General features: G+C 60.2%; 207 protein-coding genes, 1 tRNA gene, 1 other RNA gene and 1 pseudogene (2 of these 210 only partly in view). 132 read left to right on the forward strand and 78 right to left on the reverse strand.

Features of this window, described 5'->3' with window-relative positions:
- Positions 1-27: the beginning of an XRE family transcriptional regulator gene (locus AC3WJW_RS11435; RefSeq protein WP_493726060.1), read on the reverse strand. Its footprint begins 687 nt before the window's first position; only the first 27 of its 714 coding nucleotides appear in the window; its start codon is at positions 25-27; its stop codon lies beyond the left edge, outside the window.
- Between the two features lie 106 nt (positions 28-133).
- Between AC3WJW_RS11435 and AC3WJW_RS11440 the strand changes: the two genes are divergently transcribed.
- The 34 genes from AC3WJW_RS11440 (at position 134) to AC3WJW_RS11605 (ending at position 28110) form a co-directional block, all read left to right on the forward strand.
- Entirely contained in the window at positions 134-373 is a 240-nt protein-coding gene (locus AC3WJW_RS11440; protein ID WP_493726061.1) for a transcriptional regulator, read from the forward strand.
- A gap of 627 nt (positions 374-1000) precedes the next feature.
- Positions 1001-1702 carry a helix-turn-helix domain-containing protein gene (locus AC3WJW_RS11445; protein ID WP_493726062.1) on the forward strand — a complete coding sequence of 234 codons (702 nt, stop codon included), beginning with the start codon at positions 1001-1003 and terminating at the stop codon, positions 1700-1702.
- A complete protein-coding gene (dnaB, locus tag AC3WJW_RS11450) occupies positions 1695-3074 on the forward strand; it encodes a replicative DNA helicase (RefSeq protein ID WP_493726063.1) in 1380 nt (459 codons plus the stop codon). Before AC3WJW_RS11445 ends, dnaB begins: the two co-directional genes overlap by 8 nt.
- On the forward strand, positions 3074-3283 hold the full coding sequence (locus tag AC3WJW_RS11455; protein WP_493726064.1) for a hypothetical protein: 210 nt from the start codon (positions 3074-3076) through the stop codon (positions 3281-3283). The genes dnaB and AC3WJW_RS11455 overlap by 1 nt, the downstream gene beginning before the upstream one ends.
- A complete protein-coding gene (locus AC3WJW_RS11460; RefSeq protein ID WP_493726065.1) occupies positions 3280-4575 on the forward strand; it encodes a tyrosine-type recombinase/integrase in 1296 nt (431 codons plus the stop codon). The genes AC3WJW_RS11455 and AC3WJW_RS11460 overlap by 4 nt, the downstream gene beginning before the upstream one ends.
- Positions 4576-4580: 5 nt before the next feature.
- A complete protein-coding gene (locus AC3WJW_RS11465) occupies positions 4581-4907 on the forward strand; it encodes a hypothetical protein (protein WP_493726066.1) in 327 nt (108 codons plus the stop codon).
- A 9-nt stretch (positions 4908-4916) separates the two neighbouring features.
- The gene (locus AC3WJW_RS11470; RefSeq protein ID WP_493726067.1) at positions 4917-5480 is read left to right on the forward strand and encodes a hypothetical protein; all 564 of its coding nucleotides are present in this window, start codon (positions 4917-4919) and stop codon (positions 5478-5480) included.
- Between the two features lie 153 nt (positions 5481-5633).
- Positions 5634-6020: a hypothetical protein gene (locus AC3WJW_RS11475; RefSeq protein ID WP_493726068.1), complete on the forward strand. Its 387-nt coding sequence runs from the start codon at positions 5634-5636 to the stop codon at positions 6018-6020.
- 36 nt (positions 6021-6056) lie between these two features.
- A complete protein-coding gene (locus AC3WJW_RS11480; protein ID WP_493726069.1) occupies positions 6057-6383 on the forward strand; it encodes a phage holin, lambda family in 327 nt (108 codons plus the stop codon).
- A complete protein-coding gene (locus tag AC3WJW_RS11485; protein WP_493726070.1) occupies positions 6383-6700 on the forward strand; it encodes an HNH endonuclease in 318 nt (105 codons plus the stop codon). Before AC3WJW_RS11480 ends, AC3WJW_RS11485 begins: the two co-directional genes overlap by 1 nt.
- Positions 6701-6838: 138 nt before the next feature.
- Entirely contained in the window at positions 6839-7297 is a 459-nt protein-coding gene (locus AC3WJW_RS11490; protein ID WP_493726071.1) for a phage terminase small subunit P27 family, read from the forward strand.
- Entirely contained in the window at positions 7251-9047 is a 1797-nt protein-coding gene (locus AC3WJW_RS11495; RefSeq protein ID WP_493726072.1) for a terminase large subunit, read from the forward strand. The genes AC3WJW_RS11490 and AC3WJW_RS11495 overlap by 47 nt, the downstream gene beginning before the upstream one ends.
- On the forward strand, positions 9044-9235 hold the full coding sequence (locus tag AC3WJW_RS11500) for a hypothetical protein (RefSeq protein WP_493726073.1): 192 nt from the start codon (positions 9044-9046) through the stop codon (positions 9233-9235). The genes AC3WJW_RS11495 and AC3WJW_RS11500 overlap by 4 nt, the downstream gene beginning before the upstream one ends.
- Positions 9235-10446, forward strand: coding sequence for a phage portal protein (locus AC3WJW_RS11505; protein ID WP_493726074.1), 1212 nt, complete (start codon positions 9235-9237; stop codon positions 10444-10446). Before AC3WJW_RS11500 ends, AC3WJW_RS11505 begins: the two co-directional genes overlap by 1 nt.
- Positions 10424-11077, forward strand: a complete 654-nt coding sequence (locus AC3WJW_RS11510; protein ID WP_493726075.1) for an HK97 family phage prohead protease — start codon at positions 10424-10426, stop codon at positions 11075-11077. Before AC3WJW_RS11505 ends, AC3WJW_RS11510 begins: the two co-directional genes overlap by 23 nt.
- Positions 11078-11087: 10 nt before the next feature.
- The gene (locus tag AC3WJW_RS11515; protein WP_493726076.1) at positions 11088-12290 is read left to right on the forward strand and encodes a phage major capsid protein; all 1203 of its coding nucleotides are present in this window, start codon (positions 11088-11090) and stop codon (positions 12288-12290) included.
- A 43-nt stretch (positions 12291-12333) separates the two neighbouring features.
- Positions 12334-12615, forward strand: coding sequence for a HeH/LEM domain-containing protein (locus AC3WJW_RS11520; RefSeq protein WP_493726077.1), 282 nt, complete (start codon positions 12334-12336; stop codon positions 12613-12615).
- A complete protein-coding gene (locus AC3WJW_RS11525; protein ID WP_493726078.1) occupies positions 12608-12925 on the forward strand; it encodes a head-tail connector protein in 318 nt (105 codons plus the stop codon). The genes AC3WJW_RS11520 and AC3WJW_RS11525 overlap by 8 nt, the downstream gene beginning before the upstream one ends.
- Positions 12926-12936: 11 nt before the next feature.
- Positions 12937-13254 carry a head-tail adaptor protein gene (locus tag AC3WJW_RS11530; protein ID WP_493726079.1) on the forward strand — a complete coding sequence of 106 codons (318 nt, stop codon included), beginning with the start codon at positions 12937-12939 and terminating at the stop codon, positions 13252-13254.
- A 9-nt stretch (positions 13255-13263) separates the two neighbouring features.
- Positions 13264-13434 carry a hypothetical protein gene (locus AC3WJW_RS11535; protein ID WP_493726080.1) on the forward strand — a complete coding sequence of 57 codons (171 nt, stop codon included), beginning with the start codon at positions 13264-13266 and terminating at the stop codon, positions 13432-13434.
- Positions 13435-13458: 24 nt separating this feature from the next.
- Complete coding sequence (locus AC3WJW_RS11540) at positions 13459-14013, forward strand: HK97-gp10 family putative phage morphogenesis protein (protein WP_493726263.1); 555 nt, start codon at positions 13459-13461, stop codon at positions 14011-14013.
- Positions 14006-14392, forward strand: coding sequence for a DUF3168 domain-containing protein (locus AC3WJW_RS11545; protein WP_493726081.1), 387 nt, complete (start codon positions 14006-14008; stop codon positions 14390-14392). The genes AC3WJW_RS11540 and AC3WJW_RS11545 overlap by 8 nt, the downstream gene beginning before the upstream one ends.
- A 55-nt stretch (positions 14393-14447) precedes the next feature.
- Positions 14448-14945 (forward strand): hypothetical protein, encoded by a 498-nt coding sequence (locus AC3WJW_RS11550; RefSeq protein WP_347911380.1) that lies wholly within the window; start codon positions 14448-14450, stop codon positions 14943-14945.
- A gap of 39 nt (positions 14946-14984) precedes the next feature.
- Positions 14985-15314: a hypothetical protein gene (locus tag AC3WJW_RS11555; RefSeq protein ID WP_493726082.1), complete on the forward strand. Its 330-nt coding sequence runs from the start codon at positions 14985-14987 to the stop codon at positions 15312-15314.
- A gap of 290 nt (positions 15315-15604) precedes the next feature.
- Positions 15605-15862 carry a hypothetical protein gene (locus AC3WJW_RS11560; protein WP_493726083.1) on the forward strand — a complete coding sequence of 86 codons (258 nt, stop codon included), beginning with the start codon at positions 15605-15607 and terminating at the stop codon, positions 15860-15862.
- Between the two features lie 61 nt (positions 15863-15923).
- Positions 15924-19319 (forward strand): tape measure protein, encoded by a 3396-nt coding sequence (locus AC3WJW_RS11565; RefSeq protein ID WP_493726084.1) that lies wholly within the window; start codon positions 15924-15926, stop codon positions 19317-19319.
- Entirely contained in the window at positions 19319-19663 is a 345-nt protein-coding gene (locus tag AC3WJW_RS11570; protein ID WP_493726085.1) for a phage tail protein, read from the forward strand. The genes AC3WJW_RS11565 and AC3WJW_RS11570 overlap by 1 nt, the downstream gene beginning before the upstream one ends.
- A 54-nt stretch (positions 19664-19717) precedes the next feature.
- A complete protein-coding gene (locus AC3WJW_RS11575; protein WP_493726086.1) occupies positions 19718-20419 on the forward strand; it encodes a phage minor tail protein L in 702 nt (233 codons plus the stop codon).
- A 3-nt stretch (positions 20420-20422) separates the two neighbouring features.
- Positions 20423-21205: a C40 family peptidase gene (locus tag AC3WJW_RS11580; RefSeq protein WP_493726087.1), complete on the forward strand. Its 783-nt coding sequence runs from the start codon at positions 20423-20425 to the stop codon at positions 21203-21205.
- On the forward strand, positions 21202-21786 hold the full coding sequence (locus AC3WJW_RS11585) for a tail assembly protein (RefSeq protein WP_493726088.1): 585 nt from the start codon (positions 21202-21204) through the stop codon (positions 21784-21786). Before AC3WJW_RS11580 ends, AC3WJW_RS11585 begins: the two co-directional genes overlap by 4 nt.
- A gap of 39 nt (positions 21787-21825) precedes the next feature.
- Positions 21826-25824: a TipJ family phage tail tip protein gene (locus AC3WJW_RS11590; protein WP_493726089.1), complete on the forward strand. Its 3999-nt coding sequence runs from the start codon at positions 21826-21828 to the stop codon at positions 25822-25824.
- A 301-nt stretch (positions 25825-26125) separates the two neighbouring features.
- A complete protein-coding gene (locus AC3WJW_RS11595; RefSeq protein WP_493726090.1) occupies positions 26126-27019 on the forward strand; it encodes a hypothetical protein in 894 nt (297 codons plus the stop codon).
- A 9-nt stretch (positions 27020-27028) separates the two neighbouring features.
- Positions 27029-27748 carry a hypothetical protein gene (locus AC3WJW_RS11600; RefSeq protein ID WP_493726091.1) on the forward strand — a complete coding sequence of 240 codons (720 nt, stop codon included), beginning with the start codon at positions 27029-27031 and terminating at the stop codon, positions 27746-27748.
- A gap of 2 nt (positions 27749-27750) precedes the next feature.
- Entirely contained in the window at positions 27751-28110 is a 360-nt protein-coding gene (locus AC3WJW_RS11605) for a phage tail protein (RefSeq protein ID WP_493726092.1), read from the forward strand.
- Positions 28111-28440: 330 nt separating this feature from the next.
- Here AC3WJW_RS11605 and AC3WJW_RS11610 read toward each other — a convergent pair whose 3' ends face one another.
- A complete protein-coding gene (locus AC3WJW_RS11610) occupies positions 28441-29058 on the reverse strand; it encodes a hypothetical protein (RefSeq protein WP_493726093.1) in 618 nt (205 codons plus the stop codon).
- Between the two features lie 116 nt (positions 29059-29174).
- Here AC3WJW_RS11610 and AC3WJW_RS11615 point away from each other — a divergent pair, with 116 nt between their 5' ends.
- On the forward strand, positions 29175-29600 hold the full coding sequence (locus tag AC3WJW_RS11615) for a cell wall hydrolase (protein WP_493726094.1): 426 nt from the start codon (positions 29175-29177) through the stop codon (positions 29598-29600).
- Positions 29597-30109, forward strand: a complete 513-nt coding sequence (locus tag AC3WJW_RS11620) for a lysis system spanin subunit (protein WP_493726095.1) — start codon at positions 29597-29599, stop codon at positions 30107-30109. The genes AC3WJW_RS11615 and AC3WJW_RS11620 overlap by 4 nt, the downstream gene beginning before the upstream one ends.
- Here AC3WJW_RS11620 and AC3WJW_RS11625 read toward each other — a convergent pair.
- From AC3WJW_RS11625 to AC3WJW_RS11640, 4 genes are all read right to left on the reverse strand, one after another.
- A complete protein-coding gene (locus AC3WJW_RS11625; protein WP_493726096.1) occupies positions 30085-30474 on the reverse strand; it encodes a hypothetical protein in 390 nt (129 codons plus the stop codon). The two genes, AC3WJW_RS11620 and AC3WJW_RS11625, sit on opposite strands and share 25 nt — an antisense overlap.
- Positions 30475-30822: 348 nt before the next feature.
- Entirely contained in the window at positions 30823-31380 is a 558-nt protein-coding gene (locus tag AC3WJW_RS11630; RefSeq protein ID WP_493726097.1) for a Smr/MutS family protein, read from the reverse strand.
- Positions 31381-31458: 78 nt separating this feature from the next.
- A complete protein-coding gene (locus tag AC3WJW_RS11635; RefSeq protein ID WP_007974911.1) occupies positions 31459-31779 on the reverse strand; it encodes a hypothetical protein in 321 nt (106 codons plus the stop codon).
- Positions 31780-31910: 131 nt separating this feature from the next.
- Positions 31911-32501 (reverse strand): cysteine hydrolase family protein, encoded by a 591-nt coding sequence (locus AC3WJW_RS11640; protein WP_102700131.1) that lies wholly within the window; start codon positions 32499-32501, stop codon positions 31911-31913.
- Positions 32502-32740: 239 nt separating this feature from the next.
- Between AC3WJW_RS11640 and prmB the strand changes: the two genes are divergently transcribed.
- Positions 32741-33649, forward strand: a complete 909-nt coding sequence (gene prmB / locus AC3WJW_RS11645) for a 50S ribosomal protein L3 N(5)-glutamine methyltransferase (protein WP_493726098.1) — start codon at positions 32741-32743, stop codon at positions 33647-33649.
- A gap of 83 nt (positions 33650-33732) precedes the next feature.
- Here prmB and AC3WJW_RS11650 read toward each other — a convergent pair whose 3' ends face one another.
- Together AC3WJW_RS11650 and AC3WJW_RS11655 are read right to left on the reverse strand one after the other, a co-directional pair.
- Positions 33733-34524: a hypothetical protein gene (locus AC3WJW_RS11650; protein WP_493726099.1), complete on the reverse strand. Its 792-nt coding sequence runs from the start codon at positions 34522-34524 to the stop codon at positions 33733-33735.
- A 99-nt stretch (positions 34525-34623) separates the two neighbouring features.
- On the reverse strand, positions 34624-35622 hold the full coding sequence (locus AC3WJW_RS11655; protein WP_218481529.1) for an alpha/beta hydrolase: 999 nt from the start codon (positions 35620-35622) through the stop codon (positions 34624-34626).
- A gap of 83 nt (positions 35623-35705) precedes the next feature.
- Here AC3WJW_RS11655 and aroC point away from each other — a divergent pair, with 83 nt between their 5' ends.
- The 5 genes from aroC to mtnC are packed head-to-tail and all read left to right on the forward strand — an operon-like array spanning position 35706 to position 39855.
- Positions 35706-36797, forward strand: coding sequence for a chorismate synthase (aroC, locus tag AC3WJW_RS11660; protein ID WP_493726100.1), 1092 nt, complete (start codon positions 35706-35708; stop codon positions 36795-36797).
- Between the two features lie 29 nt (positions 36798-36826).
- The gene (locus AC3WJW_RS11665) at positions 36827-37978 is read left to right on the forward strand and encodes an MFS transporter (RefSeq protein WP_493726101.1); all 1152 of its coding nucleotides are present in this window, start codon (positions 36827-36829) and stop codon (positions 37976-37978) included.
- Positions 37975-38601, forward strand: a complete 627-nt coding sequence (locus AC3WJW_RS11670) for a methylthioribulose 1-phosphate dehydratase (protein ID WP_095964025.1) — start codon at positions 37975-37977, stop codon at positions 38599-38601. The genes AC3WJW_RS11665 and AC3WJW_RS11670 overlap by 4 nt, the downstream gene beginning before the upstream one ends.
- Before the next feature lie 20 nt (positions 38602-38621).
- Positions 38622-39167 carry a 1,2-dihydroxy-3-keto-5-methylthiopentene dioxygenase gene (locus tag AC3WJW_RS11675; RefSeq protein ID WP_104449805.1) on the forward strand — a complete coding sequence of 182 codons (546 nt, stop codon included), beginning with the start codon at positions 38622-38624 and terminating at the stop codon, positions 39165-39167.
- A 4-nt stretch (positions 39168-39171) separates the two neighbouring features.
- Complete coding sequence (gene mtnC, locus AC3WJW_RS11680) at positions 39172-39855, forward strand: acireductone synthase (RefSeq protein WP_493726102.1); 684 nt, start codon at positions 39172-39174, stop codon at positions 39853-39855.
- A 109-nt stretch (positions 39856-39964) separates the two neighbouring features.
- Here the strand turns inward: mtnC and AC3WJW_RS11685 are convergent, their stop codons facing one another.
- Positions 39965-40243 carry a DUF3509 domain-containing protein gene (locus AC3WJW_RS11685; RefSeq protein WP_493726264.1) on the reverse strand — a complete coding sequence of 93 codons (279 nt, stop codon included), beginning with the start codon at positions 40241-40243 and terminating at the stop codon, positions 39965-39967.
- 359 nt (positions 40244-40602) lie between these two features.
- Here AC3WJW_RS11685 and AC3WJW_RS11690 point away from each other — a divergent pair, with 359 nt between their 5' ends.
- The 10 genes from AC3WJW_RS11690 (at position 40603) to AC3WJW_RS11735 (ending at position 49694) form a co-directional block, all read left to right on the forward strand.
- Entirely contained in the window at positions 40603-42441 is a 1839-nt protein-coding gene (locus AC3WJW_RS11690; protein WP_493726103.1) for a long-chain-acyl-CoA synthetase, read from the forward strand.
- Between the two features lie 97 nt (positions 42442-42538).
- On the forward strand, positions 42539-43057 hold the full coding sequence (locus AC3WJW_RS11695; protein ID WP_493726104.1) for an ankyrin repeat domain-containing protein: 519 nt from the start codon (positions 42539-42541) through the stop codon (positions 43055-43057).
- 152 nt (positions 43058-43209) lie between these two features.
- Positions 43210-43740: a hypothetical protein gene (locus AC3WJW_RS11700; protein WP_493726105.1), complete on the forward strand. Its 531-nt coding sequence runs from the start codon at positions 43210-43212 to the stop codon at positions 43738-43740.
- 83 nt (positions 43741-43823) lie between these two features.
- Positions 43824-44015, forward strand: a complete 192-nt coding sequence (locus AC3WJW_RS11705) for a PLD nuclease N-terminal domain-containing protein (RefSeq protein WP_102702379.1) — start codon at positions 43824-43826, stop codon at positions 44013-44015.
- A gap of 253 nt (positions 44016-44268) precedes the next feature.
- Positions 44269-45144, forward strand: coding sequence for a polyamine aminopropyltransferase (gene speE / locus AC3WJW_RS11710; RefSeq protein WP_429392690.1), 876 nt, complete (start codon positions 44269-44271; stop codon positions 45142-45144).
- A gap of 178 nt (positions 45145-45322) precedes the next feature.
- Positions 45323-45556 carry a hypothetical protein gene (locus tag AC3WJW_RS11715; RefSeq protein WP_493726106.1) on the forward strand — a complete coding sequence of 78 codons (234 nt, stop codon included), beginning with the start codon at positions 45323-45325 and terminating at the stop codon, positions 45554-45556.
- A gap of 210 nt (positions 45557-45766) precedes the next feature.
- Positions 45767-46111, forward strand: coding sequence for a ribonuclease E inhibitor RraB (locus tag AC3WJW_RS11720; protein ID WP_007971898.1), 345 nt, complete (start codon positions 45767-45769; stop codon positions 46109-46111).
- A 404-nt stretch (positions 46112-46515) separates the two neighbouring features.
- A complete protein-coding gene (locus tag AC3WJW_RS11725; RefSeq protein WP_007971899.1) occupies positions 46516-47925 on the forward strand; it encodes a circularly permuted type 2 ATP-grasp protein in 1410 nt (469 codons plus the stop codon).
- 12 nt (positions 47926-47937) lie between these two features.
- On the forward strand, positions 47938-48888 hold the full coding sequence (locus AC3WJW_RS11730) for an alpha-E domain-containing protein (protein WP_493726107.1): 951 nt from the start codon (positions 47938-47940) through the stop codon (positions 48886-48888).
- On the forward strand, positions 48885-49694 hold the full coding sequence (locus AC3WJW_RS11735; protein WP_102702381.1) for a transglutaminase family protein: 810 nt from the start codon (positions 48885-48887) through the stop codon (positions 49692-49694). Before AC3WJW_RS11730 ends, AC3WJW_RS11735 begins: the two co-directional genes overlap by 4 nt.
- Before the next feature lie 123 nt (positions 49695-49817).
- Here AC3WJW_RS11735 and AC3WJW_RS11740 read toward each other — a convergent pair.
- Positions 49818-50640 (reverse strand): annotated as a pseudogene (locus AC3WJW_RS11740) (c-type cytochrome).
- A 603-nt stretch (positions 50641-51243) separates the two neighbouring features.
- Between AC3WJW_RS11740 and AC3WJW_RS11745 the strand changes: the two are divergent.
- The 3 genes from AC3WJW_RS11745 to AC3WJW_RS11755 all read left to right on the forward strand — a co-directional run bounded on the left by AC3WJW_RS11745 (position 51244) and on the right by AC3WJW_RS11755 (position 55442).
- Positions 51244-52449, forward strand: coding sequence for an acetyl-CoA C-acetyltransferase (locus AC3WJW_RS11745; protein WP_102673289.1), 1206 nt, complete (start codon positions 51244-51246; stop codon positions 52447-52449).
- A gap of 24 nt (positions 52450-52473) precedes the next feature.
- The gene (locus tag AC3WJW_RS11750) at positions 52474-54618 is read left to right on the forward strand and encodes a 3-hydroxyacyl-CoA dehydrogenase NAD-binding domain-containing protein (protein WP_493726108.1); all 2145 of its coding nucleotides are present in this window, start codon (positions 52474-52476) and stop codon (positions 54616-54618) included.
- A 95-nt stretch (positions 54619-54713) separates the two neighbouring features.
- The gene (locus tag AC3WJW_RS11755) at positions 54714-55442 is read left to right on the forward strand and encodes an amidotransferase (protein ID WP_493726109.1); all 729 of its coding nucleotides are present in this window, start codon (positions 54714-54716) and stop codon (positions 55440-55442) included.
- A 150-nt stretch (positions 55443-55592) separates the two neighbouring features.
- On the opposite strand, the gene AC3WJW_RS11760 is transcribed toward AC3WJW_RS11755, so the two are convergent.
- The 3 genes from AC3WJW_RS11760 to AC3WJW_RS11770 form a co-directional block, all read right to left on the reverse strand.
- Positions 55593-56564, reverse strand: a complete 972-nt coding sequence (locus AC3WJW_RS11760; protein WP_493726110.1) for a magnesium and cobalt transport protein CorA — start codon at positions 56562-56564, stop codon at positions 55593-55595.
- Positions 56565-56727: 163 nt separating this feature from the next.
- Complete coding sequence (locus tag AC3WJW_RS11765; protein ID WP_104449791.1) at positions 56728-57450, reverse strand: lysophospholipid acyltransferase family protein; 723 nt, start codon at positions 57448-57450, stop codon at positions 56728-56730.
- A gap of 213 nt (positions 57451-57663) precedes the next feature.
- Positions 57664-58353, reverse strand: a complete 690-nt coding sequence (locus tag AC3WJW_RS11770) for a crotonase/enoyl-CoA hydratase family protein (RefSeq protein WP_102702387.1) — start codon at positions 58351-58353, stop codon at positions 57664-57666.
- Between the two features lie 308 nt (positions 58354-58661).
- Here AC3WJW_RS11770 and AC3WJW_RS11775 point away from each other — a divergent pair.
- The 3 genes from AC3WJW_RS11775 to AC3WJW_RS11785 all read left to right on the forward strand — a co-directional run bounded on the left by AC3WJW_RS11775 (position 58662) and on the right by AC3WJW_RS11785 (position 59571).
- Positions 58662-58751: transfer RNA gene (locus AC3WJW_RS11775), tRNA-Ser, on the forward strand.
- Positions 58752-59020: 269 nt separating this feature from the next.
- Entirely contained in the window at positions 59021-59242 is a 222-nt protein-coding gene (locus AC3WJW_RS11780) for a type II toxin-antitoxin system HicA family toxin (protein WP_493726111.1), read from the forward strand.
- Complete coding sequence (locus tag AC3WJW_RS11785; protein ID WP_008017639.1) at positions 59239-59571, forward strand: type II toxin-antitoxin system HicB family antitoxin; 333 nt, start codon at positions 59239-59241, stop codon at positions 59569-59571. The genes AC3WJW_RS11780 and AC3WJW_RS11785 overlap by 4 nt, the downstream gene beginning before the upstream one ends.
- A 155-nt stretch (positions 59572-59726) precedes the next feature.
- Here the strand turns inward: AC3WJW_RS11785 and AC3WJW_RS11790 are convergent, their stop codons facing one another.
- Positions 59727-60311: a hypothetical protein gene (locus AC3WJW_RS11790; protein ID WP_493726112.1), complete on the reverse strand. Its 585-nt coding sequence runs from the start codon at positions 60309-60311 to the stop codon at positions 59727-59729.
- 188 nt (positions 60312-60499) lie between these two features.
- Between AC3WJW_RS11790 and AC3WJW_RS11795 the strand changes: the two genes are divergently transcribed.
- The 7 genes from AC3WJW_RS11795 (at position 60500) to AC3WJW_RS11825 (ending at position 64223) form a co-directional block, all read left to right on the forward strand.
- Entirely contained in the window at positions 60500-61786 is a 1287-nt protein-coding gene (locus AC3WJW_RS11795) for a serine hydrolase domain-containing protein (protein ID WP_493726113.1), read from the forward strand.
- On the forward strand, positions 61783-62103 hold the full coding sequence (locus tag AC3WJW_RS11800) for a YbjQ family protein (RefSeq protein WP_493726114.1): 321 nt from the start codon (positions 61783-61785) through the stop codon (positions 62101-62103). Before AC3WJW_RS11795 ends, AC3WJW_RS11800 begins: the two co-directional genes overlap by 4 nt.
- 144 nt (positions 62104-62247) lie before the next feature.
- On the forward strand, positions 62248-62436 hold the full coding sequence (locus AC3WJW_RS11805) for a hypothetical protein (protein ID WP_033047548.1): 189 nt from the start codon (positions 62248-62250) through the stop codon (positions 62434-62436).
- Between the two features lie 311 nt (positions 62437-62747).
- Positions 62748-63116, forward strand: a complete 369-nt coding sequence (locus AC3WJW_RS11810) for a hypothetical protein (RefSeq protein WP_015096085.1) — start codon at positions 62748-62750, stop codon at positions 63114-63116.
- A gap of 112 nt (positions 63117-63228) precedes the next feature.
- Entirely contained in the window at positions 63229-63696 is a 468-nt protein-coding gene (locus AC3WJW_RS11815; RefSeq protein WP_493726115.1) for a glycine zipper domain-containing protein, read from the forward strand.
- Positions 63697-63712: 16 nt separating this feature from the next.
- The gene (locus AC3WJW_RS11820; RefSeq protein ID WP_015096083.1) at positions 63713-63895 is read left to right on the forward strand and encodes a hypothetical protein; all 183 of its coding nucleotides are present in this window, start codon (positions 63713-63715) and stop codon (positions 63893-63895) included.
- A 103-nt stretch (positions 63896-63998) separates the two neighbouring features.
- Positions 63999-64223: a hypothetical protein gene (locus AC3WJW_RS11825; protein WP_493726116.1), complete on the forward strand. Its 225-nt coding sequence runs from the start codon at positions 63999-64001 to the stop codon at positions 64221-64223.
- On the opposite strand, the gene AC3WJW_RS11830 is transcribed toward AC3WJW_RS11825, so the two are convergent.
- Positions 64204-67413 carry an RHS repeat-associated core domain-containing protein gene (locus AC3WJW_RS11830; protein WP_493726117.1) on the reverse strand — a complete coding sequence of 1070 codons (3210 nt, stop codon included), beginning with the start codon at positions 67411-67413 and terminating at the stop codon, positions 64204-64206. The two genes, AC3WJW_RS11825 and AC3WJW_RS11830, sit on opposite strands and share 20 nt — an antisense overlap.
- Positions 67414-67660: 247 nt before the next feature.
- Here AC3WJW_RS11830 and AC3WJW_RS11835 point away from each other — a divergent pair, with 247 nt between their 5' ends.
- Positions 67661-68356 carry an HAD-IA family hydrolase gene (locus AC3WJW_RS11835; protein ID WP_493726118.1) on the forward strand — a complete coding sequence of 232 codons (696 nt, stop codon included), beginning with the start codon at positions 67661-67663 and terminating at the stop codon, positions 68354-68356.
- Positions 68357-68497: 141 nt separating this feature from the next.
- On the opposite strand, the gene AC3WJW_RS11840 is transcribed toward AC3WJW_RS11835, so the two are convergent.
- Positions 68498-69244 (reverse strand): 3-oxoacyl-ACP reductase family protein, encoded by a 747-nt coding sequence (locus tag AC3WJW_RS11840; protein ID WP_493726119.1) that lies wholly within the window; start codon positions 69242-69244, stop codon positions 68498-68500.
- Between the two features lie 124 nt (positions 69245-69368).
- On the opposite strand from AC3WJW_RS11840, the gene AC3WJW_RS11845 reads away from it, so the two are divergent.
- Complete coding sequence (locus AC3WJW_RS11845) at positions 69369-70292, forward strand: LysR family transcriptional regulator (protein WP_493726120.1); 924 nt, start codon at positions 69369-69371, stop codon at positions 70290-70292.
- Between the two features lie 97 nt (positions 70293-70389).
- Here AC3WJW_RS11845 and AC3WJW_RS11850 read toward each other — a convergent pair whose 3' ends face one another.
- The 3 genes from AC3WJW_RS11850 to AC3WJW_RS11860 all read right to left on the reverse strand — a co-directional run bounded on the left by AC3WJW_RS11850 (position 70390) and on the right by AC3WJW_RS11860 (position 74023).
- A complete protein-coding gene (locus tag AC3WJW_RS11850; protein ID WP_007988885.1) occupies positions 70390-71118 on the reverse strand; it encodes an aspartate/glutamate racemase family protein in 729 nt (242 codons plus the stop codon).
- 56 nt (positions 71119-71174) lie between these two features.
- On the reverse strand, positions 71175-72716 hold the full coding sequence (locus AC3WJW_RS11855) for an NCS1 family nucleobase:cation symporter-1 (protein WP_493726121.1): 1542 nt from the start codon (positions 72714-72716) through the stop codon (positions 71175-71177).
- Positions 72717-73282: 566 nt separating this feature from the next.
- Positions 73283-74023, reverse strand: coding sequence for a phosphoadenylyl-sulfate reductase (locus tag AC3WJW_RS11860; protein ID WP_007971943.1), 741 nt, complete (start codon positions 74021-74023; stop codon positions 73283-73285).
- Positions 74024-74196: 173 nt separating this feature from the next.
- Here AC3WJW_RS11860 and thrH point away from each other — a divergent pair, with 173 nt between their 5' ends.
- The gene (gene thrH / locus AC3WJW_RS11865; protein WP_493726122.1) at positions 74197-74814 is read left to right on the forward strand and encodes a bifunctional phosphoserine phosphatase/homoserine phosphotransferase ThrH; all 618 of its coding nucleotides are present in this window, start codon (positions 74197-74199) and stop codon (positions 74812-74814) included.
- Positions 74815-74904: 90 nt separating this feature from the next.
- On the opposite strand, the gene pabB is transcribed toward thrH, so the two are convergent.
- From pabB to rloA, 4 genes are all read right to left on the reverse strand, one after another.
- Complete coding sequence (gene pabB, locus AC3WJW_RS11870) at positions 74905-76248, reverse strand: aminodeoxychorismate synthase component I (protein ID WP_493726123.1); 1344 nt, start codon at positions 76246-76248, stop codon at positions 74905-74907.
- 190 nt (positions 76249-76438) lie between these two features.
- Positions 76439-77425: an alpha-L-glutamate ligase-like protein gene (locus AC3WJW_RS11875; RefSeq protein WP_493726124.1), complete on the reverse strand. Its 987-nt coding sequence runs from the start codon at positions 77423-77425 to the stop codon at positions 76439-76441.
- Positions 77425-78960: an osmotic stress tolerance membrane protein RloB gene (gene rloB / locus AC3WJW_RS11880; RefSeq protein ID WP_104449774.1), complete on the reverse strand. Its 1536-nt coding sequence runs from the start codon at positions 78958-78960 to the stop codon at positions 77425-77427. Before rloB ends, AC3WJW_RS11875 begins: the two co-directional genes overlap by 1 nt.
- Before the next feature lie 5 nt (positions 78961-78965).
- Positions 78966-79502, reverse strand: coding sequence for a retropepsin-like aspartic peptidase RloA (gene rloA / locus AC3WJW_RS11885; protein ID WP_085716837.1), 537 nt, complete (start codon positions 79500-79502; stop codon positions 78966-78968).
- Positions 79503-79798: 296 nt separating this feature from the next.
- On the opposite strand from rloA, the gene AC3WJW_RS11890 reads away from it, so the two are divergent.
- The 5 genes from AC3WJW_RS11890 to prpF all read left to right on the forward strand — a co-directional run bounded on the left by AC3WJW_RS11890 (position 79799) and on the right by prpF (position 86742).
- Positions 79799-80518: a GntR family transcriptional regulator gene (locus tag AC3WJW_RS11890; RefSeq protein WP_007971537.1), complete on the forward strand. Its 720-nt coding sequence runs from the start codon at positions 79799-79801 to the stop codon at positions 80516-80518.
- Positions 80515-81405, forward strand: coding sequence for a methylisocitrate lyase (gene prpB, locus AC3WJW_RS11895; protein ID WP_007971535.1), 891 nt, complete (start codon positions 80515-80517; stop codon positions 81403-81405). The genes AC3WJW_RS11890 and prpB overlap by 4 nt, the downstream gene beginning before the upstream one ends.
- A gap of 163 nt (positions 81406-81568) precedes the next feature.
- Complete coding sequence (prpC, locus tag AC3WJW_RS11900) at positions 81569-82696, forward strand: bifunctional 2-methylcitrate synthase/citrate synthase (RefSeq protein ID WP_493726125.1); 1128 nt, start codon at positions 81569-81571, stop codon at positions 82694-82696.
- 194 nt (positions 82697-82890) lie between these two features.
- On the forward strand, positions 82891-85485 hold the full coding sequence (acnD, locus tag AC3WJW_RS11905) for a Fe/S-dependent 2-methylisocitrate dehydratase AcnD (RefSeq protein WP_493726126.1): 2595 nt from the start codon (positions 82891-82893) through the stop codon (positions 85483-85485).
- A 66-nt stretch (positions 85486-85551) separates the two neighbouring features.
- Positions 85552-86742 (forward strand): 2-methylaconitate cis-trans isomerase PrpF, encoded by a 1191-nt coding sequence (prpF, locus tag AC3WJW_RS11910; protein ID WP_116582874.1) that lies wholly within the window; start codon positions 85552-85554, stop codon positions 86740-86742.
- 211 nt (positions 86743-86953) lie between these two features.
- On the opposite strand, the gene ppsR is transcribed toward prpF, so the two are convergent.
- Positions 86954-87772, reverse strand: a complete 819-nt coding sequence (gene ppsR, locus AC3WJW_RS11915; RefSeq protein WP_007971527.1) for a posphoenolpyruvate synthetase regulatory kinase/phosphorylase PpsR — start codon at positions 87770-87772, stop codon at positions 86954-86956.
- A 174-nt stretch (positions 87773-87946) separates the two neighbouring features.
- On the opposite strand from ppsR, the gene ppsA reads away from it, so the two are divergent.
- From ppsA to AC3WJW_RS11955, 8 genes are all read left to right on the forward strand, one after another.
- Positions 87947-90322 (forward strand): phosphoenolpyruvate synthase, encoded by a 2376-nt coding sequence (gene ppsA / locus AC3WJW_RS11920; protein ID WP_493726127.1) that lies wholly within the window; start codon positions 87947-87949, stop codon positions 90320-90322.
- 313 nt (positions 90323-90635) lie between these two features.
- Positions 90636-91625, forward strand: a complete 990-nt coding sequence (locus AC3WJW_RS11925; RefSeq protein ID WP_493726128.1) for an alpha/beta fold hydrolase — start codon at positions 90636-90638, stop codon at positions 91623-91625.
- A gap of 140 nt (positions 91626-91765) precedes the next feature.
- Positions 91766-92254, forward strand: a complete 489-nt coding sequence (rraA, locus tag AC3WJW_RS11930; RefSeq protein WP_173900792.1) for a ribonuclease E activity regulator RraA — start codon at positions 91766-91768, stop codon at positions 92252-92254.
- Positions 92255-92281: 27 nt separating this feature from the next.
- Positions 92282-93277: a zinc transporter ZntB gene (locus AC3WJW_RS11935; protein WP_493726129.1), complete on the forward strand. Its 996-nt coding sequence runs from the start codon at positions 92282-92284 to the stop codon at positions 93275-93277.
- A gap of 62 nt (positions 93278-93339) precedes the next feature.
- Complete coding sequence (locus AC3WJW_RS11940; protein ID WP_007971509.1) at positions 93340-93588, forward strand: hypothetical protein; 249 nt, start codon at positions 93340-93342, stop codon at positions 93586-93588.
- Positions 93589-93590: 2 nt separating this feature from the next.
- Positions 93591-94415 carry a mechanosensitive ion channel family protein gene (locus AC3WJW_RS11945; protein ID WP_007916401.1) on the forward strand — a complete coding sequence of 275 codons (825 nt, stop codon included), beginning with the start codon at positions 93591-93593 and terminating at the stop codon, positions 94413-94415.
- A gap of 90 nt (positions 94416-94505) precedes the next feature.
- On the forward strand, positions 94506-95096 hold the full coding sequence (gene sigX, locus AC3WJW_RS11950; RefSeq protein ID WP_075949123.1) for an RNA polymerase sigma factor SigX: 591 nt from the start codon (positions 94506-94508) through the stop codon (positions 95094-95096).
- 107 nt (positions 95097-95203) lie between these two features.
- On the forward strand, positions 95204-96250 hold the full coding sequence (locus AC3WJW_RS11955) for an OmpA family protein (RefSeq protein ID WP_493726130.1): 1047 nt from the start codon (positions 95204-95206) through the stop codon (positions 96248-96250).
- A gap of 114 nt (positions 96251-96364) precedes the next feature.
- On the opposite strand, the gene cobA is transcribed toward AC3WJW_RS11955, so the two are convergent.
- From cobA to AC3WJW_RS11995, 8 genes are all read right to left on the reverse strand, one after another.
- On the reverse strand, positions 96365-97132 hold the full coding sequence (gene cobA / locus AC3WJW_RS11960; protein ID WP_493726131.1) for a uroporphyrinogen-III C-methyltransferase: 768 nt from the start codon (positions 97130-97132) through the stop codon (positions 96365-96367).
- Between the two features lie 10 nt (positions 97133-97142).
- On the reverse strand, positions 97143-99860 hold the full coding sequence (locus AC3WJW_RS11965) for a nitrate reductase (protein ID WP_493726132.1): 2718 nt from the start codon (positions 99858-99860) through the stop codon (positions 97143-97145).
- On the reverse strand, positions 99860-100177 hold the full coding sequence (nirD, locus tag AC3WJW_RS11970; RefSeq protein ID WP_102698809.1) for a nitrite reductase small subunit NirD: 318 nt from the start codon (positions 100175-100177) through the stop codon (positions 99860-99862). Before nirD ends, AC3WJW_RS11965 begins: the two co-directional genes overlap by 1 nt.
- Entirely contained in the window at positions 100174-102627 is a 2454-nt protein-coding gene (gene nirB / locus AC3WJW_RS11975; RefSeq protein ID WP_493726133.1) for a nitrite reductase large subunit NirB, read from the reverse strand. Before nirB ends, nirD begins: the two co-directional genes overlap by 4 nt.
- 290 nt (positions 102628-102917) lie before the next feature.
- On the reverse strand, positions 102918-104585 hold the full coding sequence (locus tag AC3WJW_RS11980) for a bifunctional protein-serine/threonine kinase/phosphatase (protein WP_493726134.1): 1668 nt from the start codon (positions 104583-104585) through the stop codon (positions 102918-102920).
- Between the two features lie 7 nt (positions 104586-104592).
- Positions 104593-105804 (reverse strand): nitrate/nitrite transporter, encoded by a 1212-nt coding sequence (locus tag AC3WJW_RS11985; protein WP_007971497.1) that lies wholly within the window; start codon positions 105802-105804, stop codon positions 104593-104595.
- A gap of 317 nt (positions 105805-106121) precedes the next feature.
- Positions 106122-106697 carry an ANTAR domain-containing response regulator gene (locus AC3WJW_RS11990; protein ID WP_015096057.1) on the reverse strand — a complete coding sequence of 192 codons (576 nt, stop codon included), beginning with the start codon at positions 106695-106697 and terminating at the stop codon, positions 106122-106124.
- Positions 106698-106712: 15 nt separating this feature from the next.
- A complete protein-coding gene (locus AC3WJW_RS11995; protein ID WP_493726135.1) occupies positions 106713-107924 on the reverse strand; it encodes a CmpA/NrtA family ABC transporter substrate-binding protein in 1212 nt (403 codons plus the stop codon).
- A 228-nt stretch (positions 107925-108152) separates the two neighbouring features.
- Here AC3WJW_RS11995 and AC3WJW_RS12000 point away from each other — a divergent pair, with 228 nt between their 5' ends.
- On the forward strand, positions 108153-109172 hold the full coding sequence (locus AC3WJW_RS12000) for a quinone-dependent dihydroorotate dehydrogenase (protein ID WP_007971491.1): 1020 nt from the start codon (positions 108153-108155) through the stop codon (positions 109170-109172).
- 209 nt (positions 109173-109381) lie between these two features.
- Here the strand turns inward: AC3WJW_RS12000 and rmf are convergent, their stop codons facing one another.
- Positions 109382-109597: a ribosome modulation factor gene (rmf, locus tag AC3WJW_RS12005; RefSeq protein ID WP_003223300.1), complete on the reverse strand. Its 216-nt coding sequence runs from the start codon at positions 109595-109597 to the stop codon at positions 109382-109384.
- Positions 109598-110127: 530 nt separating this feature from the next.
- On the opposite strand from rmf, the gene rlmKL reads away from it, so the two are divergent.
- Positions 110128-112398, forward strand: coding sequence for a bifunctional 23S rRNA (guanine(2069)-N(7))-methyltransferase RlmK/23S rRNA (guanine(2445)-N(2))-methyltransferase RlmL (gene rlmKL / locus AC3WJW_RS12010; RefSeq protein ID WP_217837653.1), 2271 nt, complete (start codon positions 110128-110130; stop codon positions 112396-112398).
- 192 nt (positions 112399-112590) lie between these two features.
- Positions 112591-114990: a sensor domain-containing diguanylate cyclase gene (locus tag AC3WJW_RS12015; RefSeq protein WP_493726136.1), complete on the forward strand. Its 2400-nt coding sequence runs from the start codon at positions 112591-112593 to the stop codon at positions 114988-114990.
- Positions 114991-115127: 137 nt separating this feature from the next.
- Here AC3WJW_RS12015 and dacB read toward each other — a convergent pair whose 3' ends face one another.
- Positions 115128-116588, reverse strand: coding sequence for a D-alanyl-D-alanine carboxypeptidase/D-alanyl-D-alanine endopeptidase (gene dacB, locus AC3WJW_RS12020; protein ID WP_493726137.1), 1461 nt, complete (start codon positions 116586-116588; stop codon positions 115128-115130).
- A 234-nt stretch (positions 116589-116822) separates the two neighbouring features.
- On the opposite strand from dacB, the gene AC3WJW_RS12025 reads away from it, so the two are divergent.
- Entirely contained in the window at positions 116823-117167 is a 345-nt protein-coding gene (locus AC3WJW_RS12025) for a YggL family protein (protein WP_007971486.1), read from the forward strand.
- A 113-nt stretch (positions 117168-117280) separates the two neighbouring features.
- Here the strand turns inward: AC3WJW_RS12025 and AC3WJW_RS12030 are convergent, their stop codons facing one another.
- Positions 117281-118495 carry a benzoate/H(+) symporter BenE family transporter gene (locus tag AC3WJW_RS12030; protein ID WP_493726138.1) on the reverse strand — a complete coding sequence of 405 codons (1215 nt, stop codon included), beginning with the start codon at positions 118493-118495 and terminating at the stop codon, positions 117281-117283.
- 357 nt (positions 118496-118852) lie between these two features.
- Between AC3WJW_RS12030 and AC3WJW_RS12035 the strand changes: the two genes are divergently transcribed.
- A complete protein-coding gene (locus AC3WJW_RS12035; RefSeq protein ID WP_007971481.1) occupies positions 118853-119617 on the forward strand; it encodes a GntR family transcriptional regulator in 765 nt (254 codons plus the stop codon).
- A gap of 179 nt (positions 119618-119796) precedes the next feature.
- On the opposite strand, the gene guaD is transcribed toward AC3WJW_RS12035, so the two are convergent.
- The 4 genes from guaD to xdhA all read right to left on the reverse strand — a co-directional run bounded on the left by guaD (position 119797) and on the right by xdhA (position 125949).
- On the reverse strand, positions 119797-121101 hold the full coding sequence (gene guaD / locus AC3WJW_RS12040; RefSeq protein WP_493726139.1) for a guanine deaminase: 1305 nt from the start codon (positions 121099-121101) through the stop codon (positions 119797-119799).
- Positions 121102-121108: 7 nt separating this feature from the next.
- The gene (gene xdhC / locus AC3WJW_RS12045) at positions 121109-121966 is read right to left on the reverse strand and encodes a xanthine dehydrogenase accessory protein XdhC (protein ID WP_493726140.1); all 858 of its coding nucleotides are present in this window, start codon (positions 121964-121966) and stop codon (positions 121109-121111) included.
- Positions 121967-122102: 136 nt separating this feature from the next.
- Positions 122103-124502, reverse strand: a complete 2400-nt coding sequence (gene xdhB / locus AC3WJW_RS12050) for a xanthine dehydrogenase molybdopterin binding subunit (protein WP_493726141.1) — start codon at positions 124500-124502, stop codon at positions 122103-122105.
- Positions 124495-125949 carry a xanthine dehydrogenase small subunit gene (gene xdhA / locus AC3WJW_RS12055; RefSeq protein ID WP_116582859.1) on the reverse strand — a complete coding sequence of 485 codons (1455 nt, stop codon included), beginning with the start codon at positions 125947-125949 and terminating at the stop codon, positions 124495-124497. Before xdhA ends, xdhB begins: the two co-directional genes overlap by 8 nt.
- 267 nt (positions 125950-126216) lie before the next feature.
- Between xdhA and AC3WJW_RS12060 the strand changes: the two genes are divergently transcribed.
- The 6 genes from AC3WJW_RS12060 (at position 126217) to ffs (ending at position 135503) form a co-directional block, all read left to right on the forward strand.
- Positions 126217-126876: a GntR family transcriptional regulator gene (locus AC3WJW_RS12060; RefSeq protein ID WP_015096020.1), complete on the forward strand. Its 660-nt coding sequence runs from the start codon at positions 126217-126219 to the stop codon at positions 126874-126876.
- Between the two features lie 2 nt (positions 126877-126878).
- Positions 126879-130367, forward strand: a complete 3489-nt coding sequence (gene smc / locus AC3WJW_RS12065; RefSeq protein WP_493726142.1) for a chromosome segregation protein SMC — start codon at positions 126879-126881, stop codon at positions 130365-130367.
- Between the two features lie 270 nt (positions 130368-130637).
- On the forward strand, positions 130638-131492 hold the full coding sequence (gene zipA / locus AC3WJW_RS12070) for a cell division protein ZipA (RefSeq protein WP_102673249.1): 855 nt from the start codon (positions 130638-130640) through the stop codon (positions 131490-131492).
- Positions 131493-131621: 129 nt separating this feature from the next.
- Positions 131622-133979 carry an NAD-dependent DNA ligase LigA gene (gene ligA / locus AC3WJW_RS12075; RefSeq protein WP_493726143.1) on the forward strand — a complete coding sequence of 786 codons (2358 nt, stop codon included), beginning with the start codon at positions 131622-131624 and terminating at the stop codon, positions 133977-133979.
- A 149-nt stretch (positions 133980-134128) separates the two neighbouring features.
- Positions 134129-135295, forward strand: a complete 1167-nt coding sequence (locus AC3WJW_RS12080; protein WP_493726144.1) for a zinc-binding metallopeptidase family protein — start codon at positions 134129-134131, stop codon at positions 135293-135295.
- A gap of 111 nt (positions 135296-135406) precedes the next feature.
- Positions 135407-135503: signal recognition particle sRNA small type (gene ffs / locus AC3WJW_RS12085), an RNA gene on the forward strand.
- Positions 135504-135563: 60 nt separating this feature from the next.
- Here the strand turns inward: ffs and AC3WJW_RS12090 are convergent.
- Positions 135564-136361, reverse strand: coding sequence for a substrate-binding periplasmic protein (locus tag AC3WJW_RS12090; protein ID WP_493726145.1), 798 nt, complete (start codon positions 136359-136361; stop codon positions 135564-135566).
- Positions 136362-136484: 123 nt separating this feature from the next.
- Here AC3WJW_RS12090 and dnaX point away from each other — a divergent pair, with 123 nt between their 5' ends.
- The 5 genes from dnaX (at position 136485) to AC3WJW_RS12115 (ending at position 142294) form a co-directional block, all read left to right on the forward strand.
- Entirely contained in the window at positions 136485-138566 is a 2082-nt protein-coding gene (gene dnaX, locus AC3WJW_RS12095) for a DNA polymerase III subunit gamma/tau (RefSeq protein WP_493726146.1), read from the forward strand.
- A gap of 68 nt (positions 138567-138634) precedes the next feature.
- Positions 138635-138973, forward strand: a complete 339-nt coding sequence (locus tag AC3WJW_RS12100; protein ID WP_007971455.1) for a YbaB/EbfC family nucleoid-associated protein — start codon at positions 138635-138637, stop codon at positions 138971-138973.
- 262 nt (positions 138974-139235) lie between these two features.
- On the forward strand, positions 139236-140270 hold the full coding sequence (curA, locus tag AC3WJW_RS12105) for an NADPH-dependent curcumin/dihydrocurcumin reductase (protein ID WP_493726147.1): 1035 nt from the start codon (positions 139236-139238) through the stop codon (positions 140268-140270).
- A gap of 79 nt (positions 140271-140349) precedes the next feature.
- The gene (gene recR / locus AC3WJW_RS12110) at positions 140350-140952 is read left to right on the forward strand and encodes a recombination mediator RecR (RefSeq protein WP_008050204.1); all 603 of its coding nucleotides are present in this window, start codon (positions 140350-140352) and stop codon (positions 140950-140952) included.
- Positions 140953-141145: 193 nt separating this feature from the next.
- Positions 141146-142294, forward strand: a complete 1149-nt coding sequence (locus AC3WJW_RS12115; RefSeq protein WP_493726148.1) for an acyl-CoA dehydrogenase family protein — start codon at positions 141146-141148, stop codon at positions 142292-142294.
- 129 nt (positions 142295-142423) lie between these two features.
- Here AC3WJW_RS12115 and AC3WJW_RS12120 read toward each other — a convergent pair whose 3' ends face one another.
- The 16 genes from AC3WJW_RS12120 to ccoN (AC3WJW_RS12195) form a co-directional block, all read right to left on the reverse strand.
- Positions 142424-142972, reverse strand: a complete 549-nt coding sequence (locus AC3WJW_RS12120) for an adenine phosphoribosyltransferase (protein WP_007971449.1) — start codon at positions 142970-142972, stop codon at positions 142424-142426.
- A gap of 80 nt (positions 142973-143052) precedes the next feature.
- Positions 143053-143784, reverse strand: coding sequence for a fumarate/nitrate reduction transcriptional regulator Fnr (gene fnr / locus AC3WJW_RS12125; RefSeq protein ID WP_102698762.1), 732 nt, complete (start codon positions 143782-143784; stop codon positions 143053-143055).
- Positions 143785-143874: 90 nt separating this feature from the next.
- Entirely contained in the window at positions 143875-145257 is a 1383-nt protein-coding gene (gene hemN / locus AC3WJW_RS12130) for an oxygen-independent coproporphyrinogen III oxidase (protein ID WP_493726265.1), read from the reverse strand.
- A gap of 200 nt (positions 145258-145457) precedes the next feature.
- Complete coding sequence (locus AC3WJW_RS12135; protein ID WP_493726149.1) at positions 145458-146141, reverse strand: sulfite exporter TauE/SafE family protein; 684 nt, start codon at positions 146139-146141, stop codon at positions 145458-145460.
- Positions 146134-146352 (reverse strand): cbb3-type cytochrome oxidase assembly protein CcoS, encoded by a 219-nt coding sequence (gene ccoS, locus AC3WJW_RS12140; protein WP_007971444.1) that lies wholly within the window; start codon positions 146350-146352, stop codon positions 146134-146136. Before ccoS ends, AC3WJW_RS12135 begins: the two co-directional genes overlap by 8 nt.
- Before the next feature lie 22 nt (positions 146353-146374).
- Complete coding sequence (locus AC3WJW_RS12145) at positions 146375-148825, reverse strand: heavy metal translocating P-type ATPase (protein ID WP_493726150.1); 2451 nt, start codon at positions 148823-148825, stop codon at positions 146375-146377.
- Positions 148826-148946: 121 nt separating this feature from the next.
- Positions 148947-149480 carry a FixH family protein gene (locus tag AC3WJW_RS12150; protein WP_493726151.1) on the reverse strand — a complete coding sequence of 178 codons (534 nt, stop codon included), beginning with the start codon at positions 149478-149480 and terminating at the stop codon, positions 148947-148949.
- An 11-nt stretch (positions 149481-149491) separates the two neighbouring features.
- Positions 149492-150907, reverse strand: a complete 1416-nt coding sequence (ccoG, locus tag AC3WJW_RS12155) for a cytochrome c oxidase accessory protein CcoG (RefSeq protein WP_493726152.1) — start codon at positions 150905-150907, stop codon at positions 149492-149494.
- Between the two features lie 980 nt (positions 150908-151887).
- Positions 151888-152865 carry a cytochrome-c oxidase, cbb3-type subunit III gene (gene ccoP, locus AC3WJW_RS12160; protein WP_493726153.1) on the reverse strand — a complete coding sequence of 326 codons (978 nt, stop codon included), beginning with the start codon at positions 152863-152865 and terminating at the stop codon, positions 151888-151890.
- The gene (locus AC3WJW_RS12165) at positions 152862-153047 is read right to left on the reverse strand and encodes a CcoQ/FixQ family Cbb3-type cytochrome c oxidase assembly chaperone (RefSeq protein WP_003175465.1); all 186 of its coding nucleotides are present in this window, start codon (positions 153045-153047) and stop codon (positions 152862-152864) included. The genes ccoP (AC3WJW_RS12160) and AC3WJW_RS12165 overlap by 4 nt, the downstream gene beginning before the upstream one ends.
- Positions 153048-153052: 5 nt before the next feature.
- Entirely contained in the window at positions 153053-153661 is a 609-nt protein-coding gene (gene ccoO / locus AC3WJW_RS12170; RefSeq protein ID WP_011333287.1) for a cytochrome-c oxidase, cbb3-type subunit II, read from the reverse strand.
- Positions 153661-155103, reverse strand: a complete 1443-nt coding sequence (gene ccoN / locus AC3WJW_RS12175) for a cytochrome-c oxidase, cbb3-type subunit I (RefSeq protein ID WP_102698755.1) — start codon at positions 155101-155103, stop codon at positions 153661-153663. Before ccoN (AC3WJW_RS12175) ends, ccoO (AC3WJW_RS12170) begins: the two co-directional genes overlap by 1 nt.
- Positions 155104-155585: 482 nt before the next feature.
- A complete protein-coding gene (gene ccoP, locus AC3WJW_RS12180) occupies positions 155586-156539 on the reverse strand; it encodes a cytochrome-c oxidase, cbb3-type subunit III (protein WP_493726154.1) in 954 nt (317 codons plus the stop codon).
- Positions 156536-156733, reverse strand: a complete 198-nt coding sequence (locus AC3WJW_RS12185) for a cbb3-type cytochrome oxidase subunit 3 (protein WP_007999407.1) — start codon at positions 156731-156733, stop codon at positions 156536-156538. Before AC3WJW_RS12185 ends, ccoP (AC3WJW_RS12180) begins: the two co-directional genes overlap by 4 nt.
- 3 nt (positions 156734-156736) lie before the next feature.
- On the reverse strand, positions 156737-157345 hold the full coding sequence (ccoO, locus tag AC3WJW_RS12190) for a cytochrome-c oxidase, cbb3-type subunit II (RefSeq protein ID WP_008020035.1): 609 nt from the start codon (positions 157343-157345) through the stop codon (positions 156737-156739).
- A 10-nt stretch (positions 157346-157355) separates the two neighbouring features.
- Positions 157356-158780 (reverse strand): cytochrome-c oxidase, cbb3-type subunit I, encoded by a 1425-nt coding sequence (gene ccoN / locus AC3WJW_RS12195; RefSeq protein WP_104449736.1) that lies wholly within the window; start codon positions 158778-158780, stop codon positions 157356-157358.
- Between the two features lie 95 nt (positions 158781-158875).
- Between ccoN (AC3WJW_RS12195) and AC3WJW_RS12200 the strand changes: the two genes are divergently transcribed.
- Positions 158876-159550, forward strand: a complete 675-nt coding sequence (locus AC3WJW_RS12200) for an alpha/beta family hydrolase (protein WP_493726155.1) — start codon at positions 158876-158878, stop codon at positions 159548-159550.
- 142 nt (positions 159551-159692) lie between these two features.
- Here the strand turns inward: AC3WJW_RS12200 and AC3WJW_RS12205 are convergent, their stop codons facing one another.
- The 3 genes from AC3WJW_RS12205 to acnA all read right to left on the reverse strand — a co-directional run bounded on the left by AC3WJW_RS12205 (position 159693) and on the right by acnA (position 165119).
- On the reverse strand, positions 159693-161258 hold the full coding sequence (locus tag AC3WJW_RS12205) for a methyl-accepting chemotaxis protein (protein ID WP_493726156.1): 1566 nt from the start codon (positions 161256-161258) through the stop codon (positions 159693-159695).
- A 105-nt stretch (positions 161259-161363) separates the two neighbouring features.
- Positions 161364-162155 (reverse strand): CPBP family intramembrane glutamic endopeptidase, encoded by a 792-nt coding sequence (locus tag AC3WJW_RS12210; RefSeq protein WP_493726157.1) that lies wholly within the window; start codon positions 162153-162155, stop codon positions 161364-161366.
- A gap of 222 nt (positions 162156-162377) precedes the next feature.
- Positions 162378-165119 carry an aconitate hydratase AcnA gene (acnA, locus tag AC3WJW_RS12215; RefSeq protein WP_493726158.1) on the reverse strand — a complete coding sequence of 914 codons (2742 nt, stop codon included), beginning with the start codon at positions 165117-165119 and terminating at the stop codon, positions 162378-162380.
- Between the two features lie 298 nt (positions 165120-165417).
- On the opposite strand from acnA, the gene rlmM reads away from it, so the two are divergent.
- Positions 165418-166491 (forward strand): 23S rRNA (cytidine(2498)-2'-O)-methyltransferase RlmM, encoded by a 1074-nt coding sequence (rlmM, locus tag AC3WJW_RS12220; RefSeq protein WP_493726159.1) that lies wholly within the window; start codon positions 165418-165420, stop codon positions 166489-166491.
- Between the two features lie 171 nt (positions 166492-166662).
- Positions 166663-166914, forward strand: a complete 252-nt coding sequence (tusA, locus tag AC3WJW_RS12225) for a sulfurtransferase TusA (RefSeq protein ID WP_493726160.1) — start codon at positions 166663-166665, stop codon at positions 166912-166914.
- A 142-nt stretch (positions 166915-167056) separates the two neighbouring features.
- Here tusA and AC3WJW_RS12230 read toward each other — a convergent pair whose 3' ends face one another.
- Complete coding sequence (locus AC3WJW_RS12230) at positions 167057-168466, reverse strand: MATE family efflux transporter (protein WP_493726161.1); 1410 nt, start codon at positions 168464-168466, stop codon at positions 167057-167059.
- Positions 168467-168712: 246 nt separating this feature from the next.
- Here AC3WJW_RS12230 and pdxB point away from each other — a divergent pair, with 246 nt between their 5' ends.
- Complete coding sequence (gene pdxB / locus AC3WJW_RS12235; protein WP_493726162.1) at positions 168713-169855, forward strand: 4-phosphoerythronate dehydrogenase PdxB; 1143 nt, start codon at positions 168713-168715, stop codon at positions 169853-169855.
- 175 nt (positions 169856-170030) lie between these two features.
- On the opposite strand, the gene AC3WJW_RS12240 is transcribed toward pdxB, so the two are convergent.
- The gene (locus AC3WJW_RS12240; protein ID WP_007974065.1) at positions 170031-170210 is read right to left on the reverse strand and encodes a PA1571 family protein; all 180 of its coding nucleotides are present in this window, start codon (positions 170208-170210) and stop codon (positions 170031-170033) included.
- A 251-nt stretch (positions 170211-170461) separates the two neighbouring features.
- Here AC3WJW_RS12240 and AC3WJW_RS12245 point away from each other — a divergent pair, with 251 nt between their 5' ends.
- Positions 170462-172243, forward strand: a complete 1782-nt coding sequence (locus tag AC3WJW_RS12245; protein WP_493726266.1) for an ABC transporter transmembrane domain-containing protein — start codon at positions 170462-170464, stop codon at positions 172241-172243.
- A 138-nt stretch (positions 172244-172381) separates the two neighbouring features.
- Here AC3WJW_RS12245 and AC3WJW_RS12250 read toward each other — a convergent pair whose 3' ends face one another.
- Positions 172382-174310, reverse strand: coding sequence for a transglycosylase SLT domain-containing protein (locus tag AC3WJW_RS12250; protein WP_493726163.1), 1929 nt, complete (start codon positions 174308-174310; stop codon positions 172382-172384).
- A 213-nt stretch (positions 174311-174523) separates the two neighbouring features.
- Here AC3WJW_RS12250 and AC3WJW_RS12255 point away from each other — a divergent pair, with 213 nt between their 5' ends.
- Positions 174524-176443, forward strand: coding sequence for an ATP-binding cassette domain-containing protein (locus AC3WJW_RS12255; protein ID WP_493726164.1), 1920 nt, complete (start codon positions 174524-174526; stop codon positions 176441-176443).
- 183 nt (positions 176444-176626) lie between these two features.
- Here AC3WJW_RS12255 and AC3WJW_RS12260 read toward each other — a convergent pair whose 3' ends face one another.
- The gene (locus tag AC3WJW_RS12260) at positions 176627-177067 is read right to left on the reverse strand and encodes a universal stress protein (protein WP_007974054.1); all 441 of its coding nucleotides are present in this window, start codon (positions 177065-177067) and stop codon (positions 176627-176629) included.
- A 104-nt stretch (positions 177068-177171) separates the two neighbouring features.
- On the opposite strand from AC3WJW_RS12260, the gene AC3WJW_RS12265 reads away from it, so the two are divergent.
- The 7 genes from AC3WJW_RS12265 (at position 177172) to AC3WJW_RS12295 (ending at position 185817) form a co-directional block, all read left to right on the forward strand.
- Complete coding sequence (locus tag AC3WJW_RS12265) at positions 177172-177609, forward strand: hypothetical protein (RefSeq protein ID WP_104449726.1); 438 nt, start codon at positions 177172-177174, stop codon at positions 177607-177609.
- A gap of 610 nt (positions 177610-178219) precedes the next feature.
- On the forward strand, positions 178220-180367 hold the full coding sequence (gene fadB / locus AC3WJW_RS12270; protein ID WP_493726165.1) for a fatty acid oxidation complex subunit alpha FadB: 2148 nt from the start codon (positions 178220-178222) through the stop codon (positions 180365-180367).
- Between the two features lie 29 nt (positions 180368-180396).
- Positions 180397-181572 carry an acetyl-CoA C-acyltransferase FadA gene (gene fadA / locus AC3WJW_RS12275; RefSeq protein WP_008023006.1) on the forward strand — a complete coding sequence of 392 codons (1176 nt, stop codon included), beginning with the start codon at positions 180397-180399 and terminating at the stop codon, positions 181570-181572.
- A 98-nt stretch (positions 181573-181670) separates the two neighbouring features.
- Positions 181671-181907 carry a DUF1653 domain-containing protein gene (locus AC3WJW_RS12280; RefSeq protein WP_007986363.1) on the forward strand — a complete coding sequence of 79 codons (237 nt, stop codon included), beginning with the start codon at positions 181671-181673 and terminating at the stop codon, positions 181905-181907.
- Positions 181908-182021: 114 nt separating this feature from the next.
- Positions 182022-184649: a type I DNA topoisomerase gene (gene topA, locus AC3WJW_RS12285; RefSeq protein WP_015095955.1), complete on the forward strand. Its 2628-nt coding sequence runs from the start codon at positions 182022-182024 to the stop codon at positions 184647-184649.
- A gap of 315 nt (positions 184650-184964) precedes the next feature.
- Entirely contained in the window at positions 184965-185489 is a 525-nt protein-coding gene (locus AC3WJW_RS12290; protein ID WP_015095954.1) for a DUF6586 family protein, read from the forward strand.
- A gap of 94 nt (positions 185490-185583) precedes the next feature.
- Positions 185584-185817, forward strand: a complete 234-nt coding sequence (locus AC3WJW_RS12295) for a hypothetical protein (RefSeq protein ID WP_007991404.1) — start codon at positions 185584-185586, stop codon at positions 185815-185817.
- A gap of 93 nt (positions 185818-185910) precedes the next feature.
- Here the strand turns inward: AC3WJW_RS12295 and sulA are convergent, their stop codons facing one another.
- Together sulA and lexA are read right to left on the reverse strand one after the other, a co-directional pair.
- Positions 185911-186387, reverse strand: a complete 477-nt coding sequence (gene sulA / locus AC3WJW_RS12300) for an SOS-induced cell division inhibitor SulA (RefSeq protein WP_095965240.1) — start codon at positions 186385-186387, stop codon at positions 185911-185913.
- 10 nt (positions 186388-186397) lie between these two features.
- Entirely contained in the window at positions 186398-187006 is a 609-nt protein-coding gene (lexA, locus tag AC3WJW_RS12305) for a transcriptional repressor LexA (protein ID WP_007974043.1), read from the reverse strand.
- 229 nt (positions 187007-187235) lie between these two features.
- Here lexA and AC3WJW_RS12310 point away from each other — a divergent pair, with 229 nt between their 5' ends.
- The 3 genes from AC3WJW_RS12310 to AC3WJW_RS12320 all read left to right on the forward strand — a co-directional run bounded on the left by AC3WJW_RS12310 (position 187236) and on the right by AC3WJW_RS12320 (position 189862).
- Positions 187236-187943, forward strand: a complete 708-nt coding sequence (locus AC3WJW_RS12310) for a TetR/AcrR family transcriptional regulator (RefSeq protein ID WP_493726166.1) — start codon at positions 187236-187238, stop codon at positions 187941-187943.
- Positions 187944-188101: 158 nt separating this feature from the next.
- Positions 188102-189112, forward strand: a complete 1011-nt coding sequence (gene nagZ / locus AC3WJW_RS12315; protein ID WP_056722002.1) for a beta-N-acetylhexosaminidase — start codon at positions 188102-188104, stop codon at positions 189110-189112.
- 12 nt (positions 189113-189124) lie between these two features.
- Positions 189125-189862: an S-methyl-5'-thioinosine phosphorylase gene (locus AC3WJW_RS12320; RefSeq protein WP_007974037.1), complete on the forward strand. Its 738-nt coding sequence runs from the start codon at positions 189125-189127 to the stop codon at positions 189860-189862.
- A gap of 140 nt (positions 189863-190002) precedes the next feature.
- On the opposite strand, the gene AC3WJW_RS12325 is transcribed toward AC3WJW_RS12320, so the two are convergent.
- The 3 genes from AC3WJW_RS12325 to mfd are packed head-to-tail and all read right to left on the reverse strand — an operon-like array spanning position 190003 to position 196741.
- On the reverse strand, positions 190003-192696 hold the full coding sequence (locus tag AC3WJW_RS12325) for an SNF2-related protein (protein ID WP_493726167.1): 2694 nt from the start codon (positions 192694-192696) through the stop codon (positions 190003-190005).
- Positions 192697-192702: 6 nt separating this feature from the next.
- On the reverse strand, positions 192703-193281 hold the full coding sequence (locus AC3WJW_RS12330; RefSeq protein WP_218503628.1) for a CsiV family protein: 579 nt from the start codon (positions 193279-193281) through the stop codon (positions 192703-192705).
- A 10-nt stretch (positions 193282-193291) separates the two neighbouring features.
- On the reverse strand, positions 193292-196741 hold the full coding sequence (mfd, locus tag AC3WJW_RS12335) for a transcription-repair coupling factor (RefSeq protein WP_102698735.1): 3450 nt from the start codon (positions 196739-196741) through the stop codon (positions 193292-193294).
- Between the two features lie 363 nt (positions 196742-197104).
- On the opposite strand from mfd, the gene AC3WJW_RS12340 reads away from it, so the two are divergent.
- The 3 genes from AC3WJW_RS12340 to sthA all read left to right on the forward strand — a co-directional run bounded on the left by AC3WJW_RS12340 (position 197105) and on the right by sthA (position 201362).
- Positions 197105-198568, forward strand: coding sequence for a glyceraldehyde-3-phosphate dehydrogenase (locus AC3WJW_RS12340; protein ID WP_015095946.1), 1464 nt, complete (start codon positions 197105-197107; stop codon positions 198566-198568).
- Between the two features lie 211 nt (positions 198569-198779).
- Positions 198780-199760, forward strand: a complete 981-nt coding sequence (locus AC3WJW_RS12345; protein WP_493726267.1) for an FAD:protein FMN transferase — start codon at positions 198780-198782, stop codon at positions 199758-199760.
- A gap of 207 nt (positions 199761-199967) precedes the next feature.
- Entirely contained in the window at positions 199968-201362 is a 1395-nt protein-coding gene (gene sthA / locus AC3WJW_RS12350; RefSeq protein ID WP_007972111.1) for a Si-specific NAD(P)(+) transhydrogenase, read from the forward strand.
- 42 nt (positions 201363-201404) lie between these two features.
- Here sthA and AC3WJW_RS12355 read toward each other — a convergent pair whose 3' ends face one another.
- Together AC3WJW_RS12355 and AC3WJW_RS12360 are read right to left on the reverse strand one after the other, a co-directional pair.
- Positions 201405-202127: a glycerophosphodiester phosphodiesterase gene (locus AC3WJW_RS12355; protein WP_015095944.1), complete on the reverse strand. Its 723-nt coding sequence runs from the start codon at positions 202125-202127 to the stop codon at positions 201405-201407.
- 14 nt (positions 202128-202141) lie between these two features.
- Positions 202142-202723 carry a PilZ domain-containing protein gene (locus AC3WJW_RS12360; RefSeq protein ID WP_095965249.1) on the reverse strand — a complete coding sequence of 194 codons (582 nt, stop codon included), beginning with the start codon at positions 202721-202723 and terminating at the stop codon, positions 202142-202144.
- Between the two features lie 94 nt (positions 202724-202817).
- Here AC3WJW_RS12360 and AC3WJW_RS12365 point away from each other — a divergent pair, with 94 nt between their 5' ends.
- The 3 genes from AC3WJW_RS12365 (at position 202818) to AC3WJW_RS12375 (ending at position 206067) form a co-directional block, all read left to right on the forward strand.
- Positions 202818-204068, forward strand: a complete 1251-nt coding sequence (locus tag AC3WJW_RS12365; protein WP_104449716.1) for a lipoprotein-releasing ABC transporter permease subunit — start codon at positions 202818-202820, stop codon at positions 204066-204068.
- A gap of 7 nt (positions 204069-204075) precedes the next feature.
- Positions 204076-204759, forward strand: a complete 684-nt coding sequence (lolD, locus tag AC3WJW_RS12370; protein WP_493726168.1) for a lipoprotein-releasing ABC transporter ATP-binding protein LolD — start codon at positions 204076-204078, stop codon at positions 204757-204759.
- A gap of 63 nt (positions 204760-204822) precedes the next feature.
- On the forward strand, positions 204823-206067 hold the full coding sequence (locus AC3WJW_RS12375; protein ID WP_493726169.1) for a lipoprotein-releasing ABC transporter permease subunit: 1245 nt from the start codon (positions 204823-204825) through the stop codon (positions 206065-206067).
- Positions 206068-206350: 283 nt separating this feature from the next.
- On the opposite strand, the gene AC3WJW_RS12380 is transcribed toward AC3WJW_RS12375, so the two are convergent.
- Positions 206351-207706, reverse strand: coding sequence for a heavy metal sensor histidine kinase (locus tag AC3WJW_RS12380; RefSeq protein ID WP_493726170.1), 1356 nt, complete (start codon positions 207704-207706; stop codon positions 206351-206353).
- Positions 207706-208386, reverse strand: a complete 681-nt coding sequence (locus AC3WJW_RS12385; protein ID WP_493726171.1) for a heavy metal response regulator transcription factor — start codon at positions 208384-208386, stop codon at positions 207706-207708. Before AC3WJW_RS12385 ends, AC3WJW_RS12380 begins: the two co-directional genes overlap by 1 nt.
- Positions 208387-208541: 155 nt before the next feature.
- Here AC3WJW_RS12385 and copI point away from each other — a divergent pair, with 155 nt between their 5' ends.
- Together copI and queF are read left to right on the forward strand one after the other, a co-directional pair.
- On the forward strand, positions 208542-209078 hold the full coding sequence (copI, locus tag AC3WJW_RS12390; RefSeq protein WP_493726172.1) for a copper-resistant cuproprotein CopI: 537 nt from the start codon (positions 208542-208544) through the stop codon (positions 209076-209078).
- Positions 209079-209139: 61 nt separating this feature from the next.
- Positions 209140-209970: an NADPH-dependent 7-cyano-7-deazaguanine reductase QueF gene (queF, locus tag AC3WJW_RS12395; RefSeq protein ID WP_102698726.1), complete on the forward strand. Its 831-nt coding sequence runs from the start codon at positions 209140-209142 to the stop codon at positions 209968-209970.
- Between the two features lie 171 nt (positions 209971-210141).
- On the opposite strand, the gene AC3WJW_RS12400 is transcribed toward queF, so the two are convergent.
- Positions 210142-210405, reverse strand: coding sequence for a DUF4404 family protein (locus AC3WJW_RS12400; protein WP_218503624.1), 264 nt, complete (start codon positions 210403-210405; stop codon positions 210142-210144).
- Between the two features lie 108 nt (positions 210406-210513).
- Positions 210514-211134 carry an HAD superfamily inactivated hydrolase PcrP gene (gene pcrP, locus AC3WJW_RS12405; RefSeq protein ID WP_493726173.1) on the reverse strand — a complete coding sequence of 207 codons (621 nt, stop codon included), beginning with the start codon at positions 211132-211134 and terminating at the stop codon, positions 210514-210516.
- A 202-nt stretch (positions 211135-211336) separates the two neighbouring features.
- Between pcrP and AC3WJW_RS12410 the strand changes: the two genes are divergently transcribed.
- The 3 genes from AC3WJW_RS12410 (at position 211337) to rssC (ending at position 214081) form a co-directional block, all read left to right on the forward strand.
- Entirely contained in the window at positions 211337-212026 is a 690-nt protein-coding gene (locus tag AC3WJW_RS12410; RefSeq protein WP_104449709.1) for an MlaA family lipoprotein, read from the forward strand.
- Positions 212027-212417: 391 nt separating this feature from the next.
- On the forward strand, positions 212418-213599 hold the full coding sequence (rssB, locus tag AC3WJW_RS12415) for a two-component system response regulator RssB (protein WP_032829882.1): 1182 nt from the start codon (positions 212418-212420) through the stop codon (positions 213597-213599).
- Positions 213599-214081 (forward strand): anti-sigma factor antagonist RssC, encoded by a 483-nt coding sequence (rssC, locus tag AC3WJW_RS12420; protein ID WP_007978612.1) that lies wholly within the window; start codon positions 213599-213601, stop codon positions 214079-214081. Before rssB ends, rssC begins: the two co-directional genes overlap by 1 nt.
- 248 nt (positions 214082-214329) lie before the next feature.
- Here the strand turns inward: rssC and tal are convergent, their stop codons facing one another.
- Together tal and AC3WJW_RS12430 are read right to left on the reverse strand one after the other, a co-directional pair.
- Positions 214330-215256: a transaldolase gene (gene tal, locus AC3WJW_RS12425; RefSeq protein ID WP_102698722.1), complete on the reverse strand. Its 927-nt coding sequence runs from the start codon at positions 215254-215256 to the stop codon at positions 214330-214332.
- A 201-nt stretch (positions 215257-215457) separates the two neighbouring features.
- Positions 215458-216423 (reverse strand): glycosyl hydrolase family 5, encoded by a 966-nt coding sequence (locus AC3WJW_RS12430; RefSeq protein ID WP_493726174.1) that lies wholly within the window; start codon positions 216421-216423, stop codon positions 215458-215460.
- 290 nt (positions 216424-216713) lie between these two features.
- Between AC3WJW_RS12430 and AC3WJW_RS12435 the strand changes: the two genes are divergently transcribed.
- The 8 genes from AC3WJW_RS12435 to AC3WJW_RS12470 are packed head-to-tail and all read left to right on the forward strand — an operon-like array spanning position 216714 to position 226201.
- On the forward strand, positions 216714-217154 hold the full coding sequence (locus AC3WJW_RS12435; protein ID WP_102698720.1) for a low molecular weight protein-tyrosine-phosphatase: 441 nt from the start codon (positions 216714-216716) through the stop codon (positions 217152-217154).
- A 39-nt stretch (positions 217155-217193) separates the two neighbouring features.
- Positions 217194-219422 carry a polysaccharide biosynthesis tyrosine autokinase gene (locus AC3WJW_RS12440; protein ID WP_493726175.1) on the forward strand — a complete coding sequence of 743 codons (2229 nt, stop codon included), beginning with the start codon at positions 217194-217196 and terminating at the stop codon, positions 219420-219422.
- A gap of 40 nt (positions 219423-219462) precedes the next feature.
- Positions 219463-220545 (forward strand): glycosyltransferase, encoded by a 1083-nt coding sequence (locus tag AC3WJW_RS12445; RefSeq protein ID WP_493726176.1) that lies wholly within the window; start codon positions 219463-219465, stop codon positions 220543-220545.
- Between the two features lie 15 nt (positions 220546-220560).
- The gene (locus AC3WJW_RS12450) at positions 220561-221673 is read left to right on the forward strand and encodes a polysaccharide pyruvyl transferase family protein (protein WP_493726177.1); all 1113 of its coding nucleotides are present in this window, start codon (positions 220561-220563) and stop codon (positions 221671-221673) included.
- Complete coding sequence (locus tag AC3WJW_RS12455) at positions 221670-222899, forward strand: MATE family efflux transporter (protein WP_493726178.1); 1230 nt, start codon at positions 221670-221672, stop codon at positions 222897-222899. The genes AC3WJW_RS12450 and AC3WJW_RS12455 overlap by 4 nt, the downstream gene beginning before the upstream one ends.
- On the forward strand, positions 222890-223993 hold the full coding sequence (locus AC3WJW_RS12460) for a hypothetical protein (RefSeq protein ID WP_394597460.1): 1104 nt from the start codon (positions 222890-222892) through the stop codon (positions 223991-223993). Before AC3WJW_RS12455 ends, AC3WJW_RS12460 begins: the two co-directional genes overlap by 10 nt.
- A 12-nt stretch (positions 223994-224005) precedes the next feature.
- Positions 224006-225043: an acyltransferase family protein gene (locus tag AC3WJW_RS12465; protein ID WP_493726179.1), complete on the forward strand. Its 1038-nt coding sequence runs from the start codon at positions 224006-224008 to the stop codon at positions 225041-225043.
- 27 nt (positions 225044-225070) lie between these two features.
- A complete protein-coding gene (locus tag AC3WJW_RS12470; protein WP_493726180.1) occupies positions 225071-226201 on the forward strand; it encodes an SGNH/GDSL hydrolase family protein in 1131 nt (376 codons plus the stop codon).
- 247 nt (positions 226202-226448) lie between these two features.
- Here AC3WJW_RS12470 and AC3WJW_RS12475 read toward each other — a convergent pair whose 3' ends face one another.
- Both AC3WJW_RS12475 and galU read right to left on the reverse strand, forming a co-directional pair.
- Positions 226449-226871, reverse strand: a complete 423-nt coding sequence (locus AC3WJW_RS12475; RefSeq protein ID WP_493726181.1) for a mannose-1-phosphate guanylyltransferase — start codon at positions 226869-226871, stop codon at positions 226449-226451.
- 47 nt (positions 226872-226918) lie between these two features.
- Positions 226919-226967 carry the 3' portion of a UTP--glucose-1-phosphate uridylyltransferase GalU gene (gene galU / locus AC3WJW_RS12480; RefSeq protein ID WP_102698711.1) on the reverse strand. 785 nt of this gene lie beyond the right edge of the window, so the window shows 49 of its 834 coding nt (coding positions 786-834); its start codon lies beyond the right edge, outside the window; the stop codon is at positions 226919-226921.

Raw genomic sequence — 226967 nt, forward strand, 5'->3', positions numbered from 1 at the left:
CGCTATGCGCTCACCAATAGTCTTCATATGTCAATCATACAAACAATGGTTGTAGGTGTAATTACGAATATTGGTTGTAATTTCCGTGTCCAATCGGTTAGCCTTTGGTTGTAGTTGTAACTTTGAGGTGTGTATGAAACAGACTGCAATTCAGAAGGCTGCTGCCGCTGCTGGTGGCCAGTCCGCTCTTGCTAGGTCTCTCAAGGTCACGCCTCAGGCGGTGCAGAAAATGTGCGCTACCGGTCGCGTACCCGCTGAAAGAGTTCTGGATATCGAGCGGTTGACCGGCGTGCCTCGAAATGAGCTTCGCCCCGATCTTTATCCGCAGCGTGAAACAGGTTCTGACACCCCTACAAAAAAGGCGGCGGCATAGCGGGGGCTGTGCCAGCAACCGAAATCCCACTGGAGCGACTGGAAGACATGCAATGCCACCTCGATTTGCTCAAGGAGGATCTTGAGCGGTTGCGGAAAGACCTTCAGGACATCGAGAAGTAGCGAGAAGGTCGAGTGGCACCAGTATCGGGTTTAGCTGCGAGTCGAGGTAGCGCGCAGAGTTAGCTGTTGATTCATCCAGTAGAACGGATCCACCAGGAAGACCATTAGGGGAAGGGAAATGGACGGCAACACAACAGGACGCATGGGGACATTGAACGCTGAGGGCAGTAGCTCAGTCGGCGGGATCGGTCGCGTCTGCGGGAAAGCTATCGCCTGAATTTCAGGCACAAAAAAGCCGGGTCGCACCCCGGCTTCTTCAACAACTTGTAAAACAATGCGGGGCCATTATGAGCATGAACACTGTTCCAGGCAACACCGGTCGTGCTCCGACACGATCTGCGAACTCTCCAAGAGTGTCGCAACACCTCATAGCCCACCAATCTGCCGCGATGCACGCCGCTCTGATGGTGCGTAGCCAATACTCGCGCGCGTTCAAATCTCACTTCAGCCGAGAATGCCTTGAACACCTCAAGGCATCGCTGATTCCTGTCCAGGATGTTTCCGCATGAGCACCGTCATCATGAGCGCGTGCTGGCCTCTGCACGGCATGAGCCCAGCTCAGAAGGCTGTCCTAATTTCCTTGGCCGATAACGCCAATGACGAAGGTGTTTGCTGGCCTTCCGTTGCCACTATTGGCGTGCGCACCTGTCTGTCTGAACGCGCTGTCCGCAATGCACTGCGTTGGCTTGAAGAGGCCGGCATATTGTCGAGCAACCAGCGCTTCGGCCGTTCGACTTGGTACTCAATCACCCCGGCACGATATGCCCCCGGCAGTAAATGCCCCCCGGCACCAGATGCCCCATCACCCCGGCAGGATATGCCGGTCACCCCGGCACCAGATGCCCCCAGAACCGTAAAGGAACCGTCAATTGAACCGTCACCTGATGGGAATCGCGGTCCGCGCTCCCCGTCTTGCCCGGTTCAGGACATCGTCGATTTGTTCAACCGGCTGCTCACACCAACGCTACCGACGGTCGTTCTCGTATCCGAAGCCCGCAAGAAGCAACTCCGTTCTCGCTGGAACCAAAGCGATGTTCACCAGAGCCTCGATTTCTGGACTGAGTACTTCGCCACTGTTGCCCAATCCGATTTCCTGATGGGTCGCGCTTCGGGTAAAAACGGCGGCGCACCTTTCCGGGCCAGCTTCGACTGGCTGATCGCCCCGAGCAACTTCGTCAAGGTTGTGGAGGGCAATTACAATGCGTGACCCCTATAGCATCGAGGCCGAGCACGGCCTGCTGGGCGCGATGATGCAGCGCCCTGAACTGATCGACTCCCTGAGCGACGACCTGTCCGCCGAATCGTTTTACTTCCCGGCCAACGCCGAGGTGTACCGGGGGATCATGGCGGTCCGCTCAGCCGGAAAGTCCGTCGACTTCCTCACGGTGGGTGACCACGTCGGCGACTTGCCGGATGGCAGTCCTGCTTTTGCCTACTGCGCCGAAATCGTCAACGGCACGCCCAGCGTTGCCAGCGCCAAGACCTACGCGGGAATCGTGCGAGAGCGGGCCATCGAGCGGTCCCTGTTTGACCTTGGCAGCCAGGCCATGGACATCGCGCACAGCGATCAGGATGTACAGGCGAAAATCGCCGCCGTCCAGGCTGCGGCTATGGCGATTGACTGCGGATCGGGTGATGACGACATCGTCAAAGTCGGTGATGTGCTGGTCGATCAGATCGAAGTTTGGCAGGACCGTCATGATCGTCATGCCCGCGGTGAAACGCTGATCGGGCTGTCGACTGGCCTGAAAGACCTGGACGAGAAATTGGGTGGTCTGCAACCCGATCACCTGTACATCGTTGCTGGGCGTCCCGCGATGGGCAAGACCACGCTGGCGATGGGGTTTGTAGTCGAGGCGGCAGTGCGCCAGAGCAAGTCGGCGCTCGTCGTCAGCCTTGAGATGAACAAGGGGCAACTGCTCGACCGGGCTGTGGCTTCCGAGGGGCGTATCCCGCTCACGCTGGTGAAGAACGGAACGGCGTGCCAAAGCCACGGCGCGGAACTCTCTGCTGCGGCTGGTCGGCTTCGTCGCGCGCCGCTGTACATCGCCGACCGCGCCGGCTCGTCGATTGGTCGCATCCGCTCGCTGGCCCGTCGCCACAAGATGCGCTACGGCCTGGACCTGCTGATGATCGACTACCTGCAGTTACTGGAAGGCGAGGGCGGCAACCGGACCGAAGAGGTCAGCAGTATCAGTCGCGGCTGCAAGCTGCTCGCCAAGGAACTGGGCATCCCTGTTGTGCTGCTGAGTCAGCTCTCCCGCAAGTGCGAAGAGCGGCCGAACAAACGACCAATCCCCTCAGATCTGAGGGAATCCGGCGCCATCGAGCAGGATGCCGACGTGATCCTGTTCGTGTACCGCGACGAGGTCTATCACGAAAACACCGATGCCAAAGGCATTGCCGAAATCATCATCGGCAAAGGGCGCGACATCGAGATGGGCACTGTCCGAACGGCCTTCCTTGGCCAGTACAACCGTTTTGAAAACCTTGCTGCCGGGTGGAAGCCAGAGCCTGTCGAGCAGCCGGAAAAAGTCACCAGCCTGGCCAGCCGTTACCGCCAAAAGGAAAAGTTCTGATGAGCACCAAGCGACTTGCTGTTCCCGATCCGTCCAATTACCGCTTCGCGGTGTTCTGCTGCTCTTACAAAATGGAGTTGAGCTTTACGCCAGACCACGCCTTGGCGCTGTTCGCCGATGAGGCCATGGCCAAGCGGTATGGCGCGTGGATGTGGCCTTCGACGTTCGAGGTGGTGGACCGTCTCGCCAAACCGGAGGCGAGCGATTGAGCACCCTGATCAAGACCCTGACTGTGAAGCTGTCAGACGCCGAAATTCAGCGCAACGCCAAGCTCGAGCATGTGCGCGATCTGCGTGATGCCAGTCACCCGGCGTTGCACTTCCGATATGCGAAGAATCGCGCACGCGGGTCTTGGTACCTGCTGAATAAACGCCAGTGGCACCGCATCGGCGGTTTCCCCGACCTTTCCACCAAGCAGGTCGTTTCGGCGTTACCGGCCGTGCGCCTACGCGTGGCGGCCGACGGTGCTGCCAGCGTTTCGGGTTGGGTCACTGTCGGTGAACTGCTCGACTGGTTTGGCGATCGCATGGCCCGCTCCCGTGCGCTGTCGGCCAAGCGTCGTTCAGCCGGCAAGTCGGCCATCAGTTGCCAGCTCAAGCCGCGCCTGGGCGACTTGCTGATTCGGGACGTCAATGCCCAGACCTTGGACAAGCTATTGATGTGGCCGGCTCAGGAAGAGTTGTCGCTGTCGTATGTCCAGCAGCTGTACCGCCTGCTCGCCGTGGCCTTTCGTCAGGCCCGAAAGTTGGACCTGATCCCAGTTAACCCGATGGCCGAGCTCAAGTTCATCCACTTCACGACGGCCCGCATCCTGCCCAAGCCAGCCCGCCTGCGCGATGTCCAGTTGCCCGAGCTGGTGGAGCAACTGACCGAGCGTTTCGAGAGTGCGCCGGCTGACGCCATGCTGGCCTTGATGATGCTCTGCCACGGTACCCGCATCGGCGAAACCCGCCAGTCTCGCTGGGCCGACATTGCGCTGGCGGAGCGTGAGTGGTTCCTGCCGGCCGAACACACGAAGAGCAAGGCCGAGCTTCGGGTGCCACTGACCGACCAGGTGTGCGCACTGCTGCGCCGTTACCGTGACCGGCAGACCGCCCAAGGGTACGAGGGGCCATTCCTGTTCCCGTCTCGCCGGGGCAAGCCGCTGAGCGATAACCAGGCCAGTGCCGTGTTCACCCGGTTGGGGCGGGGCGCCTGGACCAGTCACGACCTGCGCAAGGTGGCGCGTACGGCCTGGACTGACCTCGGCGTCGACGGCCACATCGGCGAGATGCTGTTGAACCACTCCCTCGGCAAGATCGCTTCGACCTACATCAACACCCAGGCCAAAGCGCAGCGTCGGCTGGCGCTGGTGAAGTGGCACAACTGGTTAGATGAACGCGGCTTCAAGGCGATTCATCAGCAGACAGGCGTTAGATATGAAGATTCGCAAAACATCGTAGACGCCTTGAATGGCGCGGGCTGCGAGTCGTTTCCGCAATTTGTTAAGGGCGAGGTTTAAAAACGATGAGAAAGAGCCATGGCCCCGCCTTCCGCAAGGAACTGATCGCGCTCGCGGTATGCCCGTCCTGCAAGGGGAAGGCGGTCATCACGGGGTTGTTTCATCATCTCGACTGCCTGGATTGCAACGCTTCAGGTTGGGTCCGTGAGGACAACGGACAGGCGCTCGAACTGCAGGACCTGGTCACTCAGTTGAGCTTCAACCTGAGCCGTGCCTATGACCAGATCGGCAGTCGCTGCAACTGCAAGCCAGTCGAGCCAAAAGGGCTCATGGCCTATTACAGCCAGAACAACCGCCGCGGTGCCGGCGGATCGAACTTCACCGGGGATTGAGGGAACGCCATGGGCATCTATAAAGACGTGATGAGTACGCTGGTCCGGGTACTGGCTGCCGACAACATCGACAACAGCACAAAGCAGTCATGGCAAAAGCTGATCGATGCCGATCTGCGCCAGGGCGGTACCGGCAGTTCACTGTCAGTGCGCGACAAGTTCGACTATGACTGCTGCCTCTACGCGTTACTGCACCGCCAGCTTGAGCCGGCTCAGTGGGACGTGCTGGTCGCCAAGTACTCGACACACAAGGCCAACAAGGTTGCCGCCATAGGCCGCCTGGTGGCCCGTATGGTTTCTCCAGCGCCGCAACTATTCATCTATAAGGCGCTCACTGCGTGGGCCATTCCCAAGCTGAAGGGTGTTCAGACCGGTAAGCGCTCCACTGACATGATCGTGCTGCCGGCTGAGTTCTACGACATGAACACCTGGGACACGGAAGGCAAACCCGAGTCGACCCGCCGGCGTTGGAAGACTGGCATCGCCAAGCGCCTTGAGTCGTTGGAAGAGGCCGCAGTCATCCATGCGACTGAGATATTCGACCGGGAAGAAATCTTCATCGACGCTGCTTGACGTAGTGGCGGAATGATCGTAATTTAGGCCCATCATGTCGATCTTGCGCGTTATGAGAGACGACACTTAAAGCCCAGCCACTTGCTGGGCTTTTTACTTTCTATTCCAAGGCCTCGCCATCGTGCGGGGCTTTTTCGTTTCTGGAGAACGGCGATGCAGAGTCATGACTTCGTTGAGGGTGTGTCCGGCTGGAGGATGACTAAGGGCAAGCTCGAGCTGTACGGCGGCCAGTCCCCGGTAATCTTGGGTAAGTTGGATGAGCCGGCGCCGAAGCCAGTCGAGGTGCAGCCTAAGCCCTTCATCGTGGTCGATGGCGTGCTCTACATCAGCGAAGCCGAAGTTGAGCGCGGAACCATCACCAATGCTCGAGTGGGTGCTGACTGGTCCGTCAAGATGGGATTGCTCAAGGGCCGGTATGTAGCGACCGGTATCGGCATCGAGTCGCAGCTATTCAAAGAACCGACCGAGATCGCTGATCAGGTGCGCGATGTCATCCGCGCCGAACTCCAGGCTGGCGGCTTGCTTCACCGCGGACGCTGATCCATTCCTTCACTCCCTATCCGGGAGGATATCGAGATGAACATGCCCGACAAACCAGACACTTGGCTGCTCGTTCTCGCATGGCTGACCCAGCACGCTCCAACGATCTACGCCGGAGGTCTTTCGTTCGTGGTCGGTGCGCTGCGGATCATCTACGGTGGTGGCACTCGGCGTCAGGCGCTGCTCGAAGCATCGCTCTGCACGTTGATCACCATTGGCCTGATCCCGTTGCTGGAGTACTTCGGTCTGCCTCAGAACTTCGCCACAGCCGCGGGTGTGTTTATTGGCTTCCTTGGCGTGAAGAAGATCGCGGACCTGGCTGACCGGTTTGCTGACTTCAAGCTGCCTCGGCGTGCTGACTGATGGCAAACAGTTCGCCCTGGCATCACCTTTATAAGACAAAGGAATGGTACCGGTTACGGTGGAAGCAGCTTCAGGATGAGCCGCTGTGCCGTCGCTGTGCGTCGCAAGGCCGAACAGTTGCCGCCGGCGTTGCTGACCACATTAAGCCCCATCGCGGCGACGTGACACTCTTCTTCGATGCGACCAACTTGCAGAGTCTCTGCAAGCTCTGCCACGACAGCGCCAAGCAGCGTGAGGAGAAATCCGGCGTGGTGGTCGGCTGCGACGTCAACGGGCTGCCAATTGATCCGAATCACCACTGGAACCGACGGAAATGAGAATTCATCCATCGATTTCGCCTCGATTCGGTGTGGCACGCCACAGCCCCTAGGGGGAGGGTCAAAAGTTCGGGAATCCACCACATAGGACCGCCCTCGACCCTCTTTACGCAAAAAACCAGAATTGGAGACTTTTTTTTGAAGGGTAGAACCCCGGTCCCCTCGACCCAAAAAAAGGTCACCGGCACCTCGCGCCCGGCCAGGGAAAACAAGCGCGAACCGCAGCTGCCAGTTGCGTCTTACCAAGCGCCGCCTTCGAGCATGACAACGGAAGGCAAGGCAGTTTGGAAAGTCTTCTGCCCGCTCGCCGCGTCGATGGGCGTGCTCACTGAAGCCGACCTTCAAACCCTCGAACGCCTGTGCGAAGTCGCCGCTGAAGTTCGTCGCCTCACCAAAGTGATTTCAGAAGAGGGCCATACCTATTCGACCGACGCCGGGCTGATCAAAGCGCATCCGGCTGTGGCGATGGCGGCTGACGCCGACCGCCGGCTGCTCTCTTACCTTACCCATTTCGGCATGACACCCGCCGCCCGATCCAAGGTCCAGGCCATTGGCGAACCTCCAAGCAAAGACCCGGAAGACGAGTTCTTCAATTGAGGTCAAGAAGGTTTCCTATGCGGTCGACCCAGTAACGGCCTGGGCTCAAGAAGTTTACTCCGGCAAAGTTTTGGCCGGTCCCGATATTCGAAACGCTTGCGGTCGCCATCTTCGTGATCTTGAAGACGGCCCGAAGCGCGGTCTGACTTGGGATCTGGAAAAGGCCAACCGCGCGATCCGTTACTTCAAGACGGTACTCAAGCTCAACGGCGGCGAGCATGAAGGGTTGCCCTTCGTTCTGCTGCCTTGGCAGGCCTTCATCGTTGGATCGATCTTTGGCTGGATGGCACCGGATGGCTTCCGCCGGTTCCGGACCGTGTATATCGAGTCGGGGAAAGGGTCAGGGAAGTCGCCGCTGGCGGCTGGTATCGGCCTGTACTGTATGACCTCGGACAACGAGCCGCGCGCTGAAGTCTATGCCGCTGCGACGAAGCGCGATCAGGCAATGATCCTATTCCGTGACGCGGTCGCAATGGTTGATCAGTCGCCTGCCCTGAAGAAGAAGATCAAGAAGTCCGGGCGTGATGAAAAGGTTTGGAACCTGGCCTATCTGGCCACCGGTTCGTTTTTCCGTCCGATCAGCTCCGACGATGGGCAGTCTGGCCCACGGCCGCACTGCGCGCTGATCGACGAAGTCCACGAACACAAGAACAACAAAACCGTCGAGTTCATGCGGGCGGGCACCAAGGGGCGACGCCAGGCCCTGATCTTGATGATCACCAACAGCGGACACGACCGAAACTCGGTTTGCTACAGCTACCACCAGCTCGGCGTGAACGTCTGCGAGGCCGGTGCCAAAGGCGTGACCAAGCGGCACCGCCACTTCAACGATGGTTTCTTTTCGTTCATCTGCTCCCTGGATAAAGGGGATGACCCGTTCAAGGATGAGAAGTGCTGGGGCAAAGCGAATCCATCGCTGGGACACACTTTCCAGCCGAAGTATCTGCGCGAGCAGGTCACCGATGCGAAGGGCATGCCGGCCAAGGCGAGTACTGTCCGGCGCCTGAATTTCTGCCAGTGGGTGGACGCGGCAAACCCTTGGGTCGATATCGACGTCTGGCTGTCGTGCTGCGCGAAGTTCGATCCCGAAAAACTGGCCGGTCAGGTCTGCTATGGAGGCCTCGACCTTTCAGGTAAGCGCGACCTCACAGCGCTAAACCTGTACTTCCCAGAGCAAGGTAAGTCTATCGCTGAGTTCTGGACGCCCAAGGACACGCTGCTTGATCGCGCCGCGATTGACGGCGTGCCGTATGACATCTGGCTTGAGGATGGACACATTCATGCGCCGCCCGGGAAGGCGATCAACTATGCCTTCGTCGCCAAGCGTCTGGGAGAGCTTGCAGCGAAGTACGAGATAAAGGCGCTGGCCTTTGACCCGTACCACATGACCTATCTCGAGGTGGAGCTCGAGGCCCAGGGTATTGAGTTGAACCTGGTGCCGCATGGCCAGGGCTTCCGACCGGCGCGCGAGTCGAATCTATGGATGACTCACTCCATTGACCTGGTGGAGGACTTGATCTTAACCGGCCAGATTCAGGTGCTGGCAAACCCATGCCTTACCTGGAACGTCGCGTCTGCGGTGATGGAGGCCGACGCCCAAGAAAACAGGATCTTTTCTAAGCGCAAAAAGACCGGCCGCATTGACGGGGCTGTCGCCATGGCCATGGCCGTGGGTGCAGCTAACGCCACAGAGAAAACGGCGGAGAGCCTTTCTGATCACATCTCTAAACACGGAATTCGAACCCTATGACCGATGAAACCAAGCCGCCGAAACTCGAGGCGCTGAAAGAGGCTTTGCCCGATCTCGTCGGTGTGCTTGGGCTGGCCTTGCTGACGCGAGGGCTCTGGGCTTGGATGGGGGAGCCATTGGCATTGAGCGTCTGTGGATCGTTGCTGATTGCCCTGTCCGTTGTCTCGATAGTGCGAGGTGGTCGCTGATGCTCCGTGCACTCTTAGGAAGAAAGTCGGGCGTTCAGGTCATCGATACGCCAGAGAAACTTGCTCAGGCGCTGGGTGCTGGGTATGAAACTAATGCCGGTCAGCGCGTGACCACCACCAGCGCCATGCAGCAATTGGTTGTCTTCAACTGTGTGCGGGTGCTGGCCGAATCAATGGGGATGCTTCCCTGCCGGCTATTGAAGCAGACAGGCAGGGTTCGATTGCCTGCTACGGCTCACCGGCTTTATCCGCTGATTACCATGGCCCCAAACAGCTACATGACGGCCCAAGAGTTCTGGGAAATGCTGGTCGCGTGCCTGTGTCTGCGTGGCAACTTCTACGCTTACAAGGTGATGGCGCTGGGAAACGTGGTCGAACTTCTTCCACTCAGCCCGGACATCGTCACGCCAAAACTCAAGGATGACTGGTCCGTTGAGTACAAGGTCAATTTCAAATCCGGCGAGAAAACGCTGACACAAGATGAGATCTGGCATGTCCGGCTGTTCACCCTGGACGGGCTCAACGGGTTGAATCCGATTGCTTATGCCCGTCAGGCGCTTGGCCTGGGCCAGGCGATGGATGCACATGCCGCGAAGCTATTTACCAACGGCGCCGTAACCAGCGGTGTTCTGCGTACCGAGCAGGCGCTTACCGACGAAGCATTCGGTCGGCTTAAGACGGAGTTCCAAGGCGAACACATGGGGGTGGCCAACGCCTATAAACCCATGATTCTGGAGATGGGACTCGACTGGAAGCCCATCAGCCTCAACGCCCAAGACACTCAGTTCATCGAATCGAAAAAGCTCACCGAGGCGCAGCTCTGCGGTTTGTTCCGTGTGCCGCCGCACCTGGTGGCCAGCATGGAAAAGATGACGCTCAACAACATCGAGCACATGGGCATGAGCTTCGTGAACTACTCGCTGGTTCCGATCATGACCCGCATTGAGCACCGCATTCAGGTCGGCCTGCTCAGCGAGAAAGACCGCCTGACCCACTACGCCAAATTCAACGCCGGCGCTTTGATGCGTGGCGATCTGAAAGGTCGGTATGAGTCTTATGGCAAGGGCATTCAGTGGGGAATCTTGAGCCCCAACGACTGCCGCGAACTTGAAGACGAGAACCCCCGTGACGGTGGCGACATCTACCTCACCCCTATGAACATGACCACCAACCCAGAGGCTGCCGGCGATGCAGACAAAACAGCGTCTTGACCTGCCGCTGACCATTAAATCGGTCAGTGACAGCGGCGAGTTCGAAGGCTATGGCTCCGTGTTCGGTGTCGAAGACAGCTACGGCGACGTGGTCATCCGCGGGGCATTTGCAGCCAGCCTGGCTAAATGGAAAGAGAAAGGTCGTCTGCCGGCGATGTTGTGGCAACACAACATGAGCGAGCCGATCGGTATCTACACCGAGATGCGCGAGGACGACGTCGGTTTGTACGTCAAAGGCCAGTTGCTGGTCGATGCCGATCCGCTCGCCAAGCGTGCCCACGGACACATGAAGGCCGGCAGCCTGACTGGTATGTCCATCGGCTACATGCTCGACGATTACGAATACGACAAGGAAAAGGGCATCTGGCTGCTGAAGGCCATCGACCTGTGGGAAGTCTCCCTGGTCACCTTCCCGGCCAACGATGAAGCCCGGATCACTGACGTGAAATCTCTGCTGGCCCGTGGCGAAACACCGCCGCCCAGCAAAGTGGAGCGAGCCCTTCGAGAGGTCGGGTTTTCTGGCTCCCAAGCCAAGGCCTTTATGGCCAAAGGCTACGGCGCAGTTTCACCGCGAGAGGCGGGTGCCGACGAAGCACTGCAATCCCTTAAGTCACTTTTGAATCGAATGTAAGGAGCCTCTCATGGCTGTTGAAAAGAAAGATATTGAAGATGTTGCCGAAGCCCTGGGCGCCAAGTTTGACGAGTTCAAGAAGTCGAACGATAAGCGTATCGACGGCCTGGAAGCCGAAAAAGGCAAGCTGTCCGGCCAGGTCGACACGCTCAACGAAAAACTTAGCGAGCTGGACGAACTGAAAAGCAACCTGGAGAAAGAGCTGCTGGCACTGAAGCGTCCGGACGGTACCGGTACCAAGGAAGCCAGCGAGCACAAGACCGCATTCATGCAGTTTGTGCGCAAGGGCATCGATGCGGGACTGGGCGATCTGCAAGCCAAGGCGCTGCAAATCGGTACTGAGGCCGATGGCGGCTACGCGGTACCGGAAGAGCTGGACCGCAGCATCATCGACCTGCTGAAGGACACTTCGCCGATGCGCCAGGTGTGCAACCAAATCACCGTCGGCTCCCAGGACTATAAGCGTCTGGTGAGTCTTGGTGGCGCAGGTTCTGGCTGGGTTGGCGAGACTGCTGCTCGCCCGCCGACCGGAACCCCGACTCTCGGTCAGATCTCGGCATTCATGGGGGAGATCTACTGCAACCCGCAGGCAACCCAGACCAGCCTGGACGATATGTTCTTCGATGCCGAGGGCTGGCTGAACACCGAAGCGGCGCGCGAGTTCACGGAGAAAGAGGGCAGCGCATTCACTTCCGGCGACGGTGTTAATAAGCCGAAAGGCTTCCTGGCCTACCCGATGCTGACCACTGCCGACGATGTTCGCGCATTCGGTACGCTGCAGAAGATCATCAGCGGCACTGCCGCCGGCTTCAATGGCGACAAACTGATCGATCTGATTCATGCATTGAAGGCGGGTTACCGTGCAAACGGCACCTTCATGATGGGCAACCTGACCGTGGCCTACACCCGCAAGCTGAAAGACAGCGAGGGTAACTACTTGTGGCGTCCAGGTCTGGAGGCTGGCGTTCCATCGACTCTGCTGGGCTATGGCATCACCGAGAACGAGGACATGCCGGATGTTGCGGCCGACGCTAATGCGATCGCCTTCGGTGATTTCAAACGGGCCTACACCATCGTGGACCGTATCGGTACCCGCGTGCTGCGCGACCCCTACACCAACAAGCCATACGTTGGCTTCTACACCACCAAGCGCGTCGGCGGCATGCTGGTCGACTCCCAGGCCGTGAAGGTTCTGACCCTCAGCGCTGCGTAATCGTGGCGGGCGTCTTCGGGCGCCCGGCCCGCAGGAGAGCAACATGCCAACAATCATTGTGACCAAGCCGTTCCCCTTTGCGGTAGACGGAAACGAAGTGATTCAAATCGAAGTCGGCGAGCAGGAGGTTTCTGATCGCTGCGCGCTGGTCGCCGTTGAGCACCTGGGATACGCCACCTTGCTCGATGACGAAGGCGGTACCGAAACTGATCCGCTCAAAATGACGGTGCCCAAGCTGAAGGAATGGCTTGCCGCCAAGGGTATCGACTTCGACGCCGGTGCCAATAAGGCAACTCTCCAGGCATTGGTACCTACCGGTGCTTGATCTGCCCATCGTCAAGGCTCACTTACGGGTCGACCATGACGATGAAGATGCGTTGATTGAGGGCTACACGGAGGCAGCCTTCAGCGCATTCGAGACCTGGACCAATCGCACGCTGATCGACCCGGGCGAAGCTTTGCCAGATCCAGTCGGCAACGCGCTGTTGATGACTAAAGCGATCAAGCAGGGGGCACTGTTGCTGATCGGTCACTGGTACAACAGTCGTGAAACTGTGGTGATCGGGACCATCACCTCGGAGTTGCCAATGGCAACCAATGCGCTCTGGAAACCTCATCGCTGGGTGAATGTATGAGAGCAGGCCCGATGAGTCACCGGTGCACACTGCTGAAGCCGGTTCGAGTCAAAAACCGAACCGGCGGTTTCGACGTGACTTGGTCGGAAATCGGCAAGCTTTGGGCGGAGATCACTTTGCCGACGGGCCGAATCGCACCTGTGGCAGAGCAGCTTACTGCTGTCGTAAGTGCTGAGATCCGAGTCCGACCTCGGCGGGATGTGGTAGCGGGCTGCCGCCTTGTGGAGATAGTCGGCGGCATCACCACCACTTACCTGATCGAAGCTCCATTGCTCGATAACGACCGAACAATGCTTCGGCTTCTGTGTTCAAACGTACCCAATCCATAGAGGTGAATCATGAAAGTCATTGCCTTGGGCGTCCTGTCCGGCGCCACTGGTGACCGGGAGAAGGGTGAAGAATTCACGGTAGACGTGAAGCTCGGCGCTGACCTGGTCCAGCGTGGCTTGGTGGAACCTGTCGCTGAGGTTGCACCAGCTTCCGACAAGCCTGCCAAGGTCAAGGAGTAACCCGTGGCCGCCCGTCGCTCGCGCATGTCTGGTGACTTCAAGTTGCGTCGGACCCTACGCAACATCCACGCAACGATGGATAACGAGCTTGTTCCAGCAATGCAGGAGTCGGCGGATCAGATCCTTGCAACCATGCGGCAACTGGTGCCGCGGGACACGGGGGCTGCCGCTTCCGCGCTGAAGGCGTTCGTGTCGAAAAGCGGCTTGGATGCGCAGATCGGCATTCGGGGCAAAAAGGACATGCGGCGTTTTTTCTATCTGCGGTTCCTCGAGTACGGCACCAAAGGCTACAGCGGCACGCTGTATCACCGGGCTGACGCAGATGCTGTGTCCGGACAACACACCACCAACCGTGACCGATCCAAGCTCAAGGGTAAAGATCGGCTCGGGCGGCGAGACACCAAGAACAAAAGCGACGGCACCACCTTTTTCGGCAAGTACCCGGATATCCCAGCGCGTCCGGCCCATCCCTGGTTGCGGCCGGCGATGGATGTAAACCGGGAGTTTGTCCTGGCCAACATCCGGGCGGCTGTTGCCAGGACATTAAGCAAAGCCAGTAAGGGGGCCGCTGATGGCTGATCCATCTGTTGCATTGCAGGAGGCGCTGTTCGCGCGGCTGGAGGCCGAGGTCTCGTGCCCGGTCTACGACGGTGCGCCAATGGATTCGCCCATGCCGTATGTCTCGTTTGATCGGGAGATATCCAACAACATCTCGCCCATCGCGGGGAGAAAGCGGCAGCAGCGCCTGATCTACCTATCGGTGTGGTCTGACGCTCACGGCCAAGTCGAGGTGAAGCGGATCCTCGGCGAAGTTGTCGCGGCTCTAGACGAGCGCCGGTTGCCGCTGACGATTGGGCGTGCCGTATCCGTCCGAGTTGAACAGGCCGACGCCCAGCGTGACGCTGACGGCGTCACGTACCAGGGATCGATCACGGTCCGCGTTATTACCACCCACTGAACCCAACCCCTGGCCGCCGAGCGGCTTTATCCAATGTGCCTTTGGAGGAACCCCCATGGCCGAAGACAACCTCAATACAGCCGCCGGCTGCCGAATTTCCATCGGTAGCAAGAACGGCGCCGACACCGAAGCGCTCTACAAGGCAGACACCTACGTCGAAATTGGCGAGGTCGAAGACCTTGGCGAGTTTGGCGACACCTTCAGTTCCGTGACCTTCACCTCGCTGCGTGATGGCCGAGTGCGCAAGTACAAGGGCACTGCCGATGCTGGCGACCTGACCCTGGCCGTCGGCCTCGACAACGGCGACCTGGGCCAAGCCAAACTGAAAGTCGCTCACAAGGACCGCAGCAAGGGCGACTACAACATCAAGATCACCCTGAACGACGGTGATCCTGATGCCACCCCGGCACTGTTGCCGACCACGTTCTACCTGCGCGGCAAGGTGATGAACAACACCGTCGCCGCCGGCGCCGCTGACAACGTGGTTCGTCGTAACGTCACGATCGGCATCAACTCCGACATCCTGGAGATCCTCCCGGCTGCCGCCGCCTAACCTGCGGGGCTTCGGCCCCGACTTACAAGGAATCGTCACATGAGCAAGACCCTGCTCGGTACCGTCGACATTACACTCGATGGTGAGACTTACACCCTCAAGCCTACCCTCGGCGCAGTGCGGGCGATTGAAGCCCACTTTGGTGGTTTGCGTGGTGCATCTCAGGCAATCAACGCCCTGAGCGTTGATGGTTGCGCTGTGATTATCGCCAGCGGTGCAGGCCTGGCCGGGAAAGCCTCCGAGGCAATCCCTGAGCAGGTTTGGCAGGAAGGCGTTCTGGAAGTGTCCGTTAAGCTCAATGCGTACCTGGTGGCGCTTTACAATCCCAAGGGCACTGACGCGGGAAAGCAGCAGCCGGCGAAGGCGTAAGTGCTGTCGAAGACGGCAGTTACGTTGACCGGCTTTACGCGGTGGCCACCGGGTGGCTCGGTTGGGCGCCTGAGGTGGCTTGGAGTACTCCACTCCCCGAATTGTTTCTGGCAGTGGATGCCCGGGTTGAATGGGCGCAGATGACCAATCCATTTGGTGGCAAACCAGCTGGGCAGAAGGAAAAGCCGAAACCTTCCACTGTCGCCGCCAAATTGCGTCAGGCTTTGACGGGCCGGCAAGAAAAGTAAGCTTTTGATATTCTGCGACAGTGCTGAATGGAGGCAGAGTTGATGCAAGTCTTAATTTTTCTGGCCCTGGTGGTGATCATCGTGCTCTTGGCACCATGGTTGTTGGGAGTATTTGCTGCAATTTTTGCAGTCTTGGGAGTGATTGTAATCCCGATTGCAATCTGCTTTGCCGTGGCTCTTGCCGTCGGAGTTTGGTGGTTAAATTATCAAGGCGATTTTGATCGGCAACAGAGACGGCTTGAAAAGCGGATAAAGAAAATCACCGATGATGCCAATAGGGCAAACGCAAAAAAGGATTAGTTTCTCAATCAAGATTCACTGAAACCCGCTTTGGCGGGTTTTTTGTTGCCCGGAGAAATGCATGGCAGATACAGACGTTCAGGGAATGCTGGTTCGCATCGAGGCGACCACCGCACAGCTGCGGCAGGAAATGGCACGCGCGGACTCCAGTGTCGCCCAGGCGTCTGGCAAGATCGATAAGAGTCTGGGGCGTGTTGATGAGGCTTTTGATCGTGCCGGCGAGAGTGCTCAAAGCGCCGCTGGGCTGATCAAGAGCGCTCTTGCTGCGGCCATTGGTACCGCGTCTATTAGTAAGATCATCGAGACGGCAGACTCCTACGGTCAAATGTCCGACCGAATCGGCATGGCCACCAGCAGCGTGGGCGAATATGACCAGGTGCAGCAGCGTCTGCTGGAAACTGCGAAGCGCACCTATCGCCCATTGAGTGAGGCGCAAGAGCTTTACATCCGGACCGCTGACAGCTTGAAGTCGATGGGCTACAACACCGACCAAGCACTGGATGTAATGGACAGTTTCGGCTTCCTGCTGGTGACCAACTCGGCTTCGGCCGATAAGGCCAGTGCCGCCATCGACGCCTATTCCAAAGCGCTGCAAACCGGGAAGGTCGAAGCTGATGGCTGGCAGTCGATTCTCGCGGCCATGCCGACCGTAGTCGATACCATTGCCAAATCAACTGGTAGGACAGCTGAAGAGATTCGTAGCCTTGGAGCCCAAGGCAAGCTTAGCCTGGACGTCCTGACTGAGGGCCTGCAAAAGTCAGCTGAGGCGAATGGAGTCTTGGCGGATAGCATGAGTGTGGCGGTACGCGATGCAGTGCAGAACCTCTCCAACGCGTTCACCGTGTACATCGGACAGCTGAACGAGGCAGTCGATTTCACTGGAGCGCTTGGAAGCAGCATTTCCGTTGTGGGCGACAATTTCTCAACTCTGGCCGATATCGCAATTTTCGCCGCCATCACCGCACTGACAAGGTACGGTGTGACATCGGCAAACTCTGCCGCTGTTGCAGCCTATTCAGCCTACAAAGACGTTGCGGCGCGTAAAGCTCAGGCAGTTTCTGTTCTTCTTGCAGCTCAGGCGGAACAGCAAAAAGCGCAAACAACGGTGTTCCTCGCTCAGAAAGAAGCGATCGCTGCACGCGGTACCGCCGTTCAAACGCAAATGTCTCTCCAGTTAGCGGAAGCCCGAATGGTGGAAGCTGGGGCGACCAGCGCTGTTTCGGCCGCCCAAGCAGGCCTGAGTCGCGTCAGCGGTGGGTTGGTTGGTCTTCTTGGTGGTCCGGTCGGTGTTGCCGCTCTCGCTATCGGCGCCGCTACCGCATTCATCACCCTGCGCGACAATACCAGTGTTCTGGAAAAGAAGCTTGGCGACCTTGGCGATCCAATCGACAAGTTGGTTGAGCGATTCAATAAGCTCAACCGAGCTACTCAGTCGGTCACGCTTCGTGAACTCAAAGCTTCGATTGAGGACGCGGAAAGTGAGCTTTCCACAGCCGCGGGCTCCATAGCGTTTGAATTTCAGAGCAGTCTTACAAACGCTGGCCTGGCTGGTGCATCAGGCTTCATGGGTGGTGTCGCTCCACTGCCGGCTGAGTTCCAGTCGGCGATGGACATTATCAAGAAGGCGTCGTCGGATCAGTCGGCCGGGATGGTTGTTGACTGGAAGGCTGTGGCCGACCAGGTTCGAGAAGTTCCTGGTGTCACCGCCGAAATGGCCAACGCTCTTGAAAAGAGTGGCGGGGCGGCCGCGGAGAAAGCTGAGGTTGTCGGGCGGCTCAAAACTGCGGTGGCTGAGCTCACTGGTGAGACAGATGCGAATACTCGCGCTGAACGTGAAAACGCAGCAGCTCGGGCCGGCGCTGCCGGGGTAGGTCAGAAGTACCTAGAGCAGTTACAGAAGCAATTGGGCGCTGCTCAGGACAAGACGGCTCTCGAGGCAGCAAACAGGTTTATTTCTGAAAATACGCTGCTTACCGAAGACATGATTGTCGCCATCCGTTCGGCGGCAGCCGCCAAGGATGCACAGAAGGCCGCTGATGATGCCGCCGCCAAGGCGTCAAAAAAGAATGCCAGCGAATCAGAGTCGGCTGCCAAGCAGCAACTGAAAGCTTTCGAGTCGACCGAGGAGAGTTACAGACGCCAGATCGATCTGATCAACACCAGCGGCGACAAGCAAAAAGACGCCACTGAGGTAATGAAGCTTTCCTTCGAGCTGCAGGAAGGAAAACTCGGGACGCTGAACGAAGCGCAGAAGAAAAAGCTCATAGGCATGGCCGCCGAGCTGGACGCACTGAACAAAATCAAAAAGGCCAATGAAGATGACCTGAAGCTGACGGCCTTCAAAAATGCCCAGGCCACAGGGACGCAAACTACCAAAGATGGCTTCGACCAGGAGCTGGCCGGCATCGGCATGGGCGACAAAGCCCGTGACCGTATGCGTGCAGACCTGGCCCTTCGGCAGAAGTACGCGGCAGACCTGGCCAGCCTAAACGAGCAGCGAAATACCGATCAGATCACGCCGGAGCTCTACGCCAGTGAGACCACGGTACTCAAGGAGGCACTGGCTGAACGTCTCATCGCTCAAGAGATGTTTTACCAGCAGGTCGACGAGTACCAATCGAACTGGATGAACGGGGTCAACGAAGCATGGGCCAACTACGCCGATGCCGCTCGGGACTATTCGCAGATCGCCGCCGACTTCACGTCGGGTGCACTGGATACTGCAACGGGCGACTTGGGCACGTTCTTCTCGGACGTGGCCAGCGGTGCGGAAGAAGCAGACGATGCCCTGGGCGACATGGTCGGCAACTTTGCCAAGTCGATGTTGAAGGCGTTGGGCGACATGGCCGCGCAATGGCTGATTTATCAGGGCGTACAGATGCTGGTTGGTAAGTCCACCCAGGCAACTGCGGCGGGGACGCTCGGCGCCAATGCGGCGGCGATGTCTTTGCAGGCCGGACTGAACGCCTATGCCTCCACCGCAGCGATTCCAATCATTGGCCCGGCGGCCGCGCCTGCTGCAATGGCCACGGCGTTGAGCGTCACGGGTCCACTCGCCTCGGCGGTTGGCATGACGGCCATGTCTGGTGTTGGCTTTATGGAGGGTGGCTACACCGGTAATGGGCGACGTGACGAAGTTGCCGGTCCGGTCCACCGTGGCGAGTACGTGTTCAACTCGGAGGCTACGGCGCGGATTGGCGTTGGAACCCTGGAGGCAATGGCCAACGGCAAGGCGGCGATGATCAGGCCGTCTGGCAGCACCGGTGGGGATTCTTCCTCCAACGGGCAGGCCCCCATCATCTTCAACGCTCCGGTGACCGTGCAGGCACAGCCAGGCATGAGCGAGCAACAAGCGCAAATGCAGGGCGAATCAATCAGTGCCGGCCTTGAGTCGCGGTTCGGTCAGTTTCTCGATCGGGAGATGCGTCAAGGTGGAAGACTCTGGAGGCGTAACTGATGGCCGAAGTATTCATTTACGACGTTCAGCTTGGGGCTGATGGGGATGTCTCACAGTCGACTTGGGAAAACGATTTCGGCGATGGTTACACCCAGGCCGGCGGCATTGGCATCAACACCAAGCGCCAGGTCTGGAACCTCACGCACACCGGCGCATTGGAGGAGGGTGATGAGTTGCCGCTGGTGCAGGCGTTCATTGATCGTCACGAGGGTTACAAGTCATTCCTCTGGACACCACCGGGTGGCGTGCAAGGCCGGTACCGCTGTAACGGGTACAAGTCGCGTCCACAAGGCGGCACGGTCTATACGCTGACCTTTGTCTTCAAGCAGGTCTACACCCCCTGATCCACCATTCAATCGAGCCCCGCCAAGTGCGGGGTTCTCTATTTCTGGAGGCTCATGAATTACAGCACTGACATACAGAAGCTCGAGCCGGGCAACCAGATTCGGCTGTTCGAGCTCGATGCCACTCGCCTGGGGGCAAACCTCTGGCGCTTTCATGGACACGCCCAGGAGGGCGACATCATCTGGCAAGGGCAGGTTTATTCGCCGCTCCAAATCACGGCCAAAGGTTTCGATATTCGCGGGGATGGCCGACCGGCATCGCCGACGTTGCAGGTCGCCAACGAGTTGGGTGGCGTTCCCGGCGCTATCACCGCGCTGTGTTTGCAGTTCCGTGATTTGGCCGGCGCCAAGGTGCGGGTCATCGAAACGTTTCGGCACTTTCTGGACGCGGCGAACTTCCCCGAGGGAAATCCTACCGCCAGTGATCAGAGCAAGATCAACCTCTGGTACATCGAGCAGAAGACCGAAGAAAGTCGCGCCTCGGTGGTGTTTTCGCTGTCGAGCCCCACAGACATGGAGGGCCAGCAGCTGCCTTCGCAACAGATCACCAAGCTCTGCCGGTGGGCTTGTCGCGGCGGGTATCGGGGAGAGGCCTGCGCGTACACCGGCACCGCCATGTTCGACAAAAAGAATCAGCCCACCGACAACCCTGCGCTCGATCGCTGCGGCGGCTGGTGGAGCAGCTGCAAGCTGCGCGGCAACACTCGCCGGTTCGGTGGGTCAATGGGCGCGAGCCTGATCGCAAGCTCGAGGTAATCCATGCGTATCAACAAACAATTGCAGGACGCGATTCGTGCCCACGCGGCTCAGGCCTATCCGGCTGAAGCCTGCGGTCTGCTGATTAACACCGCCAATGGCCGTGAATATGTGCCGTGTGCCAACTTGGCGAAAACTGACCGGGAAAACTTCCAGATTTGCGAGCGGGACCAGGCAGCTGCCGAGGATCGCGGCGACGTGCTGGCGATCATTCACAGCCACCCGGACAAGGCCCCGACACCAAGCATGGCCGACCGGGTCAGTTGCGAGCTGCATGAGTTGCCGTGGGGCATTGTCGGGTGGCCGGGTGGCGAGTTTGAATGGTTCAAGCCATCGGGGTTCCAGGCGCCGCTACTGGGCCGGGACTTCTCCCATGGTCTTCTAGATTGCTGGGCCGCTTGCCGGGATTGGTATGCCCGGGAAGCCGGGCTTCAGTTACCGAACTTTGAGCGACAGGACCTGTGGTGGGAGGACGAGTCAGGGCCGAGCCTGTACGAAGACAACTTCAAAGCCACCGGTTTCTATCAGGTGGAAACGGCGCGGCGCGGCGACATGCTGGTGCTGCAGATCCCGACCCCGGGCAGAAACTGCTTTCACCCCAACCATGCGGCGATCTACTTGGGCGATGAGCCTGCTTTGGTCAGTGAGCCCGCGGCCACCCTGGGCGGCGCTGGCCCATTCATTTACCACCACATGCCCGGGCGTCTCGCCAGTCGTGAAGTCTACGGCTGGTCGCAGGCCAACCGGGTGAAGTTGATTCTTCGGCACAAGGACTACCGACCATGAAGCGCACCATAAAACTGGGTGGTGTGCTGGGGAAGCGCTTCGGTCGCCAGTATGTGCTGGATATCCACGGCGTGCGCGATGCGATGAGCGCGCTGTGCAACCTGAAGCCAGGCTTCGAGCAGTTTCTGCGCCAAGCGGAGGAGCGCGGCCTTGTCTTCGCTGTGTTCGTCGATGATCGAAACATCGCCGAAGCGGAGCTCGATCTGAAGGATGCCGGAGGCGGCGATATCCGCATCATGCCGATCATTCAGGGCAGCAAACAGGCGGGCATGTTTCAAACCCTGCTCGGTGTGGCACTGATCGTGGGGGGAATGTTCACCGGTGGCACGAGCTCAATGCTGGGCACTGCCTTGCTCGCCGGTGGTGCCGCTATGGGGCTGGGTGGCGTAGTGCAAATGCTGTCGCCCACCACGAAGTCCAACACCAGTGAGAAGAACGAAGACGGCAACAACCCCAGCTACGGCTTCGGCGGAGCAGTCACGACCATTGCCCAGGGCAACCCGTACCCGCTGCTTTATGGCGAACGGGAGATCGGCGGGGCGATTGAGTCCGGCGGAATCTACACGCAAGACAACATATAACCACCCGCTCCGGCGGGTTTTTGCATTCTGGAGAGGCGAATGAGCGCAGCAAAGAAGGCGCCGCGAACTGCACCGAGAAAACGCCGCGCCGTCGCCGGCAGCAAGGGCGGACAGGCCAAGCAGAAGCAGCCGAGCATTGCATCCAACAGTGTTCCGTCTATTGCAACGGCCCGCATTGTTTACCTCTGGAGCTGGGGGCCGATCGTTGGCCTGGTGAATGGTCTTCGTTCGCTCAAGCTCGACGGTACTCCGGTGCAGGCTGAGGACGGAACGCTCAACTTCCCTGGCGTGAAATGGCAGTTCCGTTCCGGAGAGCTGAACCAGTCGCGCCTCGAAGGGATATCGGAAGCGAGCAATGAAATCTCCGTGAATCAGGAGTTGGTCAGCACCACGCCGTGGCTGCACACCATCAACAATTCCCTGATCGATGCCGTTCGCATTCGCTTCGCGTGGCCACAACTGCAAAGCCAGGATGCCAGCGGCAACATCAATGGTGTCCGGATCGAATACTCCGTTGAGATATCGACCGACGCCGGACCGTACGTGCAAGTCCTCAGTTCTTTCGTCGACCGCAAGAACGTCACGAAGTACGAGCGCTCTCATCGGGTCGAACTCCCCGCCGGCAGTCGCTGGACAATCCGAGTTCGGCGCCTGACGCCCGAGGCGAACAGCTCGCTGATTCAAGACGGGATGCTGGTTGAGGCCATCGCCGAGGTGGTCGACAGTGATCAGGAGTACCCACTGACCGCTGTAGGCTGCCTTGAGTACGACGCCCAGCAGTTCGGCGGTGACATCGCCAAGGTCGCGGCACTGATGCGCGGGCGCATCGTGCGGGTGCCCGCCAACTATGACGCCGCGACCAGGACTTACCGCACCAGTGGCGCTGGTACAAGCGGAGGCGTTTGGGACGGAACCTTTCAGGAGGCCTACACCAACAACCCGGCCTGGGTGTTTTACGACCTGGTGTTGCATCCGTACTACGGTCTTGGCGAACGCATCGACGCGACCATGATTGATCGGTGGTCGCTATACCGCATCGGGCAGTATTGCGACCAAATGGTACCGGACGGCAAGGGCGGGCAAGAGCCACGATTCACCTGCAACCTGTACTTTCAGAAACAAGCCGAGGCCTACGCGGTATTGCAGGATTTGGCCTCGATTTTCCACGGCATGGCCTACTGGGATGGCAGCCAGATTGTCGTCAACGCCGATATGCCGGGCGATCCGGTCTACACCTACAGCCCGTCGCAGATCCTCAACAACGGTGAGATCAAGTACGAGGGCACCCGGGCGCGCGACCGACACACCCTGGCGATGGTCGCTTGGGATAATCCGGATCAAGGTTTCGAGACTGACAAGGAGCCAGTCTTTGATGACGACGCCATGGGCGAACTGGGCATGGTGCGCGAGCTCGCGGTCGACGCCATTGGCTGTACGTCGCTGGGCCAAGGACAGCGAGCCGGCCAATGGGCGCTGTTGACCGAGCAGTTGCAAACACGGGGCGCCACCATGCGTGTGGGGCTTGATGGACAAATCCCCAAGCCCGGCCAAGTGATTGCCATCGCCGACCCGGCGCTGGCTGGGCGTGCGAATGGCGGGCGTATTTCGGCAGTTGCCGGCCGAGTCATAACCCTGGATCGCGATACTCCAGTGCCAGCCGGTGCGAGGCTCTTCGTCAACTTGCCCAGCGGCAAGTCAGAAGCCCGCGTGGTGAAGTCGGCAGTCGGTCGGGCGCTGACCGTTATGGCGGATTACAGCGAAGTACCACAGGCTGAATGTGGGTGGGCGATCGATTACGACGACCTGAAGCTGATGCAGTTCTACGTCCGCAACGTGACGCGTCCGGAGTGGCATCAGTTTCAGTTCGAAATGATTCAACATGAGCCGAGCAAGTTCGACGCGATCGATTTCGGCGCGGTCGTTGATACGCGGCCAATTACGGGCATCCCGGTCGGAACGCAGGCCGCACCGGCTCGCGTGCTGCTCAGCCAGCATGTCGTCGTCGAGCAGGGTATTGCCGTCACGAACATGACCATTGCTTGGGATTCTGCGCCAGGTGCTGTCGCGTATGACGTCGAATGGCGCTGGGGTGCCCGAGAGTGGGTCAAGGTTCCTCGCACCGGTGAATTGGCGGTGGATGTGCGAGGCATTTACTCCGGCCAGTATCTGGCCCGGGTTCGTGCAGTCAGTGCGTTGAATGTGTCTTCTATTCCGACCAACTCGGTACTCACCGACCTGATGGGGAAAACCGGGTTGCCACCGGCGGTGTCGTTCCTGACGGCCACCTCGCTGCTGTTTGGTATCGGCCTGAAGTGGGGGTTCCCCGCTGGCGCCGAGGACACCCAGCACACGGAGATCTGGTACGGGCCGGCCAACAACCTGGAAGTTGCAACCAAGCTGGCCGATCTCGCTTACCCGCAAAGCGACTACGCCATGCAAAGTCTGCTGGCTGGCGCGACCTTCTTCTTCTGGGCGCGCCTGGTCGACCGGACCGGCAACATCGGCCCGTTCTATCCCGTGGTAAACGGCGTGATGGGGCAGGCCAGCTCCGATGCTGCGCCCGTCCTGGACGTACTGGTCGGCAAACTCACCGAGACGGAGCTTGGTGAGCATCTGTTGGGCCGCATCGAATTGATCGATGGCACTGGCCCGGGCTCCGTGAATGAGCGCCTGGATCAGGCCAAGGAAGAGCTGACCGCATTGATTGATCAGGTCACCGACGCCTTGGCGTATGACCCGAGCAAAACCTACGTCGCCGGTGAGATCGTCCGGCAGGGCCAGCATCTGTACCAAGCCATCAGCGCGGTACCGGTGGATGCCGCGCCACCGAATGTCACCTACTGGACGGATGTCGGAACCCTGCTGCAGTCCGCCAATGCACTGGCGGAACAGGTCGCCTTCAACAGCACCAAGATCACCGAGGTGGACGGCAAGGTCACGGCTTCGGCGGCGGCCTTACAGTCGCTGCGTGCGGCGTACCGCGTTGACGACGGCTCGGCATCGTTGGCTGGTGTCCTCAATGACTGGGGAAGCGCCGCATCATTTGCGCAACAGGTGAAGGTTCAGGCAGCTGACAACTTGGCGCAGGTCGAACGCACCACCGCACTTGATGCGGCAGTGAGCGAGAACAGGGCGGGGATTCGGTCGCTGGAAACCGTGGTCGTGACGGACAAGTTTGCCACTTCCGCGCGCCTTGATCAGCTCACTAGTGGCGTAGCCGGCAACACGGCGGCGCTCGGCGTCGAGTCTGAAACGCGGGCGGCGGCCGACGCGGCGCAAACCCAGCGTATCGATACCAACGAAGCCAAGGTCGAGCAGAACACCGCCAAAATCCAAGAGGTGCAGACGTCGCAAGTCAACACCGACGAGGCGCTGGCTGGAGTGAAAAACACCGTTCAGGCGGTGTACGGCATGGGCCGGGACGACACAGCCAACGGTGATTTGGCGGGGGTGATTCAGGCGTGCCAGAGCACCGCGCTCTTCGCGCAGAAAACCCGCGCCTTGGCGTCGGCGGATCTGGCCCAAGTCGAACGTTCGGAGCAACTGCAGGCTTCGATCAGTGGCAATACCGCTGCCGTGCAAACCGTATCGCAGGCGCAGGCAGCACTTGACGGGAAGCTGTCGACGATCTGGTCGGTGAAGATGGAAACCACCGCCGGCGGACAGAAGTACGCCGCTTCCTTCGGGCTCGGTTTGCAGGTCGATCCCTCTGGCGTGTCATCGCAGTTTGTGGTCAGGGCAGACACTTTCATGCTGCTGAACCTGGCGAACGGAACCCCCGTTTCACCATTCGCGGTGTCGGGTGGGCAGACGTTTATTCGTGATGCGTTCATTCAGGACGGCAGCATTACGAACGCCAAGATCGGCGAGTACATCGCCTCAACAAATTATGTGTTTGGAGTGTCGGGTTGGGCCATCAACAAGAATGGCGGGTTTGAAATGAATGGGGCCAACGGTAGTGGAAGGATGCAACTTACCAGTACGTCCTTGAAGTTCTATCACGCCAATGGGGTATTGGGCATCGACTTGAGCTTATAACTATGACAGGGATCACACTCAAAAACGCGGCCAATCAAGTATTGGTTGATATGACCATGTTTATTAGCCAAACACAGGGCTCAGTCGATACGGGGGCTGCGGGTGGAAGTGTTGCCATTCCAGCTCCTCCGACTGGTAAAACACAGTATTTCGTTGTTGTGCCACTCGTTAACATGGGGACCACTGGTAAGTTACCGGGGGTCACCCTTTCTAGTGGCATCCTGTCGTGGGCGTACCTATACCCGACAAACGGGTGGGGGTTCTTCTCTGCTAACGCACGAATCTACTATGGGTATTATTGATGCCGCAGTTAGTCGTTAAGAAGGCAGACGGTAGCCTGCTTTTTGATACCAACAACATCACGTATGGACTGGTTAAAAGCGGATACATTACGTATCAACAGGCCTGGACCCGCCGCCTTTTAAAATCGGCACAACTAGATCCATCAGACGGGGCCAACTGGACGGCATCAACCGTTCAGTCCTCGTTGAATTTTGCGGATGGCTTGTGGGGGTTTACTGTAACCAACGCAAAATCCCCAATCGTATTTATCACGGGTTCAGGTACTCTAAACGGCTCATCTGTATCCGGTGGTTCGATTACATACTTTTACTCAAATGCAAGTGCGAGTACAAAGTTCTACTGTTTCGATTTGATGTCTGACAACGTTGCCGGTGGGCCTTACCTGAAGACGTATAATTCATCGGGCGTGCTCACATTCAACTCTCTACAACCACCGTTGAATGTCGCTGGATCATACCAAGCGCCTGCTCCGGGTAGTTTAGACAATAACGGTAGGTACACCACATGTTACGCAGGTGGTGCAAATAGAGTTCGACAAGCTCAGGATACTAGTACTGGTATCTACAAAGTTGGTCAAGTTGACTCGTATATTGATATCCCTCTCGCGGCCGGAGTTGAATACGCCGTCTACTTACCGTGGTCACGCGGGGGTGGGGTTGGTGATTTCCTATCAGGCGGCACTTCTTTTTTCAAGGTTTACAGCGTCTTGGAAGGTGCTTACGGCAGGCTAGGTGGAATCTCTTTCATGATGGGAGCTTCTGCCGCAACCACCGAGTCAACACCAAACAACTTTGGGTGGAGCCTACCGGTATCTTTTTTCAACATCGCAACAGACCGCTATCCGGTAGCGCTTTACATCACCACCGCCAACCTCCCATTCCCCTTCGGATAAGGAACAACTATGCCCTGGTACAGAACAGGATCAGTGACTGTTACAAATGGATCAACGGCCGTTACCGGCATTGGCACGGATTTCGCCGCCAATGCCAGGGTGGGGGATGCCTTCATCGGCCCCAATGGCGCGCTGCATGAAGTGACCAACATCGCCAGCGCAACGGTGTTGGCGATTTATCCGCCTTATGCGGGCGTCACGGCAGGTGGTGCCGGCTATACGGTGGCCCCGATTCAAGGCTACGTGAAACAACTCGCCGATCAGGCGCAGGCCATTCTGCAGCAATGGGGTACGACGCTCGCAGGGCTCGGCTCGGTTTCGACCGAGAACATCGTGCCGGTGGCCAAGGGCGGGACTGGCGGGACGACACAAGCGACGGCGCGTAACGGCCTGGGGCTGGGCAGTGCTTCTACGCTCGTCGCAGGATCTGCTACCGGAAACGTGATGCTTGTCGATGATTTGAAGTCCCCGAATGCGAGCACCATTAACGTGTATGGGAATTCTTTCAAAACGTGGTCGGCCTCGACGACTGGAGCGCCTGAGGCTTCCACCCAAGGCACCATGATCAATGCGGGCTATGACAGCCCTTCATACGGATCGCAGATCCTTATGTCTTTTTCTGGGCGGATGTATTTCCGATCTGGAACGTACTCGACCGCTTTAATGCGCGAGGTTTACCACACTGGCAACACCACCCGTGCCGCTGACGGCACCCTGAAGGCGATTTGACCATGGCAAGAGCAGCAATCAATGTCCTCGGCGCTACGGGCGCGACCTACGACTTCGTAACCAATGGGGCAGGTCTCGTTACGTCGTCGCGCGAATCTGTTGGCGTGTACCGCATTACCGGATGCCTGGGTATGGTTCCATTCCCGCCGCTAGACGATGGATGGGGTTACACGATCAACCAGGTGGACGGCCGTGCCGATGTGGAAACGGACTTCGCTGACGGCGTGCTGACGGTGACGGTCACGAAGGATGGTCAACCGTATGACCTGAAGCACATGATCACCTTGCACATCCTGGTGCCGGAAGCGCCGGCTATGGAAACGCCGCCTCCGACACCGGAGGAAGTGGTCACTGACGCCTGATCATGACTTGCACATCGATGACCGCCCTTGAGCGGTGTTTTTTGCCTGAAGAAAAGTGATGCCGATCACCCAGCAGCAGCTGCTTCCAATTCCATCGAACTACAGCCCCGTGTAAGCATTTCCCGGTGACCTGGTAAACGTTCCTGATGGACCGGTAATTTTCCCTCCGCCGCTGCCCGATGAACTGACCGCTGTTGTCCCCGAGGTGCTGGCATGAATATCGACTGGTCCCAACTGATCACCAAGGCCATGAAGGCCGCCCTCGCACAGGCCGCCCAACTGGCCGAAGCCAAGGCAGAACTCTCCAGTAGAAACCTGAAAGCAGTGAAATTAAGTTCCTGTACTTATCACGGGTATATTTTCTTTCATTTGGTCCGGCATTGCTGAATACATTTCCGGGAACATAAAAATCGTACAGCTAATAAAGTTTCCACCCTTAAAATCGCAATTGTCGAAAACAGTCACATTTATTACCTTTGCATTTTTGCTAAGTAGGACTATTTGTCCGCCTTTAAGATTTACGTCCTTTAAATAGCAGCCATGCAAAAAAATATTGCCAGTTCCTATGATGTTGCAATCTGTAAAGCGCTTGTTCTTGTGAGGTATATAAAATGGACTAAAAAAATCTACGGTACTTATGGATTTTTTGTTGAATTCATTCTCCAGTGGGTTGGCGTTTGCGCTTTCCGTAATAGATCTGGCGTGAGAGAGGATTAGTCTTTTTTTTGCAAGCGATAGAAACATGGAATACGCGAAAAGGCTTAGGAAGGCGCCTAAAAAAAATAATGCGGAATAGATAATCGGTCCGCTCTCGTTCAGCCACGGAGTAAGTTTGGCTAAGCCTACTTGAATGGATCCGCCAAAGAAAAAAATAGCAATAGGGATTAACTTGCCAGCGAGCCATTCCAAAGACCGTGCGTATCCTACTGCTTTGGTGAACCTATCCATAATTAGTGCTTCCTGTAATGAATGCCTGAGTTTAGGTAAGACTCTTTGAATACCAGCAATATAGCCATAACTACATCCCGCCAGCGAGCGGGATTTTTTTTGCCTGGAGAAAAGTGATGACCGTATCCGAGAGAGACCGCGACATCCTCGCCCGCACATTGTGGGGCGAGGCCCGTGGCGAATCCCTGGCCGGCCGGATCGCCGTGGCCTGGACCATCCGCAACCGCGTGAACGACGGCAAGGACAAGTCGTGGTGGGGGGAGGGCTATGCCGGCGTGTGCCAGAAGCCCTACCAGTTCAGTTGCTGGAACAAGAGCGACCCGAACTTTGCCTATCTGAGCGGCGCCAAGCAGATTCCGTTCCGTGAGCTCGCACAGGTGCGGATTGCCGCTGACCAGGTGATCGATGGAAAGGTTCCGGATCCTACCGGCGGTGCCACCCATTACTACGCGATCGCCATGAAGACGCCTCCGTCCTGGTCGGAGAAGGCAAAGCAGACCCTCAAGCTGGGCGGGCACGTCTTCTTCAAGGATGTGCCATGAACCAGTCCTCGCTGAAGCTGGCGCTGGCTGGCGTGTTGTTACTGGTGCTGGCCGCAGTGGGCGGCACCTGGAGGATTCAGGACTGGCGCTACGGCAAGCAACTGGCCGAGCAGGCCGGGCTGCATCAGGACGACCTCGCCGCTATCAGCAGCGCGGCCGCTACCCAGATTCGCGCCGATCAGGACAAGCGCCTGGCGCTCGAGCAGCGACTGTCGGTCAGCGACCAAACACATCATGAGGCTTTGACCAATGCACAAAAAGACCAGGCTCGCTTGCGCGATCGCCTTGCCACTTCTGATCTGCGGCTGTCAGTCCTCCTCGATGCGAGTTCAGCCGGTGGCTGCTCAGTGTCTGCGGCCTCCGGCGCCGGCGGCGTGGTTCATGGAGGAACGCGCGCCCGACTTGACCCAGCGCATGCTCAACGAATTGTCGCCATCACCGACGCTGGCGACCAAGGACTGATCGCATTGGCCGCGTGCCAAGCCTACGTGCGGGAAGTATCTCGCTGATGAGGGAAGGCGCTGTCGAACGGTTTCTCACCGGAGAGTATGCGGATTTTGGTCGTCAGCTCGGCGATATGCTTGTCCTTGGCCATCAACGCCCAGTTGCTCTGGGTTTCGGTGTCTGTCGCCCGCCTGTTGGCATTTGCCGCTTCGGCCTTGGCATCGGCCAATAGAGAGCGAAGCCTATCGCGCTCACCTGCCGCTTCGGCGTGCATCTCGACCAGCTTGAAGATGTTCTGCCGGGCCTGACGTAGCTGCAGGGTCAGTTCCTCGACTTCGTTCTCGACCATCCGGAGCTGATGCCGGCAGGTTTCGAGCGGCGTCGGGCAGCCCAGCCAGTCGCTGGTGTCTTCGATTTCGTAGTGGTCCACAGTCAGGCCTTATTGATACTGTTTTTATATACAGTAATCGAGGCGTGCAGATTGGGCGAGAGTGGGATGACGAGTTGCATTTTTTTGGGATGACGAACGGTCGGCAGGACGCCGAAGGAGGGAGTGAAGCTTGTACCACTTTTTGTACCACTGACCGTGTAATCAGGGGTAAAACCGGGTACTGCTGAGTAAGCAAGTGCCCGATTTCATTGACTATTGTTACTTTGCCTTACCCCTTTAAAATCGCCGTGTAATTCTGTTCCAGGGACATGAAACTACCTGTGGGATTTTACGCAAAGGGCAAGGGTACGGTGACGGACACGACGCTGCAAGCGTGGCGCATCAGCTTTACTCGTCGCGACCTTCCATCATGGTGCGTTTGAGCATCACATAGACCGCCCCGGCACCGCCGTGTTTCGCCTGGCAAGAGGTAAAGCCGAGCACTTGCGGATGCTGGCGCAGCCAAGTGTTGACGTGGCTTTTGATCATCGGCCGCTTGCCGTCCAGGCGTACTGCCTTGCCATGGGTGACGCGCACGCAGCGGATTTCGAATCTGGTTGCTTCGGCGAGGAACGCCCAGAGGGTTTCCCGGGCTTTTTCCACGCTCATGCCGTGCAGGTCGAGGCTGCCTTCGAACGGAATCTGACCGATCTTGAGCTTGCGCATCTGGCTTTCCTGCACGCCGTCACGCGCCCACATCAGCTCGTCTTCAGGGCCGACGTCGATGACGAATTGATCGGACAGACCGTCAACGGTGGTGGAATCGGTGCGCACGGTGGCCGCTTGACGCAGTTTGGCAATCTGCGCGCAGTCAGCCTTGGGTTTGCCGGTTTCGGCGCGATCGTGCTTGATCGGCTTGACGCCTTGGATCGCGCTTTTGAACAGGGAAAAATCGTCGTCTTGCATGTCAGCCTCCGCGAAGGGCGGCCAGTTTACCCAACTCGAAGCGAATCGGGCGCGACAAAAACGCGCGCGGCGCTTGGCTCAGTCGTGTTTTTTCATCAGGTGCGGGGACATGGCCAGTTCCCGCGACTGCCGCGAGCGACGGCGGCAACGGCGCCACAGCCAGACACCGAGGTACAGCACGAACAGGCCGATGGCCAGGATCACGGCAGCACCGGTGCGGCTGGTGTTCAACTCACCCAGGGCGGGTGCGTGGCCGAGCAGGCCGGCGGCACCGGCCATGGCGAGCAACACGCCGCACATCGCCAGCAATGCCGCGAACGTCGCGCCGATTCGAAAACGCCAGTTGCGTTGGCCTTTGGGCCGCAAGCGGCGAGCGTCAAAACCATCGGATAACTTCATTCCGACCTTCCTCAATGGGTATCGGCCCTTCGACCGGGAGTTGACCGGGATGTTCCTGAGGCTAAGACAATTACGGCAAATGAGAGGTTTTTGCGGATGAGCGGCGTTCCAGGCCGCTCAATGAGCGTCGATCAGATCAGTTCACAGGTCAGCGCGAGGGTGGCGAAGTTGTCGCCCATGATCGCCATTTCGGTCTGATGAACGTGCATGGCGCTCAGGACACCGCCCTTGTAGGGCAGGTCGCGTGTGGCGCAGGCGTCTTCGATGAGCGTGCAGCGGAAACCCAGGTTCTTCGCGGCGCGCACCGTGGTGCTGACGCTCGAGTGACTCATGAAGCCGCAGACGATCAGGTCGAGGGCGCCGAGGTCCTCCAGGCGTTTGGCCAGTTCGGTCCCGTGGAACGCGCTCGGCAGCAATTTGCCGATGATGGTTTCGTCGCTCTGTGGCTCAAGACCCGGAATGAATTCACCACCGACACCTTGCGGGTTGAACATGCCACCGAGCGTGCCGAGGTGGCGGACATGCACGATCGGCCGGCCGGCGGCACGGGCCGCGGCGAGTAACTGCTTGATGTTCGCGACGGCCTCATCCATGCCGCTGAGGGCCAGCGGCCCGCTCAAATACTCTTTCTGGGCATCGATGATGATAAGGGTCGCATGACTCAGTTTGGCTGCCGGATAACCGCGACCGCTGAGTTGAAACATCGTTTTTGGAACGGACATTCTGGGGCTCCTTGGAGTGGGGCTTTTGCGCCATTGTCCTCTGGCTGAGCGGTTCTGTGAATCGCTACGATCGTAGGTGCCGTGGTTGCTGGCCTCTAGCCTTGTCAATAGTCACGTTTTGTTCAATAGCCTGGCGAAAAAACGGATAACTCCTACATTTCAATCGGTCGTTTTCCCGCGTCGTCGTGGCGTCGTTTGACTGGTAGAATCGCCCGTCGATTTTTCTGGAGTTTGCCGTCGTGATCACTTCCCGCCTTCGCACCCTGCGTGACCATATCCGTTGGGCCGTCAGCCGCTTCCATGGGGAGGATCTGTTTTTCGGCCATGGCACCGATAATGCCTGGGACGAAGCCCGTCAACTGGTGCTGGGTGCGCTGCACCTGCCGTGGGAAATCGCCGACAGCTACCTCGACTGCAATCTGGAAGAAGACGAAGTGGTTCACCTGCAGCTGCTGCTCAAGCGCCGCATCGAAGAGCGCGTGCCAACGGCTTACCTGCTGGGCGAGGCCTGGTTCTGCGGCATGTCGTTCATCGTCGATGAGCGCGTGCTGATTCCGCGTTCGCCGATTGGCGAACTGATCGAAAACCGTTTTACCCCGTGGCTGGCCAACGAGCCGGCGCGGATTCTCGACCTGTGCACCGGCTCCGGTTGCATCGGCATCGCTTGCGCCTACGAGTTCCAGCATGCCGAAGTGGTGCTGGCCGACCTGTCGTTCGAAGCGTTGGAAGTGGCCAATCAGAACATCGAGCGCTACGGTGTCGATGAGCGCGTGTACACAGTGCAGGGGGACGGCTTCGAGGGCTTGCCGGGACAACGTTTCGACCTGATCGTGTCGAACCCGCCCTACGTCGATTCGGAAGATTTCGCCGACATGCCGGACGAATACCAGCACGAACCGGAACTGGGCCTGGCGTGCGGCGATGACGGTTTGAACCTGGTGCGTCGCATGCTTGCCGAAGCGGCGGATCATCTGACCGAGAAAGGCTTGCTGATTGTCGAAGTGGGCAACAGCCAGGTGCACGTCGAGGCGTTGTACCCGGAAGTCGACTTCGCCTGGCTGGAGTTCGAGCGCGGTGGTCACGGTGTGTTCATGCTGAGTGCGCAGCAGTGCCGGGAGCATCAGGCGTTGTTCGCTTCCCGCGTTTAGAAAGCAAAAGATCGCAGCCTGCGGCAGCTCCTACAGGGGTACGCATTCCATGTAGGAGCTGCCGCAGGCTGCGATCTTTTGATTCAACGGTGCGTGGCAATCCAGATCAGCAACCCCGCCTGAAACACCGCAAACGCCACCAGGCACGTGATGGTGAAACGCAGCCCGGCGTCTTCGCGTTTGTATTTGCTGACTTTCTCTTCGTGTTTCTTGAGTTTGACTTCCTGCTCGGCCAGGTTCTGCTCGGCTTGCTGGAGCATCTGTGCCGCCTCGAGAATCTCCACGACCTGCAGTTTTTCGCTGTTCCAGTCCCCCGCGAGGTCGCCGACCTTGACTGCTTTGACGCTGCCTTTCAAATGCTGGGCATCGGCATACACCACGTCGAAACCGTGCACGCGCAAAAAATGATCGCGGCGCAGGCGGGTGTCTTCGTTGAGCGCTTCCTTGTTGTTCAGGTCGAAGCCGTCGACGGTGTAGGTGGGCCAGCGCTTCTTCGCCCAGTTGATGCCCTGGGCGATCATGAATCGGCCGATGCCGCGGTTCAGCGGTTCGACCTGCAAACCGCTTTCCGGTCCGAAATGCACGCGCTTTTCCGCGTGATCGACCCACACATCCAGATGGTTCTGTTCCTTGCGCACGCGCTGGGCGGGCAGGGTGATGCTCAAGCGCATCAGGCTGCGCGCCTTGTCGTTGCGCTCGGCATAGCCGAACTCGACAAAGCGCAATGGGCGCCCGCCCGTATTGCGGTCAGTCTGCAGCGGCGCCAGACGGAGCATCTTGTGGTGCTCGACGTGGACGTCCGCCCAGGGCAGCTCGACCGCTGGCGGTGCTTCTGTTTCAGCGGTGGTGTCGGGTGAAGTCTGGGTGTCAGTCATAACGGCGAGATCCTGTCCAAGCTCAGCTTGTCGCCAACCAATGTGTTGGCGACAAAGGCTTATCGGCCGTTTTTTTCAAGACTGGAGGGCAAATAGCGCTTAACTGGTGCGAAGTCCGTCAATAAACCCGAGGATTCGCGTGCCCAGTTCCGCCGCCAGGGGCAATTGCGGATCCTTATAGGAAGCCAGCTGGCGTTTGACGTCGTTGGGCACGATGCGCATGACGTGGTTCATGCCCTCGATCAGGGCCAGTTCGGCGTCCGGTTTGGCGGCCTTGAGCAGCCTGGCATCATTGACGCCGACCTGGATGTCGTTGCTGCCCTGGATGATCAGCGCTGGCATCTTCAACTGGCCGAACGCTGCAGCCGGGTCCTGGCGGAACAGGGAAATCAGGTACGGCTGCACGCTCGGACGGAAAATGGCCTGCAAGGGTGGCGGCACATTGTCGTCGGGTTTCCCGGCCTTGAGGCTGTCGAGCAATTGGTTACTGCGCGCCAACAACGGCGGTGGCAGGCGATTGCCCAGTTGCTGGCGGATCACCTGATCGACCGGTCTCGCGCTGCCCGAGACGGAAATCACCGCATCGGCGTCGATGGTTGGCGCGGCCAGGCTGGCGATCAAGGCGCCTTCGCTGTGTCCGAGTACGATCAGTTTGCCGAAACGCGGATCAGTCTTGAGCTTCTGGCCCCAGGCCTCGGCGTCGGAAACGTACGCGTCGACCGTCAGATTGCGTTCGTCCGGCGTCGCGGCCAGGCTTGCTGCAACACCGCGCTTGTCGTAACGCACGCTGGCGATGTTGTGTTTGGCCAGCACCCAGGCCAGGCGCTTGAGACTGTCGTTACGCCCGCCGTCAGGGTTGTTGCCGTCGCGATCCGTAGGGCCGGAGCCGGAAATGATCAGGACAACGGGTACCGGATTGTCGGACTTGGGCAGCAGCAAAGAGCCGAAAAGCTCGCCGGTGCCGGTGTCCAACGTGATCGGCCGTTGCAGGACAGTCGCCTGGGCGAAGCCGGAAATCAGGGTAAGGCTCAAGGCTAGAACTCGCAGCATCATCACGCCATCATCAAGAAGATGCCGGTTGGACTCACAGGCACCCATAAGGTTCGAGGATGAACTACTTGGGTAGCCTGCGTATACTGGCGCGCATTACGTATTCAGGTTCATTTCACGGAGCGTCCTGCATGTCCGGCAATACCTACGGCAAGCTGTTCACTGTCACCACCGCGGGCGAAAGCCATGGCCCGGCGTTGGTCGCCATTGTCGATGGCTGCCCGCCGGGCCTGGAGATATCCCTGGAGGATCTGCAGCGTGACCTGGACCGCCGCAAGCCCGGCACCAGCCGCCACACCACCCAGCGCCAGGAAGCCGACGAAGTCGAAATCCTCTCTGGCGTGTTTGAAGGCCGCACCACGGGGTGCGCCATCGGCCTGTTGATCCGCAACACCGACCAGAAGTCCAAGGACTATTCGGCGATCAAGGACCTGTTCCGCCCGGCCCACGCCGACTACACCTACCACCACAAGTACGGTGAGCGCGACTACCGCGGGGGCGGTCGCAGCTCGGCCCGGGAAACCGCGATGCGCGTCGCGGCAGGGGCGATTGCGAAAAAGTACCTGGCCAGCCAGGGCATCGTGATTCGCGGCTACATGAGTCAGCTCGGGCCGATTGAAATCCCGTTCAAGACCTGGGAATCGGTCGAGCAGAACGCCTTCTTCAGCGCGGATCCGGACAAAGTGCCGGAACTGGAAGCCTACATGGACCAGTTGCGCCGCGACCAGGATTCGGTCGGCGCGAAAATCACCGTAGTGGCCGAAGGTGTGATGCCAGGCCTGGGCGAACCGATCTTCGACCGTCTCGATGCCGAACTGGCCCATGCGCTGATGAGCATCAACGCGGTCAAGGGCGTGGAAATCGGCGCCGGTTTCGCCAGCGTCGCCCAGCGCGGCACCGAGCATCGCGATGAAATGACCCCGGAAGGTTTCCTCAGCAACAATGCCGGCGGCATTCTCGGCGGTATTTCCTCCGGGCAGCCTATCGTTGCGCACCTGGCGCTGAAGCCGACGTCGAGCATCACCACGCCGGGCCGTTCCATCGACATCCACGGCAACCCGGTGGAAGTGATCACCAAGGGCCGTCACGACCCGTGCGTCGGTATCCGTGCCACGCCGATCGCCGAGGCGATGATGGCCATCGTGCTGATGGATCATCTGCTGCGTCACCGTGGGCAGAACGCCGATGTGCGTGTGAGCACGCCGGTGCTGGGTCAGCTGTAAATGGCTGACCTCCTGGTCGCAGCCGTCTGATGGCGACTGCGGCGCTCCCGTACTGGCGGCTCTCCAGTTTCTATCTGTTCTATTTCGCCTTGCTCGGTTCGACAGCGCCGTTTCTGGCGCTGTATTTCGATCACCTGGGATTCAGCGCCGCGCGCATCGGCGAGCTGGTGGCGATCCCGATGCTGATGCGCTGCGTGGCGCCGAACATCTGGGGCTGGCTGGGCGACTTCACGGGGCGGCGGCTGGCCATCGTGCGTTTTGGCGCGGTGTGCACGCTGCTGACCTTCTCGCTGATTTTCGTCAGCAAGACCTACGCCTGGCTGGCGATGGTCATGGCCTTGCATGCGTTCTTCTGGCATGCGGTGTTGCCGCAGTTCGAAGTCATCACCCTGGCGCACTTGCAGGGGCAGACTTCGCGCTACAGCCAGATTCGCCTGTGGGGATCGATCGGTTTCATCATCACCGTGGTCGTGCTGGGCCGGCTGTTCGAATGGCTGAGCCTCGACATCTACCCCGCGGCGCTGGTGCTGATCCTGGCCGGCATCGTGCTCAGCAGCCTGTGGGTGCCGAACGCTCAACCGGCACCGGGCAATCGGGTGGCGGGGGAGGGATTTCTCACGCAACTGCGCAGCCCCGGTGTATTGGCGTTTTATGCCTGCGTGGCGCTGATGCAGATGAGCCATGGGCCGTATTACACGTTTTTAACGCTGCACCTTGAGCGACTGGGTTACAGCCGCGGTGTGATCGGCATGCTCTGGGCGGTCGGCGTGGTGGCTGAAGTTTTGATGTTCATGGCCATGAGCAGGATCCTCACGCGCTTCTCATTGCGTCGGGTACTGATGGCCAGTTTTCTGCTGGCGGCGTTGCGTTGGCTATTGCTGGGCTCGCTCGCGGAGTTTCTGTGGGTGCTGTTGTTTGCCCAGGTGTTGCACGCGGCGACGTTCGGCAGCTTTCACGCCGCTGCCATTTCATTCGTGCAACGTAGCTTCGGCGCACGCCAGCAAGGGCAGGGCCAGGCGTTGTACGCCGCCCTGGCCGGTACCGGCGGTGCATTGGGTGCGTTGTATTCCGGCTACAGCTGGAACGCCCTTGGCGCCGCATTGACCTTTAGTATTGCCAGCCTCGCAGCGCTCGCGGCTGCCGTTATCATTGCCACATGTATGCAAGAGGACAGGCCATGAGCCTTACCCGTGAACACCTCGCCCAGGAAATCATCGACGCCGGGCGTTTTCTCTATGGCCGCGGTTGGTCGCCGGCCACCAGCAGCAATTACTCGACCCGTCTGTCGCCGACCGAAGCCTTGCTGACCGTCTCCGGCAAGCACAAGGGGCAGTTGGGCATGGACGACGTGCTGGCCACCGACCTGTCAGGCAATAGCCTGGAGCCGGGCAAGAAGCCGTCCGCCGAAACCCTGCTGCACACTCAGCTTTACAGCTGGCGGCCCGAGATCGGTGCGGTGCTGCATACCCATTCGGTGAATGCCACCGTGCTGTCACGCCTGACGCCGCAAGACTTCATCGAATTCGAAGACTACGAACTGCAAAAAGCCTTCAGCGGTGTGACGACCCACGAGTCCCGGGTGCGTGTGCCGATTTTCGACAACGATCAGGACATTGCGCGCCTGGCCGCCAAGGTGCAGCCTTGGCTGGACGCCCATCCCGATTGCGTCGGCTACCTGATTCGCGGCCATGGCCTGTACACCTGGGGTGCGCGCATGAGCGATGCCCTGCGGCAGATCGAGGCCTTTGAATTTTTGTTCGAGTGCGAGTTGAAGATGCGCTCGCTCTTGAACGTTAAAGCATGAACCGTTAAGGAGTTGCCCTGATGAGCAGCCTGTCCGTTTATCACGTCTCCAGCCCTGAAATCCCCAACAAGGTGCTGACCCATTTCGAAGACATCGCCTCGACTCTGGCTGAACAAGGCGTACGCTTCGACCGTTGGCAAGCCGCCACCAGGCTTCAGCCGGGCGCCACTCAGGAAGAAGTGATTGCCGCCTATCAAGCGCAAATCGACCAACTGATGACCGAGCGCGGTTACATCACAGTCGATGTGATCAGCCTCAACAGCGATCACCCGCAAAAAGCCGAACTGCGCGCCAAGTTCCTCAATGAACACCGCCATGGCGAAGACGAAGTGCGATTTTTCGTCGCCGGCCGTGGCCTGTTTACCCTGCACATCGACGATTACGTCTACGCCGTGCTGTGCGAGAAAAACGATCTGATCTCGGTGCCGGCCGGTACCAAACACTGGTTCGACATGGGCGAGCACCCGCATTTCATTGCGATCCGCCTGTTCAACAACCCGGAAGGCTGGGTGGCCAACTTCACCGGTGAAGACATCGCCAGCCAATTCCCGCGTCTGGAGGACTGAGTCGATGCCGATCAAAGCGATTCTCACCGACATCGAAGGCACCACCAGCGCGGTGAGTTTTGTCTTCGACGTGCTGTTTCCCTATGCCGCCAAACACCTGCCGGCGTTTGTTCGTCAGCAGGCCGGGCGCGCTGACGTGGCCGAACAACTGGCCGCCGTACGCCGCGACAGCAATGAGCCGGACGCCGACGTCGAACGGGTCGTCGAGATCCTGTTGGGCTGGATTGCCGAAGACCGCAAGGCCACGCCATTGAAAGCGTTGCAGGGCATGGTCTGGGAGCAGGGCTATCAGGCCGGGCAGTTGCAGGGCCACGTGTACCCGGACGCCGTTGAAGCGCTCAAGCGTTGGCATCAGGATGGCTTTCAACTGTTTGTTTATTCGTCCGGCTCTATCCAGGCCCAGCGGTTGATCTTCGGCTGTTCGGTGGCGGGGGACCTGACGCCGCTGTTCAGCGGCTACTTCGATACGACTTCGGGGCCAAAGCGCGAGGCGCAGTCCTACGTCAACATCACCCAGGCGATCAACCTCGAGGCGGGGCAGATTCTGTTTCTGTCGGACATAGTCGAAGAACTCGACGCGGCGCGCGCGGCAGGAATGGCCACTTGCGGCCTGGCTCGCGAAGGCGGGGAGCTGGCGGGGCATATCACTGTGGACAGCTTTGCGCGGATCGATCCCGCTATTTTCTAAACGGCACAAAACCTGTGGGAGCGAGCCTGCTCGCGAAGGCGATCTGTCATTCAACATTGTTGTTGACTGACACTCCGTCTTCGCGAGCAGGCTCGCTCCCACTACCGTTTTACAGTGAGTGATAAGTCGGTAAGGCAAACCGTTGCTGGCTTTGCAGCAAGGAAATCTGCGGCAACTCACTGGCTTGTTCGGCGAGGTCGCGGCGAATCGCACTGATGACCCACGTCAGTTGGTCGCCGTTGTGCAATTGCTGGTAGGAAATCGAGCGTTTGAACTCTTTGCCTTCGCCGCCGCTCAGGGTCAGCAGGATCCCGCCGTCAGGACGGGCCTGGGTGGTGACCGTGTAGTTGGAGAACAGGGACGTAAATTTTTCCTGGATCAGGCTCATGTCGTTCAGCTCCGTGATGACTTGAATGGCAAGCATGGAGAGACTGTTGCAGCCTTTGTGCCAGTGTTTTTAGATGGCAGATATCAATAAAAATCAATGGCTTACTGTTTTTGGTGTTTTTTGCATTCGTGCAATCTGCATGAATGGCCATCGTGCATCCTGCATTTTGCGAGGTCGCTCGGCGATTCGATGGAACCATTGCTGATGGCAGGGTTCATGCCGGGCAACCTATCGATCGCCGATCAGGATCGCAGATACAAAACATTTCAAAAACCGCGTGTACAGCTCAAGAACCGTTGACGTATTTTCGGCCTCAGACATCGCCGCCCGACAATAAAAAAACAGCGAACGGGAGCATCATGAGCCGCACGTCGAACGACACGATTACCTGGGGCATGATGCTCCGCAAGCTGCCTTCCATCGCCAAGGCCATCCCCCGGGTGGTCAAGGGCATGAAGGCCGCCAACGTCAAGGACCCGACCCAGGCGTGTGGTTTGGGCTGGAGTTTCGAGCAAGCCACATTGCGCAACCCGGATGGGCCGGCGCTGCTGCAGGACGACGTCACGCTCAGTTACTCCGAGGTCAACCAGTGGGCCAACCGCATCGCCCATCACCTGATCGGCCAAGGTATCGGCAAGGGTGACGTGGTGGCGGTCTTCATCGAGAACCGTCCGGAACTGCTGGTGACGATTCTGGCGGTGGCCAAGGTCGGCGCGATCAGTGCCTTGCTCAATACCTCGCAGACCCGCGACACCCTGGTGCACAGTGTGAATCTGGTGGCGCCGGTGGCGATCATTGTCGGTGAGGAGTTGGTTCCGGCCTACCAGGCAATACGAGATCGGGTGGCGATCCAGTCTGCCCGAACCTGGTTCGTCGCCGATCAGGACACCTCTCGCCAACCGGGTATCGCGCCTGAAGGGTTCATCAACCTGATGACTGTCAGCCTCGACGACGCCTGCGACAATCCGGCCAGCAGCCGGCAGATTTTCTTCGACGATCCCTGTTTTTATATCTACACCTCGGGCACCACGGGGCTGCCCAAGGCCGGCGTGTTCAAGCATGGCCGCTGGATGCGCAGCTCCGCGAGCTTCGGCATGATCGCGCTGAACATGCGCCCGGAGGATGTCGTCTATTGCACCTTGCCGCTGTACCACGCCACCGGCCTTTGCGTGTGCTGGGGCTCGGCCGTCAGTGGTGCCAGCGGGTTCGCCATCCGCCGCAAATTCAGCGCCAGTCAATTCTGGAGCGACGTACGCAAATACCAGGCAACCACCATCGGTTATGTCGGCGAACTGTGCCGCTACCTGGTCGATCAACCACCGAGTGCCAACGACAGCCGGCACGATGTGAAGAAGATGATCGGCAACGGCCTGCGACCCGGCGCCTGGAACGAGTTCAAGACCCGCTTTGCGGTGAACCACATTTGCGAACTCTATGCCGCCAGCGACGGCAATATCGGGTTCACCAACATTCTCAATTTCGACAATACGATCGGTTTTTCCCTGATGTCCTGGGAGCTGGTCGCGTACGACCACGACAGCGGTGCGCCGATTCGTGAAGCCAATGGCTTGATGCGCAAGGTCGCCAAGGGCGAGCAAGGGCTGTTGCTGGCAAAAATCGACGACAAGGCTCCGCTGGACGGCTACACCGATCCGCAGAAAACCGCCAAGGTCGTGCTTGAGGATGTGTTCGAAAAGGGTGACCGCTACTTCAACACCGGCGACCTGTTGCGCAATATCGGCTTCGGTCATGCGCAGTTTGTCGACCGCCTGGGCGACACCTACCGCTGGAAGGGTGAAAACGTGTCGACCACGGAGGTCGAGAACATCCTCCTGCAACACCCGCATATATCCGAAGCCGTGGCCTACGGCGTGGAAATCCGCAACACCAATGGCCGGGCCGGGATGGCAGCGATCACGCCCGCCGAGTCCCTGGCCACCCTGGACTTCAGCGAACTGCTGGCCTTTGCCCGCGAGCAAATGCCGGCCTATGCGGTGCCGTTGTTCCTGCGGGTGAAAGTGAAAATGGAAACTACCGGGACTTTCAAGTATCAGAAGACCCGGCTCAAGGACGAAGCCTTCGACCCCGGTAGGACCGGTGATGATCCGATCTATGCCTGGCTGCCGGGAACCCAGACTTACGTGCAGGTCACGGAGCAGTTGTTGTCTGACATTCACGGCGGCAAGTACCGCTATTGAATCTGGCTATGGCGGCCCATGAGAAAAAACAAGTGACAGTGCCGGGACCGCTCGGGAAACTGTCGGCTTTTACGAATGACAGAAAAGGGAGTGCCCAATGTCAGACAAAAGCCGCCAGATGACCCCCGAAGAAGCCGCCGAATTTGCCGAACAGGTATTCAACAAGGCACGGGAGGGCGATGCGGCGATGATGGCCGCGCTGCTGACCAAGGGTTTGCCGCCGAACCTGCGTAACCACAAGGGCGATACCTTGCTGATGCTGGCCGCGTACCACGGTCATGTGGACACGGTAAAAGTCCTGCTGGAGCACAAGGCCGACCCGGAGATCCGCAACGACAACGGCCAGAGCCCGATTGCCGGCGCCGCCTTCAAGGGCGACCTGGCGGTGATCAAGGCCCTGGTCGAGGGCGGCGCGCAGGTTGAAGGCTCGTCCTTCGACGGCCGCACGGCGCTGATGATGGCGGCAATGTTCAACCGCGTCGAAGTCGTCGACTACCTGATCAGCAAGGGGGCCGACCCGAAAGCGAAGGACGCCAATGGCATCACCGCGCTGGAGGCTGCCAGGACCATGGGGGCTTCCGATACGGTTGCGCAGTTGCAGAAACTGGTTGGCTGATTGCCTTGAAAGATCGCAGCCTTCGGCAGCTCCTACATTGAACAGCGTGGACCTGTAGGAGCTGCCGAAGGCTGCGATCTTTTTAGGCATTCGAATCTATCCTTGCGGTATCCTTCGCGCCCTCAAAATCCCCCTCGCTACAGGATCGCCCCATGAAAACCGCACTCGTCGAACTCATCAGCAAAATCAGCTCCGGGTGCATGGGCGAAGACGAAATCCTCAAGGTCGCCGAGGAAGCGGCCCAGGCCTACGCCGATCCGCAGGCTTTTCTGAGCGCCAATCCGGACATCAACTACGACGAAACCTTCCCGATCCCGTTGGGTGAATGGGTGGTGGTCGGCAGCCTGCCGGAAACGGTGCTGTTCCAGGCTGACACCTACATGGACCTGTTCGCGCAGATCGTTGCCTCGTTCGGCCCGGGCGTGGAGTTCAATCTCAAGCCCAAGCAACTGGCCAAGACCGAAGCCCTGACCGCGCTCAACCGCATCCAGGTGCAAATGAGCAGCCTGAACAAGGAAAACGGTGGCTATACGCTGATGAACTTCAGCCAGTTGCTCGATGACGAATTGCAGGTGGTGCTGGTGTACGGCAATGACGTGCCCCGCGTGCTGGAATTGTGCGCCGAAGCCGGCATCGCAGCCGCACCCTCCCTGGAAGCCCTGAAAGTGGCGATCCACGTCTGATAGCCAAATACTGTCAAATCAAAGGGAACCCTCACGACGACCGTCTATCCTAAGAGGGCAAATCACTCTTCAGGAGCGTCACCATGGGTTCCACGTTCAACAGCCTGGTTGCCTTGATCATTTTTGCCCTGGACATCTGGGCCATCATCAACGTATTCAAAAGCAGCGCCGAGACCGGGATGAAAATCCTCTGGGTACTGTTGATCGCACTGTTGCCGGTACTGGGGCTGATCATCTGGGCCATCGCCGGGCCGCGGGGCAACGTACGGGCCTGAACAAGCGGCACTGAACCTGTGGGAGCGAGCCTGCTCGCGAAGAACGATGACGCGGAGCAACTGAACACCGCATCGTCCGCTTCGCGAGCAGGCTCGCTCCCACAATGTTCTGGGGGTACTTCGATGATGAAGGTTCGACCTGTCATGTTCCGCGACGTAGAATGCGCGCCTTTCCCGGCCATTCGAGACGAACGAATGGCCATCATGGGCGGGTAACCGTCCGTTGCCACCCGCATTCATCGGAGCACTTCCCATGAGCAACACCCCGACCAGCGACTACCTGGAAACCCTCTACGAAGGCTACGGCCAGCGTTTTCGCATGGAAAAACTGCTGCACGAAGTGCGCACCGAACACCAGCACCTGGTGATCTTCGAAAACCCGCGCATGGGCCGGGTCATGGCGCTGGACGGCGTGATCCAGACCACCGAAGCCGACGAGTTCATCTATCACGAAATGCTGACCCACGTGCCGATCCTCGCCCATGGCACCGCCAAGCGCGTGCTGATCATCGGCGGCGGCGACGGCGGCATGCTGCGTGAAGTGGCCAAGCACCGCAGTGTCGAGCACATCACCATGGTCGAGATCGACGGCACCGTGGTCGACATGTGCAAGGAGTTCCTGCCGAATCACTCCAAGGGTGCATTCGATGATCCACGCCTGAACCTGGTGATCGACGACGGCATGCGTTTCGTCGCCACCACCACTGAAAAGTTCGACGTGATCATTTCCGACTCCACTGACCCGATCGGGCCGGGCGAAGTGCTGTTCTCGGAAAACTTTTACCAGGCTTGCCACCGCTGCCTGAACGAAGGCGGCATCCTGGTGACCCAGAACGGCACGCCGTTCATGCAGATCGAAGAAGTGAAGACGACCGCCGGTCGCCTGCGCAGCCTGTTCCCGGACTGGCACTTCTACCAGGCCGCCGTGCCGACTTACATCGGCGGCTCGATGACCTTCGCCTGGGGCGCGACCGATACCGCTTATCGCAAGTTGTCCCGCGAAACCCTGCAACAGCGTTTCACGGGCAGCGGCATCGTCACTCGCTACTACAATCCTGAAATCCACATCGGCGCGTTCGCCCTGCCGCAATACGTATTGCAAGCTGTGAACAAGCCAAGCAACGACTAAAGCACTACCCCTGTGTAGGAGCTGCCGCAGGCTGCGATCTTTTGATCTGGCTTTTTAAAGATCAAGATCAAAAGATCGCAGCCTGCGGCAGCTCCTACGCAATACGTTTGAACGATCACCCGGTGTCAAAGTCCAGATATGTGTAAGCCCATCCATGGGTTTTATCGAGGAGGCATCAATGCAAAAGTGGAAAATCACTTTCGTGGATGATCATGGCGAAACCGTCGACGAGGTCTTCGAGTGGGCCGAGCGCCCGGACAACGAGCGTGCCGCCAAGCTCATCAAGGCCCGGCTTCTTCCTGTCGCTGCCGAACTGGATCTGAACGATCTGGAAGGGCGGACCGCCGATGCGAGCGTCAAAGAGCTCAAGTCCCAGAACAGCATTGAAATCCTCGGCATTACTCCAATCTGAACGGCACCTGTCGCATTCACATCCAGGCCTTGGCAGAGGCTCTATCTTGAGGCTACTCTGCAAGCGAGATCAGCGAATGAATCGCTAAGGTCTGGTCTTGTCAGCTCCATGCTTGTTTCCCGCCGGCACATCGTTTGCCGTCGCTCGCGCTGTTCGGTTGCGGGTGAGGGAGTACGGAAAGTCTATCCATCGTTTTGAGGAGGACGTTTCATGAGCACAGCCTATCAAGAAGACATCAGCAGCAGCGTGTTGCGCCGCATGAAAGAAGGCGGTTTTGACTTTTCGCGGTTTCATCCCATCGAGTTCTACGCCATTTTCCCGGACGAGGAGCGGGCACGCAGGGCGGCAGGTCATTTCCACCGTGGTGAATCCCTGGATGCGCAAGTCAGTGTGCGCGACGATGGCGCCTGGGCGCTGGAGTTGTGCAAAGTCATGTATGCCACCTACGACGATATCGGCGACTTCGAACAGGGTTTCGAAGCGGTGGTCGAGCCGTTGGGCGGCATCATCGAAGGCTGGGGTGTGAAACAGGAGGTACGAGGGCGACTCGCATAAGCTTATGAACAGTGACAACCGGCATTGACGGCTGACCTTCGGGTTGGCCGTTTTCGTTTTTGGCCTGTAGGAGCTGCCGAAGGCTGCGATCTTTTGATCTTGTTTCAACAAGGCAAAAAAAAGCCGCCTGAGCAGGCGGCTAAAAGGGAAGTTCGGTGGGCTTTTCAGCGAATGCCTGGATTATCCGCACCCGTTACCGGGCAGTGAAATCATCTCTGGCTATGCTGGTGATAGGCGATAACCACGCCTTGCAATGAAGCGGGGGCGATCAGATTGGAGCATTTGCCGCACAGGAATGGTGCGGTACTTGCGCATTGATTATCCAACTGATTGATATCAAAGCGTTTATGCCGCTGGCACGGGCCTTGCGAAGGTCTGGACGTCCGAGTGACAAGGAGTACGGCATGATCCGCACCTATTTTGATGAGATGTACGATGCCGGCGGCCAGGTCCGCCCGCATTATCGGGAGTTTGCCCGTTGGCTGGCCGAGACGCCTGACGAGCTTCTGGCACAACGGCGACGCGAGGCCGATCTGCTGTTTCATCGCGCCGGGATTACCTTCACGCTCTACGGGGACGAGCAGGGCACAGAGCGCCTGATCCCCTTCGACACCATCCCCCGCAGCATCCCCGCCAGTGAGTGGCGGGTCGTCGAGCGCGGGTGCATCCAGCGGGTCAAGGCGTTGAACATGTTCCTCGCCGACCTGTATCACGAGCAACGCATCATCAAGGCCGGCATCATTCCGGCCGAGCAGGTGCTGGCCAACGAGCAGTACCAGTTGGCGATGCAGGGGCTGGACCTGCACCGCGATATCTACTCGCACATCTCCGGCGTCGACCTGGTGCGCGACGGCGACGGCACCTACTACGTGCTCGAAGACAATCTGCGCACACCGAGCGGCGTCAGCTACATGCTCGAAGACCGCAAGATGATGATGCGCCTGTTCCCCGAACTGTTCGCGGCGCAACGCATCGCGCCCATCGACCACTACCCGAACCTGTTGCTCGATACCCTGAAAAGCTCAAGCCCCATCGACAACCCCAGCGTGGTCGTGCTGACCCCCGGCCGCTTCAACAGCGCGTTCTTCGAGCATGCGTTTCTGGCGCGGGAAATGGGTGTGGAACTGGTGGAAGGTGCGGACCTGTTCGTGCGCGACGACAAGGTCTTCATGCGCACCACCGACGGGCCGAAAGCGGTCGACGTGATCTATCGTCGCCTTGACGACGCCTTCCTCGATCCGCTGGCCTTCAATCCGGAATCGATGCTCGGCGTGCCGGGGCTGCTGTCGTCCTATCGTTCCGGCAACGTGGTGTTGGCCAATGCCATCGGCACGGGGGTGGCGGACGACAAATCGGTGTATCCGTTCGTGACCGACATGATCCGTTTCTACCTCGATGAAGAACCGATCCTGAAGAACGTGCCGACCTGGCAGTGCCGTAATCCGTCTGAACTTTCCCACGTGCTGGCCAATCTTCCAGAACTGGTGGTCAAGGAAACCCAGGGCTCCGGCGGTTACGGAATGCTGGTGGGGCCGGCCGCGACGGCGGCGGAAATCGAAGCCTTCCGCGCACGGATCATTGCCAAGCCCCATGCCTATATCGCACAACCCACGCTGTCGCTGTCGACCTGTCCGACCTTTGTCGAAAACGGCATCGCGCCACGCCACATCGACTTGCGGCCGTTTGTCCTGTCGGGTCGTGAGACCCGGGTGGTGCCCGGCGGCTTGACCCGTGTCGCCCTGCGCGAAGGCTCCCTGGTGGTCAACTCTTCCCAGGGCGGCGGAACCAAGGACACCTGGGTGGTCGAGGATTAAAGGAAGCCTGCCATGTTAAGTAGAACTGCCTCGGATTTGTATTGGATGTCGCGTTACCTGGAGCGGGCGGAAAATCTCGCACGGATGCTCGACATCAGCTATTCGCTGTCGCTGATGCCGCAAGACGGCCGTGGCGACGGTTTGCACGAACTGGCCATGCCGCTGTTGATCACCGGCACCCTGGACGATTACCTGGAGCGCCATGGCGAACTGCATGCCGAACGGCTGCTGCATTTCTTCGCCCTGGAAGCTGCCAATCCGGCGAGCATCTACAGCTGCCTCGGTGCCGCGCGGGCAAGCGCCCATGCGGTGCGTGGGCGCATCACCGCCGACATGTGGGAAAACATCAACGCCACCTGGCTGGAGATTCGCGGCATCGCCGAGCAGGGCCTCAGTCGCTACGGCATGAGCCGTTTCTGCGAGTGGATCAAGGAACGTTCCCATCTGTTCCGGGGCGCGTCCTACGGCACCATCATGCGTAACGATGCGTTTCGCTTCATTCGTCTGGGGACCTTCATCGAACGGGCGGACAACACCTTGCGCCTGCTCGATGCCCGCTACGAAATGGCCGGCGACCAGGCCGAAGCGGTCAGCGATGGCACCGCTCACGCGTATTACCAGTGGAGCGCGTTGTTGCGGGCGTTGTCGTCGTTCGAGGCCTACACGGAAATCTACCGTGACGCCCCTGGCGCCCGACATGTCGCCGAATTGCTGTTGCTGCGCGCCGATGTACCGCGTTCCCTGCGCGCCTGCACCGAAGAAATCGACCAGATCCTCGCGCAATTGCCGGGGGCCAACGGTCGTCCGGCACAGCGCCTGGCGGCAGAAATGGACGCGCGCCTGCGCTACACCGGCATCCATGAAATTCTCGAAGAAGGCCTGCACGCCTGGCTGACCGAGTTCATCCCGCTGGTGCGCCAGTTGGGTAACGCGATTCACAGTTCTTATCTGGAGGCCGCATGAGACTTTCCATTAGCCACGAGACCACCTATCACTACGAAGACAAGGTGCGGGCGAGCATCCAGTACCTGCGGCTGACGCCCCACGACAGCGAGCGCCAGCACGTGCTCAGCTGGCAGCTCGACCTGCCGCGTCCGGTGCGGGCGCAACTCGATCCGTTCGGCAACATCCTGCATGTGCTGACCATGGACGAGCCTCACGAGGCGATCATCATCGGTGCCCGCGGCCAGGTCGATATCGATGAATGGCGTGAGGCCGAACACGAAAGCCAGTCGGCACTGCCGTTTCTGCGCTTCACCCGTTTGACTGAAGCCGATGCCGCCCTGCGTGCGTTCGCCGAGAAGGAATGCAAGCAACGCCGCGACCGCACGGCGTTGATCGATCTGATGCATGGCCTCAACCAGCATATGACCTACACGCCAGGTTCCACGGAAGTGGACACCAGCGCGGCCCAGGCCTTTGCCGGACGCTCCGGCGTGTGTCAGGACCATACCCATGCGTTTCTTGCCTGCACCCGCAGCCTGGGCATTCCTGCACGTTATGTGTCGGGCTACCTGTACAGCGAAAGCAGCGAACACCTGGCCAGCCACGCCTGGGCCGAAGCCTGGCTGGATGACGCCTGGTACAGCTTCGACGTGACCAACGAACTGGCCCGGCCGGAACGTCACCTGAAACTGGCGGTGGGCCTGGATTACCTGGATGCCTGCCCGGTACGCGGCATGCGCCGGGGCGGCGGGTGTGAGCAGATGCACGCGAAGGTGCTGGTCTCACCGACACCCGCGCCGGTGATTTCGGTGCAGCAGCAATAACTAGAGGTCTGCAAAATCCTGTGGGAGCGAGCTTGCTCGCGATGGCGACCTTTCAGTCGATACTACCGTGACTGACACACCGCTATCGCGAGCAAGCTCGCTCCCACAGGGATCATGTCAGTGCTAGTGCTGAATCTTGCGCCCAACCATATGCTGCAAATACCCCACCAGCATCCCCAGATCCCCATCCGGCAACACCTCGGCCGAGAACCCGGGCATCTTCGCCTGCGGCCACTGGCGCAAACTCTGTGGATCGCGAATGTAGCGCTTGAGGAAGTCCGCGCCGAAATACTCGGTCGGGCTGTATGGAATATTCAGGTCCGGCCCGAACTGCGCATCCCCGGCGCCATTGAGTCGATGGCACGCCAGGCAATTCTTCTGGAACAACGCAAAACCCTTGTTCACCGGATCATCGGCCTTCAAGGACGGATCGGGCAGCAGGGCAGGGAAGCGCTCGGCCACGGGCGCCAGGCGCTTGATGCTCGCCACCTGGAACGGCCATTGCTCGGGGCTGATGTTGCCGGCCTGCGGGTCGGTCCAGACCAGGTAGAACGGCCCGGCACCCGGCTTGCCTTCCGCTAGCGCTGGCCACGGTTTGGCCGGGTCTTCAATCGCCAGCCAGGCCCGCGCCCCTTGGGTATTGAGCAGCGGCGCGGCGGCCATTTCGGCGGCAAAGCCATCCAGGGCCACTGCTTGCAGGTGGTCGTCAGGCTTGATGCCGGTCAGCAGGGCGGACAGAGGCACGGCGCGGTAGCTCATGTCCCGTTTGTAGGAAACGTCGTTGCTGATGGTGATGGTTTGCACCTGAGGATGCTTGAGCAATTCCTCGGTCTGCCAGGTGCGACTGTTCGCGCCCAGCTCCAGATTCAGCTGTGCGGCCAAAAGGGGCGAGCCGAACAGCAGGGCCCCGAGCAGAATGAGCATTTTCAAAGTGATCGCCGTCCATGTCGTGGAAGTGCCATGAAGGGTGGCACAGCCACGCTGGCCCGGGTAGCGGGCCAGTCACATTTTGATAGTGGCAATTCAAAAACTGTGACGCCGTATCTTTTAGACGCGACTAGCCGATGACCTTGGTCAGGTTCGGCAGTATCAACAACAGCGTGGTGGCAAAAAGGATGAGCCCGGCTTGACGTACTTTCGATTGTTTGAACATGGCTTGACCGCCTTTATTGTTATTTCCTGATGCCTGCCTGCATATCTCCATGTTGGCAGCGCGTTGCACTTCCTGTAATGACGAGCGCCTCGGCAAAACCCGACGACAACTTCGTACAAGTTCACCTTAGAGCCCGCGCAGCGCTTGGTTTAGATCCATTTCGTATGGTGTTGTCACGATTTGCTTTAAAAAAGGTATGAGGCCTATTGCCAGCTTCTTTGCCGCCCGTTGGCTAGACAGCTTGGTGTCCTGAATCGGTTAATCCGGTCGTTCACGACCGTCCGTCTGAGCGTGTGCGTCAACATCTGTGAGCGCTGCGGTCATTGAATCAAACGCGGCTCGGGCCAAGAGTGGGCACTCTGCCTTTACTCTCCTGCACTGCGGTTCGAGGACGTCATGACCCAAGCATTGATTTTCGACGCATTACGCACGCCCCGTGGCAAAGGCAAGGCCGACGGCGCCTTGCACAGTGTCAAACCGGTGAACCTGGTGGCCGGTTTGCTCACCGCGCTGCAGCAGCGCACGGCGCTGGACACCAGCCAGGTCGATGACGTGGTGCTCGGCTGCGTGACGCCGATTGGCGATCAAGGTTCTGACATCGCCAAGACCGCCGCCCAGGTGGCCGATTGGGATGTCAGTGTGGCGGGGGTACAAATCAACCGTTTCTGCGCTTCGGGGCTGGAGGCGGTCAATCTCGGCGCAATGAAAGTGCGTTCCGGCTTCGAGGACCTGGTGGTGGTCGGTGGTGTCGAGTCGATGTCACGGGTGCCGATGGGCAGCGATGGCGGTGCCTGGGCACTGGATCCGGCGACCAACCTGCACAGCCATTTCACTCCGCAAGGGGTGGGTGCCGACCTGATCGCCACCCTTGAAGGCTTCAGCCGTCAGGACGTCGATGCCTACGCCCTGCATTCCCAGCAGAAGGCAGCGCGGGCGCGGGCCGACGGTTCGTTCAACAAGTCGCTGGTGCCGGTGCAGGACCAGAACGGCATCATCCTGCTCGATCACGATGAGTTCATCCGCGCCGAATCGACCCTGGAAGGCCTGGGCAAGCTCAAGCCGAGTTTCGAGATGATGGGGCAGATGGGGTTCGATGCCACCGCGCTGCGGGTCTACAGCCATGTCGAACGGATCAATCATGTTCACACCCCGGGCAACAGCTCCGGGATTGTCGATGGCGCGGCGCTGATGCTCATCGGCTCCGAAGCCAAGGGCCGGGAGTTGGGGCTGCAGCCCCGGGCGCGGATTGTCGCCACGGCGGTCACCAGTACCGACCCGACCATCATGCTCACCGGCCCCGCGCCGGCGACCCGCAAGGCGTTGGCCAAGGCGGGGCTGCGGGTCGAAGACATCGACCTGTTCGAGGTCAACGAGGCGTTTGCTTCGGTGGTGTTGAAATTCATCAAGGACATGGCGGTCGACCCGGACAAGGTCAATGTCAATGGCGGTTCCATCGCCATGGGCCACCCGCTGGGCGCCACCGGTTGCGCCATTCTCGGCACGCTGCTGGATGAACTGGAAGCCCGACGCCTGCGTTATGGCCTCGCGACCCTGTGTGTCGGCGGCGGCATGGGCATTGCCACCATCATCGAACGCCTCTGAGCCCGGACTTCAAGGAACCCAATTATGAGCGAAGCCATTCGTTACGAAAAAGGCCAGGACCAAATCGTCGTCCTGACCATCGACCTGCCGGACCAGAGCGCCAACACCATGAACGCGGTGTACCGCGAGGCCATGGCCGACTGCGTCGCGCGGCTGGTGGGCGACAAGGACAACATCGCCGGTGTGATCATCACGTCGGCCAAGAAAACCTTCTTTGCCGGCGGCGACCTCAATGAATTGATCAAGGTCGGCAAGCCCGAAGCCAAAGCCTTCTACGACATGGTGCTGACCCTCAAGGGGCAGTTGCGCACCCTGGAAACCCTCGGCAAACCGGTGGTTGCGGCGATCAACGGCGCGGCACTCGGCGGCGGCTGGGAGATCTGCCTGGCCTGCCATCATCGGGTGGTGCTGGATAATCCTTCGGTGCAACTCGGTCTGCCGGAAGTCACCCTCGGCCTGCTGCCGGGCGGTGGTGGCGTGGTACGCATGGTGCGTATGCTCGGGATCGAAAAAGCCCTGCCGTACCTGTTGGAAGGCAAGAAGGTGCGGCCGCAACAGGCATTGCAGGCGGGCTTGATCGACGCGTTGGCGACCGACCGCGAAGATCTGTTGGCCAAGGCGCGGGCGTGGATTCTGGCCAATCCGACGGCGGTACAACGCTGGGATGTGAAGGGCTATCAGATTCCGGGTGGCACACCGTCAAGCCCGAAAGTCGCCCAGATGCTGGCGATTGCCCCGTCTATCCTGCGCAGCAAAACCCAGGGCACGATGCCCGCGCCGGAGAAAATCCTCTGCGCAGCGGTCGAGGGCGCGCAGGTGGATTTCGACACCGCGCACCTGATCGAAACCCGCTACTTCACCGAGCTGACCACCGGCCAGGTCTCGAAAAACCTGATCGGTACATTCTGGTTCCAGCTCAACGAAATCAACGCCGGCGGCTCGCGGCCTCAAGGTTTTGCGCCTTATGTCACCCGCAAGGTCGGCGTGCTCGGCGCCGGGATGATGGGCGCCGGCATTGCGTTTGTCAGCGCGTCCGCGGGTATCGATGTGGTACTCAAGGACATCAACCTCGCCGCAGCCGAGAAGGGCAAGGCGCATTCGGCAGCGCTGCTGGACAAGAAAGTCGGCCGCGGACAACTGAGCATCGAGCAGCGTGACGCGGTGCTGGCGCGCATTCAAACCAGCGAAAGCGATGCTGACCTGGCCGGTTGCGACCTGATCATCGAGGCGGTGTTCGAGGATCGTGACCTGAAAGCCAAAGTCTCGTTGGCCGCGCAGAAGGTCGTCGGTGCGGACGCGGTGATCGCGTCCAACACCTCGACTTTGCCGATCAGCGGCCTGGCGTGCGCCGTGCCCGACCAGAGCAAGTTCATCGGCCTGCACTTTTTCAGCCCCGTGGAAAAAATGCCGCTGGTGGAAATCATCAAGGGCGCCAATACCAGCGACGAAACCCTGGCCCGCGGATTCGATTACGTCCTGCAAATCAGGAAAACCCCGATTGTGGTCAACGACAGCCGCGGTTTCTTCACGTCGCGGGTGTTCGGCACCTTCACCAACGAAGGCATTGCCATGCTGGGCGAAGGTGTGAACGCGGCGATGATCGAGACTGAAGCACGCAAGGCCGGCATGCCTGTAGGACCGCTGGCGATCTCTGATGAAGTTTCCCTCAGCCTGATGAGCCATATCCGCCTGCAAACGGCCAAGGACCTGCAAGCGGAAGGCAAGCCGCTGACAGAACATCCTGCGTTTGCCGTCATCGACTTGCTGCTCAATGAGTTCAAGCGTCCGGGCAAGGCGGCTGGTGGAGGTTTCTACGAGTATCCGCTGGGCGGCCAGAAACACCTGTGGCCGGAGTTGAAAAAACGCTTCGAAAAAGCCGACGGGCAGATTTCGCCAGTGGATGTGCGTGATCGCCTGCTGTTCGTGCAAGCCATCGAAACCGTGCGTTGTGTGGAGGAGGGCGTGTTGACCTCGACGGCGGACGCCAATGTCGGCTCGATCTTCGGCATCGGTTTCGCCGCCTGGACCGGCGGTGCACTGCAGTTCATCAATCAGTACGGCGTACAGGACTTTGTCGCCCGCGCCCAGTACCTGGCCAAGCAGTATGGCGAACGGTTCGCGCCGCCTGCACTGCTCCTGGAAAAAGCGGCGAAAGGGGAGGCCTTCTAAGGGCGCGATGACACATTTCGGGGCTTGCCTTGTCACCGTGTTTCGAGGCAGGCTCTGGGGTGTGCATTATTCCCATCACGTGTCAGGTATTTTTTATGTCGTTACGCATCTGCATTCTGGAAACCGACCACCTGCGTCCGGAATTGGTTGACCAATATCAGGGCTACGGGCAGATGTTCAAACACCTGTTTTCGCAGCAGCCGATTGCCGCCGAGTTCACCGTCTACAACGTGGTGCAAGGTGAGTACCCAAGCGACGACCTGACATTCGACGCCTACCTGGTGACGGGCAGCAAGGCCGATTCCTTCGGCACCGACCCGTGGATCGAAACCCTCAAGAAGTACCTGTTGACCCGCTATGAGCGTGGCGACAAGTTGCTCGGCGTCTGCTTCGGTCATCAGTTGCTGGCATTGCTGCTCGGTGGCAAGAGCGAGCGTGCCTCCCAGGGTTGGGGTGTCGGCACCCACAACTACAAGTTGGCCGCCAAGGCGCCATGGATGAGTCCTGTACGGGAAGAACTGACGCTGCTGATCAGCCACCAGGATCAGGTCACGTCGCTGCCGGAGAACGCCACGGTCATCGCCTCCAGCGATTTCTGCCCGTATGCCGCCTATCACATCAACGATCAGGTGCTGTGCTTCCAGGGGCATCCGGAATTCATCCACGACTACTCCCGCGCCCTGCTGGAGATTCGCCAGCAGGCACTGGGTGAGCAGATCTACTCCAAAGGCATTGCGAGCCTGGAGCAGGAGCACCATGGCACTACGGTTGCCGAATGGATGATGCGGTTTGTTGCGCACAAGCCGGCCGCAGTCAAAGGCTGAAATCATCGCGAGCAGGCTCGCTCCCACAGTGGATCTTCGGTGTTGCAGAGATCAATGTGGGAGCGAGCCTGCTCGCGAAGGTCGTGAACGATAGCGCGTTGAACCAGGTACACAGCGGCGCCCCTGGATTTTTCGCGAGCAAGCTCGCGCCTACAGCCAGCCGGACTTCTTGAAACTGGCCCACAACCCCAGGCAGCCCACCGTAATAAACCCCAGCACCCCGAAATACCCGTAGTGCCAACTCAACTCCGGCATGTTCTGGAAGTTCATCCCGTAGATCCCCGCCACCGCCGTCGGGAAGGCCAGAATCGCCGCCCAGGCCGCAAACTTGCGTTGCACCACGCTCTGGCGAGAGGCCTCCAGCAGCACCCCGACCTCAATCGTCTGGCTGGCAATATCCGCCAGGGTTGTCAGGTCTTCCATCTGCCGCGTTACATGAATCTGCACATCGCGAAAGTACGGACGCATGTTCTTGTCGATGAACGGGAAGCTCAGCCTCTGCAATTCCTCCCCGATCTCAATCATCGGGGCCACATAACGACGCAAGCGCAAAACATCACGACGCAGGCCATGTAGCTTCTGGATGTCGTAGTCATTCAGCGAGCCGCACAACACGTTGCGCTCCAGCTCGTCGATTTCCCCGTGAATGGCTTCGCCCATCGGCTGGTAGTTTTCGATCACGAAATCGAGGATGGCATAGAGTACGAAATCTTCTCCGTGCTCGAGCAACAGCGGACGCGCCTCACAGCGTTGTCGGACATGGGCGTAGGACGCTGAGTGACCATTGCGCGCAGTAATGATGTAGCCATTGCCGGCAAAGATATGCGTCTCGATGAACTCGAGTTTGCCTTCGTGACGGATGGGGGAATAGGTCACGATGAACAGTGCATCGCCGAAGGTTTCGAGTTTCGGCCGGCTGTGCTTTTCCAGGGCGTCTTCAATCGCCAGTTCGTGCAGGTTGAACTGGCGTTGCAGATTGGTCAGTTCCTGGGCGTTCGGCTCTTCCAGGCCGATCCAGACAAAGTGCCCGGGCTTTGCCGCCCAGGCGGCGCCTTCGTCGAGGGTGATATTGGTGACTTTCTTACCGGCGCTATAAACCGCAGCAGCAACAACTCTACCCATGATGGTGATTCACTTCTTCTTGGCAGCTTTCAATTGGCAACAAATGCAATGGCAGTGTCGATCAGCTTAGCCTCGCAAGGGTTTGAGAGTCAGTAAAATCTGCCGAGTTCGCCGGTAAAGTCTCGCAGGCAAAAGAAAACCCGCACCAGGCGGGTTTTCTTGTTCAGGCGGCTTGCAGTTGCCGGTCCATCGACTCGATGCATTCACGCATCTGCTCGCGGCACTGGGCAATCAGCAGGGGCATGTCGTCCAGGCTCAATCCGGCGGTAGGAATCGCCGGTAACGAGCGAATCAGGATTTTCCCGCTACGCCAGCGGTTCAATCGCATGTGTTTGACGTAACTGCTGACACACACCGGCACGATGGGTACCCCGGCGGCAATGGCCATCTGGAAGGCGCCTTTCTTGAAGGGCAGCAACTCCTCACCCAGGTTGCGCGTGCCTTCCGGGAACACCCAGATCGAGGTGTCTTTGTTTTGCAGGGTGTGGGTGGTGGTCAACATCGACTTGCGCGCCTTATGCGCATTGCCGCGGTCGATCAGCACATTGCCGGCCAGCCAGAACAGCTGCCCGAACAGTGGCACCCATTTCAGGCTCTTTTTGCCGATGCACACGGTACGGCGGGGCACCACGTTGCCAAACACGAACAGGTCGTAGTTGGACTGATGATTGGCGATGATCACGCAGCTGTCAGGTTTATCCATCAACGGCCCGACATCGGTCTTCACCCGCAAACGCAAAATACACATGGCCGGCCACGCATACAGGCGTGCGCACAGGCGGCTGTTGTCCGGGTTGAAAGGCCGGCACAGGCCGAGGATTACACCCAGCACACCCGCCACGATAAAATGCAGGCCCATCAATGACATACGGAACAAAAACAGCATTTACAGGCCCCACTGGGACAAAAGGTGGCGCAGTGTACGGATGTGCACTGTTTTCGGCAATTGCTGCCAGAGTAGTGAGAGATAGCCGATGTTTGTGCTGATGTTTCCGACTGATGGGTCAGACGCGATCTAGAGCGGTTACATATGTTTAATCAGGACAACCACGAAAAAGCCCGACACGACGGCCGGGCTTTCGTTGCAGCAGATCAGGGCTTAACCCAAATGCTCCTGGTCCTGGATGATCGCGTTGTCCAGGGCCTCCAGCAGTGCTTTGCGCACTTTCAATTTGGTGTTCTTGTGCGCGGTCATGTTGATCTTCTTCAACTGACGAGCCGCCGCCAGTGCCGTGCCTTGCAGCTCTTCAGCCGACACCACGACATCCAGGAAACCGGCAGCCACGGCGCCTTGTGGATTGAACATCTCGCCATTGACCACCGAGCGCTGAAGCGCCACTTTGTTCAGGCGGTCACGGGCGATCTCGATGCCCGCGTGGTGCATGGTCATGCCGATCTGCACTTCGTTCAAGCCAATGCTGAACGGACCGTCTACGCCGATGCGATAGTCGGCCGACAACAGCAGGAACGCACCCTTGGCCACCGCGTGCCCCGGGCACGCCACGATCACCGGGAAGGGGTGCGACAGCAGGCGGCGGGCCAGGGTCGAGCCGGAGGTCACCAGTGCCACGGCTTCTCTAGGGCCCGCCGTCATCACCTTCAAGTCATAACCGCCAGAGAGAATGCCCGGCTGGCCGGTAATGATCACCACCGCACGATCAGTCACTGCCCGATCCAGCGCAGCGTTGAACTCGGCAATCACATCCGGGGAGATGGCATTGACCTTGCCATTGCTCAAGGTCAGGGTCGCGATACCGTCTTCGAGATGGTAGGAAATCAACTCACTCATGACGCTATTCCTTTCAATAAAGTTGGGCAGACGTTACCCACCGCCGCAGGCCAGGTAAAGCGCCGTGACTGACCCGCCAGTCACCCTTTGCCCGCCCACCAGGCGCAGCCCGCCGCGCCTGCTGCGCATTCCCCTCTATATAGAAGAGGGCACGAAGCCGGAGATTGGCCGGTTTGCCATGGCCCGGAGGGAGCGCAAACGCTGAATCGCGTTAACCGCATGAAAATTCTGAAAAAAATGTTTGCCATCGGAAAAGCTTTCGACTACATTAGCGCGCCTCGACAGACAGAACATGTTTGAAGAGATACGGTGAAGTGTCCGAGTGGCTTAAGGAGCACGCCTGGAAAGTGTGTATACAGGAAACTGTATCGAGAGTTCGAATCTCTCCTTCACCGCCACATTCAGTAAACACAAACCCCTGATTTTCCTAGAGAGAGTCGGGGGTTTGTGGTTTTTTGCGTCTGAAAAAAGTCGATATGGGAACAATAAGCAGCGTACCTCCTTACGCAACTCTCAGAGTTTGCCTACAACTTCAGCGAGACCCACCGGATATTCTTGTAACCGCCCCAAACAAATCTGAACCTCAGACACGAAAACGCCGCTTTCCTGTTGCTGGGTAAGCGGCGTTTTCTTCGAACGTGTTGAAGGGTCGCTTCATGCATCAGCGATGTCATTAGCGGCTACCCCGGCCACGCTGGAGTGGGCGCGTATCGAGTCCTTGCTCGGCGCAGCAGGCGCCAGAACCATTGAAGGCAATGGATCGCGAGTACGTTTTGAACTCAATGGCGTGGTGGCCACCTTTCACCGTCCCCACCCCGACAAAGAAGCCAAGCCCTACCAGGTGCGTGACGCTCGGGTTTTCCTTGAACAAGCAGGAGTTACGCCGTGAACGTGATGAATTACAACGGCTATGCAGCCAGAATTGAGTACAGCGATGAAGATGGCCTGTTTGTCGGCCACATTGCAGGTATCAAGGATGTTGTTGGGTTTCACGGCGAGTCAGTCCAGGAGCTTCGAGCGGCGTTCGAAGAGGCCGTCACTGACTATCTGGAAACGTGCGCCAAGCTCGGACGTGCACCGCAGAAACCCTATTCGGGCAATCTGAGTCTGCGTCTGGCCCCCGCACTGCATGCAACGGTCGCGGTAAAAGCGCAGTTAGCTCACAAGAGTATCAATCAGTGGGTCGCCGACGTGCTTGATCGCGAAGCGCATGCCTAAGGTTGTGTTATTTGTTCACTGCGGTATCTGATCAGGTGTGACTGCGGAATCGGACTGCTGCAATGGCATCAGTGCTTTTGCAAAGAAATGGCCAAGCTCACTGGCCTGCACCGCATTCATTTTTTACATGTGCAAAATCGTGGCAAAAAAAGCCACTACGTCAGCTCAAACCGCTCTTGCGCATAATCCTTACCTGCCAGGGTAAGTTCAAAAATGGTGGCGCCGAACGTACCCCGAGTCACTTTTTGATTCACAAGACGTTTAGCCTGGAGTTGCTTCAGACCCTCTTCAACTTCCAACTTGCTGAGTGAGACCAGCTTGCAAATCGAGTCCAGGTTTGCAACTTTTCTGAAGTTTGCGTGATAGGCCAAAGCTTCCATCAGCAACGTTTGGTTATCTGTCAGCTGTGGAAACTGTGGGTTGTTCTTTTTGTAAATTTTTCGCTCTATCTCATGTAGCTCGCCGTAGGCTCCGTCGTTGCTGCGGTAGTAGTAAATCACTAACGTCAGGGTGCTGACGAAAGCCCCGATAATCGTCAGTAGCGACCAGTTCGGCATTGGCGTTTCCAGCTGAAGCCAGCTCCATGTGCGTAGCAGCCAGCCCTTGATCTCCGCCAACAGCGTCAGCTCGAAGTAAGTGTCGAGCAGCTTTGTGGCAATGATCAGGGCAATAAGGAAGCCCGCAGCCGAGTAGGCCATAGCCTTGCAAGTGAACGGGGAATGATTGCCTTCTGCCGCCATGCTGATGGTCTCCAGCGCAGGGAACCGATCTTTCAGCATAGCAGCAGGGCACTCTGGCATTGGCCACGCAAGCAGTGAACAAGGCGAGCCGGCTGTTAGACTGTCTGGATTCTTCGAATGGAATCGACATCATGCTCCCTCCTCGCGCCAGTTTTCGTGGTACCGCCAGGTTCATAGTGACTGTGTGGATGGTCGCCCTGTCATCACTGGCCCTCGCTTCCGCTCCTGCAACCTTTCCCGACGCCGAAGCCAGCGACCCCGCCAGGCTGGGCTGGATGGTCGGGTCTCCACCTCCCGCTGATCGCACTGTGCGTTTTGAAGACGGCAGCTATTTCCGGTTTCCGGCAATGCGCTGGAGTGTCTCGAATTTCCGGCAACTGATGCCGACGATCAATGTTTCGCGTGGGCTTGGTTCGCCTGTTCCCTTGGTATCCACGTTGCGCGACGACATCGACACGATCAGTTTCGTCCCCCTTGATGCCCAGCTGCCTATGACCTGGGAGCAATCCCTGGCGGCTACCTACACCGATGGCATTGTGGTGATGCACCGCGGGAGGGTCGTCTACGAGCGTTATTTCGGTGTGTTGAAGGCGGACGGTCAACACGCCGCGATGTCGGTGACCAAGTCTGTGGTCGGCACGCTGGGCGCCATGTTGGTGGCGCAGGGACGTATCGACGCTGGTAAACGGGTTGACGAATATGTACCGGAGTTGAAGGACTCCGCGTTTGCTAGCGCCACGGTACGGCAGGTGCTCGACATGACGACGGGCCTCAAATACAGCGAGGACTACGCGGACCCGGATGCCGAGGTCTGGGCCCATGCCAGGGCAGGCAGCCCGTTGCCAAAACCCAAGGGTTATGACGGCCCTCGCAGTTACTACGAGTTTCTGCAGACGGTGCAACCACAAGGCGAGCACGGCAAGGCGTTTGCCTACAAAACCGTCAACACCGATGTGCTGGGCTGGGTCATTGCCCGTGCCACCGGACGCAATGTGGCGCAACTGCTGTCGGAGCAAATATGGAGCCGATTGGGCGCCGAACAGGACGCCTATTTCACCGTGGACTCCATCGGCACGCCGTTCGCCGGTGGTGGCCTGAATACGGGGTTGCGGGATTTGGCGCGGTTTGGCGAGATGTTGCGTAACGGCGGTCGGTTCAATGGTCAGCAGATCGTGCCTGAGGCCGTGATTGACGATATCCGTGCCGGCGCTGATAAACAGGCTTTTGCCAGGGCGGGGTACACATTGCTCAAAGACTGGAGTTACCGGTCGATGTGGTGGGTGACGGACAAGGAGGGCGGGGCGTTCATGGCGCGCGGGGTTCACGGGCAACGTATCTATGTCGACCCGAAGGCCGAGATGGTCATCGTCCGTTACGCATCACACCCGGTGGCCAGTAACTCGGCCAATGATCCCGTGACATTGCCGGCGTTTGATGCGCTGGCTGAATATCTGAAAAGGAATAAACAGCAATGATCACCACCACAACCCACTCCATTGAAGGCCGGCAAATTACCGCCTACCTGGACATCGTCAGCGCCGAGTCAGTGCAAGGGATCAACGTTGTTCGTGACGTGTTCGCCGGGATGCGCGACATTTTCGGCGGGCGCTCCCAGACGCTGGAGCGAGCGTTGAAGGAAGCACGCATTCAGGCCACCGATGAGATCAAGGAGCGGGCGCAGGCGCTTCAGGCGGACGCGGTGGTGGGGCTTGACTATGAGATCAGCATGCCGGCCGGCAAGGGCGGAATGGTCGTGGTGTTTGTGACCGGGACAGCGGTCAAGTTGCGATGAGGGATCGCAGCCATTCGTCGGTCACATGGAAATTCGAACGGAAAGTCCATTAGTGACCGGCTAGTCTGAAAAACCTTGGCGGTCGATATTTTTCAGGCAAAGGGCTTGCCGGTGTCGATCCCGCTCTTTGAAAGGGGTGAAGAGATGGCTGATCCGTATATCGAGGACGATGGCGCAGAGTTTCCGATCAACAATTGCGTGCAGTGTGGCCAGACCCAGTATGTGGCCAGTTTCGGCGAAGACCAGACAGAGGTCGACAAGATCAAGACCAGGGCGTGCCGGGTCCTGAAGGGCAAGTTCCTGCCCAAGGTGACAGCACCGGTCAGGAAGTAGGCGAACGCAGGCAGACCCCGTCATTGAACGGGGTTTTTCATGGCTGAAAGGGTTTTGTGACGGGTTTTTTAAAGTGGAGATCTTTCACAAACTTTTCACAACAACCTCCGTAGTCTCGACTCATCCGTTAGAAAGCAACACCTGGCCCGTTTCCCCAGCGGGCTTTTTTTTGCCTGTCGTAAAACCTTTTCCAAAATAGCTGTCCAACCGTCGCCAATCGCGAAGTTGGACCGGCGTGCTGGACTCTATCCGCGCAAAAGCATTCAATCTCGCCCCCTTTTTGTGTACCCCTATTTTTTGAGGTTTTTGTCATGCGTTTAACACTGCCTGCTCTGGTTCTGGGGCTTCTGGTTGCTCAAGGTGCAATGGCCGGTGACGGTACTGCCGCGCTGGGTGGTGGCTTGGGCGGCGCATTGGGTAACGTGGTCGGCCAGAAGATGGGCGGCAGCACTGGCGCAGTGATCGGTGCGGGCGTTGCTGGCGCGGCGGGTAGCGCAGTTGCCGCCAAAAAAGGTCATCGCACCAGCGCTGCCATCGGTGGCGGTGTCGGCGCAGCCGGTGGTTCGGTGATTGGTAAAAGCCTGGGTGGCAAGTCCGGTGCCACCATCGGCGCAGGCCTGGGCGGTGCCTTGGGCGGCGGCGTAGGCAGCAACCTGGCCAACGGTCACAAGCGTCACTGATGCTGATCCAGATTTGAAAAAGCCCGGCCGTATGCCGGGCTTTTTCATATATGAACGATTCCCGCCGCAGCGGCTCAAATCTTCCATACCCCTGAAGAATGCGAGGCGCGCCATGAACTCCAAAACCGACGGCAAACAGAACGCAAGCCCGATGACTCGACGATTGATGTTGCCTGCGATTGTTTTTGGATTGCTGCTCTCCCAGGTGGCGCTGGCAGGCGGTAATGGAGATGCTGCGGTGGGCGGCGGTCTTGGTGGGGTGCTGGGCAACGTGGTCGGCGGCCAGGTGGGTGGCAGTACTGGCGCAGCGATTGGTGCGGGTGTCGGCGGAGCGGCCGGCAGTGCTGTTGCCGCGCCCAAGCACAATCGCACCGAAGCGGCGGTAGGCGGTGGTTTGGGTGCGGCGGGCGGATCGGTGGTCGGCAACAGTCTTGGCGGTTCGACCGGATCGGCCATCGGTGCCGGTCTTGGCGGTGCAGCCGGCGGTGCGATCGGCAATGATCTGGGGGATGACAGTGGCCATTCCCATTCCGGTGGCGGACATAAACACTCGAACAAGCACCACAAAAAGCATCACTGATTGAGTGAGGCAAACCATGACGCTGGAATCCGAAGGCACGGAAGACAAAGACCCAAGCGGACAGCCATCCATCAACGATCCCGGCAATGAAGATCCGGGATCGCTGATGGATGATGCGACGGTGCCACTTAACGATGCTGATGACGCAGGCGATGTGGGGAATATCGAGTTTGATGATGAGGAAGAGGACGAAGACTGAATCCTGTTGCCGAATCAACCGATCGTCTACCTGGTCGAACGCGTCCATCGTGCAGTCCTCGATATGTCATGACCTGCGCTTGAGGTCAGATGAGAGGTGCGATATGAACACTGATCCAAAGGCCTTCGACGATGATGAAACTCCGGAATATCCGCTGCCGTCACCTACCGATTCCTTGAGCCGCGACCAACGACCGCCGGACGACGATGCTGGCGTGGAGCAAGTGCCGGGCGACGAGAGCGACGAGAATCTCGAGGCAGATCCGCACGATCGACGCGATGCAGATACCGATGGCTCGGGAGAGCCGGCTACTTCGAAGCGGCGGTGAGGGCATCCGGGTCCTTAATGCTTCCTGAGCGAATCGAGCCGAGGGGGTCGCCCGATCCCAGCGGATCCACCCACCCCGTCGGGTTGCGGGTGAACCGATACGGGTTCAACCCACCGCCCGGCCTGAGCGGATCCGGTGTCAGGAAACGACCGAAGTCCGGATCGTAATAGCGATGCCGGTTGTAGTGCAGGCCACTCTCAGCGTCGAAGTATTGCCCCTGAAACCGTAAGGGTTGTTCGAGCCGTTCGCGGCTCGACTCACGGAGTTTGCCGTGGGCGGTGTATTTGGCCGACCAGACGATCGCACCGCCGTGCCCGGTCAGTTCCTGCGGGGTGCCGAGGTGGTCGAGTTGATAGTAGTAAGGGCAGGCGTGTGCCCGGCCTTTGCCGTCGAGCAGCGCCAGCGGGTGGAAGCTACCGGGTTCACCGGGTTCACTGCGTTCGTAGACGTAGCTGCGGTAGTGCCGGGGGCCGCTTTCGGCGATCAGCCGATCGTCTTGCCAGAAGTATTGCGTGGTGTAGCCGTCAACCGTTTTCCGGATGCGCCGGCCAAAAGCGTCGTAGCGATAGCTGACATTTTTACCGTCCGGAGGGCTGACGCCGATCAGGCGGTGCTGGCTGTCGTAGGTGTATTCGGTAACCTGGGGCGGCAGGCCGCGGCGTTCGCGGATCAGATTGCCGAAGGCGTCGTAGTCATAGTAGCTGTCGTCACTGCGCTGCAGGCGGTTGCCCTGGAAAACACAGGGGCCGGGACGCTCGTGGATCAGCAGGTTACCCGCCGGGTCGTGGGTGAAGTGCTCTGCGGACTGGTCGCGGGCGTGACGTACATCAGTCAGGCGATCGAGCGCATCGTATTGATAGCGGCGTGAACCGTGGCGGCTGTCGGTAACCTTCAAGAGGTTTCCCTTGGCGCTATAGGCATACTCGCGGCGGTACAGCGGTCGTTGTTTTTGGTTGATCACATGGGCCTGCAAACGGCCCTGCTCGTCGTAGGCGTATTCGCTGAGCAGAAGGCCCTGTTGGCGCTGCTGTTCGCGCCCGCCGACAAAACGATGGCGGGTCAGGGGTGTGCCGTTGAGGTCGATGGCCGTGAGGGCGCCTCCCTTGGCGTGGTGGTAGACGAGGATACAGGCGTCCGGCAGGCGCAGGCACTTGAGCCGACCGCAGACGTCGTAGTCGTAACGCAGGGTGCCCCAGCCCTGATGCTCGGTGATCAGTCGGTCCTGAAGATCGTATTCGAACCGCAACGGAGAATCCCGGTCGTCATCGACGCTGACCAGTCGCCCGAGCGTGTCGTAGCGGTACTCGAGCCGGACCCCATCGGATAAGGTTTTGACCCGTAACCGCCCGGCGCTGTCACGCTGATAGCCGGTAACCCGTTGCGAACCGTCGTCGCCAAACTCGGTTTTCATCAGCAATTGGCCATTGAGGTCGTAGCTGTAGGTGGTACAACGTCCATCGAAGGCTGTTTCCTGTCGGATCAGTCCTCCCGGGGTGTAGTCCAGGCGGTAAGTGTCGCCCACCTCGTTTTCGATCTCGGTCAGCAACAATTGCGCATGGTCGTAGCGGTACTTCAGCGCGCTGCCGTCGGGGTTGATCCGACGACTGATCACGTGCAGGTCGTCGGCGTATTCGTAACGGGTTACCCGTCCCAGTTCGTCGGTCTCCGCGGTGATCCGGCCGTAGGCATTGTAGCGCCAGGCACGGCAGGCCCCCATGGGCAGCGTGGTCCGGCTCAGTCGACCGACGGCGTCCCACTCATAACGGGTGATGGCACCGTGTTCGTCCTGCCCGGTAATCCTCCGCCCCAACGCATCGTAGGAAAACATGCGCTGAGAACCATCGGGCAAGGTTTCTTCCAGCAATTGTCCCAGGGCGTTCCAGGCAAACCGTTGAATGCTCTGGTCTGGAAACCGGATCGTCAGCAAGCGCCCCAGCGAGTCGTAGCAATACTGGGTGATCTGTCCGTCGGGATCGGTGACGACAGTGATGTCTCCCTGGGCATTGCGCTGGTAACTCCACGTCGCCCGACCGCGGGTGCGGGCGTGCAGGAAACCGTAGCGATACTTGTAGGACGTGGCCGCCTCATCCGGCGCAAGCAGCGTGATCAGTCGACCGGCCTCGTCATAATGGTATTGGGTGACGGCGCCGAGGGCGTCCTGCTCGAAGATAAGCCGGCCCAGATTGTCGTAGGCCTTGTGTTGCTCGCCGCCGTCCAGTCCGATCTGGCGCACCAATCGCGCGTATGGGTCATGAACGTAAACCTCCTGGCTGCCGTCGGCGTTGTTCACCGTCACGGTGCCTTGATCGTCCCAGACGTAACGCGCCTCCATCTGCGCAAACGAGGCCCAATGATGGACGCAGCGGGCGGTCTTGCCGGAGCGTTCCCACGCCCAGAAGAAACTCGCGCCGCCCGCCAGTTGCCGTTGCAGGATCACGTGCTGCTCGTCGTAGTCATAACGCTCGCTTTCACCCGCCGCGTTGGTCACCTCGCCCAGACGCTGGCGGGCGTCGTAGCGGTAGCTGGCCAGTGTCTGTTCGGTGCGCCAGGTGTGCGCCTCGGGCCCGCAGCGCTGAAACACCTGATAGTCGACGGCCACCAGGTGCTTGAGGTCATAACGCAACAGCAAGGCACGGTCAGCGCCGTTGTCCAGGCGCTGGATCCGCTCAAGGCCGTCCCGCTGTACCGTCAGGCGGTTGTCGTAGGCGTCGCTGATCACGGTCAGTCGGCCATCGCGGAAATGAAAAAAACGCCCCGCGTCGCCGGCCTGGGCGAGGATCAGTTCGCCCGGTTCTTCGCCGAGGTAAATCGCCGCCCGTGACAGTCTGTTACGGATCAACGGGCGCGCCGTCGTCGGCCATGGAAATGCCGTGCGGTGGTTTTCGGCGTCGATCCACAGCACTTGCTCGCCGTGGAATTCCAGATGCTGGCACAGCGAGTGCCGCCAGCCGAAACCGAGCCCGCTGTCGAGTTCGACGGCACGGGTGCGATAGAGGCGGGTGAAGTCGAACGGCAAGATCCCGTCGAGGGTGCCGTCCGTGAGGGCCAGCGATACTTCACCGGTGACCATCGACACCGGGCCGTTGCGGGGGGCGGTGCGCTCGATGCTATCGATACAGGCGGCGAACCTGTGCACTTGTGTCAGGGGACCGCTGGCGTGACAGGCCAATACCTTTTGGGGATCGAACATCTGCAGACTTTCGCTTGGCGGAATGTAGGACGTGAGACTCTGCGGAGGATCTTCAAGGAAAGAAGTCGGGAAAGTTGGCGTTTGATGTAGGGCGAATCGCTAAATCACGAGAGCCATTCGGCGTGGATCGGGATTTCCTCGTTGCTCTGAGACGGCCGCGCTCGTTATGCTGCTGAATCCTTTAATCCATTCGGGTGCGGGCCTCACCTGCGCCGCCCGGGATGCCTTGGAAAACGGATCAGATGCGATGAATGCACCGCTGAAAACATTCGGCCCGATCAAGGCCGTGATTTTCGATATGGACGGCTTGCTGCTGGACACAGAGGGCATCTACACCGAAGTCACGTCCATCATAGCCGCGCGTTACGGCCGAACGTTCGACTGGAGCATCAAGCAGAACATCATTGGCCGGGGTGCAGGGGATCTGGCGCGCTATGTGGTTGAAGCGCTCGACCTGCCGATTACCGCCGAAGAGTTTCTGGTGATCCGCGAGCCGCTGATGCGCGAGCGTTTTCCTACAGCGCAGGCGATGCCTGGCGCACAGGAACTGGTACGGCATCTGAAGGCCAACAACATCCCCATTGCCGTGGGTACCAGTTCTTCGAGCCAGTCGTTCGGCCAGAAAACCACCCTGCACCGCGACTGGTTCACCCTGTTCGACTTCATCGTCACCGCCGATGATCCCGAGGTGGGGGCGGCCAAACCGGCACCGGATATCTTCCTGACGGCGGCGCGGCGTCTGGGCGTCGCGCCCGAGGATTGCCTGGTATTCGAGGATTCGCCCTTTGGTGTCACCGCGGCGAAAGCGGCGGGGATGACGGCGATCGCGATTCCGGATGCGGCAATGGCCGACGCCAGGTACGCACACGCCGATGGCATTCTACGTACGTTGAAGGCGTTCGAGCCGGGCGCTTTTGGTTTGCCAGCGCTTGAGCGGGCCTAGCTGAAAAGACGGGGATGACTCTGGCAAATGTGGGAGCGAGCCTGCTCGCGAAAGCGGTGTTTCAGACAACATCAACGTGTCTGATACTCCCTCTTCGCGAGCAGGCTCGCTCCCACAGTTATTGCAGTTGACAGATATGCATCAGGCGCCGAAGCCGCCGTCGATGGTCAGGCTGGCCCCGGTGATGTAGCCGGCTTCCGGGCTGACGAGGTAGGCGACGAAGCTGGCGATCTCTTCGGCCTTGCCGTAACGGCCCACGGCCATCAGCGGGATCAGGCTCTCCGCAAAGTCACCCTCGGCCGGGTTCATGTCGGTGTCGACCGGACCCGGCTGCACGTTGTTGATGGTGATGCCTTGCGGGCCGAGGTCACGGGCCAGGCCTTTGGTCAGGCCGACCAGCGCCGATTTGCTCATGGCGTACGGGCCGCCACCGGCAAAGGGCATGCGGTCGGCGTTGGTGCTGCCGATGTTGATGATGCGACCGCCTTCAGTCATGTGTTTGGCGGCGGCCTGGGTGGCAATGAACACGCTACGTACGTTGATGGCCAGGGTCTGGTCGAAGTCTTCGAGTTTGAACTCGGCCAGCGGTGCGACAGCCAGTACGCCTGCATTGTTGACCAGGATATCCAGGCGACCGAAGGCCTCCACCGTGGCGGACACGGCGCCGCGGATCGCGTCGGCGTCAGCGCTGTCGGCCTTGATGGCCAGGGCTTTGCCGCCTGTAGCGGTGATGCTGTGTTGCAACTCTTCAGCCTTGGCTGTCGAGCTGACATAAGTGAAGGCAACGGTCGCGCCTTCAGCGGCCAGGCGCTTGACGATGGCTGCACCGATACCGCGGGAACCACCTTGAATCAATGCCACTTTGCCGCTGAGGTTCTGAGTAGTCATGTCGATCTCCAAGTCCCGAGGCGAGATGTCCCGGTTGATGGAGGCTAGTATCGATTCAGGATTACGAGCTGTGTAGACCCTAATTGCGATAGTCTGTGTAAACCAAAAGTTTATAGTGGCGCCTATGGAAACCTTCAGCAGTATCGAATGCTTTGTGCGCAGCGCCGAGGTCGGCAGCTTCGCCGAAGCGGCGCGACGCTTGAGCCTGACACCGGCGGCGGTGGGCAAGAGCGTTGCCAAGCTTGAGGCGCGCCTGGGCGTCAGATTGTTTCAGCGCAGCACGCGCAGCCTGACGCTGACCGAGGCCGGTCAGTTGTTTCTCGGCGAAGTCAGCACCAGCCTGCACACCATCCAGAATGCCGTGGCCAACCTCGCCAGCGCCGGTGGGCAGCCAGCGGGTACATTGAAGGTCAGCATGGGGACGGTATTCGGTTGCCTGTACATAGTGCCGATGCTCGGCGAGTTTCTGCGGCGATTCCCGGCAATCAACCCGGACTGGCACTTCGACAACCGCCAGGTCGATCTGATCGGGCAGGGGTTCGACGCGGCCATCGGCGGCGGCTTCGAATTGCCCCAGGGCGTAGTCGCGCGCAAGCTGAGTCCGGCGCATCGGGTATTGGTGGCTTCGCCGGATTACCTGGAGGCACATGCATCAATCACCGAGCCGGACGACCTCAAGCACCACGACGGGATCCTGATCCGCTCGCCGCAAACCGGTCGCGTGCGCTCCTGGCAGTTGACCCATCGCAATCAGCAACACAGCCCGTTGACGCTCAAGGCGCGGATGACCATGAGCGATTCCGAGGCCGCCTGCGTCGCCGCCGCACAAGGTCTGGGCATTGCGCTGGTGAGTATGCCGTTCGCCTCGGGTTTCCTTGAGGTGGGCAGGTTGCAGCGGGTGTTGCCGGACTGGTACATCGACGACGGCTACACCTCCATCTATTACGCCGAACATAAACTGCTGCCCGGCAAGACCCGGGCGTTTGTCGATTTCATCATCGAGCAGTTTGCCGAGCGGGGGCTGGGGCAGAGGTTTAGTGCGGTTTGAGCAAGTCTTGAAACCGAGGGGCGGCCATCGCGAGCAGGCTCGCTCCCACATTGGATCTGTGTGGGAGCGAGCCTGCTCGCGAAGGGGGCGCCGCGGTCTACCGGGCAAACCGCCCCGGCCAGCCAATGATGTTTTTCGGCCGTGGCGTCGCATAGGTCCGCACCTTCGAGGTCGACAACCCCAGCCGCACCAGCGATTCGGCAATGGTCACCGCCGCCGTCACCCCATCCACCACCGGTACCCCGGTACGCCGGCGAATCTGCTCGTCCAGCCCGGCCATGCCACCGCAACCGAGGCAAATCACTTCGGCCTTGTCCTGGGTCACTGCCAGTTCGGCCTGATGCACGATGGCTTCCAGTGCGCGTTGCGGTTCATGTTCCAGCTCCAGCACCGCCAGACCACTGGCCCGTACCGAGGCGCAACGATCCCACAGGCCGGAGAGCTTGAGGCGGTCTTCGATCAGCGGCACGGTGCGGTCGAGGGTGGTGACTACGGAATAGGCGTGACCGAGAAACATCGCCGTGCTGGCGGCGGCATCGGTGATGTCCACCACCGGCACGTTGAGCAGTTCCTGCAAGCCTTCACGACCGTGTTCGCCGTAGCCGGCCTGGATCACCGCGTCGAACGGCTGGTCATAGGACATCACCCGGTCCATGACCGCGATGGCCGCCAGGTAACTTTCGAAGTTGCCCTCGATGGAGTCGGCGCCGAAGTGCGGGGTGAGGCCGACGATTTCCGTGCCGGGCGATGCGACGGCCTGTGCCGAGCGGGCGATGGCCTGGGTGATGGATTCGGTGGTGTTGACGTTGACCACGAGAATGCGCATGGGGAGTCCTTATTGCGGATGGTTCTGCGGCCCGACTGTGCCGGGCCGCCATGGAGTTAATGGCTGACGTTTTCGACCGCGATGGCTTCGCCGCTGACATCGGCGTAGTGCGCTTGGCGCTTTGCGATGATCAGGTAGAGCATTCCGGCGATGCCGGCACCAATCAGCCAGGAGAACGGCGACACGCTGTGGAACCCCGGCACCAGGGCCAGGACGATGGCGATCAGGGCAGCGGGAATGAACGCCGCCACCGCGCGCAAATTGACCCCCCGGCTGTAGTAATAAGGGCCGTTGGGGTCTTCGCTGTACAACTGCGGCACGTTGACCTGGCCTTTTCGTACCAGCCAGTAGTCGACCATGATCACGCCGTACAACGGGCCGAGCAGGGCACCGAGGCCGGACAGGAAGTACACGATCACCAGCGGGCTGTTGTAGAGGTTCCACGGCAGGATCAGCACGGCGATGGTCGCGCTGATCAGTCCGGCGCGACGGAATGTCAGGTACTTCGGCGCCAGGTTACTGAGGACGAACGCCGGGGCGACGAAGTTGGCCATGATGTTCACCGCCACGGTGACGATCAGGAACGCGAGGCAACCGAGTACCAGGAAGAAGGTGTTGGGGATCGAGGCGATGATTTCGGTCGGGCTTTCGATGATCCGGCCGTTGATCTGGAATTGCGCACCGCACAGCAGGACAGTGATGCCGGCAAACACCAGGATATTCACCGGCAAGCCCCAGAAATTTCCGACCTTGATGGTCTTGCGGCACGGTGAAGAGCGGGCGAAATCGCAGAAATTGAGGATCAAGGTGCCGTAGATCGCCAGCCACAGTGCGCCACCGGCAAAGATATTGCGCCACATCTCGCCACCGGTCAGCGGCTCTCGGATCGACCAGGCAATGGTCGCGTTGGCCTGGAAGTACATCCACGCGGCGAGGGCGGCGACGGTCAGCAGAATCACCGGGCCGGCAAACGCCTCGTAGCGCCGCACCATCTCCATGCCATAGGCCAGGATCGCCAGTTGCACGAACCAGATCGCGACGAAACACACCCATCCCAGGGTCGACAGACCGAGGATCGAGTCGTGGTCGTAGTCGGCGAACCCGGGATGGATCGCCGTCAACAGCACGCGAAAGACGACGGACGCGAGGTACGTCTGAATGCCGAACCAGGCGATGGCGATCACGGCGCGGATCAACGCGGGAATCTGCGCTCCGTGAATGCCGAAACTGATCCGGCTGATGACCGGAAACGGAACCCCGGTCTTTTGTCCCATGTAGCCGGACAGGTTCATGAAGCAATACACCAGCGCCGCTCCGATCCCCAGGGACAACAGGATCTGCCAACCGCCCAGGCCCAGGGCATACAGGCCGATGGCAAAGGAGTAGTTGGCAATGTTGTGAACGTCGTTGGTCCACAAGGCAAAGATGCTGTAGCGGCCCCAGCGCCGGCCTTCGGCCTTGGTCGGCGCCAGGTCCTTGTTGTGCAGTCGGGGACTGAGCACCACGGGGGAGTGATGTGCCGGATTGTCGGCGGTGTGGGTGGAATGGGGGGAGGGTAGATCCAGCGCGATATTGTTATTGGAGAGACTAGTACGCATTCCGGCAGGCTCCTGATGCTCGACGCCGCGATGACTGTGCATGAGCCTTGGCTCGACAAATCTTCGTCGCGGGTGGCGAATATCATTGGTTACGGGGCATCTGCAGCCTGTACGGGATAGGGCGCTTCAGGCTTGCGGATCTAAAGTGTGTGTATGTTTTGAAGTGATTGTATACAAAACATGTATGCACTTAAGCCAGATCCATGCCAGCCGAGCGTTCTATGAACGGCGCTGTTCATTTCGTTTTGTTATGGCTTTTCGCCAAGCCATTGAAAAAATGACAATATAAATTGACCGATTGAACAGGTATTTATTTTGAATGGGGGATTCAGGAGGGCCTGGCTGCGCACGGCTGAGGCAGGAATGTAACTTTTTGGGGCGCAGAAACTAAAAGTGCACACACAAATGGCACCTATGGTGACAATCGTGTGTACACATTTTTTGAGGCTGCAGATAGCACTGTAGGAGCGAGCCTGCTCGCGATGAACCCGAGAACGCAGCGGGGTATCAGGCACCCCGCGTTATCGTTGACGACCATCGCGAGCAGGCTCGCTCCTACAGTGGGCTTACGCTTTGGACTTGCTGATGATGTTCCCCGCGTGCAACCCGCATTCCTTCTGCGTCGCTTCTTCCCACCACCAGCGGCCTTCGCGCTCATGCTGGTTCGGCAGTACCGGGCGGGTGCAGGGTTCGCAGCCGATGCTGATGAAACCGCGTTCGTGCAGGCTGTTGTAAGGCAGTTCCAGCATGCGGATGTAACCCCAGATTTCTTCGCTGGTCATTTGCGCCAGCGGGTTGAACTTGTACAGGGTACGTTCCGGGGTGGAGAACGCGGTGTCGATTTCCATCACCGCGACGGCGCTGCGGGTGCCGGGGCTCTGGTCCCGACGCTGGCCGGTGGCCCAGGCTTTCACGCCAGACAGCTTGCGGCGCAGCGGTTCGATCTTGCGGATGCCGCAGCATTCGCCATGGCCGTCCTTGTAGAAGCTGAACAGGCCTTTTTCCTTCACGAAGGGTTCGAGTTTGGTGTAGTCCGGCGACACCAGTTCGATGTCGATCTTGTAGTGCTCGCGCACCTGATCGATGAAGCGGTAGGTCTCGGGGTGCAAGCGGCCGGTGTCGAGGCTGAACACCTTGACGTTCTTGTTCAGCTTCCAGGCCATGTCCACCAGCACCACGTCCTCGGCACCGCTGAAAGATATCCACAGGTCATCGCCGAACTCGGCAAACGCGAGTTTCAGGATGTCCTGGGCGGATTTGTTGGCATAGGTCGTGGCGAGTTCCACGACGTCGAACGTTGGGCTCATCAGGGCGGCTTCCTACAGGTCGGTGGCGCTGGGCGCTCTATATGGGGCCGATGGTAACAAAAAGCTGCATGGGCCGGGGCATCCTCTGCGTTGCGCAGGCAGGCCCGAGTCGCTAGAGTTCGGCAATCTTTTTGCTCGCTCGACTCAATAAACAATACAAATGGGAGTGTCTTGTGGAAATTGCCTGTCTGGATCTTGAAGGTGTGCTGGTCCCGGAAATCTGGATCGCCTTCGCCGAAAAAACCGGGATCGAATCCCTCAGGGCCACCACCCGGGACATTCCCGACTACGACGTGCTGATGAAGCAACGCCTGCGGATTCTCGACGAGCACGGCCTGAAGCTCTCCGACATTCAGGAAGTGATCGCCACGCTCAAGCCGCTGGACGGCGCCATCGAGTTCGTCGACTGGCTGCGCGAGCGCTTCCAGGTGGTAATCCTGTCGGACACCTTCTATGAGTTCTCCCAGCCGTTGATGCGCCAACTGGGCTTCCCCACCTTGCTCTGCCATCGACTGATTACCGACGACAGCGGACGAGTTACGGGCTATCAACTGCGTCAGAAGGATCCAAAGCGTCAGTCGGTCCTGGCCTTCAAGAGCCTCTACTACCGGGTGATCGCGGCAGGGGATTCCTACAACGACACCACGATGCTGGGCGAGGCCGATGCCGGGATTCTGTTCCATGCGCCGGATAACGTGATTGCCGAGTTCCCGCAGTTCCCGGCGGTGCATACGTTTGAAGAGCTCAAACAAGAGTTCATCAAATCTTCGAACCGCACTTTGAGCCTGTAAACCCGATCCCTGTAGGAGCTGCCGAAGGCTGCGATCTTTTGATTTTGTTTTTTAAAGGCAAGATCAAAAGATCGCAGCCTTCGGCAGCTCCTACAGGTTTTGCAGGGTCTCGAGCAACACCTTCACCTTGGTGATCGATTCCTGATATTCGGCCTGCCACTCGGAATCCGCGACTATCCCGCCGCCGCCCCAGCAACACACCTGCCCATCCTTGACCAGCAAACTGCGGATGGCGATGGAGCTGTCCATCTCGCCGCGCACGTCCAGGTACAGTAACGAACCGCAATACAGGCCGCGTCGGGTCGGCTCCAGTTCGTCGATGATCTGCATCGCGCGAATCTTTGGCGCGCCGGTGATCGAACCGCCGGGAAAGCTGCCGGCGATCAGGTCCAGAGCGTCGCGATCATCGGCCAGTTCACCGGTGACGCTGCTCACCAGGTGATGCACGTTCGGGTAACTTTCCAGGCTGAACAGCTCCGGCACCCGGACCGAGCCGATGCGGCAGGTCCGGCCGAGATCGTTGCGCAGCAGGTCGACGATCATCAGGTTTTCCGCGCGGTCCTTGGGGCTGGCCAGCAGTTCGGCGGCGTTCGCGGCGTCTTGCTCAGGCGTAATGCCCCTGGGCCGAGTGCCCTTGATCGGGCGGGTTTCCACATGGCGCTGGCTGACTTTGACGAAACGTTCCGGCGACAGGCTGAGGACGGCATTGCCGTCAGGCAAGCTCTGGAAGCCGGAAAAGGGCGTCGGGCACGCTTCGCGCAACGCGCAGTAGGCGGCCCACGAGTCACCCTGGCAGGGCGCGCGAAACCGTTGGGCGAAATTGACCTGATAACAGTCACCGGCCTGAATGTACTGCTGGATGCGCTCGATGGCCTGTTGATACTGGTCAGCGCTCAAGTCGGCGGTCATCGGGGTGAGCAGTTTGAAGGGAGCGACCACTTCAGGTGCCGGTTGGCTGAACAGCTCGATCAGGCGCTGACGCTCGCTGTCGGGCAGGGTCGGGTGGAACACCAACTGGCTGGTCAGCACCAGGTGATCGCTGACCAATGCCCAGCCGTACAGGCCGAAACGCGCGTCGGGCAGATGCAGGTCGTCACTGGCCTGGCTCGGCAGGCGCTCCAGATGTCGGCCGAAGTCGTAACTCAGGTAGCCGATCAACCCACCGGCAAACGGCAACTCATAAGGTGCCGGCAAGGAGGCTTCGCCGAGGCGTGTCAGGTTATCGCGCAGGCGTTGCAGGAAAGCCTCGCCACTTTCGTCGGGCGATACCGTCAATTGTTCCAGCGGCCAGGCGCTGAGCAGGTCATAGCGGCCGCGGTCGGCGCTGGGGCGGCCGCTGTCGAGCAGCACGGCGCCGGGGGCATGGCGAATCGCCGCGAAGTAGTGGGCGGGGTTGGCGCGATAGGGCAGCGGGTGTACGGAGCAGGTCAACATGGGCGGGGGAGATCAGCCATCGAGGCGGGGTGGCGATTGTAGTCCCCTCGGAGAATTGCTCCTAGAGGGGGATGTGTAGTGTAGGAGCGAGCTTGCTCGCGATGGACGTGAACGATGACGCTGGGAGCCTGACACCCCGTGGCGCTCTCTGGTCCATCGCGAGCAAGCTCGCTCCTACAGGAGAAGGGCCTCAGCCCTCGACCGCAGGAATATGCCCAAACATCTCCTGCACGAACGCCACGCGCTCTTCGACCGTTTCGGTCGTGCCACGAGCCTTCAGGTCTTCCAGCCGTGCTTCCACCGCATGAGTACGCAACGTCAGCCCGCAGTCATTGGCAATCTGGATATTCAGCCCCGGCCGGGCGTTGAGCTCAAGGATCAGCGGGCCTTTTTCCTGGTCCAGGACCATGTCGACACCGATGTAGCCCAGCCCGCACAACTCATAACAGCCAGCGGCGAGTTTCATGAAACCGTCCCAATAGGGCAGTTGCACGCCATCCACCGCGTTGGTGGTGTCCGGGTGTTTGTTGATGATGTTGTTCAGCCAGGTGCCGCGCAGGGTCAGGCCGGTGGCCAGGTCCACGCCGACGCCGATGGCGCCCTGGTGCAGGTTGGCCTTGCCGTTGGACTGGCGCGTCGGCAGGCGCAACATGGCCATCACCGGGTAACCCATCAAGACAATGATGCGGATGTCCGGCACGCCTTCGTAGCTGATGCTCTTGAAGATCTGGTCCGGAATCACGCGGTATTCGATCAGCGCCCGGTCGCGGTGACCGCCCAGGGAATACAGGCCGGTCAGGATGCTGGAAACCTGGTGCTCGATTTCTTCATGGCTGATGATCCGGCCGGACACCGTGCGATAACGCCCTTCGAAGCGGTCGGCGATGACCAGGATGCCATCGCCGCCAGCGCCCTGGGCCGGTTTGATCACGAAGTCACTGCGACCGCCGATGATCTCTTCGAGATTGTCGATTTCCTTCTCGGTGGAGATCACGCCATAGAGCTCGGGCACATGGATGCCCGCGGCGATAGCGCGCTCCTTGGTGAGGATCTTGTCATCGACGATCGGGTACAGGCTGCGCTTGTTGTACTTGAGCACGTAGTCTGCGTTGCGCCGATTGATCCCCATGATGCCCCGGGCTTCCAGGGCCTTCCAGGTCTTCCAGAAGCCGAACATCAGGCGTCAGCCTTTTTCAGGAAGGCTTTGAAACGCACCAGTTCGGTCAGGCGGTAGCCGCGATAACGACCCATGGCCAGCATGAAGCCCACCAGGATCAGCAGGATCGCCGGGAACGTGAACACGAAGTACACCAGTTCCGGCACGCTCATGATCAGGTGCGCCAGGGACGCGGCGAACAGCGTGCCGATGGCCACTTTCATGGCATGGCCACCGCCGCGCTCTTCCCAGGTGATCGACAGGCGTTCGATGGTCATGGTCAGGATCACCATCGGGAACAGCGCCACCGACAAGCCGCGTTCCAGGCCGAGTTTATGGCTGAGCAGGCTGATGGCCGCGATCAGCACCACCACGAAGGTCAGTACCACCGACAGCCGCGGCAGCATCTGCAGTTTCAGGTGTTCGAGATAGGAGCGCAGCGACAGGCCCAGCGCCGTGATGATGGTAAACAGCACGATACCGAAGCCGAGCTGGGTTTCGCGGAAGGCCAGGGCGATCAGTACCGGGGTGAAGGTGCCGAGGGTCTGGATGCCGATCAGGTTGCGCAGGATCAGGATCACCAGCACGCCGATCGGGATCATCACCATGATCATGAAGGTCTGCTGGGTTTGCAGCGGCAGGCCGTACAACGAGTACTCGAGGAAGTTGGCGTCGGTGTTTTCGTCGGTCAGCTTGGCCAGGCGAATGGCGTTCATTTCGCTGTTGTTCAGGCTGAAGGTCACGTTGGCCTTCTTGCCACCATCGACGGTGATCAGGTTTTCGTCGCCGGTCCACCACAGCAGGCGGTCGGTCGGCAGCCCTTGCTCACCGGTTTCCGGGTTGAAGTACAGCCAGTCGGTGCCATTGAAACTGCGCAGCCACAGTTCCGGTGTTTGCGGCTGGTCGGCCACCAGGCGGATGGTGTGGACCTTCTCGATCGGTACGTGGGCGATGGACAGCAGCAGCTCGACGGTTTTCGCCTTGTGCGCGGTGGATGGATCACCGGCCAGCAACAGTTTCACGTTGTCGTCGTTGAGGTTGTTGACCCGCTTGATGGCTTCGCCGACGAAGGTTTCGACGTCGGCCGAGTGCTGGCGAATCGGTGCGAGCAGGGCCTCGGCGGCGATTTTTTCCGGGCCTTCGATGGTGATGCTGTCGCGAAAGGTCGGGCCTTTGATCTTGGCCTTCTCGCCGGAATAACGCTTGGTCAGCACCAGGCGGTAGTACAGCGTCTGATTGCCTTTGGCCCGGCGTGCCGACCAGGTGACCTTGCGGTTGCCGTCGACCCGGTTCACGGCCACCCCGTAATTATTGGAGATGAAGCTCTCGTTGAGGCTGACGAAGTCGCGGCTTAGCGGTGGCACAAACATCTGGATCTTGACCGGATCCTTGGCGCTGGCGACGAACTCGACCTTGGCGTCGATGTTCCACAGGTCGTCAGTGGCGTCTTCGGTCACTGGGATGCCCAGCACGAAGATCTGATAGGCCGTAACTGAAATGCCCAGCACCACCAGGATGGCGATCAGCAGTTTCAGATGAAGGGTAAGAGAGCGCATTTGAATTACTCGGCGGTATGAGCGTCGGTGGTGCAGGCGGGTTTGCCGGCAGCATATTTAAGGCTGGGGTCAACCAGTGCATCGAAACGCTTGAGCGCTTCGGAGCCAATCAGGAGCGGGTATTGGAACGCGCTACGGTCGGTCAGGTTCACTTCGATGCTGCGCAGGGCCGAGCCCATGCAGATGTCCAGTTCGATCACGGGGCGGGCGGTGTACTTCTTGCCTTCCTCGGGATCGTAGTCGCCGGCCCGGCGCTTGATCTTGCTGACACGGGCCAGCGGGCGTTCGATCGGATGCGAATGGGCGGCGTCGATGGCCAGGTAAAACCGCACCCAGGATTCGCCGTTGCGTTTGAAGCGCTTGATGTCCCGTGCACTCAGGGAAGCGGTTTTTGCCCCGGTGTCGAGTTTGGCCGCCACTTCCAGGTCGATGCCATTGAGCGATGCGTACTCATTCAGGCCATACACAGTCTTTTCCCCGGCCATTGCGAACCCGGGCAGGCAAAGTAAATAAAGGAAAGCAGGGAAGGGCTTGAGTCTCATAAATCCTGGTGCGCAGCGGTCCGACTTGATTCAAGGCCCTGGCATCGCTGCGCAAGCTCCCTCGTATGCCTGGCAGGTTTTTATGACAGGCAGTGCAGATGTGACAAACAAATGCGGCGGCATTCTAGCACGGTGGTCTGATGGCGCCAGCGCTGGCGGGTGGCTATAAACCAGCGGATTGCTTCGTTATGGTGCAACCGGTTATCAGAAGATTGTCGACAATATCGATTTAACCTTTGACTGCGCTCCCGGTATTCGTTAGTTTTTGCGGCATTGGCTCACAAGGTGTCGACAATATGCTGGATCAACTCGATCCCCCGGTTTCTACGCAAGACGATACGGAGACACTTTCCGAGAACGTCTTCCGCCGCATTCAGGCGGCTATCGTCAAAGGCGAGATCGCGCCGGGCAGCAAAATCTCCGAACCGGAGCTGGCGCGTACCTACGGCATCAGCCGTGGCCCGTTGCGCGAGGCCATCCATCGCCTGGAGGGCCAGCGCCTGCTGGTGCGCGTGCCGCATGTCGGCGCGCGGGTGGTGTCGCTCAATCATGCCGAGCTGCTTGAACTGTACGAAATCCGCGAATCCCTGGAAGGCATGGCCTGTCGCTTGGCCGCCGAGCGCATGAGCCTCGAAGAAATCGACGAGCTGCGTCGGGTGCTGGAAACCCATGAGCGTGATGAGGCATTCCAGGCAGGTCGCGGCTACTACCAGCAGGAAGGCGATTTCGACTTCCATTATCGAATCATCCAGGGCAGCGGCAACCGCACGCTGACCCAAATGCTCTGCGGCGAGCTCTATCAATTGGTGCGCATGTACCGCATCCAGTTTTCCACCACGCCCAATCGCCCGCACCAGGCGTTCGCCGAGCACCACCGCATTCTCGATGCCATCGCCGACCGTGACGGTGAGCTGGCCGAGTTGTTGATGCGCCGTCACATCGGCGCCTCCAAACGCAATATCGCCCGTCATTACCAGGACGGCGTCAACCCGACAGCCAAACGAGGTGAGTCATGAGTTTGAACAAGAGCACACCAGGCCAGCGTTTCCGCGATGCGGTCGCCAGCGAACATCCACTGCAAGTGGTCGGCGCAATCAATGCCAACCATGCGCTGCTGGCCAAGCGCGCCGGTTTCAAGGCGATCTACCTGTCGGGTGGCGGGGTGGCTGCCGGCTCCCTCGGCTTGCCTGACCTGGGCATCACCGGCCTGGATGACGTGCTGACCGACGTGCGCCGTATCACCGACGTCTGCGATCTGCCATTGCTGGTGGACGTGGACACCGGTTTCGGTTCCTCGGCGTTCAACGTCGCTCGTACCGTCAAGTCGATGATCAAGTTTGGCGCGGCGGCGATTCACATCGAAGACCAGGTTGGCGCCAAGCGCTGCGGCCACCGTCCTAATAAAGAGATCGTGACCCAGCAGGAAATGGTCGACCGCATCAAGGCCGCCGTCGATGCCCGTACCGACGACAGCTTCGTGATCATGGCCCGTACCGACGCCCTGGCGGTGGAAGGCCTGGAGTCTGCCCTGGATCGCGCCGCTGCGTGCATCGAGGCCGGCGCCGACATGATTTTCCCGGAAGCCATCACCGAACTCGACATGTACAAGCTGTTCGCCAGCCGCGTGAAAGCGCCGATCCTGGCCAACATCACCGAATTCGGCGCGACCCCGCTGTACACCACCGAGCAACTCGCCGCTGTCGACGTGTCGCTGGTGCTGTACCCGCTGTCGGCTTTCCGCGCCATGAACAAGGCCGCGGAAAACGTCTACACCGCACTGCGCCGCGATGGCACGCAGGCGAATGTCATCGACACCATGCAGACTCGTATGGAGCTTTACGATCGCATCGACTACCACACCTTCGAGCAGAAGCTCGATGCGTTGTTTGCCGCGAAGAAGTAACGAACACCTTGTACCTGTGGGAGCGAGCCTGCTCGCGAAAGACGTCAACGATGACGCGGGAAGCCTGATACCCCGCGGTGTGCCGTCCACCATCGCGAGCAGGCTCGCTCCCACAGAAGAGCAATGAGTTTCCCCTAAAAATTTCAAAAAATTGGAGACAGCAATGGCCGAAGCAAAAGTACTCAGTGGCGCCGGGCTCCGTGGCCAGGTAGCCGGGCAAACCGCACTGTCCACCGTGGGCCAGTCGGGTGCCGGTCTGACCTATCGTGGTTATGACGTACGTGAACTGGCGGCTGACGCACAGTTCGAAGAAGTCGCCTACCTGCTGCTGTACGGCGAACTGCCGAGCAAGGCGCAACTGAACGCCTACATCGCCAAGCTGAGCAAGCTGCGTGACCTGCCGCAAGCGCTGAAAGAAGTGCTCGAGCGCATCCCCGCCGACGCCCACCCGATGGACGTGATGCGCACGGGCTGCTCGTTCCTGGGCAACCTGGAGCCGGAGAGCAATTTCTCCGAGCAACACGACAAGACCGACCGCCTGCTGGCTGCATTCCCGGCGATCATGACTTACTGGTATCGCTTCAGCCACGAAGGCAAGCGCATCGATTGCGTCAGCGACGAGCAGTCCATCGGCGGCCACTTCCTGCACCTGCTGCATGGCAAGAAGCCGAGCGAGCTGCACGTCAAGGTGATGAACGTTTCGCTGATCCTCTACGCGGAGCACGAGTTCAACGCGTCGACCTTCACCGCACGTGTTTGCGCATCGACCCTGTCCGACCTGTATTCGTGCATCACCGCGGCCATCGGCTCGTTGCGCGGCCCGCTGCACGGCGGCGCCAACGAAGCGGCGATGGAAATGATCGAGCGTTTCTCGTCGCCGGAAGACGCGATCAAGGGCACCCTCGGCATGCTCGAGCGCAAGGACAAGATCATGGGCTTCGGCCACGCGATCTATAAGGACAACGATCCGCGCAACGAGGTGATCAAGGGCTGGTCGAAAAAACTCGCCGACGAAGTGGGTGACAAGGTGTTGTTCCCGGTCTCCGAAGCCATCGACAAGACCATGTGGGAGCAGAAGAAGCTGTTCCCGAACGCCGACTTCTACCATGCCTCGGCGTACCACTTCATGGGCATCCCGACCAAGTTGTTCACACCGATTTTCGTCTGCTCGCGCCTGACCGGCTGGGCTGCACACGTGTACGAACAACGCGCCAACAACCGCATCATCCGTCCAAGCGCCGAATACACCGGCGTTGAACAGCGCAAGTTCGTGCCAATCGAACAGCGCTGAATGGTGGGAATGCCTGCACAGGTCACTGAATGAACCGGTGGCCCTGTAGGAGCTGCCGCAGGCTGCGATCTTTTGATGTTGCTTTTTGAAGATCAAAAGATCGCAGCCTGCGGCAGCTCCTACAGAGGTCCGCGCTCAACTCAGAAACTGTGCCAGGCCCCACCTTTTGTAACTACCGTGACCGAGTCCTGACGATGAACACACAATTCCGTAAACCGCTGCCCGGCAGCCACCTGGATTACTTCGATGTCCGCGCAGCGGTCGAGGCGATCCAGCCTGGCGCCTACGACACCCTGCCGTACACCTCCCGTGTGCTGGCGGAAAACCTTGTGCGTCGCTGCGACCCGGCCACGCTCACCGAATCCCTGAAGCAATTCATCGAGCGCAAGCGCGACCTCGATTTCCCGTGGTTCCCGGCCCGCGTGGTGTGCCACGACATTCTCGGCCAGACCGCGTTGGTCGACCTCGCCGGCCTGCGTGACGCCATCGCCCTGCAAGGCGGTGACCCGGCGCAAGTCAACCCGGTGGTGCCGACCCAACTGATCGTCGACCACTCCCTGGCCGTCGAGCGTGGTGGCTTCGATCCGGACGCGTTCGAGAAGAACCGGGCCATCGAAGACCGTCGCAACGAAGACCGTTTCCACTTCATCAACTGGACCAAGAAGGCGTTCAAGAACGTCGACGTGATCCCGCCGGGCAACGGCATCATGCACCAGATCAACCTGGAGAAAATGTCTCCGGTGATCCAGGTGCGCGACGGCGTGGCCTTCCCTGATACCTGCGTCGGTACCGACAGCCACACCCCGCACGTCGATGCGTTGGGCGTGATCGCCATCGGTGTCGGTGGTCTCGAAGCCGAAAGCGTGATGCTCGGCCGCGCATCGTGGATGCGTCTGCCGGAAAGCGTTGGCGTCGAACTGACCGGCAAGCTGCAACCGGGCATCACCGCCACCGACATGGTGCTGGCGCTGACCGAGTTCCTGCGCAAGCAGAAAGTCGTTGGCGCATGGCTGGAGTTCTTCGGCGAAGGTGCCTCGGCCCTGACCTTGGGCGACCGCGCAACCATCTCCAACATGGCCCCGGAATACGGCGCCACGGCGGCGATGTTCTACATCGACCAGCAGACCATCGACTACCTCAAGCTCACCGGCCGTGAAGACGAGCAGGTGCAGTTGGTCGAGAACTACGCCAAGACCACAGGCCTGTGGGCTGATAGCCTCAAAGGTGCCCAGTACGAGCGTGGCCTGACTTTCGATCTGTCTTCGGTCGTGCGCAACATGGCCGGCCCGAGCAACCCGCACGCCCGTGTGGCGGTTTCGGATCTGGCGGCCAAAGGCATCTCCGGTCAGTGGGACGATGTGCCGGGGCAAATGCCGGACGGCGCGGTGATCATCGCCGCCATCACCAGCTGCACCAACACCAGCAACCCGCGCAACGTGATCGCCGCCGGCCTGCTGGCGCGCAACGCCAACAAGCTCGGCCTGACCCGCAAGCCTTGGGTCAAGTCGTCCCTGGCACCGGGTTCGAAAACCGTGGCGCTGTACCTCGATGAAGCAGGCCTGACCGAAGAGCTGGACAAACTCGGCTTCGGCGTCGTGGCTTTTGCCTGCACCACGTGCAACGGCATGTCCGGCGCTCTGGACCCGGTGATCCAGCAAGAGATCATCGACCGCGACCTGTACGCCACTGCGGTGTTGTCCGGCAACCGTAACTTCGACGGCCGGATTCACCCGTACGCCAAGCAAGCGTTCCTCGCGTCGCCGCCCTTGGTGGTTGCGTATGCGATTGCCGGCACCATCCGTTTCGACATCGAAAAAGACGTGCTGGGCGTGGTGGACGGCAAGGAAATCCGTCTGAAAGACATCTGGCCAAGCGACGAAGAAATCGACGCGGTGGTCAAGGCGTCGGTGAAGCCGGAGCAGTTCCGCCAGGTGTACATCCCGATGTTCGCCATCCACGAAGACACCGGCCCGAAAGTCGCGCCGCTGTACGAGTGGCGTGAAATGAGCACCTACATCCGCCGTCCGCCGTACTGGGAAGGTGCGTTGGCCGGCGCTCGTCCGCTCAAGGGCATGCGCCCGCTGGCGGTGCTGCCGGACAACATCACCACCGATCACCTGTCGCCGTCCAACGCGATCATGATGGACAGCGCCGCCGGCGAATACCTGGCGAAAATGGGCCTGCCGGAAGAGGACTTCAACTCTTACGCGACTCACCGCGGTGACCACCTGACGGCGCAGCGCGCCACCTTCGCCAACCCGAAACTGTTCAACGAAATGGTTCTGGAAAACGGCAAGGTCAAGCAGGGTTCGCTGGCCCGTGTCGAGCCGGAAGGCAAAGTGATGCGCATGTGGGAAGCGATCGAAACCTACATGGATCGCAAGCAGCCGCTGATCATCATCGCCGGTGCCGACTACGGTCAGGGTTCGTCCCGCGACTGGGCGGCCAAGGGCGTGCGCCTGGCGGGTGTGGAGGCGATTGCCGCCGAAGGTTTCGAGCGCATTCACCGCACCAACCTGGTGGGCATGGGCGTGTTGCCGCTGGAGTTCAAGCCAGGCACCAACCGTCACACCCTGGCCATCGACGGCAGCGAAACCTACGACGTGATCGGCGATCGCACGCCGCGCGCCGAGCTGACGCTGGTGATCCATCGCAAGAGCGGTGAGCGCGTCGAGGTGCCGGTGACCTGCCGCCTCGACACCGCCGAAGAAGTGTCGATCTACGAGGCCGGCGGCGTGCTGCAACGCTTCGCCCAGGACTTCCTCGAAGAGTCGGCGGTTGCCGTTTAACACAGGCTGTACCGACACGGGACTTTGAGTCCCGTGTCTGCTTTCAGATCAGGAGTAACGAGCACCATGGCTCACGCAGCTCAAATCAAGATTCCAGCTACATACATGCGCGGCGGCACCAGCAAAGGCGTGTTCTTCAGTCTCAAGGACCTGCCCGAAGCGGCACAGGTCCCAGGCCCGGCCCGCGACGCGTTGCTGCTGCGCGTGATCGGCAGCCCCGATCCGTACGACAAACAAATCGACGGCATGGGCGGCGCGACCTCCAGCACCAGCAAAACCGTGATCCTGTCGAAAAGCACCAAGGCCGATCACGACGTCGATTACCTGTTCGGCCAGGTATCCATCGACAAGCCCTTCGTGGACTGGAGCGGCAACTGCGGCAACCTGTCGGCAGCGGTCGGTTCGTTTGCTGTCAGCAACGGCCTGGTGGACGCCAGCCGTATCCCGCATAACGGCGTAGCCGTGGTTCGCGTGTGGCAGGCCAACATTGGCAAGACCATCATCGCCCACGTGCCGATCACCAACGGTGAAGTGCAGGAGACCGGTGATTTCGAACTCGACGGCGTGACCTTCCCGGCGGCCGAAGTGCAGATCGAGTTCCTCGATCCGGCAGCGGAAGAAGAGGGCGGCGGCGGTTCGATGTTCCCCACCGGCAACCTGGTCGATGACCTGGAAGTGCCCGGCGTCGGCACCTTCAAGGCGACCATGATCAACGCCGGCATCCCGACGATTTTCGTCAATGCCGAAGACATCGGCTACAAGGGCACCGAGTTGCAGGGCGCGATCAACGGCGACCCGAAAGCCTTGCTGATGTTCGAGACCATCCGTGCCTACGGCGCATTGCGCATGGGCCTGATTTCCAACATCGACGAAGCAGCCAAGCGTCAGCACACGCCGAAAGTCGCCTTCGTGGCCAAGCCGGCGGACTACGTGGCGTCGAGCGGCAAGGCGATTGCCGCAGGCGATGTCGACCTGCTGGTACGTGCGTTGTCCATGGGCAAGTTGCACCACGCGATGATGGGCACGGCGGCCGTGGCGATCGGTACGGCTGCAGCGATTTCCGGCACCCTGGTGAACCTCGCGGCAGGTGGCATCGAACGCAACGCGGTGCGCTTCGGACACCCGTCCGGCACCCTGCGCGTCGGCGCCGAGGCCAGTCTGGTCAATGGTGAATGGACCGTGAACAAGGCGATCATGAGCCGCAGTGCGCGGGTATTGATGGAAGGGTTTGTGCGGGTGCCGGGGGATTCTTTCTAAACCCGATCTGAAACTCAACACAAGACCCTGTGGGAGCGAGCCTGCTCGCGAAAGCGGAGTATCAGACGACATCAATGTTGAATGTGGCGCCGTAATCGCGAGCAGGCTCGCTCCCACAGTTGATCTTCGGTGAGCACGGTATTCGTGTGCGACGCAAATCCAGTGTAGGAGCGAGCCTGCTCGCGACAGGGCCGGAACAGACCCGGGAGATTTACTTGAAACGCCGCTCCACACCTTTCTCCACGAGAATCTTCGCGGAGATCTCTTCCACGGAAAAATGCGTGGAGTTGATGTGCGGAATGTTTTCGCGGCGGAACAGGTTCTCGACCTCGCGCACCTCGAACTCGCACTGGGCGTAGCTCGAATAGCGGCTGTTGGGCTTGCGCTCGTTGCGAATCGCGGTGAGGCGGTCAGGGTCGATGGTCAGGCCGAACAGCTTGTGCTGGTGGGCGCGCAGTGCGTTTGGCAGTTGCAGGCGTTCCATGTCGTCTTCGGTCAGCGGGTAGTTGGCCGCGCGGATGCCGAATTGCATCGCCATGTACAGGCACGTCGGCGTCTTACCACATCGCGACACGCCCACTAGTATCAGGTCGGCCTTGTCGTAATAGTGCGTGCGGGCGCCGTCGTCGTTGTCGAGGGCGAAGTTGACGGCCTCGATACGCTCCATGTAATTGGTGTTGGCGCCGATGGAGTGGGACTTGCCGACGGTGTAGGAAGAATGCTCGGTCAGTTCCTGCTCAAGCGGTGCCAGGAACGTCGAGAAAATGTCGATCATGAAACCATTCGAGGTGGCGAGAATCTCACGAATGTCCTGATTGACGATGGTGTCGAAGATAATCGGACGGAAGCCGTCGGTTTCGGCGGCTTTGTTGATTTGTTGTACCATGGCCCGCGCTTTGTCCACGTTGTCGATGTACGGCCGCGTGACTTTGCTGAAGGTAATGTTTTCGAACTGCGCCAGAAGGCTTTGACCCAGGGTTTCGGCGGTAATGCCGGTACCATCGGAGATAAAGAAAGCAGATCGTTTCATTTGCACCTTGGGCCTTAAGCTAGTGACGAATCTTGGATATGATAGGCGCGATTTGCCGGCCGCCAATGGCCCGCATTCTCACTTATTTTCCAGGTCCAGGCCATATAGCCGGCAAATGCTCACTTAAGCAGCCGGTTTCTGAGCTTTTCCAACACAGTTAGTGGAGAGATCACCTTGGTAGAGTACGTAGTTTCCCTCGATAAGCTCGGCAAACACGATGTTGAGCATGTGGGGGGCAAGAACGCATCCCTGGGCGAGATGATCAGCAACCTTGCGGGTGCCGGTGTATCGGTGCCCGGCGGCTTCGCCACGACCGCTCAGGCTTATCGTGATTTCCTGGAGCTGAGCGGCCTGAATCAGCAGATTCACGACGCGCTCGATGCCCTGGACGTCGATGACGTGAATGCCCTGGCCAAGACCGGTGCCCAGATCCGTCAATGGATCATGGAGGCCGAGTTCCCTGAAAAACTGAATGCCGAAATCCGTACCGCGTTCGCCACGCTGTCCGCCGGCAACCCTGACATGGCCGTGGCCGTGCGTTCTTCCGCTACCGCCGAAGACCTGCCGGACGCTTCCTTCGCCGGTCAGCAGGAAACCTTCCTGAACATCCGTGGTGTCGAAAACGTCATTCGTGCCGCCAAAGAGGTGTTCGCCTCGCTGTTCAACGACCGTGCCATTTCCTACCGCGTGCACCAGGGCTTCGACCACAAGCTGGTTGCCCTGTCGGCCGGCGTGCAGCGCATGGTCCGCTCCGAAACCGGCACCGCCGGCGTGATGTTCACCCTCGATACCGAATCGGGCTTCCGTGACGTGGTGTTCATCACCGGCGCCTACGGCCTGGGTGAAACCGTCGTTCAAGGCGCGGTGAACCCGGATGAGTTCTACGTCCACAAGGGCACGCTGGCGGCCGGTCGTCCGGCCATCCTGCGCCGCAACCTGGGCAGCAAGGCCATCAAGATGATCTACGGCGACGAGGCCAAGGCCGGTCGTTCGGTCAAGACTGTCGACGTGGACAAGGCCGAACGCGCACGTTTCTGCCTGACCGACGCTGAAGTCAGCGAGCTGGCCAAGCAGGCGATGATCATCGAGAAGCACTACCAGTGCCCGATGGACATCGAGTGGGCCAAGGACGGTGACGACGGCAAGCTGTACATCGTGCAGGCCCGTCCGGAAACCGTGAAGAGCCGCACCCAGGCCAACGTCATGGAACGTTACCTGTTGAAAGAAACCGGTACCGTGCTGGTTGAAGGACGCGCCATCGGCCAGCGTATCGGCGCCGGCAAGGTCCGCATCATCAAGGACGTGTCCGAGATGGACAAGGTCCAGCCAGGCGACGTACTGGTGTCCGACATGACCGACCCGGACTGGGAACCGGTCATGAAGCGCGCCAGCGCCATCGTCACCAACCGTGGCGGTCGTACTTGCCACGCGGCGATCATCGCTCGTGAGCTGGGCATTCCAGCGGTAGTCGGTTGCGGCAACGCCACCCAGCTGTTGAAAGACGGCCAGGGCGTGACCGTTTCCTGCGCTGAAGGCGACACCGGTTTCATCTTCGAAGGCGAACTGGGCTTCGACATCAAGAAGAACTCCGTGGATGCCATGCCGGAGCTGCCGTTCAAGATCATGATGAACGTCGGCAACCCGGACCGCGCCTTCGACTTCGCGCAACTGCCGAACGCCGGTGTGGGCCTGGCTCGCCTGGAATTCATCATCAACCGCATGATCGGCGTGCACCCTAAAGCACTGCTGAACTACGACGGTCTGCCGCTGGACATCAAGGAAAGCGTCGACAAGCGCATCGCCGGTTACAACGACCCGGTCGGCTTCTACGTCGAGAAACTGGTCGAAGGCATCAGCACCCTGGCGGCAGCGTTCTGGCCGAAGAAGGTCATCGTGCGTCTGTCGGACTTCAAGTCCAACGAATACGCCAACCTGATCGGCGGCAAGCTGTACGAGCCGGAAGAAGAGAACCCGATGCTGGGCTTCCGCGGTGCTTCGCGTTACATCAGCGAATCGTTCCGCGACTGCTTCGAACTCGAATGCCGCGCCCTCAAGCGCGTGCGCAACGAGATGGGTCTGACCAACGTCGAAATCATGGTGCCGTTCGTTCGTACCCTGGGTGAAGCGAGCCAGGTGGTGGATCTGCTGGCGGAAAACGGTCTGGCCCGTGGTGATAACGGCCTGCGCGTGATCATGATGTGCGAACTGCCGTCCAACGCCATCCTGGCTGAAGAATTCCTCGAGTTCTTCGACGGTTTCTCCATCGGTTCCAACGACCTGACTCAGCTGACCCTGGGCCTGGACCGCGATTCCGGTATCATCGCGCACCTGTTCGACGAGCGTAATCCGGCGGTCAAGAAGCTGCTGGCCAACGCTATTGCCGCCTGCAACAAGGCCGGCAAGTACATCGGCATCTGCGGTCAGGGTCCTTCGGACCACCCGGACCTGGCCAAGTGGCTGATGGAGCAGGGCATTGAAAGCGTTTCGTTGAACCCGGACTCCGTACTGGAGACCTGGTTCTTCCTGGCAGAGGGTCAGGCGCAGGCTTGACCCCGTGTGAACGGACCGCTCACCTGCCTTTGTAGGAGCGAGCCTGCTCGCGATGGACGTCAACGATCACGCGTTTATCCTGGATAGACGTGGTGTCCCGAAGTTCTTCGCGAGCAGGGCTCGCTCCCACAGGGATCTCTCTGTAGGAGCGAGCTTGCTCGCGATGGACGTCAACGATGACGCGTTTTTGCTGGATAAACGCGTTGTCCTGGAGTCCATCGCGAGCAAGCTCGCTCCTACAGGGGGAGCGGTCTTTTAGAGATTCAAGCAGGGCGGGCTCCTCCGGATGCCGCCCTTTTTTGTGCAAGAGATTATGCAAAGCAGCAGCAACCTATTTCCTGTCGCCCTGATCAGCGCCGAACGGCGCGGCGATCTGAGCGAAGATGTGTATCGTTTGAAACCCGGTAACAGCCCCGACTTCACCGTCGAACTGGCTGTGACACGCCTTGGCATGGCCGATGAGCCGTCATCCCGTGGCGTGCCGGTGATCCTGCTGCACGGCAGCTTTTCCAATCGCCGGTTCTGGTTCTCTCCCAAGGGCCTGGGGTTGGGCGCCTATCTGGCCCGCTTGGGGTTCGACGTCTGGATTCCGGAAATGCGCGGCCATGGCCTGTCCCAGCGTAACCACGACTACCGCAAGAACCGGGTCGCCGACTACGCACGCTATGACCTGCCGGCCATTGGCGCGTTCGTGCGCGAACAGAGCGGGCAGGTGCCGCACTGGATCGGTCACTCGCTGGGGGGGACTACACTGGCCGCAGCGCTGGGTGGCGAGTACATCGGTGAGCCGGTGGTGGCCTCGGCGGCTTTTTTCGGTACACAAGTCAGCCGCACCTACTGGCCATTGAAAATTCCGCCGGTGGAGTGGAGCAGTCGCTTCATTCTCAAGCGTTTTGCCCAGTTGTCCGGAGCAAGGCTCAAGCGTGGCCCGGAGGACGAGCCGATCGGCCTCGCCTTGGAAAGCATGCGTTGGTTCGGCCTGTTCGGGCGCTTTGGCGATGCCGATAAAGACTGGTGGGCCGGTTTGGCCGAGGTCAGGTTGCCGGTGCTCGCCGTGAGTGCAGCCGGTGATCATCAGGACCCGGCGTGGGCGTGCCGCAAACTGTTCGAGCAGTTCGGTTCCGAGCACAAGCAATTTATCAATCTGGGTCGTGATCAAGGTTTCAGCGACAATTTCGGTCACGTTGAAATGCTCGTCAGCAAACCTGCCCAGGCCGAAGTCTGGCCATTGGTGACCCGCTGGCTGGCGGATCAGCAGACACCCTTGTTGGGTGGGCAAGGGGATTTGGCCGCGGCGGTTTGAGCCTGATGCTCTAACAAGGGCATTTCGCTCCGGTCGGCTTGCGGCTAAGATATGACGCATTGAGCTGTTCCGGTCACTTTGCGTGACTGAGTCATCACTGATGTTCGTGCTGTCTTCCTCTTTACAGGAGTTTCTCGATGATCCATTACCTCACGCCTGACCTGTGCGACGCCTATCCGGAACTGGTGCAGGTGCTGGAACCGATGTTCAGCAATTTCGGCGGCCGTGACTCCTTCGGCGGCGAAATCGTGACCATCAAGTGCTTCGAAGACAACTCGCTGGTCAAGGAGCAAGTCGAGCTCAAGGGCAATGGCAAGGTTCTGGTGGTCGATGGTGGCGGTTCCCTGCGCCGCGCGCTGCTGGGTGACATGCTCGCCGAGAAAGCCTCCAGCAATGGCTGGGAAGGCCTGGTGATCTATGGTTGCATCCGTGACGTCGACGTCATCGCGCAAACCGATCTGGGGGTTCAGGCGCTGGCCAGCCACCCGATGAAAACCGACAAGCGCGGTATCGGCGATCTCAACGTTGCCGTGACCTTCGCCGGCGTGACTTTCCATCCGGGCCATTACATCTATGCGGACAACAACGGCGTGATCATCTCGCCCAGCCCGCTGAAAATGCCTGAATAAAAACGGCTGCAGACCAGAGGAGTGCGGATGTTCGAGGAAGAAAACGCGCAATGGGGGCTGGTGCATGCCCTGGTGCTGGACGGTAGAGGCGGTGCGCGTTCGATTGCCCGGACTGAACTTGACGACTTGCAGCTGCAGGCCCATGAAAGCCTGTGGTTGCACTGGGATCGCAGTCATCCGCAAACCCAGACCTGGCTACGCAAGTCCAGCGGTCTGAGCGAATTCAGCTGTGACCTGTTACTCGAAGAAAACACCCGTCCGCGACTTTTACAGCTTTCGGACAGCGAACTGCTGCTATTTTTGCGCGGGGTCAATCTGAACCCCGGTGCCGAGCCGGAAGACATGGTGTCGGTGCGGATCTTCGGTTCTGCCCAGCGTGTCATTTCCCTGCGTTTGCGTCCGTTGCGCGCCACTGAAGAGCTGCTGGTGCAACTGGCCGATGGCAAGGGGCCGAAAACCGCCTCCGAACTCATCCTGTATATGGCGCAGTACCTCACCAACAAGGTGCAGGATCTGGTCAGCGACCTCTCGGAAGTGGTCGATGAGGAAGAAGAAAAACTGGATGCCGACGAACGGTATACGCCTGAGCACGGGGCGGTTTTGCAGATTCGTCGGCGGGCGGCAGCGTTGAAACGCTTTCTTGCTCCGCAGCGGGATATTTTCGGGCAGTTGACGCGAATCAAGTTGCCCTGGTTCGTCGAGGACGATGGTGATTACTGGAACGAATTGAACAACAGTCTGACCCGCTACCTCGAAGAGCTGGAACTGACCCGGGAGCGGGTGGGGCTGGTCCTGGAGGCGGAAGACCGTCGCTTGAGCGTGCGCATGAACCGCACGATGTATCGCTTCGGGATCATCACCGGGATCTTTTTGCCCATGAGTTTTCTGGCCGGGCTTTTGGGGATCAACGTCGGTGGCATTCCATTCTCTGCCAGCCCTTACGGCTTTCTGATCGCCTGCCTGATGATGGTCTCGGTGGCGTTGGGGCAATGGTGGTTATTCCGACGTTTGCGCTGGGTCTGAGGGAAAGCATGTGACCCGACCAAAACTGACCGCGTCTCCCACAGACATCACGAGAGGTGCGTATGCACGATCCGTTTGAACAGTCTTTACGCGACATGCTCAACGCCTCACCGTCCACCCGGGACGACGATGCGTGTCTGGGGCGTGTGCTGAAAACCGCCAACCGCCAGGTCGGCGCCGGTGATTTGTTCAGCCTGCTGGGGCGCTGGTTGCCCGCACTGATGATTGCCCTGAATAACGGATCGGCCCATGTCTCGCCGGTATCCCGTCTTCGTAAACCTGCTGCCCGCACTGCTGATAAGGCTGATTGAATATGGAACTTGATCTCTGGACACAGAGCCTCGTCACTGCAATGACTGCGTTGTGGACCAAGGTTGCGAACTTCATTCCAAACCTGTTCGGCGCACTGGTTGTGCTGCTGTTGGGTTTTGTCGTGGCCAAACTGCTGGACACCTTGCTTTCCAAATTGCTCGCCAAACTGGGCCTGGACCGCTTGATGGGCGGCACCGGCCTGACCAAGCTGATGTCCCGCGCTGGATTGCAGGTTCCCATTTCGACCCTGATCGGCAAGATCGTCTATTGGTTCGTTCTGCTTATTTTTCTGGTTTCTGCCGCAGAATCTCTTGGACTTGAGCGAGTATCAGCTACGCTTGATATGCTCGCGTTGTATTTGCCGAAGGTATTCGGCGCGGCGCTGGTGTTGCTGGTAGGTGTTTTGCTGGCGCAACTGGCCAACGGGCTGGTGCGCGGCGCGGCAGAAGGCGTGGGGCTGGACTATGCTTCAGGGCTTGGACGAATTGCCCAGGGCCTGGTGATCATCATCAGTATTTCGGTGGCGATCAGCCAGTTGGAGGTCAAGACTGACCTGCTCAACCATGTGATCGTGATTGTGCTGATAACCGTTGGTCTGGCGGTAGCGCTGGCCATGGGGTTGGGAAGCCGGGAAATAGCCGGCCAGATTCTTGCGGGAATCTACGTGCGTGAGCTGTATCAGGTTGGGCAACAAGTGCGTGTTGGCGAGGTCGAAGGCCAGATCGAAGAGATCGGCACGGTTAAGACCACATTGCTGACCGATGAGGGTGAGCTAGTCTCTCTTTCCAATCGGATCCTCCTCGAGCAGCATGTGAGTAGCCGCTAACCCGGCAAACCCTGCTAATGTATGCCGCCGCAAAATGCCAGCTGACGCTGGCTGCGGAGGATATTGACCTGACTGTCGGCCCGACTTGTTTTGAATAAAGCTCAATCGCTATCCATGCGCTACGACCCCCGCGAGCTCTCTGATGAGGAGTTGGTCGCGCGCTCGCATACCGAGCTGTTTCACGTAACACGCGCTTACGAAGAACTGATGCGGCGTTACCAGCGAACATTATTTAACGTGTGCGCAAGATATCTCGGGAACGATCGCGATGCAGACGATGTCTGTCAGGAGGTCATGTTGAAGGTGTTGTATGGCCTGAAGAACTTCGAGGGCAAATCGAAGTTCAAGACATGGCTATATAGCATCACGTACAACGAGTGCATCACACAGTATCGAAAGGAACGGCGAAAGCGTCGCTTGATGGACGCATTGAGTCTTGACCCCCTCGAGGAGGCGTCCGAAGAAAAGGCGCCGAAACCTGAGGAAAAGGGTGGACTTGATCGCTGGTTAGTGTATGTGAACCCGATTGACCGGGAAATTCTGGTGCTACGTTTTGTCGCAGAGCTGGAGTTTCAGGAGATCGCAGACATCATGCACATGGGTTTGAGTGCAACAAAAATGCGGTACAAACGCGCTCTAGATAAATTGCGTGAGAAATTTGCAGGCATTGCTGAAACTTAGTTCAGCGCAAATATCTCTTACGTGTAGGCAAGTTCTGTTAGACTTGCCGCCGAGTTGTCCCCCGGTTTGCGGGACTGCTTCACAATCACCAGATGGGGATTTAACGGATGAAACTGAAAAACACCTTGGGCTTGGCCATTGGTACTCTTATTGCCGCTACTTCGTTCGGCGCATTGGCACAAGGCCAAGGCGCAGTTGAAGGCGAGCTCAACTACGGGAAGAAGTACAACGACAGCGTTAACAACGTTGAAGACGGCTACACTCCTGGCGCCTCCATCGGTTACTTCTTGACCGACGACGTATCGTTGAACTTCACCTACAACAACGATGACTACACCCGTTCGAACAACAACACCGGCAACCAGAAGATCGAAGGCGACCAGTTCGGTCTGAACGCTCAGTACCACTTCAACAACGCTGGCGACGCTCTGCGTCCTTACGTTCAAGGTGGTGTCAAGCACGGCAGCATGACCAACGTAGCCGCTGACGGCCACACCGGTCGTGACCAGTCGACTTTCCTGACTGCTGGCGCTGGCCTGAAGTACTACTTCCTCGAAAACGTCTACGCTCGTGCTGGCGTAGAAGCTGACTACAAGCTGGACAACGGCCGTTGGGACTACATCCCGTCCGTAGGTCTGGGTGTGAACTTCGGTGGCGGCAACAAGCCTGCTGCTGCTCCGGTTCCAGCACCAGAAGTCTGCTCCGACAGCGACAACGACGGCGTTTGCGACAACGTTGACAAGTGCCCGGACACCCCGGCCAACGTAACTGTTGACGCTGATGGCTGCCCAGCTGTTGCTGAAGTCGTTCGTGTAGAGCTGGACGTGAAGTTCGACTTCGACAAGTCGGTAGTCAAGCCAAACAGCTACGGCGACATCAAGAACCTGGCTGACTTCATGAAGCAGTACCCATCCACCACCACTACTGTTGAAGGTCACACTGACTCCGTCGGTCCTGACGCTTACAACCAGAAACTGTCCGAGCGTCGTGCAAACGCCGTTAAGCAAGTTCTGACCAACCAGTACGGTGTTGAATCGACCCGCGTTCAGTCCGTTGGCTACGGCGAATCCCGCCCAGTTGCTGACAACAAAACTGAAGCTGGTCGCGCTGTTAACCGTCGCGTAGAAGCGCAGGTTGAAGCTCAAGCTAAGTAATTAGCCCGCAGCTCCGAGAAAAGCCCGGCTCAGGCCGGGCTTTTCTTTGTCTGCGATTTGGGTTTCAGCATTGGTTTTGCGTTGCTTCCAAAGGATCGCAGCCTGCGGCAGCTCCTACAGGAATAAATGCCGAACCCGTGCAGGAGCTGCCGAAGGCTGCGATCTTTTGATCTCATCACAGGCGGCCACAGCACCGATCACCAGGATTGCCGGGCTTTTCAACTGGAAGCTATGGGCATCGTCCTCCATGGCTGTCAGGTCGCTCCAACATTCCCGTTGATGCGGCAACGATGCATTTTCGATCATTGCCACGGGCGTATCGGCTGCCATTCCACCGGCCAGCAGTTGCTCGCGAATTTCACTGATCTTCGCCACCCCCATGTAGATCACCAGTGTCGTGCCACCTTGGGCCAGCGCTTGCCAGTTCAGGCTGCTGTCATCCTGAGTGTGGGCGGTCACCAGCGTTACCCCTCGTGCCACGCCGCGCAGGGTCAATGGAATATCGCATTGCGTCGCGCCCGCCAGGCCGGCGGTGATGCCATTGACCAGCTCAACCTCGACACCACGCTCGCGCAGCCACTGCGCTTCTTCACCGCCACGCCCGAAGATGCACGGGTCGCCACCCTTGAGGCGCACCACGCATTTGCCCTGACGGGCATAACGCAACATCAGGCGATGGATAAAGGCTTGCGGCGTTGAACGACAGCCGCCGCGCTTGCCCACCGGAATTATCCGCGCGCCGGGGCAGTGCTCCAGCACCGCGACGTTGACCAGATCGTCGATCAGCACGACATCCGCCTCTCTCAACGCCCGAACAGCTTTGAGGGTCAGTAATTCAGGATCACCGGGACCTGCACCCACCAGCCAGACTTTTGCGCTCATAGTGTTTTCCTCACGAGATGGCGGCTTGCGGCTGCGCGGTGGCGGCCAACAAACGCTTGATTTCCGGGACGCAGGAGCCGCATTGCGTGCCGCAACCCAATTCTTGTTTCAAACCCGGCAAGTCCAGGCCGCGGCGGATGCCGGCGCAGACCGCGTTTTGGCTGACGTTTTTGCAGTTGCACAGGGTTTTGTTACCGATCGCTTCGGCGTCAACCTGGCCCGGTGGGGCACTCAGTGGCGCGAGCAGCCAGCGCCGTAGCTGTTCATCGGCGCGACCTTCGAGCCAGAGGTTTTGCAACCAGTGCCGGGCGAGGGTTTCACCCGCCAGGCGGATCGCAGTGATCCGGCCGTTCTCGATTCGCACCCGCTTACCGATGGAGCGTCGTGGATCGTCGTAGGCCAGCACCGGTCCATCGTTGAGCCCCAGACATTGATCGATATCGCGCAGCAATTGCGGATCTGGCGCCGTGGCGCTGGCAGCGCGTATCAGCAGCGCAGGGCGCTCACGACCGGTCAGACTGAGGCTGACGTAGGAAAACGTCTCGCAGAGGGGACGTAGAGTCTCAAAATGTTGTTGGACATCGCCCTCTATCAGCGCGAAAAGGTGCCAAGGCAATTGCACCGGTTCCAGGCGCACGCCGCTGTGTTTGAGCTCCGGTTGTTTCGACAACGGGTCGAAGGCGGGCAGGGTGAGGCTGTTCACGCCTCCCTTGAGAAAACGGTCACCAAAATGCATCGGCAAGAAGGCTTGGCCCGGACGCACGCTGTCGTCACTGGCGACCGGCACGATCACCGCGCCGCGGCGGCTTTTCAGGCTGATCAAATCCCCCGTTTGCAGGCGATGCCTGCGCAGCTCATCCGGGTGCAGGCTCAACACGGCTTCACTGACATGGCCGAACAACTGCGCGGCGGTGCCGGTGCGGCTCATACCGTGCCACTGATCGCGCAGACGACCGGTGATCAGCGTCAGCGGGAAGCGCGCATCCCGTTGTTCCTTGGCGGCGCGATACGGATCGGCCACGAACTGCGCGCGTCCGCTGGAAGTCGGGAAAATGCCGTCGAGATAGAGGCGGGCGGTGCCTGCGCTGGCCCCCACAGGAAAGGGCCATTGCTGCGGGCCGATGGTGTCGATCAAGCCGTGGCTGATCCCGGACAAATCCAGATCCCGTCCCCGCGTCAGCTGTTTGTATTCGTCGAAGACCTGTGCCGGGGTGTCAAAGGCAAACAGGCTGGTGGCTTCCGGACGCAGATGTTTTTCCAGGCGCTGTGCGAAATCCACCGTGATGGTCCAGTCCGGACGCGCTTCACCCGGTGCGACGATCGCGCGGCGGACGTGGGAAATACGCCGTTCGGAGTTGGTCACCGTGCCGTCCTTTTCGCCCCAACTGGCGGCGGGCAATAACAGGTCGGCATACCTGGCGGTTTCAGTGGTGCGAAAGGCCTCCTGCAGGACCACGAACGGGCAGGCCTCCAGTGCCGCGCGCACGGCCGCCTGATCGGGAAGAGACTGCGCGGGGTTGGTGCAGGCGATCCACAAGGCTTTGATCTTGCCGCTGCCCACCTGCTCAAACAACTCGATGGCAGTCAGCCCCGGGTTTTCAGGCAGTTGATCAACACCCCAGTAAGCGGCCACCTCGGCACGGTGCTCGGGGTTGGCGGCGTCACGATGGCCCGGCAGCAGGTTGGACAGGCTACCGGTCTCCCGCCCGCCCATGGCATTCGGCTGACCGGTCAAGGAGAAAGGACCTGCACCCGGACGGCCAATCTGCCCGGTGGCCAGGTGCAGATTGATCAGAGCACTGTTTTTCGCGCTGCCGGCGGTGGATTGGTTCAACCCCATGCACCACAGCGACAGGAAAGACGGTGATGTGCCGATCCACTCGGCACATTGCTGCAATTGCCCGACGCTGACCCCGCAGAGCTGCGACACCATCTGCGGCGTGTAATCGCGCACCAGTTTCTTCAGCTCGGGCAAACTTTCGGTATGGTCCTTGATGAAGTCACGGTCGATCCAGTCTTCCCACAGCAGCAGATGCAAAATCCCATGGAACAAGGCGACATCGGTGCCGGGCAAAATCGCCAGGTGCAGGTCAGCCAGATCGCAGGTGTCTGTATGACGTGGGTCAATGACGATGACTTTCATCTGCGGCCGGCGGGATTTGGCTTCTTCCAGTCGGCGAAACAGTACCGGGTGGGCGTAGGCCATGTTACTGCCGACGATCATCACGCAATCGCTCAATTCCAGGTCTTCATAGCTGCATGGCGGAGCGTCGGCGCCCAGGCTGCGTTTGTAGCCGACCACCGCCGACGACATGCACAGCCGTGAATTGCTGTCGATGTTGTTGGTGCCCACCAGCGCCCGAGCCAGTTTGTTGAAGGCGTAGTAGTCCTCGGTCAGCAACTGCCCGGAAATGTAGAACGCCACGCTGTCCGGGCCATGCTCGGCAATGGTTTGGGCGAAAACGCTGGCGGCGTGATCAAGCGCGGTATCCCAGTCGGTGCGGCTGCGCGCCAGGCCTTTGCCCAGGCGCAATTCCGGGTACAGGGCCCTTGCCGTCAAGTCGCCGGTCAAATGCAGGGTTGATCCCTTGCTGCACAACTTGCCGAAGTTGGCCGGGTGCGCCGGATCGCCGCTGACGCCGAGGATGCGCTCGCCGTCATGCTCGATCAGCACCCCGCAGCCGACCCCGCAATAGCAGCAGGTGGACGCGGTGATCTGGCGGTCCATCAGCCTGCGTCCCGCAGGGCCAGCATCACGCGGCCATTTTCGACCCGCGCCGGATGGTGGTGGGCGCAGCCGACGTCCGGGGCCAGGGCTTCGCCGCTTTGCAGGTCGATTTGCCAGTTGTGCAGTGGGCAGGCCACGCGTTTGCCGTAGATCAGACCTTGGGACAGCGGTCCGCCCTTGTGCGGGCAACGGTCGTCGAGGGCGAACACTTCATCGTCGCTGGTACGAAAAATCGCGATGTCACCTTTAGGGCCGGCAACGATCCGCGAGCCCAGGGCATTGATTTCATCCAGTGCGCAGATATCCAGCCAGTTCATGCCAGCACCTCCAGGTTTTTCACGGGGATGACGTCGAATTCTTTTTTCAGCTGTGGCTGTTCCAGGCGTTCCTTCCACGGGTCCTGTTCGAACGACAGGGAGAACTGCAGGCGATCGTTGAGCGCCTTGCGCCGCTCCGGGTCTTCCAGCACGGCTTTCTTGATGTGGTCCATGCCGACCCGTTGCAGGTAGTGCACGGTGCGTTCGAGGTAAAAGGCTTCCTCGCGATAGAGCTGCAGGAATGCGCCGTTGTATTCGCGGACTTCTTCGGCGGTTTTCAGTTTGACGAAGAATTCCGCGACTTCGGTCTTGATCCCGCCGTTACCGCCGATGTACATCTCCCAGCCGGAATCGACGCCGATGATGCCTACGTCCTTGATGCCCGCTTCCGAGCAGTTGCGCGGGCAACCGGAGACAGCCAGTTTCACTTTGTGCGGCGACCACATGTTGAACAGGTCATGTTCCAGTTCAATGCCAAGTTGTGTGGAGTTCTGCGTGCCAAAGCGGCAGAACTCGCTGCCGACGCAGGTCTTCACGGTGCGGATGGATTTGCCGTAGGCATGGCCGGATGGCATGTCGAGATCTTTCCAGACGCCTGGCAAGTCCTGCTTCTTGATCCCCAGCAAGTCGATGCGCTGGCCGCCGGTGACCTTGACCATCGGCACGTTGTACTTGTCGGCAACGTCGGCAATGCGCCGCAGTTCCGAAGGATTGGTCACGCCGCCCCACATCCGCGGGACGACCGAGTAGGTGCCATCTTTCTGAATGTTGGCGTGGGCGCGTTCGTTGATCAGGCGCGATTGCGGATCATCCTTGGCTTCCCCCGGCCAGGTGGAGATCAGGTAGTAATTGAGCGCCGGCCGGCAAGTGGCGCAGCCGTTGGGTGTGCGCCAGTTCAGGTAGCTCAGGGTGCCGGCGATGGTCAGCAGGTGCTGCTCGTGGATGGCCTGGCGGATTTGCCCGTGGTTGAGGTCGCTGCAGCCGCAGATGGCCTTTTCGCTTTTCGGTTTGACGTCGGCGGCGCCGCCCACGGTGTTGATCAGGATCTGCTCCACCAAACCCGCGCACGAACCGCAGGAGCTGGCAGCCTTGGTGTGTTTCTTCACTTCGTCGACGCTGAACAGCCCGTGTTCCTGAATGGCCTTGACGATGGTGCCTTTGCACACGCCGTTGCAGCCGCAGACTTCGGCCGTGTCGGCCATGCTCATGGCCTTGTCCTGGCCCTGGTGCCCTACGTCGCCAAGCGCATTTTCACCGAACATCAAGTGATCGCGGATCTCACTGATGGCGTGGTTTTCACGGATCTGCCGGAAATACCAGCCGCCATCGGCCGTATCGCCGTACAGACAGGCGCCGACCAGCACGTCGTCCTTGATCACCAGTTTCTTGTAGACCCCGCCAATCGGGTCGGAGAGGGTGATGGTCTCGGTGCCTTCACCGCCCATGAAGTCACCGGCGGAAAACAGGTCGATGCCGGTGACCTTCAATTTGGTCGAGGTCACCGACCCCTTGTAAGTGGCAAAACCCAGTTGGGCGAGGTGGTTGGCGCAGACTTTGGCCTGTTCGAACAACGGCGCCACCAGACCATAGGCGATGCCGCGATGGCTGGCGCACTCGCCGATGGCGTAGATCCGCGGGTCATAGGTTTGCAGGGTGTCGTTGACCAGAATCCCGCGGCTGCACGGAATGCCGGATTTCTCTGCCAATTCGGTATTGGGGCGAATGCCGGCGGCCATCACCACCAGGTCAGCGGGGATGATGTCGCCATTCTTGAATTGCACCGAACCGACCCGGCCATTGCCCGCGTCGTGCAAGGCCTGGGTCTGCTCGCACAGACGGAAATGCAGGCCGCGAGACTCCAGGGCGGTTTGCAGCAACTGGCCGCTGGTCTTGTCCAGTTGCCGCTCCAGCAGCCACTCGCCGATATGCACCACGGTGACGTGCATGCCCCGCAGCATCAGGCCGTTGGCAGCCTCCAGGCCGAGCAGGCCGCCACCGATCACCACGGCGTGCCGGTAGGTTTTCGCGGTGTCGATCATGGCCTGGGTATCGGCGATGTCGCGGTAGCCGATCACGCCCTCGAGGGTGTTGCCGGGAATGGGCAGGATGAAAGGCGTCGAGCCGGTGGCGATCAGCAGGCGATCGTATTCGGCTTCACTGCCGTCTTCGGCAATGACCCGGCGCTTGACCCGGTCGATCTCCACCACTTTGCGGTTGAGCAGCAGTTTGATGTTGTTGTCCAGGTACCAGTCCAGGTCGTTGAGCACGATCTCTTCGAAGGTCTGTTCGCCCGCCAGCACCGGTGACAACAGGATGCGGTTGTAGTTGGTGTGCGGTTCGGCGCCGAAGACCGTGATGTCGTACAGCTCGGTGCTCAGCTTGAGCAGTTCTTCCAGGGTCCGGACCCCGGCCATGCCATTGCCGATCATCACCAGTTTTAGTTTTTTCATCAGGTTCTCCGGGGAGTCCAGGCCTGCCTCATCAGGGTTCAGGCCATGCTCGACAAATTTTGCGCAAACAAAAAAAGGCGTCCCGCTAGTTGCCTAGCGAGGACGCCTTTGTCCTGGTCCCGTTCTCTCGGGAAGTGCAGCCTTCGTCGTTGAAGCCTGCGCTTTATGTCTGTTGAAAGGAGTAATGCAGTGGTTGTGCCAAGTCGCTCAGGTCCCGTGTTTGTTGGCGTTCTTCCCGTTCGCAAGGGCAGTGCCGCGAGGGAATGCACCGATTCAAGGCGCGTTGCCCGCTAATGGAGCGCCACCACCAGCAGCACCAGGTTGAGCAGCAGCGATACCAGCGCCAATGTCCGCCAGACTTTCAGCGGCTCGCGTTCCAGCAAGGGTTTGGGGCGCACGCTCAAACTGCGGCGTTCGCCTTGCTCGATCAGCAGCAACCATTCTTCCGCCGTTTCAAAACGCTGTTCGGGGGCCGCCGCCACGGCGCGTTCCAGGTGATGGGCGATCCAGTCCGGCAGGTCGGGCCGGTAGCGGCTGGCGTTGACCGGGAGACCAAATCTCGGGCGCTGGAACGCTTCGATTTCGCCATAGGGATAGTGCCCGGTGAGCAGGAAATACAAGGTCACACCAACGGCATACAGGTCCTGCTGTGGTGTCGGCACTTCGCCACGAAAGGCTTCCGGCGCGATGTAACTGGGTGTGCCCGGCAGAGCCCAGGGCAGGTCTTGCGAGAGACCGGGGCAGTAGGCGAGGCCGAAATCCAGCAGGCGCAGTTCACCGTCGTCCCCCAGCAACAGGTTTTCCGGTTTGATATCGCGATGCAGAATCTGCCGTCGATGCAACAGGCCGACCGCTCGCAGCAAGCGTTCGGCGATGTCTTGCCACTGGGGCAGCGGCAACGGTCCGCTTTGCTCATGCCGTTGCGCCAGGGTAGCGCCCGAATATTCGCGCATCACGTAGTACAAATGCTGACGCTGACTGGCGGCATGCACTTCGGGAAAATGCCGACCGGCCACGCGTTTGAGAAACCACTCTTCCGACAGCAGCGCTTGCCCGGCCTGGTGATCGTCGTGCAGGCGCCCCGGCAGGGTTTTCAGCAGCCAGGGTTGTTGCTGAGTGTCGCGCACGCGATAAAGCAGCGATTGCTGGCTCTGTGCGACGATCCCTTCGACTTGCCAGCCCTCGAACGCCTGACCCGGTTTCAGGGCCGGCGGCAGTGGCCATTGCTGCAAGTGAATCAACGCGTCGCCAATGCTCGCTTCGCCGAGGGCGTCGACCCGCACCAGCAAGGCGCTGGCGTTGTCCTGACTGCCTGCCAGGTGTGCGGCATTGACCAGGGTTTGCGCAGCGCTGTGCAAGTCCGGTTGATCACGCAGGATCGCCGCAATGGCGGTATCGCCGAGGACGGCCCAGATGCCGTCGCTGAGCAGGACGAAGCTTTCATCGAGGCGCAGTTCACCGTCGAGAAAATCCAGCACCAGGTGTTGATCGAGGCCCAGCGCCCGTTTCAACACGTGCTGCATGCCCGGTTGGTCCCAGACGTGATCCTCGCTGATTCGCTGCAATCGGTCGGCGTGCCAGCGATACACCCGGCAATCGCCGACATGGGCCAGGGTAAAACGCCGGCCACGCAGGACCAGCGCACTGAGGGTGGTCAGCAGCGGTTGTCCTCCGCCATTGGCCTGCAACCAGCGGTTTTGCGCCAGCAACAGGCGATCAAGTGCCTGCGCCACGCTCCAGGTTTCCGGCGTGGCGTAGTAATCCAGCGCCAGGGCCTGCAGCGTCGAACGGGCCGCCAGGCCGCCATCGGCGCACTGGCTGACACCGTCGGCGATGGCGAACAGGTAACCTTTGCTCGCCGCCAGCGCCGGGGCCGGCGTGACCAGGCGCAGGGCATCCTGGTTTTCCTCGCGCGGACCGATGGCGCTGGCTTCGGCGAAACTCAGTTGCAGGCTCATCGAGGCGTCAGACCCGCGCAGCCGTCACGGCCGCCGAACCCCAGGTGGTTCTCCAGCGCCGTTTCACGCCGTGCAGGCCGAACCAGGCCAGAACGCCGAGGCTGGCGAACAACCACAGGGCCAGTTGATAGCTGCCGGTGCTTTGCTTGATCGCGCCCATGCCGGCCGCGAGGGCAAAGCCACCGATGCCGCCGGCCATGCCGATCAGGCCGGTCATCACACCGATCTCCCGACGAAAACGCTGCGGCACCAACTGGAACACCGCGCCATTGCCGGCGCCCAGACCGAGCATGGTGCAGACGAAAAGTGCGAGTGCGGCGTAGGAATTCGGCAGGTTGAAACCGACCGCGGTAATGCAGATTGCCGCGACGGTGTACATCGCCAACAAGGTCCGAATGCCACCGAACCGGTCAGCCAGAGCGCCGCCCAAGGGCCGCATCAGGCTGCCGCCGAACACGCAGGCCGCCGTGTAGTAACCGGCCGTTACCGGACTCAGGCCGTATTGGTCGTTGAAATAGCCGGGCAGGGCGCTGGCCAGGCCGATGAAGCCGCCGAACGTCACACTGTAGAAAAACATGAACCACCAACTGTCACGATCGCCCAGGGCCTTGAAGTAGTCGGCCATGGATTTGGCTTTTGGTCGCTCGGGGGCGTTTTTCGCCAGCCAGGCAAAGACGATCAGGGTCAGGATCAGCGGAATCAGGGCGAAGCCGAACACGTTGCTCCAGCCAAACGCTGCCGCCAGTACCGGGGCGATCAAGGCGGCGAATACCGTACCCGAGTTGCCGGCGCCGGCGATGCCCATGGCCTTGCCTTGATGCTGCGGCGGATACCACTGCGAGGCCAGGGGCAGGGCCACGGCAAAGGACGCACCGGCCATGCCGAGGAACAGACCCAGCAGCAGCGCTTGCTCGTAGCTGTGGATGCCGAGCTTCCAGGCGCCGAACAGCGCACAGATCACGATGACCTGGCCGATCAGGCCGGCGGTTTTGGGGGACAAGCGATCAGCCAGCATCCCCATGACAAAACGCAAGACCGCCCCGGCCAGAATCGGCGTGGCCACCACCAGCCCGCGTTGCTGTGTCGTCAGGTGCAGGTCGGCGGCGATCTGCACCGCCAGAGGACCGAGCAAGTACCAGACCATGAAGCTCAGGTCGAAATAGAGGAAGGCTGCGAACAATGTGGGGGTATGGCCGGATTTCCAGAAGCTTGAATTCATTGCGCACCTCAGCTGTGAAGAGTCTCGAAAGGAGTCATGAGCTTGCAGGTGGGGCGCCGCTACGGCCGCTCCACCGGCCCCGTGCTGTGGGGCCAAAACGAAAAAACGCCGCCACCCGATCCGCCAAGGGCAAATGAGGTGAGCGACGTCTTTGTCGTAGGTGGGGCAACCGCCGTTGGTTACCTGTGGTGATTGCTTTGCGAGATCTGTGCCATATCGGAAATTTGTGTAAAGCAAAAAGATCGCAGCCTTCGGCAGCTCCTACAGGGGGATGTGTGCTTCTGTAGGAGCTGCCGAAGGCTGCGATCTTTTGTGGTTCAACCCAACAATTCGCTCATGGCAATAATCTGCTCCGCCACTTGAATCAGCTTCTGCTGGCGGCTCATCGCCTGGCGGCGCATCAGTGTGTAGGCCTCTTCTTCGTTACAGTCCTTCATTTTCATCAACAGCCCTTTGGCCAGCTCGATGCGCTTGCGCTCGGCCAGTTGCTGGTCGCGGGCCTGCAACTGGGCACGCAAAGCCTGATCGCTTTCGAAACGTGCCATGGCCACATCGAGAATCGGCTGCAGGCGTTGTGCGTGAATGCCTTCGACGATGTAGGCACTGACCCCGGACTTGATCGCCTGGCGCATCACATCGGGGTCATGTTCGTCGGTGAACATCACAATCGGTCGCGGCTGGTCGCGAGTGACCAGCACCACTTGCTCCATGACATCGCGCCCTGGTGACTCGGTATCGATCAGAATCACGTCCGGACGCACCGTTTCGACGCGTTCGGGCAAGTCGATGGTCAGGCCGGACTCATCGATCACTTCGAATCCGGCCTCGGTCAGGGCGGCCTTCAGGCGTCCGACTTTTTTCGCGGTGTCGTTGATCAGCAGGATACGCAGCATGTTCGTCGTCTCCTGTCAGCGGCTGGCGGATCGGTGCGAGCTGTCGCTCATGGCGTGCAGTTTGAAACCGCAGGCATAACCGGCCGGGTCCGAACCGTCCCAGATCTTGCCGTCGATCAATTGACTGCTACGCATCTCCTTGCCCGGTGCCGCGACACCTGCAGCGCCGGCCGCTTCACGATACAAGTCCAGTTGATGGACTTGACGGGCTACGGCGAGGTAATCCGGGTCATCGCGCAACAAACCCCAGCGACGGAACTGGGTCATGAACCACATGCCGTCGGACAGGTACGGCAGATTGACCTCGCCTTTACCATGGAAGCGCAGGGCGTGCGGGTCTTGCCAGCGATTGCCCAGGCCATCGACATAGTCGCCCAGCAGGCGCGGCTCGATGCAATCCAGCGGCGCATCGAGGTATTGCGCTGCACTGAGCAATTGCGCGGTGCTGCGACGATTTTCGCGGCTTTCTTCGATGAAGCGGCTGGCTTCCAGAACCGCCATCACCAACACCCGCGCGGTATTGGGGTATTGCTCGACGAACGCACGGGTGCAACCGAGGACCTTTTCCGGGTGATCGGGCCAGAGGGTCTGGGTCGTGGCCAGGGTGAAACCGAGGTCCTGTTGCACGGCGCTGGCGGACCAGGGTTCGCCGACACAGAACCCGTCGATACGCCCGGCCCGCAGGTGGGCGACCATTTGCGGCGGCGGCACCACGACGCTGTCGACATCCAGCAGCGGGTGTATACCCTGGCTGGCCAGCCAGTAATACAACCACATGGCGTGGGTGCCGGTAGGAAACGTCTGGGCGAAGGTGAGTTTTGGGCGAGTTTGGTGCACGTGCCGATCCAATGCCTCAGGACTGGTCACCCCAAGCGCCTGCAAGCCGCGGGACAGATTGATGCTCTGGCCGTTTTGATTCAGGCCCATCAACACGGCCATGTCGGTCGCGGCCACGCCACCGATGCCCAGGTGAACGGCGTAAATCAGGCCGTAGAGGCTGTGGGCGGCATCGAGTTCGCCACTGACCAGCTTGTCCCGCAGGTTGGCCCAGGACGTTTGGCGCTTGAGGTTCAGGGTCAAGCCATAGGGTTGGGCGAAGCCCTGGGTGGCGGCGACCACCACCGAGGCGCAGTCGCTCAGGGCCATGAAGCCGAGATTGATTTCGGTTTTTTCCGGGGCATCGCTGCCATTGACCCAGGCCAGAGGGCCGGCTGACGGTTCGTTCATCGCGCGCTCACCTTGCAAAAAAAACGTCGTCCCGGGTCCGTGCATGGGCAGGCCGGGGACGACGCCATTGTCTTTGCACCCATTCCGACGCTGGCGTGGGTGCTGGTGCCCGGAAGGGTGCAAGGCATATGCCATTAACCGTTGATTTGATCACGCGCCTCGCTTGCCACCCCGTTGCCCGGCTATAATCGCCGCCTCAATTCGCCGCCAATCGAGTCAAATCCGCCCATGTACACCCTGGCCCGTCAGCTGTTGTTCAAACTCTCCCCGGAAACCTCCCACGATCTGTCCCTGGACCTGATCGGCGCGGGCGGACGTCTTGGGCTCAACGGCTTGCTGTGCAAGGCCCCGGCGAAGAAGCCGGTGAACGTCATGGGCCTGGACTTCCCGAACCCGGTGGGCCTGGCCGCCGGTCTGGACAAGAACGGCGCGGCCATCGATGGATTCGCCCAACTGGGTTTCGGTTTTGTCGAAATCGGCACCATCACCCCGCGTCCGCAGCCGGGCAACCCCAAGCCGCGTCTGTTCCGTTTGCCGGAAGCCGAGGCGATCATCAATCGCATGGGCTTCAACAACCTTGGCGTCGACCACCTGCTGGCCCGCGTAGCGGCGGCCAAATACAAGGGCGTGCTGGGCATCAACATCGGCAAGAACTTCGATACGCCGGTCGAGCGTGCCGTGGACGACTACCTGATCTGCCTGGACAAGGTGTACGCCCACGCCAGCTATGTGACGGTCAACGTCAGTTCGCCGAATACGCCGGGCCTGCGCAGCCTGCAATTCGGCGACTCGCTCAAGCAGTTGCTGGCCGATCTGGCCGAGCGCCGCGCGGAGCTGGCCTTGCGTCATGGCAAGCATGTACCGCTGGCGATCAAGATCGCGCCGGACATGAGCGACGAAGAAACCGCACAGGTTGCACAGGCGCTGATCGAAACCGGAATGGATGCGGTCATCGCCACCAACACCACCCTGAGCCGCGTAGGCGTCGAAGGCATGGAACATGGCGACGAGGCCGGTGGTCTGTCCGGCGCACCGGTTCGCGACAAGAGCACCCACACCGTGAAAGTGCTGGCATCTGAGCTGGGTGGTCGCCTGCCGATCATCGCTGCCGGCGGCATTACCGAAGGCAAGCACGCCGCAGAGAAAATCACTGCGGGCGCGAGCCTGGTGCAGATCTACTCGGGCTTCATCTACAAGGGCCCGGCGCTGATTCGCGAGTCCGTAGACGCCATCGCCGCCCTACGCTGATCTTGTAGGAGCTGCCGAAGGCTGCGATTTTTTGATTTTTCAGGATCAAAAGATCGCAGCCTTCGGCAGCTCCTACACGGGAAAATTGCGTTCATAAAAAAGGGCCCCTTTAAAGGAGCCCCTGGGCCGCAGCCCGCCGTCCGGATGGGACGTGCGTGGTTAATTCAGTACAAAATCAGATTGTCGTGTCGGAGTGTTGTGCCCTGTAATTAGCCGACGGCGTGAAGTTCGTTGAGTCTGTGGATTCCCGCAGTGCCGGTCATACCGTCCCAGTTGTCGCCGCGTCCTTCTCGCCAGCCGTTGATCCAGGCTTGACGTACCGACGGTAGAGTAAATGGGCAAAGCTCACGGGATTTGCCACCAACGCCATATTGATATCCGCGCAAAAATGCTCTTTCCAACGGATCACGCTTAAGTCTTCTCATAGGGTGTTGCCCTCACTTGTTGACTGTATTTATCGCGTCGACCTCTATTGAGGTCTGGCAGAAAAACTCTGCCGTTGGGGGCTCGTTGCCGGCGTGACGAGCCAAGGTGTTGGCGTCATTGCGGCGCCAACCTGAGTTGAGTTCTAACCAATGCGTCACATCGAGGGAATGATCGTTTTGTCATAAGGACGTAACCATTCATGTGTTAAGGCCATAAGTAACAGAGTGTTTGTAGCGTATTTATTAGCCAAACCCCGGTATGATCGGCCCTGCGCTGGATGATGAGCTTAATCCTTTAGTGAGAATGGCTCCCGTTGCCGGGAGGGACTATTCGACGAAGGGTCGACTTATGACATTTCATTGCATCAACTTTTTTATCTGTCCTTGCATCTAAGCTCATTTAACCCGGGCAGCAGGGGTGGAGCGGCACACCTTCGTGCCACGCGGGCGCTCTTCGAGAAAAGCGCCTGATTGAAAACCGGACCGGCAATGCGTTGCCCGGTCACTCAGCTAAAGGTTCTGGAATTCCCATGTCCGATCGTTTCGAACTCTTCCTCACTTGCCCAAAAGGCCTTGAAGGCCTGCTCATCGAGGAAGCCGTCGGGCTTGGCCTTGAGGAAGCGCGGGAGCACACCTCTGCCGTGCGCGGCATGGCCACCATGGAAACCGCTTATCGCCTGTGCCTGTGGTCACGCCTGGCCAACCGCGTGCTGCTGGTGCTCAAGCGTTTCCCGATGAAGGACGCCGAAGACCTGTACCACGGCGTGCTGGACATCGAGTGGCAAGACCACATGCTCAACGACGGCACCCTGGCCGTCGAATTCAGCGGCCATGGCTCGGGTATCGATAACACCCACTTCGGCGCGCTGAAGGTCAAGGACGCCATCGTCGACAAACTGCGGACCCCGCAAGGCGACCGTCCGTCCATCGACAAGCTCAATCCGGACCTGCGCATTCACCTGCGCCTGGACCGTGGCGAAGCCATTCTGTCCCTCGACCTGTCCGGCCACAGCCTGCACCAGCGCGGCTATCGCCTGCAGCAAGGTGCGGCACCGCTGAAGGAAAACCTCGCGGCCGCCATCCTGATCCGTTCCGGCTGGCCACGTATCGCCGCCGAAGGCGGCGCGCTGGCCGACCCGATGTGTGGTGTCGGTACTTTCCTGGTGGAAGCGGCGATGATCGCCGCGGACATCGCGCCGAACCTGCGTCGCGAGCAGTGGGGCTTCACTGCCTGGCTCGGTCACGTTCCGGCGTTGTGGAAAAAACTCCACGAAGAAGCGTCCGAGCGCGCCGCTGCCGGTCTGGCCAAGACACCGCTGTGGATCCGTGGTTACGAAGCCGATCCGCGCCTGATTCAACCGGGTCGCAACAACGTCGAGCGCGCCGGCCTGAGCGAGTGGATCAAGATCTACCAGGGTGAAGTCGCGACGTTCGAGCCGCGCCCGGACCAGAACCAGAAAGGCCTGGTGATCTGCAACCCTCCGTACGGCGAGCGTCTGGGCGACGAGGCGAGCCTGCTTTATCTCTACCAGAACCTCGGCGAACGCCTGCGTCAGGCCTGCCTGAACTGGGAGGCGGCGGTGTTCACCGGCGCGCCGGACCTGGGCAAGCGCATGGGCATCCGCAGCCACAAGCAGTATTCGTTCTGGAACGGCGCCTTGCCGTGCAAGCTGCTGCTGATCAAGGTGCTGCCCGATCAGTTCGTCACCGGCGAGCGTCGTACGCCGGAACAGCGCCAGGTCGAGCGTGAGCAAGCCGCCTACGATCAGACGCCGAACGAACCGCAAGAACGCAAGTTCAACAAAAACGGCAACCCGATCAAACCGACGCCGGCACCGGCTCCGGTGGTCGAGCAGCCGCGCCTGAGCGAAGGCGGGCAGATGTTCGCCAACCGCCTGCAAAAGAACCTCAAGGCCCTGGGCAAGTGGGTCAAGCGTGAAGGAATCGACTGCTACCGCGTGTACGATGCCGACATGCCGGAATACTCCATGGCCATCGACCTGTATCACGACTGGGTCCATGTTCAGGAGTACGCCGCGCCGAAGTCCATCGATCCGGAAAAAGCGTCGGCCCGCATGTTCGATGCCCTGGCCGCCATCCCGCAGGCGTTGAACATCGACAAGAACCGCGTGGTGGTCAAGCGCCGCGAGCGTCAGAGCGGCACCAAACAGTACGAGCGCCAGGCGGCGCAGGGCAAGTTTGTCGAGGTCAATGAAGGCGGTGTGAAGTTGCTGGTGAACCTCACCGACTACCTCGACACCGGTCTGTTCCTCGACCATCGGCCGATGCGCATGCGTATCCAGAAAGAGGCGGCCGGCAAACGCTTCCTCAATCTGTTCTGCTACACCGCAACGGCCAGCGTGCATGCGGCCAAGGGCGGTGCGCGCAGCACCACCAGTGTCGACCTGTCGAAAACCTATCTGGACTGGGCGCGTCGCAACCTGTCGCTGAACGGTTTTTCCGACAAGAACCGCCTGGAGCAGGGCGATGTGATGGCGTGGCTCGAAGCCAGTCGTGACGAGTACGACCTGATCTTCATCGACCCGCCGACGTTCTCCAACTCCAAGCGCATGGAAGGCGTGTTCGACGTGCAGCGCGATCAGGTGCAACTGATCGACCTGGCCATGGCGCGCCTGGCACCCGGTGGCGTGTTGTACTTCTCCAACAACTTCCGCAAGTTCGAACTGGAGGCCAATCTCGGCGAGCGCTATGCGGTCGAGGACATCACAGCCCAGACCCTCGATCCGGATTTTGCCCGCAACGCCAAGATCCATCGTGCCTGGAAAATCATGGCACGCTAAATAGCTGTGTAGGAGCGAGCCTGCTCGCGATGGTCGATAACGATAACGCGAGCTTTCTGAAAGCACGCGGTGTTCTTGAGTCCATCGCGAGCAGGCTCGCTCCTACAGTGCTGGTCAAATTAGTGGCTAATAGCTATAACTCCACTCATGGCCAAAGGGCTTTCCCGCACCTGGCGTTTTGAGTTGCGTTTTATGTCGTTGCACGCCGTGCGCCCCAAGATCCTGGGTTTTATCAGCGAAGATGCCTCGGCCTGGCTGGTCGCGCTGCTGGTTTTGTTGATCGGCGGGGTGCTCACCGGGTTGCTGGCGTGGTCGACGCTGAATCTGTTTCACCATCAATTGCGGCAACGCTTTCAACTGCTGGCCAGTGAGCGTTACAGCCGTATCGAAGAACGTTTCGAAGATCAGGAGCAGCGCCTCGACGGCCTGCGCCGGTTTTTCGCCAATTCCGGTTCAGTGTCCCGAGCGGAATTCGACGGCTACACCCAACCTTTGCTGCTGCGAACCCAGGCGTATTCCTACGCCCAGCGGGTCACTCGTGACGAGCGGGCGGCGTTCGAGCGACGGGTGCGGGACGAGGGCCTGAACAGCTTCACCCTGAGAGAACTCAACGCCGACGGCCAATTGCAACTGGCCGGCGAGCGAGATGAGTACGTGGCGGTGCTGTATAGCCAGACGCAAAGCAAACTCGGTTCCCCCCTCGGCTACGACTTGCTGGCCCAGCCGCTGCGACGTGCCACGCTTGAGCGGGCCGATCAGCATGGCGGCATGGCGGTCTCACAACCGATGCATCTGGTGAGCATCGAACCGGCTTATGCGCGCGGCGTGCTGCTGGTCGCGCCGGTCACGCAGCGCTCCGGACAGGACCACAACGCCACGAAGCCCTACGGGTATGTGATGGCCGTGATCAGCATGCGCCAATTGCTGGCGGACGGACTGCCGGAAGCGAGTCGCGACTATCTCTCGGTACGCATCCTCGATTTGTCGACCGACGACCAGCACGAAGTGCTGTTCGAGTCGCCCAACCCGCCAGCCGTCAGCGAGCTGTCGGCCACGCGCCTGTTGCGTATGGCCGACCATGACTATCAGGTCGATATCCAGCCCTCCGACGCGTTCGTGCAGGCCAACCATTCCTCCGTGACCAGTCTGGTCGTGTTGGGTGGATTGCTCAGCCTGTTGCTCAGCGCCTTGCTCTATGTGCTGGTCAGTCAGCGGCAGCGGGCGTTGAGACTGGTCGATCAGCGTACCCAGGAGCTGCGCGACCGGGAACAGGAGCTGCGTGGCACCCATGGTCAGTTGCGTGGCGTGCTGAATGCCGCCACCCAGGTTGCGATCATCGCCACCGACCTGCGCGGCGTCATCAGCACCTTCAACGCCGGTGCCGAGCAGATGCTTGGCTATAGCAGTGCCGAAGTGGTCGGCCATATGACCCTGGAGAACCTGCACCTGCCCCGGGAGCTGGCCGGTCGTTCGGTCGAGTTGAGCGCGCGCTATGGCAAGCCGGTGCCGACCTGCCAGGCGATGCTGGTGGAAGGCGACGTGGAGGGCGGCCACGAGGCGCGGGAGTGGACCCTGGTGCGCGGCGATGGCAGCCATCTGATGGTCAACATGCTCGCCACGCCGGTGCTCGACGAGCAAGGCCTGTGGGTCGGGCACCTGGCGGTGTGCATCGACATCACCGAACGCAAGCGGGTCCATGAAGCGCTCGCGGCGCGGGACCTGCTGTTGAAAAAACTCAGCGCCCATGTGCCCGGTGGCATCTATCAGTTCAAGATGGAATTCGACGGGCGCTTCAGCGTGATCTATGCCAGCGACGGCATTCGCGATATTTACGAGCTGGAACCCGATGTGCTGCTGCTCAATGCCGAAGCGATCTTCACCCGGATTCACCCCCAGGACGCTACCCGCGTCCGCGCCTCGATCCGTGCCTCCGCCGAAACCCTCAGCCCCTGGCGCGAGGAGTACCGCGTGCAACTGCCGCAACGCGGAGTGCGTTGGGTTCGCGGCGAAGCCACTCCGGAGGAGTTGCCCGGTGGCGGCGTGCTCTGGCACGGCTACATCTCGGACATTTCCGATATGAAGCGGGTGGAAGAAGAATTGCGCGCGTTGTCGGTCACCGATTCGCTGACCGGCATCCATAACCGGCGTTATTTCCAGGAGCGCCTGACCACCGAAATGGCCCGGGTGGAGCGGGGCGGTGGGGATTTGTCGGTGATCATGCTCGATATCGATCATTTCAAGCGCATCAATGACCTGCATGGCCACGCCATCGGTGACCGGGTGTTGCAGGCAGTGTGCGAACGAATCGGCCACCGGCTGCGTCGCACCGATGTGTTCTGCCGCCTGGGTGGCGAGGAGTTCATGGTGCTGTGCCCGGATATCGGCGGCGAACATGCCTTTGTGCTGGCCCAGCAATTGTGGCAGAGCCTGCGCAGTTCACCCATTGAAGGCGTCGGTACGGTCACCGCCAGTTTCGGGATTGCCAGTTGGCGCGCCGGGGAGGGCGCCGATGCCTTGCTGCTGCGCGCGGATTCGGGGGTTTATGCGGCGAAGCAGGCAGGGCGAGACCGGGTAGAAGAGGAGATGAATTAACCCGGGCTGTACGCTGACCCTGTAGGAGCGAGCCTGCTCGCGATGGTCGATAACGATAACGCGGGCATACTGAATGTACGCGGCGCTCTCGAATCCATCGCGAGCAGGCTCGCTCCTACAAGGGGCAGAGCTGTGCTTTACAACACCGAAGCCGTCTGCGGCGCTTTCGGTTGGCGGTACAGGTCGAGCAGCACCTGATCAAGCACCGACGAGGCGCCGAACGGGGCCTTGTCGTTGAGGATCGCCACCACCGCCCAGGTGTTGCCGTTGACGTCGCGACTGAAGCCGGCAATCGCCCGTACGGTGTTCAGTGTGCCGGTCTTGACGTGGGCTTCACCGCGCATCGCCGTGGTCTTCAGGCGCTTGCGCATGGTGCCGTCGGTGCCGGCAATCGGCATCGAACTGATGTACTCGGCGGCATACGGGCTGTGCCAGGCCGCTTCGAGCATCGAGGCCAATTCCCGGGCGCTGACGCGCTCGGCGCGGGACAGGCCGGAGCCGTTCTCCATCACCAGGTGCGGCGCGGTGATGCCCTTTTTCGCCAGCCACTGACGCACGACACGCTGGGCAGCCTTGGCGTCGTCACCATCGGCATCGGTGCGGAAACGTTGGCCCAGGCTCAGGAACAACTGCTGGGCCATGGTGTTGTTACTGTACTTGTTGATGTCGCGGATGATTTCCGCCAGGTCCGGCGAGAACGCCCGGGCCAGAACCTTGGCGTCTTTAGGGGTTGGCGCCAGCACATCCCTGCCCTGGATGCTGCCACCCAGTTCCTTCCAGATCGCGCGGACGGCACCGGCGGTGTAGGTCGCGTGGTCGAGCAGCGACAGATAAGTCTGCGAGCTGCAGCCTTCACCCAATTGACCGCCGACGGTAACGGTCACGGTGCCATCGGCTTGCGTCACCGGGTTGTAACGCACGCCACCGGTGCATTGCTTGGAATTGAGGGCCTTGACCTGGTTGTCGATGCGAATGCTCGCAATCGGCGGTTCCACCGAGACCAGGACCTTGCCCGAGTCATTGCGCGCAACGAAGCGCAGCGCCTTGAGGTTGACCAGCAGCGAGTCGGGTTTGACCAGGAACGGCTTGTTCTCGTCGTTGCCGTCGTCATTGAACTCCGGCAGCTGCGGTTGCACGAAGAAGGTTTTATCCAACACCAGGTCGCCGGTGACCTGAGTGACACCATTGGCACGCAGGTCGCGCATCAGCAGCCAGAGTTTTTCCATGTTCAGCTTGGGATCGCCGCCGCCCTTGAGGTAGAGGTTGCCATTGAGGATGCCGCCACTGAGGGTGCCGTCGGTGTAGAACTCGGTTTTCCACTGGTGGTTCGGACCGAGCATTTCCAGGGCCGCGTAGGTGGTGACCAGTTTCATGGTCGACGCCGGGTTGACCGAGACGTCGGCGTTGAACACCGTCGGGTTGCCGGGGCCGGTGAGCGGGATCATCACCAGCGACAGGGCGTTGTCCTGCAACTTGCTGGCTTTCAGGGCTTTTTCAACGTTGGGCGACAACGCGGTATTGATTGGAGCGGCGCAAACGGGGAGGGCCAGGGGGAGAAGAAAACCGGCCAACAGCAATGGACGCAAAGACTTGATCATCTGAAATAAAACCCTACAGCCGAGGGGAAAAAAGATGAGGGCATGAAGATAAATTCCCTCAATGGTCATGAAAGTGTCGGCATTATGCCCCAAGGTGCCACGACTTGTGCCGTGCGAGGGCTATCCGATCGGCTATTTTTTTACCGACGGTAGGCGTGGTGGCCCAGAGAGTCAGGCAATCGGCGGCTTAAACTGCTAAAGTGCCGCCCGTTATTACTTAAGAGGATTGTTCCAATGGCGACTAACCGTTCCCAGCGTCTGCGCAAAAAACTGTGCGTCGATGAATTTCAAGAGCTGGGTTTCGAACTGAACCTGGATTTCAAAGAAGATTTGGCTGATGAAGCCATTGATGCTTTCCTCGATGCGTTCCTCAAAGAAGCCATGGAAGCCAACGGCCTGGGTTATGTTGGCGGCGACGACTACGGTCTGGTTTGCCTGCAGAAGCGTGGCTCGGTCAGCGCTGAACAGCGCGCTGCCGTTGAAGCCTGGCTCAAAGGCCGCACCGAGCTGACCAGCGTTGAAGTCAGCCCGCTGCTGGACGTCTGGTACCCGGAAAAGCCGATCAATCCGGTAGCTTGATGTTCTGAAAAAAACGGCGACCCAAGGGTCGCCGTTTTTTTTTGCCTTTTTTTGTAGGAGCGAGCTTGCTCGCGATGAACCTGAGAACACCGCGGGGTGTCAGGCTTCCAGCGTTATCGTTGACGACCATCGCGAGCAGGCTCGCTCCCACAGTTCAGAATCAGCAGCGTCACCACCCCCGCGACAATCCCCCAGAACGCCGAACCGATGGAAAACAGCGTCAGCCCCGATGCCGTGACCATGAAGGTGATGAGCGCCGCTTCACGCTCCTTCACTTCGCTCATGGCGATGCTCAGGCCGTTGATGATCGAGCCGAACAGCGCCAGTGCGGCAATCGACAGCACCAGTTCCTTGGGCAGTGCGGCAAACAATGCCGCGAGCGTCGCGCCGAACACGCCGGCGATCCCGTAGAAAATTCCGCACCAGACGGCGGCGGTGTAGCGCTTGTTACGATCCTCGTGGGCATGCGGCCCGGTGCAGATCGCCGCGCTGATCGCCGCCAGGTTGATCCCGTGTGAGCCGAAGGGTGCCAGCAGCAAACTGGCGAGGCCGGTGGTGGTGATCAGCGGTGAGGCAGGCACGGTGTAGCCATCGGCGCGCAATACGGCGATGCCGGGCATGTTCTGTGAGGTCATGGCGACGACAAACAGCGGAATGCCGATGCTGATGGTCGCCGCCAGGGAGAACTGCGGTGTGGTCCAGACCGGCGTGGCGACCTCCAGGTGAAAACCGCTGAAGTCCAGCAGCCCCATGAAACCTGACAATGCCGTGCCGATCAGCAAGGCTGCCAGCACCGCATAGCGCGGCGACAGGCGCTTGACCAGCAGATAAGTGACGAACATCCCCAGTACCAGGGCCGTGCGGTGTTGAGCAGCGACGAAAATCTCGCTGCCGATCTTGAACAGGATCCCTGCCAACAGGGCGGCGGCCAGGGATGCCGGGATTTTTTTCACCAGCCGTTCGAAGCTGCCGGTCAACCCGCAAATCGTCACCAGCACCGCGCAGGTCACATAGGCACCAATGGCTTCGCCGTAGCTCACGCCGCCCAGGCTGGTGATCAGCAGCGCGGCACCGGGGGTCGACCAGGCAATGGTGATCGGCGTGCGATAGCGCAGGGACAGGCCGATGGAGCACACCGCCATGCCGATGGAGATCGCCCAGATCCACGAAGAAATCTGCCCGCTGCTCAGGCCCGCCGCTTGCCCGGCCTGGAACATCAGCACCAGGGAGCTGGTGTAGCCGGTCATCATGGCGATGAACCCGGCGACGATGGCCGAGGGCGAGGTGTCGGCCAGAGGGCGGATTTGCGTGTGGGTGGCGTCGTTCATGACGGTGGTGTTCCTTATGCAAATGAAGATGTCCGCTGCAACACTGAGCCCTGTGGGAGCGAGCTTGCTCGCGATAGCGGTGGATCAGCCAACAGGAATGCTGAATGTGACGCCGTCATCGCGAGCAAGCTCGCTCCCACAGGGATTGCATTACAAAAGGCGGATTCTGCGTTAAAGCCTAAACTCAAAAGTAATCAGGCGTTGCGATACAGCCGAGGCAACATTCAGCCGTACAGTCGTGTTGCCACCATCCATTGTGTACAATCGCAGTGTTTTTTACGCGATACTTGCCAGCGACCCACTGTGCCGTATTACAGTCACGGTCAATTCGCCGCAGTTCTTCCGACTCGAGTGCCCATGAACGAACAGTTGCAACCCCTAAAGAAACAACCGCGAGCAGGCAAAGCCGGCCGCAGCGGTACCCAGGACGATATTGTCTACGCGCATATCTTCGAGGCCATCCTCGAGCAGCGTCTGGCGCCCGGCACCAAGTTGAGCGAAGAAGCGCTGGGGGAAATTTTCGGGGTCAGCCGCACCATCATTCGCCGCGCCCTGTCGCGCCTGGCCCATGAAGGCGTGGTGCTGTTGCGTCCGAATCGCGGCGCCGTGGTTGCCAGCCCGAGTGTCGAAGAGGCGCGCCAGGTATTCATGGCCCGGCGTCTGGTCGAGCGCGCGATCACCGAGCTGGCGGTGCAGCACGCCACTGCCGAACAGATCGCCGAATTGCGCCAGATGGTCAACGACGAACGCGACAGCTTCTCCCGTGGCGACCGGGGTGCCGGCATCCGTCTGTCGGGCGAATTCCACCTGAAACTGGCTGAAGCGGCGAAAAACGCCCCGTTGATCAGCTTCCAGCGCAGCCTGGTGTCCCAGACGTCGCTGATCATCGCCCAGTACGAAAGCGGCAACCGCTCCCACTGTTCCTACGACGAGCACACCCAGTTGATCGACGCCATCGAGAAGCGCGACGCTGAACTGGCGGTGAACCTGATGATGCATCACATGGATCACATCGACAGCAAGCTCAACCTCGACGAGGAAAGTGCTTCGGATGACCTGCATGCGGTGTTCTCGCATTTGCTGCAGACCAAGAAGCCTGGCCGTTCGCCGGCGAAAATCTGATAGACCGCGTCGCTGCTTTCGCGAGCAGGCTCGCTCCCACAGGGTTTTGTGTTGAATACATAAGCTAGGATCACTGAAGATCCATTGTGGGAGCGAGCCTGCTCGCGAAGGCGGTGTGACAGACAATAAAAATCCCCCGGGCTGAAAAGCGGCGGGGGATTTTTTATGCCCGGAATACCTTAGCGCTGATGCACCAGGTTCCCCGCCGCATACGTCTGCAGCACCGTCCGGTCGTCCCCCAGCGTCATCAACACAAACAACGTCTCGGCGATGTTATTGGCCTGCTTCAGGCGATAGCCCAGCAGCGGCGTGGCGTTGTAGTCCAGCACCAGGAAGTCGGCGTCGGTGCCCGGTTGCAGGGTGCCGATCCTGTCTTCCAGGCGCAGCGCACGAGCGCCGCCGAGGGTGGCCAGGTACAGCGACTTGAACGGGCTCAGGCGCGCACCTTGCAGCTGCATCACCTTGTAGGCTTCGTTAAGGGTTTGCAGCAGCGAGAAACTGGTGCCGCCGCCGACATCGGTGCCGATGCCGACATTGAGCTTGTGCTTCTCGGCCATCGGCAGGTTGAACAGGCCGCTGCCGAGGAAGAAGTTCGAGGTCGGGCAGAACGAGATGGCCGAACCGGTTTCTGCCAGTCGCGCGCACTCGTCATCGCACAGGTGCACACCGTGGGCGAACACCGAGCGCTCGCCGAGCAACTGGTAGTGATCGTAGACGTCCAGGTAGCCTTTGCGCTCGGGGAACAGCTCCTTGACCCACTCGATTTCCTTGAGGTTTTCGCTGATGTGGGTCTGCATGTACAGATCCGGGTATTCGGTCAGCAACTGGCCGGCCAGGGTCAACTGTTCCGGGGTGCTGGTCGGTGCGAAGCGCGGGGTGACGGCGTAGTGCAGGCGACCCTTGCCGTGCCAGCGCTCGATCAGCGCCTTGCTGTCGACGTAGCTGGTTTCGGCGGTATCGGTCAGGTAGTCCGGGGCGTTGCGGTCCATCATCACCTTGCCGGCGATCATCCGCAGGTCGAGCTGCTCGGCCGCTTCGAAGAACGAGTTCACCGATTGCGGGTGCACGCTGCCGAACACCAGCGCGGTGGTGGTGCCGTTGCGCAGCAGTTCCTTGATGAAAATGTCCGCGACCTGGTCAGCGTGGGCCTTGTCGGCGAACTGGCTTTCGCACGGGAAGGTGTAGGTGTTGAGCCAGTCCAGCAATTGCTCGCCATAGGCGCCGACCATGCCGGTTTGCGGCAGGTGGATGTGGGTATCGATGAAGCCGGGGGTGATCAGCGCATCCTGATAGTGGGTGATCTCGATATCCGCCGGCAGGGTCGGCAGCAATTCGCTGGCGTGGCCCAGGGCGCTGATCTGGCCGTTATCCACAACCAGCAAGCCGTCTTCGAAATACTCGTAGGAGGCTTCGATACCGACTTCGGCTGGGTCGGCGATGCTGTGCAGGATGGCGGCGCGGTAAGCTTTGCGAGTCAGAGGCATGAGATTCTCAGTTCGAGGCTTTCAAGTTTGCGGTTTGGCTGCGGCGTGACGCGGGCAGCAGTTTGGCAATCGGTTCGGCGCTGGAGGTCTGCTGGCCGAAGTTCGCGTTATAGGTGGCGATAATTTCGCCGGCGATGGAGATGGCGATTTCCACAGGCAACTTGCCTTTGACTTCACCGATGCCCATCGGGCAGCGCATGCGTTGCACGACGCTAGTGTCGAAACCGCGATCGCGCAGGCGATGTTCGAACTTCACGCGTTTGGTCTTCGAACCGATCAGGCCGAAGTAGGCGAAGTCGTTGCGCTTGAGGATCGCGGCGGTCAGTTCGAGGTCGAGCTGGTGGTTGTGGGTCATCACGATGCAATAGCTGCCGGCGGGCAGGTCGTCGATTTCATCCACCGGTTCTTCGCTGACGATCTTGCGCACGCCGTGGGGGATCTGTTCGGGGAATTCATCTTCCCGCGAGTCGATCCAGCGTACCCGGCAAGGCAGGCTGGCCAGCAGCGGCACCAGGGCGCGGCCGACGTGGCCGGCACCGAACACGGCGATCTGCGCCTGCACCTGGCCCATCGGTTCGAACAACAGAACGGTGGCACCGCCGCAGCACTGGCCGAGGCTGGCACCGAGGCTGAAACGCTCCAGATGGGTGTCCTGCTTGCCGCTGACCAGCATCTCGCGGGCGATCTTCATGGCCTTGTATTCCAGGTGCCCGCCACCGATGGTGTCGAAGGCCTGGTTTGCGCTGATGACCATCTTCGAGCCGGCATTGCGCGGCGTGGAGCCGAGCTCTTCGATGATGGTCACCAGCACGCAGGGTTCACCCCGGTTTTGCAGGTCGGCGAGGGCGTCGATCCAGTTGTACATAAACACCTCAACATCTCTGTTGTCTGTTCCGGTCTCTTCGCGAGCAGGCTCGCTCCCACATTGGATTTGTTCAGGTCCATCAGTCAGCACATAACCCTGTGGGAGCGAGCCTGCTCGCGAAGGCCGCACCTCGGTCTTAGAGCGAAGCCAACTCGGTTTCAGCCTCGACAGCCTTGGCCGCCTTCAACTGGCGCATCTGCTCACAGCCCCACAACACCCGCTCCGGAGTCGCCGGTGCGTCGATCTTCGGTTGATGTTTGTAATCACCCAGGCTCGCCACGGCGTCCTTGATCGCACACCACGAGGCGATGCCGAGCATGAACGGCGGCTCGCCCACGGCCTTGGAATGGAACACCGTGTCTTCCGGGTTCTTGCGGTTTTCCACCAGCTTCACCCGCAGGTCCAGCGGCATGTCCGCCACGGCCGGGATCTTGTAGCTGGCCGGGCCGTTGGTCATCAGCTTGCCCTTGTTGTTCCACACCAGCTCTTCCATGGTCAGCCAGCCCATGCCCTGGATGAAACCGCCCTCGACCTGACCGATGTCGATGGCCGGGTTCAGCGAGGCGCCGACGTCGTGGAGGATGTCGGTGCGCAGCATCTTGTATTCGCCGGTCAGGGTGTCGACCAGCACTTCGCAGCACGCCGCGCCAAAGGCGAAGTAGTAGAACGGCCGGCCACGGGCCTGGCTGCGGTCGTAGTAGATTTTCGGAGTCTTGTAGAAGCCAGTGCTCGACAGCGAGACCTGGGCGAAGTACGCCTGCTGGATCAGTGCTTCGAAGGTCAGGATGTGATCGCGGACCCGCACGTGACCGTTGTGGAACTCCACGTCTTCTTCGCTGACCTTGTACTGGCGCGCGGCAAATTCCACCAGGCGCTTCTTGATGGTTTCGGCGGCGTTCTGCGCAGCCTTGCCGTTCAGGTCGGCACCGCTGGACGCAGCGGTCGGCGAGGTGTTCGGCACCTTGTCGGTGTTGGTCGCGGTGATTTGTACGCGGTCCATTTCCACCTGGAACACTTCGGCCACGACCTGCGCGACCTTGGTGTTCAGGCCCTGGCCCATTTCGGTGCCGCCGTGGTTCAGGTGGATGCTGCCGTCGGTGTAGACGTGCACCAGGGCACCGGCCTGGTTGAGGAAGCTGGCGGTGAAGGAAATACCGAATTTCACCGGGGTCAGCGCCAGGCCTTTTTTCAGGATCGGGCTGTTGGCGTTGTAGCGACGGATCGCCTCGCGACGCTCGGCGTACTGGCTGCTTTCTTCCAGTTCGGCGGTCATCTCCTCGAGCATGTTGTGCTCGACGGTCTGGTAGTAGTGGGTGACGTTACGCTCGGTCTTGCCGTAGTAGTTGGCCTTGCGCACGGCCAAAGGATCGAGGGCCAGATGACGGGAGATGGCGTCCATCACTTCTTCGATGGCGACCATGCCCTGCGGGCCGCCGAAGCCACGGTAAGCGGTGTTCGACGCGGTGTTGGTCTTGCAGCGGTGACCGTTGATGGTCGCATCGCCCAGGTAGTACGAGTTGTCCGAGTGGAACATCGCGCGGTCGACGATCGACGCCGACAGGTCAGGCGAGCAACCGCAGTTGCCGGCCAGTTCCAGGTTGATGCCGTGCAGGCGACCGGTGCTGTCGAAGCCGACGTCGTACTCGACATAGAAGGGGTGACGCTTGCCGGTCATCAGCATGTCTTCGACCCGCGGCAGGCGCATCTTGGTCGGCTGGCCGGTCAGGTGCGCGATCACCGCGCACAGGCACGCCGGGCTGGCCGCCTGGGTTTCCTTGCCACCGAAACCGCCGCCCATGCGGCGCATGTCGACGACGATCTTGTTCATCGACACGTCCAGTACTTCGGCCACCAGCTTCTGCACTTCGGTAGGGTTCTGCGTGGAGCAGTAGACGATCATGCCGCCGTCTTCGGTCGGCATCACCGAAGAGATCTGGGTTTCCAGGTAGAAGTGTTCCTGACCGCCGATGTGCAGGGTGCCCTGGATGCGGTGCTCGGCAGTGGCCAGCGCCGTGGCCGAATCGCCGCGTTGGTGGGTGTGGCTGTCGAGTACGAAGTGGCGCTTGCGCAGGGCTTCGACCACGTCCAGTACAGGTTCCAGATCTTCGTATTCGATGATCGCGGCCATGGCCGCCTTGCGCGCGGTTTCCAGGTCTTTCGCGGCAACGGCGATCACCGGTTGACCGACGAACTGCACGGTGTCGATCGCCAGCAGCGGGTCACCCGGCAGCAACGGGCCGATGTCCTTCAGGCCCGGCACGTCTTCGTGGGTGATGGCGATGCGCACGCCTTCGAAGGCGTAGCAGGGCGAGGTGTCGATGCTGATGATGCGGGCATGGGCACGGTCCGACATGCGTGCGTAAACGTGCAACTGGTTCGGAAACTCCAGGCGATCGTCGATGTACTGCGCTTCACCGGCCACATGCTTGGCGGCGCTGTCGTGCTTGACGGCGCGGCCGACACCGGTGGTCAGGTCCTTGGCGAACAGTTCAGCCAGTTCGGCTTGGGTCTTCTCTACGGCGTGATGATTAGACATAAGCGGTCACCCGGGTCTCGATGTGCGGTGTTTGCAGTTCGATGAAGTATTTGCGCAGCAGGTTCTGCGCGCTGAGCAGGCGATATTCCTTGCTGGCGCGGAAGTCCGAGAGCGGCGTGAAGTCTTCGCCCAGGGCGGCGCAGGCGCGTTCAACGGTGGCGTTATTGAATGGCGAGCCGAGCAACGCGGCTTCGCAGGCAGCGGCGCGTTTCGGGATGGCCGCCATGCCGCCGAAAGCGACGCGGGCTTCGGCGACCACGCCGTTTTCCAGACGAATGTTGAAGGCCGCGCAAACTGCCGAGATGTCATCGTCCAGGCGCTTGGAGACTTTGTAGGCGCGGAACAGTTTTTCGACGCTGGCGCGGGGCACGATGATCTTCTCGATGAACTCGCTTTCCTGGCGTGCCGTGACGCGGTAGTCGATGAAGTAATCTTCCAGCGCCAGGGTGCGGCGGGTTTCGCCTTTGCACAGGACGATTTGCGCGCCGAGGGCAATCAGCAGGGGCGGCGAGTCACCAATCGGCGAGGCGTTGCCGATGTTGCCGCCGAGGGTGCCCTGGTTGCGGATCTGCAGGGACGCGAAACGGTGCAGCAATTCGCCGAAGTCCGGGTACTCGGCGTTCAGGGCTTCGTAGCAATCGGAAAGGGCGGTGGCGGCGCCGATTTCCAGGCGATCGTCAAAGCGCTCGATGCGTTTCATCTCGGCGACGTTGCCGACGTAGATCATCACCGGCAGGGTGCGGTGGAACTGCGTGACTTCCAGCGCCAGGTCGGTGCCGCCGGCCAGCAGGCGGGCCTGTGGATAAGCGTCGTAGAGGTCGGCCAGGTCGGCCACGGTCAGCGGCACCAGGCAGCGTTTGTCGCCGCTGTTGAGTTCGCCGATATCGGTGGGGGCAATGGCCTTCAGGCGCGCGATGGTGTCGGCCTCGCGGGCGTCGAACTGGTCCGGCTGCTTGCCGCAGCAGGACTGCTCGGCGGCTTCCAGGATCGGCCGGTAGCCGGTGCAACGACAGAGATTGCCGGCCAGTGCTTCGTGGGCCTTGGCATGATCCGGTGCGTCGCTGTTCTTTTGCAGGGCAAACAGCGACATCACGAAGCCTGGGGTGCAGAAGCCGCATTGCGAGCCGTGGCACTCGACCATGGCTTTCTGCACGCTGTGCAGTTCACCCTTGTGCTTGAGGTCTTCAACGCTGATCAGTTGTTTGCCGTGCAGGGACGATACGAAGGTCAGGCACGAGTTGAGGCTGCGATAGCGAATGTGTTCGCGGCCGTCGTCATCGGTCTGCAATTCGCCGACGACCACGGTGCAGGCGCCGCAGTCACCGCTGGCGCAGCCTTCTTTGGTGCCGGGTTTGCCCACGTGGTCGCGCAGATAATTGAGCACGGTCAGGTTCGGGTCCAGGGCGTGCTCGCTACGGAGTTCCTGGTTTAGTAAAAACTGGATCACGGAAGGCCTCGCAGACTCATTATTGTTGTTAACCGATAGGAACCGAATTTAGCAGGTCTGACTTTTCGGTCAATGATTTTCTGACTTAAAGGTCAGGAAATTGCATTTTGTCGATCAACCCCTTGTTCCTTAATTATTGTCGTTGGTTCGATAGCCTGCTTTTTTGCTTGAATCGTGCCAAAAACCTCCGGGCGGGCACTCCGCCCTGACGCAGCAATTGCGCTACACTGCGCCGCTTGTACAGATCAAAGAGTTTGAAGGACAACCATGACGTTCAAGGCGCCGGACAGCCTCGCCGAGCAAATCGCTCACCACCTCGCCGAACGCATCATTCGCGGCGAAATGAAGCCCGGGGAGCGCATCCAGGAACAGAAGGTCACGCTGGCCCTCAATGTCAGCCGCGGTTCGGTCCGCGAGGCCTTGCTGATCCTCGAGCGTCGCCACCTGATCGCGATCCTGCCGCGACGTGGCGCTCACGTCACCGAACTCACGCCGCACAAGGTGCAGAGCCTGTGCACGCTGATGAGCGAGATGTACATTCTGCTGGCCAACGCCGTGGCCAGCGGCTGGAAAGTCCAGGCCGACCTGGCGCCGTTCGTGCAAATCCAGCAGCGCCTGACCGCCAGCTACGAGCGCCAGGACATCCACACCTTCGTCGACGACAGTTTCAACGTGATGCGCGCCACCTACGGGTTTGCCAACAACCCGTACCTGCAGGAAACCGTCGAGAATCTGCAACCTGCCATGAGCCGTGCCTATTTCCTTGCCCTGGACCAGCGCAAGGCGTCGATGAGCGAATACCTTGAACTGTTCGAACGCCTGCTCGCGGCCGTGATCGCCCGTGACTTTGCGCAGATCCGTACAGTGCTGACCGCGTATGGCCAGCGCAGTTGCGATCTGGTGATCTCCGCCTTGACGGACGCCTGAGCGTGCGGCTCAAGTGCATCAAGCTGGCGGGGTTCAAATCCTTCGTCGACCCGACCACAGTGAACTTCCCCAGCAACATGGCGGCGGTGGTCGGGCCCAATGGCTGCGGCAAATCGAACATCATCGACGCCGTTCGCTGGGTAATGGGTGAGAGTTCGGCGAAGAACCTCCGTGGCGAGTCGATGACCGACGTCATCTTCAACGGCTCCACCAGCCGCAAGCCGGTGAGCCAGGCGAGCATCGAACTGGTGTTCGATAACTCCGACGGCACCCTGCTTGGCGAATACGCCGCCTACGCGGAAATTTCCATTCGCCGCAAAGTGACGCGCGACAGCCAGACCACCTATTACCTCAACGGCACCAAGTGCCGGCGTCGTGACATCACCGACATCTTCCTTGGCACCGGCCTTGGCCCGCGCAGCTACTCGATCATCGAGCAGGGGATGATCTCCAAACTGATCGAGTCCAAGCCCGAAGACCTGCGCAACTTCATCGAAGAAGCGGCGGGCATCTCCAAGTACAAGGAGCGCCGGCGCGAGACCGAAAACCGCATCCGTCGTACCCACGAGAACCTGGAGCGCCTGACCGACCTGCGCGAGGAGTTGACGCGTCAGCTCGAGCGCTTGCATCGCCAGGCCGAGGCCGCCAAGAAGTACCAGGAATACAAGGGCGAGGAGCGTCAACTCAAGGCGCAACTGTCGGCCCTGCGCTGGCAGGCGTTGAACGATCAGGTCGGCCAGCGTGAAGCGATCATCGGCAACCAGGAGGTTTCCTTCGAAGCCCTGGTGGCCGAGCAGCGCAATGCCGACGCGAGCATCGAGCGCCTGCGTGACGGGCACCACGATCTGTCGGAACGCTTCAATCTGGTGCAAGGGCGCTTCTACTCGGTCGGCGGTGACATTGCCCGGGTCGAGCAGAGCATCCAGCACGGCCAGCAACGCTTGCGGCAATTGCAGGACGACCTGAAGGAAGCCGAGCGCGCGCGCCTGGAAACCGAGTCCCACCTCGGCCATGACCGCACGCTGCTGCTGACCCTCGGCGAAGAGCTGGACATGTTGACCCCGGAACAGGAAGTCACCAGCGCCGCCGCCGAAGAGGCCGCCGCCGCGCTGGAAGACTCCGAAACCACCATGCATGGCTGGCAGGAGCAGTGGGATACGTTCAACCTCACCGCCGCCGAACCGCGCCGTCAGGCCGAAGTGCAGCAATCGCGGATCCAGCAGCTGGAAACCAGCCTGGAGCGCCTGGCCGATCGCCAGAAGCGCCTGAGCGAAGAGCGCGCCTTGCTCTCGGCGGACCCGGAAGACGCGGCGATCATGGAGCTCAGCGAGCAGCTCGCCGAGTCCGAGGCGACCCTCGAAGATTTACAGACCAGTGAAGAGGCTCAGGTCGAAAAGCTCGAGCAACTGCGCCAGCAATTACAGCAAACGCTGACGGCGCAACAACAGGCCCAGGGCGATTTGCAGCGGCTCAACGGTCGATTGGCTTCGCTCGAAGCCTTGCAGCAAGCCGCGCTCGATCCGGGTACTGGCACCGCTGAATGGCTGCGCGAACAGAACTTGGCGAATCGCCCGCGCCTGGCCGAAGGCCTGAAGGTTGAGGCCGGTTGGGAGCTGGCGGTGGAAACCGTGCTCGGCGCCGACCTGCAGGCGGTGTTGGTGGACGATTTCAACGATTTCGACTTGTCGGGCTTTGCCCAGGGCGACTTGCGCTTGCTCAGCCCGGCCGGCGATGGCGTACGGGTGCCGGGCAGCCTGCTGGACAAGGTCGAGGCGCAGATCGATCTGTCGCCATGGCTGGGGCAGGTCAAGCCGGTCGACAGCCTTGAGCAGGCCCTGGCCTTGCGCGGGCAATTGGCTGCCGGGCAGAGCCTGATCAGCCGTGACGGTTACTGGGTCGGTCGGCATTTTCTGCGCGTGCGTCGGGCCAGTGAAGCGGAAAGCGGCGTGCTCGCCCGGGGTCAGGAAATCCAGCAATTGGGCCTTGAGCGCGAAGAGCGCGAAGCCGCCGTCGAAACCCTGGAAACCCAACTGCAGAATCTCAGGGCGCAACAGCGTCAGCAGGAAAACGGCCGCGAGCATTTGCGCCGCTTGCTGCAGGACGAAGCCCGCCAGCAAGGTGAATTGAAAGCCCAGTTGTCGGCCGGAAAAGCCAAGGCCGAGCAATTGACCCTGCGCCGTACTCGCCTCGACGAAGAACTCACCGAGCTGGATGAACAGCGCGCGCTGGAGCACGAAAACATCGGTGAAGCGCGCCTGCAACTGCAGGAAGCCCTCGACAGCATGGCGCTGGACACCGAGCAGCGCGAGCTGTTGCTGGCCCAGCGCGACAGTTTGCGCGAGCGCCTGGATCGGGTGCGGCAGGAAGCGCGGCAACACAAGGATCATGCCCATCAGTTGGCGGTGCGTCTGGGTTCGCTCAAGGCGCAGCACGATTCGACTCGCCAGGCGCTGGAGCGTCTGGAGATGCAGTCCGAGCGCCTGACCGAAAAGCGCGAACAACTGAGCCTCAATCTGGAGGAGGGCGAAGCCCCCCTGGAAGAACTGCGCCTGAAACTCGAGGAGTTGCTCGACAAGCGCATGACCGTCGACGAAGAGCTCAAGACCGCGCAGATAGCCCTCGAAGACGCCGACCGCGAATTGCGCGACGCCGAGAAGCGCCGCAGCCAGGCCGAACAGCAATCCCAGTTGATTCGCAGCCAGCTCGAAACCCAGCGCATGGAATGGCAAGCCCTGACCGTGCGCCGCAAGACTTTGCAGGACCAGTTGCTGGAAGACGGCTACGATCTTCACGGCGTACTCGCGACATTGACCGCCGAGGCCAGCGAGAAGGAAGCCGAGGAAGAACTCGAGCGCATCGCCGCGCGAATTCAGCGTCTGGGCGCGATCAACCTGGCGGCCATCGATGAGTACCAGCAACAATCGGAGCGTAAACGGTATCTGGATGCCCAGGACGCCGATCTGGTGGAAGCGCTTGAAACCCTTGAGAACGTGATTCGCAAGATCGACAAGGAAACCCGCAACCGCTTCAAGGATACCTTTGATCAGATCAATGGCGGTTTACAGGCGCTTTTCCCAAAAGTTTTCGGTGGAGGCCGCGCGTATTTGGAACTGACGGGCGAAGATCTACTCGATACAGGGGTGACAATCATGGCGCAGCCGCCTGGAAAGAAGAACAGCACCATCCATTTGCTCTCCGGTGGCGAAAAAGCCCTGACCGCATTGGCCCTGGTTTTTGCGATCTTCAAGTTGAATCCGGCGCCGTTCTGCATGCTCGATGAAGTTGACGCGCCACTGGATGACGCTAACGTTGGACGCTACGCAAATTTGGTTAAAGAGATGTCGCAGTCAGTGCAGTTCATCTATATCACCCACAACAAGATCGCCATGGAAATGGCCGATCAACTGATGGGGGTGACGATGCACGAACCCGGTTGTTCACGTCTGGTGGCAGTGGATGTCGAGGAGGCGATGGCGATGGTGGACGCCTAGCGGCGAGCATCAAGCTTGAAGCTTTAAGCTTGAGCTGTGCGGGCTATATGCCGCTCTACTGGTGGAATGAAGATGGCAAATCGACATAATTTGCGCAGCGATTTTGGTAGACGGTGTAAAGTTGCCTTTGGTCGTGCTAGTTTAATGTCAATTTTTCGTATACGTGGGCAAAACGCCTGTCAGAACATAGAGTTGGCGCCACGTTTTAAAGCGGTTTGCAGGTTGTAAACCCCTTATTTTTCAGCATTTTTTATAGAGGCACGGGATTACATGGAAATCGGTCTGCGCGAGTGGCTGATCGTCATCGGCATTATTGTCATTGCCGGTATTCTTTTTGATGGCTGGCGCCGTATGCGCGGCGGCAAGGGAAAACTGAAATTCCGCCTTGACCGAAGTCTGTCCAACCTGCCGGACGAGGACAGCAGCGCCGAGCTGCTGGGCCCGCCGCGCGTGCTGGACACGCATAAAGAGCCGCAACTGGACGAGCAGGACCTGCCGTCGGTGAGCATGCCGGCCCGCGAGCCTCGTGAATCGGGCTCCAAGCGCGGCAAGCGTGGCCACAGCGAGCCTTCCCAGGGCGACATGAACCTCAGTCTGGATCTGGATGGCGGCCCGAGCTTCAGCAGTCGCGACGACGATTTCCCGGATGACACCAAGTCCTCGCCAGCGCACGGCGAAAAGGATCAGCCGCAAGCTGAAGAAGTGCTGGTGATCAGTGTGATCTGCCGCGACGCTGCCGGCTTCAAGGGCCCGGCGCTGTTGCAGAACATTCTGGAAAGCGGCCTGCGTTTCGGCGAGATGGATATTTTCCACCGTCACGAAAGCATGGCGGGCAACGGCGAGGTGCTGTTCTCCATGGCCAACGCCGTCAAGCCTGGCGTATTCGACCTGGACGACATCGACCACTTCAGCACCCCGGCGGTGAGCTTCTTCCTGGGTCTGCCAGGCCCTCGCCATCCGAAGCAAGCCTTCGACGTGATGGTGGCGGCGGCGCGTAAGTTGTCCCAGGAACTCAACGGCGAACTGAAGGACGACCAGCGCAGCGTACTGACTGCCCAGACGATCGAGCACTACCGTCAGCGCATCGTCGAATTCGAACGCCGCGCCCTGACCCAGAAGCGATAAAGGCAAAAGATCGCAGCCTTGCTTCACTCTGTAGGAGCTGTCGAGTGAAACGAGGCTGCGATCTCTTGATCTTAATGAGATGAAATAGGAGCAGCCTCGGCTGCTCTTTTGCTTTACGAGAGAACACCCATGACCGCCGCCAAGAACCGTATTTTAGAGCTGCGCGCTGAGCTGGATCAGCACAACTATCGCTATCACGTGCTCGACGAGCCGAGCATTCCGGACGCCGAATACGACCGCTTGTTCAACGAGCTCAAGGCGCTGGAAGCGGCCAACCCCGAGCTGATCACCAGCGACTCGCCCACCCAGCGAGTGGGCAGCGCGGCGCTGTCGGCGTTTACCCAGGTGCGTCACGAAGTGCCAATGCTCAGCCTCGGCAACGCCTTCGAAGAAACCGACATGCGTGAGTTCGACCGCCGGGTGACTGAAGGCCTGGACCTGCCGGCCGGCGACCTGTTCGGTGGCGGCGCGACAGTCGAATACAGCTGCGAGCCCAAGCTCGACGGCCTGGCCGTCAGCCTGTTGTACCAGGATGGCGTCCTGGTGCGCGGCGCCACGCGCGGCGATGGCACGACCGGTGAAGACATCAGCGTCAACGTGCGCACCGTGCGCAACATTCCGCTCAAGCTGCACGGTACTGGCTGGCCGGCGACCCTGGAAGTGCGCGGCGAAGTGTTCATGTCCAAGGCCGGTTTCGAACGGCTCAACGCCACGCAACTGGAGGTCGGCGGCAAGACTTTCGCCAACCCGCGCAACGCAGCGGCGGGCAGTTTGCGCCAGCTGGATTCGAAGATCACCGCCAATCGTCCACTGGAATTCTGCTGCTACGGCATCGGTCAGGTGTCGGCGGACATTGCCGATACGCACATCGGCAATTTGCAGCAACTCAAGGCCTGGGGCATGCCGATCAGCCACGAGCTGAAACTGGCGCAGGGTATCGCCGAGTGCCTGGATTACTACCGCGACATCGGTGAGCGGCGCAATGCGCTGCCCTATGAAATCGACGGCGTGGTGTTCAAGGTCAACAGCATCGCCTCCCAGCGCGAACTGGGTTTTCGCGCCCGTGAGCCACGTTGGGCCATCGCCCACAAATTTCCGGCGATGGAAGAGCTCACCGAGCTGCTCGATGTGGAATTCCAGGTCGGCCGCACCGGTGCGGTGACGCCGGTGGCGCGTCTGAAACCGGTCAAGGTCGCGGGCGTCACGGTGGCCAATGCCACGCTGCACAACATGGACGAAGTCGCACGCCTGGGCCTGATGATCGGCGACACGGTGATCATTCGCCGCGCCGGTGACGTGATTCCGCAAGTGGTGCAGGTGGTCATGGAGCGTCGTCCGGAACATGCGCGGCCGGTGCAGATTCCCGAGCAGTGCCCGGTGTGTGGCTCCCATGTCGAGCGCACACAACTGATCAAGCGCAGCAAGGGCCGCGAGACGGTCAGCGAAGGCGCGGTGTACCGCTGCGTCGGTCGCCTGGCCTGTGGCGCGCAACTCAAGCAGGCCATCATTCACTTCGTCTCCCGTCGTGCCATGGACATCGAAGGCCTGGGCGAGAAGAGCGTCGAGCAACTGGTCGACGAAGGCCTGGTGAGTTCGCCGGCCGATCTGTACGCCCTGACGTTCGAACAGATCGTCGATCTGGAAGGCTTTGCCGAACTGTCGAGCAAGAACCTGCTCGGCGCCATCGAAGACAGCAAGAAACCGGGTCTGGCGCGGTTCATCTACGCCCTCGGGATTCCCGATGTCGGCGAAGAGACGGCCAAGGTGCTGGCACGCTCCCTGGGCTCGCTGGAACGGGTGCAGCAGGCCTTGCCGCAGGTGCTGACGTACTTGCCGGATGTCGGGCTGGAAGTCGCGCACGAGATCCACAGCTTCTTTGAAGACGCACATAACCAGCAGGTGATCGCTGATTTGCTCAGGCATGGCATGCAGATTCAGGATCAGGGCGAGTTGGGGGCCGAGTTTTCGGCGAGCACCACGCTGGGCGGTTTTCTCGACAAGCTGCATATTCCATCAGTCGGTCCGGGCGGAGCGCAGAAACTGGCGGACAAGTTCGGCTCGCTGCAGGCGGTGATCGGTGCTGACTGGCTGGATATGCGTCAGGCTCTGCCGGAGAAACAGGCCAATTCGGTGCGTGAATTTTTTGCGCTCGAAGAGAATCGCCAATTGGCCGAGGCGGCCGAAAAGCAACTGGCTGAATTCGGCATGCACTGGCAGAGCGAGAAGAAGGTCGTCGAAGGCTTGCCGCTGGCCGGGCAGACCTGGGTGCTGACCGGCTCCCTGGAGCTGATGAGCCGCGATGTGGCCAAGGACAAGCTCGAAAGCCTGGGGGCCAAGGTCGCCGGCTCCGTGTCGGCCAAGACCCATTGCGTGGTTGCAGGGCCGGGGGCCGGTTCGAAGTTGACCAAGGCCAATGAACTGGGGTTGAAGGTGCTGGATGAAGAGGCGTTTGTGGTATTCCTGAAAGAGCACGGCGTCCCAATCTGAACAAAAGATCGCAGCCTTCGGCAGCTCCTACACCGATCTCTGTAGGAGCTGCCGAAGGCTGCGATCTTTTTACAGGCACCTCAATTCCAACTGGAACGATCCAGGCACAAGAATGATCTAGTCTCTGCAAGCCCCAGGGAGAGATCGCCATGCACCCGTTCTTCGAACAGCTCAGCTCGCGCATCGCCGCACCGTTCGTGGCCGAAAATTCGCGCAACAGCAAGGTCTGGTCCTGTCGTTGCGGTCAATCGCTGTTTTTCCGTAACAGCCAGTGCCTGGCATGTTCAGCGGCCCTTGGGTATCAGCCTGAGCAAAGTCGTTTATCTTCCCTGCAACCGGGCGAGCGCCCCGACACCTGGTGGCTCGACGCCTATCCGCAGGCGGGCGCGTTCCGCCGCTGCGCCAATCTCGACTCTCCGGCTGCGTGCAACTGGCTGCTTCCAGCCAATCACCACGAAACCTTGTGCATGGCCTGTAGCTTGAATCGCACGATTCCCGACCTGTCGATCACGGAAAACCACGAGCGCTGGCGCAAAGTGGAAACCGCCAAGCGGCGTCTGGTCGCGCAACTGGTCAGCCTGGGGTTGCGGGTGATTCCCAAGGCAGTCGATGAAGAGACTGGCCTTGCCTTCGATTTCATCGGCGTCGACCTTGAAGGCAAGCCGCCGACCACGGGCCACGCCAACGGCCTGATCACCCTCGATATCAAGGAGGCCGACGACGCGCACCGCGAGCAGGTACGGGTGCAAATGCACGAACCCTATCGCACGTTGCTCGGGCATTTTCGTCACGAAGTCGGGCATTACTACTGGGACCGATTGATCGCCCATAGCCAATGGCTTGAGCCTTTTCGCGGCTTGTTTGGCGATGAACGCGCGAGATACGCCGATGCCCTCGAACGGCATTATCAGCAGGGCGCGCCGCTCGACTGGCAGCAACACTGCGTCAGCGCCTACGCGACCATGCACCCGTGGGAAGACTGGGCGGAAACCTGGGCGCATTACCTGCACATGATGGACGCCGTGGACACCGCACTGGGGTTTGGCATGAGCGCTCGGGAAATGGACTTCGACTATCAGCCGTTTCCACCCCAAACTCTCTACGATCCGCAGCATCCCGGCGGCGCGGCTTTCCTGTCGTTCGTCAACGCCTGGATCGAACTGGCCGGCATGCTCAACGAGCTGTCACGCAGCATGGGGCAGCCGGATTTCTATCCGTTCGTCCTGCCGCCTACTGTCATTGCCAAGCTGCACTTCATTCACCTGGTGATTCAGCAGGCGGGCGGCAGGGCGGATGCGGTGCTTGAGGCGCAATAGCAAGTGCTTGAAGCCCCTCATGTTTTTTATCCGAAACCAACGGTTGTAACTTCGCCTCAGATAGGTACAATGGCGCGGCTCGCCGACAGGTGAGCGTCGTTATGGTGACCCTATCGGTCCCCCCGCAACGATCAACCGTGAACCCGGTCAGGCCTGGAAGGGAGCAGCCGCAGCGGTGACATTGTGTGCCGGGGTGTGGCTGGTAGGGTTACCACCTTAACGCCACGCGAGTGTTCTCTCGCGTCACATCCTTGAATATAGACTTTCGCTAACTGCCAGGATCTTCTCCGGGGCGGTTTTTCGTCGTTTTCACTTTATCCACAGCCGCAGGCTCGCCACCGATATACAGCCGAACAATTTCATCGATCTCCCCGGACATCTTCATCCGCGCCAGGGTGCGCAGAATGCTCTGCACCGGGACCTGTGGGTCGTTGCGAACGTAGCAACCGAGACGGTTTTCCTGCAGCACTGCCACGTTTTGCAGTTGCTGCTCCGGCAGCAGGCGGTGATTGAACCAGTCCAGGCTCCATTGATTGCTGACGGCATAGCGATTGCGGCCGGCCAGGAGCTTTTCCAGCACTTGTTCCTGATTGCGTGCGTCGTCGCGCTGCAGTTGGCCGGTGTCGAACAGCGGCTGCAGGGTCGGGTAGCTGTAGCCCAGCACGGTGCCAATGGGCTGTTGCGGCAAGTCGGCGGGTTTGACTGCGTCGGGCGGCGCATGCCGGGTGATCAATAAGTCAGGTTGTGTGAAGAGCGGGATGCTCCAGAGATAATCGCCAGGCTGCTCGGGCAGCCACGATTGCGCGGCATAACAGCGGACATCGACCTCGCCTTGCTCCATGGCGCCTTGTATGCGCCTGCGAGGCAATACGTGGAATTCGGCCGGTACGCCGACCTGGGTCGCGAGGCTGAGCATCATGTCATAGAGGATGCCCTGGGTCGGTTTGCCCCGCTCAAGCTGCACCATGGGCATGCTCCAGCTGTCGGTTATCACGAAACGCAGCGGTGCTGGCGCCGCCGCGCCGTCCAGGCTGATCAACAGCAATGTCCCCAAGGCCAGCCGCATAAACACTCCGTTAAATGCCCCCGATGTGCAGCTTAGCCACAATACACGAGCGCACCGGATGCAATTTGTGCCTTGCTCCGCTAGCATTAGCCGCTTCTGCTTCCTTCGCTGCGACGGTTTTCGATGAGTTATCAGGTTCTTGCACGTAAATGGCGTCCGCGCTCGTTCCGCGAAATGGTCGGCCAGACCCATGTGCTCAAGGCTCTGATCAATGCCTTGGACAGCCAGCGGCTGCACCACGCCTACCTCTTTACCGGTACCCGTGGGGTCGGCAAGACCACCATCGCGCGGATCATTGCCAAATGCCTTAACTGTGAGACAGGTATCACTTCGACCCCCTGTGGCGAGTGTTCGGTGTGTCGCGAAATCGACGAGGGCCGCTTTGTCGACCTGATCGAGATCGACGCCGCGAGCCGCACCAAGGTCGAAGATACCCGCGAATTGCTCGACAACGTGCAGTACGCCCCGAGCCGTGGGCGCTTCAAGGTCTACCTGATCGACGAAGTGCACATGCTCTCCAGCCATTCCTTCAACGCGCTGCTCAAAACCCTCGAGGAGCCGCCACCGTACGTCAAGTTCATCCTGGCGACCACTGATCCGCAGAAACTTCCGGCAACGATTCTGTCGCGGTGCCTGCAGTTCTCCCTGAAGAACATGACGCCGGAACGGGTTGTCGAGCACTTGACCCACGTGCTGGGTGTCGAGAACGTGCCGTTTGAGGACGATGCACTGTGGTTGCTGGGCCGTGCTGCCGACGGTTCGATGCGTGATGCCATGAGCCTGACCGACCAGGCGATTGCCTTCGGTGAAGGCAAGGTCCTGGCCGCCGATGTGCGGGCGATGCTCGGGACCCTCGATCACGGGCAGGTCTACGACGTCCTGCATGCGCTGATCGAAGGCGATGCCAAGGCGTTGCTCGAAGCCGTCCGCCACCTGGCCGAACAAGGCCCGGACTGGAATGGCGTGCTCTCGGAAATTCTCAACGTGCTGCACCGCGTTGCCATTGCCCAGGCCTTGCCGGAAGGTGTCGATAACGGTCACGGCGACCGCGATCGCGTGCTGGCACTGGCCCAGGCCTTGCCGGCCGAAGATGTGCAGTTCTACTACCAGATGGGCCTGATCGGCCGCCGCGACTTGCCGCTGGCGCCGGATCCCCGGGGCGGTTTTGAAATGGTGTTGCTGCGGATGCTGGCGTTCCGGCCCGCAGACACCGCGGATGCCCCGAGGCAACCGCTAAAGCCAGTGGGGATCAGCCAGGCCACAGTTGATTCCGCAAACTCAGTGGCTGCCGCGCAGGTCGTTGCGCCGGTAGCCGCTGCGGCCGTTGCACCGATAGCGGTTGCGCCAGTGGCGGCTCCTGCGCCAGCACCGGAACCGGTGGCGCCGGTCGTTGTGCCAGAACCTGCGCCTGTGCCTGTGGTTGAAGCGGCTGTGGTCGAAGAGGTGGTCGACCTGCCGTGGAATGAGCCGGTCGCGCCAGCCCCCGTTCAGCAACCGGCGGTGGAGCCGGTGCTGGAAACCGCCAGCGAACAACCCGAGTTACCGCCGATGCCGTTGCCGACCCCGGACAGCGTGGTGCCGGACGCACCTGAGTGGGCCGCCGCGCCAATCCCGGAGCCTTCGGTGGCCGAGGTCGATGCCGCAACGCCGGGCATGGACCTGGATGACGAGCCGCCGCTGGACGAGGATTACATCGAGCCGGACATGGATTCGGCCTACAGTTACCTCGACGAACTGGCCAGCGAGCATGCCGCCGACCCGGCTCCCGAGCCCGAGCCTGAGCCCGCGGCAATGCCGGCCACCGGCCTGGCCCTGCAATGGCTGGAGCTGTTCCCGAAATTGCCGATTTCCGGCATGACCGGCAGCATCGCTGCCAACTGCACGCTGATCGCGGTGGATGGCGACAATTGGCTGATGCACCTGGACCCGGCCCACAGTGCCTTGTTCAACGCCACTCAGCAGCGTCGCCTCAACGATGCGCTGAACCAGTATCACCAGCGCCCGCTGACCCTGAGCATCGAGCTGATCAAGCCCGAGCAGGAAACCCCGGCACAAGCGGCGTCGCGCCGCCGCGCCAACCGTCAGCGCGAGGCGGAGGAATCGATCCACGGCGATCCGTTCATCCAGCAAATGATGCAGCAGTTCGGTGCGGTGGTCCGTAACGATACTATTGAACCTGTCGACGCCCTGGTCACTCAGGGCTAATAACTGAAGGCGCTCGGCTACATTCCGCCGGGCGCTGTTTTGATCCAAGTACTTTTGAGGTGATTACCATGATGAAAGGTGGCATGGCCGGCCTGATGAAGCAGGCGCAGCAGATGCAGGAAAAAATGGCCAAGATGCAGGAAGAACTGGCCAACGCCGAAGTCACCGGTAAGGCCGGTGGCGATATGGTCACCGTGGTGATGACCGGGCGTCATGACGTCAAGAGCGTCACCATCGACCCGAGCCTGGTCGAAGGCATGAGCGAAGACGACAAGGAAATGCTGGAAGCGGTCATCGCCTCCGCGGTCAACGATGCCGTGCGCAAGATCGAAGCCAACAGCCAGGACAAGATGGGCAGCATGACTGCCGGCATGCAACTGCCGCCGGGCATGAAACTGCCATTCTGATTCGCCTTCAGGCGGCAGATGAGCTACAAAAAATGCCAGGCATTGCGCCTGGCATTTTTGTTTCTGTCTGTTGGGGATGTGTCGTCCGTGATGGCGCCTTCGCGAGCAGGCTCGCTCCCACAGGGATTGCATTGCAAATGTGGGAGCGAGCCTGCTCGCGAAGAATTCACCCCGGTGCAACTGAAAACACATCGAACGCCATACCGCCACAAAGGTCTGCTCCCTATATCACCCAACCCCATCGATCACAGGAGACGCTGCCATGTCCGACCCCATGACCCTCAATCAACGCATTGTCCTGGCTTCACGTCCGGTCGGCGCGCCAACACCGGAAAACTTCCGCATGGAGCGGGTGGCGTTGCCGGAACTCGCCGACGGTGAGGTGCTGCTCAAGACCGTTTTCCTGTCGCTGGATCCCTACATGCGCGGACGCATGAGCGACGCTCCGTCCTACGCCGCACCGGTGGAAATCGGCGAAGTGATGACCGGCGGCGCGGTCAGCCGGGTCGAGCGCTCGCTCAATCCGAAGTTTCAGGACGGTGACCTGGTGGTCGGTGCCACCGGTTGGCAAAGCCACAGCATCAATGACGGGCGCAGCATCATCCCGGTGCCGTCGGGATTGCCCAGTGCGTCGATGGCCCTTGGGGTGCTGGGAATGCCGGGCATGACCGCGTACATGGGCCTGATGGACATCGGCCAGCCCAAGGCCGGCGAAACCCTGGTGGTTGCAGCGGCCTCCGGCGCGGTGGGTTCGGTGGTCGGCCAGGTGGCGAAGATCAAGGGACTGCGCGTGGTCGGTGTGGCCGGCGGGGCGGACAAGTGCCGTTATGTGGTCGACGAGTTGGGTTTCGACGCCTGTATCGACCACAAGAGCCCGGACTTTGCCGATGAACTGGCCAAGGCCTGCGGCAAGGGCATCGACATCTACTACGAAAACGTTGGCGGCAAGGTTTTCGACGCCGTGGTGCCGTTGCTCAATCCCAAGGCACGGATTCCACTGTGCGGCCTGATTGCCTCCTACAACGCCCATGAAGCGCCGAGCGGGCCGGATCGCCTGCCCCTGTTGCAGCGCACCCTGTTGACCAAGCGGGTGCGTATCCAGGGCTTCATCGTGTTCGATGACTATGGTGATCGCCAGCCGGAATTCCTCAGTGCCATGGCACCCTGGGTGCGTGATGGCAAAGTGAAATTCCGCGAAGACGTGGTCGATGGCCTGGAACAGGCTCCCGACGCGTTCATCGGCATGCTGGAGGGGCGCAACTTCGGCAAACTGGTGGTTCGGGTTTCCCGGGACTGAGTAATTGACGCTGCAATTTGACGCTCAACCGAGGCGCGGGTATAAACCGCGTCTCGTTGTTTTGTCGGACTTTTCCACCATGAGCTTCAGCCCTTTGATTCGCCAACTGATCGACGCCCTGCGAATTTTGCCAGGCGTGGGTCAGAAAACCGCCCAGCGCATGGCGTTGCAGTTGCTCGAGCGTGACCGCAGCGGCGGCTCACGCCTGGCGCTGGCCTTGAGCCAGGCCATGGAGGGGGTCGGTCACTGCCGCTTGTGCCGTACGCTGACCGAAGATGATCTGTGCCCGCAATGCGCCGATACCCGTCGCGACGACACCTTGCTCTGCGTGGTGGAAGGCCCGATGGACGTCTATGCGGTGGAGCAGACCGGTTTCCGCGGGCGCTACTTCGTGCTCAAGGGGCATCTGTCGCCGCTCGACGGTCTGGGGCCGGAAGCCATCGGCATCCCGCAATTGATGGCGCGGATCGAAGAGGCTGGCACGTTCGCCGAAGTCATCCTGGCGACCAACCCGACCGTGGAAGGTGAGGCCACAGCGCATTACATCGCCCAATTGCTCAGCAGCAAAGGCCTGATCGCCTCGCGCATCGCCCATGGCGTACCGCTCGGTGGTGAGCTGGAACTGGTGGATGGCGGCACACTGGCGCATTCGTTTGCCGGGCGCAAGCCGATTTCGCTCTGAGTTCATGTGGCGTCCATGCTGACGCCATCGCGAGCAAGCTCGCTCCCACAGGGTAGTGCGGCATACATAAAACCAATGTGGGAGCGAGCTTGCTCGCGATGCAGGCGACGCGGTCCATCTGAATGACACAATCCTGTTGAAAACCAAGCAAGCGCTCGGTTAACTTCACTGACCCCTTCAGTGGAGCTCGCCGATGTCTGCCTTTCAGGAATACTTCGACCCCAGCCACCAATTGGTCCGTGACAGCGTCAGGCGTTTCGTCGAACGCGAGATCCTTCCTGATATCGAGCAGTGGGAAGAAGCCGAAAGCTTTCCTCGCGAGCTCTACCTCAAGGCCGGCGCAGCGGGGATTCTCGGCATCGGGTACCCGGAGGCTTACGGAGGCAGCCACGAAGGGGATCTGTTCGCCAAGGTTGCCGCCAGCGAAGAGTTGATGCGCTGCGGCTCAGGCGGGCTGGTTGCCGGCCTGGGGTCGCTGGATATCGGCTTGCCGCCCATTCTCAAGTGGGCACGACCGGAAGTGCGTGATCGTGTGCTGCCCCAGGTGTTGTCGGGAGAGAAGATCAGCGCCCTGGCCATCACCGAGCCCGGCGGCGGCTCCGATGTCGCCAACCTGCAAACCCGCGCCGTGCGCGATGGCGACTTTTACCGGGTCAATGGCAGCAAAACCTTTATCACCAGTGGTGTGCGTGCGGACTTTTATACCGTCGCGGTGCGTACCGGTGAGCCGGGGTTCTCCGGCATCAGCCTGTTGCTGATCGAAAAGGGCACGCCCGGTTTCACCGTAGGACGGCAACTGAAGAAAATGGGCTGGTGGGCGTCAGACACGGCCGAACTGTTTTTCGATGATTGCCCGGTGCCTGTGGGAAACCTGATCGGCGCCGAGAACATGGGCTTTGCCTGCATCATGGGCAATTTCCAGAGCGAACGCCTGGCCCTGGCACTGATGGCCAACATGACCGCACAGCTGGCGCTGGAGGAAAGCCTGAAATGGGCGCGCCAGCGCGAGGCCTTTGGCAAACCGATCGGCAAGTTTCAGGTGATCAAGCATCGCCTCGCCGAGATGGCGACCGCGCTGGAAGTGTCCCGGGAATTCACTTACCGCCAGGCGGCAAAGATGGCGGTGGGGCAGAGTGTGATCAAGGAAATTTCCATGGCCAAGAATTTTGCAACGGATACCGCAGACCGGATCGTGACCGATGCGGTGCAGATACTCGGTGGGCTGGGTTACATGCGCGAGAGCCTGGTGGAGCGGCTGTACCGCGACAACCGGATTTTGTCGATTGGCGGCGGGACGCGGGAAGTGATGAACGAGATCATCAGCAAGCAGATGGGGCTTTGAGTCTGGCGGTGTAGCGGCTGACGCTTTCGCGAGCAGGCTCGCTCCCACAGTGGATTGCATTCGTCCTGACGGAACGCGGTCGAATGTGGAAGCGAGCCTGCTCGCGAATGGCGTCGGCTTTGGCGCCGCTTACTTATCGGACAACGCAAACTGCGTCAGGCAGAACGTCGGAATGCCCATGTCCTCCAGGCGCTGCGAACCACCCAGCTCCGGCAGGTCGATGATCGCCGCCGCTTCATGCACTCGCGCGCCCATGCGACGGATCAGGTTGGCGGCGGCAATCAGGGTGCCGCCGGTCGCGATCAGGTCATCGAACATCACCACCGAGTCGCCTTCGCACAGGCTGTCGGCGTGCACTTCCAGGAAGGCTTCGCCGTATTCGGTCGCATAGCCCTCGGCCAGCACGTCAGCCGGCAGTTTGCCTTGCTTGCGAAACAGCACCAGCGGCTTGTTCAACTGATAGGCCAGTACCGAACCGATCAGGAAGCCACGGGCGTCCATCGCGCCGATATGGGTGAAATCAGCCTCGACGTAACGGTGGGCGAAGCTGTCCATCACCAGGCGCAGGGCCTTGGGCGACTGGAACAGCGGGGTGATGTCGCGAAAGATCACGCCCGGTTTCGGGAAGTCGATGACAGGGCGGATGAGGGATTTGATGTCGAAGGAGTCGAAGACCATCGTCTAGGTGTCCTGGCAGGGCTGCAAACGACGCAGTATAACGGCGGCTGAACCGTTTCGCTCAGCCACGACGTTTTGTTTCAGTCCAGTGAGCCACCGGCCAGGGCGCACAGCTGGATCGGGTCGATAATCCGGATTTCCTTGCCTTCTGCCGCAATCAGCTCGTTTTGCTGGAAGCGGGTAAATACCCGGGAAACGGTTTCCACCGCCAGGCCCAAGTAGTTGCCGATTTCGTTGCGCGACATGCTCAGGCGGAACTGATTGGCGGAAAAACCCCGGGCGCGGAAGCGTGCCGACAGGTTGACCAGGAAGGTGGCGATGCGTTCGTCGGCGGTCTTTTTCGACAACAGCAGCATCATCTGCTGGTCGTCACGGATTTCGCGACTCATCACGCGCATCAACTGACGGCGCAACTGCGGCAGTTGCAGGGCCAGTTCGTCGAGGCGTTCGAAAGGAATTTCACACACCGAAGTGGTTTCCAGGGCTTGTGCCGACACCGGGTGCTTTTCGGTGTCCATGCCCGACAGGCCGACCAGTTCGCTGGGCAGGTGGAAGCCGGTGAGCTGTTCTTCACCGGAGTCGCTCAGGCTGAAGGTCTTGAGGGCGCCGGAGCGGACTGCGTAGACAGAATCGAAGGTATCGCCCTGGCGAAACAGAAACTCGCCCTTTTTCAGCGGTCGGCCGCGCTTGACGATTTCGTCCAGCGCATCCATGTCTTCCAGATTCAGCGAAAGTGGCAGGCAAAGAGGGGCCAGGCTGCAATCCTTGCAATGGGCTTGACTATGAGCGCGCTGTTTTACTGGCTCGGACATTTCTTCAATCCTTGTGGGAATTCACACATAAGACGTAAGGGTAACTCACCATAGGAGATCGAGGCCAGTCCGGGACGCGAGCTTGCAGAATTAGATCACCCGTGAAAATCGCTGGCGGCTGTGTTGTTCCAGGTACGCGTCGAACACCATGCATACCGAACGCACCAACAGTCGCCCGGCGGGCAGGATGGTGATCCTGTCGCGACCGAGCTCGATCAGCCCGTCTTTGGCCATGCCTTGCAGTTGGGGCCAGAGTTCGCCGAAGTAGCCCTGGAAATCGATGTTGAAGGCCTGTTCGATGTCGGAAAATTCCAGGCTGAAATTACAGATCAATTGCTGAATGACCGCGCGCCGCAGCCGGTCATCGGCATTGCACAGCAGGCCGCGGCTGGTGGCCAGCTGCATTGAAGCCAGGGTGTTCTGATAGTGGTTCAGGTCGCTGCTGTTCTGGCAGTAGAGGTCGCCGATCTGGCTGATTGCCGAGACGCCGAGGCCGATCAGATCGCAATGACCGTGGGTGGTGTAGCCCTGGAAATTGCGTTGCAGGGTCGACTCTTCCTGGGCGATCGCCAGCTCATCGTCGGGCAGGGCGAAGTGGTCCATGCCGATGTAGCGGTAACCGGCGCTGATCAGTTGCTCGATGGTGCGCTGCAGCATTTCCAGTTTCTGCGCGGGTGTCGGCAGTTCATTGCTGTTGATGCGCCGCTGCGGCATGAAGCGCTCCGGCAGGTGGGCGTAGTTGAACACCGATAATCTGTCCGGTTGTAGGTTGATGACCTCTTCAACGGTGCGGGCGAAGTTCTCCGGCGTCTGCCTCGGCAGGCCGTAGATCAGGTCGATATTGATCGAGCGAAACTGCAAGGTGCGGGCAGCGTCGATCACGGCTCGGGTTTCTTCCAGGCTTTGCAGGCGATTGACCGCTCGCTGCACCGCCGGGTCAAGGTCCTGCAGGCCGATGCTGACCCGATTGAAGCCCAGTTCGCGCAGCAGTCCCATGGTCGACCAGTCGGCCTCGCGGGGGTCGATCTCGATGCCGTAGTCGCCGGAATCGTCGTCCAGCAAATTGAAGTGTTTGCGCAAGTGCGCCATCAGCTGGCGCAGTTCGTCGTGGCTGAGAAAGGTCGGCGTGCCGCCACCGAAATGCAGTTGCTCGACTTTCTGCGTGGGGTCGAGGTGGCAGGCGATCAGCTGGATTTCCTGTTCCAGGCGCTGTAAATACGGCTGTGCCCGGCCGCGATCCTTGGTGATGACCTTGTTGCAGGCGCAGTAGTAGCAAATGTTCGCGCAGAACGGCACGTGCACGTACAGGGACAATGGACGTTGGGCCTTGCGGCTGTCGCGCAGGGCATGAAACAGGTCGAAGGTGCCGACCTGGCTGTTGAATTGCACGGCGGTCGGGTACGAGGTGTAGCGGGGTCCCGCCAGGTCATAACGGCGGATCAGATCAGTGTCCCAACGAATGGCGTCGAGCATCATGCGGGCATTCCCCGGATAGGCTGGCAGTGTCGGCCACCTTATGCGAGGTCGGGGTGGGGCATCTTGATTTGCATCAAGGTCAGAATCTTTGTCGTTTGTGAGGGCCTCATCGCGAGCAAGCTCGCTCCCACAGGGGGAGTCGCTGTGTACACAAAACCTGTGGGAGCGAGCTTGCTCGCGATGGGCGCGCCGCCGGTTTAATGACCCATGAGCCAATGCTGATGCGGTCCCGGCAAGGTCCAGATGCCGAACAACATCACCAGCATCCCACCCGCCATCCGCACACTGCGCTTGCGCAACACCGCGGTGACGCGCTCGGCGGCCAGGCCTGTCGCCAGCAGCACCGGCCAGGTGCCAAGCCCGAACGCGAGCATCAACAATGCACTGTCCAGCGCATTGCCCTGGCTGGCCGACCATAGCAGGGTGCTGTAAACCAGGCCGCACGGCAGCCAGCCCCAGAGCGCACCCAGCAGCAGCGCGCGCGGAAGGCTCGATACCGGCAGCAACCGATTGGCGACTGGCTGGATGTGCCGCCACAAGCCTCGACCGAGGCTTTCGATACGGGTCAGGCCGCTCCACCAGCCGGCCAGGTACAGGCCCATGGCAATCAGCAGCAAGCCGGCGAGGACACGCAGGACCATCGCCGCCGGGCTACTGGCCACGGCCCATCCGGCCAGGCCGATCAACAGTCCGGCGCAGGCATAACTCAGAATCCGTCCCAGGTTGTAGGCCAGCAACAGGCGAAAGCGGCGGCTGCGTTGCTCCTTGGGAATCGCCAGGGTCAGCGCGCCCATCAAGCCGCCGCACATGCCCAGGCAATGGCCGCCGCCGAGCAAGCCGAGGATCACCGCCGATACCAGCAGTGGCGCCAGTTCAAGCATGGGGCGGGGCCTTGTCTTGCGGTTTGGCCGGTTGGCCGCTGGCCTCGTCTACGGCGGCGGTGTGGTTCGGGTCCTGGTCGTCGAACAGGATGCTGTGGGCCGGGCCGTCGAGGTCGTCGTACTGCCCGCTGTCGACCGCCCAGAAGAAGATATAGACGGCGATGGCCACGATCAGCAGCGCAGCGGGAATCATCACGTAAAGAGCTGGCATCTGGACTCCATGCCCGCGTGGCTCAGGCCGGCAGCGGGCGGGTTTCTGGCGGGGTGTCGAGGGCGCGCTCGCTCGGCATTCGAGTCAGGCGCAGCGCGTTCAGCACCACGGTCAACGAACTGATCGACATGCCTACCGCCGCCCAGACCGGAGTGATCCAGCCGAGGGCGGCGAAAGGCAACATGAGGCCATTGTACAACCCGGCCCACAACAGGTTCTCGATAATGACCCGACGGGTGCGCCGCGCCAGACTGAAGGCTTGCACCAGCGCGTCGAGGCGGTTGGACAGCAGCACCGCATCGGCACTGGTTTTCGCCAGATCAGTGGCCGAGCCCATGGCGACGCTGATATCCGCCGCCGCCAGCACCGGCACGTCATTGACGCCGTCACCCAGCATCAACACCTTGCGACCTTCCTTGTGCAGCTGTTGCAGGACTTGCAGCTTGTCGTCCGGGCGCAAGCCGCCGCGCGCTTCATCGATGCCCAGTTCAGCCGCCACGCTGGCGACCATGGGCGAGCTGTCACCGGACAACAACAGCGTGCGCCAGCCCCGCGCCTTGCACGCGGCCAGCAAGGCCGGCGCATCGGCACGCAAGCGATCATCGAGGACCAGCCAGGCCAGCGGCCCCTGGCTGTCGCCGAGTAGCAGCCATTGGCCGGCTTCTTCGGGCATCGGCGGCGACTTGGCACCACTGAGTTCGCAGACGAATCCCGGTTGACCGATGCGCAGGCGCCGCCCTTCAACCAGCCCCTCCAGGCCAAGACCCGGGGTGCTGTGGACTTCTTCGGCCGCCATCGGCGCGCGTCCGAAAGCGCGGGCGATGGGGTGTTCGGAGCGGTTTTCCAGGGCGGCGGCGAGGCCCAGGCATTGGTCGCTGTCGAGGGCGCCGAGGGGGCGGATCGAGCGCAACGCCAGTCGGCCTTCGGTGAGAGTGCCGGTCTTGTCGAAAATCACCGTGTCGATCTGGTTCAGGCCTTCCAGCACATGGCCGCGGGTCAGCAGCAGACCGAGTTTGTGCAAGGTGCCGGTGGCCGCAGTGAGAGCGGTCGGCGTCGCCAGCGACAAGGCGCACGGACAGGTCGCCACGAGCATCGCCAGCACGATCCAGAAGGCTCGCGATGAGTCCAGTTCCCACCACAACAGGCCAATGGCCGCAGCCGCGATCAGTGAAAACAGCAGGAACCATTGCGCGGCGCGGTCGGCGATTTCCGCCAGGCGCGGTTTTTCGGCCTGGGCGCGATCGAGCAGGCGAACGATGGCCGAGAGGCGTGTGTCCTGGCCCAGAGCCAGGACCTCGACGGTCAGTGCGCCTTCGACGTTCAGGGTGCCGGCGGTGACCGCATCGCCGAGGGTGCGGGGTTGTGGCAGGTATTCGCCGGTCAGCAGCGATTCGTCGATACTCGATTGGCCGTCGAGGATCTTGCCGTCGGCCGGGAGAATGGCGCCTGGATGAACCAGTACCTGATCACCGATTCGCAGTTCGCTGAGCAAAATGCGTTCGCTCTGGCCTTCGGGGGTCAAGCGCAAGCACGAGGCGGGCAACAGATTCACCAGCTGCGCGGTGGCGGCGGCTGTGCGCTCGCGGGCGCGCCGCTCCAGGTAGCGCCCGGCCAGCAGGAATAGGGCAAACATGCCGACGGCATCGAAATACAGTTCGCCGACCCCGGTGATCGAGGTCCAGATCCCGGCAACGTAGGCACTGCCGATGGCCAGCGACACGGAAACGTCCATGGTCAGGTGGCGGGTGCGCAGATCGCGCATGGCGCCATTGAAAAACGGCGCGCAGCTGTAGAACACGATCGGGGTGGTGAGGAACAGCGCGACCCAGCGCAGGATGGTGTGCAGTTCGGGGCTGAGGTCGATGTTGAATTCAGGCCAGGTGGCCATGGTTGCCATCATCGCCTGGAACCACAGCAATCCGGCCACGCCAAGCTGGCGCAGGGCCAGGCGGTTTTCGCTGGCCAGTTGTTCGCTGGCGCGGTCGGCCTGATAGGGGTGTGCGGCGTACCCGATGTGGCGCAGCTCGCTGAGGACCTGGCTCAGGGGTAATTGCGCGTCGCTCCAGCGCACGTGCAGGCGGTGGTTGGACAGGTTCAGGCGCGCTTCGGCCACCGCCGGCAAGGTGCGCAGGTGTTTTTCGATCAACCAGCCGCAGGCGGCGCAACTGATGCCTTCCATCAGCAGCGTGGTTTCGGCCATTGCGCCTTCGTGGCGGACAAAGGACTGCTGCACATCGGCGCGGTCGTAAAGCGCCAGTTCGTCGACCAGTTGTACCGGTAGCGCCTCGGGGTTGGCCGAGGCTTCGCTGCGGTGCTGGTAATAGCTATCCAGGCCGCCGGCGACGATGGCCTCGGCCACGGCCTGGCAACCCGGGCAGCAGAACTCGCGGGACTCCCCGAGTACGACGGCGGTGAAGCGACTGCCGGCCGGGACGGGCAGGGCGCAGTGGTAGCAGGGGAGTGGGGTGGTCATGGCTGATCTATGGCGTCTGGGTGGGCCTCATCACTGTAGGAGCTGACGAGTGAAACGAGGCTGCGATCTTTTTGGGACCGCTGCAAAAGCAAGATCAAAAGATCGCAGCCTGCGGCAGCTCCTACAGGTCTTCGGCGCCTTGCAGAGGTTCATCACCGAGCAGCAGATCCTTGTCATGGTTGACCAGTTCTTCTTCGAACATGCGCCAGATGTGCTCGTCCTGGGTGCCGAGCAATTCGACAAAGCGCCGGCCTTCGATCTTGTCGCTCAGTTGACCGATGTAGCGACCCTGTTCGGTTTCGCTGCGGGCCAGGGTGATCTTGCGATCCTTCTCCGGCTGGGTCGGCGAGATCAGGTTCAGCTCCAGGGTTTTCGGATGGCTGTCGCCGCTCAGGCGCAGGTCAACTTCGCCGGTCACGTCATCGAGATGAATGCTGGCGCGCATTTTCAGGTTCTGGGCCAGCAGCTCACGGTCGAGGGAGCGGTTGATGCCTTTGCCGGCTTCGTAGTAGTTGTCGTTGACCAGGTTGTCCGGGTTCTTCACCGCGATGGTCACCATGGACAAGGTCAGGGTCACCGAGCAGGCCAGGATCCCGATGATGATCCACGGCCAGAGGTGCTTGTACCAGGGACTTGCGGCAGTTGCTGCGGGCATGTTCAGTTCTCTCAACGAATTTGTGGGCCGATGAACCGGCTCTTGGCTTCAATGTGGACGCTGTCGTCATCGGCATCCTTGAGGATGAATTTCACCTCGTTGGTGCTCGACGGCAGTTTTTCCGGTGCGACGGACAGCTCGGCAGGCTGGCTGACGATCTCGCCGGCCGCGACCTTGATCTCGCGCCGGCCCTGCAATTTGAGATCCGGCAGGCCGGAGGCTTCGAGCAGGTAGGTATGGTCGCGCTGGTCCTTGTTCATGATTTTCAGGCTGTAGACGTTTTCGATCCGCCCTTCGGCATTCTCGCGGTACAGCACGCGGTCCTTGCTGACATCGAAGCCCACCAGCGAACGCATGAAAAACGCGGTCACCAGCAAGCTGATCATCGCCAGCAATACCACGGCATAGCCGATCAGGCGTGGACGCAGTTTATGGGTTTTCTGCCCGGACAGGTTGTGCTCGGTGGTGTAGCTGATCAGCCCGCGCGGGTATTCCATCTTGTCCATGATGGCGTCGCAGGCATCGATGCAGGCGGCGCAGCCGATGCATTCGATTTGCAGGCCGTCGCGGATGTCGATACCGGTCGGGCAGACCTGGACGCACATGGTGCAGTCGATGCAGTCACCCAGGCCCTGGGCCTTGTAATCGATGCCTTTCTTGCGCGGGCCACGGCTTTCACCGCGGCGCGGGTCGTAGGAAACGATCAGGGTGTCCTTGTCGAACATCACGCTCTGGAAGCGTGCGTACGGGCACATGTAGATGCACACCTGTTCGCGCAACCAGCCGGCGTTGCCGTAAGTGGCGAGGGTGAAGAAACCGACCCAGAAATAAGACCAGCCATCCGCCTGACCGGTGAAGAAGTCGAACACCAGTTCGCGGATCGGCGAGAAGTAACCGACGAAGGTCATGCCGGTGACGAAACCGATCAACAGCCACAGGCTGTGCTTGCTGAACTTGCGCAGGAACTTGTTGGCGCTCATCGGCGCCTTGTCGAGCTTGATGCGCTGGTTGCGATCACCTTCGGTGACTTTTTCGCACCACATGAAGATCCAGGTCCAGACGCTTTGCGGGCAGGTATATCCGCACCAGACCCGTCCGGCGTACACCGTGATAAAGAACAGGCCGAACGCGGCGATGATCAGCATGCCGGACAGCAGGATGAAGTCCTGGGGCCAGAAGGTGGCGCCGAATATGAAAAATTTGCGCTCCGGCAGGTTCCACCAGACCGCCTGATGACCGCCCCAGTCCAGCCACACCGTACCGAAATACAGCAGGAACAACAGGGCGCCGCCGGTCATCCGCAGATTGCGGAACAGGCCGGTGAAGGCGCGGGTGTAGATTTTTTCCCTGGCGGCGTAGAGGTCGACGCTGTTGTTCGCGTTCTTGGTGGGTGGAGTGACGTCGTGTACCGGAATCTGGTTGCTCATCATTGCATCCCACGGCAGTGGAAAAGTGCCTCGGTCAGTACGTGCCGACCGCGGTCAAAAAGGGGTGTTGCAGTGGCGCAATGATACGCCTGTCGCTCTAGCCTGCGGGTGCGACCTTTGGTCGCGTTGGGTAAAAATCATGAATGGTGTAGCGAATGTAACAAAACGTGATCTGAGTCAATTGACTTGTGAAGTATGGACGGTTTTCAGCAAGGCCGTGCGGTTAGTGTGAACAAACAGTCCGTTTCGGCGAGGGTGCGGATATCAGTGGGCTGATGCGCGGGAAACATCTTAACTTGACTGTTCTGGTTTGATCGTTTGATGTTTTGTTTTCTGTCTAATAATTTAAGAGGGCGGATAAGTTTTATTCGTGAAGAATATATTTTTAACTTTGGTCATGCTTTGTGATTATTTGTAGATGGATATTTTACTCTTGATTTAATAGGTTGTTAGTGCGGTGGTAATAAATTTTATTGCGCGTCGTATACGTTGTAAATGTCTACTTAAGGATAAGTAAAAATGTCTATTAATGATAAAGATTGCACTCGAGCAACTCAGACTGTTGGTCCAGTCACTGTCGAAGCTCATAAGCCTGGTGCAGACTGCACGATTCCGGCACCCGCTACGACTGTCGATACGGTGAAGCCGACTGCGCAAAAACTCCAGGCAGAACGATCTTCAGGCAATAAGAAAGGGACTGGCGGTATCGACAGTTTAGGTGGCGGTAACCTTCCTTGATTACAGTCAATACACATGAATGCGAAGTGTATTCATGAACGTATAAAAAGCCGCTTCGACAACTAAAATGCTGAAGCCGTTTTTTATTGGTTGATCGAAGGGTGTGTGAAAAATAAAAACCGGGAGGGCTTGCCAGCAAGTCCACGGAGCTGTGCGCAAATAAGTGTGCATGGATTTGAAATGAAAACGGCCCCGCCAATGTGATTTGGCGGGGCCGTTTTTTGTTGCTTCAAGCCTTTGCCTTACTCGGCGTCCGCTGCCTTCTCACTGTGAGACAGGCTGTAGACGTAAGCGGCCAGCAGGTGAACCTTGTCGTTACCTTGCAGTTGCTCTTGCGCAGGCATCTGGCCCTGACGGCCGTAGCGGATGGTCTGCTGCAGTTGAGCGAAGCTCGAACCGTAGATGAACGCTGCCGGGTGAGTCAGGTTGGGTGCGCCCATCGCTGGCGTGCCCTTGCCTTCCGGACCGTGGCACGCCACGCAGTTGGCGGCGAACAGTTTCTGTCCGGCAACCGGGTCGGCCTTGGCGCCTTCCGGCAGCTTGCGGCCATCGAGGTTGGTCAGGACAAACGCGGCCACGTCGGCCACGCCTTGCTCGCCGATCACTTCAGCCCACGCCGGCATCACCGCATGACGGCCGCCCATGATGGTGGTCTTGATGGTTTCCGGCTCGCCGCCCCAGCGCCAGTCGGCGTCGGTCAGGTTAGGGAAGCCATAGGCGCCCTTGGCGTCGGAACCGTGGCAAACCGAGCAGTTGGAGGCGAACAGGCGGCCACCCATCTTCAGGGCTTGCGGGTCCTTGGCCACTTCTTCGATTGGCATGGCCGCGAACTTGGCGAAGATCGGACCGAACTTGGCGTCCGACTTGGCCATTTCCTTTTCCCACTCGTGGACGCCGGTCCAGCCGGTCTGGCCGTTGGCGAAGGGGGTCTGCTTCTCGTTGTCGAGGTAGCCGTAACCCGGCAGCAGGCCTTTCCAGTTACCCAGGCCCGGATACAGCGCCAGGTAGCCCAGTGCGAAGATGATGGTGCCCACGAACAGCATGAACCACCATTTCGGCAGCGGGTTGTCGTACTCCTCGATCCCGTCGAAGGAGTGCCCGACCGTCTCGTCTGTCTGCTCGGTGCGCTGGCCCTTGCGGGTCGACAGCAGCAGCCAGGTCAGGGAAAAGATCGTACCGAGACTGAGGACTGTGACGTACAGACTCCAGAATGTAGTCATTCTTTGTTACTCCTAGAAGCTTGCTCGACGTGCTTGATGGCTTCGGGATCATCCGCGAAAGGCAGCAAGGTCGCGTCTTCAAACTCCGACTTGCGCTTGGGACTGAACACCCACAGTGCCAGTCCGATGAAGGCCACCATCACGACAACGGTGCCCAGGCCACGAATCATCCCGATATCCATCTAATTCACCGTTTGCTTTTGATGATGGTGCCCAGGCCTTGCAGATAGGCCACCAGCGCGTCCATTTCGGTTTTGCCCTTCACGGCATCCCTGGCGCCGGCGATGTCTTCGTCGGTGTAAGGGACGCCGAGCGTGCGCAACACTTCCATTTTCTTGGCGGTGTCTTTGCCGTCGAGCTTGTTTTCCACGAGGAACGGGTAGGCCGGCATTTTCGACTCGGGCACGACGTTGCGCGGGTTGTACAAGTGCGCACGCTGCCAGTCATCGGAGTAACGACCGCCGACACGGGCCAGGTCCGGACCGGTACGCTTGGAACCCCACAGGAACGGGTGGTCCCAGACGCTTTCACCGGCGACCGAATAGTGGCCATAACGTTCGGTTTCAGCACGGAACGGACGGATCATCTGCGAGTGGCAGCCGACACAACCGTTGGCGATATAAACATCCCGGCCTTCCAGTTCAAGGGCGGTGCGGGGCTTCATGCCCTCGACCGGCTTGTTGGTGACGTCCTGGAAAAACAGCGGAACGATCTGGGTCAGGCCGCCGACGCTGACGGCGATGACCATGAAGAAGGCCAGCAGGCCAATATTCTTCTCGACTGCTTCATGCTTCATCAGTGAGCTCCAACTACGACGATCTGTTCGGCGGCTTCGGCTTCAGCCGGGTTCGAGGCGCGTACGGTACGGAAGACGTTGTAGGCCATGAACAGCATGCCGGTGGCGAAGAACGCACCACCCAGGGCGCGGACGATGAAGCCCGGGTGGCTGGCCTGCAGTGCTTCGACGAACGAGTAGGTGAGGGTGCCGTCGTCGTTGATTGCACGCCACATCAGGCCCTGGGTGATGCCGTTGACCCACATCGAGGCGATGTAGAGCACGGTACCGATGGTTGCGAGCCAGAAGTGCGTGTTGATCAGGCCGGTGCTGTGCATCTGCGCACGACCGAACAGTTTCGGAATCATGTGGTAGATGGCGCCGATCGAGATCATCGCTACCCAGCCCAATGCACCGGCGTGTACGTGGCCGATGGTCCAGTCGGTGTAGTGCGACAGCGAGTTGACGGTCTTGATGGCCATCATCGGGCCTTCGAAGGTCGACATGCCGTAGAACGCCAGGGACACCACGAGGAAACGCAGGATCGGGTCGGTGCGCAGCTTATGCCAGGCGCCCGACAGGGTCATCATGCCGTTGATCATGCCGCCCCAGCTTGGTGCCAGCAGGATGATCGACATCGCCATGCCCAGCGACTGAGCCCAGTCCGGCAGTGCGGTGTAGTGCAGGTGGTGGGGACCGGCCCAGATGTACAGGGTGATCAGCGCCCAGAAGTGCACGATCGACAGGCGATAGGAGTAGATCGGACGCTCGGCCTGTTTCGGCACGAAGTAGTACATCATGCCCAGGAAGCCGGTGGTCAGGAAGAAGCCCACGGCGTTGTGGCCGTACCACCACTGGATCATTGCGTCAGTCGCACCCGAGTAGGCCGAGTAGGACTTGAACAGGCTGACCGGCAGCGACATGTGGTTGACGATGTGCAGCATCGCGGTCACGACGATGAAGGCACCGTAGAACCAGTTACCCACATAGATGTGCTTGGTCTTGCGCTTGACGATGGTGCCGAAGAACACCAGACCGTAGGTGACCCAGACAATGGCCAGCAGAATAGCCAGGGGCCATTCCAGTTCCGCGTATTCCTTGGTGGTGGTGAAACCCATCGGCAAGGTAATGATCGCGCCGACGATCACCGCTTGCCATCCCCAGAAGGTGAAGGCCGCGAGGCTGTCGGAAATCAGTCGCGTTTGGCAGGTTCGCTGCACGACGTAATAAGAAGTGGCAAACAGTGCACATCCACCGAAGGCGAAAATCACCAGGTTGGTGTGCAGCGGGCGCAGGCGTCCAAAGCTCGTCCATGCCAGACCGAAGTTCAACTCCGGCCAGACCAGTTGCGAGGCGATGAAGACACCGAGCCCCATGCCAAGGATCCCCCAGACCACCGTCATGATGGCGAACTGGCGGACTACCTTATAGTTATAAGCAGTCGGACTGATTGCTGTGCTCATTCTAAGGTTCCACGGTTTGGGTGTTTTATTAGGATTAAAAATCGGCCGCAAGTATGGAGAAAGCAGGGGGTCATTGCAACGCGCCATGACCTGGGTCAATGCTTTCAAATGCTGATTCTGCGGCCTTTCCATGCGCCGCGTAGGGACAAAATTGCCCGCGGGCAAAACGTCCCGGCGGACTGATCAGGCGAGGGGGTCAGGTCGGATGTAACGGGGTGTGTTCAAACGCAACGTTTGGCTGACCGAAGGCAACTGGCGCGACAGCCGGTATCTACCAGCCTTTGCGGCCTGTCATCGGGCAGATTCGTCGAACACATCGTTCAGGGTCGACCTGGAACCGGCACCGGCCAGTCCGCATCGGGGGAAGCTTAGACCTGAATCCGGGGAACCGAAAGGAAGAGTCAGAGAGGGTGCGACAATGCGTCGCAAAGGGGCAGGGAACTGCCGCATCCGGGAGAATGCGGCAGCAGAGCGGTCGGGATTTATTCGCGGTTGTCTTCAGCCTGCAGGCGCTCGGTATTCAAACCGTGGGACAGGCTGTACACATACGCGGCCAGCAGTTGCACCTTGTCGTTGCCGAGCAGTTCGTTCTGCGCCGGCATATGGCCCTGGCGACCATGCCGAATCGTCTGTTCAAGCTGGGTCAGGCTGGTGCCGTAAATGAAGCCGGCCGGGTGCGTCAGGTTCGGCGCGCCCATGGCTTCGGTGCCCTGGCCGTTTGCCCCATGGCAAGCCACGCAGGTGGTGCTGAAGGCTTGCTGTCCGGCTTGCAGGTCCGCCTTGTTGCCTTCCGGCAACGGCAGGCCGGCCAGATCATGGCGCACATAAGCGGCGACGTTTTTCACGCCTTCTTCCCCCAGGACTTCACCCCAGGCCGGCATCATCGCCATCCGACCACCCATGATGGTGGTCTTGATGGTTTCTGCGTGGCCGCCCCAGCGCCAGTCGCTGTCGGTCAGGTTGGGGAAACCGAATGCACCCTTGGCATCCGAGCCGTGGCACACCGAGCAGTTGGAGGCAAACAGGCGGCCGCCCATTTTCAGCGCTTGCGGGTCTTTGGCCACTTCTTCCAGAGGCATTGCCGCGAATTTGGCGAAGATCGGTCCGAACCTGGCGTCAGCCCTGGCCATTTCCTTTTCCCACTCGTGAGCGCCGGTCCAGCCGTTCTCATAGCCGGGGAGGATGCCTTTCCAGTTGCCCAGGCCGGGATAAAGGATCAGGTAGCCGACGGCGAACACCAGCGTGCCGGCGAACAGCATGAACCACCATTGCGGCAGCGGATTGTCGTACTCCTCAATGCCATCGAAACTGTGGCCCATGGTCTGGTCGACGCTGCCCTTGGTCTCGCCCTTGCGGGTGCCGATCAGCAGCCAGGTCAGGCCGATCAGGCTGCCGATGGTCAGTACGCAGATCCACGTACTCCAGAAGGTGGTCATGGCCGGGTACTCCTTGTTGCTGAATCTTCGGTGATGTCGGGTTGTGGTTCGTCGGCGAACGGCAGCAGGCGCGCTTCGGCGAATTCCGGATTGCGCTTGCCGTTGAACACCCACAGGGTCAGGCCGACGAAGGCGATGAAGACAACGACGGTGCCCAGGCCGCGGATCATTCCAGTGCTCATCTCAACAACCATGGCTCACCTCTTGCTCTTGATGGCAGTGCCGAGCACTTGCAGGTAGGCGACCAGTGCATCCATTTCGCTCTTGCCCTTGAGCGAGGCAACGGCGCCGGTGATGTCTTCGTCGGTGTACGGCACGCCCAGGGTGCGCATCGCCTTGATCTTGGTTTCGGTGTGGCTGCTGTCGAGTTGATTGGCCACCAGCCACGGGTAGGCGGGCATCTTCGACTCCGGCACGACGTTGCGCGGGTTGTACAAGTGCGCGCGGTGCCAGTCATCCGAGTAGCGCGCCCCGACCCGCGCAAGGTCCGGCCCGGTACGTTTCGAGCCCCACAGGAACGGGTGGTCCCAAACGCTTTCGCCGGCCACCGAGTAGTGCCCGTAGCGCTCGGTCTCGGCGCGGAACGGACGGATCATCTGTGAGTGACAGCCGACGCAGCCTTCGCGGATGTAGATGTCGCGGCCTTCCAGTTGCAGCGCGGTGTAGGGCTTCATGCCTTCCACCGGCTTGTTGGTCACGTCCTGGAAGAACAGCGGGACGATCTGGGTCAGGCCACCGATGCTCACGGCCAGGATCATCAGCAGCAGCAACAGGCCGACGTTTTTCTCGATAGTTTCGTGTTTCATGGCGGACTCCTCAGGCCATCTGCGCGGCAGCGGCGACTTCGGCAGGCTGCGAGGCCCGCACGGTGCGCCAGGTGTTGTAGGCCATCAGGAACATGCCGCTGAGGAAGATCGCGCCACCCACCAGCCGCACGACGAAGCCAGGGTGGCTGGCCACCAGGGTTTCGACGAAGGAGTAGGTCAGCGTGCCGTCCTCGTTCACCGCACGCCACATCAGGCCCTGGGCGATGCCGTTGACCCACATCGAGGCGATGTACAGCACGGTGCCGATAGTGGCGAGCCAGAAGTGCGCGTTGATCAGGCCGATGCTGTGCATCTGCTCGCGTCCGAAGACTTTCGGGATCATGTGGTACAGCGCGCCGATGGAAATCATCGCCACCCAGCCGAGGGCGCCGGCGTGTACGTGGCCGATGGTCCAGTCGGTGTAGTGGGAGAGGGCGTTGACCGTCTTGATCGCCATCATCGGCCCTTCGAAGGTCGACATGCCGTAGAACGCCAGCGACACCACGAGGAAGCGCAGGATCGGGTCGCTGCGCAATTTATGCCAGGCGCCCGACAGGGTCATCATGCCGTTGATCATGCCGCCCCAGCTCGGTGCGAGCAGGATCAGCGACATCACCATGCCCAGCGACTGTGCCCAGTCCGGCAGTGCGGTGTAGTGCAGGTGGTGCGGGCCGGCCCAGATGTACAGGGTGATCAGCGCCCAGAAGTGCACGATCGACAAGCGATAGGAATACACCGGGCGCTCGGCCTGTTTCGGCACGAAGTAGTACATCATGCCGAGGAAACCGGCGGTGAGGAAAAAGCCCACGGCGTTGTGGCCGTACCACCATTGCACCATCGCGTCGGTGGCACCGGAGTACAGCGAGTAGGACTTGGTGAAGCTGACCGGCAATTCCATGTTGTTGACGATGTGCAGGATCGCCACGGTGATGATGAACGCACCGAAGAACCAGTTACCGACATAGATGTGTTTGGTCTTGCGCTGCATGATCGTGCCGAAGAACACGATGGCGTAGGCGACCCAGACAATGGTGATCAGGATGTCGATCGGCCATTCCAGCTCGGCGTATTCCTTGGAGCTGGTGTAGCCCAGCGGCAGGCTGATAGCCGCCAGCAGGATCACAAGCTGCCAGCCCCAGAAGCAGAACGCGGCGATTTTCGGCGCAAACAATTGCGTCTGGCAGGTGCGTTGCACCGAATAGAACGAGCTGGCGAACAGCGCGCAGCCGCCGAAGGCGAAGATCACCGCGTTGGTGTGCAACGGGCGCAAGCGGCCGAAGCTGGTCCAGGGCAAATTGAAGTTGAGTTCGGGCCAGACCAACTGGGCAGCGAGAAAAACCCCGAGCCCCATGCCGACGATGCCCCACACCACCGTCATAATGGCGAATTGGCGGACCACCTTGTAGTTGTAGGCGGTACTGATAGAAGTGTTCATGGTTCCCCATCCACGGTTCAGCCGAAGTGGGCGCACTCGCGCAAGGCAGCGCACCCTTCGGCCGGAGTTATAGGCAGACTGAAAGCGAGGCAAGCATGGGCAAAGGGCACAAGGCCGGTATTGACGGGGATCAATGGGCGCAGTGCGTGCGGGATCATGGATGGTTGTGGAATGCCGCCACTGGCACGGCAGCGGCGACGCTGATCCTCGCCCACGGCGCCGGCGCACCGATGGACAGCGACTGGATGAGCGACATGGCTGCACGCCTCGCCGCTCAAGGCGTCAACGTGTTGCGGTTCGAGTTTCCGTACATGGCGCAGCGGCGCCTCGACGGCGGCAAGCGTCCACCGAATCCGGCGCCGAAATTGCTCGAATGCTGGCGTGAGGTGTATGCCCAGGTGCGACGCCATGTCACTGGGCCGCTGGCGATCGGCGGCAAGTCCATGGGCGGGCGCATGGCCAGTTTGCTCGCCGATGAGTTGGGGGCGGATGCGCTGGTGTGCCTGGGGTATCCGTTTTATGCGGTGGGCAAGCCGGAGAAGCCACGGGTCGAGCATTTGGCTGCTTTGAAAACCCGAACCCTGATTGTGCAGGGCGAGCGGGATGCTTTGGGCAATCGCGAGGCGGTCGAGGCTTACGCATTGTCACCGAGCATTGAGGTGTTCTGGCTGGTGGCAGGGGATCATGACTTGAAGCCGTTGAAGGCTTCGGGGTTTAGCCATGAGCAGCATTTGGCGGCTGCGGCGGGCAGGGTGGCTGGCTTTTTGTAGGAAGCAAGATCAAAAGATCGCAGCCTTCGGCAGCTCCTACAGGGATCAGTGGTGTGATTGATTAACATGCAAGATCAAAGGATCGCAGCCTTCGGCAGCCCCTGTAGGAGCTGGCGCAGCCTGCGATCTTTTGACTTTGCTGTCAGCGGTTGAACCGCTCCACCAACGAATACTGAGTGTTCGCAGTCTTGGTCAGCTCTTCACTCAACAACGCCGAGTTCTGCGCCTGCTCCGAGGTCTGGTCCGCCAGCGCCGAGATGTTGCTGATGTTGCGGCTGATTTCTTCGGCCACGGCACTTTGCTCTTCGGTCGCGGCGGCGATCTGGGTGGTCATGTCGGTGATGTTGGCCACCGCTTCACTGATCCCCACCAGTGCCTTGTCCGCTTCCAGCACTCGCGCCACGCCTTCTTCCGCCTGACGATGCCCGGCTTCCATGGTTTGCACCGCAGTACCGGCAGTATGCTGGAGCTTGGCGATCAGCGCATGAATCTGCCCGGTGGACTCGCTGGTGCGTTGCGCCAGCTGACGGACTTCGTCGGCCACCACCGCAAAACCACGGCCCATCTCACCGGCACGGGCCGCTTCGATGGCGGCGTTCAGGGCCAGCAGGTTGGTCTGGTCGGCGATGCCTTTGATCACATCGACCACGCCACCGATTTCGTTGCTGTCCTTGGCCAGCTGGGTCACGGTGACGCCGGTTTCACCGACCACCACCGACAGGCGCTGGATGGCTTCGCGGGTTTCCCCGGCGATGTCACGACCGCGACCGGTCAGGCGATTGGCTTCCTGGGTGGCGTCGGCGGTGCGTTGTACGTGGCTGGCGACTTCCTGGGTGGTCGCGGCCATCTGGTTGACCGCGGTGGCCACCTGCTCGGTCTCGACCCGTTGACGTTCCAGGCCGCTGGAACTGTTGTGCGCCAGGGCATCGGACTGCCTGGCCTGATCGGTCAAGTGCTCGGCCGTGTCCTGCAGTCGCGTCAGACAGGTTTTCAAGCGTGCTTCCTGGCTGAGGATGGACATCTCCAGCTGCGCCTGGGCGCCGCGACTGTCGGTGTACATCTGTGCGATCAAGGGGTCGGAGGTAGTCTGCTCGGCCAGGCGCAGCAAACGCTTGATCCCGCGCTGTTGCCACTGCAGGCCCATCAGGCCCAGCGGCACCGAGAGTCCGGCGGCCAGGGCAAAACCCCAATGGGAGTTCAGCGATGCACCGATCATGAAGCTCAATTGGCTGACCAGAATGAACGGCAGCCAGTCCTGCAGGATCGGCAGCCATTTGTCCGAGGAGGGGATGGCTGACTTGCCCTGGTTGATGCGTTGGTAGAGCGCTTCGGCACGGCGGATCTGTTCGGCGGTGGGCTTGACCCGCACCGACTCGTAACCGACCACCTGATTGCCTTCGAAGACCGGTGTCACATAGGCGTTCACCCAGTAGTGGTCACCGCTCTTGCAGCGATTCTTCACAATGCCCATCCATGGCAAGCCTTGTTTCAGTGTGCCCCACATGTGTGCGAACACCGCGGCCGGGACGTCGGGGTGACGGACCAGGTTGTGCGGTGCACGGATCAGTTCCTCTCGGGAATACCCGCTGATTTCGACAAAGGCGTCGTTGCAGTAGGTGATCATGCCCTTGGCATCGGTGGTGGAAATCAACCGTTGCTGGGCCGGGAAGGTCCGCTCGCGTTGTGTAATTGGCTGGTTGTTACGCATGGCTTTTTTAATCCGCAAGGCTTTCAAGTGCTGTATCGGCAAGACCGGCGGATTGTTGAGGTTATTTTTCGAAAATCAGCAATGCGTCGCAAAATGACCCTTGCGTCAGCCGGCGAGCATCGGATAGGTGAACAGGCTGAAGTGCAGCAGGTTCAAGCCGAAGTGGGTGGCGATTGCGGCCGCCAGCCCGCCGAAACGGTAGGCCAGGCCATAGCCGATCCCGGCCAGGCTGGCCAGCAGGACCCATTGCCAGCCTGCCCCGGCATGGGCCAGGCCGAAGATCAACGAAGCCAGGAGCAGGGCAAGGTTTTCACCATGGCGCAGGTTTTTCAGGCAACGGCTCAGGCCACCCTGGATGTAGCCGCGGAACAGCGCTTCCTCGACCAGCGTCACCAGCAGCAGATTGTTCAGTAGCCACAGCCAGGCCTGATCAGGCCATTTCGGCGCCCAGGCGATGACACCCAGCAACAGCGCGCCGCCCAGTGTCAGCACGGCGCTCAAGGTCAGTGCCAGTGCGGTGGCATATAGAAAGGAGCGCAACGGGTAACGACCGACAATCCATGGGCAGACCAACAGCAGCCAGAAGCCGATCAGCGGTTTGTCCAGGTTCAGGAACATGGAAAACGGGATGGCGTTTTCGCTGAAACGCTGCAGCGCAATGCCGCGACCGTTATGGAAGCCCGGTAGCCAGTGCAATGCCAGGGCCAGCGCCAGAACGATGAACAGGCCGTGGCCGAGGATGCGTAGACCAGGAATCACGTGCTGGCGAACGGTGAAGCCTGCGGTCAACAGCAGCATCACCGAGATTGCCGCCCGCCAATCGAGGTGACCATAGCTCAGCGCCAATCCGTAGCCGAGGGTGAGCAGGGCCAGAAACGTCCATGGCAGGGCAATCATTTGAAGTCCTTGTGTCTGAATGTGCGATGCACCACCACCCCCCTGTGGGAGCGAGCCTGCTCGCGATGGCGTTGTGCCAGTCAATATTGATTCCAACTGACACACTGCCATCGCGAGCAGGCTCGCTCCCACAAGGGATTGCGGCGCGCGATTATAGGGATGTAGGCGACATATATAAAAACACCGCCCGAAGGCGGTGTGTGTCTGTGTATTGCTCGTCAGTTACGACGCAATCAGCTGCCGCAACACGTAATGCAGAATCCCTCCGGACTTGAAGTACTCCACCTCATTGAGCGTATCGATGCGGCACAACACCTCGACTTTCTCGCGGCTGCCGTCTTCGCGAGTGATGACCAGTGTCAGGTTCATCCGTGGCGTCAGCTCGACACCGCTCAAGCCGAGGATGTCCAGGGTTTCACTGCCGTTCAGGTTCAGGCTCTTGCGGTTCTGGTCCAGCTTGAACTGCAACGGCAGCACGCCCATGCCCACCAGGTTGGAGCGATGGATGCGTTCGAAGCTTTCGGCGATGACCGCTTTGACGCCCAGCAGATTGGTGCCTTTGGCCGCCCAGTCGCGGCTCGATCCGGTGCCGTATTCCTGGCCGGCAATCACCACCAGCGGGGTGCCCGATGCCTGATAGCGCATGGCGGCGTCGTAGATCGGCATTTTTTCCCCGGTGGGAATGTAGCGGGTGTTGCCGCCTTCCTCGCCGCCGAGCATTTCGTTGCGAATGCGGATGTTGGCGAAGGTGCCGCGCATCATCACTTCATGGTTGCCGCGCCGCGAACCGTAGGAGTTGAAGTCCCGCGGTTCCACGCCTTTGTCGCGCAGGTACTGCCCTGCCGGGCTGTCCGCCTTGATGTTGCCGGCGGGGGAGATGTGATCAGTGGTCACCGAGTCGCCGAGCAGGGCGAGAATGTTCGCTGCGCTGACATCCTTGACCACGGGCGGCGGGCCGCCGATGTCGTCGAAGAAAGGGGGATGCTGGATGTAGGTCGAGTCGTCCTGCCAGACATAGGTCGCCGCTTGCGGAACCTCGATTGCCTGCCATTGTTCGTCTCCGGCAAACACTTCGGCGTATTCCTTGTGGAACATGGCGGTGTTGACCTGATTCACCGCGTCGGCGATTTCTTGGCTGCTGGGCCAGATGTCCCGCAGGTAAACCGGTTTGCCGTCCTTGTCTTCGCCCAGCGGTTCGCGGCTGAGGTCGGTGCGTACCGTGCCCGCCAACGCATAGGCGACCACCAATGGCGGTGAGGCCAGCCAGTTGGTTTTCACCAAGGGATGCACCCGGCCTTCGAAGTTGCGATTGCCCGAGAGCACCGACGCCACGGTGAGGTCGGCTTGCTGGATGGCTTTCTCGATCGGTTCCGGCAGCGGCCCGGAGTTGCCAATGCAGGTGGTGCAGCCGTAGCCGACCAGGGCAAAGCCCAATTCATCGAGGTAACGGGTCAGGTCGGCCGCCTTATAGTAGTCGGTGACCACCTTCGAGCCGGGGGCCAGCGAGCTCTTCACCCAGGGTTTGCGTTTCAGGCCTTTTTCCACGGCCTTCTTCGCCACCAGCCCGGCCGCCATCATCACACTCGGGTTGGAGGTGTTGGTGCAGGAGGTGATGGCGGCGATGACCACGGCGCCGTTTTTCAGGCGATAGGTCTGGCCTTCGTAATCGTAATCCGCTTCGCCGGCCATATCGGCGTTGCCGACGGCGACGCCACCACCACCTTCACTTTCGAGGCGACCCTCTTCCTTGCTGGTGGGTTTGAATTGCAGGTCGACGAAGTCGCTGAAGGCTTGCGCGACATTCGGCAGCGACACCCGGTCCTGCGGGCGTTTTGGTCCCGCGAGGCTGGCTTCGACGCTGCCCATGTCCAGCGCCAGGCTGTCGGTGAACACCGGCTCCTGGCCGGGCAGGCGCCACAGGCCCTGGGCCTTGCTGTAGGCCTCGACCAATTGCACCGTTTCAAGAGGGCGGCCGGACAGGCGCAAGTACTCCAGCGTGACGTCGTCCACCGGGAAGAAACCGCAGGTGGCGCCGTATTCCGGCGCCATGTTGGCGATGGTCGCGCGGTCGGCCAGCGGCAGGTCGGCAAGGCCGTCGCCGTAGAATTCGACGAACTTGCCCACCACGCCTTTCTTGCGCAGCATCTGGGTCACGGTCAGCACCAGGTCGGTGGCGGTGATGCCTTCCCTGAGCTTGCCGGTGAGTTTGAAACCGATGACTTCGGGAATCAGCATCGACACCGGTTGCCCAAGCATCGCCGCTTCTGCCTCTATACCACCGACACCCCAGCCCAGCACGCCGAGGCCGTTGATCATGGTGGTGTGGGAGTCGGTGCCAACCAGGGTGTCGGGGAAGGCATAGGTGCGGCCGTCCTCGTCCTTGGTCCAGACCGTGCGACCGAGGTATTCAAGATTCACCTGGTGGCAGATCCCGGTGCCCGGCGGCACCACGCTGAAGTTGTCGAAGGCACTCTGACCCCAGCGCAGGAACGCATAACGCTCGCCATTGCGCTGCATTTCGATGTCGACGTTCTGCTCGAAGGCGCTGCTGCTGGCGAACTTGTCGACCATCACCGAGTGGTCGATCACCAGGTCCACCGGCGACAGCGGGTTGATGCGCTGCGGATCGCCGCCGGCCCTGGCCATGGCCGCGCGCATGGCGGCCAGGTCGACCACGGCGGGAACGCCGGTGAAGTCCTGCATCAGCACCCGCGCCGGGCGGTACTGGATTTCGCGGTCGGAGCGACGCTCCTTGAGCCACGCGGCCAGTGCCTTGAGGTCGGCGCCGGTGACGGTTTTTTCGTCCTCCCAGCGCAGCAGGTTTTCCAGCAGGACTTTCAACGACATCGGCAACTTGTCCAGCTCGCCCAGGCTCCTGGCGGCGTCGGGCAGGCTGAAGTAGTGGTAGGTCTTGTTGCCGACTTGCAGGGTTTTCAACGTCTTCAGGCTATCGAGGGACGGCATTACGATCACTCCTTGAAGTCCGCACGGCTACGGACTGAGGGGACGGACAGAGCCTTAAACCTAGCCCTGTTTTCGGTAGCTGGCTAATAACTGGACTCTATGGACAGACCCCAGGTTCCGATCTCGGCTATCATGCGCCGGTTTTCGTGACAGGCTTTGCTTCAGGGCAAGCGGTCTCTCTTTGTGGGAGCGAGCCTGCTCGCGATGGACGTTAACGATAACGCGTGTTTCCTGAATAAATGCGCCGCCCTGGAGTCCATCGCGAGCAAGCTCGCTCCTACAGGGTCCAGGAGTAAGAATGAACACCCTATTCATGCATTGCCGGCCGGGCTTCGAAGGCGAAGTCTGTTCCGAGATTTCCGACCTCGCCGCGCGCTTGAACGTGGCCGGCTACGCCAAGGCCAAAGCCGCCACCGCTTGCGCCGAGTTCGTCTGCACCGAAGAAGACGGCGCCGAGCGCCTGATGCGCGGGCAGCGTTTCGCCGAGCTGATCTTCCCGCGCCAGTGGGCCCGGGGGATCTTCATCGATCTGCCGGAAACCGACCGCATCAGCGTGATTCTCGCCCATATGGCGGACTTTCCGCTGTGCGGCAGCCTGTGGCTGGAAATGGTCGATACCAATGATGGCAAGGAACTGTCGAACTTCTGCAAAAAGTTCGAAGTGCACCTGCGCAAGGCGCTGATGGCCGCCGGCAAACTGGTGGAAGACGCTCACAAGCCGCGGCTGTTGCTGACCTTCAAAAGCGGCCGTGAGGTGTTCATGGGGCTGGCCGAGTCGAACAACTCGGCGATGTGGCCGATGGGCATTCCCCGCTTGAAGTTTCCTCGGGAGGCGCCGAGCCGCTCGACCCTGAAGCTGGAAGAGGCCTGGCACCACTTCATCCCTCGCGACCAGTGGGACGAGCGCCTGCACAGCGACATGACCGGCGTCGACCTCGGGGCCGCTCCGGGTGGCTGGACCTGGCAATTGGTCAACCGCGGCATGCTGGTGACCGCCATCGACAACGGCCCGATGGCCGAAAGCCTGATGGACACCGGTCTGGTGCAACACCTGATGGCCGACGGTTTCACCTTCAAGCCCAAGCAGTCGGTGGACTGGATGGTCTGCGACATCGTCGAGAAGCCGGCGCGCAATGCGGCGATGCTGGAAGAGTGGATCGGTGACGGCCATTGCCGCGAGGCGGTGGTCAACCTCAAGCTGCCGATGAAACAGCGCTATGCCGAGGTGAAGCGTCTGCTCGAGCGCATTGCCGATGGTTTCAAGGCGCGGGGCATCAAGGTCGAGATCGGCTGCAAGCAGCTGTACCACGACCGCGAGGAAGTGACCTGCCATTTGCGTCGGCTGGACGTGAAGAAACCCAAGTCCCGCTAGCCGACCGGCCCCTGTAGGAGCTGCCGAAGGCTGCGATCTTTTGATCTTGCCCTTAAAGACAAAATCAAAAGATCGCAGCCTTCGGCAGCTCCTACAGGGGGCGGCGTATTGCCACAGATGACGTTACACCCGGCAATGCGCGACAATGCCGGCCAGTTTCAGGAGTGAATCATGAGTGAATTGCTTGATACGCCGGTAGACGGCACCCTCGATGCCACCGGCCTCAACTGCCCCGAGCCGGTGATGATGCTGCACCAGCACATCCGTGACCTGGTGCCCGGCGGCCTGCTCAAGGTCATCGCCACAGACCCGTCGACCCGTCGTGACATTCCCAAGTTCTGTGTGTTTCTCGACCACGAACTGGTGGCGCAGCACGAGGAGGAGGGCACTTATCTCTACTGGATTCGCAAGAAGTCCGTTTAAGTTCGCATCATGACGCAACTGTAGGAGCGAGCTTGCTCGCGAAAAAACGAAGGCGCCGTTAGGCATCTGGTTTTACGCGTTACCGTTCACGACCTTCGTCGGAACGCCGCCCGGAACAAGCTCGCTCCTACAATTTGTGCAATCAGCCGGCCGAGCGGCTGTTACGAATTCGCCGGCGCGCACTGAGCGTCAGGCGGATCGACAACATCAGCGCCGCACAGCTCAAACCGGCAATCAACCCTTCCCACAGCCCGCTTGGGCCGCTGGCCGGACCGAACCAATCGGTCAGTCCCAGCACGTAGCCGACCGGCAGGCCGATGCCCCAATAGGCGAACAAGGTCAGGATCATGGTCACCCGGGTGTCCTGGTATCCACGCAACGCGCCTGCGCAGATCACCTGGATGGCATCGGAAAACTGGTACAGCGCGGCATAGACAATCAACATCGACGCAATCTGGATCACAGCCTTGTCAGGCGTGTAGATCGAGGCGATCGGTTCGCGCAGGAGCAGGATCAGGCTCGCCGAGAACGCCGCGAACACCAGTGCCGCGCCGAGCCCGACCTTCGCCGCGAAACGCGCCTGCCAGGGATTGCCGGCCCCCAGTGCCTGACCGACGCGCACGGTCACCGCCATGCCCAGCGAATAAGGAATCATGAACAGCAACGAGCTGATATTGAGGGCGATCTGATGCCCGGCCACCACGGTAGAGCCGAGACTGCCGATCAACAGCGCGATGACCGCAAAGATGCTGGACTCGGCGAAGACGGCGATGCCAATCGGCAGGCCAATGCCGACCAGGCGCTTGATCACGGCCCATTGCGGGCGGTCGAAGCGCACCAGCACCCGGGTGCGGGCATAGAAGGGGGCCCAGAAGGTCCAGCCGGCCATGCTCAACGCCATGAACCACATCACGATGCCGCTGGCCCAGCCGCAACCGACGCCGCCCAGGGCCGGTGCGCCAAAATGGCCGTAGATCAACGCATAGTTCAGCGGGATGTTCAGCAGCAGGCCGCACAAGCCGATGACCATGCTCGGGCGGGTACGCCCCATGCCATCGCTGTAGCAGCGCAATACGTAATAGAACGCCATGCCGGGAAATCCGAAGGCGATCCCGTGCAGGTAACCCATGCTCGGCTCGATCAATTGCGGATCGACTTTCATCCAGTGCAGGATCGGTTCGGCGCCGAGCAGCAGGCCGCTGCCGATCAAGCCGACACACAATGCCAGCCACAGCGCCTGGCGTACCAACGGGCCGATCTGGTCGAACTGCGCGGCGCCAAAGCGTTGCGCGACCTTGGGTGTGGTCGCCAGCAGAACGCCGGACATCAACAGGTAGACCGGAATCCAGATCGAGTTGCCCAGGGCCACCGAGGCCAGGTCCCGTGGGCTGACGCGGCCGGCCATCACCGCATCGACGAAGCCCATGGCCGTGGTGGCCAGTTGCGCGATCATGATGGGCAGGGCCAGGCCGAGCAGGCCCTTGAGTTCCAGGCGAACGGGTGTCGTCCGCGCGGGAGCAGTGGCGACGGTACTTTCAATAACAGGATTCAATAGCGAAACGTCCAAGAGGGTTTTGATGCACAGCCGCGCATTCTACGCGTTGACGCGGCAGTCAGGAAAAAGCTCGTGTTACCGATTTGTAATCTCTGTAGGAGCTGCCGCAGGCTGCGATCTTTTGATCTTGCCCTTAAAAACAAAGTCAAAAGATCGCAGCCTGCGGCAGCTCCTACACGGTATGCAGGCTAGGCGTAACGAGGCATCTACGCCTACACTGCCGATCCGCCAAAGGAGCCTGCCATGTTGATTGTTGCCGATGAAAATATCCCCCTGCTCGATGCCTTCTTTGGAGGCTTCGGTGAAATCCGCCGGGTACCGGGTCGCGCCATCGACCGTACCATGGTCGAGCAGGCCGATGTGCTGTTGGTGCGTTCGGTGACCAACGTCAATCGCGCGCTGCTCGAAGGCAGCAAGGTGCGCTTTGTCGGTACGTGCACCATCGGCACCGATCATCTGGCCCTGGATTACTTTCAGCAGGCCGGCATCACCTGGGCTAGCGCACCGGGCTGCAATGCCCGCGGCGTGGTCGACTATGTGCTCGGCAGCTTGCTGACCCTGGCCGAAATCGAAGGGGCCGACCTGACCCGGCGCACCTACGGCGTGGTCGGCGCCGGCGAGGTGGGTGGCCGACTGGTCAAGGTCCTGCAGGGCCTGGGCTGGAAGGTGCTGGTGTGCGATCCACCACGGCAGGCGACTGAAGGCGGTGACTACGTCAGCCTTGAGCAGATCATCGAAGAGTGCGACGTCATCAGTCTGCACACGCCGCTGACCAAGCAGGGGCCTCAATCGACCTGGCATCTGTTCGATGAAAAACGCCTCAATCAGCTCAGGCCCGGTACCTGGCTGATCAATGCCAGCCGCGGACCGGTGGTCAACAACGCGGCACTGCGCGATGTACTGCTGGAGCGTGAAGACCTGCAAGCAGTGCTCGATGTCTGGGAAGGCGAGCCTGAAGTCGACGTGGCGCTGGCCGAGCTGTGCGTGCTGGCCACGCCGCACATTGCCGGTTACAGCCTCGACGGCAAGCAGCGGGGCACCGCGCAGATTTATCAGGCGTATTGCGATTTCCTCGGGCAACCGGCCCGCGTCAGCCTGAGCGATTTGCTGCCGGCACCCTGGCTGTCGCACGTGACCCTGAATGCGCAAAGCGACCCGGCCTGGGCCTTGGCGATGCTGTGCCGCGGGGTGTATGACCCGCGTCGTGACGATGCGGATTTCCGTCGCAGCCTTGTCGGCAGTGTCAGCGAGCAGCGCGCGGCATTCGATGTGCTGCGCAAGAATTATCCTTCGCGCCGTGAGATCGACGGGTTGCAGGTGCGGATCGAGGGGGATGCGCCTGAGTTGCAGCGGATTGTGGCGGCGTTGGGGGCGGCGACAATCTGATGGGCCGTGGCGGCCCCTTCGCGAGCAGGCTCGCTCCCACACTGGATCTTCATGCGCCACAAGCCCCCTGTGGGAGCGAGCCTGCTCGCGAAGGGCGCGCCACAGTTCTGGATCGGATCAGCAGGTATAAAAAACCCGGCCAACTATGGGCCGGGTCAAGAAGACGGTGGCTATATCACTCTTGTTCGGCAGGCTTGACCAATCGCTTTTCCAGTTCGCTGCAAGCTTTCTGGATCATTTCTTCAGTGATCGGTACTTCGCGGCCTTGCTCGTCGATAATCGAGCAGCCCAGAGACTGGTCTGGTTGCGTGCGGATCACTTGAATCTTGTCATCGCTGCTGTGTTGCAAGGACATGGCCTGTCTCCTCATCAGGTTGTGTGCTTACTGTAGAGCCGCCAGGTGACCGGGCTATGACAACTCCCTGCGATCTTTCCGGGGGGACAGACCCAGTCCAGCAGAAATGCCTTCCCGTGGCTACCCGAACTTTAGACCAATAGCGTCTAGCCTCTAGTGTTGGTGGACATAATTAACCTGACTCATTGTGATTTGCAGCGAGCCACCCCATTGAGCGGTGTAGGCTGACCCTAATGATTGTCTTGTCCCGGATGTTTGCGATGCTCTCTGCCCGTCACCGCCGTGCCGTTCGCCTGGCCAGTCGTTTCATTGCGCCGTATCGCTGGCAGGCCTTCGGCGCCTTGCTGGCGTTGATTGTCACCGCCGGCATCACCTTGTCCATGGGGCAGGGCATCCGCCTGCTGGTGGACAAGGGGTTCATGACCCAGTCGCCACACCTGCTCAATCAGTCCATTGGCCTGTTCATGTTGCTGGTCGTGGGGCTGGCGATCGGAACCTTTGCACGGTTTTACCTGGTGTCGTGGATCGGCGAGCGCTGCGTCGCCGATATCCGGCGTGACGTGTTCAATCATCTGATTTACCTGCACCCGGGTTTTTACGAAGACAATCGCAGCTCCGAAATCCAGTCCCGCCTGACCGCCGACACCACGCTGCTGCAATCGGTCATCGGGTCTTCGCTGTCGTTGTTCCTGCGCAATCTGTTGATGGTGATCGGCGGGATCGTCCTGTTGTTCATCACCAACCCCAAGCTCACCAGTATCGTGGTGGTGGCCTTGCCCCTGGTGATCGCACCGATCCTGATCTTCGGTCGCCGGGTGCGCAACCTCTCGCGCCTGAGTCAGGACCGGATTGCCGATATCGGCAGTTATGTTTCCGAAACCCTGGGGCAGATCAAGACCGTGCAGGCCTACAACCATCAGGTCCAGGACGAGCAACGGTTTGCCGTGACCGTGGAGGAGGCGTTCAACACCGCACGCAAGCGTATCTTCCAGCGGGCGTGGCTGATAACCCTGGTGATCGTGCTGGTCCTGGGCGCGGTCGGGGTGATGCTCTGGGTCGGCGGGATGGACGTCATCGCCGGGCGAATTTCCGCCGGCGAGCTGGCGGCGTTCGTGTTCTACAGCCTGATCGTCGGCAGTGCGTTCGGCACCTTGAGCGAGGTAATCGGGGAGTTGCAGCGGGCAGCCGGCGCGGCCGAGCGGATTGCCGAGTTGTTGCGTTCGGAAAACATCATCCTGCCACCGGTCGCAGGCGCGGTGACGCTGCCGGAACGGGTCGAGGGCCGCCTGCAACTGCAAAATGTGCGTTTTTCCTACCCGTCGCGGCCGGAAAGTTATGCCGTCGACGGCCTGAGTCTGACGGTCAACGCCGGTGAGACGCTGGCGCTGGTCGGGCCCTCCGGGGCCGGCAAGTCGACGGTGTATGACTTGCTGCTGCGTTTCTACGACCCGGCCGAGGGGCGCATCCTGCTCGATGGCGTGCCGCTGACTCAACTCGATCCGCTGGATCTGCGCCGCTGCTTCGCCCTGGTGTCACAGACCCCGGCGCTGTTTTTCGGCAGCATTGAAGACAACATTCGCTACGGCAATCCGCAGGCGACGCTGGCCGAAGTACAGGAAGCGGCCAAGATCGCTTACGCCCATGACTTTATCGAAGCCATGCCCAGCGGTTACCAGACTCATCTGGGGGATGGCGGTCTCGGCTTGTCCGGCGGCCAGCGCCAACGCCTGGCCATCGCCCGCGCGTTGTTGGTGGACGCCCCGATCCTGCTCCTCGACGAAGCCACCAGCGCCCTCGATGCCCAGAGTGAGCATCTGATCCAGCAGGCGCTGCCGAGCCTGATGAAGAACCGAACCACTCTGGTGATCGCCCATCGCCTGGCCACGGTTAAAAACGCCGACCGGATCGCGGTGATGGATCAGGGGAAACTGGTAGCGGTAGGAACGCACCAGGAACTGATCGCCAGCAATGCCTTGTATGCACGACTGGCGGCGTTGCAGTTCAGTGACGGCAAGGCTACCGCCGAACTGTAGGAGCTGCCGAAGGCTGCGATCTTTTGATCTTCAAGACCCCTGACAAAAAAAAGCCCGCATCGTTTGATGCGGGCATTTTTTAGAGCAGGAACAAAAGATCGCAGCCTGCGGCAGCTCCTGCATAACCGGCATTACCGGTCATTGATCGTCGAAAAACCGCTCATGCCAATCCACGATCGGCTGTGGCGAGTTGAGCTTCTGGCCGTAGATCACCGAGTACGACAACACGTTTTGCACGTACTGGCGGGTTTCGTCGAACGGGATGCTTTCCACCCACACATCGAAACTCAGGTGGTCGGCACCGCGCAGCCATTGGCGCACGCGACCCGGGCCGGCGTTGTAGGCGGCGGAGGCAAGGACGCGGTTGCCGTTGAACTGGCTGTGCACCTGGCTCAGGTAAGCGGCGCCGAGCTGGATGTTCTTGTCCGGATCGAACAGTTGCTGTGGCGAGCTATAGGGAATGCTGAACTTGCGTGCGGTTTCCTTGGCGGTGGCGGGCATCAGTTGCATCAGGCCCGAGGCGCCGACTCCGGAGCGGGCATCTTCCATGAAGGCGCTTTCCTGGCGAGTGATGGCGAACGCCCAGCTTGGATGCAGGCCGCGATTCTTCGCTTCACGCACCAGCGTGTTGCGGTGGGCCATCGGGAAGCGGATATCCAGGTCGTCCCAATACTGTGCCTGGCTGATGGTGCGAATGGCCGGGAAGTACCATTTCAGGTCGTAAGCCAGTTTGGCCTGGGCAACCATCTCGTCACGGCTGAAGTGACGGCTGACGTGGTACCACTCGCGGCGACCGTCGACGATTTGCCCGCGAGCGTGGAACTCCAGGGCGCGACGTATGCCGGGGGTGTTGCGCACTTTGTTGATCAGCGCCTGGCTCATCACCAGCGGCTTGTTGTTCAGCGAATAGGGCGACTGCGAGCGATCGGCGGCGAGGAAACCATAGAAGTCGCGTTCGCGGGCCAGGTTCTTGTAGAGCGTCTGCACTTCCGGATTCTGTGGTTGCGCCAGTTCCAGGCTGCGGGCCTGCCAGTAGCGCCAGCGGTTGGTGGTAGCCAGGTCCTGGGGCAGGCGGCGGGTCAGTTGATAGGCATCGTCCCAGCGCGCCAGGCGCAGGAGCAGGCGCAGGCGCCATTCGGAAACCGTGTTGTCGCGCAGTTCCGGATCGTATTTGGTCATGACGTCCAGGGCTCGGCCGTCGAAACGTTTGGCGAGGGTCAAGCCAATTTCCCGGGCGATTGCGACTTTTTCATCCCGGGAGAAGTGCATGCTGCTGGCGTAGCCGTCGAGCAGGTTCATGGCCCTGTCCGGGTCCTGGCGAGCCAGGCGGCGCAGGCCGAGGCTGACCACGTCGGACATGGCTTCATCGGCCGGGGTGAAGCGTGACGGCTGGTTGAGCAGTTCCGGTTTCTGCGCGACGTCCACCAGCAAGCGACCGCGCGGGGCAAGGGTGGTCAAGCCGTTGACCAGGCTGTTGGCCAGCGGGTAGTTGCGCGCCTGGGCGGCGAGTTTCGCGCGTTCCCAGCGTTTTTGCTCGGTCAGCTGGCCATCGGCGGCCCACATGCCGAACAGGGCATCGCAGGCTTCGGGCTGGGATTTGCCGGTCAGCCAGAGCTTTTCGGTGTTGGCGTAACCTTCGGCCTTGAGGTTGTGACTGATCTGGTACTGCGCATTCAGGCAGTCCAGTTCGGTGAAGTTCATTTTCGGGTCGTAATACTTGACGAAGGTCGCCCAGTCGCCTCGGTCCGCCAGCCAGCGCAACCAGCGCAGTTTCATCCAGTTGGCCTGGGGCAGGTCGCCGTGTTCGGCGAGGAATTTCTCGATTTCGGCGTTGCTCGCGGTTTTCAGGCGCGCGGTCAGTTCGTCGTAGGCCAGGTACGGTTCCAGCGGATAATCGGCGAGGGCCTGGCTGTAACGGAAATACGGGCCGGTATCACCCTTGGCCAGGGCGCGCTTGGCTTCATCGTAATATTGGCGTTGGGTGGACAGGTCCACCGCCTGGGCGGATTGAAACGCTGCGGCTGAAAGTAAAAAACACGACAAAAGATTGAAAAGGCGACTGCGCATGAGACGTCCAGGCAGAGAAAACATGGCAAGTGCGGGTCAGGCCCGCACTGAATTGTCTGTAGCTTAGCCTTTTGCCAGCAGCCGGCGAAAGCTTTGCGGGTCTTCCCGCATCAGTTCGCAACATTTGTCGTTCAGAGTGCTACGAGAGTGAAATTGCCGGCCTTCTGAAGCCTCAAGTCAGGTAGAATGCGCGCCCGGTTTTTGGAGAAGCTCATGACCCTGCTCAAATTCAGCGATGTGTCCCTTGCTTTCGGCGCTATGCCGTTGTTGGACAAGGTGTCCTGGCAGATCGCCCGTGGTGAGCGGGTGTGCATCATCGGCCGCAACGGCACTGGCAAGTCCAGCATGATGAAGCTCGTCAAGGGCGACCAGAAGCCCGATGACGGCTCCGTTTGGCGCGCACCCGGCCTCAAGATCGGCGAATTGCCGCAAGAATTGCCGGTGGCCGACGAGCGGACGGTGTTCGACGTGGTGGCCGAAGGCCTGGACGGTGTCGGTGCGTTGCTCGCCGAGTATCACCACCTGAGCCAGAACATCGTCACCGATGCCGACCTGGACAAGCTGATGCACGTCCAGCACGACCTCGAAGCCCGCGATGGCTGGCGCTTGCAGACGCTGGTCGACAGCACCCTGAGCCGCCTGCAACTGCCGGCCGACAAGACCCTCGCCGAGTTGTCCGGCGGCTGGCGTCGTCGCGTCCTGCTGGCCCAGGCCCTGGTGTCCGAGCCGGACCTGCTGCTGCTCGACGAACCGACCAACCACCTGGACATCGGTGCCATCGCCTGGCTTGAAGAGGCATTGAAGGATTTTCAGGGCGCCGTGCTGTTCATCACGCACGACCGTTCTTTCCTGCAGAACCTGGCAACCCGCATCCTCGAACTGGATCGTGGCGGCCTGATCGACTGGAATGGCGACTACGCCAGTTTCCTCGTGCACAAGGAAGCCGCACTGGCGGCCGAAGAAACCGCCAACGCGCTGTTCGACAAGCGCCTGGCCCAGGAAGAAGTATGGATTCGCCAGGGCATCAAGGCCCGTCGCACCCGTAACGAAGGCCGTGTACGCGCGCTGAAAGCCTTGCGCGTCGAGCGCAGCGAACGTCGCGAGCGGACCGGCAAGGCCAACATTCAGCTGGAAACCGCCGACAAGTCCGGCAAACAGGTCATGGTCCTTGATAACGTGAGCTTTGCTCACCCGGACGGTCCGTTCCTGATCAAGGACTTCTCCATGGTGCTGCAGCGCGGCGACCGTATCGGTCTGCTCGGCGCCAACGGTACCGGCAAGACCACGCTGCTGAAGCTGATGCTCAGCGGCTTGCAGCCAACCAGCGGCAAGGTGGAAGAGGGCACCAGGATCGATGTCGCCTACTTCGACCAGTTGCGCCATCAGCTGGATCTGGAAAAGACCGTGATCGACAACGTCGCCGAAGGTCGCGACTTCATCGATATCGACGGTCAGAGCCGCCACGTACTGAGCTACCTCGGCGACTTCCTGTTCAGCCCGCAGCGTGCGCGCACGCCGGTCAAGGCGCTGTCTGGCGGTGAACGTGCCCGTCTGTTGCTGGCCAAGCTGTTCAGCAAGCCGGCGAACCTGCTGGTACTCGACGAACCGACCAACGACCTCGACGTCGAAACCCTCGAGTTGCTCGAAGAGGTCCTGCTGACCTTCAACGGCACCGTATTGATGGTCAGTCACGACCGGGCATTCCTCGACAACGTGGTGACCAGCACCCTGGTCTTCGAAGGTGAAGGCAAGGTGCGCGAATACGTTGGCGGTTATCAGGACTGGCTGCGTCAGGGCGGCTCGCCGCGCCTGCTCGGCGTGACCGAGAGCAAGTCCGGCAAGGCCGACCTGAACTCTGCCGTGGTGAAGGCCGAGCCTGCACCGGTTGCACCGGCAGTCGAAGCGCCAGTGGCGAAGAAGAAGCTCAGCTACAAATTGCAGCGTGAGCTGGAAGCGTTGCCCGGCGAGATCGAAGCCATGGAGCAGCAGATCGCTGCCGTTGAAGCGCAGATGGCCGACGCGGGTTTCTACCTGCGCCCGGCTGCCGAGACAGCTGCAGTGATCGCTCAACTGGCGCAGTTGCAGGCTGAACTCGACGTGATGGTCGAGCGCTGGGCCGAACTGGATGCCTGATTGACCCTGCAATAAAAAAGCCCGGCTTCACACACGTGAACGCCGGGCTTTTCATATGAAACGCAATCCCCTGTAGGAGCGAGCTCGCTCGCGATGGTCGTCAACGATGACGCGGGAAACCTGATGCCCCGCGGCGTTCTCAGGTTCATCGCGAGCGAGCTCGCTCCTACAGGACGGGTGTTGTCAGCTTTTGGTTTGCAGGCGCACCGCAAGCACATCGCAAGGCGCGCCATGCAGCACGTCATTGGCGGTGGAGCCGAGCAGCAGTGCCAGGCCGTGCCGGCCATGGCTGCCCACCACGATCAGGTCGCAGGTTTGCTCCTTTGCCAGGTGGTGGATTTCCTGGCGTGGCTGGCCATAGGTCAGGTGGCTGTATTCCCTGGAGAGCTCCGGGTATTTGAGGATCAAGCGGTCAAGGCGCTCCTTGGCCTGATCGAACTGCTGCTGTTGCAGTTGTGACAGGTCCATCGGCACGTCGCCGCCGAAGGCCATCGCCATCGGCTCGACAATGTGCACCAGTGACAATTTCGCGCCGTTGCTCACCGACAGCTCGCGAGCGCGGTGGATCACAGGGTCGCACTCTTCGGTCAGATCTACAGCGACCAGAATATGGTTGTAGGGCATGAGGTGCTCCTCCTGAGGATTGCAATATTGGTAAGTATGGCTGGTTTCAAGCGCATTGGTTCCAAAGTGACACAATGGGCTCATCAAGAATCGGGAGTACAGATATGACGGTGTGGATAGTGGTGTCAATCCTGTTGGTGGTACTCAGCCCACTGGCATGGTTGCGCCCGTCGCGTGCCCAGAGTGGGCGCATCGCCCTGCGCATGGAGGCCCGGCGCATTGGATTGGCCATGCAGCTGGCACCTCAGGAATGGCCACACTGGCTGAGCCAGGAGCCGCCGAGCCCGTGCGCCCAGTACCATCGTCCGCGTCGTGGCAGTCAGCCGGCGTGCTGGAGTTACTGGCAAAAATCACCGGGAGTCTGGGTCAATCAATGGCAGGAAACCTGTGAAGATCAGGCGCTGCTCAATCATTTCGAAAAATTGCCGGGCAATGTCTACAAGGTCGAGGCCGACAAGCAAATCATCGCCTTGTATTGGGGTGAGAAGGGCGAGGCCGAGGTGTTGCAGCACATCGATGCCACCCTCAAGGCGCTCGCCTGAAGCTGCGTTCCGGATCCCCCTGTAGGAGCTGCCGCAGGCTGCGATCTTTTGACTTTGATTTTAAAAAACAAGATCAAAAGATCGCAGCCTGCGGCAGCTCCTACAGGGGCTTCTGTCGCGCGCAATAAAAAGCCCGACAAAATCATCGGGCGGGTTGGCCAGGCAGGCCGGTAAATCGGTGTTGGCTGATCTTGCGCTGGGCATTCGCCATAAGCGTTCACAATTTTCCCCTTGGTTCCGCCAGCGTAGCTTGTTAAACACGGGCTGCAGCGAATTAGGGCGCATTTTCTAACAATTGATTCTATGAATGACCCTGCATGCTTAGGCGTGTTTAAGGTCTTCGCGGTACGGATATGACCGGAAAGTCGCGTTTCAACCCGTGTTTCGGGCGATTGACAATTGCTGGAAATTCCGTGAAGGTGACGTACCCGAATCAAACGGGCGTATGAATTGAGCGTTTGTATTTCAGACCGCTCCTACAGAATCCCGACTATCGCGTTGGCGGGTGTGCCGGGGGAATGGGCGTAGCATCGACGATTAACGTCCCTGCCAAGCCATTCGCCTGCGTCCGACGTGTACTGTTCAGCTTCCATATCGTGGAGATCAGTTGATGATTTACGAAGGTAAAGCCATCACGGTTAAGGCTCTTGAAAGTGGCATCGTCGAACTGAAGTTCGACCTCAAGGGTGAGTCCGTCAACAAGTTCAACCGTCTAACCCTGAACGAACTGCGTCAGGCCGTAGACACCATCAAGGCAGATGCTTCGATCAAGGGCGTGATCGTCAGCAGTGGCAAGGACGTGTTCATCGTCGGCGCCGACATCACCGAATTTGTCGACAACTTCAAGCTGCCGGATGCAGAGCTTGTTGCTGGCAACCTCGAAGCCAACAAGATTTTCAGCGATTTCGAAGACCTCAATGTTCCGACCGTTGTCGCGATCAATGGCATCGCGCTGGGTGGCGGTCTGGAAATGTGCCTGGCGGCGGACTACCGCGTCATGTCCACCAAGGCCAAGATCGGCCTGCCGGAAGTCAAGCTGGGCATCTACCCGGGCTTCGGCGGTACCGTTCGTCTGCCGCGTCTGATCGGTGCCGACAACGCCATCGAGTGGATTGCCGCCGGCAAGGAAAACCGTCCTGAAGACGCGCTGAAAGTTGGCGCTGTCGACGCCGTGGTTGCTCCAGAAAAGCTGCAAGAGGCCGCACTGGAACTGATCAAGCGCGCCATCTCCGGCGAGTTTGACTACAAGGCCAAGCGCCAGCCGAAGCTGGAAAAGCTGAAGCTGAACGCCATCGAGCAAATGATGGCTTTCGAAACCGCCAAGGGTTTCGTGGCCGGTCAGGCTGGCCCGAACTACCCGGCGCCGGTTGAAGCGATCAAGACCATCCAGAAAGCCGCGAACTTCGGTCGCGACAAGGCCCTGGAAATTGAAGCCGCAGGTTTCGCCAAGCTGGCCAAGACTTCGGCCGCACAGAGCCTGGTCGGTCTGTTCCTGAACGACCAGGAACTGAAGAAAAAGGCCAAGGCCTACGACGAAATCGCCAAGGACGTGAAGCAGGCCGCCGTACTGGGCGCCGGCATCATGGGTGGCGGTATCGCCTATCAGTCGGCTTCCAAAGGTACGCCGATCCTGATGAAGGACATCAACGAGCACGGCATCGAGCAGGGTCTGGCCGAAGCCGCCAAGCTGCTGGTTGGCCGCGTTGAAAAAGGTCGCATGACCGCCGCGAAAATGGCTGAAGTGCTCAACGGCATTCGTCCGACCTTGTCCTACGGTGATTTCGGTCACGTGGACCTAGTGGTCGAAGCAGTCGTCGAGAACCCTAAGGTCAAGCAAGCCGTTCTGGCCGAAGTCGAAGACAAGGTCAAAGAGGACACCATCCTCGCGTCCAACACCTCGACCATTTCCATCACCTTGCTGGCCAAGGCCCTCAAGCGTCCGGAAAACTTCGTCGGCATGCACTTCTTCAACCCGGTGCACATGATGCCGCTGGTGGAAGTGATCCGTGGCGAGAAGTCCAGCGAGCTGGCCGTTGCCACCACCGTTGCCTACGCCAAGAAAATGGGCAAGAACCCGATCGTCGTCAACGACTGCCCGGGCTTCCTGGTCAACCGCGTGCTGTTCCCGTACTTCGGCGGTTTCGCCAAGCTGGTCAGCGCCGGTGTGGACTTCGTCCGTATCGACAAGATCATGGAAAAATTCGGCTGGCCGATGGGCCCGGCCTACCTGATGGACGTGGTCGGCATCGACACCGGCCACCACGGTCGTGACGTGATGGCTGACGGCTTCCCGGACCGCATGAAGGACGACCGTCGCTCGGCCGTCGACGTGCTCTACGAAGCCAAGCGCCTGGGCCAGAAGAACGGCAAGGGCTTCTACGCCTACGAGACCGACAAGAAGGGCAAGCAGAAGAAAGTCGCCGATCCTTCGGTACTGGAAGTGCTCAAGCCGATCGTTTACGAACAGCGCGAAGTCACTGACGAAGACATCATCAACTGGATGATGATCCCGCTGTGCCTGGAAACCGTGCGTTGCCTGGAAGACGGCATCGTCGAAACCGCTGCCGAAGCCGACATGGGGCTGGTCTACGGCATTGGTTTCCCTCCATTCCGTGGCGGTGCGCTGCGTTACATCGATTCGATCGGTGTGGCAGAGTTCGTTGCCCTGGCTGACCAGTACGCTGATTTGGGCGCGCTGTACCACCCGACCGCGAAGCTGCGCGAAATGGCCAAGAACGGCCAGAGCTTCTTCGGTTAAGCGCCCCCAACTAGAGTGAGAGTGAACTTATGAGCTTGAATCCTAGAGACGTCGTGATTGTCGACTTCGGTCGTACTCCGATGGGCCGCTCCAAGGGCGGCATGCACCGCAACACCCGCGCCGAAGACATGTCGGCGCACCTGATCAGCAAACTGCTGGAACGTAACGTCAAGGTCGATCCGAACGAAGTCGAGGACGTGATCTGGGGCTGTGTGAACCAGACCCTGGAGCAGGGCTGGAACATCGCGCGCATGGCGTCGCTGATGACCCAGATCCCGCACACCTCGGCCGGCCAGACCGTCAGCCGTCTGTGCGGCTCGTCCATGAGCGCTTTGCACACTGCTGCGCAAGCGATCATGACCGGCAACGGTGACGTGTTCGTCGTTGGTGGCGTCGAGCATATGGGCCACGTGAGCATGATGCACGGTGTCGATCCGAACCCGCACATGTCGCTGTACGCGGCGAAAGCCTCGGGCATGATGGGCCTGACCGCGGAAATGCTGGGCAAAATGCACGGCATTACCCGCGAGCAACAGGACGCTTTCGGCGTGCGCTCCCACCAACTCGCCCACAAGGCGACCGTGGAAGGCAAGTTCAAAGACGAAATCATCCCGATGCAGGGCTACGACGAGAACGGTTTCCTGAAAACCTTCGACTACGACGAAACCATTCGTCCGGAAACCACCCTGGAAAGCCTGGCGGCGCTCAAGCCGGCGTTCAATCCGAAGGGCGGCACCGTGACAGCGGGTACTTCGTCGCAGATCACCGATGGTGCTTCGTGCATGATCGTGATGTCGGCGCAGCGCGCACAGGACCTGGGCATCCAGCCTCTGGCGGTGATTCGCTCGATGGCAGTGGCAGGTGTGGATCCGGCAATCATGGGCTATGGTCCAGTACCGGCCACACAAAAAGCACTGAAGCGCGCGGGTCTTGGCATCTCCGACATCGACTTCTTCGAGCTCAACGAAGCTTTCGCCGCACAGGCCCTGCCAGTGCTGAAAGATCTGAAAGTGCTCGACAAGATGAACGAGAAGGTTAACCTGCACGGCGGCGCGATCGCCCTGGGCCACCCGTTCGGTTGCTCCGGTGCGCGTATCTCCGGCACTTTGCTCAATGTGATGAAGCAGAATGGCGGTACCTTCGGGGTAGCCACCATGTGCATTGGTCTCGGCCAAGGCATCTCCACCGTCTTCGAACGCGTTTAAGCGTCTCGTTGATGGAAGCCGGGGCCAAGTGCCCCGGTTTTTGTTTTTCCGGATTTATTTTGTTTTTATTTTGAAAAAATTTGAGTGAGGGCCAAAGCATGCCGATACAACCTGGGCTCTACCAACATTACAAAGGTCCGCAGTACCGCGTATTCAGTGTTGCGCGGCATTCGGAAACCGAAGAAGAAGTGGTCTTCTATCAAGCCCTGTATGGCGATTACGGCTTTTGGGTGCGTCCCTTGAGCATGTTCCTGGAGTCCGTCGAAGTTGACGGCGAACAGGTGCCACGCTTTGCTTTGGTGCAGGCCGAAGAAAGTCTTTTTACCAAGCCATAAGCTGAGTGCGCGCAATACCCTGCGCTTGACCTCACCTTGTAGCCACTATATATAGCGGTGCCGCGTCAGGCGCCAATCGCCTTTCACTTCTCGAATTCAGGAATTTTCTGATCCATGGGCAAATCGCTGGTCATTGTGGAATCCCCGGCTAAGGCCAAGACCATCAACAAGTATTTGGGCAACGAATACGTGGTGAAGTCGAGTATCGGCCATATCCGAGACCTGCCCACCAGCGGTTCGGCTAGCGCCAGCAAAGAGCCAGCCGCCAAGCGCGGCAAGGCTGCTGCAGGTGAAGCGCCGGCACTGTCGCCTAAAGAAAAAGCGCGCAAGCAGCTGGTCGCGCGCATGGGGGTCGATCCGGATCATGGCTGGAAAGCCAAGTACGAGATCCTCCCGGGCAAGGAAAAAGTCATCGAAGAGCTGCGCCGGCTCGCCAAGGATGCTGACACCATCTATCTCGCAACCGACTTGGACCGCGAGGGGGAAGCCATTGCCTGGCACCTGCGCGAAGCCATCGGTGGTGACGACAGCCGCTACAAGCGCGTGGTGTTCAACGAAATCACCAAGAAGGCGATCCAGGAAGCCTTCTCCCAGCCGGGCGAGCTGGATATCGACCGCGTCAACGCCCAGCAGGCTCGTCGCTTCCTCGATCGCGTCGTGGGCTACATGGTTTCGCCGTTGCTGTGGGCCAAGATCGCTCGTGGCCTGTCCGCCGGTCGCGTGCAATCGGTTGCCGTGAAGCTGGTGGTTGAGCGCGAACGTGAAATCCGCGCGTTCATCCCGGAAGAGTACTGGGAAGTGCACGCCGACCTCGGCACCGCAAAAGGCGCGACCGTGCGTTTCGACGTGGCCCGCGAGAAAGGCGAAGCGTTCAAGCCGCTCAACGAAGCCCAGGCCATGGCCGCGCTGGAGAAGCTCAAGGCTTCCAGCTACAGCATCGTCAAGCGCGAAGACAAACCGACCAGCAGCAAGCCGTCGGCGCCGTTCATCACCTCCACCCTTCAGCAGGCCGCGAGCAACCGCCTGGGCTTCGGGGTGAAGAAAACCATGATGATGGCCCAGCGTCTGTACGAAGCCGGCTACATCACTTACATGCGTACCGACTCGACCAACCTCTCGGTTGATGCCGTGGCAATGGCGCGTACCTATATTGAAGGCGAGTTCGGCAAGAAGTACCTGCCGGAAACCCCGAATGTCTACAGCAGCAAGGAAGGCGCACAAGAGGCTCACGAAGCGATTCGTCCGTCCGACGCCAATACCGAGCCAAGCAAGCTGTCGGGCATGGAGCGTGACGCTGAGCGCCTCTACGAGCTGATCTGGCGCCAGTTCCTGGCTTGCCAGATGCTGCCGGCGCAATACCTGTCGACGACCGTCACTGTGGGCGCTGGCGACTTCGAGCTGCGTGCCAAGGGCCGCATCCTGAAGTTCGACGGTTACACCCGAGTCATGCCGCAAATCGCCAAGCCAGGCGACGACGATGTGTTGCCGGACATGGCCCAGGGCGACGCGATGAAGCTGATCAAGCTTGATCCGACCCAGCATTTCACCAAGCCGCCGGCGCGTTACTCGGAAGCCAGCCTGGTCAAGGAAATGGAAAAACGCGGCATCGGTCGTCCTTCGACCTACGCAGCGATCATTTCGACCATTCAGGACCGTGGTTACGTGGCGTTGCACAACCGTCGCTTCTACTCGGAAAAGATGGGCGACATCGTCACCGAGCGCCTGGCCGAGAGCTTCTCGAACCTGATGGACTACGGTTTCACCGCCGGCATGGAAGAACATCTCGATGACGTGGCCCAGGGCGAGCGCGACTGGAAAAACGTGCTCGACGAGTTCTACGGCGACTTCAAGAAGAAGCTCGAAGTAGCCGAAAGCCCGGAAAACGGCATGCGTGCCAACCAGCCGGTGATGACCGACATTCCGTGCACGACCTGCGGTCGTCCGATGCAGATTCGCACCGCGTCGACCGGCGTATTCCTCGGTTGCTCGGGCTACAGCCTGCCGCCGAAAGAGCGCTGCAAGGCCACCGTCAACCTGGTGCCGGGCGACGAAATCGCCGCGGACGACGAAGGTGAGTCGGAGTCGCTGGTATTGCGTGGCAAGCATCGCTGCCCGATCTGCAGCACGGCGATGGATGCCTACCTGCTGGACGAGAAGCGCAAGTTGCACATCTGCGGTAACAACCCGGATTGCGACGGCTACGAAATCGAAGAGGGCACCTATCGCATCAAGGGCTATGAAGGTCCGAGCCTGGAATGCGACAAGTGCGGCAGCGAGATGCAGCTCAAGACCGGCCGTTTCGGCAAGTTCTTCGGTTGCACCAACGCCACCTGCAAGAACACCCGCAAACTGCTGAAGAGCGGTGATGCGGCGCCGCCGAAGATGGACCCGGTGAAGATGCCTGAGCTGAAATGCGAAAAGGTCAACGACACCTATATCCTGCGCGACGGTGCATCCGGCCTGTTCCTGGCGGCCAGCCAGTTCCCGAAAAACCGTGAGACGCGTGCTCCGCTGGTTATCGAGATCGTGCCGCACAAGGATGAGATCGATCCGAAGTATCACTTCCTCTGCGAAGCGCCGAAGAAAGATCCCGATGGCCTCCCGGCTGTGATTCGTTACAGCCGCAAGACCAAGGAACAGTACGTGCAGACCGAAGTTGACGGTAAGCCGACTGGCTGGAAAGCGTTCTACGACGGCGGCAAGTGGACGGTTGAAGACAAGCGCCCGGCTGCAAAGGCGTAGAATCGCAAGACCCCTGTAGGAGCGAGCTTGCTCGCGATGGTCGTCAACGATGACGCGGGCCTTCAGGATGCCCGCGTTGCTCTCAAGTCCATCGTCGGAACGCCGCCCGGAGCAAGCTCGCTCCTACAAAAGGCGCATGGGAATTGCGAAGGCGTAGAATCGCAAGACCCCTGTAGGAGCGAGCCTGCTCGCGATGGTCGTCAACGATAACGCGGGCTTTCAGGATGCCCGCGTTGCTCTCAAGTCCATCGCGAGCAGGCTCGCTCCTACACAGGACCTGCGTGAAGCAATTATTTCGTTGTGGAGGCTGCCGTCATGGCCCACGAACTTTATACCCGCACCAATCAGAAGATTTATTTCGCCGGCTTGTCGCTGGAAGCACTGGCGCGCACTGAAGAGGGTCGGGCGATGAATTCGCTGGCGCTGATCCAGGCCGGACGCGAATCTGCGCTGTTTCACCTGTACGGCGCGCTGTTGGGCCTGTGTCATGAAATCGCCGGCTTCTATCGCCTGCCTCAGGCCAATGCACCCCGTGCGGAGCTACTGCTGACTCGCGAAGTGCTGGAAACCATCGCCATTCCGGAAATGGCCGAGCTGGTCGAACTGGCCAACAACCCTGAGACCTGGCTGGCCAAGTTGTTGGCTGCCCATGCTGCGTTGTTTCAGCCGCCGCGCGCGCCCCACAAGCCAAAAGGGGACGTGACCCAGCCTCTGATTCAGGCTGTCAATCTGGATGAAGTGGATGAGCCAGAGGAGCTGAGTCGGGAAGAGCTGGAGAGCTGGCGCCAGAATCTGAAAGGATTGGCGATCCGCTTTCGCGAAGGCCTGAACGAGTGCTGACAGAAACAGTTTTGGGATGGCATCTGGTCAAGATCCCGAGCGAAGCCTGGCCGATGCCTATATAATCCCCGCCTTTCGTGGAGAACAGTCCTTTATGCCAACGTCCTTTCTAGAAATTGTCGAGTTACCAGACGGCCGTATCGAGCTGCGCAGGGCCGAGGACGAGGGTTCTCTGGTTACTTTGGATTTCTCCGAGGACGCCAAAGCGTTCCTGCAAGGGCAACACGTGGAAGTCGCCAAGGCGATGTTGAGCGTGGGAGTCCAGATGGCAGGTCGCCTGGTTGAAGGCGAATTCGACAAGGACGAGGGGCCACGGGTTCTTCATTGATCCCCGTCCGTCGGTTTTCCTGATGTCGCTACACATCGGCTTCTCTCTCCCTGGAGAAGCCTCGCGCGGGTAAGCTCGCGCCCCGGCTGTCAGTTATCCCAAACGAATATTCAGGCTCTGAGCGTCCCCGGTCCGGGCGGCGCTGATCAACTGTTGCCGGGATTGGCTGCTCAGAGGATTGAGCCAGCTGACAACCGTATGGCTGCGCCCGAGACGCAGGGCTTCGCAGGTCAGTTGCTGAGCACTTTGGGTGCCCCGGGGGTGCAGCAACAGAATGCGCTCGCGGTTGAGGCCGGCATCTCGCAGCCAGGCTTGGGTCAGGCTGGCGGGTGGCGCGATCAGTGTCAGCCAGCGTGCGTCCTGGTCCTGGCTCAATTCCCTGAGGATCGGTGCCAGAAGGCTCAGGCAGTTCCCGGCTGCACCACGCAGTGACAGCTCGCTGAAAACGTCAGGTTCGGCGCTCCAGGGGGACTCGACTACGTCTTTCAGGATCGGCGCCAATGGCTGTGCCATGAACGCTTCGAACAACGGCAGTTGGGTTTGCTGTGGTGATGGCTGTGGGAACTGCATGGAGCCTCCTTTAGCGGCGAATCACGCCGACACTCAAGCCTTCGATCACCAGTTCCTGATCTTGAAGGTTCACTTCGATAGGGGCGAACTCGGGGTTTTCGGCGATCAGCCAGACTTTGCTGCCGTCACGCTTGAAGCGCTTGACGGTCACTTCGTCGCCGATTCGTGCAACCACGATCTGGCCGTTACGGGCTTCACGGGTGGTGTGGACGGCCAGCAGGTCGCCGTCGAAAATGCCGACATCCTTCATGCTCATCCCGTGGACGCGCAGCAGGTAGTCGGCGCGCGGATGGAAGAAGGCAGGATTGATGTTGCAGGACTCTTCGATGTGTTGCTGCGCAAGAATCGGGGCGCCGGCTGCGACCCGGCCAATGATCGGCAGGGTGGAGTCGTCGGCCTTGGCTTCGAAGCCGGGGATGCGAATGCCACGGGAGGCGCCAGGCGTCATCTCGATGGCACCCTTGCGGGCCAGCGCCTTGAGGTGCTCTTCCGCCGCATTGGGTGACTTGAAACCCAGTTCCTGAGCGATTTCCGCACGGGTGGGGGGGTATCCGTTGTCTTCCAGGCAGCGTTTGATGAAAGCCAGAATCTCTGCTTGTCGTGGCGTCAGCTTTAGCATATTGATCGCTCTGTTTTTTTATACAGTGACTGGGATTATATACAGTAAGTCGGTCTTGGCAATGCTCCATTTTTCAGTCGCCGCCAGACGGTCAATCAGTCAGTGGATTGAAGCTTCGCCGTTGTGTGGTTAAATGTCTGACCGACCATTCCCGAAACGAACTGCCAGACTTGACAAGGCACAGGCTGAAACGTATGTTTCAAACAAGTGTTTGTCAGGCGGAGTAGCCATGGCCCAGTCGGAAACCGTTGAACGCATTCTTGATGCAGCCGAGCAGTTGTTTGCGGAAAAAGGTTTCGCCGAAACCTCGTTGCGCCTGATCACCAGCAAGGCCGGTGTCAACCTGGCGGCGGTGAACTATCACTTCGGTTCGAAGAAGGCGTTGATCCAGGCGGTTTTCTCGCGGTTCCTCGGGCCGTTCTGCATCAGCCTCGACAAAGAGCTGGAGCGGCGTCAGGCCAAGCCTGAAATCAAGCCGACCCTCGAAGAGTTGCTGGAAATCCTCGTCGAGCAGGCCCTGGTGGTGCAACCGCGCAGCGGCAACGACCTGTCCATCTTCATGCGTCTGCTGGGGCTGGCGTTCAGTCAGAGCCAGGGGCACTTGCGTCGTTATCTGGAGGACATGTACGGCAAGGTGTTCCGCCGCTACATGATGCTGGTCAACGAAGCGGCGCCGCGTATTCCGCCCATCGAACTGTTCTGGCGCGTGCACTTCATGCTGGGTGCGGCGGCGTTCAGCATGTCCGGTATCAAGGCCTTGCGCGCGATTGCCGAAACCGACTTCGGCGTGAACACCTCGATCGAACAGGTCATGCGCCTGATGGTGCCGTTCCTGGCCGCCGGCATGCGTGCCGAATCCGGTGTGACCGATACCGCCATGGCCACTGCCCAGTTGCGCCCACGCAGCAAATCGGCACCGGTTGCCGCCAAGGTTTAACCGCACACGGGTGGGCGCGGCAGCTGACATCCGCTAAGCTAGCCGCCCATGCCGACTCTCGTTCTGAACCCGTTTCCCATCGAACTCGCCAATCTGCCAGGCCTTGCCCCTGGCGGCGAATGCGTGTGGGCCGGGTTTTCTGTTATCAAGGAATTTTTATGACTGCTGGCTTGCAAGGCTCGTTGATGGTGGACGTCGCCGGTACCTGGCTGACGGCTGAAGATCGCCAATTGTTGCGCCAGCCCGAAGTGGGCGGCTTGATCATCTTTGCCCGTAACATCGAGCATCCGCGTCAAGTGCGCGAGCTGAGTGCGGCGATTCGCGCCATTCGCCCAGATCTGCTGTTGGCGGTGGATCAAGAGGGCGGCCGCGTGCAGCGCCTGCGCCAGGGTTTCGTGCGCCTGCCCGCCATGCGCGCCATTGCCGACAACCCGAACGCCGAATACCTGGCCGAGCAGTGCGGCTGGATCATGGCGACCGAAGTGTTGGCCGTTGGCCTGGACCTGAGCTTCGCCCCGGTGCTCGACCTCGATTACCAGCGCAGCGCCGTTGTCGGCACCCGTTCGTTCGAAGGTGATCCCGAGCGCGCTGCCTTGCTCGCGGGTGCGTTCATCCGTGGCATGAACAGCGCCGGGATGGCCGCGACCGGCAAGCACTTTCCGGGTCACGGCTGGGCCGAGGCTGATTCCCACGTCGCGATCCCGAATGATGAGCGCAGTCTCGATGAGATCCGCGCCAACGACCTGGTGCCGTTTGCCAAATTGAGCAAGCAATTGGCTGCGGTCATGCCGGCCCACGTTATTTATCCACAGGTCGATTCCCAGCCCGCAGGTTTCTCCCGCCGCTGGTTGCAGGACATCCTGCGCGGCGAGTTGCAGTTCGATGGCGTGATCTTCAGTGACGACCTGTCCATGGCAGGCGCCCACGTGGTCGGCGATGCCGCCAGTCGTATCGAAGCGGCGCTGACGGCCGGTTGCGACATGGGGCTGGTGTGCAACGACCGTGCGGCCGCCGAACTGGCCCTGAGCGCTGCGCAACGCCTGAAGGTCAAGCCTTCCGAGCGCATTGCGCGGATGCGCGGCCAGTCGTTCGCCAGCACCGAGTACCGTCAAGACCCGCGCTGGCTGGCCGCTGTCGGCGCGCTCAAAGAAGCTCAATTGATTGATTAAGGACTGTTCGTTATGACGGTTTACGCGATTATCGGTGGCACTGGCCTGACTCAGCTCGAAGGCCTGAGCATTCGCCAGTCACTGGCAGTGGACACGCCTTATGGCGCACCTTCAGCCGACGTTCAGATCGGCGAGTATGCCGGCAAGGAAGTGCTGTTCCTGGCGCGCCATGGCCACCCCCATCGTTTCCCGCCGCATCAGGTCAACTATCGCGCCAATCTCTGGGCGCTGAAGCAGGCCGGTGCCGAAGCCATTCTGGCGGTCAACGCCGTGGGCGGCATCCATGCAGCCATGGGCACCGGGCATTTCTGCGTGCCGCATCAGTTGATCGACTACACCAGTGGTCGCGAGCACACCTACTTTGCCGATGATCTGGAACACGTTACTCATATCGACTTCAGCTACCCCTATAGCGAGCCGTTGCGCCAGCAATTGATCGCGGCGCTGGCGGCGGAAGGTGTGGGCTACAGCAGTCATGGCGTGTATGCCTGCACTCAAGGGCCGCGCCTGGAGACGGTGGCCGAAATCGCCCGGCTGGAGCGCGACGGCTGCGACATCGTCGGCATGACCGGTATGCCGGAAGCCGCGCTGGCCCGCGAGCTGGAACTGGATTACGCCTGTCTGGCGCTGGTGGTGAACCCGGCGGCGGGCAAGTCGACGGCGGTGATTACCATGGCCGAGATCGAACAGGCGTTGCATGACGGCATGGGCAAGGTGAAATCGACGCTGGCGCGGGTGCTCAAGGGCTGAGCTCCGCTTGATATCGAGTTGACTTCATCGCGAGCAAGCTCGCTCCCACAGGTTTAGTGGCGTTCGTAGAGTTTGTGTTCGACGCGGTCATTGTGGGAGCGAGCTTGCTCGCGATAGCGGACGAATAAGCGCCGCACATCTCAACGTTTTCCGAGATTTTCCGGCAACGGCGCAAACAACGCCTCGATATCATCGCCCTGCAGTTTCCAGTCCCCGGCCTTGCGCCCGTCCAGCACGCCGGCCGCGAGGTCGGACTTTTCCTTCTGCAGGTGCTGGATTTTTTCTTCCACCGTGCCGCGCGCAATCAGTTTGTAAACGAACACGGGCTTCTCCTGACCAATGCGATACGCCCGGTCGGTCGCCTGGTTTTCCGTCGCCGGGTTCCACCACGGGTCGTAGTGAATCACCGTGTCCGCTTCGGTCAGGTTCAGGCCAACGCCGCCGGCCTTCAGGCTGATCAGAAATATCTGACGCTTGCCGCTCTGGAATTCCTTCACCGGTGTGCGGCGGTCGCGGGTCTGGCCGGTCAGCAGGGCGTAGTCGATTCCACGTTTGTTCAGCTCATCCTCAATCAGCGACAGCATTGAAGTGAACTGCGAGAACAGCAGGATCCGCCGACCCTCCTCGAACAATTCCTCGAGCATTTCCATCAGGCTGTCGAGCTTGCCCGAGGTGCTGCCACGGCTTGGCAGGGTTGCTTCGTTGACCAGGCGCAAATCGCAGCACACCTGGCGCAGCTTGAGCAAAGCTTCAAGAATGATGATCTGGCTGCGGGCCACGCCTTTGCGGGTGATCTCGTCGCGGACTTTCTTGTCCATGGCCAGGCGCATGGTTTCGTAAACGTCACGCTGGGCCTCGTTGAGTTCGACCCAGTGGATGATCTCGGTTTTCGGCGGCAACTCGGTGGCCACCTGTTCCTTGGTGCGGCGCAGCAGGAAGGGCTTGATCCGGCCGTTGAGGTGCTGAAGCCTGACCTCGCTGGTGCGTTTTTCAATCGGTACGCGGTAATCGCGGTTGAAGCTTTTGACGTCACCGAGCCAGCCCGGCAAGAGGAAGTGAAACAGTGACCAGAGTTCGCCGAGGTGGTTTTCCAGCGGTGTGCCACTCAGGCACAGGCGCTGCCGGGCATTGAGCTCGCGGGCAGCCTGGGCGGCCTTGCTGGTCGGATTCTTGATGTACTGCGCTTCATCCAGCACCAGTATGTGCAAGGGCTGCGCCGCCAGGCGCTCGACATCCTTGGGCAGCAGCGCATAGGTGGTCAGGATCAGGTCGTAGTCAGCCAGCTTGTCGAAGTGTTTTTTGCGGCTGGCGCCGTACAGCGCCAGTACCTTGAGCTGCGGCGTAAAGTGCGCCGCTTCGTCGAGCCAGTTGGGAATCAGGCTGGTCGGCATCACCACCATGCACGGCCGATCGAGACGGCCGGCGTTTTTCTCGCTCAGCACGTGCGCCAGTGTCTGCAGGGTTTTGCCCAGACCCATGTCGTCCGCGAGAATGCCACCCACTTCCAGCTGCCGCAGCGATTGCATCCAGCTCAGGCCCTCAAGCTGATACGGGCGCAGGGTCGCATTCAAGCCTTCCGGGGCAGTGGCCGTGTGGTCCTTGATGTCACGCAGGCGCTGGGCAAAGGTGCGGATCTGTTCGCCGCCCTCCCAGAGCAGTGGCATGTCTTCCAGCGGGTTCAGGCGCGTGGCATCGGCCTTGCTCAGGCGCAGCGTGGTGTCGCCGGGCTCCTGCAGGTAAAACTCGCCGAGGGTGGCCAGCACCGGTTTCAGGCGGCCGAAGGGCAGGGCGACTTGCAGCGGGCCGTGCTCGGAGTTCGGGCGATGGGGGATGTTGACCAGGATCAACTCGTCGTCGCGGCGTCGGGCAAGGCGCTCCGGGTTGAGGATTTCGGTGTGGGAGCGCATCAGGTTGAGCAGGATCGGCAACAGGCTCAGGCGCTCGCCGTTGACGATGATCCCCAGCTCCAGGTCGAACCAGTCGCGCTCCGGTGCCTGTTCGACCGTGGCGTACCAGTCGTCTACCGCCGTCAGGTCGAAACCGAAGTCCTCGTCGATCTGCAATTCCCAGCCCTGGGTGCGCAACTTTGGCAGTTCATTGAGGGTAAAGGTCAGCCAGGCGCTGTCATTGACCATTTCGAACAGCTCGCCGGCGCTTTCCGGCAAGGCCTTGCTTTGCCGGGTAGCGACTTTGAAGCCGAGGATTCGCAGCTGTTCCCGGTAGGACTGTTCCACGTCCGGGTGGCGTTTTATCCGCAGCGTCTGGGTTTCCTGGCGAATCAGGATATCGGTGTTTTTCTGTCCGGATACGTATTCGTCCAGATAGCTGAAGGACAGCGCCGCGCGATGCTGGATGTAGCGCTGCATTCGCCCATTGCGCGGTTCGAAGGCGCTGAACTCGATGCTGGCCAGCCACAGGCGCGGTACCGGTTGCACATTGTCCACCAGCACTTGCGGCGGGGCTTTCGGGCTGCGGTTTTCCAGGACGGCCTGGAGTTTTTCCAGGAGTTCGGCGTCTTTGGCGGCAGCGGGGTAGTCGAGGGTTTCCTGCACTTGCAGGAGCACCGCTGCGCAATGTTTGCAGTTGCTGTGGACCGGGCAGGAGCAGATGGCATCGACCATCAGCAGCGTGCCTTTGGCTGACTCGCGCAGGCGAATGGTCTGGCGGTAAACGTTACCGCCCGAGCCTTCGCACGCGGCGACGATGGTTGCGTCACCGGCCTCGACGATCCTGACACGATTCTCCAGCGCGTAACGGCGACCGCGCTCCAGGCTCTGTTCCTTGAATCGGCTGACCCAGGATGGTGCCAGGGGTTTGCTCAGGGTCGCGGACATAGGGAATCAGTCCGGAATTTCTTCGGGAGCTGCTCGGGGTGCGGGGGCGGTCAGCGAAGTGATCTTGATCAGCAGGCCGAGGTGGCCGTTGTCGAGGAAGTTCAACTGGCCGTTCTTGGTGTGGCTTTCCTGTTTCAAGCGCTCGCTGGCTGTCACCATGCCATTGGCATCGATCTGATTGACCCAGAAGTCGGCGTCGACGTCGGTAAAGCGTCCCAGTTTCATGCTCAGCGTGCCCTCGATCGGGAACTGACCATATTGTTCCTTGCCGTCGCTGATCGCCACTTTGCTGGCGTTTTCGCCGAGCGTCTGTTGCCAGGCCTTGTGCAGCAACACCGTGTAGTCGGCGCTGCTGGTGAGTTTTTCCACCTCGCCATTCAGGCTTGGCGTACGCAGGCTGTCGGGGCTGACGGGTTGGGCGCCAGCGGCCCAGTCTTCCGGTGCGGCGCGGCTGACAATCGCCGGCACGGCGTTTTGCCGGACCAGAATCATTTCGACCTGATACAGGTCATCGGCAGATGCCGTGGGGGCGACCAGCGCTGGCATCAAAAGGGTCAGCAGGGTCAGTGAGCGGAACAGGCGCATGCGGCGTCCTTCAAGCAGTTTTCGGAACGAGGCGCTCGAACAGCGCCTCTACAGTATTAAAGCGCTCTTCCGGGCGCTCCATCGGAACCATGAACTTGAACATCGTGGCCCCTTCGAATTTGTAGCGTTTGGGCTGGCTCTGGATCAACTTGATCAGGGTCAGCGGGTCGACCGGCGTCTGCGCAGCGAACTCGACGCGACCGCCTTGCGGGCCGCCATCGACTTTCTTGATGCCCAGTTGCTCGGCCTGCAACTTCAATGCAGTGATGCGGATCAGGTTCTTGGTCGGTTCCGGCAACAGGCCGAAACGATCGATCATCTCCACCTGCAAATCCTTGAGGCCGTCCTCATCGGTGGCCGAGGCAATGCGTTTGTAGAGAATAAGGCGGGCGTGAACATCCGGCAGGTAGTCTTCCGGAATCAGCGCCGGTACCCGCAAGTTGACTTCAGGACCACCGCCGAGCGGTTGATCGAGGTTCGGCTGCTCACCCTTGCGGATCGATTTCACCGCGCGTTCGAGCATTTCCATGTACAGCGTGAAGCCGACCGCCTGGATCTGCCCGCTCTGACCGTCACCGAGCAGTTCGCCGGCGCCACGGATTTCCAGGTCGTTGGTGGCGAGCACGAAGCCCGCGCCGAGGTCCTGGGTGTTGGCGATCGCTTCCAGGCGCTTTTCCGCGTCCGGCGTGATTTGCTGGCGCGGTGGCGTCAGCAGGTAGGCGTAGGCCTGGTGGTGACTGCGTCCGACCCGGCCGCGCAGCTGGTGCAACTGGGCCAGACCGAACTTGTCGGCACGCTCGATGATGATGGTGTTGGCGCTCGGCACGTCGATGCCGGTCTCGATGATGGTCGAGGCGATCAGCACGTTGAAGCGCTTGTGGTAGAAGTCGCTCATCACCTGTTCGAGTTCGCGCTCGCGCATCTGCCCGTGACCGATGCCGATCCGTGCTTCCGGTACCAGCTCGGCGAGGTCGGCGGCGCATTTCTCGATGGTCTTCACGTCGTTGTGCAGGTAATAGACCTGGCCGCCACGCAGCAACTCACGCAGCAAGGCCTCTTTGACCGTGCTCTTGTTCTGCTCCATGACGAAGGTGCGTACCGACAGGCGGCGGGCCGGCGGGGTGGCGATGATCGACAGGTCACGCATGCCCGAGACCGCCATGTTCAGCGTGCGCGGAATCGGCGTGGCGGTCAGGGTCAGGATGTCGACTTCGCTGCGCAGGGCCTTGAGCTGTTCTTTCTGGCGCACGCCGAAACGGTGTTCCTCGTCGATGATCACCAGGCCCAGGTTTTTGATCTTCACGTCGTCCTGCAGCAGCTTGTGCGTGCCGATGACGATGTCGATCTTGCCTTCGGCCAGATCGGCGACGGCGGCATTCACTTCCTTGGCCGACTTGAAGCGGCTCATCACTTCCACGGTCACCGGCCAGTCGGCGAAGCGGTCGCGGAAGCTGTTGTAGTGCTGCTGGGCGAGCAGGGTGGTCGGCACCAGGATTGCTACCTGGCGACCGCCATGCACCGCGATGAACGCGGCGCGCATCGCCACTTCGGTCTTGCCGAAGCCGACGTCGCCGCACACCAGGCGATCCATTGGCTTGGGCGCGAGCATGTCTTCGCGCACCGCTTCGATGGTGGTTTGCTGGTCCGGGGTTTCTTCGAACGGGAAACCGGCGCTGAAGGTGGCGTAGTCGGCTTTCGGGTCGGCGAAAGCGTAGCCTTCGCGGGCAGCGCGGCGTGCATAGATGTCGAGCAACTCGGCGGCCACGTCGCGCACCTGTTCGGCGGCTTTGCGCTTGGCCTTCTGCCATGTCTCGGAACCGAGGCGGTGCAGCGGGGCCAGGGCGTCATCGCTGCCGGTGTAGCGGGCGATCAGGTGCAGGTTGGCCACCGGCACGTAAAGCTTGGCGCCTTCGGCATATTCCAGGGCAAGGAATTCGGCGGTCTGGTTGTCGATTTCCAGGGTTGCCAGGCCCAGGTAGCGACCGACACCGTGGTCGATGTGCACCACCGGCGCACCTTCGCGCAGCTCGGTGAGGTTCTTGATGACGGCATCGTTGTTGGCATCGGCGCGTTTTTCGCGGCGACGGCGCTGCATCACGCGCTGGCCGAACAACGGGCTTTCGGCGACCAGGGCCAGGGCTGGATCGTCCAGCACCAGGCCTTCATCCAGCGGCGCGATGGTGATCGCCAGGCGGTCTTTGCCAGCGACGAAATCCGGCCAGCTGTCGACGGTTTTCGGTCGTAGCTTCAGGCGTTCCAGCAGCTCCAGCAGCACTTCGCGACGGCCTGCGGATTCGGCGGTAAACAGCACGCGCCCGGGAAACTCGTCGAGGAACCCGGCCAACGCCGCCAACGGCTGGGTGGCCTTGGCCTCGATGGCCAGGTTCGGCAGTTCCCGCGCGGGGAAGCGTTCGCGACCGACGCCGGGCTCCACGTCCTGCTGGCTGGCGACCACCCGCGGCCAGCTTTTGAGGCGGGCAAAGCAGTCTTCCACCGGCAGGAACAGTTCGGCGGGCGGCAATAAAGGACGGGAAGGGTCGACGCGGCGTTCTTCATAGCGATTGCGCACGTCGTTCCAGAAGTTTTCCGCGGCTTGCTCGATGCCCGGCAGGGAAAACACTTGCGTGTCCTGGGGCAGGTAATCGAACAACGTCGAGGTTTCTTCGAAGAACAGCGGCAGGTAGTACTCGATGCCGGCCGGGGTAATCCCGCTGCTCAGGTCCTGGAAGATCGGGCAGCGGCGGAAGTCGACGTCAAAACGCTCACGGAAGCGCGCCTTGAAACGGGTGACCGCTTCTTTCTGTAGCGGGAACTCCTTGGCCGGCAACAGCTTGACCGAGTCGACCTTGTCGATCGAACGCTGGTTCTCCGGGTCGAAGGTGCGCAGGGTTTCGATTTCGTCGTCGAACAGGTCGATGCGATACGGCAACTTGCTGCCCATCGGGAACAGATCGATCAGCGAGCCGCGAACGGTGAACTCGCCGTGTTCATACACCGTATCGACGTAGCGATAACCCGTGGCTTCAAGCCGGGTGCGCATTTGCTCGACGTCGAGTTTCTGGCCGATATCCAGCACCAGGCTGCTGCCGAGCAGGAACTTGGTCGGTGCCAGGCGATGCAGGGCGGTCGTGATCGGCACCACCAGTACGCCATGGCTCAGCTCCGGCAACCGGTACAGGCTGGCGATGCGCTGGGAAATGATGTCCTGGTGCGGCGAGAACAGGTCGTAGGGCAGGGTTTCCCAGTCGGGAAAGTGCAGTACGGGCAAATCCGGGGCGAAGAAACCCAGCTCCTGCTCCAGCCGTTCGGCACTTTGGCTGTCGGCGGTCAGCAGCAGGGTAAAGCGCTTGGCAGCGCTGGCGGCCTCGGCGATGGCCAGGCTCAGGGCGGCACCGGGCAGGTTGCCCCAGTGCTGTTTACCTGCCGCGGCAGGGAGAAGCGGTAGACGCAGAACGGGCACGGAAGGTTGAGCTCCAAGCGTTGCGACAAAGTCGGTAATTGTAGCGGTCTAGGATGCCGCCTGTCAGTTGCTGACTGTGTCTAAAGCACGGGTTGGGTGAAATGTAGTGGTAAAGACAAAATTCACGGGTTTTTTACCCGAAATTATTGAATATGTAGTGGCAAATACAACGAGTGTTGCGGAGGGTTACGGATAAGGTAGCGCGACCTCCAAAAAATTGACTGCGCTGCAAGCCCCGGTTTTATTGGGTTTGCGCGAGGCGCAAATTTTTTGAACGACGAATTGTTACGTAAAGCACGACGGGCGCGCATTGCTACGGCTGTCACTCGGCGGCATAATGTAGCCCCTTTTTTCTGCCCCTACATGTGGAAGGTTCCCGTGACTCAGAAGCCCGACCAGTGTCTTGGTGAATGGATCGACCGTGAAGCACTCGCAGAAGCGATGATTCCGCTTATCGGTCAGCTCTACCGCAATAACAACGTGGTGAGCTCGATCTATGGCCGCAGCCTGATCAATCGTTCAGTCATTGCGATTCTCAAAGCTCACCGCTTTGCTCGTCACCGTCAGTCCGACGAAAGCGAGCTGTCCGTCCACGAAACATTCCCGCTGATCAAGGCGATGAGCGAACTCAAGCTCGGCGCCGCTTCGGTGGACCTGGGCAAGCTGGCGGCCAAATTCAAGGCCGAAGGCAATGGCCGTACTGCCGAGCAGTTCGTCCGTGAAGAACTGGCCGACGTGGTTGGCCAGCAAAACGCATCGGCCCGCAAAGGCACCGACGTTGTCCTCTACGGCTTCGGTCGTATCGGCCGTCTGCTGGCGCGCATCCTGATCGAGAAAACCGGTGGCGGCGACGGCCTGCGCCTGCGTGCCATCGTTGTCCGCAAGGGCGCCGAGAACGACCTGGTCAAGCGCGCCAGCCTGCTGCGTCGTGACTCGGTGCACGGTCCGTTCGATGGCACCATCACCATCGATGAAGCCAACAACACCATCACCGCCAACGGCAACCTGATCCAGGTTATCTACGCCAAGAGCCCGACCGAAGTCGACTACACCCAGTACGGCATCGAAAACGCTCTGATCGTCGACAACACCGGTGTATGGCGTGACGCCGACGGCCTGGGCCAGCACCTGGCCTGCCCGGGCGCTGCCCGCGTGATCCTCACCGCACCTGGCAAGGGCGCGCTGAAGAACATCGTGCACGGCATCAACCACGGCGACATCACCCCTGACGACAAGATCATCTCGGCGGCTTCCTGCACCACCAACGCCATCGTGCCGGTGCTCAAGGCAGTCAACGACAAGTACGGCATCGTCAACGGCCACGTCGAAACCGTTCACTCGTTCACCAACGACCAGAACCTGATCGACAACTTCCACAAGGGCAGCCGTCGTGGCCGCGCCGCGCCGCTGAACATGGTCATCACCGAGACCGGTGCCGCCACCGCAGCCGCCAAGGCGCTGCCAGTGCTCAAGGGCAAGCTGACCGGCAACGCGATTCGCGTTCCTACGCCGAACGTGTCGATGGCCATCCTGAACCTGAACCTGGAAAAGGCCACCACTCGCGAAGAGATCAACGAGTACCTGCGCCAGATGGCCATGCACTCGGATCTGCACAAGCAGATCGACTACGTGAGCTCCCAGGAAGTGGTTTCCACCGACTTCGTTGGCTCGCGCCACGCAGGCGTAGTGGACGCTGAAGCGACCATCACCCAGGATAACCGCGTTGTTCTGTACGTCTGGTACGACAACGAGTTCGGTTACAGCTGCCAGGTGGTTCGCGTGATGGAAGACATGGCCGGTGTAAACCCGCCAGCATTCCCGCGCTAAGCCTTAGCCGCACATGAAAACGCCCCGACTTTGGTCGGGGCGTTTTTGTTTGTGTGAATCAACATCAAAAGATCGCAGCCTTCGGCAGCTCCTACAGGATTGAATACGAATGTACCTTTGTAGGAGCTGCCGAAGGCTGCGATCTTTTATCAGGACATCAAAAAAGGTGAGATTGTTCTTGAGCGGATGGAAGGTTTTTTTTCTGGCGCTGATGGGTATGTTGTCTGCCTGCGGCAACGGCGACTCCCTCGAAAGCTTTGGCGGCCCGACCATGGGCAGCACTTATTCGATCAAGTACGTACGCCATGCCGGCCTTCCGGCGCCGGACGCAGTCCGTGTCCAGGTCGAGCACATCCTCGCTGACGTGGACCTGCGAATGTCGACCTACCGCAGCGACTCGGACATCGAACGCTTCAATGCATTACCGGCCAACCGCTGTCAGGCGATGCCGGCGTCGATCCTCGAGTTGGTCCGCGTGGGCGAGCAATTGTCCATGCAAAGCGACGGTTCCTACGACCTCACGGTGGAACCGTTGCTGAACCTCTGGGGATTTGGTCCGCAGGCCCGGGAGGAGAGGGTCCCGACCGCCGAGGCGCTCGCTGAAGCCCGCCAGCGCGTCGGCCATCAACACTTGCGCATCGATGGCGACACGTTGTGCAAGGACGCCGCCGTCGAGATCGATTTCAACAGCATCGCCGCCGGTTATGCGGTGGACACGATTGCCGCAAGGCTCGAGGCGATGGGCATCCACGACTACCTGGCAGAGGCGACGGGCGAGCTCAAGGCGGCCGGCAAGAAACCCGACGGTTCGCCATGGCGCATTGCATTGGAAGAACCGCGCGATGACCAGCAGGTGGCCGAGCGCGTCATTGTTGTCGACGGTTATGGCCTTTCAACCTCCGGCGACTACCGGAATTATTTCGAGCAGGGCGGGCAGCGTTTTTCCCACACCTTCGATGCCCGCACCGGTGCGCCCGTCTCACACGCCCTGGCGTCCGTCACGGTGATTCATCCTTCAGCGTTGATGGCCGATGGCTTATCGACGCTGTTGCTGATTCTCGGCCCGGAGCGCGGTTGGGACTTCGCGGAAAAACACGATTTTGGCGCATTTTTTGTGATTCGTGCCGATACAGGTTTCGTCACACGCAGCAGTCACGCTTTTGAGCGCCTCAGTGGCAAAAAAACCGAGTGATTGCGGCGATTTGAGCATTGAAAACTGGCGTTGTAGCGCAGGCAAAAGTAGCCTACGACGCGACCAAGGGTTAATGTGCCCGGCGTTGACGCTTCTATAGACTGTGTCCGGGTGCTGCACTGGCCCCAAATTGTTCCTTCATGCCACAGATTGGCGTGATTTAGCCGCAGGTGCCGAGGGTGCCGCGGCCTGTTCTGAGGAGTACGCATGGCTGTCTACAACTACGACGTGGTGGTGTTGGGTTCCGGCCCGGCAGGGGAAGGCGCGGCAATGAACGCCGCCAAGGCAGGGCGCAAGGTGGCGATGGTCGATAGCCGTCGTCAGGTCGGCGGCAACTGCACTCACTTGGGCACCATCCCGTCCAAGGCACTGCGTCACTCGGTGCGGCAGATCATGCAGTTCAACACCAACCCGATGTTCCGGGCCATTGGTGAGCCGCGCTGGTTCTCGTTCCCGGACGTGCTGAAAAGCGCCGAGAAAGTCATCTCCAAGCAAGTCGCTTCGCGTACCGGCTACTACGCCCGCAACCGCGTCGACGTGTTCTTCGGCACCGGCAGCTTCGCCGACGAGCAAACCATCGAAGTGGTCTGCGCCAACGGCGTGGTCGAGAAACTGGTGGCCAAGCACATCATCATCGCCACCGGTTCGCGTCCGTATCGCCCGGCGGACATCGATTTCCACCACCCGCGTATCTACGATAGCGACACCATCCTCAGCCTCGGCCACACCCCGCGCAAACTCATCGTTTACGGCGCAGGCGTGATCGGTTGCGAATACGCCTCGATCTTCAGCGGCCTGGGGGTGCTGGTCGAGCTGGTGGACAACCGTGGCCAGTTGCTGAGCTTCCTGGACTCGGAAATCTCCCAGGCCCTGAGCTATCACTTCAGCAACAACAACATCACCGTTCGCCACAACGAAGAGTATGACCGCGTCGAAGGCGTGGACAACGGCGTGATCCTGCACCTCAAGTCCGGCAAGAAGATCAAGGCCGACGCCTTGCTCTGGTGCAACGGCCGTACCGGCAACACCGATCAGCTGGGCCTGGAAAACATCGGCGTGAAGGTCAACAGCCGTGGCCAGATCGAAGTCGACGAGGCGTATCGCACCTGCGTGCCGAACATCTATGGCGCCGGTGACGTGATCGGCTGGCCGAGCCTGGCCAGTGCCGCCCACGACCAGGGCCGTTCGGCCGCTGGCAGCATTGTCGACAACGGCAGCTGGCGTTTCGTGAATGACGTGCCGACCGGCATCTACACCATTCCGGAGATCAGCTCGATCGGCAAGAACGAACAGGAGCTGACCCAGGCCAAGGTGCCGTACGAAGTCGGCAAGGCGTTCTTCAAGAGCATGGCGCGGGCGCAGATTGCCGGCGAGCCGCAAGGCATGCTGAAGATCCTGTTCCACCGTGAAACCCTGGAAGTGCTGGGCGTTCACTGCTTCGGTTATCAGGCGTCGGAGATCGTGCACATCGGTCAGGCGATCATGAACCAGCCGGGCGAACAGAACACGCTGAAGTATTTCGTCAACACCACGTTCAACTACCCGACCATGGCCGAAGCCTATCGGGTCGCGGCGTACGACGGCCTCAACCGGCTTTTTTGAGCGGCTCCGGCCGGTGGCCTGAGCCGGCCGGGGAGACCGATTTCAGCAATTCTCGAGCGTGGCGCTGGCCAAACCGGGAAAGTCTGTAATCAGGCTGTCAACGCCGAAGTCGGCGAGTCTGCGCATCAGCGCAGGCTCGTTGACGGTCCACACCGACACATGCAACCCCTGACGCTGCGCCTTTTGCAGGCGTTCCGGCGTACACAGGGTCCAGTTCAGCGCCAGAATCTCACAGCCATAACTGGCCGCGACCTTCAGCGGGTCGAGCCAGGCGTACTCGGCCACCAGTCCGCGGGACACGTCCGGCACCAGCTCCAATGCAGCCTTGAGCACTTCACGGGAGCTCGAGGTGATGGTCACCTTGTCCATCAGGCCATGACGCTGGACCATTTCGCGAATCGCCAGCACGGTGGTCGCGGCACGCATCCGTGATGCGCTCTTGACTTCCAGCTGCCAGTGATCGAAGTCGCACTTCTCGAACAGTTCTTCCAGCGTCGGAATCGGGCACGGCTTGATCCATCCCGGGCCACCCTTGCGTGCGTCATAGGTCACAAGCTCTGCCGCCGTGTGTTCGACGACCTTGCCGCGACGGTCCGTGGTGCGCTTGAGGGTCGGGTCGTGGATGACCATCAACTCGCCGTCCCTGGACAGGTGCAGGTCCAGTTCGCAGCGACGCACGCCGTGCTTGAGACATTCCTGAAAGCTGGTCAGGGTGTTTTCCGGTGCTTCGCCCTTGGCGCCGCGATGGCCGTAGATGAGGGTCACGGTTCTTCCTTAAATTAATTGCCTGATTCGAGTTGTTCGCGGGCCAGGCGTCGTTCCTGGGCCTGCTTCTGCAAGATGTGGCGGGCCAACAGTTGGCGCTGGGCGTCGGTCAAGTGTTCGAACTCGGTGCCGACGTCATAGCCATCGCCCTTGCGGTCGCAATGGGTGACACGGGCGCGCAGCAGCAGGCCCAGGGCTTGTGGCATCAGTACCAGCTTGACCGACAGGTGTGCGCCGGCGGCGATGGGCGATGGATGCTGAAAGTCGATGCCGCCTTCGGAGATGATCACCGGCTGCGGTTCGCCGATCTGCCCGAGCACGGTGATGGCGATCACCTGGCTCAGCAGATCGATGCGTTTGTTCTGGGATTTCAAGAATGCCGCAATGTTGCGGTCGCGCTCATTGATCTGGCGCAACAGGTGCTGCGACTCGAATTCACTGAGGTGCAGTTCGCTGAGCAAGTTGAAGAGTGGGGAAGCATCCTGCAACACTTCCTGGCCTGCGGCTTCAGAAGCGGACAGGGGCCGAATTTCCAGTGCGATCGTATCCTCGATACGGTAGTATTCGCGGCGATCTTCTTCATCTAATGTCGACATGGCGAACCCATGGTAGCGGCGGTGGTCTGAGTGTAAAGCTGGTTATCGACCCCCGCCACAAGGACGTTCCTTTTCCCTCCGAACAAGCCCCGACATGTTCAGACCTCTCTTCGTATTTATCGGCACGCGTTACACCCGTGCAAAGCGTCGCAATCATTTTGTGTCATTCATTTCCCTGACTTCGATGATCGGGCTCGCCCTTGGCGTGGTCGTGATGATCGTGGTGCTGTCGGTGATGAACGGCTTCGATCATGAGATGCGCACCCGCGTGCTGGGCATGGTGCCCCACGCGACCATCGAGTCCGGCGAGCCGATCAGCGATTGGCAAAGCCTGGCGGCCAAGGTCAGGCAGAACCCGCAAGTGACGGCCGTGGCGCCGTTTACGCAAATGCAGGGGTTGCTGACCAATAACGGCAAGGTCTCGAAGGTCCTGCTCAATGCCATCGACCCGGCGCAAGAGCGCCAGGTGTCGATCATCGATCACTTCATGACCCAGGGCAAACTCGACGACCTGGTGCCGGGCGAGTTCGGCATCGTCATCGGCGACAAGGCCGCGGCCAAGCTCGGTGCGGCGATCGGCGACAAGCTGACCTTCGTTGCGCCGGAAGTCACCGTGACCCCGGCCGGGATGTTCCCGCGCATGAAGCGCTTTACCGTGGTCGGCATTTTCCATGTCGGCGCCGGTGAGCTCGATGGCTACCTGGGCGTCACCAACCTGCAGGACCTGGCCCGGCTGCATCGCTGGAAACCGGATCAGGTCCAGGGCCTGCGCCTGAAGTTCGACGACCTGTTCCAGGCGCCGCGCACCGCGTGGAGCATCGCCCGCGATCTCGGCGAAGACCGTTTCTACGCCCGCGACTGGACCCGCACCCATGGAAACCTGTATCAGGCGATCCGCATGGAAAAAGCCATGATCGGCCTGTTGCTGCTGCTGATCGTTGCCGTCGCGGCATTCAACATCATTTCCACACTGGTGATGGTGGTGAACGACAAGAAGGGCGACATCGCGATCCTGCGCACACTGGGCGCTACGCCGGGCACGATCATGCGCACCTTCATGGTGCAGGGCACGGTGATCGGCGTGGTCGGTACCGCGATCGGCGCCGTGGTCGGGATCTTCGCCGCGCTGAATGTCAGTGCCGCGATCTCGGCCCTCGAAGGCCTGATCGGCCACAAATTCCTCAACGCCGACGTGTACTTCATCGATTACCTGCCGTCGCAAGTGCAGAGCCAGGACGTTGTCATGGTCTGCGCCGCCGCGTTGATCCTGAGTTTCCTCGCCACCCTGTATCCAGCCTGGCGTGCCGCGCGCACCCAGCCTGCGGAGGCGCTACGTTATGAGTGAGTCGGGCATGAGTGAAAAAGCAATCTTGAGCTGCCGCAACCTGGGCAAATCCTACGAGGAAGGTCCGGAGTCGGTAGAGGTCCTGGCCGGGCTGCAACTGGAAATGCATCCGGGCGAGCGTGTGGCGATTGTCGGCAAGTCGGGCTCGGGCAAAAGTACCTTGCTCAACCTGTTGGGCGGCCTCGACACGCCGACCAAGGGCAGCGTCTGGCTCGATGGCGAAGAACTGTCGGCGCTGAGCGAGAAGAAACGCGGCCTGCTGCGCAACCGTGCCCTGGGCTTCGTGTACCAGTTCCACCACCTGCTGCCGGAATTCACCGCGCTGGAAAACGTCTGCATGCCGCTGCTGATCGGCAAGACCGCGATCCCGGAAGCGCGCCAGCGTGCCACGGCGCTGCTGGAGCGGGTAGGGCTGGGCCACCGGCTGGAACACAAACCGGCCGAATTGTCCGGTGGTGAGCGCCAGCGCGTGGCCATCGCCCGCGCCCTGGTCAGCACACCGGGCCTGGTGATGCTCGACGAGCCGACCGGCAACCTCGACGCCCACACCGCCCAGGGCATTCAGGACTTGATGCTGGAACTCAGCACCTCGATGCGCACGGCGTTCCTGGTGGTGACCCACGACATGAACCTGGCCCGCCAGATGGACCGCGTCCTGCACCTGCAGGAAGGTTGCCTCACGCCCATCTGATTGGCTGCAACCCGATGCCCGGAAAGGCGTCGGGTCTTTTATTTTTATACGGTGCCCCAGCGAATGTTCAGACCGTTATCGATCTTTATCGGCACGCGCTATACCCGCGCCAAGCGTCGTAATCGCTTTGTTTCCTTCATCTCGATGACCTCGATGATCGGCCTCGCCCTGGGCGTGCTCGCCATGATCGTGGTGTTGTCGGTGATGAACGGCTTTCAGCGCGAAATGAGCTCGCGCATACTCGGCATGGTGCCGCATGCCACCATCGTCGGCGTCAACCCGATTGACGACTGGAAGCCTGTGGCAGCGGCCGCGATGAAAAACCCGGAAGTGACGGCGGCGGTGCCGTTCACCGAGATGGAAGGCATGCTGTCCTACAAGGGCACGATGCAGCCTATCCAGGTCAGCGGTGTCGACCCGGCGCTGGAAGGCCAGGTGTCGATCGTCGCCAAGCACATCGTCCAGGGCAGTCTCGAGGCTTTGAAGCCGGGCGAATTCGGCGTGGTGATCGGCGAGATCACGGCGCGGCGCTTCCGCCTGAACGTCGGCGACAAGATCACCCTGATCGTGCCGGAAGTCAGCAATGCGCCGGGCGGCATTACCCCGCGCATGCAACGGCTGAATGTGGTCGGTGTGTTCAAGGTCGGTGCCGAGCTGGATGGCACCATGGCGTTGATCCACATGGCCGATGCCGCGCAGATGCAGCACTGGGAGCCGAATCAGGTGCAGAGCGTGCGCCTGGCGGTGAAGGACCTGTATGCCGCGCCGCAAGTGTCGAACGACATCGCCACGGGGCTGGGCGGCGCCTACAAGGCTGACGACTGGACCCACACCCAGGGCAGCCTGTTCAGTGCGATGAAGATGGAAAAAACGATGATCGGCCTGCTGTTGCTGATGATCGTCGCAGTGGCGGCGTTCAACATCATCGCGACCCTGATCATGGTGGTGAACGACAAGGGCGCGGACATCGCGATCCTGCGCACCATCGGTGCCACGCCGCGGCAGATCATGGCGATCTTCATGGTGCAGGGCACTGTGATCGGTATTGTCGGCACCCTGATTGGCGGTGTGCTGGGCGTGATTGCCGCGCTGAACGTCAGCCAGATCGTGGGCTGGATCGAGCGGGTCAGCGGGCAGCACATCTTCAGTTCCGACGTGTATTTCGTCAGCAACCTGCCGTCCGAGCTGCAAGGCGGGGACGTGGTGCTGATCTGTTCTGCAGGGTTTGTATTGAGCTTCCTCGCCACCGTTTACCCGGCGTGGCGTGCGGCGAAAATCGAACCGGCTCACGCGTTGCGCTATTCCTGATCCACACCCTGTAGGAGCTGCCGAAGGCTGCGATCTTTTGATCTTGTTTTTAAAAAGCAAAATCAAAAGATCGCAGCCTGCGGCAGCTCCTACAGGGTGTTTTCCCTTGGTAGCTCGATCACAAACCTGGTCCATTCGCAACGAATCTGCCGCTGTGCAGGGTTTGGCGTGGCGTGCGACGCGTTGCGCTATTCATGACCCACTCCCTGTAGGAGCTGCCGAAGGCTGCGATCTTTTGATCTTTTCAAGGGCAAGATCAGAAGATCGCAGTCTGCGGCAGCTCCTACAGGGCGCTTTCCCTTGGTAACTCGATTACAAACCTGGTCCATCCGTCATTCGACTCGCAACGAATCTGCCCGCCGTGGGCGCGGATGATCGACTGGGTAATCGCCAGACCCAACCCGGCATGCTCACTGCTGCCTTCCTGCCGCGCCGGATCGGCCCGGTAGAAGCGATCAAACAAACGCGGCAGCAACGCCCCGTCAATGCCTTCGCCGCTGTTCTCGACCGTCAGGCTCAATCCCTTGGGCTGCTCGACAATCAGCACCCGGACCTCGCCCTCGGCCGGTGTGAACCGCAATGCATTGTCCAGCAGATTGGACAGCGCTCGTCGCAACATGCTGCGGTCACCCTCCATGCGGCCAAGCCCTTCGCGGGTGAGCGCGATCCGGGCGTCTTCGGCCAGCGGCGCAAAAAACTCCAGCAACAGATCCGCTTCCTGTCCCAGCTCCAATGGCTCGCGCTTGGGCATCAACAGGCCATGATCAGCCTTGGCCAGATACAGCATGTCGTTGACCAGTTGCGCCATCCATTGCAGCTCCTCGAGGTTGCTGTGCAGGGCTTCGCGGTAGTCCTCGATGGGGCGGGGGCGGGTGAGGGTGACCTGGGTGTGGGTCAGCAGGTTCGACAATGGGGTACGCAATTCATGGGCAATGTCGGCAGAGAACGCGGACAGGCGCTGAAAAGAGTCGTCGAGGCGTCCGAGCATGGCGTTGAAGTTGTGGGCCATTTCCGCCAGTTCCGGTGGCATGTTTTCTTCAGGCAGCCGCATGTTCAGCGATTGCGCGGAAACCCCGCTGGCGACCGCGCTGATGCGCCGCAACGGGCGCAAGCCGCTGCGCGCCGCCCAGGCCCCCAGTAGTGCGGTAGCAAGGGCTGACAGACCGACGGTCAGCCAGATCAGATGCTGCATGCGTTGCAGAAAGTGCTGGTGGTGGGTGATGTCCAGCATCAGGGTCAGTTGCGGTGAGTCGGGTTTGTCCGCAACAAGCGGCGCATTCAGCACGCGGTAATCCATGCCTTCATGGCTCACCGTCGACAATCCGGGCTGGCGCGGCAACAGCTGCGGAATGTTTGTCGAGCTGTCATACCAGCGCTGACCGTCGCTGCCGGTGATTCGCAATGACAGATCAGCCTGCCGGCTCAGCTCCTCCGTCAGCTTCACTTCGCTGTCACTCGATTGAAAGTCGTGCAGTGCCCGACGCAAGCCCATCAGCTTGGCGTCCAGCAATTGCTGGTCGAGCTCAACAAAGTGCGCCTCACTGGCGCGGCTGAACAGCACACCGGCGAACAACGACACCACGGCGGTGCAGGCGGCAAACAACAGCGCCAGGCGGCTGCTCAAGGAGAGACGGCGCATCAGGCAGGGCGCTCTTCAAGCACGTAGCCCATGCCGCGCACGGTGTGAATCAGCTTGTTGGGGAATTCATCGTCGATCTTCAGGCGCAGTCGGCGGATCGCCACTTCGATGACATTGGTGTCGCTGTCGAAATTCATGTCCCAGACCTGGGACGCAATCAGCGACTTGGGCAGGACTTCGCCCTGACGGCGCAGGAGCATTTCCAGCAGGGCGAACTCCTTGGCGGTCAGGTCGATCCGCTGGCCGCTGCGTTCGACCCGGCGACGGATCAGGTCCAGGCGCAAATCGGCCAGTTGCAGGCTGGTCTCCTGAGGCGTGGCGCTACCGCGACGCAACAGGCTGCGAACCCGGGCCAGCAGTTCGGAGAACGCAAACGGCTTGACCAGATAGTCGTCGGCGCCCAGTTCGAGGCCGTGAACCCTGTCCTCCACGGCATCACGCGCTGTCAGAAAAAGTACCGGCGTGTCCAGGCCGGCGCCGCGCACGGCTTGCAGAATCTGCCAGCCATCGCGGCCGGGCAGCATCACATCGAGAATCAGCAGGGCGTAATCGCCGCTGAGGGCCAGTTGCTGGCCGGTGCTGCCGTCGGCCACCAGTTCCGTGTTGAATCCGGCCTCGGCCAGACCCTGACGCAAGTAATGGCCGGTCTTCGGTTGGTCTTCGACAATCAGCAGTTTCATGGGCGACTCATGGCAAATGGAACGAACGCTTTATACCGTGGGCAGCGTTCATACAGGTCAACCTGACAAAGTTGTAATCTGGCTGTCAGGTTACGGGCAGTGGCAGCAGTTTAGAGTTTTCCTCACGCTGAGCCTTATCTTGTTGGAGTACGACGATGTTTTTACGCAAATCCCTGGCGCAAACCCTCTGTTTGCTGGCGCTGAGCTCACCGGTGTGGGCGGACGGCGGGCATGCCTACGATTTCGGCCAACCGGCCCCGGCTGCCAAGGCGACCCGCAGTGTCGAAGTGGTCATGGGGGACATGTCCTTCACGCCGAAGGCCATCGACATCAAGGCCGGGGAAACCGTGCGCTTCGTGCTGGTCAATAAAGGCCGGTTGCTGCATGAGTTCAACCTGGGAGACGCGGCGATGCACGCCAGGCACCAGCAGGAAATGTTGCAGATGCAACAAAGCGGCATGCTGACGCCAACCGGCATGAAGGCCATGGACCACGGCAACATGGCCGGCATGGATCACGGCAAAATGGATCACGGCATGAAGCATGACGACCCCAACAGCGTGCTGGTGGAGCCAGGCAAGACCGCCGAGCTGACCTGGACCTTCAGCAAGGCCACCAACCTTGAGTTTGCCTGCAACATCCCCGGTCATTACCAGGCCGGCATGGTCGGCAAACTGACTGTCAGTCAGTAAGCACTCAAAGGCGGGAGCAAAGGCTGATAGAATCCGCTGATTCTTCAGTCAGGTTTCCGCCATGCATCCCGCAGCCGAACACTCGCCGCTGGGCAAGTCCAGCGAATACATCGCCACCTACACTCCGTCCCTGCTGTTCCCGATCCCGCGCACCGCGAAGTGGGCGGAACTGGGCCTGACGGCTGAAACCCTGCCGTACAAAGGCGTGGACTTCTGGAACTGCTTCGAACTGTCCTGGCTGCTGCCTTCGGGCAAGCCGGTGGTGGCGATCGGCGAATTCAGCATTCCGGCGGATTCGCCGAACATCATCGAATCGAAATCGTTCAAGCTCTACCTCAACTCCCTGAACCAGACGCCGTTTGCCGACACCGCGAGCCTTGAGGCGACGCTGGCCAAGGACTTGTCGGCGGCTGCCGGCAAGCCGGTGGGCGTGCGCATTCGCAGTCTCAAGGATGTCGAGCGCGAAGGCGTCGTGGCCTTGCCGGGCGTGTGCATCGATGAACTGGATATCAGCGTCAGCAACTACGAGCATCCACGGCCGGAACTGCTGCGTTGCGATGATTCGCGCATTGTCGAGGAGAGCGTGCACAGCCATTTGCTCAAGTCCAACTGCCCGGTCACCAGCCAGCCGGACTGGGGCAGCGTGGCGGTGGAGTACCGTGGCGCAGCGCTGGATCACGCGAGTCTGCTCGAGTACATCGTTAGCTTCCGTCAGCACTCGGACTTCCATGAGCAGTGCGTGGAGCGGATCTTCCTCGACCTGCAGCGGTTGCTGAAACCGGAGAAACTGACGGTGTACGCGCGTTATGTGCGTCGTGGCGGGCTGGATATCAACCCGTATCGCAGCACTGAAGCGGTGCAACTGCCGAACCATCGCCTGGTCCGCCAGTAACGTAACCCTGTGGGAGCGAGCCTGCTCGCGAAAGCGTTATGACATTCAACATCAATGATGACTGACACACCGCATTCGCGAGCAGGCTCGCTCCCACAATGGGCTGTATTGCCAGGCGCAGAAACGAAAAAACCCCGCCATCGCCAGCGGGGTTTTTTGCATCAGGAGGGTTCAGATCCCCATGTTGGCCAAGGCCTGCCCGATGTTGCGCAGGGTGCCGGCAAGGGTCGGGTGTTCGAGTTCGAAGCGTTCGACGGCGAGGTTGACGTTGTCGGCGATGCTGGAATCCTTGGTCTTGGTTTCGAGCTCAAGCTCAAGTTCGATCTGTTGCATCAGCACGTGCAGATCTTCCCGTTCAACATCGGACAATGGAGGATTCTGTTCCAATTGCTCGCGCAGGGCATTGAGCTGTTCTTGCAGTTCGCGGGCAGGCATAGCGTTCTTCCTTCTATCGATAGGCACTGGCATAGACCATGGCGGCGCGCCAAAGGTCGATGGCTACCTTTAGATTAATCCACTCGCGCCTAACCTGCATGATCTCGGTCAGGGCTTTTCGCCCTTGAGGCGACGCAGGCTGATATCGGCCAGGCAGGTGTCGAGTTCACCGAGGTGATCGATCACCGAATGCACGCCCAGGCCGAACAGTTGCACCGTGGCCTTGCCGCGTTTGATGTCGCGCTCCTGCTGGGTCAACGCTTGCCATTGCCGGGGCGCCAACCCGCACAGCGAACCGCAGGACGCCAGGCCGATGGTCCACAACCCGGCATTAAGCCCCGCTTGCAGCAGGCGCGGTTCACCGCTCACCAGTACACAGCCGTCGAGTCGGTCAACGTTCAGGTTCATCAAGGCTTGCCAGCAGGCGTCCGGGGCGGGCCACGGGCTAATTGTTGCGGGATGTTGCGATGGTTTGATCCATTCCGGCAGCGCAGCCGCCAGGGACTGGCTGAGCTCCGGGGGCAGTTCATCGAGCCAGGCACAGGGGATTTGCTGGCGCTGCAAACTGAGCAGGCTGTCCAGTGCGCCAGGTGTGGACTCGGCGTGCTCGGCCGAGTGGCTGCCGTGGCGACGGGTGTGTGCGCCGAAATCCACCAGGCAGCCACTGAGGCCGAACAGGACGGCGGTCAGGCGGGGTGCGGTTTGGGGCAAGGCTTCGGCGAGCGGCATATGGACGTCCCTGAAATAGCCAGAAGGCTAGCCGGAGACGGTGACAGTTGAGTGACATGGATGTGAATCGCTCACAGTTGGCACGATTCCTCCGGCGCGGGATGAGTGCAAAGTGCCTTAAACGGCGTTTACGTCTTATACTTGCCCACTTATTGCCCGGGCCAGGTGCCCGAGCCGGTACAAACCAAGGAGTTTTTTTTCTATGCGCTGGAGCAATCATCTAGCCAGGATTTGTGTATGCGCCAGTGTGATGCTGGTTCCGTTCGTTGCCCAGGCAGCCTCGGAAGATGATCCTTGGGAAAGCGTCAACCGCCCGATCTACAAGTTCAACGACGTGATCGACACCTATGCGCTGAAGCCCTTGGCCCAGGGCTACCAGTACATAACACCGCAGTTTGTCGAGGACGGCGTTCACAACTTTTTCCGGAACATCGGCGATGTGCGCAACCTCGCCAACGATATCCTGCAGGCCAAGCCTCGTGCCGCGGGCGTTGATACCGCACGCATCATTTTCAACACCACCTTCGGCTTGCTGGGCGTGATTGATGTCGGCACCAAAATGGGCCTGCAGCGCAATGACGAAGATTTCGGCCAGACGTTGGGTTACTGGGGTGTCGGCAGCGGCCCTTACGTGATGCTGCCGCTGCTGGGTCCAAGCACCTTGCGCGATGCACCGTCCAAGTACGTCGACAGCTACACGGGCGCCTATCGCTACGTAAACGACGTTCCCGTGCGTAACTCGTTCTTCGCCCTGGACATCATCGATACGCGTGCCAACCTGCTGTCGAGCGAGAAGCTGATCACTGGCGACAAGTACACCTTCATCCGTAATGCGTACTTGCAGAACCGGGAATTCAAGGTGAAAGACGGTCAGGTCGAAGACGATTTCTGATCTCGACCGGTAAACTGAAAAAAGGCGGCCATCAAGGTCGCCTTTTTTTGTTTGCGAGGACCCGCATGCGAATGAAATCGCGCTTTTCACTGGCGTCCCGAGCGGTTTGACTCGTGGGTTCGAACCTTCCATTGGGTTACGGATTTGACTGTTCTTATAACTCTCGGTGATTTGACAAACAAAGACGTCAAGCGACCATCGGCGTGAGCTTGAAACGCCCCGCGGATGGGAGTACCGTCTGCGCCTTAGAAGGGCACCTCTGGTGTACACGTGTGTAGGGCAAATGCCCGAAAGCGGTGCGACAGAGAGGCTAGAAAGCGAATCCAGTAGTGAGTGCCGGGTCAAAATCCCCGCCTGCTACGCCAACCTAATTCTGGCGCCGTTTGCCCACATGCCAAAAACCAGTGCCACGCTGCTGATAATCGATGATGACGAAGTAGTGCGCGCGAGCCTCGCCGCCTATTTGGAAGACAGTGGTTTCAGCGTCTTGCAGGCCAGCAATGGCCAGCAGGGTCTTCAGGTATTCGAGCAAGACAAGCCCGACTTGGTCATCTGCGATCTGCGCATGCCGCAGATGGGCGGACTCGAACTCATCCGCCAGGTCACCGAGCTGTCGCCGCAAACACCGGTGATCGTGGTGTCGGGTGCCGGGGTGATGAACGACGCGGTCGAGGCCCTGCGCCTGGGCGCGGCGGACTACCTGATCAAGCCTCTCGAAGATCTGGCCGTGCTCGAGCACTCTGTGCGCCGGGCCCTGGATCGCGCGCGCCTGCTGCTGGAGAACCAGCGCTACCGCGAGAAGCTGGAGAAGGCCAACCGCGAGCTCGAAGCCAGCCTGAACCTGCTCCAGGAAGACCAGAACGCCGGTCGCCAGGTGCAGATGAACATGTTGCCGGTCAGCCCGTGGACCATCGACGAGTTCAAATTTGCTCACCAGATCATCCCGTCTCTGTACCTGTCGGGTGATTTCGTCGACTACTTTCGCGTCGACGAGCGTCGGGTAGCGTTTTACCTGGCGGACGTTTCCGGGCATGGCGCCTCTTCAGCCTTCGTCACCGTGCTGTTGAAGTTCATGACCACGCGCCTGCTGTTCGAATCCAAGCGCAGCGGCACCTTGCCGGAATTCAAGCCTTCAGAGGTTCTTGGTCATATCAACCGGGGCCTGATCAGTTGTAAGCTGGGTAAACACGTCACAATGGTCGGTGGAGTCATCGACGAGGAGACCGGTTTGTTGACCTATAGCATCGGCGGTCATTTGCCGTTGCCAGTGTTGTACACGCCAGACAGTGTTCGTTATCTGGAAGGGCGTGGCCTGCCGGTGGGCCTCTTCAATGAAGCCACCTATGAAGACCACGTGCTGGAATTGCCACCGACGTTCAGCCTGACGCTGATGTCTGATGGCATTCTGGACCTTTTGCCAGAACCCACACTCAAAGAAAAAGAAGCGGCGTTGCCCCAAAGGGTCAAGGCGGCGGGCGGCACCCTGGATGGGCTGCGGCAGGTTTTTGGATTGGCCACGCTAGGGGAGATGCCGGATGATATCGCCCTGTTGGTGTTGAGCAGGAATCTTTGATGAGTACCGGTAGAATCCAGTTCGCCGAGCAGGACGGCACCTTCGTCCTGAAGTTCGTCGGTGAAGTTCGCCTGACCCTGTGTTCGGCGTTGGATGCGACTATTGAGCGGATCTTCAGCGCGTTGAATTTCAACGCGATCGTGATCGATCTGACCGAAACCCGCAGCATCGACAGCACCACGCTTGGCCTGCTGGCCAAGCTGTCGATCCTGTCGCGGCAGAAAGTCGGACTGCTGCCGACCGTCGTCACCACCCACGAAGACATCACGCGACTGCTGCAGTCCATGGGCTTCGAGCAGGTCTTCAACATCGTCGACAAGCCGGTGCCATGCCCGGAATGCCTGGACGACCTGCCAGACCAGGATCAGTCCGAAGAAGTGGTGCGGATCAAGGTGCTCGAAGCGCACAAGATCCTCATGGGCCTGAACGATACCAATCGTGAAGCCTTCCATGACCTGGTGAATGCGCTCGAACGCCACTGATTTCCTGTAAATCCTGAGAACACTGCTGACCTGTGGCGAGGGAGCTTGCTCCCGCTCGGCTGCGCAGCAGTCGTAAAACCTTCGATTGTTGTGTGCCTGATGCCACTCGGTTGTAGCCTTTGGGGCCGCTTCGCAGCCCAACGGGAGCAAGCTCCCTCGCCACACATCATCATCTGCCACAAAGCAACGCACCATAAAAAAGGGCGAACCCGTGAGGGTTCGCCCTTTTTGCATGACGCTCGCTCAGATCACAGCTTGGCCTGCAACAACGCCTCAAGCTTCTCCTGATCCCGCGCGAACTGACGAATACCTTCAGCCAGCTTTTCGGTCGCCATCGCATCTTCGTTGGACAACCAGCGGAACTGCGACTCGTTGAGGCTCAGGCGCGCTTCGCCGGCATGGCCTGGCGCCAGTTTGCGCTCCAGCTTGCCGGTATCCGCTGCCAGCTTGTCGATCAGGTCCGGGCTGATGGTCAGGCGGTCGCAGCCGGCCAGTTGTTCGATCTGGCCCAGATTGCGGAAGCTCGCCCCCATGACCACGGTCTTGTAGTCATTGGCCTTGTAGTAGTTGTAGATGCGCGTCACCGACTGCACGCCCGGATCATCCGCACCGGTGTAATCGTTGCCGTTGGCTTTCTTGTACCAGTCGTAGATACGGCCCACGAACGGCGAAATCAGGAACACACCGGCATCGGCACAGGCGGCTGCCTGGGCGAAGGAGAACAGCAGGGTCAGGTTGGTCTGGATGCCTTCCTTTTCCAGGATCTCGGCGGCACGGATGCCTTCCCAGGTGGAGGCGATCTTGATCAGTACGCGGTCGCGGCCAATGCCGGCCTTGTCGTACAGCTCGATCAGGCGATGGGCGCGCTTCAACATGGCATCGCTATCGAACGACAGGCGCGCATCCACTTCGGTGGAAATGCGGCCCGGGATCACTTTCAGGATTTCCTGACCCACGGCCACGCCAAAACGGTCGCTGGCCAGGCCCACATCGCCCTTGCAGTCGTTGACGCTGGCGTTCAGCAGCTCGGCATACGCAGGAATGGCCGCGGCCTTGAGCAGCAGGGAAGGGTTGGTGGTGGCGTCCACCGGTTTAACGCGAGCGATCGCTTCGAAGTCGCCGGTGTCGGCAACCACGGTGGTCATTTGTTTGAGTTGTTCCAGCTTGGAAGTCATGAGCGTGCTCTGTCCTATGGGTCTGATGACATTACCCGAGCGCTGACAGCCACTCAAGGGCGTGTACGTGTATAGACGGCCCCTGCGGCAACAACCTGAAAACAATTGTTTGAAAGGCGGGGCGTGGTATCGATGAATACGATGCCGAAACGCGGCACAGGTTCAAAGCAACTGACCGTCAGCGCCCCGTGGACGTTCGTCCTACTGCGTTTTCAACTGGGTAGAGACGGCCATTTTCGCCGGTTTCGCCTGGCCGTCGGAGGTCAGGAAACCGAAATTCCGCTCCCGGTCGTTGCTGCCTGTTTCACTGTTTTTCCACTCGTAAATCGATGTCAGCGGGATGTCGAGCTTCTTGACGTCGGCGATGAAGGTGCTGACTTTGCTGGCCTGGGCTTCAATCCCGCCGTTTGAGCTGAGGGAGGGCACGCCCCATTCACTGATGACGCCCGGCAGATGGTAGTTCTGCTGAATAAACGCCTGGGCCTTGCTGATCTGCTCGCCGGACATGCCATAGGGGTGATAGGAGATCGCACTCAGGCATTGGGGGTATTCACCGACGATTTTTTTCAGCGCCAATGCTGACGTCGTGCCGGCACTTGGTGGCCGGGCGAAGCCAAAGCCGATCAGCGGCGTCGATGGCGGTTGGTCCTGCATCGACTTGCACAGGGCACTCATGAACGGCACAAAAGTCGTGTCGAGCTTTCGGGTTGGCCAGTACTTCGCCAGGTCCGGTTCGTTCCATATTTCAATCGCGACGAGCTGCGCGCCGTATGATTTTTCCAGCCCCTTCACCGAACTGGCGAAGGATTCGCCCGCCGCAACGAGTTCGCTGGTGTTGTCGGGCGCGGAGGTCAGCGCCTTGGTCGAGCGTACGGTCATCAGTACCGGCAGATCGGCGGACCTGGCTGCGGCAAAGGCATCGCTGATCTGCTTTTGATACGCCGGGCCGCCCAGGCTGTTGGTCCACACGCCAAAGCGCACGAATCCGAAGCCGGCGGCCTTGATTTGCTCGGCGTCGGTGGGGGAGAAGGTCTGGATCTTCACCTGGACACCGATGGTCTTGTTCGCAGCCAGTACCGGGAACAAGTCACTGGCGTAAACCTGACTGGCTGCACCCAGCATTAACAGGGCTGAGGCGGTGAGCCGTTTGAAACGTACTGCTTTCATGCCTGCACTCCTGGCGGGTAATGACTTTTTCCAATCGTTGACGCGTTACTTTCATTTCGATACTTGCGAGGGTGCGAAGTGCGCGAATGTTATTTTTTGTCAGGCAATCAGTTTCGGAAAATCACAGTTATTTTTGGTCCGGTAATTCTGGTTGGGTGGCTTTTGGGGGCTGTGGTACTTAATGCACTTGTATTAACAGGGCGAATCTATTTCTCAGTGCCGCGAGGTCTTTTGGGTTCACTAAAGCCCACTGGCATATTGGCCTATTGATATTACACGGGAAAGTAACCTTGTTCAGAAAGATCCTTGTCGTTTGCGTGGGCAATATCTGCCGAAGTCCGACAGCAGAAACTTTGCTGCGTAACGCGCTGGCCCCTTCAACGATCACTGTCACCTCGGCGGGCCTTGCCGCACGGGTTGGCGAGGCCATGGAACCGTCGGCCCTCCAGGTTCTGGAAGATCATGGGCACAGTGCCCAGGGATTTAAGGCGCGGCAAATTACACCGGACATCGTTAATGAATCAGACCTGATTCTGGTCATGGAAAAAGAGCATGTAAAACAAGTACTGAAGATTGCCTCTCATGCCAGGGGCAAAGTGTTTCTGCTCGGAAAGTGGCAGAGCGAGCGAGAAATACAGGATCCGTATCGTCAAGGAAAGGCCGCTTTTATTCATGCCCATGCATTGATTGAAGATGCTGTTAGCTCATGGGCGCAGCGCCTCGGACATTGATGAATATTCTTCAGATCAGTGAATGGTAAGAACAGACTTATGCAGTTACCGTCAGTAATCGGCACCCGTGACAACGATCAAGACAGCATTGATCTTCTCGGCATATTTGGCAGTTTGATCGACCAGAAATGGTTGATCGGCGCGCTCACCGGTGCCTTCATGGCGACCGGCGTTGCCTATGCGGTTTTGGCAACGCCCGTGTACCTGGCGAACGCGCTGGTGCAGGTCGAACCGAAGAAGAACGACATGCTCGGGTTCTCCGATCTCAACAGCATGCTCGGCGGGCAATCGCCGTCGGTGACCGAAATCGGCATCATCAAGTCCCGCGCGGTGATCGGCAAAACGGTCGATGATCTGCGCCTTGATATCGACGTCACCCCCAACACCTTCCCGGTCATTGGCGGTTTTCTCGCCCGACGTTATCGCGGCGAGACCGAGTCCAGTGTCGCGGCGCCGCGTTTCGGCCTGAACAGCTACGCCTGGGGCGGTGAGCGCCTGGAAATCAACCGGCTCAATCTGCCGAAAGAGCGGCTGGGCAAGAAACTCACGCTGATCGCCGGCGAGCAGCATCGATTCCAGTTGTTCGATGAAAACGACAACCTGCTGGTCGAAGGCGTCGCCGGCGAAGCGTTCAAACAGAACGAAGTAGAGGGGCAGATCGCTCAGTTGTCGGCGAACCCTGGCACCCGCTTCGAAGTGGTGCGCAATCCACGGATCGTGACCATCCAGAGTTACCAGGATGCGCTGGATATTTCCGAGCAAGGCAAGGAGTCGGGGATTATCCGTTTGGCCCTGGCCAGCAGCGACGCGGCCGAGGCAGTGAAAATCCTCAATAAGATCGCTTCGTTGTATGTGCAGCAGAACGTGCAACGCACATCGGCGGAAGCGGCGCAGAGCCTGGCGTTCCTGCAAGGTCAGCTGCCGCAGGTCAAACGCGACCTGGCCAAGGCCAGCGATGCGCTCAACGGTTATCAGACCCGCGGCAAGACGGTCAACATTTCCCTCGAAACCCAATCGGTGCTGGAACAGGTCGTCAGTCTGGACACCCGTATCTCCGAACTGAAAATGCAACAGGCGGAGATGGATCGCAAGTTCACCAAACAGCATCCGGCGTATCGCGCGTTGATGACCCAGATCGGCGAATTGACCCAGCAGCAGAAGGCGCTGGAGAGCAAGGCCCAGGACCTGCCGGCGACGCAACAGGAACTGCTGAACCTGACCCGCGACGTGGAAGTGGCGTCGCAGATCTACACGCAACTGCTGAACAAGTCCCAGGAACTGGACATCGTCCGGGCAGGGGCGGTGGGCAATGTGCGCTTGATCGACTCCGCGGATGTCGACCTGACCAGCCCGGTCAAACCGAAAAAAGCCTTGATCGTTCTGATTGCAACCTTCCTCGGTGCCTTTTTCGGAGTCGCGCTGGTGTTGCTGCGCAAGTCCCTGAGCCGAGGCCTGGAAGGTCCGGAGGCCATCGAGCAACTCGGCTTGCCGGTGTACGCGTCGATTCCATACAGCGCGCTGCAACAGGAAGAAGACAGTAAAAAAGTTCGCGCCAAGGACGGGGCGGACAAGCCGGCGTACCTGTTGGCCCTGCGTAATCCGACGGACCTGTCCATCGAGTCGATCCGCAGTTTGCGTACCTGCCTGCACTTTGCCGGGCTGGATTCGACCAACAACCGGATCATGATTTCCGGCCCGAGCCCACAGGTCGGCAAAACCTTCGTCTCCTCCAACCTGGCGGCCGTCATGGCGCAGAGCGGGCAGCGGGTGGTGCTGATCGATGCCGACATGCGCAAAGGCCATCTGCACAAGACCCTGAATACACCGATCGCCAATGGCTTGTCGGACCTGTTGGTCAAGCGCTGCAGCCTCGAGCAGGCGATCAATAAAGTCGAAGTCGACAACCTGCATTTCATCAGTCGCGGGCAGGTCCCGCCCAATCCTTCCGAGCTGCTGATGCACGCCAACTTTCGTGAGCTGCTGGCGCGACTCAGCGAGCTGTATGACGTGGTGATCATCGACACGCCACCGCTGCTGGCGGTGACGGATGCGGCGATTGTCGGTCGCGAAGCGGGGATCAGCCTGATTGTCACGCGCTTCGGGGTGAACCCGGCCAAAGAGATCGAACTGACGATTCGGCGCTTCGCCCAGAACGGCATCGAGTTGAAGGGCGCGGTGTTCAACGGCGTCGAGAAGCGCGCGGCCAGCTACTACGGCAACGGCGGCTACGGCTACTACAACTACGAATACGCGTCCGACAAATCCTGAGTGTCAGCGGTTGTCCTTTCATGTTTGAAGTGGGTGAGTTGTGAAAAAAATACTGCACGTGGCAGAGACGATCAAAGGTGGCGTCGCGACGGTGATCCGTACGATTTCGGCTTCGCCCGAAGGCGACGCGGCCAGCTATGAGCTGGTCTATCTGGTCCCGCAGGATCAGGAAAAGGAACTGCACGGGATTGCCGGGCAACAGATCCGCACCTTCGCCCGGACCGGACGCAATGGGCCGTCGTTGCTGCGCTTCGCCTGGCGACTGACCCAGGTGATGCTCAAGGAAAAACCCGATGTCGTGCATTTGCACAGCACCTTTTCCGGTGTCATCGGGCGTTGCGTGTGCGTGCTGTTGCGACCTTGGCGCAAGCCGAAAGTCGTCTACTGCCCCCATGCCTTTTCGTTCCTGATGGAAAGCTCGCCGACCAAGCAGAAAGCCTACGCGTGGATCGAGAGGGTATTGCAGAAGGTCACCGACGTGATCATCTGCGTCAGCCAGTACGAGCTCGACAAAGCCGCGCGGTTCGGTATTGAGCGCAAGCGCATGAAGCTGATCTACAACGGCATACATCACAAGGATGACGCGCCGAAAGCCAGCAGTCCCGAGCCGATTCATCTGCTCTTCGTCGGCCGTCTCGACTATCAGAAAGGCTTCGACGTGTTGCTCAAGGCTTTCGCCAACGTCCAGCGCAGCGACCTGAAACTGACGGTGGTTGGCAGCGCGGTGAACGAGGATTCGGTCGAGTGCCCGCCGATGGAAGGGGTTGAATACCTGCCGTGGGTGACGCCGAGCGAAGTCCAGGCGCTGTACCGCAAAGCCGATGCGCTGATCGTCCCGAGTCGCTGGGAAGGCTTTGCCATGGTGCCGCTCGAAGGCATGGCCATGGGCTTGCCGGTGATCGCCAGCAACTGCACGTCGCTGCCCGAACTGGTCACCAACGAGGTGTCCGGCTACGTCTTCCCCAGCGGTGACCACCAGGCGCTGGCCGATGTACTGACGAAAATCCAGAAGCCGCGGTTGCTCGACCTTGGCAGCGAAGGGCGCAGCATCGTCCGCGAGCGCTTCAGCGCCGCGTTGATGATCCGCCAGACCTATGACCTGTATCGCGCCCCCACTTTTTAAGTAGAACTCAAGCATATGAATGTAACGATTTTGCATGGCTACAGTGCGTCCAACTCCGGTGACGGTCTGCTCGTGGATCTGGCCATTGCCCTGGTGCAGCGAAACTTTGGTGACGACACCTCGATCAGTGTCGTGGCCTCCGATCCGGAGTCTTTCAGTTACTTGCCGCACCCGCGTTTTGACGCGCCGGTCATGGCGGCCAAGGGGCTGGGGCGGGTCAAGCAAGCGGTGTTCCTCAATCAGTCCTACGCCGGTCTCGCGGATCTGTTGAAGAAAACCGATTTGATCGTCGGCGTCGGTGGCGGCTACATGCGCTCCAAAAGCGCCTTCGAACACATCAAGTTGAAACTGGGCCACGCCAAGCAACTGGAAACGGCGATCCTCAGCAAAGTGCCGTCGGTGTATCTGCCGCAAAGCATCGGACCGTTCCACGGCGAGAGCAGCAAGATCGTCGAGCATTACGCCAGCGCCGATGCGGTGTTCGTGCGCGACAATCGCTCATCGGCGATTTTCGATGCCTGTGAAAATGTCTACCGCGCGCCGGATCTGGCGGTCCAGTCATTGGCCAGCAAAATCCTCATGCAGCCCAAGTTCACCCGTTGCGCCTCATCGCCGGCAACGGTGTGCGTCGTGCTGCGCAAGCCGCCGGAGTGGAGCAAGGAGAAGAAGGTTGCCTACGTGGCCAATCTGAAGTTGCTGCTGCAGCGCTTGAAGAACAAAAGCAAAGTGGTTTGCGCGGTGCAGAGCGCCGTTCGCGGTAACGATGACGGTGCGTTCTATCGCGAACTGGGCATTACCGAAGACCTGCTGCCATTGAAAGCGACCTTGGCCAAATACCAGCCGGACCTGGTGATTTCCGTGCGCCTGCACGGCGCCATCGAATCGCTGCTGTCCGGCGTCCCGGCGTACCACATCAGCTATGAGCGCAAAGGTTTCGGCGCCTATCAGGACATGGGTGTTGAAGACTGGGTGATCAACGGTGGCGACATCAACGTCGACACCATCATCGACACGGTCTACGCACCGAATGCGCTGTCGAATTTTGGCAAGCGCCTGACCGATACCTGCCGCGAGATCGAGGCGAAAACCGTGGCCATGGACGACATCATCAAAGGTATCGTTCGATGATATTTCGGCTACTGCTTCGCGGCGGGGCATTGGGCGCGAAGTTTTTGCTGGTGCTGGCGATCACCCATTTCCTCGGTTATGAGGCACTGGGTTTTTATGGCGTGGTGGTCGCTGCCTCGTTGATTGCGTCGAAGTTCTACAGCGTCGGTTTCAGTTCCGAAATCAATCGGCTGATCAGCGTCGGTGGCAGTTCGCGACGGGTCGTCGACAAGGTCCTGCTGCTGTACCTGGCCGTGGGGCTGCTGTTGTCGGTGGCGACGGTGCTGGTGTATTCGCTGTTCCAGACGGTCGAGGCGACGACCGCGCTGATCCTCTGCGTGACCCTGGTTCTGCTCACCGAACACCTGTCGTTCGAAATCAACTCCTTCGTGTTTTCCGCGCAGAAAGCCACGGCCGGCGCGCTGCTGTTTTTCATCAAGACCGGCCTCTGGGCGCTGTTGGCCGTCGGCGGGATGATGCTCGGCCGGGTGTCCGGGATCGCCAGTGTGCTGTGGTTGTGGGTGGCGGCCAACGTGCTGGTGATCGTGGCTGGCTACCTGATTGTGGTGAGGGTGCACAAAGGCCGGGCGAGCGGGACGCTGGCCACGGCAACCGTGTGGAAGGCCGGGCTGCCGTTCTATCTCGGCACAGGCTTGATCGCGTTGAGTCAGTACGCCGAGCGTTTTCTGATCGTCGATCTGGAACCCTACGCCAGCCTGGGTAAATACGTGTACGCCTGGTCGGCGGCCAATACCTTGCAGGCGCTGTCCTATGCAGTGGTGGCGGTGGTCGGCATTCCGGTGCTCGCCAAGCGTTTTCAGGCTGATCCACAGCCGTTCACGGTCCGGCAACTGTTCGTGAACAAATGGGTCATGCGCTCGCTGGTGGTGTCCGCTGCGGTGGCGGTGCTGATTTATCTGTTCTTCAACGTTGTGCTCGATTACGTCGCCACGAGTGTTCCGCGTCCAGACAATGCGATTCTTGGCGTGCTGATTTTTTCCTTCGCGTTGCGTGCGATTGGCGACATCGTCTGGGGTGGTTTGATTGCCTCGAAGAACAGCCGGGTATCACTGGCCAGTGCGGCGATCTGCTTGTTGGTTTCGGTGCCGGTCAGCTACGTGCTGATCAAGCACTATTCGATCTACGGCGCTGCCTGGGGCAATGTCTTTGCGATCATCGTGCAGCTCGGCGTGATTGCCGTGTTGACCCGTGTGATCCGGCCGAAAGGGGCTTTGGCATGGGGTTGAAGCTGCCGTGCATCGAGTTTCGCGGCAAGAGACTCGATTCCTCGATTTCGTTCCTGATCCTCTTCACCGGGTTGTTTCTGTCGGTGGCCATGCCGCTGTTGGTCCCCCGCGATCCGGGCCCGGACGCCATGACCTTGTGGTCGTCCTACGCCCGTGCCGACAACTGCAATTTCTGGAACCCGTTCTCGCCGGACCGCTCTTCCTATGAGTGTTCGGCGTTTCTGCTGCGGCCCACCGGGATCAATCTGACCAATGCCTGGGCCTACGGCATGTTCTGCAACTTTTTCCTCACGGCGATTCCCGTGGTGGTCTTCCGGCGCATGCCCCTGACGATTTTCGGCACGCTGTGTCTGTGGGGCATCGTTCGCTCGTTTTTCCTGGAAAACCTGACCAAGGAAATCATCGTGTCGGTGGCGGTGTTGAGCATTTTGCTCAGCTCGTTGACGCGCAAATATCGCGGCGGATTTTTCCTCTCAGCGGTGATCTACGGCGTGCTGATCCGGCCCTACTGGATTCTGTTTTCACTGTCCTGGGTCGGCGTCTGCGTGATGAAGAAGTATGTCTCGCGCTTCACCTTCTTCCTGATGCTGTTCCTGTTCTACCTGGCGGTCGCCATGGCGATCCAGGTGGCGCTCGGGTTTCCGGTGTCGTCGATTCGCGCCAGTAACAACGAACTGCGCACGGCGGGCGAGGAGGGGTCCAAGTCGTTGATCGTCTCGTGGCTCAGCGGCAGCGACTTTGTCTCCCAGGCGCTGGACTCGATGATCATCTTCTTCCGGTTGTCGTTCCCGGTGGAGCTGATTCTGCTGTCGGGGCCGGGGCAGGTGATCTTCGTGGCGTTGATGATCATGACCGCGTTGCTGCTGTTCAAAGTCATCACCTCGACCGATTACAAAGGCGCGCCGATCCAGACCAAACCCAAGGAACTGATCGCGATTCCGCTGGCATTTTTGCTGGTTCAAGGGTTGTTCGAGCCGGACTTCGGCTCCTTCGCACGGCACTTCTCGATGGTGGTGCCGGTGCTGTTCGTGGGCCTGGGGTTGATGTTGCGGGCGAACAAGCCGGTGCAGGTTGAATCAAGAATTCTGAATTGAGGCAGGTGCTTTATGTCGAGCAAGAAAAAGTCCCTGGAGATCGAAACCCTGCGCGGCCTGGCGTGCCTGCTGCTGGTGCTCTATCACGTCATCGGCCCGTTGGGCGGCGGCTTGAAAATAGACCTGGGCTCGCCGTTCCGGGTGATCGCCGACTCCATGGTGTACGTGCGCATGCCGCTGTTCACCTTCATTTCCGGTTACATCTACTCCATCTACAAAATCCGCGGCAATGACTTTTCGGCGTTCTTCTCCGGCAAGGTCCGGCGGCTGATCGTGCCGCTGTTCTGCGTGGGCGTGCCGTTCTCTGTATTGCAGGCGGTAGGCCCGGGCGTGAACAAGGACGTCGGCGTGATCGATGCGTTGTTGTCGTTCTGGGTGCCGATCAACCACTTCTGGTTCTTGCAGGCGGTGTTCATCATTTTCATGTTCGTCGGCCTGCTGGAGTGGCGTGGTTTGCTGCGTTCGGCGACGCGCCTGTATTTGCTGTTCGCCTTTGCGGCGGTGCTGTTTTTGCTACCGCCGTTCAAGTTCGATGCGTTCGGCATCAACGGCGCGATCTACCTGCTACCGTTTTTTGTGGCGGGGATGATTGGCCAGGAAAATGTCGATGGGTTGAAGCAACGGTTCAAGGTGATCGGGCCGTTGGTGTTTGTGTTGATCTCGCTGACGCTGCTGTACGTGGCGGTGGTGGATCGCGAGTTGATCGTCGACCGCCGCAGCCTGATCGGTTTGACCGTGGGTTGCGTGTCCTGCATTGCGTTGCTGTCGAGTGACATGCGCTCGAAATGGCTGACCTGGCTCGGCGGGTATTCCTACGCGATCTTCCTGTTCCATGTGTTGTTTGCCGCCACTTCGCGGTTTGTCCTGGGGCGGTTGGGCGTGAAGGACGAAAGCCTTCTGGTGTTCGGTGGCCTGACGTGTGGCTTGCTGGGGCCGGTGGTGCTGTCGATGGTTTTCAGTCGATTCAACTTCACCTCCGTGCTGTTCCTGGGTGAGCGTGCGGCGGCGAAAAAAACGCCGGCAAACGTCGCCCCGGTGCCGCAGACCTGATGAGTGTCCGAGTAAAGGAAACGATGCATGTTGGCACTTGATGACGTCCAGCCTGTTGCGGCGTCAGTGGTCGAGGTCGGCGACGCTCGCGAACGGTTCGGCCAGTGGCGCGAAGGGAAGGGTGGGACGGTCCTGTCCATCTCGGTGATCGGCGACAGCTACAGCGCCGGGCAGGATTTCTATCTGAACAAACTGGTGCAGCGGCTGGCCGGGGACACGGGTTTCGCCGGTCCCGGCTATGTCGGCTTCAACCACGGCGCGGCACTTGGCGGCACGCACTTCAAATACACCCGCAGCAGTGAGAAGTACTTCGGCGGTGACTGGCAATTGTCCGCCCTTGGCCAGGCCAGCCCCGACAGTCGCACCCTTACCGGTCGGCCCGGCGCCTGGCTGGAGATCGATGCCGATCCGACACCGGCCATCGACACGACTGTCACTCAAGCGAAATTGCTCTACCTCGGCAATGGCGAACCCAATGAGGTTCGCTACCGTTGGGCACCGTCGCAATCCTGGCAACCATTGACGCTCGCAGGCTCAGGGGTTCAGGAAGTGCCACTGCCGGGCACATCGGCAGCCAAAGATTGGGCGTTCCGGTTGGAAGTGGTGAAAGGCGCGCCAACGCTCTTTGGCCTGTGGATGAGCAACGAACAGGGCGGCGTGAGGGTGTCCAAACTGGCGGCGTCCGGTGCGGCGTCCGCTGACTTCTATCACAGCGATGGCCGTTGGCAGGCGCAGTGGAAGACGGTGGTGTCGAAGATTCCCGCCGACATCTACCTGATCATGCTGGGCGGCAACGACCAGGGTTTTGGCGTGAAACCCGAGCAGTACTTGAAGAACATTCAGGGCTTGGTGGGGATGGTCCGCGAGATTCAACCGGCGGCGAGCATCAACCTGATCCTGCGCCAGGACACCACACGTTCCAGTGCTTACCCGATGTCGGCCTATGCGCAAGTCCTGGAGCTCTGGGCACGCAAGGAACACCTCGGTTACGCCAATCTGCAGTGCGCGTTCGGCACCGACTTCAAGCGTTATGCCGCCACCATGATCGGCCCGGACAAGATTCATCCGGTTCCGGCCACGGGTGGGCGAGTGATTGCCGATTACTTCTATCGCTGGATTGCTGGTGGGCAGGACAGCTGCGATGCCCGCGTGATGTAGGAGCTGCCGAAGGCTGCGATCTTTTGATTTTGTTTTTCGAGATCAAGATCAAAAGATCGCAGCCTGCGGCAGCTCCTACAGGGAGCTGCGACAATTTTCGGCTTTTCGAATGTCTCCGGGTGCGGGCGCTGCGACAATTTCGACCATTTTGAATGTCTGCGGCGTGATGTAGGAGCTGCCGAAGGCTGCGATCTTTTGATTTTGATTTTAACGATCAAGATCAAAAGATCGTAGCCTGCGGCAGCTCCTACAGGGAGCTGCGACTATTTTCGAATGTCTCCAGGTGACTCAGCAGCTCTGCGGTTTTAAGCGGCATCAGTTGCGTAGCACAACGGGTCTCCACGTTGATGATGATGGCCGGGTCGTTGCAGCAAATGCGCACCCGGAACCGCCAGTCGCTGAATATCACTTTCAGCCCATCGCGGTCGTCGATTTCCAGCGCCTGCCCGCGGTAAAGCTTTTTCAGGTGGGCGAGGAGGGGATAGGGGTCGAGCATCGGCCGGCGGATGTCTCCGGAAGAGGGAAACATACCGATTCGTTCCACCAGCAGAGTGGGGCCGAGCCAGGATTCGTTGGCGCTCGGCAACCGCTGATGGCGCGATAACGAGGACATCACCCCGAGGTTGCCCACCTCCATTTCAATGTATGCCGAGAGTTGTGCAATGTTCATGGTTGGCCTGCCTGAATGAAGAGTGGGCTTCGGGTGTTGGAGCCGTCTTAGCGGCCCTTCAAATACACGTTTTCGTAGCAGAAGTTGGTCGCCTGC

The sequence above is a fragment of the Pseudomonas sp. GW821-FHT07G06 genome, assembly GCF_058986625.1.

Excerpts from the sequence above, each read along its gene's own strand:
- ccoS (WP_007971444.1), bottom strand. The coding sequence starts at position 146,352 with ATGCCAGCTCTTTACGTGATGATTCCCGCTGCGCTGCTGATCGTGGCC.
- AC3WJW_RS12260 (WP_007974054.1), bottom strand. The coding sequence starts at position 177,067 with ATGCCCTACAACCATATTCTGGTCGCTGTAGATCTGACCGAAGAGTGC.
- AC3WJW_RS11845 (WP_493726120.1), top strand. The coding sequence starts at position 69,369 with ATGGAAACCTTCAGCAGTATCGAATGCTTTGTGCGCAGCGCCGAGGTC.
- rlmKL (WP_217837653.1), top strand. The coding sequence starts at position 110,128 with ATGTCCGATCGTTTCGAACTCTTCCTCACTTGCCCAAAAGGCCTTGAA.
- copI (WP_493726172.1), top strand. The coding sequence starts at position 208,542 with ATGTTTTTACGCAAATCCCTGGCGCAAACCCTCTGTTTGCTGGCGCTG.
- AC3WJW_RS11510 (WP_493726075.1), top strand. The coding sequence starts at position 10,424 with ATGCAGACAAAACAGCGTCTTGACCTGCCGCTGACCATTAAATCGGTC.
- AC3WJW_RS11890 (WP_007971537.1), top strand. The coding sequence starts at position 79,799 with ATGCTGGATCAACTCGATCCCCCGGTTTCTACGCAAGACGATACGGAG.
- AC3WJW_RS11985 (WP_007971497.1), bottom strand. The coding sequence starts at position 105,804 with ATGAATTCAAGCTTCTGGAAATCCGGCCATACCCCCACATTGTTCGCA.
- aroC (WP_493726100.1), top strand. The coding sequence starts at position 35,706 with ATGTCCGGCAATACCTACGGCAAGCTGTTCACTGTCACCACCGCGGGC.
- AC3WJW_RS11515 (WP_493726076.1), top strand. The coding sequence starts at position 11,088 with ATGGCTGTTGAAAAGAAAGATATTGAAGATGTTGCCGAAGCCCTGGGC.
- AC3WJW_RS11815 (WP_493726115.1), top strand. The coding sequence starts at position 63,229 with ATGAACTCCAAAACCGACGGCAAACAGAACGCAAGCCCGATGACTCGA.
- AC3WJW_RS12090 (WP_493726145.1), bottom strand. The coding sequence starts at position 136,361 with ATGCGGCTGGCCTTGGGGACATTGCTGTTGATCAGCCTGGACGGCGCG.
- hemN (WP_493726265.1), bottom strand. The coding sequence starts at position 145,257 with ATGCTCGACGCCATTCGTTGGGACACTGATCTGATCCGCCGTTATGAC.
- dnaX (WP_493726146.1), top strand. The coding sequence starts at position 136,485 with ATGAGTTATCAGGTTCTTGCACGTAAATGGCGTCCGCGCTCGTTCCGC.
- fadB (WP_493726165.1), top strand. The coding sequence starts at position 178,220 with ATGATTTACGAAGGTAAAGCCATCACGGTTAAGGCTCTTGAAAGTGGC.
- ccoN (WP_102698755.1), bottom strand. The coding sequence starts at position 155,103 with ATGAGCACAGCAATCAGTCCGACTGCTTATAACTATAAGGTAGTCCGC.
- AC3WJW_RS12380 (WP_493726170.1), bottom strand. The coding sequence starts at position 207,706 with ATGCGCCGTCTCTCCTTGAGCAGCCGCCTGGCGCTGTTGTTTGCCGCC.
- prpC (WP_493726125.1), top strand. The coding sequence starts at position 81,569 with ATGGCCGAAGCAAAAGTACTCAGTGGCGCCGGGCTCCGTGGCCAGGTA.
- AC3WJW_RS11945 (WP_007916401.1), top strand. The coding sequence starts at position 93,591 with ATGGAACTTGATCTCTGGACACAGAGCCTCGTCACTGCAATGACTGCG.
- AC3WJW_RS11980 (WP_493726134.1), bottom strand. The coding sequence starts at position 104,585 with ATGAGCCTGCAACTGAGTTTCGCCGAAGCCAGCGCCATCGGTCCGCGC.
- AC3WJW_RS11690 (WP_493726103.1), top strand. The coding sequence starts at position 40,603 with ATGAGCCGCACGTCGAACGACACGATTACCTGGGGCATGATGCTCCGC.
- AC3WJW_RS11505 (WP_493726074.1), top strand. The coding sequence starts at position 9,235 with ATGCTCCGTGCACTCTTAGGAAGAAAGTCGGGCGTTCAGGTCATCGAT.
- fadA (WP_008023006.1), top strand. The coding sequence starts at position 180,397 with ATGAGCTTGAATCCTAGAGACGTCGTGATTGTCGACTTCGGTCGTACT.
- AC3WJW_RS12400 (WP_218503624.1), bottom strand. The coding sequence starts at position 210,405 with ATGCCTGCCCGCGAACTGCAAGAACAGCTCAATGCCCTGCGCGAGCAA.
- AC3WJW_RS12320 (WP_007974037.1), top strand. The coding sequence starts at position 189,125 with ATGACGGTTTACGCGATTATCGGTGGCACTGGCCTGACTCAGCTCGAA.
- AC3WJW_RS11535 (WP_493726080.1), top strand. The coding sequence starts at position 13,264 with ATGAAAGTCATTGCCTTGGGCGTCCTGTCCGGCGCCACTGGTGACCGG.
- AC3WJW_RS12080 (WP_493726144.1), top strand. The coding sequence starts at position 134,129 with ATGCACCCGTTCTTCGAACAGCTCAGCTCGCGCATCGCCGCACCGTTC.
- AC3WJW_RS11765 (WP_104449791.1), bottom strand. The coding sequence starts at position 57,450 with ATGCTGTTTTTGTTCCGTATGTCATTGATGGGCCTGCATTTTATCGTG.
- AC3WJW_RS11705 (WP_102702379.1), top strand. The coding sequence starts at position 43,824 with ATGGGTTCCACGTTCAACAGCCTGGTTGCCTTGATCATTTTTGCCCTG.
- AC3WJW_RS11565 (WP_493726084.1), top strand. The coding sequence starts at position 15,924 with ATGGCAGATACAGACGTTCAGGGAATGCTGGTTCGCATCGAGGCGACC.
- cobA (WP_493726131.1), bottom strand. The coding sequence starts at position 97,132 with ATGAGCGCAAAAGTCTGGCTGGTGGGTGCAGGTCCCGGTGATCCTGAA.
- AC3WJW_RS11770 (WP_102702387.1), bottom strand. The coding sequence starts at position 58,353 with ATGAGTGAGTTGATTTCCTACCATCTCGAAGACGGTATCGCGACCCTG.
- rloA (WP_085716837.1), bottom strand. The coding sequence starts at position 79,502 with ATGAGACTCAAGCCCTTCCCTGCTTTCCTTTATTTACTTTGCCTGCCC.
- AC3WJW_RS11990 (WP_015096057.1), bottom strand. The coding sequence starts at position 106,697 with ATGCTGCGTATCCTGCTGATCAACGACACCGCGAAAAAAGTCGGACGC.
- acnD (WP_493726126.1), top strand. The coding sequence starts at position 82,891 with ATGAACACACAATTCCGTAAACCGCTGCCCGGCAGCCACCTGGATTAC.
- AC3WJW_RS11720 (WP_007971898.1), top strand. The coding sequence starts at position 45,767 with ATGAGCACAGCCTATCAAGAAGACATCAGCAGCAGCGTGTTGCGCCGC.
- nagZ (WP_056722002.1), top strand. The coding sequence starts at position 188,102 with ATGACTGCTGGCTTGCAAGGCTCGTTGATGGTGGACGTCGCCGGTACC.
- AC3WJW_RS11610 (WP_493726093.1), bottom strand. The coding sequence starts at position 29,058 with ATGGATAGGTTCACCAAAGCAGTAGGATACGCACGGTCTTTGGAATGG.
- acnA (WP_493726158.1), bottom strand. The coding sequence starts at position 165,119 with ATGCCGTCCCTCGATAGCCTGAAGACGTTGAAAACCCTGCAAGTCGGC.
- AC3WJW_RS12120 (WP_007971449.1), bottom strand. The coding sequence starts at position 142,972 with ATGGTCTTCGACTCCTTCGACATCAAATCCCTCATCCGCCCTGTCATC.
- AC3WJW_RS11965 (WP_493726132.1), bottom strand. The coding sequence starts at position 99,860 with ATGGACCGCCAGATCACCGCGTCCACCTGCTGCTATTGCGGGGTCGGC.
- AC3WJW_RS11935 (WP_493726129.1), top strand. The coding sequence starts at position 92,282 with ATGTTCGAGGAAGAAAACGCGCAATGGGGGCTGGTGCATGCCCTGGTG.
- AC3WJW_RS11700 (WP_493726105.1), top strand. The coding sequence starts at position 43,210 with ATGAAAACCGCACTCGTCGAACTCATCAGCAAAATCAGCTCCGGGTGC.
- AC3WJW_RS12245 (WP_493726266.1), top strand. The coding sequence starts at position 170,462 with ATGTTTGCGATGCTCTCTGCCCGTCACCGCCGTGCCGTTCGCCTGGCC.
- guaD (WP_493726139.1), bottom strand. The coding sequence starts at position 121,101 with ATGCCTCTGACTCGCAAAGCTTACCGCGCCGCCATCCTGCACAGCATC.
- AC3WJW_RS11715 (WP_493726106.1), top strand. The coding sequence starts at position 45,323 with ATGCAAAAGTGGAAAATCACTTTCGTGGATGATCATGGCGAAACCGTC.
- AC3WJW_RS11555 (WP_493726082.1), top strand. The coding sequence starts at position 14,985 with ATGAGCAAGACCCTGCTCGGTACCGTCGACATTACACTCGATGGTGAG.
- AC3WJW_RS11550 (WP_347911380.1), top strand. The coding sequence starts at position 14,448 with ATGGCCGAAGACAACCTCAATACAGCCGCCGGCTGCCGAATTTCCATC.
- AC3WJW_RS11615 (WP_493726094.1), top strand. The coding sequence starts at position 29,175 with ATGACCGTATCCGAGAGAGACCGCGACATCCTCGCCCGCACATTGTGG.
- AC3WJW_RS11750 (WP_493726108.1), top strand. The coding sequence starts at position 52,474 with ATGAGCGAAGCCATTCGTTACGAAAAAGGCCAGGACCAAATCGTCGTC.
- pdxB (WP_493726162.1), top strand. The coding sequence starts at position 168,713 with ATGTTGATTGTTGCCGATGAAAATATCCCCCTGCTCGATGCCTTCTTT.
- AC3WJW_RS12430 (WP_493726174.1), bottom strand. The coding sequence starts at position 216,423 with ATGAAAGCAGTACGTTTCAAACGGCTCACCGCCTCAGCCCTGTTAATG.
- AC3WJW_RS11580 (WP_493726087.1), top strand. The coding sequence starts at position 20,423 with ATGCGTATCAACAAACAATTGCAGGACGCGATTCGTGCCCACGCGGCT.
- AC3WJW_RS12345 (WP_493726267.1), top strand. The coding sequence starts at position 198,780 with ATGGGTATGTTGTCTGCCTGCGGCAACGGCGACTCCCTCGAAAGCTTT.
- AC3WJW_RS12100 (WP_007971455.1), top strand. The coding sequence starts at position 138,635 with ATGATGAAAGGTGGCATGGCCGGCCTGATGAAGCAGGCGCAGCAGATG.
- pabB (WP_493726123.1), bottom strand. The coding sequence starts at position 76,248 with ATGTTGACCTGCTCCGTACACCCGCTGCCCTATCGCGCCAACCCCGCC.
- AC3WJW_RS11485 (WP_493726070.1), top strand. The coding sequence starts at position 6,383 with ATGGCAAACAGTTCGCCCTGGCATCACCTTTATAAGACAAAGGAATGG.
- rloB (WP_104449774.1), bottom strand. The coding sequence starts at position 78,960 with ATGCGCTCTCTTACCCTTCATCTGAAACTGCTGATCGCCATCCTGGTG.
- ligA (WP_493726143.1), top strand. The coding sequence starts at position 131,622 with ATGACCGCCGCCAAGAACCGTATTTTAGAGCTGCGCGCTGAGCTGGAT.
- AC3WJW_RS11445 (WP_493726062.1), top strand. The coding sequence starts at position 1,001 with ATGAGCACCGTCATCATGAGCGCGTGCTGGCCTCTGCACGGCATGAGC.
- ccoO (WP_008020035.1), bottom strand. The coding sequence starts at position 157,345 with ATGAAACACGAAACTATCGAGAAAAACGTCGGCCTGTTGCTGCTGCTG.
- AC3WJW_RS12015 (WP_493726136.1), top strand. The coding sequence starts at position 112,591 with ATGTCGTTGCACGCCGTGCGCCCCAAGATCCTGGGTTTTATCAGCGAA.
- AC3WJW_RS12150 (WP_493726151.1), bottom strand. The coding sequence starts at position 149,480 with ATGCCCGCAGCAACTGCCGCAAGTCCCTGGTACAAGCACCTCTGGCCG.
- AC3WJW_RS11725 (WP_007971899.1), top strand. The coding sequence starts at position 46,516 with ATGATCCGCACCTATTTTGATGAGATGTACGATGCCGGCGGCCAGGTC.
- AC3WJW_RS11955 (WP_493726130.1), top strand. The coding sequence starts at position 95,204 with ATGAAACTGAAAAACACCTTGGGCTTGGCCATTGGTACTCTTATTGCC.
- AC3WJW_RS12360 (WP_095965249.1), bottom strand. The coding sequence starts at position 202,723 with ATGTCGACATTAGATGAAGAAGATCGCCGCGAATACTACCGTATCGAG.
- AC3WJW_RS11655 (WP_218481529.1), bottom strand. The coding sequence starts at position 35,622 with ATGGGTGCCTGTGAGTCCAACCGGCATCTTCTTGATGATGGCGTGATG.
- AC3WJW_RS12470 (WP_493726180.1), top strand. The coding sequence starts at position 225,071 with ATGTTGGCACTTGATGACGTCCAGCCTGTTGCGGCGTCAGTGGTCGAG.
- AC3WJW_RS11665 (WP_493726101.1), top strand. The coding sequence starts at position 36,827 with ATGGCGACTGCGGCGCTCCCGTACTGGCGGCTCTCCAGTTTCTATCTG.
- AC3WJW_RS12000 (WP_007971491.1), top strand. The coding sequence starts at position 108,153 with ATGTACACCCTGGCCCGTCAGCTGTTGTTCAAACTCTCCCCGGAAACC.
- AC3WJW_RS12280 (WP_007986363.1), top strand. The coding sequence starts at position 181,671 with ATGCCGATACAACCTGGGCTCTACCAACATTACAAAGGTCCGCAGTAC.
- AC3WJW_RS11790 (WP_493726112.1), bottom strand. The coding sequence starts at position 60,311 with ATGGCGGCAGAAGGCAATCATTCCCCGTTCACTTGCAAGGCTATGGCC.
- AC3WJW_RS11755 (WP_493726109.1), top strand. The coding sequence starts at position 54,714 with ATGTCGTTACGCATCTGCATTCTGGAAACCGACCACCTGCGTCCGGAA.
- AC3WJW_RS11480 (WP_493726069.1), top strand. The coding sequence starts at position 6,057 with ATGAACATGCCCGACAAACCAGACACTTGGCTGCTCGTTCTCGCATGG.
- AC3WJW_RS11635 (WP_007974911.1), bottom strand. The coding sequence starts at position 31,779 with ATGAAGTTATCCGATGGTTTTGACGCTCGCCGCTTGCGGCCCAAAGGC.
- rlmM (WP_493726159.1), top strand. The coding sequence starts at position 165,418 with ATGAACACCCTATTCATGCATTGCCGGCCGGGCTTCGAAGGCGAAGTC.
- AC3WJW_RS11995 (WP_493726135.1), bottom strand. The coding sequence starts at position 107,924 with ATGAACGAACCGTCAGCCGGCCCTCTGGCCTGGGTCAATGGCAGCGAT.
- AC3WJW_RS11730 (WP_493726107.1), top strand. The coding sequence starts at position 47,938 with ATGTTAAGTAGAACTGCCTCGGATTTGTATTGGATGTCGCGTTACCTG.
- AC3WJW_RS12205 (WP_493726156.1), bottom strand. The coding sequence starts at position 161,258 with ATGCGTAACAACCAGCCAATTACACAACGCGAGCGGACCTTCCCGGCC.
- recR (WP_008050204.1), top strand. The coding sequence starts at position 140,350 with ATGAGCTTCAGCCCTTTGATTCGCCAACTGATCGACGCCCTGCGAATT.
- curA (WP_493726147.1), top strand. The coding sequence starts at position 139,236 with ATGTCCGACCCCATGACCCTCAATCAACGCATTGTCCTGGCTTCACGT.
- AC3WJW_RS11620 (WP_493726095.1), top strand. The coding sequence starts at position 29,597 with ATGAACCAGTCCTCGCTGAAGCTGGCGCTGGCTGGCGTGTTGTTACTG.
- ppsR (WP_007971527.1), bottom strand. The coding sequence starts at position 87,772 with ATGAAACGATCTGCTTTCTTTATCTCCGATGGTACCGGCATTACCGCC.
- ccoO (WP_011333287.1), bottom strand. The coding sequence starts at position 153,661 with ATGAAGCATGAAGCAGTCGAGAAGAATATTGGCCTGCTGGCCTTCTTC.
- AC3WJW_RS12060 (WP_015096020.1), top strand. The coding sequence starts at position 126,217 with ATGACGTTCAAGGCGCCGGACAGCCTCGCCGAGCAAATCGCTCACCAC.
- AC3WJW_RS11575 (WP_493726086.1), top strand. The coding sequence starts at position 19,718 with ATGAATTACAGCACTGACATACAGAAGCTCGAGCCGGGCAACCAGATT.
- AC3WJW_RS11560 (WP_493726083.1), top strand. The coding sequence starts at position 15,605 with ATGCAAGTCTTAATTTTTCTGGCCCTGGTGGTGATCATCGTGCTCTTG.
- ccoN (WP_104449736.1), bottom strand. The coding sequence starts at position 158,780 with ATGAACACTTCTATCAGTACCGCCTACAACTACAAGGTGGTCCGCCAA.
- AC3WJW_RS12025 (WP_007971486.1), top strand. The coding sequence starts at position 116,823 with ATGGCGACTAACCGTTCCCAGCGTCTGCGCAAAAAACTGTGCGTCGAT.
- AC3WJW_RS12460 (WP_394597460.1), top strand. The coding sequence starts at position 222,890 with ATGGGGTTGAAGCTGCCGTGCATCGAGTTTCGCGGCAAGAGACTCGAT.
- AC3WJW_RS11925 (WP_493726128.1), top strand. The coding sequence starts at position 90,636 with ATGCAAAGCAGCAGCAACCTATTTCCTGTCGCCCTGATCAGCGCCGAA.
- rssB (WP_032829882.1), top strand. The coding sequence starts at position 212,418 with ATGCCAAAAACCAGTGCCACGCTGCTGATAATCGATGATGACGAAGTA.
- topA (WP_015095955.1), top strand. The coding sequence starts at position 182,022 with ATGGGCAAATCGCTGGTCATTGTGGAATCCCCGGCTAAGGCCAAGACC.
- AC3WJW_RS11825 (WP_493726116.1), top strand. The coding sequence starts at position 63,999 with ATGAACACTGATCCAAAGGCCTTCGACGATGATGAAACTCCGGAATAT.
- AC3WJW_RS11795 (WP_493726113.1), top strand. The coding sequence starts at position 60,500 with ATGGTCGCCCTGTCATCACTGGCCCTCGCTTCCGCTCCTGCAACCTTT.
- AC3WJW_RS11455 (WP_493726064.1), top strand. The coding sequence starts at position 3,074 with ATGAGCACCAAGCGACTTGCTGTTCCCGATCCGTCCAATTACCGCTTC.
- AC3WJW_RS12385 (WP_493726171.1), bottom strand. The coding sequence starts at position 208,386 with ATGAAACTGCTGATTGTCGAAGACCAACCGAAGACCGGCCATTACTTG.
- AC3WJW_RS11540 (WP_493726263.1), top strand. The coding sequence starts at position 13,459 with ATGTCTGGTGACTTCAAGTTGCGTCGGACCCTACGCAACATCCACGCA.
- AC3WJW_RS11530 (WP_493726079.1), top strand. The coding sequence starts at position 12,937 with ATGAGTCACCGGTGCACACTGCTGAAGCCGGTTCGAGTCAAAAACCGA.
- AC3WJW_RS12165 (WP_003175465.1), bottom strand. The coding sequence starts at position 153,047 with ATGGATATCGGGATGATTCGTGGCCTGGGCACCGTTGTCGTGATGGTG.
- queF (WP_102698726.1), top strand. The coding sequence starts at position 209,140 with ATGCATCCCGCAGCCGAACACTCGCCGCTGGGCAAGTCCAGCGAATAC.
- prpF (WP_116582874.1), top strand. The coding sequence starts at position 85,552 with ATGGCTCACGCAGCTCAAATCAAGATTCCAGCTACATACATGCGCGGC.
- tal (WP_102698722.1), bottom strand. The coding sequence starts at position 215,256 with ATGACTTCCAAGCTGGAACAACTCAAACAAATGACCACCGTGGTTGCC.
- pcrP (WP_493726173.1), bottom strand. The coding sequence starts at position 211,134 with ATGCCGCTCGCCGAAGCCTTGCCCCAAACCGCACCCCGCCTGACCGCC.
- AC3WJW_RS11585 (WP_493726088.1), top strand. The coding sequence starts at position 21,202 with ATGAAGCGCACCATAAAACTGGGTGGTGTGCTGGGGAAGCGCTTCGGT.
- AC3WJW_RS12240 (WP_007974065.1), bottom strand. The coding sequence starts at position 170,210 with ATGTCCTTGCAACACAGCAGCGATGACAAGATTCAAGTGATCCGCACG.
- AC3WJW_RS11820 (WP_015096083.1), top strand. The coding sequence starts at position 63,713 with ATGACGCTGGAATCCGAAGGCACGGAAGACAAAGACCCAAGCGGACAG.
- AC3WJW_RS11600 (WP_493726091.1), top strand. The coding sequence starts at position 27,029 with ATGCCCTGGTACAGAACAGGATCAGTGACTGTTACAAATGGATCAACG.
- rssC (WP_007978612.1), top strand. The coding sequence starts at position 213,599 with ATGAGTACCGGTAGAATCCAGTTCGCCGAGCAGGACGGCACCTTCGTC.
- tusA (WP_493726160.1), top strand. The coding sequence starts at position 166,663 with ATGAGTGAATTGCTTGATACGCCGGTAGACGGCACCCTCGATGCCACC.
- zipA (WP_102673249.1), top strand. The coding sequence starts at position 130,638 with ATGGAAATCGGTCTGCGCGAGTGGCTGATCGTCATCGGCATTATTGTC.
- speE (WP_429392690.1), top strand. The coding sequence starts at position 44,269 with ATGAGCAACACCCCGACCAGCGACTACCTGGAAACCCTCTACGAAGGC.
- AC3WJW_RS11605 (WP_493726092.1), top strand. The coding sequence starts at position 27,751 with ATGGCAAGAGCAGCAATCAATGTCCTCGGCGCTACGGGCGCGACCTAC.
- AC3WJW_RS11940 (WP_007971509.1), top strand. The coding sequence starts at position 93,340 with ATGCACGATCCGTTTGAACAGTCTTTACGCGACATGCTCAACGCCTCA.
- AC3WJW_RS11780 (WP_493726111.1), top strand. The coding sequence starts at position 59,021 with ATGTCATTAGCGGCTACCCCGGCCACGCTGGAGTGGGCGCGTATCGAG.
- AC3WJW_RS12185 (WP_007999407.1), bottom strand. The coding sequence starts at position 156,733 with ATGGTTGTTGAGATGAGCACTGGAATGATCCGCGGCCTGGGCACCGTC.
- AC3WJW_RS12265 (WP_104449726.1), top strand. The coding sequence starts at position 177,172 with ATGACGGTGTGGATAGTGGTGTCAATCCTGTTGGTGGTACTCAGCCCA.
- prpB (WP_007971535.1), top strand. The coding sequence starts at position 80,515 with ATGAGTTTGAACAAGAGCACACCAGGCCAGCGTTTCCGCGATGCGGTC.
- AC3WJW_RS12250 (WP_493726163.1), bottom strand. The coding sequence starts at position 174,310 with ATGCGCAGTCGCCTTTTCAATCTTTTGTCGTGTTTTTTACTTTCAGCC.
- AC3WJW_RS12135 (WP_493726149.1), bottom strand. The coding sequence starts at position 146,141 with ATGCTTGAACTGGCGCCACTGCTGGTATCGGCGGTGATCCTCGGCTTG.
- AC3WJW_RS12340 (WP_015095946.1), top strand. The coding sequence starts at position 197,105 with ATGTGGAAGGTTCCCGTGACTCAGAAGCCCGACCAGTGTCTTGGTGAA.
- mtnC (WP_493726102.1), top strand. The coding sequence starts at position 39,172 with ATGCCGATCAAAGCGATTCTCACCGACATCGAAGGCACCACCAGCGCG.
- AC3WJW_RS11440 (WP_493726061.1), top strand. The coding sequence starts at position 134 with ATGAAACAGACTGCAATTCAGAAGGCTGCTGCCGCTGCTGGTGGCCAG.
- dnaB (WP_493726063.1), top strand. The coding sequence starts at position 1,695 with ATGCGTGACCCCTATAGCATCGAGGCCGAGCACGGCCTGCTGGGCGCG.
- AC3WJW_RS12365 (WP_104449716.1), top strand. The coding sequence starts at position 202,818 with ATGTTCAGACCTCTCTTCGTATTTATCGGCACGCGTTACACCCGTGCA.
- AC3WJW_RS12200 (WP_493726155.1), top strand. The coding sequence starts at position 158,876 with ATGGGCAAAGGGCACAAGGCCGGTATTGACGGGGATCAATGGGCGCAG.
- AC3WJW_RS12255 (WP_493726164.1), top strand. The coding sequence starts at position 174,524 with ATGACCCTGCTCAAATTCAGCGATGTGTCCCTTGCTTTCGGCGCTATG.
- AC3WJW_RS12410 (WP_104449709.1), top strand. The coding sequence starts at position 211,337 with ATGCGCTGGAGCAATCATCTAGCCAGGATTTGTGTATGCGCCAGTGTG.
- nirD (WP_102698809.1), bottom strand. The coding sequence starts at position 100,177 with ATGAACTGGCTGGATATCTGCGCACTGGATGAAATCAATGCCCTGGGC.
- dacB (WP_493726137.1), bottom strand. The coding sequence starts at position 116,588 with ATGATCAAGTCTTTGCGTCCATTGCTGTTGGCCGGTTTTCTTCTCCCC.
- ccoG (WP_493726152.1), bottom strand. The coding sequence starts at position 150,907 with ATGAGCAACCAGATTCCGGTACACGACGTCACTCCACCCACCAAGAAC.
- AC3WJW_RS11745 (WP_102673289.1), top strand. The coding sequence starts at position 51,244 with ATGACCCAAGCATTGATTTTCGACGCATTACGCACGCCCCGTGGCAAA.
- AC3WJW_RS11695 (WP_493726104.1), top strand. The coding sequence starts at position 42,539 with ATGTCAGACAAAAGCCGCCAGATGACCCCCGAAGAAGCCGCCGAATTT.
- AC3WJW_RS11860 (WP_007971943.1), bottom strand. The coding sequence starts at position 74,023 with ATGAGCCCAACGTTCGACGTCGTGGAACTCGCCACGACCTATGCCAAC.
- AC3WJW_RS11465 (WP_493726066.1), top strand. The coding sequence starts at position 4,581 with ATGAGAAAGAGCCATGGCCCCGCCTTCCGCAAGGAACTGATCGCGCTC.
- AC3WJW_RS11470 (WP_493726067.1), top strand. The coding sequence starts at position 4,917 with ATGGGCATCTATAAAGACGTGATGAGTACGCTGGTCCGGGTACTGGCT.
- lexA (WP_007974043.1), bottom strand. The coding sequence starts at position 187,006 with ATGCTAAAGCTGACGCCACGACAAGCAGAGATTCTGGCTTTCATCAAA.
- lolD (WP_493726168.1), top strand. The coding sequence starts at position 204,076 with ATGAGTGAAAAAGCAATCTTGAGCTGCCGCAACCTGGGCAAATCCTAC.
- AC3WJW_RS12145 (WP_493726150.1), bottom strand. The coding sequence starts at position 148,825 with ATGACCACCCCACTCCCCTGCTACCACTGCGCCCTGCCCGTCCCGGCC.
- AC3WJW_RS11500 (WP_493726073.1), top strand. The coding sequence starts at position 9,044 with ATGACCGATGAAACCAAGCCGCCGAAACTCGAGGCGCTGAAAGAGGCT.
- AC3WJW_RS12290 (WP_015095954.1), top strand. The coding sequence starts at position 184,965 with ATGGCCCACGAACTTTATACCCGCACCAATCAGAAGATTTATTTCGCC.
- AC3WJW_RS11520 (WP_493726077.1), top strand. The coding sequence starts at position 12,334 with ATGCCAACAATCATTGTGACCAAGCCGTTCCCCTTTGCGGTAGACGGA.
- AC3WJW_RS11805 (WP_033047548.1), top strand. The coding sequence starts at position 62,248 with ATGGCTGATCCGTATATCGAGGACGATGGCGCAGAGTTTCCGATCAAC.
- AC3WJW_RS12310 (WP_493726166.1), top strand. The coding sequence starts at position 187,236 with ATGGCCCAGTCGGAAACCGTTGAACGCATTCTTGATGCAGCCGAGCAG.
- AC3WJW_RS12465 (WP_493726179.1), top strand. The coding sequence starts at position 224,006 with ATGTCGAGCAAGAAAAAGTCCCTGGAGATCGAAACCCTGCGCGGCCTG.
- AC3WJW_RS11595 (WP_493726090.1), top strand. The coding sequence starts at position 26,126 with ATGCCGCAGTTAGTCGTTAAGAAGGCAGACGGTAGCCTGCTTTTTGAT.
- AC3WJW_RS11855 (WP_493726121.1), bottom strand. The coding sequence starts at position 72,716 with ATGCGTACTAGTCTCTCCAATAACAATATCGCGCTGGATCTACCCTCC.
- AC3WJW_RS11570 (WP_493726085.1), top strand. The coding sequence starts at position 19,319 with ATGGCCGAAGTATTCATTTACGACGTTCAGCTTGGGGCTGATGGGGAT.
- AC3WJW_RS11650 (WP_493726099.1), bottom strand. The coding sequence starts at position 34,524 with ATGACTGACACCCAGACTTCACCCGACACCACCGCTGAAACAGAAGCA.
- AC3WJW_RS11475 (WP_493726068.1), top strand. The coding sequence starts at position 5,634 with ATGCAGAGTCATGACTTCGTTGAGGGTGTGTCCGGCTGGAGGATGACT.
- AC3WJW_RS11675 (WP_104449805.1), top strand. The coding sequence starts at position 38,622 with ATGAGCAGCCTGTCCGTTTATCACGTCTCCAGCCCTGAAATCCCCAAC.
- xdhC (WP_493726140.1), bottom strand. The coding sequence starts at position 121,966 with ATGTACAACTGGATCGACGCCCTCGCCGACCTGCAAAACCGGGGTGAA.
- AC3WJW_RS11850 (WP_007988885.1), bottom strand. The coding sequence starts at position 71,118 with ATGCGCATTCTCGTGGTCAACGTCAACACCACCGAATCCATCACCCAG.
- AC3WJW_RS11830 (WP_493726117.1), bottom strand. The coding sequence starts at position 67,413 with ATGTTCGATCCCCAAAAGGTATTGGCCTGTCACGCCAGCGGTCCCCTG.
- rmf (WP_003223300.1), bottom strand. The coding sequence starts at position 109,597 with ATGAGAAGACTTAAGCGTGATCCGTTGGAAAGAGCATTTTTGCGCGGA.
- AC3WJW_RS12375 (WP_493726169.1), top strand. The coding sequence starts at position 204,823 with ATGTTCAGACCGTTATCGATCTTTATCGGCACGCGCTATACCCGCGCC.
- ccoP (WP_493726153.1), bottom strand. The coding sequence starts at position 152,865 with ATGACTACATTCTGGAGTCTGTACGTCACAGTCCTCAGTCTCGGTACG.
- xdhB (WP_493726141.1), bottom strand. The coding sequence starts at position 124,502 with ATGTCTAATCATCACGCCGTAGAGAAGACCCAAGCCGAACTGGCTGAA.
- sthA (WP_007972111.1), top strand. The coding sequence starts at position 199,968 with ATGGCTGTCTACAACTACGACGTGGTGGTGTTGGGTTCCGGCCCGGCA.
- AC3WJW_RS11590 (WP_493726089.1), top strand. The coding sequence starts at position 21,826 with ATGAGCGCAGCAAAGAAGGCGCCGCGAACTGCACCGAGAAAACGCCGC.
- AC3WJW_RS12475 (WP_493726181.1), bottom strand. The coding sequence starts at position 226,871 with ATGAACATTGCACAACTCTCGGCATACATTGAAATGGAGGTGGGCAAC.
- AC3WJW_RS12210 (WP_493726157.1), bottom strand. The coding sequence starts at position 162,155 with ATGATTGCCCTGCCATGGACGTTTCTGGCCCTGCTCACCCTCGGCTAC.
- AC3WJW_RS11630 (WP_493726097.1), bottom strand. The coding sequence starts at position 31,380 with ATGCAAGACGACGATTTTTCCCTGTTCAAAAGCGCGATCCAAGGCGTC.
- AC3WJW_RS12035 (WP_007971481.1), top strand. The coding sequence starts at position 118,853 with ATGAACGAACAGTTGCAACCCCTAAAGAAACAACCGCGAGCAGGCAAA.
- AC3WJW_RS12325 (WP_493726167.1), bottom strand. The coding sequence starts at position 192,696 with ATGTCCGCGACCCTGAGCAAACCCCTGGCACCATCCTGGGTCAGCCGA.
- AC3WJW_RS12115 (WP_493726148.1), top strand. The coding sequence starts at position 141,146 with ATGTCTGCCTTTCAGGAATACTTCGACCCCAGCCACCAATTGGTCCGT.
- AC3WJW_RS11840 (WP_493726119.1), bottom strand. The coding sequence starts at position 69,244 with ATGACTACTCAGAACCTCAGCGGCAAAGTGGCATTGATTCAAGGTGGT.
- AC3WJW_RS11760 (WP_493726110.1), bottom strand. The coding sequence starts at position 56,564 with ATGGGTAGAGTTGTTGCTGCTGCGGTTTATAGCGCCGGTAAGAAAGTC.
- AC3WJW_RS12330 (WP_218503628.1), bottom strand. The coding sequence starts at position 193,281 with ATGCGCCTGTTCCGCTCACTGACCCTGCTGACCCTTTTGATGCCAGCG.
- AC3WJW_RS12295 (WP_007991404.1), top strand. The coding sequence starts at position 185,584 with ATGCCAACGTCCTTTCTAGAAATTGTCGAGTTACCAGACGGCCGTATC.
- AC3WJW_RS11835 (WP_493726118.1), top strand. The coding sequence starts at position 67,661 with ATGAATGCACCGCTGAAAACATTCGGCCCGATCAAGGCCGTGATTTTC.
- AC3WJW_RS12030 (WP_493726138.1), bottom strand. The coding sequence starts at position 118,495 with ATGAACGACGCCACCCACACGCAAATCCGCCCTCTGGCCGACACCTCG.
- AC3WJW_RS12440 (WP_493726175.1), top strand. The coding sequence starts at position 217,194 with ATGCAGTTACCGTCAGTAATCGGCACCCGTGACAACGATCAAGACAGC.
- sulA (WP_095965240.1), bottom strand. The coding sequence starts at position 186,387 with ATGCAGTTCCCACAGCCATCACCACAGCAAACCCAACTGCCGTTGTTC.
- AC3WJW_RS11800 (WP_493726114.1), top strand. The coding sequence starts at position 61,783 with ATGATCACCACCACAACCCACTCCATTGAAGGCCGGCAAATTACCGCC.
- fnr (WP_102698762.1), bottom strand. The coding sequence starts at position 143,784 with ATGTCCGAGCCAGTAAAACAGCGCGCTCATAGTCAAGCCCATTGCAAG.
- nirB (WP_493726133.1), bottom strand. The coding sequence starts at position 102,627 with ATGAAAAAACTAAAACTGGTGATGATCGGCAATGGCATGGCCGGGGTC.
- AC3WJW_RS11735 (WP_102702381.1), top strand. The coding sequence starts at position 48,885 with ATGAGACTTTCCATTAGCCACGAGACCACCTATCACTACGAAGACAAG.
- AC3WJW_RS11685 (WP_493726264.1), bottom strand. The coding sequence starts at position 40,243 with ATGAGCCTGATCCAGGAAAAATTTACGTCCCTGTTCTCCAACTACACG.
- ccoP (WP_493726154.1), bottom strand. The coding sequence starts at position 156,539 with ATGACCACCTTCTGGAGTACGTGGATCTGCGTACTGACCATCGGCAGC.
- AC3WJW_RS11810 (WP_015096085.1), top strand. The coding sequence starts at position 62,748 with ATGCGTTTAACACTGCCTGCTCTGGTTCTGGGGCTTCTGGTTGCTCAA.
- AC3WJW_RS11875 (WP_493726124.1), bottom strand. The coding sequence starts at position 77,425 with ATGTTCGGCTTCTGGAAGACCTGGAAGGCCCTGGAAGCCCGGGGCATC.
- AC3WJW_RS12450 (WP_493726177.1), top strand. The coding sequence starts at position 220,561 with ATGAATGTAACGATTTTGCATGGCTACAGTGCGTCCAACTCCGGTGAC.
- AC3WJW_RS11670 (WP_095964025.1), top strand. The coding sequence starts at position 37,975 with ATGAGCCTTACCCGTGAACACCTCGCCCAGGAAATCATCGACGCCGGG.
- AC3WJW_RS11545 (WP_493726081.1), top strand. The coding sequence starts at position 14,006 with ATGGCTGATCCATCTGTTGCATTGCAGGAGGCGCTGTTCGCGCGGCTG.
- AC3WJW_RS11640 (WP_102700131.1), bottom strand. The coding sequence starts at position 32,501 with ATGTCCGTTCCAAAAACGATGTTTCAACTCAGCGGTCGCGGTTATCCG.
- AC3WJW_RS12455 (WP_493726178.1), top strand. The coding sequence starts at position 221,670 with ATGATATTTCGGCTACTGCTTCGCGGCGGGGCATTGGGCGCGAAGTTT.